Annotated in this window: 244 protein-coding genes, 1 tRNA gene, 2 pseudogenes and 2 other annotated features (1 of these 249 only partly in view); of the genes and pseudogenes, 54 read left to right on the top strand and 193 right to left on the bottom strand. The window is 35.8% G+C overall.

Going from position 1 to position 230686, the window contains the following annotated elements; genetic code table 11:
- The 6 genes from AC4BC4_RS01980 to AC4BC4_RS01955 form a co-directional block, all read right to left on the bottom strand.
- Positions 1 to 804, bottom strand: partial view of an ABC transporter ATP-binding protein gene (locus AC4BC4_RS01980; protein WP_490476611.1) — the 5' portion only. It extends 762 nt beyond the left edge of the window; only the first 804 of its 1566 coding nucleotides appear in the window; the start codon lies at positions 802 to 804; its stop codon lies off the left edge, out of view.
- Positions 805 to 982: 178 nt separating this feature from the next.
- Positions 983 to 2080: a BMP family lipoprotein gene (locus tag AC4BC4_RS01975; protein ID WP_438757456.1), complete on the bottom strand. Its 1098-nt coding sequence runs from the start codon at positions 2078 to 2080 to the stop codon at positions 983 to 985.
- Between the two features lie 163 nt (positions 2081 to 2243).
- On the bottom strand, positions 2244 to 2639 hold the full coding sequence (locus tag AC4BC4_RS01970; RefSeq protein WP_438757458.1) for a cytidine deaminase: 396 nt from the start codon (positions 2637 to 2639) through the stop codon (positions 2244 to 2246).
- A gap of 24 nt (positions 2640 to 2663) precedes the next feature.
- Positions 2664 to 3326: a deoxyribose-phosphate aldolase gene (gene deoC / locus AC4BC4_RS01965; RefSeq protein WP_438757459.1), complete on the bottom strand. Its 663-nt coding sequence runs from the start codon at positions 3324 to 3326 to the stop codon at positions 2664 to 2666.
- 17 nt (positions 3327 to 3343) lie between these two features.
- The gene (locus AC4BC4_RS01960; protein ID WP_438757461.1) at positions 3344 to 4645 is read right to left on the bottom strand and encodes a pyrimidine-nucleoside phosphorylase; all 1302 of its coding nucleotides are present in this window, start codon (positions 4643 to 4645) and stop codon (positions 3344 to 3346) included.
- 122 nt (positions 4646 to 4767) lie between these two features.
- Positions 4768 to 5796 (bottom strand): LacI family DNA-binding transcriptional regulator, encoded by a 1029-nt coding sequence (locus AC4BC4_RS01955; protein WP_490476610.1) that lies wholly within the window; start codon positions 5794 to 5796, stop codon positions 4768 to 4770.
- Positions 5797 to 6028: 232 nt separating this feature from the next.
- On the opposite strand from AC4BC4_RS01955, the gene add reads away from it, so the two are divergent.
- Positions 6029 to 7036 (top strand): adenosine deaminase, encoded by a 1008-nt coding sequence (gene add / locus AC4BC4_RS01950; RefSeq protein WP_490476609.1) that lies wholly within the window; start codon positions 6029 to 6031, stop codon positions 7034 to 7036.
- 91 nt (positions 7037 to 7127) lie between these two features.
- On the opposite strand, the gene AC4BC4_RS01945 is transcribed toward add, so the two are convergent.
- The 4 genes from AC4BC4_RS01945 to AC4BC4_RS01930 form a co-directional block, all read right to left on the bottom strand.
- Positions 7128 to 9875, bottom strand: a complete 2748-nt coding sequence (locus AC4BC4_RS01945; protein ID WP_490476608.1) for an endo-beta-N-acetylglucosaminidase — start codon at positions 9873 to 9875, stop codon at positions 7128 to 7130.
- A 300-nt stretch (positions 9876 to 10175) separates the two neighbouring features.
- The gene (locus AC4BC4_RS01940) at positions 10176 to 11090 is read right to left on the bottom strand and encodes an ROK family protein (RefSeq protein WP_438757467.1); all 915 of its coding nucleotides are present in this window, start codon (positions 11088 to 11090) and stop codon (positions 10176 to 10178) included.
- 18 nt (positions 11091 to 11108) lie between these two features.
- Positions 11109 to 13799: an alpha-mannosidase gene (locus tag AC4BC4_RS01935; protein WP_490476607.1), complete on the bottom strand. Its 2691-nt coding sequence runs from the start codon at positions 13797 to 13799 to the stop codon at positions 11109 to 11111.
- Positions 13800 to 13824: 25 nt separating this feature from the next.
- Positions 13825 to 15114, bottom strand: coding sequence for a glycoside hydrolase family 125 protein (locus AC4BC4_RS01930; protein ID WP_490476606.1), 1290 nt, complete (start codon positions 15112 to 15114; stop codon positions 13825 to 13827).
- A gap of 161 nt (positions 15115 to 15275) precedes the next feature.
- Between AC4BC4_RS01930 and AC4BC4_RS01925 the strand changes: the two genes are divergently transcribed.
- Together AC4BC4_RS01925 and AC4BC4_RS01920 are read left to right on the top strand one after the other, a co-directional pair.
- Positions 15276 to 16310, top strand: a complete 1035-nt coding sequence (locus AC4BC4_RS01925; protein ID WP_438757470.1) for a GntR family transcriptional regulator — start codon at positions 15276 to 15278, stop codon at positions 16308 to 16310.
- A 3-nt stretch (positions 16311 to 16313) separates the two neighbouring features.
- Complete coding sequence (locus tag AC4BC4_RS01920) at positions 16314 to 18455, top strand: GH92 family glycosyl hydrolase (RefSeq protein WP_490476605.1); 2142 nt, start codon at positions 16314 to 16316, stop codon at positions 18453 to 18455.
- A gap of 137 nt (positions 18456 to 18592) precedes the next feature.
- Here the strand turns inward: AC4BC4_RS01920 and AC4BC4_RS01915 are convergent, their stop codons facing one another.
- The 8 genes from AC4BC4_RS01915 to AC4BC4_RS01880 all read right to left on the bottom strand — a co-directional run bounded on the left by AC4BC4_RS01915 (position 18593) and on the right by AC4BC4_RS01880 (position 27586).
- A complete protein-coding gene (locus tag AC4BC4_RS01915) occupies positions 18593 to 20086 on the bottom strand; it encodes a response regulator transcription factor (protein ID WP_438757472.1) in 1494 nt (497 codons plus the stop codon).
- 90 nt (positions 20087 to 20176) lie between these two features.
- Positions 20177 to 21901, bottom strand: coding sequence for a sensor histidine kinase (locus AC4BC4_RS01910; protein WP_490476604.1), 1725 nt, complete (start codon positions 21899 to 21901; stop codon positions 20177 to 20179).
- Entirely contained in the window at positions 21894 to 22508 is a 615-nt protein-coding gene (locus AC4BC4_RS01905; RefSeq protein ID WP_438757474.1) for a YesL family protein, read from the bottom strand. Before AC4BC4_RS01905 ends, AC4BC4_RS01910 begins: the two co-directional genes overlap by 8 nt.
- A gap of 178 nt (positions 22509 to 22686) precedes the next feature.
- Positions 22687 to 24153 (bottom strand): ABC transporter substrate-binding protein, encoded by a 1467-nt coding sequence (locus AC4BC4_RS01900; protein ID WP_438757475.1) that lies wholly within the window; start codon positions 24151 to 24153, stop codon positions 22687 to 22689.
- Positions 24154 to 24262: 109 nt separating this feature from the next.
- On the bottom strand, positions 24263 to 25183 hold the full coding sequence (locus AC4BC4_RS01895) for a carbohydrate ABC transporter permease (protein WP_438758838.1): 921 nt from the start codon (positions 25181 to 25183) through the stop codon (positions 24263 to 24265).
- A gap of 15 nt (positions 25184 to 25198) precedes the next feature.
- Complete coding sequence (locus AC4BC4_RS01890; RefSeq protein WP_490476603.1) at positions 25199 to 26146, bottom strand: ABC transporter permease; 948 nt, start codon at positions 26144 to 26146, stop codon at positions 25199 to 25201.
- Positions 26147 to 26379: 233 nt separating this feature from the next.
- Positions 26380 to 26985 (bottom strand): class I SAM-dependent methyltransferase, encoded by a 606-nt coding sequence (locus AC4BC4_RS01885; protein ID WP_490476602.1) that lies wholly within the window; start codon positions 26983 to 26985, stop codon positions 26380 to 26382.
- Positions 26986 to 26995: 10 nt separating this feature from the next.
- Positions 26996 to 27586 (bottom strand): GDSL-type esterase/lipase family protein, encoded by a 591-nt coding sequence (locus AC4BC4_RS01880; RefSeq protein ID WP_490476601.1) that lies wholly within the window; start codon positions 27584 to 27586, stop codon positions 26996 to 26998.
- Between the two features lie 277 nt (positions 27587 to 27863).
- Here AC4BC4_RS01880 and AC4BC4_RS01875 point away from each other — a divergent pair, with 277 nt between their 5' ends.
- From AC4BC4_RS01875 to guaA, 4 genes are all read left to right on the top strand, one after another.
- Complete coding sequence (locus tag AC4BC4_RS01875) at positions 27864 to 28547, top strand: YiiX/YebB-like N1pC/P60 family cysteine hydrolase (RefSeq protein ID WP_490476600.1); 684 nt, start codon at positions 27864 to 27866, stop codon at positions 28545 to 28547.
- Positions 28548 to 28549: 2 nt separating this feature from the next.
- The gene (locus AC4BC4_RS01870) at positions 28550 to 29641 is read left to right on the top strand and encodes a hypothetical protein (RefSeq protein ID WP_490476599.1); all 1092 of its coding nucleotides are present in this window, start codon (positions 28550 to 28552) and stop codon (positions 29639 to 29641) included.
- Between the two features lie 106 nt (positions 29642 to 29747).
- Positions 29748 to 30671 (top strand): type I pantothenate kinase, encoded by a 924-nt coding sequence (coaA, locus tag AC4BC4_RS01865; protein WP_025869911.1) that lies wholly within the window; start codon positions 29748 to 29750, stop codon positions 30669 to 30671.
- 335 nt (positions 30672 to 31006) lie between these two features.
- Positions 31007 to 32563 carry a glutamine-hydrolyzing GMP synthase gene (gene guaA, locus AC4BC4_RS01860; RefSeq protein ID WP_490476598.1) on the top strand — a complete coding sequence of 519 codons (1557 nt, stop codon included), beginning with the start codon at positions 31007 to 31009 and terminating at the stop codon, positions 32561 to 32563.
- 104 nt (positions 32564 to 32667) lie between these two features.
- Here guaA and AC4BC4_RS01855 read toward each other — a convergent pair whose 3' ends face one another.
- The 10 genes from AC4BC4_RS01855 to AC4BC4_RS01810 form a co-directional block, all read right to left on the bottom strand.
- Complete coding sequence (locus AC4BC4_RS01855; RefSeq protein ID WP_490476597.1) at positions 32668 to 33240, bottom strand: DUF6037 family protein; 573 nt, start codon at positions 33238 to 33240, stop codon at positions 32668 to 32670.
- A gap of 211 nt (positions 33241 to 33451) precedes the next feature.
- Positions 33452 to 33811 (bottom strand): hypothetical protein, encoded by a 360-nt coding sequence (locus AC4BC4_RS01850; protein WP_490476596.1) that lies wholly within the window; start codon positions 33809 to 33811, stop codon positions 33452 to 33454.
- Complete coding sequence (locus tag AC4BC4_RS01845; RefSeq protein WP_490476595.1) at positions 33783 to 35003, bottom strand: site-specific integrase; 1221 nt, start codon at positions 35001 to 35003, stop codon at positions 33783 to 33785. Before AC4BC4_RS01845 ends, AC4BC4_RS01850 begins: the two co-directional genes overlap by 29 nt.
- Positions 34981 to 35199 carry a DUF3173 family protein gene (locus tag AC4BC4_RS01840; protein WP_490476594.1) on the bottom strand — a complete coding sequence of 73 codons (219 nt, stop codon included), beginning with the start codon at positions 35197 to 35199 and terminating at the stop codon, positions 34981 to 34983. Before AC4BC4_RS01840 ends, AC4BC4_RS01845 begins: the two co-directional genes overlap by 23 nt.
- Before the next feature lie 74 nt (positions 35200 to 35273).
- Complete coding sequence (locus AC4BC4_RS01835; RefSeq protein ID WP_490476593.1) at positions 35274 to 36359, bottom strand: replication initiation factor domain-containing protein; 1086 nt, start codon at positions 36357 to 36359, stop codon at positions 35274 to 35276.
- 216 nt (positions 36360 to 36575) lie between these two features.
- Positions 36576 to 36929: a hypothetical protein gene (locus AC4BC4_RS01830; RefSeq protein ID WP_490476592.1), complete on the bottom strand. Its 354-nt coding sequence runs from the start codon at positions 36927 to 36929 to the stop codon at positions 36576 to 36578.
- Between the two features lie 531 nt (positions 36930 to 37460).
- Positions 37461 to 37646: a hypothetical protein gene (locus tag AC4BC4_RS01825; protein ID WP_207113416.1), complete on the bottom strand. Its 186-nt coding sequence runs from the start codon at positions 37644 to 37646 to the stop codon at positions 37461 to 37463.
- A gap of 16 nt (positions 37647 to 37662) precedes the next feature.
- Positions 37663 to 38445, bottom strand: coding sequence for a hypothetical protein (locus AC4BC4_RS01820; RefSeq protein ID WP_490476591.1), 783 nt, complete (start codon positions 38443 to 38445; stop codon positions 37663 to 37665).
- Complete coding sequence (locus AC4BC4_RS01815; protein WP_490476590.1) at positions 38438 to 38941, bottom strand: hypothetical protein; 504 nt, start codon at positions 38939 to 38941, stop codon at positions 38438 to 38440. The genes AC4BC4_RS01820 and AC4BC4_RS01815 overlap by 8 nt, the downstream gene beginning before the upstream one ends.
- A gap of 12 nt (positions 38942 to 38953) precedes the next feature.
- On the bottom strand, positions 38954 to 39940 hold the full coding sequence (locus tag AC4BC4_RS01810) for a radical SAM protein (RefSeq protein ID WP_490476589.1): 987 nt from the start codon (positions 39938 to 39940) through the stop codon (positions 38954 to 38956).
- A 70-nt stretch (positions 39941 to 40010) separates the two neighbouring features.
- Here AC4BC4_RS01810 and AC4BC4_RS01805 point away from each other — a divergent pair, with 70 nt between their 5' ends.
- The gene (locus tag AC4BC4_RS01805; protein ID WP_490476588.1) at positions 40011 to 41582 is read left to right on the top strand and encodes an ATP-binding cassette domain-containing protein; all 1572 of its coding nucleotides are present in this window, start codon (positions 40011 to 40013) and stop codon (positions 41580 to 41582) included.
- Here the strand turns inward: AC4BC4_RS01805 and AC4BC4_RS01800 are convergent.
- The 9 genes from AC4BC4_RS01800 to AC4BC4_RS01760 form a co-directional block, all read right to left on the bottom strand.
- Entirely contained in the window at positions 41577 to 41900 is a 324-nt protein-coding gene (locus AC4BC4_RS01800) for a hypothetical protein (RefSeq protein ID WP_490476587.1), read from the bottom strand. The two genes, AC4BC4_RS01805 and AC4BC4_RS01800, sit on opposite strands and share 6 nt — an antisense overlap.
- 399 nt (positions 41901 to 42299) lie before the next feature.
- A complete protein-coding gene (locus AC4BC4_RS01795) occupies positions 42300 to 42689 on the bottom strand; it encodes a hypothetical protein (protein ID WP_490476586.1) in 390 nt (129 codons plus the stop codon).
- Between the two features lie 236 nt (positions 42690 to 42925).
- Positions 42926 to 44461, bottom strand: a complete 1536-nt coding sequence (locus AC4BC4_RS01790; RefSeq protein ID WP_490476585.1) for a DGQHR domain-containing protein — start codon at positions 44459 to 44461, stop codon at positions 42926 to 42928.
- 14 nt (positions 44462 to 44475) lie between these two features.
- On the bottom strand, positions 44476 to 45174 hold the full coding sequence (locus AC4BC4_RS01785; RefSeq protein WP_490476584.1) for a hypothetical protein: 699 nt from the start codon (positions 45172 to 45174) through the stop codon (positions 44476 to 44478).
- 96 nt (positions 45175 to 45270) lie between these two features.
- Positions 45271 to 46008, bottom strand: coding sequence for a DNA adenine methylase (locus tag AC4BC4_RS01780; RefSeq protein ID WP_490476583.1), 738 nt, complete (start codon positions 46006 to 46008; stop codon positions 45271 to 45273).
- A gap of 365 nt (positions 46009 to 46373) precedes the next feature.
- Positions 46374 to 46796 carry an antirestriction protein ArdA gene (locus tag AC4BC4_RS01775; RefSeq protein ID WP_490476582.1) on the bottom strand — a complete coding sequence of 141 codons (423 nt, stop codon included), beginning with the start codon at positions 46794 to 46796 and terminating at the stop codon, positions 46374 to 46376.
- A 2-nt stretch (positions 46797 to 46798) separates the two neighbouring features.
- Positions 46799 to 46921 carry a hypothetical protein gene (locus tag AC4BC4_RS01770; RefSeq protein WP_490476581.1) on the bottom strand — a complete coding sequence of 41 codons (123 nt, stop codon included), beginning with the start codon at positions 46919 to 46921 and terminating at the stop codon, positions 46799 to 46801.
- Positions 46922 to 47405: 484 nt separating this feature from the next.
- Positions 47406 to 47639 carry a helix-turn-helix domain-containing protein gene (locus AC4BC4_RS01765; protein WP_206850761.1) on the bottom strand — a complete coding sequence of 78 codons (234 nt, stop codon included), beginning with the start codon at positions 47637 to 47639 and terminating at the stop codon, positions 47406 to 47408.
- 104 nt (positions 47640 to 47743) lie between these two features.
- The gene (locus AC4BC4_RS01760; RefSeq protein ID WP_490476580.1) at positions 47744 to 47968 is read right to left on the bottom strand and encodes a helix-turn-helix domain-containing protein; all 225 of its coding nucleotides are present in this window, start codon (positions 47966 to 47968) and stop codon (positions 47744 to 47746) included.
- Between the two features lie 665 nt (positions 47969 to 48633).
- On the opposite strand from AC4BC4_RS01760, the gene AC4BC4_RS01755 reads away from it, so the two are divergent.
- The 5 genes from AC4BC4_RS01755 (at position 48634) to AC4BC4_RS01735 (ending at position 50848) form a co-directional block, all read left to right on the top strand.
- A complete protein-coding gene (locus tag AC4BC4_RS01755; RefSeq protein WP_490476579.1) occupies positions 48634 to 49029 on the top strand; it encodes a hypothetical protein in 396 nt (131 codons plus the stop codon).
- Positions 49029 to 49694 (top strand): hypothetical protein, encoded by a 666-nt coding sequence (locus AC4BC4_RS01750; RefSeq protein WP_490476578.1) that lies wholly within the window; start codon positions 49029 to 49031, stop codon positions 49692 to 49694. Before AC4BC4_RS01755 ends, AC4BC4_RS01750 begins: the two co-directional genes overlap by 1 nt.
- 63 nt (positions 49695 to 49757) lie before the next feature.
- Positions 49758 to 50243, top strand: coding sequence for a hypothetical protein (locus AC4BC4_RS01745; RefSeq protein WP_490476577.1), 486 nt, complete (start codon positions 49758 to 49760; stop codon positions 50241 to 50243).
- 14 nt (positions 50244 to 50257) lie between these two features.
- Positions 50258 to 50566, top strand: coding sequence for a hypothetical protein (locus AC4BC4_RS01740; protein WP_490476576.1), 309 nt, complete (start codon positions 50258 to 50260; stop codon positions 50564 to 50566).
- Positions 50567 to 50578: 12 nt separating this feature from the next.
- Positions 50579 to 50848, top strand: a complete 270-nt coding sequence (locus AC4BC4_RS01735; RefSeq protein ID WP_490476575.1) for a hypothetical protein — start codon at positions 50579 to 50581, stop codon at positions 50846 to 50848.
- A gap of 240 nt (positions 50849 to 51088) precedes the next feature.
- Here AC4BC4_RS01735 and AC4BC4_RS01730 read toward each other — a convergent pair whose 3' ends face one another.
- Positions 51089 to 51544, bottom strand: coding sequence for a hypothetical protein (locus AC4BC4_RS01730; RefSeq protein ID WP_490476574.1), 456 nt, complete (start codon positions 51542 to 51544; stop codon positions 51089 to 51091).
- A 214-nt stretch (positions 51545 to 51758) separates the two neighbouring features.
- Here AC4BC4_RS01730 and AC4BC4_RS01725 point away from each other — a divergent pair.
- A pseudogene (locus tag AC4BC4_RS01725) lies at positions 51759 to 51955 on the top strand (GMP synthase (glutamine-hydrolyzing)); the annotation flags it as partial.
- Positions 51956 to 52170: 215 nt separating this feature from the next.
- On the opposite strand, the gene AC4BC4_RS01720 reads toward AC4BC4_RS01725, so the two are convergent.
- From AC4BC4_RS01720 to AC4BC4_RS01705, 4 genes are all read right to left on the bottom strand, one after another.
- On the bottom strand, positions 52171 to 53211 hold the full coding sequence (locus AC4BC4_RS01720) for a DNA-methyltransferase (RefSeq protein ID WP_490476573.1): 1041 nt from the start codon (positions 53209 to 53211) through the stop codon (positions 52171 to 52173).
- Positions 53181 to 53969 (bottom strand): restriction endonuclease, encoded by a 789-nt coding sequence (locus AC4BC4_RS01715; RefSeq protein ID WP_438757495.1) that lies wholly within the window; start codon positions 53967 to 53969, stop codon positions 53181 to 53183. Before AC4BC4_RS01715 ends, AC4BC4_RS01720 begins: the two co-directional genes overlap by 31 nt.
- Positions 53970 to 54830: 861 nt before the next feature.
- Positions 54831 to 55862 (bottom strand): hypothetical protein, encoded by a 1032-nt coding sequence (locus AC4BC4_RS01710; protein ID WP_490476572.1) that lies wholly within the window; start codon positions 55860 to 55862, stop codon positions 54831 to 54833.
- 223 nt (positions 55863 to 56085) lie between these two features.
- Entirely contained in the window at positions 56086 to 57594 is a 1509-nt protein-coding gene (locus AC4BC4_RS01705) for a DUF1846 domain-containing protein (protein WP_438757527.1), read from the bottom strand.
- A gap of 238 nt (positions 57595 to 57832) precedes the next feature.
- On the opposite strand from AC4BC4_RS01705, the gene AC4BC4_RS01700 reads away from it, so the two are divergent.
- From AC4BC4_RS01700 to AC4BC4_RS01690, 3 genes are all read left to right on the top strand, one after another.
- The gene (locus AC4BC4_RS01700; protein WP_438757528.1) at positions 57833 to 58102 is read left to right on the top strand and encodes a hypothetical protein; all 270 of its coding nucleotides are present in this window, start codon (positions 57833 to 57835) and stop codon (positions 58100 to 58102) included.
- Between the two features lie 478 nt (positions 58103 to 58580).
- Complete coding sequence (locus tag AC4BC4_RS01695) at positions 58581 to 58907, top strand: winged helix-turn-helix transcriptional regulator (RefSeq protein WP_069646005.1); 327 nt, start codon at positions 58581 to 58583, stop codon at positions 58905 to 58907.
- A 91-nt stretch (positions 58908 to 58998) separates the two neighbouring features.
- Positions 58999 to 59607: a hypothetical protein gene (locus AC4BC4_RS01690; RefSeq protein ID WP_490476571.1), complete on the top strand. Its 609-nt coding sequence runs from the start codon at positions 58999 to 59001 to the stop codon at positions 59605 to 59607.
- A gap of 257 nt (positions 59608 to 59864) precedes the next feature.
- Here the strand turns inward: AC4BC4_RS01690 and AC4BC4_RS01685 are convergent, their stop codons facing one another.
- The gene (locus AC4BC4_RS01685; protein WP_490476570.1) at positions 59865 to 60731 is read right to left on the bottom strand and encodes a hypothetical protein; all 867 of its coding nucleotides are present in this window, start codon (positions 60729 to 60731) and stop codon (positions 59865 to 59867) included.
- 226 nt (positions 60732 to 60957) lie between these two features.
- On the opposite strand from AC4BC4_RS01685, the gene AC4BC4_RS01680 reads away from it, so the two are divergent.
- Positions 60958 to 61956 carry a linear amide C-N hydrolase gene (locus AC4BC4_RS01680; protein ID WP_438757533.1) on the top strand — a complete coding sequence of 333 codons (999 nt, stop codon included), beginning with the start codon at positions 60958 to 60960 and terminating at the stop codon, positions 61954 to 61956.
- Between the two features lie 165 nt (positions 61957 to 62121).
- Here the strand turns inward: AC4BC4_RS01680 and AC4BC4_RS01675 are convergent, their stop codons facing one another.
- The 15 genes from AC4BC4_RS01675 to AC4BC4_RS01605 form a co-directional block, all read right to left on the bottom strand.
- On the bottom strand, positions 62122 to 62973 hold the full coding sequence (locus AC4BC4_RS01675) for an aldo/keto reductase (RefSeq protein WP_490476569.1): 852 nt from the start codon (positions 62971 to 62973) through the stop codon (positions 62122 to 62124).
- A gap of 92 nt (positions 62974 to 63065) precedes the next feature.
- A complete protein-coding gene (locus AC4BC4_RS01670; RefSeq protein WP_490476568.1) occupies positions 63066 to 63479 on the bottom strand; it encodes a MerR family transcriptional regulator in 414 nt (137 codons plus the stop codon).
- 22 nt (positions 63480 to 63501) lie between these two features.
- Complete coding sequence (locus AC4BC4_RS01665) at positions 63502 to 64080, bottom strand: histidine phosphatase family protein (RefSeq protein WP_490476567.1); 579 nt, start codon at positions 64078 to 64080, stop codon at positions 63502 to 63504.
- 107 nt (positions 64081 to 64187) lie between these two features.
- Positions 64188 to 64751: a YdeI/OmpD-associated family protein gene (locus tag AC4BC4_RS01660; protein WP_438757537.1), complete on the bottom strand. Its 564-nt coding sequence runs from the start codon at positions 64749 to 64751 to the stop codon at positions 64188 to 64190.
- A gap of 36 nt (positions 64752 to 64787) precedes the next feature.
- Positions 64788 to 65711, bottom strand: a complete 924-nt coding sequence (locus AC4BC4_RS01655) for a helix-turn-helix transcriptional regulator (protein WP_490476566.1) — start codon at positions 65709 to 65711, stop codon at positions 64788 to 64790.
- A gap of 80 nt (positions 65712 to 65791) precedes the next feature.
- On the bottom strand, positions 65792 to 66286 hold the full coding sequence (locus AC4BC4_RS01650; protein WP_490476565.1) for a YehS family protein: 495 nt from the start codon (positions 66284 to 66286) through the stop codon (positions 65792 to 65794).
- A 306-nt stretch (positions 66287 to 66592) separates the two neighbouring features.
- Positions 66593 to 67705, bottom strand: a complete 1113-nt coding sequence (gene ald, locus AC4BC4_RS01645) for an alanine dehydrogenase (RefSeq protein ID WP_490476564.1) — start codon at positions 67703 to 67705, stop codon at positions 66593 to 66595.
- A gap of 881 nt (positions 67706 to 68586) precedes the next feature.
- Positions 68587 to 72549 (bottom strand): endo-alpha-N-acetylgalactosaminidase family protein, encoded by a 3963-nt coding sequence (locus AC4BC4_RS01640; RefSeq protein ID WP_490476563.1) that lies wholly within the window; start codon positions 72547 to 72549, stop codon positions 68587 to 68589.
- A gap of 171 nt (positions 72550 to 72720) precedes the next feature.
- The gene (gene lacD / locus AC4BC4_RS01635) at positions 72721 to 73713 is read right to left on the bottom strand and encodes a tagatose-bisphosphate aldolase (RefSeq protein WP_490476562.1); all 993 of its coding nucleotides are present in this window, start codon (positions 73711 to 73713) and stop codon (positions 72721 to 72723) included.
- Between the two features lie 23 nt (positions 73714 to 73736).
- Positions 73737 to 74915, bottom strand: coding sequence for an SIS domain-containing protein (locus tag AC4BC4_RS01630; protein ID WP_490476561.1), 1179 nt, complete (start codon positions 74913 to 74915; stop codon positions 73737 to 73739).
- 18 nt (positions 74916 to 74933) lie between these two features.
- Complete coding sequence (locus AC4BC4_RS01625) at positions 74934 to 75338, bottom strand: PTS sugar transporter subunit IIA (RefSeq protein WP_490476560.1); 405 nt, start codon at positions 75336 to 75338, stop codon at positions 74934 to 74936.
- Between the two features lie 16 nt (positions 75339 to 75354).
- Positions 75355 to 76164 (bottom strand): PTS system mannose/fructose/sorbose family transporter subunit IID, encoded by an 810-nt coding sequence (locus tag AC4BC4_RS01620; RefSeq protein WP_438757545.1) that lies wholly within the window; start codon positions 76162 to 76164, stop codon positions 75355 to 75357.
- Positions 76151 to 77038 carry a PTS mannose/fructose/sorbose/N-acetylgalactosamine transporter subunit IIC gene (locus tag AC4BC4_RS01615; protein ID WP_490476559.1) on the bottom strand — a complete coding sequence of 296 codons (888 nt, stop codon included), beginning with the start codon at positions 77036 to 77038 and terminating at the stop codon, positions 76151 to 76153. The genes AC4BC4_RS01620 and AC4BC4_RS01615 overlap by 14 nt, the downstream gene beginning before the upstream one ends.
- A 378-nt stretch (positions 77039 to 77416) precedes the next feature.
- Entirely contained in the window at positions 77417 to 77893 is a 477-nt protein-coding gene (locus tag AC4BC4_RS01610) for a PTS sugar transporter subunit IIB (RefSeq protein ID WP_490476558.1), read from the bottom strand.
- Between the two features lie 8 nt (positions 77894 to 77901).
- On the bottom strand, positions 77902 to 79683 hold the full coding sequence (locus tag AC4BC4_RS01605; RefSeq protein ID WP_490476557.1) for a glycoside hydrolase family 35 protein: 1782 nt from the start codon (positions 79681 to 79683) through the stop codon (positions 77902 to 77904).
- A gap of 164 nt (positions 79684 to 79847) precedes the next feature.
- Between AC4BC4_RS01605 and AC4BC4_RS01600 the strand changes: the two genes are divergently transcribed.
- The 4 genes from AC4BC4_RS01600 to AC4BC4_RS01585 all read left to right on the top strand — a co-directional run bounded on the left by AC4BC4_RS01600 (position 79848) and on the right by AC4BC4_RS01585 (position 82936).
- Positions 79848 to 80555: a GntR family transcriptional regulator gene (locus tag AC4BC4_RS01600; RefSeq protein ID WP_438757549.1), complete on the top strand. Its 708-nt coding sequence runs from the start codon at positions 79848 to 79850 to the stop codon at positions 80553 to 80555.
- Positions 80556 to 80682: 127 nt separating this feature from the next.
- Positions 80683 to 81621, top strand: a complete 939-nt coding sequence (locus AC4BC4_RS01595) for a 1-phosphofructokinase family hexose kinase (RefSeq protein ID WP_490476556.1) — start codon at positions 80683 to 80685, stop codon at positions 81619 to 81621.
- A gap of 79 nt (positions 81622 to 81700) precedes the next feature.
- On the top strand, positions 81701 to 81991 hold the full coding sequence (locus AC4BC4_RS01590; RefSeq protein WP_490476555.1) for a hypothetical protein: 291 nt from the start codon (positions 81701 to 81703) through the stop codon (positions 81989 to 81991).
- An 18-nt stretch (positions 81992 to 82009) separates the two neighbouring features.
- Positions 82010 to 82936, top strand: a complete 927-nt coding sequence (locus AC4BC4_RS01585) for a LacI family DNA-binding transcriptional regulator (RefSeq protein ID WP_490476554.1) — start codon at positions 82010 to 82012, stop codon at positions 82934 to 82936.
- Positions 82937 to 83030: 94 nt separating this feature from the next.
- Here the strand turns inward: AC4BC4_RS01585 and AC4BC4_RS01580 are convergent, their stop codons facing one another.
- Both AC4BC4_RS01580 and AC4BC4_RS01575 read right to left on the bottom strand, forming a co-directional pair.
- Complete coding sequence (locus tag AC4BC4_RS01580; protein WP_490476553.1) at positions 83031 to 83426, bottom strand: DUF1801 domain-containing protein; 396 nt, start codon at positions 83424 to 83426, stop codon at positions 83031 to 83033.
- Between the two features lie 127 nt (positions 83427 to 83553).
- Positions 83554 to 84279: a YebC/PmpR family DNA-binding transcriptional regulator gene (locus tag AC4BC4_RS01575; protein ID WP_490476552.1), complete on the bottom strand. Its 726-nt coding sequence runs from the start codon at positions 84277 to 84279 to the stop codon at positions 83554 to 83556.
- Positions 84280 to 84674: 395 nt separating this feature from the next.
- Here AC4BC4_RS01575 and AC4BC4_RS01570 point away from each other — a divergent pair, with 395 nt between their 5' ends.
- The 3 genes from AC4BC4_RS01570 (at position 84675) to AC4BC4_RS01560 (ending at position 88334) form a co-directional block, all read left to right on the top strand.
- The gene (locus AC4BC4_RS01570) at positions 84675 to 85445 is read left to right on the top strand and encodes a MurR/RpiR family transcriptional regulator (protein ID WP_438757555.1); all 771 of its coding nucleotides are present in this window, start codon (positions 84675 to 84677) and stop codon (positions 85443 to 85445) included.
- A 184-nt stretch (positions 85446 to 85629) separates the two neighbouring features.
- Complete coding sequence (gene malX / locus AC4BC4_RS01565; protein ID WP_490477336.1) at positions 85630 to 87129, top strand: maltose/glucose-specific PTS transporter subunit IIBC; 1500 nt, start codon at positions 85630 to 85632, stop codon at positions 87127 to 87129.
- 11 nt (positions 87130 to 87140) lie between these two features.
- A complete protein-coding gene (locus AC4BC4_RS01560; protein WP_490476551.1) occupies positions 87141 to 88334 on the top strand; it encodes a MalY/PatB family protein in 1194 nt (397 codons plus the stop codon).
- A 53-nt stretch (positions 88335 to 88387) separates the two neighbouring features.
- On the opposite strand, the gene AC4BC4_RS01555 is transcribed toward AC4BC4_RS01560, so the two are convergent.
- Positions 88388 to 88597, bottom strand: a complete 210-nt coding sequence (locus tag AC4BC4_RS01555; protein WP_438757557.1) for a hypothetical protein — start codon at positions 88595 to 88597, stop codon at positions 88388 to 88390.
- A 186-nt stretch (positions 88598 to 88783) separates the two neighbouring features.
- Positions 88784 to 89287 (bottom strand): VanZ family protein, encoded by a 504-nt coding sequence (locus AC4BC4_RS01550; RefSeq protein WP_490476550.1) that lies wholly within the window; start codon positions 89285 to 89287, stop codon positions 88784 to 88786.
- Between the two features lie 122 nt (positions 89288 to 89409).
- Between AC4BC4_RS01550 and AC4BC4_RS01545 the strand changes: the two genes are divergently transcribed.
- On the top strand, positions 89410 to 91215 hold the full coding sequence (locus AC4BC4_RS01545) for a M3 family oligoendopeptidase (RefSeq protein WP_490476549.1): 1806 nt from the start codon (positions 89410 to 89412) through the stop codon (positions 91213 to 91215).
- 106 nt (positions 91216 to 91321) lie between these two features.
- On the opposite strand, the gene AC4BC4_RS01540 is transcribed toward AC4BC4_RS01545, so the two are convergent.
- The 6 genes from AC4BC4_RS01540 to rpsO all read right to left on the bottom strand — a co-directional run bounded on the left by AC4BC4_RS01540 (position 91322) and on the right by rpsO (position 98680).
- On the bottom strand, positions 91322 to 92608 hold the full coding sequence (locus AC4BC4_RS01540) for a coiled-coil domain-containing protein (RefSeq protein ID WP_490476548.1): 1287 nt from the start codon (positions 92606 to 92608) through the stop codon (positions 91322 to 91324).
- A 353-nt stretch (positions 92609 to 92961) separates the two neighbouring features.
- Positions 92962 to 94284 (bottom strand): coiled-coil domain-containing protein, encoded by a 1323-nt coding sequence (locus tag AC4BC4_RS01535; RefSeq protein ID WP_490476547.1) that lies wholly within the window; start codon positions 94282 to 94284, stop codon positions 92962 to 92964.
- 239 nt (positions 94285 to 94523) lie between these two features.
- On the bottom strand, positions 94524 to 95033 hold the full coding sequence (mreD, locus tag AC4BC4_RS01530; protein WP_438758840.1) for a rod shape-determining protein MreD: 510 nt from the start codon (positions 95031 to 95033) through the stop codon (positions 94524 to 94526).
- 7 nt (positions 95034 to 95040) lie between these two features.
- Positions 95041 to 95901 (bottom strand): rod shape-determining protein MreC, encoded by an 861-nt coding sequence (gene mreC / locus AC4BC4_RS01525; protein ID WP_438757562.1) that lies wholly within the window; start codon positions 95899 to 95901, stop codon positions 95041 to 95043.
- 183 nt (positions 95902 to 96084) lie between these two features.
- On the bottom strand, positions 96085 to 98199 hold the full coding sequence (pnp, locus tag AC4BC4_RS01520) for a polyribonucleotide nucleotidyltransferase (RefSeq protein ID WP_438757563.1): 2115 nt from the start codon (positions 98197 to 98199) through the stop codon (positions 96085 to 96087).
- Between the two features lie 211 nt (positions 98200 to 98410).
- Positions 98411 to 98680, bottom strand: coding sequence for a 30S ribosomal protein S15 (rpsO, locus tag AC4BC4_RS01515; protein ID WP_010770485.1), 270 nt, complete (start codon positions 98678 to 98680; stop codon positions 98411 to 98413).
- A 282-nt stretch (positions 98681 to 98962) separates the two neighbouring features.
- On the opposite strand from rpsO, the gene def (AC4BC4_RS01510) reads away from it, so the two are divergent.
- Positions 98963 to 99526, top strand: a complete 564-nt coding sequence (def, locus tag AC4BC4_RS01510; protein ID WP_490476546.1) for a peptide deformylase — start codon at positions 98963 to 98965, stop codon at positions 99524 to 99526.
- Between the two features lie 55 nt (positions 99527 to 99581).
- Here def (AC4BC4_RS01510) and AC4BC4_RS01505 read toward each other — a convergent pair whose 3' ends face one another.
- The 3 genes from AC4BC4_RS01505 to AC4BC4_RS01495 all read right to left on the bottom strand — a co-directional run bounded on the left by AC4BC4_RS01505 (position 99582) and on the right by AC4BC4_RS01495 (position 101923).
- Positions 99582 to 100358 (bottom strand): Cof-type HAD-IIB family hydrolase, encoded by a 777-nt coding sequence (locus AC4BC4_RS01505; RefSeq protein ID WP_438757565.1) that lies wholly within the window; start codon positions 100356 to 100358, stop codon positions 99582 to 99584.
- A 22-nt stretch (positions 100359 to 100380) separates the two neighbouring features.
- On the bottom strand, positions 100381 to 101028 hold the full coding sequence (locus tag AC4BC4_RS01500; RefSeq protein ID WP_490476545.1) for a DNA alkylation repair protein: 648 nt from the start codon (positions 101026 to 101028) through the stop codon (positions 100381 to 100383).
- 97 nt (positions 101029 to 101125) lie between these two features.
- Complete coding sequence (locus AC4BC4_RS01495; RefSeq protein WP_438757567.1) at positions 101126 to 101923, bottom strand: formate/nitrite transporter family protein; 798 nt, start codon at positions 101921 to 101923, stop codon at positions 101126 to 101128.
- Positions 101924 to 102420: 497 nt separating this feature from the next.
- On the opposite strand from AC4BC4_RS01495, the gene rpsD reads away from it, so the two are divergent.
- Positions 102421 to 103032, top strand: coding sequence for a 30S ribosomal protein S4 (gene rpsD / locus AC4BC4_RS01490; RefSeq protein ID WP_438757568.1), 612 nt, complete (start codon positions 102421 to 102423; stop codon positions 103030 to 103032).
- A 199-nt stretch (positions 103033 to 103231) separates the two neighbouring features.
- On the opposite strand, the gene AC4BC4_RS01485 is transcribed toward rpsD, so the two are convergent.
- Both AC4BC4_RS01485 and AC4BC4_RS01480 read right to left on the bottom strand, forming a co-directional pair.
- On the bottom strand, positions 103232 to 103906 hold the full coding sequence (locus AC4BC4_RS01485) for an ABC transporter ATP-binding protein (RefSeq protein WP_490476544.1): 675 nt from the start codon (positions 103904 to 103906) through the stop codon (positions 103232 to 103234).
- Between the two features lie 18 nt (positions 103907 to 103924).
- Positions 103925 to 105010 carry an ABC transporter permease gene (locus AC4BC4_RS01480; protein ID WP_438757570.1) on the bottom strand — a complete coding sequence of 362 codons (1086 nt, stop codon included), beginning with the start codon at positions 105008 to 105010 and terminating at the stop codon, positions 103925 to 103927.
- Positions 105011 to 105202: 192 nt separating this feature from the next.
- Here AC4BC4_RS01480 and lepB point away from each other — a divergent pair, with 192 nt between their 5' ends.
- Positions 105203 to 105748, top strand: a complete 546-nt coding sequence (lepB, locus tag AC4BC4_RS01475) for a signal peptidase I (RefSeq protein WP_438757571.1) — start codon at positions 105203 to 105205, stop codon at positions 105746 to 105748.
- Positions 105749 to 105855: 107 nt separating this feature from the next.
- Positions 105856 to 106299, top strand: coding sequence for a hypothetical protein (locus AC4BC4_RS01470; protein ID WP_490476543.1), 444 nt, complete (start codon positions 105856 to 105858; stop codon positions 106297 to 106299).
- 120 nt (positions 106300 to 106419) lie between these two features.
- On the opposite strand, the gene AC4BC4_RS01465 is transcribed toward AC4BC4_RS01470, so the two are convergent.
- From AC4BC4_RS01465 to AC4BC4_RS01400, 14 genes are all read right to left on the bottom strand, one after another.
- A complete protein-coding gene (locus tag AC4BC4_RS01465) occupies positions 106420 to 107034 on the bottom strand; it encodes a DUF1054 domain-containing protein (RefSeq protein WP_490476542.1) in 615 nt (204 codons plus the stop codon).
- 32 nt (positions 107035 to 107066) lie between these two features.
- Positions 107067 to 107636: a GNAT family N-acetyltransferase gene (locus tag AC4BC4_RS01460; protein ID WP_490476541.1), complete on the bottom strand. Its 570-nt coding sequence runs from the start codon at positions 107634 to 107636 to the stop codon at positions 107067 to 107069.
- Between the two features lie 74 nt (positions 107637 to 107710).
- On the bottom strand, positions 107711 to 108478 hold the full coding sequence (gene trpA / locus AC4BC4_RS01455) for a tryptophan synthase subunit alpha (protein ID WP_490476540.1): 768 nt from the start codon (positions 108476 to 108478) through the stop codon (positions 107711 to 107713).
- Positions 108475 to 109668, bottom strand: coding sequence for a tryptophan synthase subunit beta (trpB, locus tag AC4BC4_RS01450; protein WP_490476539.1), 1194 nt, complete (start codon positions 109666 to 109668; stop codon positions 108475 to 108477). Before trpB ends, trpA begins: the two co-directional genes overlap by 4 nt.
- Positions 109669 to 109794: 126 nt before the next feature.
- Complete coding sequence (locus AC4BC4_RS01445; protein WP_438757577.1) at positions 109795 to 110385, bottom strand: phosphoribosylanthranilate isomerase; 591 nt, start codon at positions 110383 to 110385, stop codon at positions 109795 to 109797.
- Complete coding sequence (gene trpC, locus AC4BC4_RS01440; protein ID WP_490476538.1) at positions 110382 to 111140, bottom strand: indole-3-glycerol phosphate synthase TrpC; 759 nt, start codon at positions 111138 to 111140, stop codon at positions 110382 to 110384. The genes AC4BC4_RS01445 and trpC overlap by 4 nt, the downstream gene beginning before the upstream one ends.
- Positions 111141 to 112154: an anthranilate phosphoribosyltransferase gene (gene trpD / locus AC4BC4_RS01435; RefSeq protein WP_490476537.1), complete on the bottom strand. Its 1014-nt coding sequence runs from the start codon at positions 112152 to 112154 to the stop codon at positions 111141 to 111143.
- Entirely contained in the window at positions 112138 to 112731 is a 594-nt protein-coding gene (locus AC4BC4_RS01430) for an anthranilate synthase component II (protein ID WP_490476536.1), read from the bottom strand. The genes trpD and AC4BC4_RS01430 overlap by 17 nt, the downstream gene beginning before the upstream one ends.
- Complete coding sequence (gene trpE, locus AC4BC4_RS01425; RefSeq protein ID WP_438757581.1) at positions 112728 to 114092, bottom strand: anthranilate synthase component I; 1365 nt, start codon at positions 114090 to 114092, stop codon at positions 112728 to 112730. Before trpE ends, AC4BC4_RS01430 begins: the two co-directional genes overlap by 4 nt.
- Positions 114093 to 114392: 300 nt before the next feature.
- Positions 114393 to 114620, bottom strand: a binding site (T-box leader).
- A 70-nt stretch (positions 114621 to 114690) separates the two neighbouring features.
- A complete protein-coding gene (pepT, locus tag AC4BC4_RS01420) occupies positions 114691 to 115926 on the bottom strand; it encodes a peptidase T (RefSeq protein ID WP_490476535.1) in 1236 nt (411 codons plus the stop codon).
- 42 nt (positions 115927 to 115968) lie between these two features.
- Entirely contained in the window at positions 115969 to 117642 is a 1674-nt protein-coding gene (locus AC4BC4_RS01415) for a peptide ABC transporter substrate-binding protein (RefSeq protein WP_490476534.1), read from the bottom strand.
- Positions 117643 to 117860: 218 nt separating this feature from the next.
- Positions 117861 to 118094 (bottom strand) — a binding site (T-box leader).
- Between the two features lie 136 nt (positions 118095 to 118230).
- On the bottom strand, positions 118231 to 119784 hold the full coding sequence (gene lysS / locus AC4BC4_RS01410; RefSeq protein ID WP_490476533.1) for a lysine--tRNA ligase: 1554 nt from the start codon (positions 119782 to 119784) through the stop codon (positions 118231 to 118233).
- 52 nt (positions 119785 to 119836) lie between these two features.
- Positions 119837 to 120412: a DUF998 domain-containing protein gene (locus AC4BC4_RS01405; protein WP_490476532.1), complete on the bottom strand. Its 576-nt coding sequence runs from the start codon at positions 120410 to 120412 to the stop codon at positions 119837 to 119839.
- A 72-nt stretch (positions 120413 to 120484) separates the two neighbouring features.
- Positions 120485 to 121873 carry a hypothetical protein gene (locus AC4BC4_RS01400; RefSeq protein ID WP_490476531.1) on the bottom strand — a complete coding sequence of 463 codons (1389 nt, stop codon included), beginning with the start codon at positions 121871 to 121873 and terminating at the stop codon, positions 120485 to 120487.
- Positions 121874 to 122093: 220 nt separating this feature from the next.
- Here AC4BC4_RS01400 and murI point away from each other — a divergent pair, with 220 nt between their 5' ends.
- Positions 122094 to 122879 carry a glutamate racemase gene (gene murI, locus AC4BC4_RS01395; protein WP_490476530.1) on the top strand — a complete coding sequence of 262 codons (786 nt, stop codon included), beginning with the start codon at positions 122094 to 122096 and terminating at the stop codon, positions 122877 to 122879.
- A gap of 101 nt (positions 122880 to 122980) precedes the next feature.
- A complete protein-coding gene (locus AC4BC4_RS01390; RefSeq protein WP_490476529.1) occupies positions 122981 to 123973 on the top strand; it encodes a choloylglycine hydrolase family protein in 993 nt (330 codons plus the stop codon).
- 113 nt (positions 123974 to 124086) lie between these two features.
- Here the strand turns inward: AC4BC4_RS01390 and fitD are convergent, their stop codons facing one another.
- The 4 genes from fitD to fitA form a co-directional block, all read right to left on the bottom strand.
- Positions 124087 to 125049 (bottom strand): iron chelate ABC transporter substrate-binding protein FitD, encoded by a 963-nt coding sequence (fitD, locus tag AC4BC4_RS01385; RefSeq protein ID WP_490476528.1) that lies wholly within the window; start codon positions 125047 to 125049, stop codon positions 124087 to 124089.
- 91 nt (positions 125050 to 125140) lie between these two features.
- Positions 125141 to 125899: an iron chelate ABC transporter ATP-binding protein FitD gene (gene fitC, locus AC4BC4_RS01380; RefSeq protein WP_490476527.1), complete on the bottom strand. Its 759-nt coding sequence runs from the start codon at positions 125897 to 125899 to the stop codon at positions 125141 to 125143.
- Complete coding sequence (gene fitB, locus AC4BC4_RS01375; protein WP_490476526.1) at positions 125896 to 126864, bottom strand: iron chelate uptake ABC transporter family permease subunit FitB; 969 nt, start codon at positions 126862 to 126864, stop codon at positions 125896 to 125898. Before fitB ends, fitC begins: the two co-directional genes overlap by 4 nt.
- The gene (gene fitA / locus AC4BC4_RS01370) at positions 126861 to 127808 is read right to left on the bottom strand and encodes an iron chelate ABC transporter permease FitA (RefSeq protein WP_490476525.1); all 948 of its coding nucleotides are present in this window, start codon (positions 127806 to 127808) and stop codon (positions 126861 to 126863) included. The genes fitB and fitA overlap by 4 nt, the downstream gene beginning before the upstream one ends.
- 370 nt (positions 127809 to 128178) lie before the next feature.
- Between fitA and AC4BC4_RS01365 the strand changes: the two genes are divergently transcribed.
- Positions 128179 to 128625 carry a YueI family protein gene (locus AC4BC4_RS01365; RefSeq protein ID WP_438757593.1) on the top strand — a complete coding sequence of 149 codons (447 nt, stop codon included), beginning with the start codon at positions 128179 to 128181 and terminating at the stop codon, positions 128623 to 128625.
- Positions 128626 to 128638: 13 nt separating this feature from the next.
- A complete protein-coding gene (locus tag AC4BC4_RS01360; RefSeq protein ID WP_490476524.1) occupies positions 128639 to 129046 on the top strand; it encodes a hypothetical protein in 408 nt (135 codons plus the stop codon).
- A gap of 219 nt (positions 129047 to 129265) precedes the next feature.
- On the opposite strand, the gene gshAB is transcribed toward AC4BC4_RS01360, so the two are convergent.
- Complete coding sequence (gshAB, locus tag AC4BC4_RS01355; RefSeq protein ID WP_490476523.1) at positions 129266 to 131542, bottom strand: bifunctional glutamate--cysteine ligase GshA/glutathione synthetase GshB; 2277 nt, start codon at positions 131540 to 131542, stop codon at positions 129266 to 129268.
- Between the two features lie 217 nt (positions 131543 to 131759).
- Between gshAB and AC4BC4_RS01350 the strand changes: the two genes are divergently transcribed.
- From AC4BC4_RS01350 to AC4BC4_RS01340, 3 genes are all read left to right on the top strand, one after another.
- A complete protein-coding gene (locus tag AC4BC4_RS01350) occupies positions 131760 to 132254 on the top strand; it encodes a cysteine hydrolase family protein (protein ID WP_490476522.1) in 495 nt (164 codons plus the stop codon).
- A gap of 196 nt (positions 132255 to 132450) precedes the next feature.
- Complete coding sequence (locus AC4BC4_RS01345) at positions 132451 to 133329, top strand: YitT family protein (protein WP_490476521.1); 879 nt, start codon at positions 132451 to 132453, stop codon at positions 133327 to 133329.
- Positions 133330 to 134018: 689 nt separating this feature from the next.
- A complete protein-coding gene (locus tag AC4BC4_RS01340) occupies positions 134019 to 134549 on the top strand; it encodes a BspA family leucine-rich repeat surface protein (RefSeq protein WP_490477335.1) in 531 nt (176 codons plus the stop codon).
- A 147-nt stretch (positions 134550 to 134696) separates the two neighbouring features.
- Here AC4BC4_RS01340 and ftsY read toward each other — a convergent pair whose 3' ends face one another.
- The 15 genes from ftsY to AC4BC4_RS01265 all read right to left on the bottom strand — a co-directional run bounded on the left by ftsY (position 134697) and on the right by AC4BC4_RS01265 (position 154181).
- On the bottom strand, positions 134697 to 135926 hold the full coding sequence (ftsY, locus tag AC4BC4_RS01335; RefSeq protein ID WP_490476520.1) for a signal recognition particle-docking protein FtsY: 1230 nt from the start codon (positions 135924 to 135926) through the stop codon (positions 134697 to 134699).
- Complete coding sequence (locus tag AC4BC4_RS01330) at positions 135927 to 136754, bottom strand: Cof-type HAD-IIB family hydrolase (protein WP_490476519.1); 828 nt, start codon at positions 136752 to 136754, stop codon at positions 135927 to 135929. It abuts the gene before it with no gap.
- A 26-nt stretch (positions 136755 to 136780) separates the two neighbouring features.
- Positions 136781 to 140359 carry a chromosome segregation protein SMC gene (gene smc / locus AC4BC4_RS01325; RefSeq protein WP_490476518.1) on the bottom strand — a complete coding sequence of 1193 codons (3579 nt, stop codon included), beginning with the start codon at positions 140357 to 140359 and terminating at the stop codon, positions 136781 to 136783.
- A gap of 23 nt (positions 140360 to 140382) precedes the next feature.
- On the bottom strand, positions 140383 to 141075 hold the full coding sequence (gene rnc, locus AC4BC4_RS01320) for a ribonuclease III (protein WP_438757601.1): 693 nt from the start codon (positions 141073 to 141075) through the stop codon (positions 140383 to 140385).
- A gap of 235 nt (positions 141076 to 141310) precedes the next feature.
- Positions 141311 to 141718 (bottom strand): nucleoside-diphosphate kinase, encoded by a 408-nt coding sequence (gene ndk, locus AC4BC4_RS01315; protein ID WP_490476517.1) that lies wholly within the window; start codon positions 141716 to 141718, stop codon positions 141311 to 141313.
- A 362-nt stretch (positions 141719 to 142080) separates the two neighbouring features.
- Positions 142081 to 143832, bottom strand: coding sequence for an oligopeptide ABC transporter substrate-binding protein (locus AC4BC4_RS01310; protein WP_490477334.1), 1752 nt, complete (start codon positions 143830 to 143832; stop codon positions 142081 to 142083).
- Positions 143833 to 143876: 44 nt separating this feature from the next.
- Positions 143877 to 144782, bottom strand: coding sequence for an ABC transporter permease (locus tag AC4BC4_RS01305; RefSeq protein WP_490476516.1), 906 nt, complete (start codon positions 144780 to 144782; stop codon positions 143877 to 143879).
- 31 nt (positions 144783 to 144813) lie between these two features.
- Positions 144814 to 145776 (bottom strand): oligopeptide ABC transporter permease, encoded by a 963-nt coding sequence (opp4B, locus tag AC4BC4_RS01300; protein ID WP_438757605.1) that lies wholly within the window; start codon positions 145774 to 145776, stop codon positions 144814 to 144816.
- The gene (locus AC4BC4_RS01295) at positions 145776 to 146720 is read right to left on the bottom strand and encodes an ATP-binding cassette domain-containing protein (RefSeq protein ID WP_490476515.1); all 945 of its coding nucleotides are present in this window, start codon (positions 146718 to 146720) and stop codon (positions 145776 to 145778) included. The genes opp4B and AC4BC4_RS01295 overlap by 1 nt, the downstream gene beginning before the upstream one ends.
- Entirely contained in the window at positions 146720 to 147727 is a 1008-nt protein-coding gene (locus AC4BC4_RS01290) for an ABC transporter ATP-binding protein (RefSeq protein WP_438757607.1), read from the bottom strand. Before AC4BC4_RS01290 ends, AC4BC4_RS01295 begins: the two co-directional genes overlap by 1 nt.
- 395 nt (positions 147728 to 148122) lie before the next feature.
- Positions 148123 to 148362, bottom strand: coding sequence for an acyl carrier protein (gene acpP, locus AC4BC4_RS01285; RefSeq protein WP_010761893.1), 240 nt, complete (start codon positions 148360 to 148362; stop codon positions 148123 to 148125).
- A 143-nt stretch (positions 148363 to 148505) separates the two neighbouring features.
- Complete coding sequence (gene plsX / locus AC4BC4_RS01280; protein WP_490476514.1) at positions 148506 to 149504, bottom strand: phosphate acyltransferase PlsX; 999 nt, start codon at positions 149502 to 149504, stop codon at positions 148506 to 148508.
- Positions 149505 to 149938: 434 nt separating this feature from the next.
- A complete protein-coding gene (gene recG, locus AC4BC4_RS01275; protein WP_490476513.1) occupies positions 149939 to 151993 on the bottom strand; it encodes an ATP-dependent DNA helicase RecG in 2055 nt (684 codons plus the stop codon).
- An 86-nt stretch (positions 151994 to 152079) separates the two neighbouring features.
- Positions 152080 to 153753, bottom strand: a complete 1674-nt coding sequence (locus AC4BC4_RS01270) for a DAK2 domain-containing protein (RefSeq protein WP_438757610.1) — start codon at positions 153751 to 153753, stop codon at positions 152080 to 152082.
- 65 nt (positions 153754 to 153818) lie between these two features.
- Positions 153819 to 154181, bottom strand: coding sequence for an Asp23/Gls24 family envelope stress response protein (locus tag AC4BC4_RS01265; protein WP_010761897.1), 363 nt, complete (start codon positions 154179 to 154181; stop codon positions 153819 to 153821).
- 365 nt (positions 154182 to 154546) lie between these two features.
- Here AC4BC4_RS01265 and AC4BC4_RS01260 point away from each other — a divergent pair, with 365 nt between their 5' ends.
- Positions 154547 to 155824, top strand: a complete 1278-nt coding sequence (locus tag AC4BC4_RS01260) for an ISL3 family transposase (protein ID WP_438756097.1) — start codon at positions 154547 to 154549, stop codon at positions 155822 to 155824.
- Positions 155825 to 155916: 92 nt separating this feature from the next.
- On the opposite strand, the gene AC4BC4_RS01255 is transcribed toward AC4BC4_RS01260, so the two are convergent.
- The 10 genes from AC4BC4_RS01255 to AC4BC4_RS01210 all read right to left on the bottom strand — a co-directional run bounded on the left by AC4BC4_RS01255 (position 155917) and on the right by AC4BC4_RS01210 (position 165476).
- Positions 155917 to 156636 (bottom strand): LytR/AlgR family response regulator transcription factor, encoded by a 720-nt coding sequence (locus AC4BC4_RS01255; protein WP_490476512.1) that lies wholly within the window; start codon positions 156634 to 156636, stop codon positions 155917 to 155919.
- A 5-nt stretch (positions 156637 to 156641) separates the two neighbouring features.
- Complete coding sequence (locus AC4BC4_RS01250; protein WP_490476511.1) at positions 156642 to 157946, bottom strand: sensor histidine kinase; 1305 nt, start codon at positions 157944 to 157946, stop codon at positions 156642 to 156644.
- Positions 157947 to 158065: 119 nt separating this feature from the next.
- The gene (locus tag AC4BC4_RS01245) at positions 158066 to 158506 is read right to left on the bottom strand and encodes a hypothetical protein (protein WP_490476510.1); all 441 of its coding nucleotides are present in this window, start codon (positions 158504 to 158506) and stop codon (positions 158066 to 158068) included.
- Positions 158493 to 159728, bottom strand: a complete 1236-nt coding sequence (locus tag AC4BC4_RS01240) for an ABC transporter permease (RefSeq protein WP_490476509.1) — start codon at positions 159726 to 159728, stop codon at positions 158493 to 158495. The genes AC4BC4_RS01245 and AC4BC4_RS01240 overlap by 14 nt, the downstream gene beginning before the upstream one ends.
- A gap of 1 nt (position 159729) precedes the next feature.
- Complete coding sequence (locus AC4BC4_RS01235; protein WP_490476508.1) at positions 159730 to 160620, bottom strand: ABC transporter ATP-binding protein; 891 nt, start codon at positions 160618 to 160620, stop codon at positions 159730 to 159732.
- Positions 160621 to 160638: 18 nt separating this feature from the next.
- Positions 160639 to 161352 carry an SDR family NAD(P)-dependent oxidoreductase gene (locus tag AC4BC4_RS01230; protein WP_490476507.1) on the bottom strand — a complete coding sequence of 238 codons (714 nt, stop codon included), beginning with the start codon at positions 161350 to 161352 and terminating at the stop codon, positions 160639 to 160641.
- Between the two features lie 29 nt (positions 161353 to 161381).
- A complete protein-coding gene (locus AC4BC4_RS01225; protein WP_490476506.1) occupies positions 161382 to 162305 on the bottom strand; it encodes a zinc metalloprotease in 924 nt (307 codons plus the stop codon).
- On the bottom strand, positions 162298 to 163533 hold the full coding sequence (locus AC4BC4_RS01220; protein ID WP_490476505.1) for an aminotransferase class III-fold pyridoxal phosphate-dependent enzyme: 1236 nt from the start codon (positions 163531 to 163533) through the stop codon (positions 162298 to 162300). The genes AC4BC4_RS01225 and AC4BC4_RS01220 overlap by 8 nt, the downstream gene beginning before the upstream one ends.
- Positions 163523 to 164272, bottom strand: coding sequence for a class I SAM-dependent methyltransferase (locus tag AC4BC4_RS01215; protein ID WP_490476504.1), 750 nt, complete (start codon positions 164270 to 164272; stop codon positions 163523 to 163525). The genes AC4BC4_RS01220 and AC4BC4_RS01215 overlap by 11 nt, the downstream gene beginning before the upstream one ends.
- Complete coding sequence (locus AC4BC4_RS01210) at positions 164265 to 165476, bottom strand: hypothetical protein (protein WP_490476503.1); 1212 nt, start codon at positions 165474 to 165476, stop codon at positions 164265 to 164267. Before AC4BC4_RS01210 ends, AC4BC4_RS01215 begins: the two co-directional genes overlap by 8 nt.
- Before the next feature lie 493 nt (positions 165477 to 165969).
- Between AC4BC4_RS01210 and AC4BC4_RS01205 the strand changes: the two genes are divergently transcribed.
- From AC4BC4_RS01205 to rpmB, 3 genes are all read left to right on the top strand, one after another.
- A complete protein-coding gene (locus tag AC4BC4_RS01205) occupies positions 165970 to 166101 on the top strand; it encodes a hypothetical protein (protein ID WP_490476502.1) in 132 nt (43 codons plus the stop codon).
- A 20-nt stretch (positions 166102 to 166121) separates the two neighbouring features.
- Positions 166122 to 166244, top strand: coding sequence for a hypothetical protein (locus AC4BC4_RS01200; RefSeq protein ID WP_490476501.1), 123 nt, complete (start codon positions 166122 to 166124; stop codon positions 166242 to 166244).
- Between the two features lie 360 nt (positions 166245 to 166604).
- Positions 166605 to 166793 (top strand): 50S ribosomal protein L28, encoded by a 189-nt coding sequence (gene rpmB / locus AC4BC4_RS01195; RefSeq protein ID WP_010761898.1) that lies wholly within the window; start codon positions 166605 to 166607, stop codon positions 166791 to 166793.
- 44 nt (positions 166794 to 166837) lie between these two features.
- On the opposite strand, the gene AC4BC4_RS01190 is transcribed toward rpmB, so the two are convergent.
- From AC4BC4_RS01190 to rsgA, 3 genes are read right to left on the bottom strand one after another with little or no spacing between them, the layout of a single operon-like run.
- Positions 166838 to 167482, bottom strand: coding sequence for a thiamine diphosphokinase (locus tag AC4BC4_RS01190; RefSeq protein ID WP_438757611.1), 645 nt, complete (start codon positions 167480 to 167482; stop codon positions 166838 to 166840).
- A complete protein-coding gene (gene rpe / locus AC4BC4_RS01185) occupies positions 167482 to 168132 on the bottom strand; it encodes a ribulose-phosphate 3-epimerase (protein ID WP_438757612.1) in 651 nt (216 codons plus the stop codon). Before rpe ends, AC4BC4_RS01190 begins: the two co-directional genes overlap by 1 nt.
- A 13-nt stretch (positions 168133 to 168145) precedes the next feature.
- Entirely contained in the window at positions 168146 to 169036 is an 891-nt protein-coding gene (rsgA, locus tag AC4BC4_RS01180; protein WP_490476500.1) for a ribosome small subunit-dependent GTPase A, read from the bottom strand.
- An 806-nt stretch (positions 169037 to 169842) separates the two neighbouring features.
- Between rsgA and AC4BC4_RS01175 the strand changes: the two genes are divergently transcribed.
- Genes AC4BC4_RS01175 through AC4BC4_RS01165 form a run of 3 tightly spaced genes read left to right on the top strand, consistent with a single transcriptional unit; the run spans position 169843 to position 170791 of the window.
- Positions 169843 to 169980, top strand: coding sequence for a hypothetical protein (locus tag AC4BC4_RS01175; RefSeq protein WP_490476499.1), 138 nt, complete (start codon positions 169843 to 169845; stop codon positions 169978 to 169980).
- A 13-nt stretch (positions 169981 to 169993) separates the two neighbouring features.
- Positions 169994 to 170176, top strand: a complete 183-nt coding sequence (locus AC4BC4_RS01170) for a hypothetical protein (protein ID WP_490476498.1) — start codon at positions 169994 to 169996, stop codon at positions 170174 to 170176.
- 54 nt (positions 170177 to 170230) lie between these two features.
- A complete protein-coding gene (locus AC4BC4_RS01165; protein ID WP_438756465.1) occupies positions 170231 to 170791 on the top strand; it encodes a hypothetical protein in 561 nt (186 codons plus the stop codon).
- 246 nt (positions 170792 to 171037) lie between these two features.
- On the opposite strand, the gene AC4BC4_RS01160 is transcribed toward AC4BC4_RS01165, so the two are convergent.
- From AC4BC4_RS01160 to AC4BC4_RS00920, 49 genes are all read right to left on the bottom strand, one after another.
- Positions 171038 to 171820 (bottom strand): N-acetylmuramoyl-L-alanine amidase, encoded by a 783-nt coding sequence (locus tag AC4BC4_RS01160; protein ID WP_490476497.1) that lies wholly within the window; start codon positions 171818 to 171820, stop codon positions 171038 to 171040.
- Positions 171810 to 172085, bottom strand: coding sequence for a phage holin family protein (locus tag AC4BC4_RS01155; RefSeq protein WP_490476496.1), 276 nt, complete (start codon positions 172083 to 172085; stop codon positions 171810 to 171812). Before AC4BC4_RS01155 ends, AC4BC4_RS01160 begins: the two co-directional genes overlap by 11 nt.
- On the bottom strand, positions 172085 to 172378 hold the full coding sequence (locus AC4BC4_RS01150; RefSeq protein ID WP_438756475.1) for a hypothetical protein: 294 nt from the start codon (positions 172376 to 172378) through the stop codon (positions 172085 to 172087). Before AC4BC4_RS01150 ends, AC4BC4_RS01155 begins: the two co-directional genes overlap by 1 nt.
- Before the next feature lie 29 nt (positions 172379 to 172407).
- On the bottom strand, positions 172408 to 174072 hold the full coding sequence (locus AC4BC4_RS01145) for a phage baseplate protein (RefSeq protein ID WP_490476495.1): 1665 nt from the start codon (positions 174070 to 174072) through the stop codon (positions 172408 to 172410).
- Between the two features lie 14 nt (positions 174073 to 174086).
- Positions 174087 to 174260 carry a hypothetical protein gene (locus AC4BC4_RS01140; protein ID WP_490476494.1) on the bottom strand — a complete coding sequence of 58 codons (174 nt, stop codon included), beginning with the start codon at positions 174258 to 174260 and terminating at the stop codon, positions 174087 to 174089.
- Positions 174244 to 174459: a hypothetical protein gene (locus AC4BC4_RS01135; RefSeq protein ID WP_438758782.1), complete on the bottom strand. Its 216-nt coding sequence runs from the start codon at positions 174457 to 174459 to the stop codon at positions 174244 to 174246. The genes AC4BC4_RS01140 and AC4BC4_RS01135 overlap by 17 nt, the downstream gene beginning before the upstream one ends.
- Positions 174460 to 176448, bottom strand: coding sequence for a phage tail protein (locus AC4BC4_RS01130; protein ID WP_490476493.1), 1989 nt, complete (start codon positions 176446 to 176448; stop codon positions 174460 to 174462). It abuts the gene before it with no gap.
- Between the two features lie 13 nt (positions 176449 to 176461).
- The gene (locus tag AC4BC4_RS01125; protein WP_490476492.1) at positions 176462 to 177388 is read right to left on the bottom strand and encodes a distal tail protein Dit; all 927 of its coding nucleotides are present in this window, start codon (positions 177386 to 177388) and stop codon (positions 176462 to 176464) included.
- Positions 177388 to 180693 carry a tape measure protein gene (locus tag AC4BC4_RS01120; protein WP_490476491.1) on the bottom strand — a complete coding sequence of 1102 codons (3306 nt, stop codon included), beginning with the start codon at positions 180691 to 180693 and terminating at the stop codon, positions 177388 to 177390. The genes AC4BC4_RS01125 and AC4BC4_RS01120 overlap by 1 nt, the downstream gene beginning before the upstream one ends.
- A gap of 15 nt (positions 180694 to 180708) precedes the next feature.
- Positions 180709 to 180915 carry a hypothetical protein gene (locus tag AC4BC4_RS01115; RefSeq protein ID WP_438758778.1) on the bottom strand — a complete coding sequence of 69 codons (207 nt, stop codon included), beginning with the start codon at positions 180913 to 180915 and terminating at the stop codon, positions 180709 to 180711.
- Between the two features lie 119 nt (positions 180916 to 181034).
- Entirely contained in the window at positions 181035 to 181388 is a 354-nt protein-coding gene (locus AC4BC4_RS01110; protein WP_490476490.1) for a tail assembly chaperone, read from the bottom strand.
- A gap of 52 nt (positions 181389 to 181440) precedes the next feature.
- A complete protein-coding gene (locus AC4BC4_RS01105) occupies positions 181441 to 181992 on the bottom strand; it encodes a phage major tail protein, TP901-1 family (protein ID WP_490476489.1) in 552 nt (183 codons plus the stop codon).
- A gap of 11 nt (positions 181993 to 182003) precedes the next feature.
- The gene (locus tag AC4BC4_RS01100) at positions 182004 to 182363 is read right to left on the bottom strand and encodes a hypothetical protein (RefSeq protein WP_490476488.1); all 360 of its coding nucleotides are present in this window, start codon (positions 182361 to 182363) and stop codon (positions 182004 to 182006) included.
- On the bottom strand, positions 182360 to 182698 hold the full coding sequence (locus tag AC4BC4_RS01095; RefSeq protein WP_490476487.1) for an HK97-gp10 family putative phage morphogenesis protein: 339 nt from the start codon (positions 182696 to 182698) through the stop codon (positions 182360 to 182362). The genes AC4BC4_RS01100 and AC4BC4_RS01095 overlap by 4 nt, the downstream gene beginning before the upstream one ends.
- On the bottom strand, positions 182698 to 183000 hold the full coding sequence (locus AC4BC4_RS01090; protein ID WP_490476486.1) for a hypothetical protein: 303 nt from the start codon (positions 182998 to 183000) through the stop codon (positions 182698 to 182700). Before AC4BC4_RS01090 ends, AC4BC4_RS01095 begins: the two co-directional genes overlap by 1 nt.
- The gene (locus AC4BC4_RS01085) at positions 182997 to 183347 is read right to left on the bottom strand and encodes a phage head-tail connector protein (protein WP_490476485.1); all 351 of its coding nucleotides are present in this window, start codon (positions 183345 to 183347) and stop codon (positions 182997 to 182999) included. Before AC4BC4_RS01085 ends, AC4BC4_RS01090 begins: the two co-directional genes overlap by 4 nt.
- 51 nt (positions 183348 to 183398) lie before the next feature.
- On the bottom strand, positions 183399 to 184409 hold the full coding sequence (locus AC4BC4_RS01080; RefSeq protein WP_490476484.1) for a major capsid protein: 1011 nt from the start codon (positions 184407 to 184409) through the stop codon (positions 183399 to 183401).
- Between the two features lie 24 nt (positions 184410 to 184433).
- Positions 184434 to 184790: a hypothetical protein gene (locus tag AC4BC4_RS01075; RefSeq protein ID WP_490475386.1), complete on the bottom strand. Its 357-nt coding sequence runs from the start codon at positions 184788 to 184790 to the stop codon at positions 184434 to 184436.
- Positions 184791 to 184801: 11 nt separating this feature from the next.
- Positions 184802 to 185455 carry a DUF4355 domain-containing protein gene (locus AC4BC4_RS01070; RefSeq protein WP_490476483.1) on the bottom strand — a complete coding sequence of 218 codons (654 nt, stop codon included), beginning with the start codon at positions 185453 to 185455 and terminating at the stop codon, positions 184802 to 184804.
- Between the two features lie 125 nt (positions 185456 to 185580).
- Entirely contained in the window at positions 185581 to 185808 is a 228-nt protein-coding gene (locus AC4BC4_RS01065) for a hypothetical protein (RefSeq protein WP_490476482.1), read from the bottom strand.
- 18 nt (positions 185809 to 185826) lie between these two features.
- Positions 185827 to 186063: a hypothetical protein gene (locus tag AC4BC4_RS01060; RefSeq protein WP_490476481.1), complete on the bottom strand. Its 237-nt coding sequence runs from the start codon at positions 186061 to 186063 to the stop codon at positions 185827 to 185829.
- Entirely contained in the window at positions 186060 to 186932 is an 873-nt protein-coding gene (locus AC4BC4_RS01055; protein WP_490476480.1) for a minor capsid protein, read from the bottom strand. Before AC4BC4_RS01055 ends, AC4BC4_RS01060 begins: the two co-directional genes overlap by 4 nt.
- Positions 186933 to 186954: 22 nt before the next feature.
- Positions 186955 to 188421, bottom strand: coding sequence for a phage portal protein (locus tag AC4BC4_RS01050; protein ID WP_490476479.1), 1467 nt, complete (start codon positions 188419 to 188421; stop codon positions 186955 to 186957).
- 157 nt (positions 188422 to 188578) lie between these two features.
- Positions 188579 to 189895 carry a PBSX family phage terminase large subunit gene (locus AC4BC4_RS01045; RefSeq protein ID WP_490476478.1) on the bottom strand — a complete coding sequence of 439 codons (1317 nt, stop codon included), beginning with the start codon at positions 189893 to 189895 and terminating at the stop codon, positions 188579 to 188581.
- Positions 189882 to 190235: a phBC6A51 family helix-turn-helix protein gene (locus AC4BC4_RS01040; protein WP_490476477.1), complete on the bottom strand. Its 354-nt coding sequence runs from the start codon at positions 190233 to 190235 to the stop codon at positions 189882 to 189884. Before AC4BC4_RS01040 ends, AC4BC4_RS01045 begins: the two co-directional genes overlap by 14 nt.
- Before the next feature lie 789 nt (positions 190236 to 191024).
- Positions 191025 to 191585, bottom strand: coding sequence for a hypothetical protein (locus AC4BC4_RS01035; protein ID WP_490476476.1), 561 nt, complete (start codon positions 191583 to 191585; stop codon positions 191025 to 191027).
- A gap of 531 nt (positions 191586 to 192116) precedes the next feature.
- Positions 192117 to 192189 (bottom strand) — tRNA-Asn (locus AC4BC4_RS01030).
- A gap of 478 nt (positions 192190 to 192667) precedes the next feature.
- Complete coding sequence (locus AC4BC4_RS01025; RefSeq protein WP_490476475.1) at positions 192668 to 193087, bottom strand: DUF722 domain-containing protein; 420 nt, start codon at positions 193085 to 193087, stop codon at positions 192668 to 192670.
- A gap of 4 nt (positions 193088 to 193091) precedes the next feature.
- Positions 193092 to 193322, bottom strand: coding sequence for a hypothetical protein (locus AC4BC4_RS01020; protein ID WP_490476474.1), 231 nt, complete (start codon positions 193320 to 193322; stop codon positions 193092 to 193094).
- Between the two features lie 16 nt (positions 193323 to 193338).
- A complete protein-coding gene (locus tag AC4BC4_RS01015) occupies positions 193339 to 193470 on the bottom strand; it encodes a hypothetical protein (RefSeq protein WP_490476473.1) in 132 nt (43 codons plus the stop codon).
- Positions 193460 to 193696 carry a hypothetical protein gene (locus AC4BC4_RS01010; RefSeq protein WP_490476472.1) on the bottom strand — a complete coding sequence of 79 codons (237 nt, stop codon included), beginning with the start codon at positions 193694 to 193696 and terminating at the stop codon, positions 193460 to 193462. The genes AC4BC4_RS01015 and AC4BC4_RS01010 overlap by 11 nt, the downstream gene beginning before the upstream one ends.
- Positions 193680 to 194063 carry a hypothetical protein gene (locus AC4BC4_RS01005; protein ID WP_490476471.1) on the bottom strand — a complete coding sequence of 128 codons (384 nt, stop codon included), beginning with the start codon at positions 194061 to 194063 and terminating at the stop codon, positions 193680 to 193682. The genes AC4BC4_RS01010 and AC4BC4_RS01005 overlap by 17 nt, the downstream gene beginning before the upstream one ends.
- A complete protein-coding gene (locus tag AC4BC4_RS01000) occupies positions 194060 to 194641 on the bottom strand; it encodes a hypothetical protein (RefSeq protein WP_490476470.1) in 582 nt (193 codons plus the stop codon). Before AC4BC4_RS01000 ends, AC4BC4_RS01005 begins: the two co-directional genes overlap by 4 nt.
- Entirely contained in the window at positions 194638 to 194883 is a 246-nt protein-coding gene (locus AC4BC4_RS00995; RefSeq protein ID WP_490476469.1) for a hypothetical protein, read from the bottom strand. Before AC4BC4_RS00995 ends, AC4BC4_RS01000 begins: the two co-directional genes overlap by 4 nt.
- The gene (locus tag AC4BC4_RS00990) at positions 194880 to 195452 is read right to left on the bottom strand and encodes a DUF1642 domain-containing protein (RefSeq protein ID WP_490476468.1); all 573 of its coding nucleotides are present in this window, start codon (positions 195450 to 195452) and stop codon (positions 194880 to 194882) included. The genes AC4BC4_RS00995 and AC4BC4_RS00990 overlap by 4 nt, the downstream gene beginning before the upstream one ends.
- Complete coding sequence (locus AC4BC4_RS00985) at positions 195442 to 195786, bottom strand: hypothetical protein (protein ID WP_490476467.1); 345 nt, start codon at positions 195784 to 195786, stop codon at positions 195442 to 195444. Before AC4BC4_RS00985 ends, AC4BC4_RS00990 begins: the two co-directional genes overlap by 11 nt.
- Positions 195787 to 195893: 107 nt before the next feature.
- Positions 195894 to 196196 (bottom strand): hypothetical protein, encoded by a 303-nt coding sequence (locus AC4BC4_RS00980; RefSeq protein ID WP_490476466.1) that lies wholly within the window; start codon positions 196194 to 196196, stop codon positions 195894 to 195896.
- Positions 196189 to 196479 (bottom strand): hypothetical protein, encoded by a 291-nt coding sequence (locus AC4BC4_RS00975; protein WP_490476465.1) that lies wholly within the window; start codon positions 196477 to 196479, stop codon positions 196189 to 196191. Before AC4BC4_RS00975 ends, AC4BC4_RS00980 begins: the two co-directional genes overlap by 8 nt.
- Entirely contained in the window at positions 196469 to 196801 is a 333-nt protein-coding gene (locus AC4BC4_RS00970) for a hypothetical protein (RefSeq protein ID WP_490476464.1), read from the bottom strand. Before AC4BC4_RS00970 ends, AC4BC4_RS00975 begins: the two co-directional genes overlap by 11 nt.
- Positions 196802 to 196811: 10 nt before the next feature.
- Positions 196812 to 197345: a single-stranded DNA-binding protein gene (ssb, locus tag AC4BC4_RS00965; protein ID WP_490476463.1), complete on the bottom strand. Its 534-nt coding sequence runs from the start codon at positions 197343 to 197345 to the stop codon at positions 196812 to 196814.
- A complete protein-coding gene (locus tag AC4BC4_RS00960; protein ID WP_490476462.1) occupies positions 197342 to 197704 on the bottom strand; it encodes a hypothetical protein in 363 nt (120 codons plus the stop codon). The genes ssb and AC4BC4_RS00960 overlap by 4 nt, the downstream gene beginning before the upstream one ends.
- Positions 197705 to 198112: a RusA family crossover junction endodeoxyribonuclease gene (locus tag AC4BC4_RS00955; protein ID WP_490476461.1), complete on the bottom strand. Its 408-nt coding sequence runs from the start codon at positions 198110 to 198112 to the stop codon at positions 197705 to 197707.
- Positions 198109 to 198978: a helix-turn-helix domain-containing protein gene (locus AC4BC4_RS00950; RefSeq protein WP_490476460.1), complete on the bottom strand. Its 870-nt coding sequence runs from the start codon at positions 198976 to 198978 to the stop codon at positions 198109 to 198111. The genes AC4BC4_RS00955 and AC4BC4_RS00950 overlap by 4 nt, the downstream gene beginning before the upstream one ends.
- A gap of 3 nt (positions 198979 to 198981) precedes the next feature.
- Positions 198982 to 199668, bottom strand: a complete 687-nt coding sequence (locus AC4BC4_RS00945; protein ID WP_490476459.1) for a putative HNHc nuclease — start codon at positions 199666 to 199668, stop codon at positions 198982 to 198984.
- Complete coding sequence (locus tag AC4BC4_RS00940) at positions 199669 to 200637, bottom strand: DUF1351 domain-containing protein (RefSeq protein WP_490477333.1); 969 nt, start codon at positions 200635 to 200637, stop codon at positions 199669 to 199671.
- A complete protein-coding gene (locus AC4BC4_RS00935; protein WP_490476458.1) occupies positions 200634 to 201656 on the bottom strand; it encodes an exodeoxyribonuclease X C-terminal domain-containing protein in 1023 nt (340 codons plus the stop codon). Before AC4BC4_RS00935 ends, AC4BC4_RS00940 begins: the two co-directional genes overlap by 4 nt.
- Positions 201657 to 201742: 86 nt before the next feature.
- Complete coding sequence (locus AC4BC4_RS00930) at positions 201743 to 202486, bottom strand: Rha family transcriptional regulator (RefSeq protein WP_490476457.1); 744 nt, start codon at positions 202484 to 202486, stop codon at positions 201743 to 201745.
- 2 nt (positions 202487 to 202488) lie between these two features.
- Positions 202489 to 202728 (bottom strand): helix-turn-helix transcriptional regulator, encoded by a 240-nt coding sequence (locus tag AC4BC4_RS00925; RefSeq protein WP_490476456.1) that lies wholly within the window; start codon positions 202726 to 202728, stop codon positions 202489 to 202491.
- Between the two features lie 12 nt (positions 202729 to 202740).
- The gene (locus AC4BC4_RS00920; protein ID WP_490476455.1) at positions 202741 to 202944 is read right to left on the bottom strand and encodes a hypothetical protein; all 204 of its coding nucleotides are present in this window, start codon (positions 202942 to 202944) and stop codon (positions 202741 to 202743) included.
- Positions 202945 to 203019: 75 nt separating this feature from the next.
- Here AC4BC4_RS00920 and AC4BC4_RS00915 point away from each other — a divergent pair, with 75 nt between their 5' ends.
- Both AC4BC4_RS00915 and AC4BC4_RS00910 read left to right on the top strand, forming a co-directional pair.
- Positions 203020 to 203361 carry a hypothetical protein gene (locus AC4BC4_RS00915; RefSeq protein ID WP_490476454.1) on the top strand — a complete coding sequence of 114 codons (342 nt, stop codon included), beginning with the start codon at positions 203020 to 203022 and terminating at the stop codon, positions 203359 to 203361.
- Between the two features lie 187 nt (positions 203362 to 203548).
- Positions 203549 to 203893 (top strand): hypothetical protein, encoded by a 345-nt coding sequence (locus tag AC4BC4_RS00910; protein ID WP_490476453.1) that lies wholly within the window; start codon positions 203549 to 203551, stop codon positions 203891 to 203893.
- On the opposite strand, the gene AC4BC4_RS00905 is transcribed toward AC4BC4_RS00910, so the two are convergent.
- The 5 genes from AC4BC4_RS00905 to AC4BC4_RS00885 are packed head-to-tail and all read right to left on the bottom strand — an operon-like array spanning position 203890 to position 205485.
- Complete coding sequence (locus AC4BC4_RS00905; RefSeq protein WP_490476452.1) at positions 203890 to 204069, bottom strand: hypothetical protein; 180 nt, start codon at positions 204067 to 204069, stop codon at positions 203890 to 203892. The genes AC4BC4_RS00910 and AC4BC4_RS00905 overlap by 4 nt on opposite strands.
- Before the next feature lie 52 nt (positions 204070 to 204121).
- Positions 204122 to 204298 carry a hypothetical protein gene (locus tag AC4BC4_RS00900; protein ID WP_490476451.1) on the bottom strand — a complete coding sequence of 59 codons (177 nt, stop codon included), beginning with the start codon at positions 204296 to 204298 and terminating at the stop codon, positions 204122 to 204124.
- Positions 204299 to 204320: 22 nt separating this feature from the next.
- Positions 204321 to 204614 (bottom strand): hypothetical protein, encoded by a 294-nt coding sequence (locus AC4BC4_RS00895; protein ID WP_490476450.1) that lies wholly within the window; start codon positions 204612 to 204614, stop codon positions 204321 to 204323.
- A gap of 14 nt (positions 204615 to 204628) precedes the next feature.
- Positions 204629 to 205252: a BRO-N domain-containing protein gene (locus AC4BC4_RS00890; RefSeq protein WP_490476449.1), complete on the bottom strand. Its 624-nt coding sequence runs from the start codon at positions 205250 to 205252 to the stop codon at positions 204629 to 204631.
- Positions 205253 to 205266: 14 nt separating this feature from the next.
- Positions 205267 to 205485 (bottom strand): helix-turn-helix transcriptional regulator, encoded by a 219-nt coding sequence (locus AC4BC4_RS00885; RefSeq protein WP_490476448.1) that lies wholly within the window; start codon positions 205483 to 205485, stop codon positions 205267 to 205269.
- 141 nt (positions 205486 to 205626) lie between these two features.
- Here AC4BC4_RS00885 and AC4BC4_RS00880 point away from each other — a divergent pair, with 141 nt between their 5' ends.
- The 5 genes from AC4BC4_RS00880 (at position 205627) to AC4BC4_RS00860 (ending at position 208309) form a co-directional block, all read left to right on the top strand.
- Positions 205627 to 206139 carry a helix-turn-helix domain-containing protein gene (locus AC4BC4_RS00880; RefSeq protein WP_490476447.1) on the top strand — a complete coding sequence of 171 codons (513 nt, stop codon included), beginning with the start codon at positions 205627 to 205629 and terminating at the stop codon, positions 206137 to 206139.
- 12 nt (positions 206140 to 206151) lie between these two features.
- Positions 206152 to 206640: an ImmA/IrrE family metallo-endopeptidase gene (locus AC4BC4_RS00875; protein ID WP_490476446.1), complete on the top strand. Its 489-nt coding sequence runs from the start codon at positions 206152 to 206154 to the stop codon at positions 206638 to 206640.
- A 14-nt stretch (positions 206641 to 206654) separates the two neighbouring features.
- The gene (locus AC4BC4_RS00870; RefSeq protein ID WP_490476445.1) at positions 206655 to 206903 is read left to right on the top strand and encodes a hypothetical protein; all 249 of its coding nucleotides are present in this window, start codon (positions 206655 to 206657) and stop codon (positions 206901 to 206903) included.
- Positions 206900 to 207055: a hypothetical protein gene (locus AC4BC4_RS00865; protein WP_490476444.1), complete on the top strand. Its 156-nt coding sequence runs from the start codon at positions 206900 to 206902 to the stop codon at positions 207053 to 207055. Before AC4BC4_RS00870 ends, AC4BC4_RS00865 begins: the two co-directional genes overlap by 4 nt.
- A 114-nt stretch (positions 207056 to 207169) precedes the next feature.
- A complete protein-coding gene (locus AC4BC4_RS00860; protein ID WP_490476443.1) occupies positions 207170 to 208309 on the top strand; it encodes a site-specific integrase in 1140 nt (379 codons plus the stop codon).
- Positions 208310 to 208639: 330 nt separating this feature from the next.
- On the opposite strand, the gene pknB is transcribed toward AC4BC4_RS00860, so the two are convergent.
- The 7 genes from pknB to AC4BC4_RS00825 all read right to left on the bottom strand — a co-directional run bounded on the left by pknB (position 208640) and on the right by AC4BC4_RS00825 (position 217216).
- Positions 208640 to 210817, bottom strand: coding sequence for a Stk1 family PASTA domain-containing Ser/Thr kinase (pknB, locus tag AC4BC4_RS00855; protein WP_490476442.1), 2178 nt, complete (start codon positions 210815 to 210817; stop codon positions 208640 to 208642).
- Complete coding sequence (locus tag AC4BC4_RS00850) at positions 210814 to 211563, bottom strand: Stp1/IreP family PP2C-type Ser/Thr phosphatase (RefSeq protein WP_438757616.1); 750 nt, start codon at positions 211561 to 211563, stop codon at positions 210814 to 210816. Before AC4BC4_RS00850 ends, pknB begins: the two co-directional genes overlap by 4 nt.
- Before the next feature lie 15 nt (positions 211564 to 211578).
- Complete coding sequence (rsmB, locus tag AC4BC4_RS00845) at positions 211579 to 212943, bottom strand: 16S rRNA (cytosine(967)-C(5))-methyltransferase RsmB (protein ID WP_490476441.1); 1365 nt, start codon at positions 212941 to 212943, stop codon at positions 211579 to 211581.
- A gap of 5 nt (positions 212944 to 212948) precedes the next feature.
- Entirely contained in the window at positions 212949 to 213890 is a 942-nt protein-coding gene (fmt, locus tag AC4BC4_RS00840; RefSeq protein WP_490476440.1) for a methionyl-tRNA formyltransferase, read from the bottom strand.
- Positions 213883 to 214377, bottom strand: coding sequence for a peptide deformylase (gene def / locus AC4BC4_RS00835; RefSeq protein ID WP_490476439.1), 495 nt, complete (start codon positions 214375 to 214377; stop codon positions 213883 to 213885). The genes fmt and def (AC4BC4_RS00835) overlap by 8 nt, the downstream gene beginning before the upstream one ends.
- A 78-nt stretch (positions 214378 to 214455) precedes the next feature.
- A complete protein-coding gene (gene priA / locus AC4BC4_RS00830; protein ID WP_438757620.1) occupies positions 214456 to 216888 on the bottom strand; it encodes a primosomal protein N' in 2433 nt (810 codons plus the stop codon).
- 181 nt (positions 216889 to 217069) lie between these two features.
- A complete protein-coding gene (locus AC4BC4_RS00825; RefSeq protein WP_490476438.1) occupies positions 217070 to 217216 on the bottom strand; it encodes a hypothetical protein in 147 nt (48 codons plus the stop codon).
- A 222-nt stretch (positions 217217 to 217438) separates the two neighbouring features.
- Here AC4BC4_RS00825 and AC4BC4_RS00820 point away from each other — a divergent pair.
- Positions 217439 to 217886, top strand: a pseudogene (locus tag AC4BC4_RS00820) (SDR family oxidoreductase).
- A 69-nt stretch (positions 217887 to 217955) separates the two neighbouring features.
- Here AC4BC4_RS00820 and rpoZ read toward each other — a convergent pair.
- The 6 genes from rpoZ to AC4BC4_RS00790 form a co-directional block, all read right to left on the bottom strand.
- Positions 217956 to 218261: a DNA-directed RNA polymerase subunit omega gene (rpoZ, locus tag AC4BC4_RS00815; protein ID WP_438757622.1), complete on the bottom strand. Its 306-nt coding sequence runs from the start codon at positions 218259 to 218261 to the stop codon at positions 217956 to 217958.
- A gap of 4 nt (positions 218262 to 218265) precedes the next feature.
- Positions 218266 to 218880, bottom strand: a complete 615-nt coding sequence (gmk, locus tag AC4BC4_RS00810) for a guanylate kinase (RefSeq protein ID WP_490476437.1) — start codon at positions 218878 to 218880, stop codon at positions 218266 to 218268.
- Between the two features lie 354 nt (positions 218881 to 219234).
- On the bottom strand, positions 219235 to 219522 hold the full coding sequence (locus tag AC4BC4_RS00805) for a hypothetical protein (RefSeq protein WP_438757624.1): 288 nt from the start codon (positions 219520 to 219522) through the stop codon (positions 219235 to 219237).
- A 70-nt stretch (positions 219523 to 219592) separates the two neighbouring features.
- The gene (locus AC4BC4_RS00800; RefSeq protein ID WP_490476436.1) at positions 219593 to 220477 is read right to left on the bottom strand and encodes a YicC/YloC family endoribonuclease; all 885 of its coding nucleotides are present in this window, start codon (positions 220475 to 220477) and stop codon (positions 219593 to 219595) included.
- A gap of 16 nt (positions 220478 to 220493) precedes the next feature.
- On the bottom strand, positions 220494 to 220712 hold the full coding sequence (locus AC4BC4_RS00795; RefSeq protein WP_438757626.1) for a YdbC family protein: 219 nt from the start codon (positions 220710 to 220712) through the stop codon (positions 220494 to 220496).
- Complete coding sequence (locus AC4BC4_RS00790) at positions 220709 to 222406, bottom strand: patatin-like phospholipase family protein (RefSeq protein ID WP_490476435.1); 1698 nt, start codon at positions 222404 to 222406, stop codon at positions 220709 to 220711. The genes AC4BC4_RS00795 and AC4BC4_RS00790 overlap by 4 nt, the downstream gene beginning before the upstream one ends.
- Before the next feature lie 369 nt (positions 222407 to 222775).
- Here AC4BC4_RS00790 and AC4BC4_RS00785 point away from each other — a divergent pair, with 369 nt between their 5' ends.
- Positions 222776 to 224209 carry a DUF1958 domain-containing protein gene (locus AC4BC4_RS00785; RefSeq protein ID WP_490476434.1) on the top strand — a complete coding sequence of 478 codons (1434 nt, stop codon included), beginning with the start codon at positions 222776 to 222778 and terminating at the stop codon, positions 224207 to 224209.
- A gap of 95 nt (positions 224210 to 224304) precedes the next feature.
- Here AC4BC4_RS00785 and AC4BC4_RS00780 read toward each other — a convergent pair whose 3' ends face one another.
- The 5 genes from AC4BC4_RS00780 to yfmF form a co-directional block, all read right to left on the bottom strand.
- Positions 224305 to 224568, bottom strand: a complete 264-nt coding sequence (locus AC4BC4_RS00780) for a hypothetical protein (protein ID WP_490476433.1) — start codon at positions 224566 to 224568, stop codon at positions 224305 to 224307.
- Between the two features lie 201 nt (positions 224569 to 224769).
- Positions 224770 to 225348, bottom strand: coding sequence for a CDP-diacylglycerol--glycerol-3-phosphate 3-phosphatidyltransferase (gene pgsA / locus AC4BC4_RS00775; RefSeq protein ID WP_438757630.1), 579 nt, complete (start codon positions 225346 to 225348; stop codon positions 224770 to 224772).
- A gap of 202 nt (positions 225349 to 225550) precedes the next feature.
- Complete coding sequence (locus AC4BC4_RS00770; protein ID WP_438757631.1) at positions 225551 to 226486, bottom strand: helix-turn-helix domain-containing protein; 936 nt, start codon at positions 226484 to 226486, stop codon at positions 225551 to 225553.
- Positions 226487 to 226824: 338 nt separating this feature from the next.
- A complete protein-coding gene (gene yfmH, locus AC4BC4_RS00765; protein ID WP_490476432.1) occupies positions 226825 to 228117 on the bottom strand; it encodes an EF-P 5-aminopentanol modification-associated protein YfmH in 1293 nt (430 codons plus the stop codon).
- Positions 228110 to 229378 carry an EF-P 5-aminopentanol modification-associated protein YfmF gene (yfmF, locus tag AC4BC4_RS00760; protein ID WP_490476431.1) on the bottom strand — a complete coding sequence of 423 codons (1269 nt, stop codon included), beginning with the start codon at positions 229376 to 229378 and terminating at the stop codon, positions 228110 to 228112. Before yfmF ends, yfmH begins: the two co-directional genes overlap by 8 nt.
- 208 nt (positions 229379 to 229586) lie before the next feature.
- On the opposite strand from yfmF, the gene mscL reads away from it, so the two are divergent.
- The gene (gene mscL, locus AC4BC4_RS00755) at positions 229587 to 230033 is read left to right on the top strand and encodes a large conductance mechanosensitive channel protein MscL (protein ID WP_438757634.1); all 447 of its coding nucleotides are present in this window, start codon (positions 229587 to 229589) and stop codon (positions 230031 to 230033) included.
- 289 nt (positions 230034 to 230322) lie between these two features.
- Here the strand turns inward: mscL and AC4BC4_RS00750 are convergent, their stop codons facing one another.
- Positions 230323 to 230622, bottom strand: coding sequence for a hypothetical protein (locus AC4BC4_RS00750; RefSeq protein ID WP_490476430.1), 300 nt, complete (start codon positions 230620 to 230622; stop codon positions 230323 to 230325).
- Between the last annotated feature and the right edge of the window lie 64 nt (positions 230623 to 230686).

Genomic DNA, 230686 nt, shown 5'->3' with positions numbered 1-230686 from the left:
TTTTACAACTAAATCTTTGATTGAAAGAACAACTTCTTTAGGATCAGCTGCTTTCTTTTCTGTTTTAAACGATACAGAACGACCAACCATCATATCAGCTAATTGTTGTGAAGAAACATCTTTGACATTTACTGTATCAATACTTTGACCACGGCGAATAACCGTGCAGCGGTCAGCTACTTTTTTGATTTCATCTAATTTATGCGTAATCAAAATGATCGATTTACCTTCTTGAACAAGACCGCGCATGATTTCCATCAATTCATCAATCTCTTGAGGTGTCAAAACAGCTGTAGGCTCATCAAAAATCAAGACATCGGCTCCACGATATAACGTTTTCAAGATTTCTACTCGTTGCTGCGCTCCAACAGATATGTCTCGAATATACGCACTTGGAACGACCGATAAACCGTATTGTTCAGAAACTCGTTTGATTTCTGCTGTTGCTTTTTTACGATCCAATACACCCGCATTTGTCGGTTCACTACCTAGAATGATGTTTTCAGTTACAGTAAATGCATCGACTAGCATAAAATGCTGATGGACCATTCCAATTCCTAAACGATTTGCTGCAGTGGGGCCATTGATCGATACTTTGGAGCCATTCATAAATATTTCACCTGATGTTGGTTCTAACAAACCAGATAGAATATTCATTAAAGTAGATTTTCCAGCGCCGTTTTCACCTAGCAAAGCATGAATTTCTCCTGGTCGAACAGTTAAGTTGATATTATCATTAGCCTTAAATGTCCCAAACTCCTTCGTGATATTGCGCATTTCAATTACATAGTTTTCCTGAGCCACATTCTTCACTTCCTAACAATTTAATCATTTACATCATCTATTAATACGATACTTCTAAAAAATAAAGTAGCTTTTAGGCACTTAAAGAAAGAAAATGAATGATTGGATGATTCTTTTTCCTTCTTTAAAGGCATAATAAAGTCTTAGCGCTGCTGGTCGCAGCGCTAAGCTAAAATTTTTACTCTTTTACATCTTTTGGTACTTCTGGAACTTTGATATCTCCTGCGATGATTTTTTCTTTTGCTGTATCAACAGCTATTTGTGCTTCGTCTGACAAGTAACCTTTTGTCAAATCAACACCACCATCTTTCAAACCATAAACTAAATGTTCACCGCCAGGGAATTTATCTTCTAAAGCACGGTTTGAGATATCTTGCACTGCAGCACCTACACCTTTAAGTGTTGATGTTAATGTAAAGTTCTCTTCTTTACCGTCTTTTGTTTTGTACGCGCCCTCTTTATCTTGATCGCTATCTACACCGATAACCCAAACTTTATCTTTTGAACCTGTTTCATTTAAATCTTTTGCTTCTTGGAAAACTCCTTGACCTGTACCACCTGCAGCGTGATAGATAATATCAGCGCCTTTTTGGTACATTGATGCTGCTAGTGCTTTTCCTTTGGCAGGATCACCAAATGAAGCAGCATATTCAACTTCAACTTTTATGTCTTTTTTCAATTCTTTTGCTGTATCAATCACACCTTGATGGAAACCAGCTTCAAAACGGTCGATAACCGCGCCTTCTTCACCACCAATAAATCCTACAGTGTCTGTTTTTGTTGTATATGCTGCCGCTACACCAGCTAAGTATGCAGCTTCTTGATCTTTAAATGTTGCAGATACAACATTGTCTTTGCCTTCAATAACGCTATCAATGATACCAAATTGTGTATCTGGATTTGCATCCGCTGCTGTACTGATAGAATCAGATAGCAGGTAGCCAATACCGAAAACTGTTTTAAATCCATTAGAAACTGCTGTATCAATATTTGTTACATATTCCGAAGCATCGTTTGATTGAATATAATCAAATCCATCCGCTCCTTTTTTCAAATCGTGTTCTTTCCCCCAAGCTTGTAAACCTTCCCAAGCTGATTGGTTGAATGAGCGGTCATCTACCCCGCCGATATCAGTAACGATAACAACGCTATGATCCGCGTCTCCACCTGCTGATTTTCCATCTGTTGAATCTTTTTTACTCCCGCCACATGCCGCTAACGCAAGTGTTAATGCCAATGCAGTCAAGCCAAAACCAAATAATTTTGCTTTTTTCATCTCTGTAAAGCCCCCTATAATAGTTTTATATTTTCAACAGCCGGAAGACTGAATGAAACAAGATAATAATAGTAAAAAAGGTTTCTCGTGCAACGAGTACTCGCAAGAGCAATCCACATCAATTCAACATTTCGTTGAAAGGTTTAGTTCAAGTAACTAGATCTTACAAATCTTTTTCCGTAAAAGCATATGGTAAAAGCTCGCCGACTGTCGTCTCTTTGATCACACCATGCTCGCCAACCAAGGTAACTGTCATTTCAGGCGCACAAAATTCAGCCATCACTTGTCTGCATGCACCACACGGAGATATTGGCTCTGGTGTATTTCCTGCAATCACTAAATGCTGAAAAGCACGTTCACCTTCTGAAACAGCTTTAAAAATCGCTGTTCGTTCAGCACAATTTGTCAATCCGTATGAAGCATTTTCGATATTGACTCCTTGAAACGTTTTTCCTTCTTTGGTCACGAGACATGCCCCAACAGGAAAGTGAGAATAAGGTACATACGCTTTTGATAATGCATTATCTGCGATAGCTAACCATTCTTGTTTTGCTGTCATTTGTCTGCCACTTTCTTCTTTAGATTAATAACCTGTCCCTGTAGTACCTTCTATAATTGCAACACCGGCACTTGTTCCGATCCGTGTAGCGCCAGCTTCAATCATGGCTTTTGCTTCAGCTTCGTTATGAATACCGCCTGAAGCTTTTACACCCATGCTTGGGCCAACTGTTTCACGCATCAATTTAACGTCTGCGATCGTTGCGCCACCTGTTGAAAAACCAGTTGACGTTTTAACAAAATCTGCCCCTGCTTCTTTAGCAAGTTCACAAACTTTTATCTTTTCTTCATCTGTAAGTAGAGCGGTCTCGATGATCACTTTAACTAAAGCTTTACCTTTGGCCGCATCAACCACTGCTTGGATATCTTTTTGGACTTTTTTGTATTGCTTAGATTTCAGCGCACCAACATTAATGACCATATCGACTTCTGTTGCACCATTATTGATTGCATCTGTCGCTTCATAAGCTTTTACCTCAGACGTATTGGCACCTAAAGGAAAACCAATTACCGTACAAACATCAACAGATGTATCTGCTAAATGTTCTTTTGCTAAAGCAACCCAACATGGATTGATACAAACTGAGAAGAATTTATATTTTTTTGCTTCTTCAATAATTCGTAAAACATCTTCTTCTTTTGCGTCTGCTTTTAAAATAGTGTGGTCAATCATTTGATTTAATTCCATTATTTTTTGCACATCCTTTATGCTGTTATTATATCATGAATCAGCTCAGGTTCAGTTCCAAAACTGCCGATTTCGATATTTTTATATAAAAGTTCTTTGACGTCTTCAATCGAATCTGAATTTGAATAAATTGTTAGTAACGATTCGCCTACCTTCACTGGCATACCAACTTTTTTATGCAACTTGATTCCGACTGCGTGATCGATCGAATCTTCTTTTGTAGCTCGTCCTGCACCTAACAACATCGCTGCGATACCAATTTCATTTGCTACAATTTTTTGAACAACTCCTGATGTTTGTGCTGGCAATTTGATTTGATGTTTTGCTGTTAGTATTCGTTCAGGATGATCAATGATACTATCATCTCCGCCTTGATTGCGGATCATTTCTCGGAATTTAGCTAATGCTTTACCTGATTCTAAGGCCTCTTTTAACATCGCTCTAGCTTCCTCTAATGTGTCAGCTTTTTTGGCTAAAACAACCATTTGGCTACCTAGTATATAGCACATTTCCATTAAATCTTCTGGTCCTTTACCTTGAAGTGTTTCGATTGCTTCGACAACTTCTAGGCTATTTCCTATCGCTTCACCTAGCGGCTGGGACATATCTGAAATCACCGCCATCGTCTGACGATTTGCTAAGCGACCGATTCGAACCATTGTTTCAGCTAAACGACGAGCTTCATCAATATTCTTCATAAAGGCACCTTCGCCCGTTGTAACATCCAACACGATTGCATCAGCACCGGACGCTATTTTTTTACTCATGATAGAACTTGCAATCAACGGAATCGAATTCACTGTTGCAGTAACATCACGCAGTGCATATAATTTTTTATCCGCTGGGGCTAAATCACCGGATTGACCAACGACCGCTACATGACTTTCATTTACCAATCGAATAAATTCTTCATCTGGTATTTCTACATGAAATCCTGGTATTGCTTCTAATTTATCAATCGTACCACCTGTGTATCCAAGCCCTCTGCCAGACATCTTTGCAACACTTGCGCCAACACTTGCAACGAGGGGGGCTAAAATCAAGGTCGTTGTATCACCAACACCTCCAGTAGAATGTTTGTCTACTTTGATTCCTTGAATCGATGAAAGATCGATCATCTCACCAGAATTGGCCATAGCCAATGTCAGCGTCGTAATTTCTTCATCGGTCATATCTTTGTAAAAAACAGTCATCAAAAATGCACTCATCTGATAATCTGGAATATCTCCTTTAGTATAACCAGAAACAATGAATTGAATTTCTTCATCTGTTAAGACTTGCCCGTCACGTTTTTTCTCGATTAAATCTACCATTCTCATGCTTTTTTCCTCCGAATCAATCCCCAAGGATGTATTATACACTAAAATCATTCAGGTTAAAACTTTTTAGTAAAACAGTTTACTAACGCTTTCATATTTTGAAAACGCTTATAAAACGAACATTAAATCAAATCTAGCTGATTGTCAATCGATTTAGTGCTATTTCTTAAAATAAATGTTGTATCAAAAATTTTATTCGGAATTTTTTTCTCTGGATCATTGATTGCTTCCACTAAAAATTGCGCTGCGTAAAATCCAATATCAAAACTAGGTTGGTAAACTGTCGTCAAACCTGGTACCAAATACTCCGAAATTTCCAAACCGTCAAATCCGATAACAGAAATATCATCTGGAATTTTTTTACCCGACTCTTCAATTGCCTGATAAGCCCCCATTGCCATTTCATCGTTCCCACAAAAGATGGCTGTAATGGCAGGATTTTTTAATACCTTTTTAGCCGCTGTGTAGCCACCGCCTAAATTTAAGTCCCCGCTGCTCATATAATTTTCTCTTACCGGGATCCCGTTATCTTTTAATGCATGCTGATAAGCGGTCACCCTTTCGGTCAGTTGATAATAACCCTCATTTTCTTTCAACATTGCGATGTGTCTATGCCCTTGTTCGATCAATGCATTCACCGCTTGATACGCACCCTCATATTCTTTCACAATCAAGCGACCACTTTCTCTAGGATTAATACCACGATCCACAAGAATCACAGGAACTTTTCCTTTGTTTTTATTTCGTAAAATATGGTTGGCGGGTAAAATATTGGGTGTTGCAAAAATAATCCCGTCAACTGAGCGATGAACAAGTTCTGTAACGTACTGCGTTGCTTTGTCTTCGTCATGTTTGGAATTACAGAGTAAGATCATGTAACCCAACGAATTCAAATAGGTTTCCACACCTTCGATTACTTTCGCAAAGAAAAAGTCAGTGACATCCGGTACAACCATGCCTATTGTTTTCGAATGCCTCGTAATGATATTTGATGCAAAATAATCTGGCTTGTAATCATGTTCTTCTACAACAGTTAATACTTTGTTTCTCGTTTTTTCACTGAATCGACTGCCTTTGTCATTAATAATTTGTGATACGGTCGTCACCGATACACCCGCCATATCCGCAATTTCTTTAATGGTCAATTTCATACTTCATTCTCCCTTTGCTAACGTAGCCTACGATATTTGTCAGCGTTTTCAAATTGCTTATCGAACGATTATAGTTTAACAGAATTTTATAAAATAAAATAGCTTAGCAAAAAATACTCCCACTCCTATAGCTCTTTTTCTTTTATTGACAGCTTGCACTCAGCATGTTAAAGTCTTCAAAATACTTATCGCACAAGAACCATTATTAAACAAGAAAAGAGAGGCTGATAGTGTGAAGCGTGAGCATGTCAAAAAATTACCGAAGATAGAGCTACATTGCCACTTGGACGGTTCTATCCGTCCAGAAACATTACGGAAAATTGCAGAGCCACAAGGTATTGTTCTACCTGCAGATGACGTGCAATTAAAAAATCTACTCGTTGCGCCTATTGACTGCCAAAATTTGAATCAATACTTAGAACGTTTTGATCTAGTTTTGTCCTGTTTACAAACTGAAACTGCCTTAAAAGCCGCTGCATTTGATATTATTAGTCAAGCAGCTGAAGAAAATATCCGCTATATTGAAGTTCGCTTCGCTCCCTCTCTTCACACCCAAAAAGGACTTTCTTTGCCTAAAATCGTAACCGCTGTTTTAGCAGGTCTTACATGTGGTCAAGAAAAATTCGGCGTAAAAAGCAATGCACTCTTATGTGGTATGCGTCATGAAGAAATCTCAGATATTGAAAAAATCGTTCATTTAGCTAAAGAGTTCGAAACCGCGGGCATTGTTGGATTCGATTTAGCAGGAAATGAACTTGATTTTCCTCCTTACACATTTGAAGAAACTCTTGGACTAGTCAACCAACTGAATATGCCATTGACCCTTCATGCAGGTGAGTGCGGTTGTGGAAAAAATGTTGCCGATGCGATTCATTTAGGTGCCAAACGCATCGGACACGGTATTGCAGTAAAGGACACACCTGAATATTTTTCCTTATTAAAAGATAACAATATTTTGATTGAAATGTGTCCAACAAGTAATTTCCAAACAAAAACCGTTACTAAATTAGCAGACTATCCCTTTAAAATATTTCTTGACGCTGGCATCAAGGTTTGTATCAACACAGACAATCGTACCGTATCTAATACAAGTTTAACTGATGAATATATGAAACTTTATGAATGGTACGGTATCACTTATGCTGATATGGAGCAATTAAATCATAATGCAGTAAATGGGGCGTTTATCTCAGAGCAAGAGAAACAGCTTCTTCATGAGTATTTAACGACTAATTATTAGTTTCTAAACCTCAACACACTTTCCAATACAAAAAGGCAGAACGAATTTCTAACGATCCGCTCTGTCTTTTTTGTTTAGCTCAACGCCTTATTTATGGGTTGATAATTCCCGTTTGATTGACGCCAATAATCTGCCAATCGTAAATTCTAGCTATTTTTCCATTTTGTTCTGCTTTTTCCAGAGAAAGTTTGACATACCTTGCTTCAACCAAACTAATCGCATCTTTACTACTATCTGCTGTATTCCCTCGATGCTGAACAACGTCTGTCCAATTATTTCCATCAAGGCTTACAGAAATATCGTAGTCTCTAGTATTCCAATCTGAACTTTCTCCTCCAGCACCGGCATTAAAAAGCTCAAAACCAGAAATTGTTTTTACCGCTCCAAGATCCGCGATCATCCAAGGCTTGTCGCTACTATTATCACACCATTTCGTATTTAAATTCCCATCCAAAGCAAAACGGTAACTTTCACGATCATTTGTATAGCCAGAACCTTGTGTTGCAGTCGTTTCTGGTAAAATAGAAAGGTTTTCTATTTTAATTCCGGCATTTTGATCATAAACATGGAGATAGTTTTCTTTGACGCTCTCTGTTTCACCTGAAGCATTTGTCGCAGTTGCTTTCACTGTATATACACCTGGTTTATCAAAAAACAAGGTTATCTCTTTACCTTCTGAGACTTGCGGTGTCGCTCCTAAGACTTCCCAACTGACTTTATTTGTAGATTTTGAAACATCGGCGGACAATGTAATCTTTTCACCTACTGAAATCAATGTTTTGCTCGCATTGATTGTTATTTCTGGCTTTTTCAATGCTTCAAACGTATAAACCGCCTCGGCCCCTCTTTGTTGCTCCAAACCATGATCATCAACTGGAAATACTTGATAGTTCGCTGTATTTCCGATCCGTTTTTGATTCAATAATGTATAAGAAGTATTTGATGTTTCACCTTCAAATTGCAGCTGACCATCGACTTTTCGATATATACGGTATGAAGCAGCATCTTCTCCTGTTACATCCCAACTCATCCGAATACTTTCAGTCAGATCATCCACAATTGTTTTTCCAGCAAACGTAAGGTTCGTGATTTCACTGACAGGCTTCGTTTCTTCTTCGCCCATAAGTAATTGGCCTAAATAAATCGAAGTAAATTTTGTCTGAGTATTCTTCACCTTTAATCCAATCGCTGTAACCGTTTGATCCTGTGCTGATTTTAGGGAATAGGTCGTTTGGACCCAGCCGTTTTCTAACGGCTGTTGCGTTCCGTTTATGATCAAAGGTTTGTCGTTTCCTTCTATCTCTAAAACTAAGAATGTTTCGTCTGCACCTTTCGTCACAATAGTCGCTACTTCTGAAGCATCCGCTTGGATCTTGGAAGCATATAGTTTGATAAAGGTTTGCTGCCCCGCTGTCATAGGACCGGATAATTGGATTGAAGAACCACCATTAAAAGCGTCTTTATAACTAATTGAAGCTTCTAACTGGTTACCCGTCTCATTGTCAATGACCCAGCGATAAGTTGGCATAACGTCTTGAACACTTCGATTATTAAAGGTTCCCTCTTTGACTTTTGTCCCATTTTTGTAAAAAGCATCGCCATTTCCTACGTTGAAATTTGTTAGAAACGGTAGACTTGTGACGGGCGTTTTTTCTACATAGTAGCGCGACACTCCTTGCCATTGATTATTCGGACTTTTCACCGCACGAGGATCTCCTTGAGGATTTATCCAAAGTAGTTTTTCATTTTCCCAATAACGGTCAATATCGTATTTCCCACCATCTCGCAATGTCCAATCAGGACAATAAAGTCCTAAAGAAATAAGCGGCTGACCATTTTCTCCTAAAGCACTACTTGGTTTGCGACTACTATTTATTCCATTGGCCTGCACATCAATTCCAGCAAAAAGGTCGTATGGATCACGTTTTAATTGAATTGCTTTTTCCCTAGATGATTTGAGTTCTTGCCACCTAAAATCGATAAACATCTTGTCAGAGACACGTTTCCCTTCATTTTGGAAATAATCTTGATTTTTGCTATTCAATGCTCCTTGCCAATTTACAGAACCACTCGCCACCATGGAATCATACCAAATGATTTGCTGATTTTGCGGTTTATGAGTCTGTAAGTAGCTTAGAAGTTCTTTCATACTACTTGCGGTTTGTGCATCCACATTAGTTTCTTGATTAATGAACCAGCCATCAAACCCGTATGCTGTAGACATCTCAAGTAACTTATCCGCCATTGGAAAATTCCCCTGCTGATCTTTTTGTACAAATTGTTCTACCCATTCTCGTTTGCCACCGTATGCTTCTGGCGGAAAAAATACTGTTCCAACCACTGGGACACCATTTCTATGTGCCGAATCAGTCACATCTCCGCTCGGAGGAACAATAATCCCTTCACCAGAAGAACCTGCCCATGCAACTAATGTATCGATATATTGCCAATTGGTAAAATTGTAAATAGCTTTATCTGTTCCTCCTTGTGACGGTGTGCCTTTTGTATGCTGGTTTACGATTGCGATTGATAAAACCTTTGCATCGATACTTTGATTTGGGTTCATTTTTTCTCCATGCACTCGTTTAACTAAAGGAACTTTCGAAACATTGAACGGTGCATCAGGGTCAGATTCGAAGCGCCAATTGACTAACGTTTCAGGAAATAGGGCGGTAGACTCTGGTACATTATCAAATATTGGAATGGCCTTATCATTACCCCGCCTTGTTTCAGATGGCTCTGCATAAGCATTTGGCATAAACGTCAGATTTGCTCCTATCGAAAGAGCAAGCATAGCAGTTGAACAATAAAATACACTTTTCCACATTTTTCTTTTCAATGAATGAACCTCCTTTAATCATTTTGCTTAAATTCCAGCATTATTCATTCTTATGTAAAATGTTAGCGTTTTCTTTATTCCTTATAAATAAAGAAACTATAGCATTTATATCAAAAAGTATAGGTCTTATGCATAATTTAATAAAAAATACGAAAGGCCAGGACATAACTCTACGAGTAATATCCTTGCCTTAAGAAAACCGAATAAATAGTGGGAGCAGAAGAACGCCCTTTTATTTCTCGAAGTTAAACGCTTCTGCCCCAACCTATCTATACCTATATACACAATGAGAAACAAACCTTAATTTTTAAAGTTAGATACTTCGGCTCCAACCTCATTGGTTTGTTTCATTCTATTTTTTTGCTCTTTCGCTAATAATAAACAGCCCATCGTTCCGCTATTATCCCCTAAATCACAACCAACGATATATTCCTCTAACCTAGGCAGAGTGCTATAATCGCCTAATTGTTCTTTTAATGATTCGCGAACTTTCGCAAGAAGATGCGTTTGCTTCATCACACCGCCACCTAAAATAATTTTCTCTGGCGAAAGTGTTAAACTGTAATTCATCAAGGCCTGCGCTATATAAAAAGCTTCGATCGTCCAAACTTCGTGATCTGGCTCTAATTGTTGCCCCTTCATTCCAGTTCTTTTTTCTAGAGCAGGTCCAGCAGCCAACCCTTCTAAACAGTTATCATGATAAGGACAAGAACTTTCTATCCTATCATTCGGATAGCGTTGAACTGAAATATGTCCCATTTCTGGATGGCTAAAGCCATGCAAAACATGACCATTCACAACAGCTCCACCACCAATGCCTGTCCCTACAGTCAAATAAATACAGTTTTGAGTTTCTTTTCCCGCGCCTAAATGCATCTCACCATAAGCTGCCGCATTTACGTCCGTCGTCCAAGCTATCGGGATATCGTAACGCTCTTTTAATGCACCTAAAAAATCCACATTTCTCCAGCCTACTTTAGGTGTAGATGTAACGTGACCATACGTACTCGATTTCTGATTGATATCGATTGGTCCAAAAGAACCTACCCCAAGAGATTTTAATTTGTACCCATCAAAAAAATCAAAAACTTGATCTAATGTTGCTTCTGGAAATTGTGTAGGCAAGCTAACTCGTTCAACGATATTCAGTGCTTCATCCGCTACTGCACAAACAAATTTTGTGCCGCCAGCTTCGATTGATCCATAATACTCCATCAAAATCAACGCTCCTTTTTATCGATCAAACCCAATTGTACGAATTTCATAGGCATTCAGTGTTTGCACTACTTTTCCAGATTGTCTTTCTTCTAGTAAATTCAATAAATAGGGCTCTTCACTATTATTTTTGCTTACCTCCAGGTTACATTGATCTTTGCTCATATTAAATCCTCTGACAACAAGTGTGTGATCATCTTCACTGTTTTTCACTGCGGTCACAGCAAAAGTATCCCCTTCAACCGTTAAATAAGTATCTTTCATCTTTAATTGCCCGCCATGCCTTGTTGTTTGTCTCACGCTAAAAGGAATTTGGGCAGCATATGCTCGTTGATAAGTCGCGTAGCGAGCTGCTGCTTCTCCATGAAAATCAACACCATAACAAAAAGTATGCTGACCTAAACATTGTGCCTCTGGTGTTGGGAAGTAACCCCAGTCTCCCATTTCTCCAACAGCTCTTAAAAGCGTTAAAGCGATTGTATTATTTTCAGGTAAAATTTCGTATTCATTTAAACCAAAATTTGAAACGGTCATTCCTGATTTTTCATCATGAATATTGACAAATGCATGCTGATGTTGTGGATTGGTCGGATTTTCCCAACTTTTACTGACTTGATTAGGTCTTGTCACTACTTCATAAATACTATCCGCTTCGTGTGTATCTGTTTTAATTCCTGTTGGAAATAACATTCGTAGGCGATGATCTTTCATTTGATTATCGAACGTCGTTTCAAATCCTAAACGTGCAGAGTCTTTTTCCATTGTTAATAGTGTTTCGATTGTCAGTTCTTTCATTTTTGATGAGCGACCTGATACTCGATAACGGAAATCAATTACAGCTTTTTGTTCTTGTTCCAATAAATCTTCTGCTGCTTCTGGTATCAGAATGCGTTGAATGATTCTGATTTGTGCCACAAATGATTCATTTTTAACAATAGAAATTTCTGCTGGGAGATCACTAGACATCATCGGCTTCGCACCTTCTGGTTGTTTAAAAATGTACTCGTTTCCGATGTCACCTGTATCTTCGATCGTCAATAACTTGTTATATTCTCTATCTGAAGATTTATCTAGTACGTTTATAGTGCCGTCTTCATTGATCGTGACAATCAAACAGTTGTTTTCCAATACATATTTTTCTGTATCTTTAATCATTGAAGCGGATTCTTTTATTTGCGTTTTTGCCTCTTGTAATGCAAAAGTCTCCCATGAAAAAGCGGGTATATTATTTATTGCCATCTCGACTTCAACATATTTAGCCATGTACGGTATTCTAAAACGATCCTTTGGTAAATCATAGCCAAAACTAACTTCAGGTTTTGAAATCATAGCTGGTATTATCTGCCCATCAGAGCCAACCACTTCAAATATCGGCGTATCACTTTCAGCAAGCTCCCTCCACAATTCATGTGGAATCCCATTTTTAAATGGTTTTCTCGCAATTTCTACTTTTATTTTTACAATTTCTGATTTTTGATAGCCAGATGTGTTAAATACCACGAATGGATAACTATTTTTTGAACATTTTTCTGTATTGACAGCCTCAGTCAAATGCATCAGTGCTTCTTCAGCTAAAAACTTTCCAACTTCATTTGCTTTTTCAAACCGCGGAATCATTTCACGATGCACTTCATCCACAGAACACCCACAAATACTATCATGAGGATGATTTTGCAATAGCATTTTCCAAGCATAATCTAGCTGATCATGAGGATACGCTTTCGTTAGATCATACGCCATTGCAGCAAGTGGTTCTGTCACATTTTCTAATTGTCGTTCTACTTTCGTGTTCCATTGTTTTAAATAAACTCTTGCTGAAGCTGTATTGGCTAGAGTATACCATCCATCCGTCTCTTGACTTGTCAATTCACCATGAACTGTTCCAACTTTTTCTGGTAAATCTTGTCCCATCTGAGTCAAGTATTCATCAAAATTCGAGTGAATGAATTCATAGCCTGGAAACAGTTCATTCGCCAAAGCGATTGCTTTTGTAATATCTTTTTGGACTGGTTGATGATCTACACCATTCATCATCAATAAATGATCGGTAGAAGCAAATTTTTCAACTTCTGCTAACTTCTGCGTCCAAAATTGTAAAGCTGCTTCTTTTTCTGCTGGGATCTCATTGCCATTACTGTACCAATTCGCAAATAGCAAACCTAAAACTGTACTTCCATCTGGTCCTTCCCACCACATTTCTGAATATTGGGATGTATAATTTTCGTCATCTAATACTTCATTATTGAAGCCAACTGGTTTTACCCCTCTACCAAAAGCTGCTGCCTCTAAACCTGCTTGCTTCATCATTTGCGGTGTTTGGCCCATATTACCAAAGGTGTCAGGGAAATAACCTAACTTGACCGCAGGCCCCCACTTTTCGCTTTCTTTTTTTCCAATCAGCATGTTTCTGACATTCGATTCTGAACTAATTAAAAAGTCATCTTGTAAAATGTAAAATGGACCAATTCGAAGTTTTCCATCCGTGATAGCTTTTTGAAGCGCAGCTTTCTGCTCTGGTCTAACTTGCACATAATCATCTAAAATAATTGTTTGACCATCTAAGTGAAAACTATCAAAGTCTGGGTCATGTTCTGCAAGATCCAACACATCATCCATTAACTCGACTAAACGCATATGGTGCTGTTCATACGGCATGTACCACTCACGATCCCAGTGAGAATGCGAAATGATATAAACTTTTTTTTTCATGATTTTCTGCTCCATTTCCTTATTTTTATCGCGCAACTCGAATGTCAAAATAATCCATCACTAACTCACAAAACATCATATTTGCCCATGAGAACCATTCACGCGTATAGTTTGCAGGATTATCTACATCGAATCCTTCGTGCATTAAATGAGTACCACCATCATTTGCAACTAAAGAATTCAAAATTCTTTCTTTTTCTGTCTTGTCTTTCGTCGTCATCCCTTCCATTGCAAGGGCAATCGGCCAAATATAATTTTCTGGAGTATGAGAACTACCAATTCCTTTCGCACATTTACCCTCGTAAAAATAAGGATTCTCTTTACTTAAAACCGTCTTGCGCGTTGTTTGATACATCGAATCGTCGATTGTTGTATACCCTAAATAAGGGGCTGAAAGTAAGTTAGGAATATTACTATCATCCATAATGCTGGCGTGCCCTAATCCATCTACCTCGTATGCGTACACTGTTTCTCCACTTTGATTATCCGTTTTTCCGTATTTTTGAATTCCAGCATCGATTTCTTTTCTTAGAGAAGCAGCCTGTTTTACCACTTCTGAATCTGCGAATACTTCCGTAAAGATTTCTTCAATATAGTCTAAAATGACCACTGCAAACATATTTGATGGGACTAAATAACCGTAACGGCACGCATCGTCGCTCGGACGAAAACCTGACCAAGTCATTCCTGTTTTGCTAACTTCAGTTCCTCGTCCTTTGTTTGGTAGTGTATCTTCCACTCGTGTTGTGTCTCGTTCAAATGTATAAGGCGAATTTTGATGTTCCTGCTCTGTTTTAAATACCGTCAGAATCTTTTTCACACCTTCAACAAAGTTTTCGTCAAATTGCTTCGTGCACCCGGTATTTTTAAATAATAAATAGGCTAATTGAACGGGATAGCATAATGAATCAATTTCATATTTTCTCTCCCAAATCCACGGATCCATCGCTGTATGATCTGTTTGATGCCCCGCACTGTTTGGTGTTTCATTGAATGCATTAGCATAAGGATCGATCGTGATATAGAAAAATTGTCGTTGAACCAAGCCACAGATCATATCTCTGAGCTCCTCGTCTTCTTTTGCAATCACTAAATATGGGCGAACTTGGGCAGTCGAATCTCTCAACCACATCGCTGGAATATCACCTGTTAATAAAAATGTCGTACCATCTGTTTGTTTTTCTACAGTTGTAGTTAATGTGTTAGCAAAAGCCGCATTAAAATTTTCAGCCCATCCAGCATGTTCATCTCCACAGAGTTGTGTAATTTTATCCATAAAATCTTGCACTGAGTTTGGTATTTCTTTATAAGTCATCATTACCTCCAAAATAGTTGATATATCATTTCACAACGAAATTATATGCTAATGAAAGCGTTTTGTCTACTGTTTTATTAAACATTTTTGAATTGAACTCTTTTTCTTTCTATGTTACACTCTTCTTAATGATATATCATTTCACATTTAGGAGAATAACTATGTCTAAACCTTTATATAAAAAAATCACAGATGATTTGTTACACGCTATCAAAACTGGACAATTACAAGAAAATGCACAACTTCCCACAGAAAAGGAACTATCTCAAACCTATAATGTCAGCCGTATCACGTCTAAACGAGCCTTGACAGAGCTTGAAAATCAAGGATTGATTTATCGTATTCAAGGAAAAGGAAGTTATGTGCAAAAGCGCAAAGTAAAGAAGAGACACGTTTCGCGCATCTTATTTTTAATTCCATTTGTCAACGATCTTTCTCTTGGCAATTTCAACGAAGGTCTGGCACCAATAACAAGCAAACATCATTACGAAGTGATTATGTCATCTGCTGAATTTTTGATCAATAAACAAGCTGCTGATATCATCGAAGACTTTGATGGTATGATTTATTACGCACATAATACTGAAGACTTTTTAGATACTTTATTTGAGCTATCGATCCAGCAATTTCCAGTCATCATCTTAGATAAAAAAATACACGATCTACCTTATCCCACTGTCCAATCAGATAACTTTTCAGGTGGTGCAATGGCTACAACTTATTTGGCTGATTTAGGTCATAAGCGAATTGCTTATATTTTTGGAGAACCGACTTTACCTCAATCTGTCAGACAGCGTTATTTAGGCTATATTCACGCAACAAAAGAGCAACACTTATCTTTCCATACGGCTTTAACAGATAAAAAAGCTTTTTTAGATGATGCGATCATTGATTATCTGCAGGACAATGAAATCACTGGAGTTGTCTGCGAAAATGATTTAGTCGCAATTGCTCTAATAAATCAAGCCAAACGTTCTGATTTGGATATACCAAATCAATTATCCGTTATCGGCTTTGATAACATTCAAGCTGCTTCACTGATTGATCCGTCACTAACAACGATTGCTCAAGATTTCAAAGGGATGGGCAATCTTGCAGGTACAATGTTGATTGAATGGATCGAAAACAAAGTGATACCAACAGATCAGCAAGTTCCAATAAAACAAATTATTCGAAACTCAACAAAGGAGAATTGATAGATGAACTCAACATTGATCGACACAAGACACGGTACCGATAATCAACATTCTTTTTCAAATGGTAATTGCTTACCTTATACCGGTGTACCTTTTGGCATGAATTACTTTGCACCTCAGACCAACGGAGACAACGGAAGTTGGTGGTTCAATCCTCGTGATCGAGTGTTTCAGGGTTTCCGTTTGACCCATCAGCCTAGTCCTTGGATGGGAGATTTCAGTTATTTAGTGATGTTGCCTTATAACGGGACGCTAAAAGAATCAACCGTATTCCATGCTCAGTCTTCTTACCGACCAAATGAGAGCGTTTTTAATCCTAGTTATTTAGAAATCACTGCACAACGGTATCAATTGACTACTCGCCTAATTCCTAGTATGTATGGTGGAGTTTTAACCACGAATTACTCACAAGCAGATGCTGGATTGTTACTGTCATTACCGGGAAAATACCAACTTACTATCGAAGACGCTCATACGATTTCCGGCTCTATAATAAACTACGCAGGTTGTGAAGATAATCATTTTTCTTTTTATTTTACAATGCATTTTCAACAGCCGTTGATTTTTGAAACACCTGTTGAAAAAGAAGGAGAAAATGATTGCATTACTTTTTCATTCGGGAATATAGAAGAACAAGTTGTTCAGTTTGGCACTTCTTTCATTAGTTTGGAACAGGCTAAATTAAATCTATCTCGTGACTCTCACTGGCAACCTGAGGATTATCTCACAGATGCAGAAAAACAATGGGCCCACTATCTAGATAAAATCGATATTCAAGATAAAAACCAGCAACGCCGTTCAACCTTTTATCATAATCTGTATCGCGCATTTTTATTCCCGCAAACATTCTACGAAAAAGATTCTAATGAAAAAATTATTCATTATGATACTTTAGCAAAAGAAATAAAACCAGGATTTTTATATACCAATAACGGTTTTTGGGATACGTATAAAACGGTCTATCCTTTATACTCATTGATCGCTCAGGATAAATATGCAGAGATGCTGGAAGGTTTTTTGAATAGTTATCGGGAAAGCGGTTATTTGCCTAAATGGCTTTCGCCAGACGAACGGGGCTTGATGCCTGGAACGTTGATCGACGCTGTAATTGCTGATGCTGCAGTTAAAAAAATCCGCCCAGATTTGATGCCTGAATTTTTAGATGCCATGATAAAAGGCGCAACCATTCAAAGTGAAAATCCTAATTACGGTCGACAAGGAACAAAAGATTATCTGACATATGGTTATGTCCCAGCCAGTTATCATGAGTCAGTGAACCATACCTTGGATTATTGTTATAGTGACTTTTGTATTAGCCAAGTCGCTAAAACCTTGAATGAACAAGCTACAGCTGAACACTATGAAAAACAAGCAAAGAATTATTTAACCATTTTCGACCCTAACACAGGATTCATGCGCGCAAAACAACCGGATGGTACGTTCAAAGAACCCTTTAACAGCCATCAATGGGGCGGCGACTATGCGGAAGGAAGTGCATGGCAAAGTAGCTTTGCAGTTTACCATGATTTTAAAGGATTGATTGAAGCCTTCGGCGGGCATGCAAAATTTCAAGAGAAATTAATTGATTTGTGCAATCAGGCACCTTCTTATAATGTTGCTGGATATGGGTTTGAAATTCATGAAATGAGCGAAATGGCTGCGATAGAATTTGGACAACTGGCGATTTCAAATCAGCCAAGCTTCCACTTTCCGTATCTATTTAACTATCTTGGAAAACCAGAATTTGCTCAACCATTACTAAAACAATTGATGATTCAAGAGTTCGATGATAGCCCGACTGGTTTCCCTGGTGATGAGGATAATGGCAGCATGGCTAGTTGGTATATTTTTAGTTCGTTGGGATTTTATCCCGTTTGTCCAGGTTCAGGTGAATATGTGATTGGTATGCCTTTATTTGATAAAGCTGTTATCCATCTATCTAGTGGTGAAACCTTGACGATTTCTGCCAGCCCAAACCAAGAGCAGCAACAATTTGTAGATCATATTCGTTATAACGGTTCTTATCATGAAGAATTATTTTTTGACCATGAAACGTTGATGAAAGGCGGCGCAGTCGATTTTACTTTAGGTATTGTGCCTAGACCGAAAAATTATGGAAAAGGGCAACTTCCATTTAGTATTTAACAATAACTATGATGAATTAGTCATACAAAAAGAAATCACAAAAATTTTTATATTGTGATTTCTTTTTGGATATTCTTATTTACTTCCTCTACAATTGCTCATTTCAACTTTTTTAGATGACTATAGCTTCATCGTACCTATTCTTCAACTGAATCATATTGATGTTTATATTTTTCTCGAAATTCTTTTGGTGTTAAATCGTTCATTTTTTTAAAAATTTGTGAAAAGTAAGTGCTATTGTTAAAGCCAATTTTGTCAGCAATTTCATTAACATTATCATCAGAATACAACAATAGATTTTGTGCTTTTTTCATACGATACTGGTTCAAGTATTGAGAAAAGCTTTTCTTTGTTTCTTTCTTAAAAAGCTGACCTAAATACATCACATTAAGGTGCAGTGATTGCGCCACACATTTTAATGTGAGTTCACTCGTGTATTCAGAGCGAATTTTATCGATAACATTTTGGACATTTTCTGAATAATCGTAGGTCATTTTTTCCCGAGTAATTTGTCTGACTGTTGTCGATAGAATTTCATGTAGCTTATCTACGTTCGACGAATGATTGATATCATCTAAGACTTGCTGATATTCCTCTTCATCTAAATGATTGAACCGGCGATAAATATCCATAAACAGCATAAAAGTGATATGACGAACATCTTCTGGACGTGCACCGATTTTTTGTGTTTTAGAAAAAATTTCAGCAATCGTTTTTTCAATTGTGGGAAAATCCCCCACCATCAATGTCTTGTTAAAATTGATAATATCCGCTGACAGATCGAAATCATCTGAAAAGACGGAGTATAAGACATTACTGCCACTTGCTTCATAAAACTTATAACGCTGTAATGTTTGGTTCGCTTTTTCGTAACTATCTGGAACATCTTCCCAATCGTTCACAGTCTCACCAACACTTATCAGCCAACTATCATCTTCGTCGCCTTGTAAAGGATTAGCCGTCAAAAGCTGATTTAATTGATATTTACCACCTTTAAAAATATGTACCAACAGACTTTTATCCCCTAGATTTCGAGAAAAAAACAACGATTGCTGTTGTTCTTCCAGCCAATTGATGACTTTGACTTTTTTCTCTCGGGTTACTTCGATTAACAGGACGGTCCAATCCGATTTTTCAGTTGTGTTGACTACTTGATCTAGCTCTTCGTAGCTATCCTTATCAATCTCACCGTTGACCCACTGTGACAATAGAACTTCACTATATAAGTCATTTCTCGTTTCCTGTTGATTGCGATTATCCAAGCGTTTTTTTGCCTTTTTGACACTTTTTAGAAGCTCTAATTTATCTACAGGTTTCATCAGATAATTGATTGCTCCTAACTGCAGACCTCCTTTTAGGAAATCAAATTTCTGATAACCAGAAAGAATCATAAATTCAAATTGACGTGCCTCTTTTTGAGCAGCTTCAATAAATTCTAGTCCGGTCATTTCTGGCATAGTGATATCTGTAATCACCAGATCAATCGCCTCGGTCTCCATTATCATCAATGCTTCTTTTGCATTTTGCGCTGTACCTTTAATCGTGAATCCTTCCGCTTCCCAAGAAATAATTTTTTTTAAACCATTCACGATCATATATTCATCATCCACTAATAAAACGTTATACTTCATTTTATCGCTCCTTGCTCCCATGACTACTCATCACAGTTGATTGTATAATACAAAGGCTATTTTAGACGTTTGTATCGATTCATTTTAATTTTAAGAACTAGGGTCATTAAAAGAAAGCTCAAGCGCAATGCCTTTTGTTTCATTGGGGTTAATGGTCATCAAAAAGGATACACCAAAGTAAGCACGTAGTCGTTCATTCACATTTTGTAGCCCAATCGAATCATGTAACTCGATTTGTTGGCTCCAAAGTTTTTCTTGGATTAATGTTAATTTTTGTAAAGATATACCTTTACCATTATCACGTATCAAAATTTGCACTTGTCCATCTACTAAGTGGGCTTTTACACTAATCGCATTGTCATTTCTAGAAAAATCGATACCATGAACAAAATAATTTTCAATCAATGGCTGAATGGAGAATTTAGGCAAAATCAGTTCCTTCAACGCTTCATCGATCTCAAAGTGATAAGCGATTCGATCTGGATACCTCATTTGATACAAATACACATATTTTTCACAAAAACTCAGCTCTTTTTCTAACGTCGTTGTTTTAGCCTGATCCGTATTGTTTCGTAAAAGAGTTGAGAACGCATACACCACATCAGCTAATTCTTCACTTCCTTCGCTTAAAGCATACATACGAATATACTCTAATGTGTTATACAAAAAATGTGGGCTGATTTGAGACTGGAGTGCTCTCATATGAGCATCTTGCTGTTTGATTTCTAGTTTATAAATATCTGCAATATACTGTTCAATATTGTCTAACATCGTATTGATGCCTTTTGAGAGTTCTTTTAATTCAAATTGCGTTTCCTGATCATCGATCCTCGTATTCAACTCTCCTTTAGAAACGAGAGCCATTGAATCCATAATAATATCCACTTGCTGAGAATATTTGGTAAATGTTCGATACAATAAATACAAAAGTAGTAAAATCAAAACAAAACCGCCCAGCATTAGAATCCGCAAATCAAAAAAGACATGGGCCAGAATCATCTCTTTAGAAACGGTTACTAAAATATCAAATCCACTCGTTGTTTGCAAATGTTCTACTATATTTTTTTCTGATAATTTTTGGATCGGTAACAGTGAAGTTTCGTTCATTTTTTGCTGAATTAACGTTTGATCTGCTGTGTCTTTTTCCTCTATATAAGTCAGCAGTTGGTAACCTGTACTTGAAAATACATACGCAGATAATCCTTCAAATGTCGTTAAATGAGTCAGACTGTCTACGATATCCTTTTGAGAAAACTCAACATAGAAACTCCCTAATACTTCTAAGGTCACTGGATTAGTAATCGGATACGCTAAATAAAACTTATTGTCTAAACGAGGCGTGCCACTAATTTTTTTACCGTTCTTGTCTTTCGCTGTAGAAAGATAATAGTCATCGTAATTGTTCAATACCATGATGATCGATTCAACATTATCATACATTGTATAAAAATTTTTCACTTGGCTGGGTAAAAATAGATAATTCCCCGTTTCCAATTGTTGATCGTAAGAATAATTCAAATAATCTGAAATTGAAGTATCCATATAATGATTCAAATTATTGATCTTCTCTTGGTTTTCTGTCAAACCATTCAACATTGTTTTTCCCTGTAAATTCTTATCATTGATTGATCGACTGATCATATCAACAGCTTCTTGGGCTGTGATCTTCCCTCTTCCCATCGATTGCCAATAGGTGTTCAGCCCAATACTGATCATACCGATCAAAATCAAAGAAACCAGAATCAACGCATAGTTTTTCAACAATCGGTTCAGCAACGTTTTTTCATTAATGGAAGAAGGTCTCTTTTTACGCATGAAGTTCCAATCTTTGATCGATTGTTTGGCGCCATGACTTAGTTGCCATAAAACTCCAAATTTGAATCATAGAAAACGTACCGAATAAAATCAACCCTTTGAATTTCCATGTGATAAATAAAATCAGACTTATGCCAATCGCAATCTTCAATAAATTTGTAAAATTAGATAACGTAGAAATAAAAGCTAATTTCAATAAGTTCTTTAAGCCAATATCATAATAGCTATCTAATAATAACGAATATTGAAATGTGACCGTAGCATAAATCATGGCAAAAACTAAAAGAAAATCAATCATCAAAAAGGACAATCCTTGAATTTGAACAGATAAAAACAAATTATATACGAGCAATGCCAAAAATAAGATCAGCGTATAAAACAGAATATTTCCTCTGACAAAATTCTGTTTAAAACTGCTCCACCCTTCCTTCAACGTGATTTCTTTATAGTTAAACTCATGACTGACAAACAATTCATTCACCGTTTTAAGCGCGGGTCCAACACCTGCTACAATCAAACCACAACAGCTGAATAGCCAAAAGAATAAATTCAACTTCACGATGACCCAAATCTTAATGAATAACGTTTCTAACGCTTTTCCAACCATCTACCTCTTCCTTTCTGCTTCTCTCTTAGTATAATAAATAACTATTACGAATATTCCAAATAAAAAACTACACTACATAATATACTACGCCATTTAAATGAGCTATTATTTTTTTATAAAAGAACCAAGTAAAAACGATGAATCATCGAATCACTTGGCTCCCGTTGGTATATCTGTTCTATTTTTTCAAAAAGTCATCGTATTGTTTTTGCATTTCAGTCAGAACTTTTTCATAACCAGCATTATCAAGTGCTTCCTTCATTTTAGGAACAGTCTCTTCTGGATCAACAGTTCCTGTATTTAAACCATCCAAATATTGGCTCATAACGTTCGCTATGTTACTCATTTCCGTTTTTACATTTGAGGTTACAAAATTAAATCCTAATATCGGAGACGCTTCTGCTTTGGCAATTGATTCATCCCGTTCTTTGATCATTTCATCAGTAATGGTATCTTGTGTGTATAAAATCTTGTTATTACCAGTATTCCAAGCAGGTAAATGCGTTTTAGGTTTATATCCTTCTAGTATCTTGATCTTATCTTCTTTATCAGGTACTTTTTCCCAAGCTTCACCTTCGATTCCCCAAACTAATCCGTTGAGCAATTCCGGGTCACTATTGAGTTGCCCTAAAACTTCTACCGCTTTTTCCTTATTTTTTGAAGTATTTGAGACAACAAAATTGGCCATTTGTGCTTGAGCTGTTGATTTTAATGGCTTTGTGAATGCTTTCGATACTAATTCTTGTCCAGCAGCATTACTTAAAATCGTATCGCCATAATCGTATGGACCTTGTGTTTCTTGACGGATGAACCATGTATTTCCTTCTAAAGGATACTCTGTATTACTTGTTGCAGCATCAGAAGGAATGTAACCTGCTTGATACCACTTATGCATCGTTTTCAAGGATTCCATAAAGTCTTTACTTTCATACTGATTAATAATTTTATCAGTATCACCATTTAGATCAACTGCAAACGGATACTCTATACCAATTGGAAAATCATAATCCCCTTGCACTTTAAACCCTTGACCAATTGCAAATGCTGCAATATTTGGTTCTTTTTTATGGAATGTTTTTAAAATGCTCTCTATATCTTCATACGAATCCACATCATCGATCGATAGATCATATTTGTCTAGATATTGCTTATTGAATGTCAGCACTTGCTGAGAATACACATTAGCATTAACTGGAAATGCATACAATTTCCCATCGACTAGATTCCCTTTGATATAGGCTTCATCCAATTGATCATACGCATCTTTAGCAAGCTTTGGCGCTAATTCAGTCAAATCAGCAAAAGCACCTTTTTGCGCATTCGGTACATAATTATCGGCAAAGGCAATATCATAATTTTCACCTGAAGAGACAATAACACTCATCTTTTTTTGATAATCGCCCCATCCGATATACTGAATATTTAATTTGGCGCCCGTTTTTTCTTCGATTTGCTTATTGGCTATTTCCATCAATTCATCATAATTATCAGGTTTATCCCCGATTTGATACATTAATAACGTATTTTCATCCGAACTTTTACTACTTCCAGCCGTCTTATCCTTACTTCCTCCGCCACATGCTGTTAAAACACCTAATAGAACAACTGCTGTACTCAAACCGACTATTTTTTTCCAAGTCTTCATTGTAAGTTCCTCCTATTTTTAAAAGCTAAACAGATTGCGTCGTTCATAAGAAAATTAGACGACCTATCCAATTAATTACCTATGAAACGATACTGTAAAGCTAGATATTCTATTCCTTAACTCCGCCAATCGTCAATCCTTTAACAAAATACTTTTGGAAAAATGGATAACTAATTGCAATTGGTAATGTTGAAATAACTACTATTGCCATACGAGCAGATTCTCCTGGTATCGCTGCCATTCCACCAGATAATTGATTACTTGCTCCAGCATTTTGAGTTAGATATTGAATATTATTTTGAATCTTCATCAACAAATACTGCAGTGGAACTAAACTATCTTTTTGAATATATAAGAGTGCATTAAACCAATCATTCCAATAACCCAAAGCCGCAAACAGACTAATTGTTGCAATACCTGGAACTGCCAAAGGCAACACGATTTGGATAAAAATCCGTATCTCAGAAGCACCATCGATTCGAGCAGACTCAATGATCGAATCTGAAACTGACCGTTTGAAAAAAGTTCGCATCACAATAATATTAAACGGACTGACTGCCATTGGCAAAATCAATGCCCAAATTGTATCTTTTAACTGGAGCAAATTCGTCATCACGATGTAATTGGCTACCATCCCTGGAGAAAATAACATCGTAATCAAACAAAAGACAGTGAAAAAACGACGAAACGGAAAATTAGATCTTGAAATCACATAAGCATAAAGCGACGTTGCAGTACTATTGATTAAGGTTCCGACCACTGTCACTATTACTGTCACAAACAACGCTTGAAAGATTTTATCTTGCATCTGACCAAACAAATAGGTATACCCGAAGAAACTAAATTCCGTAGGCCAAAAGCTATATCCATTAGTGGCTAGTGCTGTTTCATTAGTCAGCGAGATCGCCACAACGAATAAGAACGGCAAAATACAGGATAATGCGAAAACAGCGATTAGTACATTAAAAAATAAATTGACAGGTTTATTAAACGAACGAATTGCTACTTTTGAAACTGGCTTTTTCTTCAATGTTTTCATCCCTCCTTAGAATAATGCCGAATCATTGTCAAAGCGACGAACGATCCCGTTTGTAACCATCAATAACACAAACCCGACTGTTGACTGATACAAACCAGCCGCAGCTGTCATCCCGATATCTCCTGTAGCCGTCAGCCCATTAAAAATATAGGTATCCAAAACAGATGTGACCTGATACAACGATCCAGAATTTCTCGGAACATTATAGAACAACCCAAAATCTGCTCTAAAAATATTCCCCACAGCTAAAATCGTCAAAATTGTCATAAGCGGTAATAACTGAGGAATCGTTACATTCTTGATTTGTTGCCATTTGCTGGCACCATCCACCATCGCCGCCTCATAATAAGTAGGATCGATCCCCATAACAGAGGCAAAATAAATGATACTATTGTATCCGATCCCTTTCCACGTACCAATAAAGACTAAGATAAAGGGCCAAAATTTTGGTTCACTATACCAATTGATTGGCGTTCCTCCTCGACCTGCGATCCACTGATTGAACATCCCTTTGTCCGGACTTAAAAAGGCATAAACAAAATAGCCAATAATAACCCAAGATAAAAAATACGGCAAAAGAGACATCGTTTGATAGATCTTCACCAAACGCTTATTGCGCAATTCACTCATCACGATTGCAAAAAATACAGAAATGACAAGGTTTAAGACAATAAATGTCACGTTGTACAACACTGTATTTTTAGTAATCAAAAACGCATCATTAGAAGAAAATAAAAACTTAAAATTATCTAACCCCACCCAAGGACTCGTTTTTAAACTGGCAATAAATCCATCTGGTGAAATATGAAAGTCCTTAAAAGCTACTACGTTGGTCAAAACTGGAATATAAAAGAAAAAAATCATCCAAACCATTGCCGGAATCGCCATTATAATCAATGCTTTGTACCGCCAAACATTTGTAAAGAAAAGTTCGCTCTTCGACTTTTTCTTCATTTACCCAACTCCTTTCATCAAATTGTCTACAATAGAATTGTAGCGCTTTCACCAAAAGATAAGAATAAACAAAATATAGATATTGCTATAGAAAATATAGATGTTTGAATCATTTGACTAAAAAGCAAGCGTATTTAATCACTTTCTTCTATAGTATAATTAAGAAAAAAGCCAATTGATCAGAAAAAAAAGCGAAACAACTCGTTAATTGTCTCACTTTTTTTCTACTCTTATTAAACTTCTTTCACGCTTTTCAAAATATAGTAACCTTTGTCTTTTGTCACGATTTCTACATTTCCAAAAACTTCAGCCATTTTTTTCTCAGCACTTGGCGCACCTTGTTTCTTTTGGATCACAACAGTCAACGTTCCGCCGACAAGTAGTCTAGGATGCGCTTCACTTAAAATTTCATGCACTACTTTTTTCCCAGCTCGGATCGGTGGATTGCTAATGATTGCAGCGTATTGCTGTTCATGGGTATCAGCGTAGATATTTGATGTATGGATATCGACATTTTCAACATGATTTTTCTTCGCATTTTCTTGCGCTAAAGCCACCGCTCGCTGATTAACATCGATCATTTCTACCGTTCTACCACTGAATGAAGCTAACGTTAAACCAATTGGGCCATAACCGCAGCCGACATCCAACAACTTACCTTCTGGAAGATCTTCCCACTCAAACGCATCAATTAACACACGAGAACCAAAGTCCACCGTATTACGAGAAAACACCCCACTATCGGTTAAAAACTGAAACTTCTTTCCTTTTAATTCAAATGACCACTGCTCTAAATCATGAGCTAAGTCTGGATTTTCTGTATAATAATGATTATTCATTTTCTTCTTCCTAACTATTTTCTTTTGTCATCAGTCTACCTTTTATTTCCCGAACAATCAAGGCAGCGAGTAAGTCATAACCCGTTTTAGAAAAATGTAGTCCATCTGCTTGTAAAAATTCATCTGTGCCAGGGTAAACCACCATTGCTTTGTATAAATCGATGACAGGTATTTCATATTTAGCGCCGATCACTTTTACTCGTTCTACATATTCACGAATCCGATCATCATCCCGCGTTGGTTTTCTAGCGCAATCTACATATGGCGGTGTGAGTAACACGACTTTTTCTTTACCGATTTCAGTGATCATTGTTTCGATATTTTCTGCGTATTTTTCTAAAGAAACTAGATTGTCGCTATTCGTGTCATTGGCACCAAAAAAGATCGTTACGATATCAGCTTGTTCTGCTAAGACTTCTTTTTCCAAACGTTTCATTGCGTCTTGCGTAGTATCTCCCGGCATCCCAGCATTTACGATCATCACTTCTTCATAATGTCGAGACGCCAGATCTTCAGTGATCAGATTTTGTAAAATCGGCGTGATGGCTTCCTCGCCGTATCCGGCTGTGATACTATCTCCAAATAAAATGATTTTTTTCATTACGTATTTTCCTTTCTCAACTCGTTTTCTTTATTTATCATACCACTGAAAAGGCCGTTTTGCCGAGGCAAAGAATTATTTTAGTGTAGTTCCACTTTAAATGAGAATTCTTAATTCTATTTATGTTTAGTAGAATTAAAAAACAGATCTTAAAGATTTGTATTTCAGACAAAAAACAAATTAAAACAACTAATTTATTTGACATGACATTCACATTATTATATAATCAAATCCAACTAATTCGCGATTAGTAAAAAATATAATAGGTGGTTAAGATATGAAAAAAAGAAATTGGTTATTTGTTGGTATCGTTATACTTTCTACATACATTTTTTCTGCTACACAAGTCCTTGCAGTTGAAGATTCTGAAATCAGTACAACTTCAGAAGTGAATACTTTAAATGATTTGAATTCAATTTTTCCAGAAAGCGAACAATGGGAAGAGGATATGAAAAATGAAGCAAATAACGCTCCAGTTGAAATAGATCCAAAGGCTGTTGGACGCGCTAGAGCAGGATCATGGTCATGGCGCGACGGTGTCATTTGTATAACAGATTCATACGCTTCTAGTCCCCTTTTTAATAACGGTCATGCGGGAATCATGGGTGCTAGTCGCTGGTATACAACAGTTGAAGCCAACCCTAATGACGGAGTACAATTTAAAAGCGGTGACTGGCCTTCTCGTTTTGGCGGCCAAGTATGGCAAGTTGGCGTAAAAAGTACGTCAGTTGCACAAGATAAAAAAGCTGCCTTATGGGCTGAAAAACAGGTTGGAAAAAAATACAATAACAATTTTTTGAATAGAGGTACCAGAAGTACTTTCTATTGCTCTCAGCTAGTTTGGGCAGCATATAAAGACACAGCTAACGTTGACTTAGACACATGGCGCTATGCATCTGCTGTACATCCGTTTAAACTTCACCAAACAGACAAAACAACTTTGATTTATAGGAAGAAATAAATATGAATAAAAATGTTTTAAGAAAAATAGGGCTAACCTCCCTATTTTTCTTACTTATGCTTGGCGGATGCCAAAAGACAACTGCACTAAAAACAGAAGAGTACGATATAGCTATTATTGATTCAAAAAACATCACAACCTTTCTTGAAAAAGACGATAAACTAGAAAAAGTGGAACAACTTAAACGAACAGATGGAAATCTAAATTTTTGGCGCAATAATTTTTGGACAATGGATAATCATTACTACACAAAAACCTCTGAAAATCCCAAACTTGAAGTTTTCTTAGCAAAAATTGGTCGTGACTTATCAATTGATCTTGTCAAAGCAGAAGGAAATGATGCCTATACTTCAAATGTAGATGGAGAATTTTTCTATACTACCGCCTGTTTTAGTGATCGAACTGAATTTTATAAATATGATAAGAACCTGAAACTACGGTTGAAAAAGGAACTCCGCAAAAAAGAAAGTATCCTAACCAATCAATTGATCCCTCTGGGAGAGTATCTCTACGTTTTATGTGGCTATACTAACCCCGATGACGGATCAAGTAAAAATATGTTGGTGAAAATGACAAAGGAATTTGAAGTGATCGAAGAAACAGATTTAGGTGATGAAACAAGTGCATACATGAGAATGGTTCATTTTCAAAATAAACTTTATATTACAGAAGCCAATACTGGCATGAGTGCAACTGGTGAACCAGGAGAAGCAAATCGTGTACTTGTATATGATCTAGCAACAAAAAATCAAGCGCATCTCACTTTGACTTATCCTTATCCAATGGAAATATATGTAGACGAGCCAAACGAAAACCTAATCATTCGTCACTATGAGCTCTATGTAAAAAGTTATACATGGACCGTTTATAACTTGAAAAATCAATCAGAATCGTTCATTCATTTTCCTGAATACGAAAAATTGGAACAAGAAAAACATATAAATCCTCCATTTTTCACTCAGGATAGTGGTTATTACTATTTTATGTTCGATGATCAACTCACCAAATATGATCCTAAAACGAATACACCTATCAAACTAGACTTGTCAGATTATGACTTTGAAGATACAAGTGCTTTGATTATGAATAAATAAGAATACACAACAAAACTCTACTTTAACCACTCAGTAGGGTTTTGTTGTTTTATGAAAGATGCTATAATAAGCACAGAAATAAATGTTGGCTTTGGTGGAGGAACCGATGGACGATAAAATGAATTATTACCCCATTTCACGGAAGGAATGGCAGGGCTTCTATCATAACGGCAAAGCGCCTCTGACAGAAGAAGAATTAGAAGATATTAAAGGCTTCAATGATCAAATTTCATTGCAGGATGTGCAGGACATTTACGTGCCGCTGACCCATCTGATTCATCTATATATGAAAGAATTTGAGTCTTTAACTGTTAGCAAAGGGCTGTTTTTGCATGAATATGTGCCTGTTCCGCCTTTTATCATCGGGATCGCTGGTAGTGTGGCTGTTGGAAAAAGTACCACCGCTCGCTTACTGCAGCTGATTTTATCCAGAACCTTTAAACGCCGCAATGTCCAACTGATTACAACGGACGGCTTTTTGTATCCGAATAAAGTATTGGAAGAAAAGGGCATTATGGATCGGAAAGGATTTCCAGAGAGCTATGACATGGAAAAGTTGATCGACTTTTTAAACCAAGTCAAAAATAGCCAAGAAGAAATCAAAGCACCGCTTTATTCTCATAGTGTATATGATATTATCGAAGGCGAATATGAAGTGATCCAACAACCAGATATTCTGATCGTTGAAGGAATCAACACTCTACAATTGCCAGCCAATCAACAAATTTACGTCAGCGACTTCTTTGACTTTTCGGTCTTTGTAGATGCAGAACCGAAGTTGATCGAAAAATGGTACCTTGAACGTTTTGGCGCCTTACTCGATACGGCCTTTCTTGATCCAGATAATTACTATTATCAATATGCGATTGGAAACCGTGAAGATGCCTTTGCGATGGCAAAAGAAGTTTGGAAAACGGTGAATTTGAAAAACTTAGAAGAATATATCTTGCCAACTCGAGGCAGAGCGGATATTATACTTCATAAGACTGAAAATCATATCATTGATGAGATCTTTATGCGGAAGTACTAAAAGAAAGGCTGAGCGAACTCGTTCAGTGCTGACAGAAAAATAGGGAAAAATGATTGTGACGTTTTTTGTCACTAGCCTTTTTCATCTTTTTTCCGAAGCACTAGTTCGTGAAGCTAGATCACAAAGCAATACTTAACTTGATTCTAAAGGGGTCAGAATTTTCCTAACGGAAAATTCTCCATAAACGGTGTAAAAAAAGCAGGTTCTTCGGCAATTTCCTAAATCATATACAATCCGAAAAACGGATTCCACATGATTTAGTCCAATTGCTCGAACCTAAACGCTTTTTTTACAACCTCTTTTTAGATAAATCTAAATGGATAGGGGTAATAAATGTGACCAATGTTGCCGATTTGACAACTGTCGAAAAAATTATTGTTTTAGACTTTGGTAGTCAATATAACCAATTGATTACTCGACGTATTCGTGAATTTGGCGTGTTCTCAGAATTATTGAGCCACCGAATCACAGCGGATGAAATCCGTGCCATGGCACCAAAGGGAATTATTTTCTCTGGTGGCCCAAATAGTGTTTATGATGAAAATGCGTTTAGTATCGATCCTGAAATTTATGAATTAGGCATTCCAATTCTAGGGATTTGTTACGGTATGCAACTAATGATGCATAATTTAGGCGGAAAAGTTGAGCCTGCTGGCAACCGTGAATACGGCAAGTCAGAGTTATCACTTTTGATTCCTGATTCACCTATTTTTAAAGGAACACCTGAAAAACAAATCGCTTGGATGAGTCATGGTGACCTAGTCGCTGCCATCCCTGATAGCTTTGAAACTGTGGCAACTAGCGCAGATTGTCCGTTTGCAGCAGTTGAAGATACAGACCGCAACCTTTACGGTGTGCAATTCCATCCAGAAGTTCGTCATTCTGAATATGGCAACGACTTATTACGTCACTTTACTTTTGATATTTGTCATTGCGAAGGCGACTGGACAATGGGCAACTTCATCGAAATGGAAATCAACAAAATCCGTGAACAAGTCGGCGATAAAAAAGTGCTTCTTGGCCTTTCAGGCGGCGTGGATTCAAGTGTTGTTGGTGTGCTTTTACAAAAAGCCATTGGCAATCAATTAACTTGTATCTTTGTGGATCATGGTTTATTGCGTAAAGGTGAAGCAGAACAAGTAATGGATAGTTTAGGCGGAAAATTCGGCTTAAACATCATTAAAGTAGATGCAAAAGAACGCTTCTTAGATAAATTAGCTGGCGTTTCTGATCCAGAGAAGAAACGGAAAATCATTGGAAATGAATTCGTTTATCTTTTCGATGATGAAGCGACAAAACTTGATGGAATCGACTTCTTAGCTCAAGGAACTCTTTATACAGATATCGTAGAAAGCGGAACTGAGACAGCGCAAACAATCAAATCTCACCATAACGTGGGCGGATTGCCGGAAGATATGCAATTTGAATTGATTGAACCGTTGAATACTTTATTTAAAGATGAAGTTCGTGCATTAGGAATCGAATTAGGTATGCCAGAAGCGCTAGTTTGGCGCCAACCATTCCCTGGTCCTGGTTTAGGGATTCGTGTTCTTGGTGAAATTACCGAAGAAAAATTAGAAATCGTGCGTGATTCTGATGCGATTTTACGTGAAGAGATCGCCAACGCTGGTTTAGATCGTGATATTTGGCAGTACTTTACTGTGTTACCTGGCATCCGTAGTGTGGGTGTGATGGGTGATGGTCGTACGTATGATTATACTGTGGGTATTCGTGCAGTGACTTCGATTGATGGAATGACGGCGGACTTTGCGAGAATTCCTTGGGATGTATTGCAGAAGATTTCTGTGAGGATCGTGAATGAAGTGGATCATGTGAATCGGATTGTTTATGATATTACGAGTAAGCCACCTGCTACTGTTGAGTGGGAGTGAGAGAAAAAGCCTTAGAAGTCCTTATTTAATAGGATTTCCGAGGCTTTTATTTTTGTTGTGATAACAATTTGATAACAGTTTATTTTATTTCAAAATAATCTATATCATTTACTTACATATTCTTGAGGGGAAAAATAGTCCTTTCTTTTTTCAGGAACGTTTGTCCAACAAGAGCTTACATTATGTTTTTTACAAAATTCATAAGTTGATTCTCCCAAATATTGTTTAGTTTTTTCGAAATTTTGTGCCTTTCTAGTATTATAAGTTTGCCATCCACAAAAATATATTTTATCTGACTCAGGTACATCAATTTTTTTATACTGGGCAATTTCATGTGGTTGAACATTAGATTTACTGTATTTAGGAGGGATTTTCTGTGCAAAATACTTCAAAAATTTATAAGAAGTCAGACCTTCTTTACTTGGTTTTAGATTAAGTATGGTGCATAACTTATAAAATACCTCATCAGGAAGTGACTCTAATTGAAATCCTGTTCGTAGCTTCAACACAAAACTATAATTTTTATCTACGACTCCAAATAATAATTCAAATGGCGTACTATCAATAAAAAAAATAACTTCAAATGTAACTTCACTATACGTAAAACAAAACTTTTCTTTTGTAACCTCATTTTTTCTCATATCCAACAATAATGGTTTAATTTCCAACAATTTCATAAATTCATAACCCCCTCAGTCTTAGTACTAATACATTTATCTTACTTAATGGGCTAAATTACGTCAAATGATTTCTACCGCACTTCCGTTTGCTAAACTCAATTTTTCATAAAGAAATACAAATCATTTCTTTACAAAAAATCAAGCGCTATTGGTTGGATTGAGTTTGAACTAAAAAGAGGTACTCCTTATTGGAATACCCCTTATCTGATTATGCAGGTTGTTTTTTCTTAATACTGATTCCTTCCGCTTTAAAGGAAAGAGCGATAAAGCCATTTTGTACGTACGGATTACAGTTGACCCCTTCCAACGTTACAAAAGTTTCTCCTGCTTTGTCTAGCTCACTTTGAGTGATAATTGGTTCAGAGCTTGGAATAGATACCCGAATACTCTTGTATTTCTTATCCTTCATGAGAAGTTCATAGGTGTATCCGTCAATTTCTCCCGTGCGCTCATTTCTTCCAGTCACTTCATTTTTTTCATATTTTGGTTTAGGTGCAACCTCCACCAAAAGTAATTCTCTTCCCAATTGTCCCACTAAATCAAAATCTTTCATTTTCCATTCTGCCATATTCCATTCCCTCTTTCTTGATATATTGGTTGCCTTGAAAGGCTTTTTTCTTTTCTTCTAGTTCTTTATTTGGTTGCCATGTCAATACATGGGTAAGCTTTGTTGCGACCTCCCGATTCATATTTGGGTATAAATGTCCATAGGTGCCTAACGTTGTTTTAATATCCTCATGCCCTAAACGATCTTTGATGATTAAAGGATTTTCTCCCATAGAAATCAGTAACGAGGCATGAGAATGTCGCAAACCATGGATCCGTATCGGATGAATCCCTGCCAATTCCGCATGACGGCGGATAATGTGTCGTACCGTATGTTTATTGGTTGGGAGTCCATTATACGAAAGAACGTAGGTTGTTTCTTGTATATTCTTTTGTTGGAGAGCCTGCCATTCTCTTAAATAAGAAATCGTTGTGTCATCCAGTGCCACAAGGCGCTTACTTGCTCGTGTTTTTGTTTCTACAACATAACATTCTTTTGCATTTTTATAAAACATTGATTTACTAATTGACAGTGTCTTTTCTTCAAATTGAATATCCGATTCCCACTGTAGCGCTTGGGCTTCTCCAAAACGCATACCCGTCATAAAAAATAGCCACAACACCATAAACAAAAAATGTTCATAATAGTCTGTTCGGTCAAAAGTAGAAAGAAGCTGTTCGAATTCCGCTTTCGTCCAAAAATCAACTTCCGCCTTTACTTTTTTCACGTTTCCCACTGTTTTTGCAGGGTTTTGAGAAATCATCCCCAGTTTGTATGCCCGTTCCAAACTCATGGAAAACAAACCATAGATATTTCTTACATATGCATTACTCATAGTTTTCATGAGTTCATTCTGCCATTTTTGAATGAGTATCGGCGTAATCACTGACACTTTCTTTTTATAAAACGGCTTAAAATGTATCTGCATAGAAGATAAGCGGTTTTGATACGTCCGTTCTTTCACTCTGCCTTGATACCATGGAAGAAAAATGCTTTCAAAATATTCCCCATAACTCATGGTACTATTTGTTTTAAATGCCATTTTCCCATAATCATTCATCAATTCATTATAGGCCTGTACTGCTTCTTTACGAGTGGCAAATCCTCGTTTTAGTTTTTGGATTCTTTTTCCTGTGACATCATCAAATCCCAGACTGGCAACATAATAATAGGTGCCTTTTTTCTTATCTTTATACACATTCGCCATGGGCATCCACCTCTTTTACAATTTCCAAAGTGATACCTAAAATGTGCTCCACAGCGTGAACAGGAACTCGTCCTAGTCGGTGACTTTTGTAATAATCAAATCCTTCTTGTACCATGTAATGCTTGGCTAATCGGATAATCGTTTGTGATTGACTGGTGCCAAATCCCAGTTGAATCAATTCTTCTTTTGTAATGGTAATCAATTAAATTCTCCTATCTTCCTTCCATTGATTACCCTTCCTGTGCTATACTTAAAGTGTCGAGTTTTAAGTGGAGCTTAGGAAGAGGTCTCGTTGGACTTTTTTTCTAAGTTCTCTTTTTTTGTTTGGTCATAGACGATCTCTATTAGTTCCTCTCGTCCAATATCTATTAAATGGTCAGCGATTTTTTTCGCTAAAGACCGTGTATACTCTGTTTCTGCTACCAAGTTATCTAGTTGTTCTAAATGCCCTAAAGCTTCATGTTCCGCTAAAAATCGAAATGCTTTGATTCCTGCCAATCCCCCACCATGAATCAGCCAGTCTTGTGTATTCGTTAATCCTGTGACTTCATATACTCTTGAAAGGTGAAGTGGTTGAATGTTCCCTAAATAACGTTCCCATGGTCGCCAAACCTTTTCCCATGTATCATCCGTGTAAAAGGTCAATTCATCTTTTACTACGCCCCGTATCAGCTCTTCTAAAGAACGGTCATCAAAGGCGATTACTTTTGCCATAGAGTGGGCTACCTGCCGTTTCAGCTCGATTTCCAGTCGTTTCCATGAGCCTATTTCTTCTACTGCACAATGTTTCTGTTTGGCTGTTTCCAAATCTTTGTCATAGATACGAAACATCACATCAGATTTCCTTCTGCCAATATAGAGAGTGAAACTTCTCTTATTCCCTATTGCCGTACTTTGGAAAACATCTGGTTTGCGATTTCGAGAATAAAACTCTTTTTTCTCTGTCTTGGCAATTAATTGCTTCACTGTAAAATATGGCTGTTCGTTGCGGTCGTCTAAAGCAACGTCCAAACGTTTCACTTCAAAGAAACCGTCAAAATAACGAAACAACCGCTGAAAGAACTTACGCCAAGTTAGCCCCATTGCCTGTAATAAGCGTTCATAGATAGTACAGCCTTCCCCACTTAGGACTAAGTAACATTCCAAATTTCCTGTTTTAGGCGTTTCCTCTGTAAATACTTTAATCGAACCGTACGTATAACAAAGGTCATACGGTTTGTGTTTTACTCGCCCATTCTCAATCAGAAAACAGGAAAGGTCAATTTGTAAAGCCATTGTTAACACTTTCTCAATTTCATAGCCATGAAAGACAATCTGGAGCCAGTCAATTTTAGCAGTCACAAACTCTCTGCTTCTCGTCACTTCCACCTCCATTTTGTGCCAAAATCGTGCAGGCACTTTATGGCTATAAAGCCTCGTACAGCAAGGGTTTCACACTAGTTACAGGTAGTTTACACAGTGCTATTAGAGAACACTGTGTCTCCGCTTCGAAAGCGAAGCTCCCTCTTGCCATCTCTCCTACGCTCCATCCGTCGGGCTATGCCTTGGAGGCTCGCTCTAGGTGTAACAGGAAAGCTGTCAAGATTTCTTTCGTTGAAACGGCTTGTCCATTTTCCCTGTCTCTACTGCTTCAATCCGTTGGTCTAGTTTGTTGGCTCTCTGTACTAGTAAAAACAATTGACGTTCTAGTGAACTAGTAGCTTTAATTTGCTTTTGCCTGTCTTCATCTAGTGTCCGAATTACTTTTATTAACTTGTCAAAGAGCTGTTTGTTTTCCTCTTCTGCTGATATTTTTCTTTTTTCTTCCTTAAATACAAAGAGTATAGCTTCTTTGATTGGTTGCCCCCGATTCCGAAGAGTAGAAACTTGATGAAACTTTTCTATATCTGCTTCTGAAAACTGATAGATTTTTGTGTAGCTTGTCTCTCCCACTTGTTTTGTCTTCCGTTTGAACGAAATATGACATAATTCTTCTGCCAGCTTTCGCCATCTATGAAAGGTTGATTTTAAAAAGAAGGTTGCTGATGGGATTGAAGATGAAAAACTAGATGTAATTCTAAAAGGAAAGCTAGACATTACAAGAGAAGAAAAAATAGAATTAATTGAACTTATATTTGATTCAAAAATAAAGGATGAATTAAAGCGAGCTGAAATACAAATTGAAAAAAGATTTGATGAATATGCTACAGGATTTCGTGCGATTCGTGCAAATGATATGTCGATTTTGGAAAAGAATGATTATTTCTCAATTGATCAGGATAACGATGAATTTTTATAGGTAATTAGATTTTTTATTAAATAGATTAAATTTAATATCTATACAAATGCTACCGAAAGTTAGTAGATATAAAAAATATGAATCTCTTGAATTAACTAAGAGATTCATATTTACTATTCAGTTTGATTAGCTAAAAATAAATTGTAAATCATTAAATCAGACACAACATATACTAACATGCAGTCTTATCTCCAACCAATTATTGTATTATTATTTACCGCATTAGTATTTGTATTAATATTAATATTTATTGCGTAAGTCAATATTAATACTACTCCTACAGCCAAATAAACAGCAAGATATCTTGGTGATACATCTTGTCCTCCTTGACTTACGCTATTTATTGAAGCTCCTACATTTGCATCATACATCAGTAACACCTCCATTCTATTTTAGTTCAACTACAAAGACATGACAATTCTCTTTCTCGTTTTCATATTTTAATGTTCCACAATATGAAGGATAAAAGTCTTTTTTTGCTTGTATATGAGTAACTGATTTAATGACTACCTTACTTGTTTTTTTTATACTTTTCTTAAAGAAAAGATTAGTATAAATATTAACTGGATTATATATCCTTGCAAATAGGTTCTGTTCAGGATTATCGATATTAGAGTAAATTGCTATTAATTCAAAACTATTAATCTCCTCTAGATGTTTCAAAATAGTTATATTTATATTGGAATCATTTTTTTCAATTACAGAAAACATTTTATTAGCTGTAAATGATGAATAAAATAAATCATCCATAAAACTGTTTTCTCTGTAATAAAAATTTTTAATTTTACATTGAAGTTTTCCATCTGAAATTTCTTTTTTGGTAAACGCTCCAAATGGATCTATCACAGAATTATCCGCCTTTAAAAATTTTTTCAAGAGATAACCAGTCTCATCGTCTTCTAAATATTCTCTTAAACACTGTAATTGAAATAAAAATAAGTCAACCTGTTCAATTATCAACTTATCATTCTTTGAATTAGATTTAGAAAGAATAGATTTATATACACTCTTAATATCATTTTTTTGGGCTAATTCATTAATAATAATCTCTGCATTATTATTAATCTCTAAATAGTTATCTTCCAAAGAACATGACTTTAACACAATCTTATCATCTTCCCTCACTAATACACTATTATTTTTTAACATAGGTACATATTCCTTATTCATGATATGGTTCCTCCCGTTGATTAAATATAGCATAATAGTACTCATTACTTTCTAAAGGCAAAGATAATTCAAACTCTGCGTTAACATATTTATCCAGTATGAGTTTTCCAGCTTCGTTTGCTCTAATACTAATTTTAGTAGAATTTTCAGACAACCATTCAAATACATTACTATAATCACAATTTATTTTTTCATAGCCTTTATCAAACCCCGCGAATAGCAAAACAGATGCTGTTGAATTTAATAGAACATTTGGATTCGCTATTAATAACAAACCTACTATTTTATTATTGTACAAAACCATAATCCAATTTTTGTCTTTTGAAAATAATATGTGTCTAACAACTCTCGGAGAAAACACTTTTTCTAGCTCATAATTATACGAATCTAATGCTTCATAATACCCAAATCTATTATCTTTATATCCACCTAATTTTTTTAAAAGTTTATTGATTAGAGAAAAATCATTTTCTTCAGCTTTTTTTAAAATATACATACACTTCTCCTTTTAAATCAAATTATACAAATAAATATTTTCTTCCTTATAAACATGAGGCAAATCCAAATCTCGTAACGACAATGAATCTACAGTAGTTAGTTCACTTAGAGTCTCAGTTATAATTTCTAAATTTAACATTTTCTTTAAATCTTTAGAAGCAAGATATTCATCTAAAGTATTATTTCGCAAACTCCAAACGACAAAAGGTAAGTATGGTGATACTAATATTTCACCATAAGCATTTATATTTAAGTATGGTAAATCTTCCTCTTCTTGTATCATAAAAAAATGATCCATAGGATCGCCCCATTCAATTTTAAATTTACTTCCTTTTTGTCTAAGTGCTCTTTCTTTAGTATCAATTATTTTTTTTAAATTTTCATACTCACTCTTAGATAAAGTTATCTCCTCCTTATTTTCTAATCCTCTACCTATAGGCATAAATGGTTGAAATCTAACTTCAAATATATTACTCTCTTCACAAAAATCTATAATTTGTTCTATTTCATGTATGTTTTTTCTATGTGGCAATACAGCTACTCCCACAGTAAATCCTTCTTCAACAGCTATTTTTATAGCTTGTTTTACATTACTTAATTTCCCTTTTGAATTTCTGACAAAATCATAGCTCTCATCAGAAAAACCATCTAGACTAAACTGAATTAAATTTATACCAGCATTTTTTAATTCTTTAGCTTTCTTTGAGTCAAACAAAATGCCATTACTAACCATATTGATTGATGTGACTGGAGAAATTTCTTTTATTTTTGGGACTACGTTTTTTATAAATTCAAATTCTAATAGAGTTTCACCACCACACAAACAAATTGAACTTACATTTAATTTGGCGATATCCAATAAAACTCTTTCTTTTTCCGCATGACTCAAAACCTTGTTCTGATAACAAGGAGATAGATCTCCGCTAGAATTAAAACAATGCTTACACTTCAAGTTACACTTGTAAGTCAAATCAAATGATGCAGATGTAATGTTCATAAATTTTCACTCCTAATCTAATTTTTATGTTAAAATTACAATATTGAATCCAAAGACTGGGGGAACTAAGATGGAAGTCATAAAATTTATTAAGAATTTTAAAGAAGGAAATTCTATTAAACTTTTTTGTTTCATAGTAGTAAATGTTTTTTTAGCTTTGTTAACAAACGTTATTCCATTAATTTCAGGAAATTTTATTGACTCTCTTTTAAAAGCAGGGAGCATGGATGTTATTTACAGTTTTGTGAAATTACTAACAATAGTTGTCGCTATTCAGTTAATTCTAAATTTTTACTTACAAATTATTGAGTCAAAAATTTCTACTAATATAGCTTATAATATTATTTTATCAATAGAGTCTCACTTGAATACAGTTGAATTTCTCACAATTGACTCTCTAGATACCAAAGATGCTAGTCAGAGGATATATACAGATTCTCAAAATGTTTCCGTTTTCATTTTAGAGACATATGGAATGATTATATTGAAAGGTCTTAGCTTTTTATCAGCATTACTTTTACTGTTTACATTCAACAAGCAACTAACCTTTATGCTCATAATATTAATCACTATATACATATTATATATAAGCTTGTTAAAAAAGTCACTATATATTAAACAAATGGATGCAAAAAATGCTAGCTCGAAATACTTTTCCATTGTTCAAAATAATATAAATATTATAAAATATAGCAGTCTATATAGACTAATAGATCGAATCAAAAAAAGTACTTACCAAGGGTACAAAAATTTACAAAAATCATTAATTAGATATAAAATTTTTTCGTTTAATTTTATTTTAGGTGATAACCTTTTGTTCCTTTTAGCGCAAGTTGGAATTTTTATTATTGGAGGTAAATCTGTAATCAAAGGAACACTATCTATTGGAGATTTTTCAATTATGATATCTTATTTTAATATTCTTTTAGAATCAGTAAAGTACTTTTCAAAATTCATCTCAACTTATACAGAAGCTAAAGTTTCAGTATCACGATTAAACAATTTTTTTGAACTTGCAAAACAGAGTAACGGAAGTGATACACCTAATAAAATTTTAACTTTAGAACTAGAAAATATATTTTTTTCATATCCAACAAATTTTTTACCAACAATTTCAAACTTCTCTCAAAAATTTAAAAAAGGAAAAATTTATTGTCTAATTGGAGCTAATGGATGTGGTAAGAGTTCCATCCTAAATATCATTGCAGGATTATTCACAAATCTAAATGGTGAATATAGAATTAATGATATTGATTTCACTAATATTGACAGAGACTATTTTTATGAAAACACTCTATCTTATACTATGCAAAAAAATATTTACGTCAGTGATGAACTTTTATCTGAAATTACTATAAATGAAATTGGAAACTATTTTATAGATCAATTTGACCTTAAATCAAAAATAGATATTCCTTTGAATCAACTTTCAGAAGGTGAATTAAAAAAATCTAATTTAATACAGTCTTTTAGTAAGAACAACGAAATCTTATTATTAGATGAACCTACAAATCATCTTGATTTACATTCAAAACAAATAATCATAAATTTTTTATTAAAAATTAAATCAGAGAAAATTATCATCATTGCTACTCATGATAATTCTTTAATAGAAATAGCAGATGAAATTGTTGAATTATAATTTTTTATTTCTTCTATAAACTAAAGTAACTATAATAAAAATTATGCCTAATATTTTAACAATTAAATTATCATAAAGAATTAAAAGACAAGGAATAAATATTGGTACTAGCCCATATGCCCATTTAACAAATAATTTACCAGCTCTTCTTTCATTTTCATTTTCCGGAGTCGCTTTGTAACTTTCAGTATCAAAAGGATTTCTAGCTAGGAAAAGTCCATTAAATTTGTCAGTAAGAAACGCTAATAAAAAAACTACCAAACTAAAAACAATTAAAAACAACACTATTTGATTTGTTGAAGAAAAAAAATTTTCCATTTTACATCCTCCCTTATTGAAATTTTTATTTATCTATATTTTAACAGAGTAATTTCAAAATATCAAAATACCATAAATCAATACTTGATAACATATTGATAACACTTGATGGTAGAACTGGTCATTTAAATTAATTTAAAAACCTTCAAAACTCTTTAAAATTAATAACTCCCCTCTTATTAATATTCATTAATTTTTGAGTGGGAATAAAGAGCCAACATAATAAGGATGGGGAATGCCGATAAATCAACGTTTTTCAACTTATGAAATGCTTGATTTTCATTAAAAATGATATGGTTCCCTACCATTTTCCCTACCAAAAACCCCTGTCAGGATAAAGCTTGACAGGGGTTTATTTTTTGTGAACCTACTTTTTATAGCATTCTCAAATTATTTTCTTTATCTAGCTCTAATATTTTCAAAACATAAGATATACCCTGCAAAATCTCCCCAGCGTTTTCTATCTTCTGACGAGCTAAGTTTTTCTATCCAACTAGCATCTAGTTCTAATTGCTCAGCTAGCTTATGGAATGCCTTTAGATTGATCATAAATGTATTGTGATAGCTAGTTCTTAATTTATCCTTCTCCTGTTTCTCTTCCCTTGAAAAATAATTCCAGTTAGTTCTCATATTAGAATAAGCTAAAGCTGAATCTATGACTTCTTTCCATAGCTCATGTAAATACTCGTCTTTGCATTCCAGTACATTAAGAACAGAGTTGTAAATTTCCAATGCTTCTTCGAAAGACATTGAATCATTTTTTTGTAGATAAGCTTTATAATCAAGCATTTAGCCATCTCCTTTTTAACATCATGATACAACTGTACAAATAATTTTAATTAGTACCAAGTAATTATCGGTATTAATTTATATTGAAATAATAAAAAGACACTTCCACTTTTTAGGAAAGTGTCTAGAAATTTTTATAAATGAACTAGCTACTGTTACAACATCCGAGAAAATTTCCAAAAAGACGCATCAAAATCAACTCTTAAACAGAAGACCCAATTTCTTTTTACACGCAATCATTCAGAAACTAGCCAATTATAAATTTTCTCTACAAACTGATATTCTTCCTCTGTTACGCTGTAAACATGAAAATTTTGATTTCTTATCTTATTGAGTTTATCCATCCACTTAGTTTTATCTGTCTTTTTCCCTGATCTTCCTTTTTCTTCTGGAAGAGTATATTTTTTAGAAAAAAGATCTTGCCAGTTACTTTTTTCCATTGAAATATCTCTCAAATGAATAAAATTTAAGCATTCTTCCCAAGGATCAACTTCATCTCCCTGCGCTCTTTCAAAATTTTTATCAGATGACAATTTATTCAGATCATCATAGACTCTTTTAGGTAGACCCAATCTAAACCAATTATCGCCATAATGTTCCTCTAGCTTAACTTTAAAATCTGTTCTCATTGACAACTCAATATCTCTTATCATCCTGTATGATCTTTCATTATATCTCATGTCATTATCTTTCCAATATTTTAACATTCCTTCTGGAGCAAAATCATCATATACTTCATTTATAGCTTTCTGTAATGTTCGCCAATATAAAGTTTTTCCACCAGCACCATAACGTTTTTTTATTTTTTCCCTCTCTTCAGGTAAAATATTTTTATAAAAATCAACTAAGATTCTCATGTAGGGTTTCATCACTTCTACTATCTCTTCCACATTAGCTTCTTTGCAATTTATATCCTTATCATTAACATAATTAATAATGTCATTCATAATTTTTATTAAGCTAAACACTCCAGAATTTGTAATCAAAAACACTGTTGTCTTATTAGTATCTTCCCATTCTTCGTTTAATTCTTTTTTGAAATATGAGAAATATTTTTTTAACAACTCCAACATGATAGATGCAGTTTCATCATTACTCCCAACATCAATAGAACCAGCCTTTTTCAGATCATTATTCTTATCATATTGATCAAAAAAATCACTCCCATCTAAAGACTGCTGAATAGTATCCAAAGTGATTGAACAATACTCCGTAGAAGAATTTTCTCCAACTATTATTCTTTGGTATAACGCAGAATCGAAATCATCCGCAAGACTCTGAGCAAGTTTTGATTTCAAAGCTATCTTACGTTCGTTTAACAACTCTGATGTACTAAGTATATCAGCATTCAATGTTGTTCTTAAATTTTTTGGTACAGCTTTTTGATTTTCATTTATTTCCATAAACAGTTTAATTTGCTGCTGTTTGCTCAAATTAACAAACGCAACTACAGGAATAGAATTCGTTTTAGAATACTTTGAATCTGCGTAACCATACAATCTATGTTGACCATCAATTATATAAGCTGATCTATACGACTGTGGAAGATGTAGAATCCCTATCTTAGAGATACCATCAGCAACTTGCTTGTCTGAATAATCAAAGTTCAAACTTTTTTGATCGATGTTAATAATCACTGAATTAGGGAAAAAACCTCCTTTCTCAACAAATTCCTGAACAGAATTCAATCGACTTTTTTTTATTATTCTTTGATACGTGGGCATCATTTGTCTGTTAGCATTATTCCTATGCAGTACATATCCAATTTTCAAAAGTTTCTCAGGCTCTATAGAAAATGAATAGTATTTATGCCCCCCCCAATCTTACCTTCAATAGCAGGTATTTTATTATTCATTTCTGGTATCCTACTTCCTGAAAATAAATAACCTAATAGTTGATACCTCGAAGTTTTACCTAAATGTTTTGATAATCCTTCATAATATTCTATGCTCTCCTCATCAAAATGGACAATACTTTTTTGATCCATAAAAGCAGCATCTTGATCCAATACCTTATAGTTCTTAGTAATAAGTATGAACGAATATTTTCTTTTATTATCTCCAAAATTTTTCTTTACAAACTTTATTAGTTTTTCTTTTCTATCATTTATTTTCTTTAATTCATCCATAAGGCTACTTCTATTATCTGCAATTTCTGAAAATTGACAGAATGCAAAAATAGCCACTTCATCATCCAATGCTACAATGTCCGTTGGATACCCATCGACAATCAATTCTTCTTTATTCATTTTATCAAAACCAAATTCATAGAATAATTTCCATGCTTTATTAATAAACATAGTCTTTGATGCTCTTTCTTTTCTTAACTGCGATGTTTTTTTATTATTTTTATAAACATTCCATCCTGTTTCAACAAACTTCTCTACATCATCATGACCAACACTCATCTGATCAAAAGCTTTGACTTTAAATTTCTTAACGGCTCCTAAAGTACCTATATCCACAATTTGATTAATAATATCCAATATATATCATCCTCTCTTGATGTTGGTAAATACATACTCTTTAACTTTTCCTCGCTTGGCATTTTTTCCACCAATTAAGCTAGCTCTTGATAATTCCTACTTTGAAACATTTCCTTGATCAAATATTTCAAGAATTGTTTCATGGGCTGCATTTGTTAGAATATAGTAAGCACCTCTATCATCAAGAACATCAATAAATTTTTTTAGTCTATATTGATCATCTAAAGAAAACAATTTTTGATTATATTTTATAAACCCGTTTTCATTATGAGATACCGTATACGGTGGATCCAATATAATAAGATCTTTATACTTTATCTGACTTTGATACTTTGAAAAATCACCGTGACTCAAATTTACATTTTTTAAACTTTGACCAACACTATAAATATTACTTTCTTCAACGTTATATGAATCTCTGTATCCAAATGGAACATTGTACTTCCCAGAATTATTCACTCTATAAATTCCATTAAATGATGTTTTATTTAAATATATAAATCTTGCAGCTCTTAATATGTCATCTGAATATTCAGCATCTCTTATACTGTAGTAAAAACTTTCTTCATTCTTATATTTTTTTAATTCGGTAACTACTTCTTTAGGATATTTCTGAACCATTTTATATGTGTTTATCAAATCTTCATTTAAATCTGAAAGATAAATATTTTTTTCAGGCTTCATAGTCAAGAAAATAGAGCCTCCACCCAAAAATGGTTCATAATAATCTTCGTATTCTAAATCTTTTGTAATGTCAAACAAAGCACTCTTAAGCCATTTTTTCCCTCCAACCCATCGTAAAAATGGTTTTGCTGTTTTTTCTACATTATCCAAAATAATTCTCCTATCAAATATGCTAATTAATAATGAAAGTATTTTACATTTTTCTCAATAACCTAACAATCAATGGAATATAGATATGTCTAATTTTACTTTTTCTGAATTAAAAATAGATTACACTTGAAATTTTAATAACCCCAAAAATAAACTTTATATTTTCAATTTGCATATAAATATTTTTATTTCCTTTAAGTAAAGTATACTCTATTAAATTGAAGAATAATAGTCCTTATAATTCATTAAAAACAACAAATTAAGTTAATTAAAGTCACCTTTTGTCTCGCTTTTTTTATATTATCAAAAAAACTGACCCTTTTTTAAGTCAGTTTTTTTCTATTTATAATAGCTCAATATAATACTTATTTATAAATTCCCCCACTCGTCCCAAAATCGTAATCCCTCCCAATAGCCTCATAATCAATATAATTCACCAAATACTCAGGAATATCATAATACCCCAAATCAACCAAAGCATATCCCAACTTCTCATGATCGCTCATCCCTGTATCATCCAATTCAATAATATTTACCTCAGCACCTCTATTTTCTGCAATCACTCGAACTACTTCATCTGGATAACTCATATATTCTTCCAAACTATCATACCTTTCTGCTAAAGATTGAGGAAAATCATATTCTCCAATAGAAAATGGCACATCATAATCAGTAATAAAATACTCTTCATACGAATAACCAAATTCATCTACAAACTCATTTCCCACGCAAATCGTTTGATACGCTTGCGCCAAGTCTTCCTCATCAAATGGAAAATGTAAATACACCCCTAACAAAAATCCTTCATTAAAGCTTTCAAATTAGTGAGATATATCCAATGATCGCTATCTCCGCCAACTCTTTTTCCGTCTTGCTCCATCATCAGTTCTTCTGTTACTTTTACTAATTCCATCTTATTCTTCCTCTCTTTGTCTTTTTGACCATCCATTTTGTTTCGAGCTGAGGCGCAGGTTGTTAGGATGCAATCCTGACGATTTTCTCTTCTCTTTTAGTGTTCAAAGTTTATGTATCAACTTTCAATGAATGGTTCATTTTGCTCTTTCGCTTTCGGCGCAATTGACACAGCAATTTTTTTTGATTGACGGAAAGGACGAAGTATTCGAAGGCTTGCCCTGATTCCTTGAAGGCAATCAAAAAAAATTGCTAAATTGCATTGTCCGAACTCGAAAGGGCAGAATGGAACATGACAGAGAGACTTACGGTTGGAAAAGTAAAACACGTAAAAAAAGAAGCTTGCGTATGCAAACTTCTATAAACTCATCGTCTTTAATTGTTTTTGTTTTTCTCAATATCTAAAATACTATCAATGACATCTAAAACCTTGTCTTGTCGTGAAGATAAAGATAAAGATAATTTAATCATGTTTATTTGCAATTTCATTTCCCCTTCTTATTAGGAAAATGGACTTTCACATCACTAACCCCACAAATATAATTCATATCAACATTATAAAATTTAGCAAGTTTAATCATAGACTCTAAAGGGATTCTCGTCTTACCATATTCATAATCAGCATAGGTTCTCTGACCCACACTTAACAACGCTGCAACTTCTCTTTGTGTATAATCGTTATCCTCACGTAATGCTCTTATTCGCTTAATATAATCCATAGCCATCCCTCTTTTTGATTATTCTATCCTAGAGTTATAGACTCAGTCTTTATTTAGAGTTATAAACTCTTAAGTATGCTAGTAGTCATTTTCCCTTAAACTAACTACATTTTAGGAAATGAGTTCTTCACATGACTAATCCCACAAATATAATTCATGTCAACCTCATAAAATTTTGCTAATACAATCATAGAATCTAGAGGTATTCTCGTTTTTCCAGATTCATAATCTGCATAAGTTCTTTGTCCAACACTCAACAGCGCTGCAACTTCTCTCTGTGTATAATCATTATCTTCACGTAATTCTCTTATCCGCTTTATATACTGCATGACTTGTCTCCTTTTCTAATTATTTTACGATAGAGTTATAAACTCTATTGACTTTTAGAGCAATAAACTCTAAAATAGGTTTAAGAGCAAAAACAATGAATGAAAAAATAGAATCATTAGGAGGTTCAACATGGCTCACCCAGTAAAAATGATCACCTATCAAGACCTACATAAACTAAATCATTCAATCCAACAATTAAAGAACTAGCACGAAACATTCAGTTTACTAAAAAACAAAACCCAAAATCATTCTATTCCCAATAACCTCTTCTATGAGCATGAGCGAATACTAAAAACATTAGCTCAAGAAACACACAAACTTAAAACCAAAGAGAAACTGAAAAACATTTTGATTTAAAATCCTAGCTGCAAAATGGGATTTTAAAGTTCATCAGTATTAGCCCGAACTGATACTGATGAACGATAGATTTTAACAAGTAGTTGGCTATCTAACTACTTATTTTTTTTAGCACAGTTATTTTCAACTAAAAAAGCCTAGAAAGAATCGGTCGAAAATCCTCAACATTTAAATCCATTTATAACTATTTATCACAATTAAAACATTGACTCTTTTTAATTTAGTTGGGATAATTAGTTTAGAGTAATATTCTTTTTACATATTTGTTCTCGTACTAACGTCTTGATAATTAAAGGAGCATGAGGCTTTGAAGAAGAAAAAATGGTTTATAGTTTTACTTGTACTTATATTAATTGGAGGTGTTAGTTTGTTTACTTTTAATCAAAATGAGAAGGAAAGAAAAGAACAACAAGTGATAAAGATGGAAACAATAACTGCAAAACAAATTAAAAATACCTTTGCGGATGTAACTGAAATTAGGTTTGCAGAAAAATATTATGAAAATAGCCTTACTGGTTATACGTCAGTGGATATCACTATAACTACCAGTTATGGTGTGATTTCAGACATTGATGCTAGTATGTCTTTAAATAATAAAGCTAAACGCTTAGAATCTTATCCAGTGGATCCCAAACTGTTAGAAGGTGTAACGAATAATAAAATAAAAGTTATCTTTTCCAATAAAACAGAGGAGAACTTATAATGGCAACAGAAAAAGAGTTACGAGATTTAAATGATAAAGTTTATCAAGTAGACCCTGATTACAAAGATAAAAAAATCAAATATACAGATAAGCCCAACAATGAGTTGACAAAGAATGAGCGAAATGAATTGACTGCAGGAAATCAAGAGTTCAAAGTACTTTCGGTTAAAAACGGCGACTACGGTTTTCAAGGAATGGCTGTAGCACCGATAGTAAACGGTACACCAGATATATCTCAAGTAACAGTTGTAGCAGCTGGAACGTATCCTGACGATGGAAGAGATTTTAAAGCTGCTTTAAAAGGTATGTCTCCAAACGGTTCTCCTCAAGATGATGTGGCGTTAAAGTATGTTGGTGATCTTATTTCTGATCACCCAGATTGGACGATTAATCAGTTATCTGGCTATTCCCAATCAGCTTATATGCTAAAAGTAGGCGCTCACTTTAAAATACCAACAACAGTTTTTAGTGGCTGGTTTCAATATCGTTCCTTAACACCAGCCGAAGAAAAATTTATGAAAGAAAACCCTCACTTATTTTTAAATTACCGTCAAAAAAATGACGATGTGACGAAATGGAATGATTTCAATTCTAAATGGGGAAATAGTGATGATTTTGGAACGATTATATGGGTAGATGGTAATAGTCATAAATTAAATAGTTGAACATTCGATAAAAAAACAGGACAGCTAAAGATATCAGATAGTTTGGGCAATTCTGAAGGAGCCATGATACAAGCCAGTCATTTTCTGATGCGTGGATTTTTAACTCAATTGACTATGTTAGATCAACTAAAAACCAAACTAACTGCCAGTGGTGGCGGACTATCAAAAAATGAAAAAATTTATTTAGATGACCAACAGGCGTTACTAGCCGTTAATACAGGGCGAACAGCTTATCAAAATGCGATGGCTAATGCTATAAAAGTATATCAACAGGCAATTACAGATGCAGAAGATATCTGGCAAGAAACATTACGGGAAGCCCGTTCTCAAATAGAAGTACTGTCGGATAATGAAATGAAGGATAGCTTATCAGCGATAGGAGCTACTGAACAACGAATAGTTGGTGAACCAACCGAATTTTTTCAGCAAAAAATCAATAAAGCAAGAACGATAGATGAGAAATTCGAATCGTTATCTAAAGAAATCAAAAGTAAAATCGACGAAATAGTTCAAACAGATCAACAACTAGCGCAACAATTGAAGCCTTAAAAAGGAGCTAACGTATGAAAGAGGAACAGATTACAGCAGATTATCAGCGAAAACGCCGTGAACTTGAAGAGGATGAAGATATACTAAAAAATACGCAACGAACAGGAGAACAATTAATACAAGAAACGTTGTCAGATATTTACCGAATTGTTCAACAGTCAGCTGTAGATAACGAGCCTTTTGATCGTGCCAAACAATCAATTATGCAAATAGAAAATGACTATCACGAAGAGCTATCAAGAGCAAAAAAACAGCTGTATCAACAACAAGAAAAACTTGAACAAGACTATCGAAATGACCTCCAAAAAGCAAATAAAGAATAAGGAGTTGTTCTATTGGAAGAATTAGCTAAAAAATTATTGAAAGAGTTAAAAAGGAATTTAGAAAAAATTCGTGTTCAAGTAATTGGCTCAGCAAAGATACAGAAATCTCATACCATGAAACAAGAAGCTAAAAAGCAAGGTGAAACAGCAATAGAAAGTGCTAGCAAGGCACTGTCTTCTTCCTCTCAAACATTAGAAGGTGCTGTTAAAGGTCAGTTTGGAAAAAAAGTAACAGAAGCTTTTGAGAAGCAACAACAAACTTTAGATAAGCTATCTTCTTAGCATTCAATGATTAAATTGATAACACTTTGATAACACTCTACTAAAATTGAGTACATTTTAAACAAACTCAAATCACTTAAAATGGCGTAAACTCAACTATTACGTATCGTGTAAAACTAATTTATTTTTGAGTGGGAATAAGAAAAAAAGCTTTTGAAATCCTTATTTATAGGGGATTCCAAAGCTTTTTATTTAATTATGATACGATTAACCATGGAAAGCTCAAGTAACTGCTCTTTGCTATTCTTCTCCATTAAATAGTTCTAAACCTAATTCTGCAACTTCTTTTTCTTGAAACTTAGTTAAAAACCAAAATGACATTTCTTCATGACCAACAAACCCTAACCATGGCTTTTCATTTTGAAAAAGAACTAAGTCTTCTGGTAGCTTTGGGCCACACCAGTCATTCATTGCATTGGAATATTTCAATAATTTAGCTAAAGAATGCTCATCAAAACGATATCTATATAAGGTAGCTTCATCTTCTCGAGCAATAATCAATCCAGTTACCCAACTATTAGTTGGTTTTTCAGCTATCAAAAAAGGTTCTAACTCTTTTATTAGTCGATAGGCATTTTCTGAATATTGATAAGAACCATCCTCAGAAAAATCAATATCATGTCGAATACAAAACTCAAAATAGTTACAATCATTTTTCTTCGATAGTTCAAGTACTTTTTTGTAGATTCTTCCCACAATTATATATTTTTTGAATTCATCTTCTAAACTCTTGAAATTTGTTTTAAATTCAACGTTTCTGATTGACTAATATCTCATTTAAGAAAATATAAATTACATTATGTTTTTAGAATATTCTAAAAATTCCATATTGTCAAGTCTATTTTTTAAAGTCCAACTGATTCGTATACCAAAAAATTAGAAATCGTGCGTAACTCTGATGCGATTTGAAGTGAGGGGTGATGCCCGTACGTACGATTATACTGTGAGGATTCGTACAGTGACTTTGATCGATGTGATGATAGCTGATTTTGCTATAATTCCTTGGAGGTGTTGCAGAAGATTTCTGTGAGAATCGTGAATGAAATGGATCATGTGAACCAGATTGTTTATGATATTACGAGTAAGCCACCTACTACTATGAAGTGGGTAAAGAGCCAACATAATATGAGTCGGAAATGTCGTCAAATCAACGTTTTTCAACTTATGAAACGTTTGATTTTCATAAAAAAGATATAGTTTCCTACTAAAAAGCCCCTTGCTAATTATTTTGAAAAGGGGCTTTTTTATTTGAGACGACATTTTCAATATAATTTTAAGGTAACAATTGAATTGGAAAGGTTCTGCAAAAGAATGCATTCGATTTAAGTAAACAGCTCATTCTGTTCTGCTTTTGGGATTTTCTTTGTAGAATTCAAGTAAATGTTATTTAACCTAGATTTAACTTTTTTTCCTGCTGAGTCAGCTGGGAAAGTCAACTCTTGTATAAATTCAATTTCAGGTAGGGTTATTTTTTTCTCATATTTATCTAAATACTCCAGAATGAAATCCGGTAATCTATTCAAGTGTTTAGATAGAAACCAATCTAAATGGTTCTGAAGATAGTCAAAACGAATATTACTGTCATTTAAGTCGTTTGGAACACGAAGTAATCTTTCATCAATTGAGTCAAATCCATTAAAAACACTAGATAACCGCTCTTTTGTCATATCCGTGTATTCCTTTTCAACTTCAAACCCAATACATCGCCTATTTAGCTGTTGACATACTCTTGCGGTTGTACCACTACCTAGAAAAGGGTCTAACACTATATCGTTTTCATTCGAACTAGCCAAAATCATTCGTTCTATTAATCCTTCAGGCTTCTGAGTAGGATGCGGTTGACGATTAGGATTAGAGTAATGAACGTGACTATATTTCCATACATTGCCAGGATTTGCACCACGCATATTGTTTCTTGACCTGTAAAACTTTTGGGGTACTCTTATATCATCAATATTGAATTGAAATTTTTCCGTTTTTGTGAACATTAATATATCATCATGCCTAGGACTAAATCCTTTTGTTTTTCCGATGCCTTGAGTATAATGCCAAGTTATCCATGAGTTGAAATGCAAGTCCAAATCTTGTTCCATTATGGAGTATAAGTATGATATAAACCTAAAACCCATAAAAATGTACATAGTTCCATTTGGCTTCAATACTCGTTTTACTTCAGATAACCAAGCCTTAGAAAAATTAATATACTCATTAAACTCCATGTTATCCTTAGTAGAGATGTAATCCTTTGACAAGTTGTAAGGAGGATCTGCAATTATCAAGTTGACACTATCATCACTTAATTTTTTTATCTCGGTCATTGCATCACCGTTAATTATCTCGATTTTTTCATTCCTTTTATCCATTTATGTTGTTCAGCCTCCCTATACCATTGATTTATATCACGACGACTGCTCGCTAAATATTTTCTATCAAGCATCTGACAAAAATCCCAAGTGGTTCTAAATTCTTGTGTCACATAGTGGATATCCCTAATTTGAAACTGCCCAGTACCAAGCGCAGGATTATAATTTAAATCATTATCGCCTAAAAACTTAAAATCATAGGCATTAAAATCAGTTATTTCCATTATTCCATCCATCAATAATGTTTCATCATTTTGCTTTGAGATAACTTGATGTTTTATGCTTAATACAATAAAATAAAAATTTGGATCTTCCACGTAAGCAGTTCTTATCCGCGAAAAAGAAGTGATATTCGGCCCTTTTCCAGAATTTTTAATATCTGCCGAAGTAGCTTTTACATCAACATTAGCCGTAATACTTCTGTTGTCTGTATCACTTTTTTCAAATTGAAGAATCACATCAGCTAACCCTAGTCTAGTTTGAGCTTCGACATTAACTAAATTATAATGATTCTCACCTTCAGTTAAAACATCTTCAAAAATTTCTTGCGCCCATGCCTCAATTAGCGGTCCTGCAATTTTATTGATATTTTCTAAAGGCAATCCTTTTCGTAAGTTGGTATTTAATACAATTCGATGTCTATTATTGGCTAGTGCGTAATCTAGCATTGCCTCCATCCGTTCAGTAATGGCCTTTGAGTTTTCAAAGTAATCCGAATCCTCGCGAGGTATCTTAAAATCAAAGTCAGTATATTCCATAGTGTCCACCTTCTAAAATAATTTAACACTCAAAATTATATCACTTTTTTTCGTAAATATCTGACTTTTTTTACTAACATGTAGCCAAAGATAGTGATATTTAACTTTCAAAAATAAATTACGCAAAATATTTAATTATAATTATTTAATTTTACATAGGGCACTCATGGGACAAAAAAGTTTACTGTTTTAAACTATCTGAAGTGGCTTGTGGATACTTGACAATGAACGTCATTTAATATTCAAAATAAATTCGTCTTTTTTTGTCCTTTTATATAATGCTTATTTACTATTTGAACCTCTAAATTATCTAAAAATAGAACTACATAATCATCTAGATTTCCTATCTCTTCTAGTATTTTTATTTTTCGATTGAAGATAAATTCTTTTTCCAGTATATTTACCTCTTTTTAAAAAGAATTTTAATAAATAATATATTCACTTGTGCATAATTTTATACTATATTACTAATGCAATCAATTTACAACTTTAAGGTATTCAAAAAATAGTAATACTTATGTTTTTATTTATCACTCCGTTCTACGACATTTTAAGACAAGAAAATCGGTCTCAATAGAAACCGACATTTCTTTATTATGCAGATGACTAAGGTTGCCATTCTCCCCAGCCGTATACAGATAAACTATCGATGCCTCCAAGGACCTATCCGCAATACTGCTAGATTGAGCAGGAGGTATATATGTACCCCCTTTGATTGTGTAGCCGATTGATAATTTTGTTGAGCTGTTTCGTCATATGCTTGCTGATTAGATGATTGATCAACTACATCCGCTTGGCGTTGTGCTTTAGCTATTTCAGATTGCTGATGAGGATGCGTCAGCGTTGAGAAATCATCCATTTTTACATGATTTGAATCAAAAATTTGAAAATCATAGGTTGATATTTATATTCGCTTTGAACAGCATCAGAGTCTCGAGGTACTGCTACTACAAGATCATTAAACCTTTTCAAAACCGAGTAAAAATATTGTTTCGTACCATAATTCACTTTTAAGAAAATGTCATTATTTACCTTTTTTACAATTCTCAATAATGAGCCACTGCGAATGAGAATATCATTTTTTATAAATTTCACACTAATCTTTATATTCACCTGATATTGTCTAGTATCAACATGATATCCTGAAGCCCCTCTTTTTGTCAGTTCTCCTTCAAAAACATGCTCTAGAGACTTGTCTGTAAAAATATCTGTATTTTTCAATCGTTTCAAATCATCAAGTGTTTCAACATTTCTAATTATATTACCTGTATCTTTCCCTCTATCAACAGTCTTAACAACTCCTGCCGACTTCTCAAACTCTTTCAACGCTTCCCACTCTTTAACAGTCAACTTAACTGCATCCAGCGTATAATCGCCATTTCTAAGCAACTTAGCCGACTTCAAAATATCTTTCACTCGATCGATCGGCAATACAGCTAATAACAAGAAAACACCTGAAGATGAGCGTTGCATTTTTGTAGAATCTTTCGCAAGCAGGATCTCAATATCATCAATATTGGTAAGGATTTTAAAAATCTCTGGCCCATACTCTTTAAACAATTCAACATTATGAACACGAAACAGTTCATGTAGCTCTTTTATTTTTTGAACATCCAATTTCCCATTGCGATAAATCTGATATTCGACGCTATTCGATAATTCTTTGATGACCACATCAATTCGGTCTTTCGGTTGTGCTTTGTTAAAGTCCTTTAGTGCTTTACACCATTTTTGATTTTTAAAATCAATGGTTTTATAACCATCTTTCCCACCTGAAAAATTCCCGGCACTACCTAGAAAAGCTAATCCTTCGGCAATCGAAGCAATAACTGTTTGTACGTCTGAGAAATCACTGCCATGCACTGCTTCAAAGGCGCTATATTTTTCTAGCAATTTTATTCCATTTCCTTATTATATAGAGATTATATTTTACTTTTCGGTTATTGATATAATCAAAAAATTGGAAGGTATCAGAAATTATTATTATAATTTTTCGTACGTCATGTTCAAAAAAGACAAAACTCAAAGAGTTTTGTCTCAATCACTAAAGATTTGAATAAATGATATGCAAAAATTGAGCACTCTATTATTCCATTTAAATCTATTTCCTAAAACATTAGATATAATACAAATTCTCAGACGGATATACCGCATCACTGGTAATATCTAATCCTAACTCCCGTAATGTTTGCTCATCATTTTTACTCAGCATTACAGTAGAGTGTGCTTGGACACCATTCAATTCAGATAATTGATCATAAGCCAATTGAGCTGTCGGATTCGTCACCGCACTGATCGCTAAAGCAATCAAAATTTCATTCGCTTTTAAAGCCGTAATTTTACTATGAAGATCTTTTCGTTTCATTGTTTGTATGGTTTCAAGAATCACTGGTGATAATAATAAAATTTCATCTGAAATATTGGCTAATGTTTTAATAGAATTCAAAATAGCAGATGAACATGAATCCATTAAGCTGCTAGTTCTCCCCGTTACAATTCGACCATCTTGTAACTCAAAGGCAATAACAGCTGGTGTATCGTTGCTTTGGGTTTGTTCTCTTAATTGCTCTGAATACTGCCGAGCAGGAAGCACTGCTTTGCGATCTTCTTTTTTCAGTTCGACTTCTTCCATGATCAATTTAATGCGATTGACTGTTTCTTCATCGATCAAGCCTTTTTTAAAGTCACATTCTGTGGCAAAACAACGACGAATGATTTCTTGTTTAGAGGCTTCTTTCACTACGTCATCATCGATGATTCCAAAACCAACACGGTTCACACCCATATCGGTTGGGGATTGATAAACAGATTCTTCGCCCGTGATTTTTTCAATGATCCGTTTGATCACAGGGAACGTCTCCACATCGCGATTATAATTGACGGCAACTTTTTGGTATTTATCAAAATGGAATGAATCGATCATATTCACATCTTTTAAATCAACAGTTGCTGCTTCATACGCAATATTTAAAGGATGCTTCAACGGAACATTCCAAACTGGAAAGGTTTCGAATTTTGAGTAACCAGCGGTCTTGCCCTTACGGCTTTCATGATAAAGCTGATTCAAACAAGTCGCTAATTTTCCACTACCAGGACCGGGTGCTGTGACCACCACGATTGGTTTGGTTGTTGGGATGTAGTCATTTTTACCAAAGCCTTCTTCGCTAACGATTTTCTCAAGATTTGATGGATAATCTTCGATTGCTCCATGTTTATACACTTTGATCTCTCTTCTTTCAAGCTTATTAATGAACATTTTTGTAGAAGGCTGTCCACTGTAGCGTGTAATGACCACGCTATTAACTGCTAAGCCGTATTCTCTTAATTCATCGATTTGACGTAAAATATCCATGTCATAAGTGATTCCATAATCGCCACGAATTTTGTTTCGTTCGATATCACCTGCATACACACAAATCAAAATCTCAGCTTGATCTTTTAATTTCTGTAGAAGTTTAATCTTAGCATCTGCATCAAATCCTGGCAAAACACGTTTTGCGTGCATATCGCCGATTAATTTGCCGCCAAATTCTAAATATAACTTATCATAGTGATCGACTCTTTCTAGGATATATTTTGATTGTTCTTCGATGTACTTTTGTGGATCAAAACCCAGTTTTTTCACGTGAGAACCCTCCGATACTTGTATACTGCCATCTATTATAAACTTATATACTACAGATTACGATATAGAATTTTATAATTTAACAGCTAAACGTATTTAGTACATAATTGACTACTAAATATTCCTATGCTACCATATTTGTAATAAATTGAGGAGTCTTTTGTTTGATAAACTTATGTCCACTACGGGTAATCTTGTCTTACTTATAGTTGATTAAATACAGAGGAGACTAACTATTATGGAAATTAGAACAGTTAATCGCAATGACTATCAAAAAATCGATGCATTAATACGTAATACATTTACGCATACAGAAAATGGTTATGGTAATGAAACGGAGTTAGTTGATACGATTCGTAAGAGTCAGGAGTATATTCGTGACTTGGAGATTGTAGCAATAGAAGAAGGTAAAGGAATTGGCAAAAAGTTAATGGAAGAGTTAGAGAAGCGGGCAAAACACTTAGATTATCCCTTCATTTATTTTAGGTCATGCAGATTATTATCGTAAATTCTGCTATATTCCTGCTAGTAAATTTAACGTAAACGCCTCTTTTGATGTGCCTGATGAAGTATTTATGCTTAAACCTCTTTAAGATGATGGTTTGACTAATATCAGTGGTGTCATCAAATATTCAAAAGCTTTTGAGTCATTTTAATTTTTAGGATGTAGAAATTTCTATGTTGTCACACAAATCTCGGAAATAGTGAATTATAAGAATAATCTTAGGACAAAAGTCTTTGACTCTGAGAAATAAGAAGGCATTGCTTCTGCTTCTATCATTTATTTGGATTCCTTTGAGCTAGGATATGACTCGCAAAGTTATGTTCTAGCCTTTTTTATTTTAAACTAAAAAAAATTTTTATAACCAATGACATTGTGGATTGGTGAGTATTATTACTTTTCTTTTTTTAATGGTGCAATTTTTTCTAGTCAAGAGTCATCTTTGAAACTTGAATCAATTTCAACTGTTAGGAGTTACTTTTTTATGATAAAAAAAGAAGAAATGCCACTTTGCGACGTGGCGACTACTGTTCAATTAATTGGCAGTAAATGGAAAACGTTGATTTTACGAGATCTCATCACTGGGCCAAAAAGAAATTCTGAGCTAAAACGATCATTATCTGGAATTTCGCAAAAAGTGTTGACTGAAAGTCTTAATTCAATGATTGTAGATGGAATTGTGGAGCGAGTCGATTTTCAAAAAGTACCGCCTCATGTTGAATATCAACTAACCCCCTTAGGGGAAACGTTGTTGCCTGTTATTGAATCAATGAGGCAATGGGGGCAGTTTTATAAAAAACAGCTTGGATAGATAGTTACAAATTAGTGCCTACTTAACATTTCTTAAAATATTGTCTATACTTTTAGGAAGGAGATACGCAATTATTAAGGAGGATATCTAAATGAATATTGAAACTACAACAATGGAAGCGATTCATACCGACGTTGTGCAAACAACACTAAACGGAGAGCCTGTTTTAAGAGTTGTAAAAAAAGATAAACTAATGGAATTTGACGAGAATACGTATGCTAAATTAGTTGGTTCATCTTTTCATAATGGAACAATCGAAGTAAAAATGTTAAGCCGTTTATTGTCGAATGCGCCAGATTTTGCACGTGGTTTTATTGGGATTGCGTTTAGGATCAGTGAGGATGATACAACATTTGAAGCATTTTATGTACGACCAACAAACGGTCGGATTGATGATCCTGTCAGAAAAAATCGTGCTATTCAGTATTTTTCTTATCCTAAATATACGTTTGACTATTTCCGAAATCTTGGCATCACTGATTTTGAAGGTACGGCTGATATCGGGCTTGACGAATGGATCAGCTTAAAAGCAGTGATCAATGGTGCTAGAGGAGCCTTTTATTTGAACGACAGCAAAGAGCCTTTGTTAGTGGTAGAAAATATGAAACATGGTCCTGATGCCAAAGGAGCGATTGGATTATTCGTTGATATTGGAACAGAAGCTTTCTTCAAGGATTTGAAGATTACCAAAACAGATTAAGAAAATCATTTAAAACGCGTAAACATCTTTAGATACTCCAGTAATCACTTCAATTGATCTGGCAAAGAAGTAATCGTAAAACTGGTATTTGACCCCTCAGCAAAATCTGTTCCAGTTGACTAAATGGAGATAACCCTTCTAGATCAAAACTTTATCACTAAGCTCCGTATAGATCGTTTCAATGTAATTTTGAGCTACATTTTTTTCAATTATCCTATACAAAAATTATTAACTTTAATTTTTTGTGAATCTATCGATCATTGCTTACTTTTCTCTTCTGATAACAGCTCAATCAACTGCTGTTGCTGTTCAACCACTTTCACTAGCTGTTCATTCAATTCTATTTGACGGCTTCTTTTCATTCGTTGTAATTTCGTTTCTACCCACTGACTATTTTTAAAGAGGCGAAGTGCTTCAATTATATGTCCTACCAAAATAATTCCGACTGCACTAATGCTTAAGCCAACGAGCCAATTTTTCAAGATAAGTAACTGTTCCCACGTTTGTTGCACTAGATTGGGAATTCCAGCAATATTTTTTGTTGTTTGAATCAGTTCTCTCACTTGCTCGAACAATGACATTATACTAGGAATCAGCTGATCTAGCGTGAAGGTCGTGCTAAGAAAAATATTGGAGAGATTTTCTTGAAATACATTCAGCTCATTTAAACTCAACCTGTTGATTCGTTGATCAATGACAACGTATGCCTGATACGTTTCAATTGCCATTTTTGTCAAGATCGTTAAAAGAGTGATTATTAAAAATAAATACCCAATAACAAGTAATTTTTCGCTTAAGTGCCACTGATCATTTTTTCTCAAACGCCATAAAAAATACCCAATTAATACTAATCCTGCTAGTACGACTAAACTTTGAACAATCACTAATATTGCGAGTTGGTTGATCATTTGTCGAACATTGTCGACAAGTGCTGTCTGCCAATCTTTAGATGAAAAAAACGTTAATACATTATTGAATGTGATCCTAAAGTTTTTTCGAATGATTCCCTCAATAAATCCTTGTTCGTTGACCACTAAATACAACAAGATCCCCAAATAAATCAAGCTACTAAAATGAACTATCGCCCGCAAACGATTACTCTTAACTGACTGTTGTTCCCCCATCACGAATCCCCCTCTTTTAACTACTGCTATATTATAAACTTATCATAGCATTAAAAAGTGAAAGTCTGTATTAATAAACTTTTTTCATATTTTATTTGTAGAAAGTTCTAACGTATTTATTTGATTATAAATTTGAACTACGTTAAACTTTTAGAAAGTTCACTTTAGCTTCATACTATTTTTTAGATATAATGTTTATTTTATAAATAAAAGGGAGTGATAGTCGATGTGTACAAGTATTACGATGACAACGAAAGAGCAACAGGTTTTATTGGCTAGAACAATGGATTTTGCGGTTGTTTTAGATGCGGAACCAACGTTTATTCCAAGGAAAAAATTTGTATTCTCCAATGATGAGCATTATGATCGTAAAAATGAATATGCTTTTGTTGGAATGGCACGTCAAGTAGATAAAGAACGCTTTGTTTTTGCGGATGGTTTGAACGAAACAGGACTTTCTTGTGCTGCCCTTTATTTTTCAGGGTATGCTGACTATAACAGCCAAGACAGCGATAAAAAGTATACTTTAGCCCCTCATGATGTTGTTCCCTTTTTACTTTCCAACTGTTCAAGCCTTGAAGACGTCTCTCGGACAATGGAAAATGCCCAGGTTGAAAATGTGGCTTTAGATTTTTTAGGTATCGTCTTACCTCTTCATTGGGTCGTCACTGAAAAAACTGGAAAAAGTATGATCATTGAATACACGGAACAAGCATTACATATTTATGAAAATACGATTGGCGTCATGACAAATAGTCCTGATTATAAATGGCATACGACAAATTTGAGAAACTACATTGGACTTCAACCTGAGCAAAAAACTGAAGTTCATTTGAAAAATATGGTGATGAAACCTTTTGGAGAAGGTGCCGGTGCTTTTGGTCTTCCAGGTGATTTCACTCCACCATCAAGATTTGTCAGAGCGACTTTCTTGAAAGCTTGCTTACAGGATGTCCAGACTGAATTAGATGGTGTCACTGCCATGTTTCATGTTCTTTCTAACGTTTCTATTCCTAAAGGTGCTGTGAAAGCAACGCAAGCCTTTGATTATACGCAATATACCTCAGTTATGGTGAATAGTTCACTTCATTATTATTATAAAACATACACTGATCAGCGTATTCGCTGCATCCAATTAGATAATGAAGATTTTGAGGCAACTTCTGGAAAAATTTGGTCTAATAGAGAGTCAGAAGATATTTTGTATCGAAATAGTAAAAAATAAGGTATTAACATAAATAACTAGAGCTGTAACCTTTTTAGCATAGGTTACAGCTCTAGTTTAATTATTATTTATATTCTCTAACCAAAGACATACGATCAACAAAATTCTAGAATTCTCTCTATTTTTGAACGTATTTAGTTATCCTCAAATTTCTGATTGCTACAATTACACATTCATTTTTCTGCTCGCCATCCATTTGATCATTTCTGGGTCTGCATGAGAGAAAAATTGACTTTCACCTTCATTCAACGTAGAAATTTCTGCTTTGTCTTCCTTTGATAACTTAAAATCAAAAACAGCTAGATTTTCAGCCATTCGTTCTGGCTTCACTGATTTTGCTAGAACAACGATCTCTTGTTCAATTAGCCAGCGTACAATGACTTGAGCGACTGATTTATGATATTTAGCAGCAATATTAGTCAGAACTTCATTTGAAAATATCCCATTTTTCCCTTCAGCAAATGGTGCCCAAGCTTCTGGTGTGATACCTTCTGCTTTTAATGCTTCGATATTTTTTGTTTGATGATTGAAAGGATTGATTTCGATTTGATTGACTTGTGGGACAACCTTGTTAAATTCTGCTAAATCAACTGCTCGATCGACAGTAAAATTTGATACCCCGATTGCGCGGATTTTCCCAGCTTCTTGTAGTTCCTCCATTGCACGCCAGGCACCGTAAACATCATTGTACGGTTGATGTAATAAAAGTAAATCTACGTATTCTAAACCTAAACGATCAAGTGAACGTTGAAAAGAAGCTTTAACGCCATCATAAGACACGTTTTCCACCCAAATTTTAGTTGTTATAAACAATTCTTCACGAGGAATACCTGAAACTTTGATGCCACGACCAACTGCCTCTTCATTCAGGTAAGATTGAGCGGTGTCTATATGACGATAACCCGCTTTGATTGCGTCGATTACTGCTTGTTCTGCTTCTTTTGGCTCTGTGATTTGATAGGTACCAAAACCTAAGATCGGGATTTTTATTCCATTATTCAATGTGACTGTTTGCATTTGTAGTTCCTCCATTTCTCGTTTTATGACTGACTAACAACATCACTATAAACTATGGAGCTAACTTCATAGCAAGCATTATCTTCCTAATTTTAATATTTTACTTTCCAAAGTTCCTCAACGTTCTCTGAGGTAACTTCTCCTGATTTAAACTTGGCGATATGCTCATCATACGTATTGATTTTGTATTGAAGTAAATCGCGGGTTTTGGTCATTTTTTCTAGCTTATCAGTGATTTCTTGTAATTGGTCGGATAGAATTTGTTTTTGTGCCTCTTCCACATTGCCACCTAATTGTGAAAGTGTGACAAATTCAATGAGAGACTCGATCGAGATACCTGCATGACGTAGACTTTTGGCTAAATAAATCCAATTTAAGTCTCTTGTTGTGTACACTCGGTAACCATTTTTGTCTCGCTCAATTGGCGGGATCACACCGACACGTTCGTAATAGCGAACCGTATCTGTCGTTAGGCCAAACATTTCAGCTGCTTCTTTACTATTCAATAGGTTCCTCTCCTTTTATTCCTTATTCTAAACTGGAAAAATCGTGATTGATAATTTCTAGTAACTTAAATGTATCCGCCTCAAATTTAAATTTTAAAATACAACAATTTCCTAGTCGGCCCTTTTGATCTATTTCACTTGTATGGGCCCAGTTTCTCATGAATTGTCGACAAGAGGCCCCGTGGGATACGGCTAAAACTGTTTCGCCTGCTTCTTTCATTATGTTCATTAACGTTTCAGACACTCGTTCTCTAAATTGAAACTCCTCTTCCCCACCATAGGCAACAAAGAAATCGCCATAAGGTAATGGTGGATTTAACGCTTCACTTTCTGACTCGAAACGGCCAAAGTTCCATTCTTTCAGTCCTTTGACTCTTTTATAGATCATATCGGTCACTTGTTCCAAGGTATCACTAGCTCGTTCAGATGTTGAAGCGTATGCGCTATCAAAATTAATGTTATGGTCTTTAAAATAAGTTCCCGCAATTTGTGCTTGTTTGATCCCTTTTTCTGTCAGTGGGGAATCACACCACCCTTGAATTTTTTTCTGTTGATTAAATAACGTTTCACCATGTCTCATTAGATATAATGTTTTAGTCATATACCGATCCTCATTTCTATTCTATAGGTTCATCCTAAACCATGAAGTGAACTTCAAGGCAAGCAAAAAAAGCGAAATAGTCATTTTTCAATTCAATTTCTATTTATTTACAATAAGCGCCCTTCATCATGCCACATCCCATACATCTTATTCGCTTTTGTATTCTTGATAAATTTAGCCAAACGTTTCTCAAATAGTTCTGGCTGGTCTTTATAATTTTGGATCGTATCTATACGAATACGTCGATATATTTCTGGGAAAGTCATGAAAATTTCATAGGTTTCCAAGTCTTCTTTCAGTCGTTCCATGATGGTTTCGTCGATTTCAAAAGAAGCTTCTGTCATATCAGGCAGGATATCTCTACCTCGTGCTGTCATCAATCCTACTCTTTCGAGACGACGAGCTCTTTCTTTGTTTAATTCTGTCCAAGAACTTTTTTTGGTTCTTGGTGATAGTCGTTGAGCCGTTTGAGTTTCAGATATTTTCTTTTTGATCCCATCAATCCAGCCAAAACACAATGCTTCTTCTACTGCATCTAGGTACTGGATTTTATTTGGTTCAGCTTTGACACTGACAATGATCCAGCAATATTTTTCAGTCGTACTGTTTGCTTTTAGCCAGTTTCTTAATTCTTTTCTGGTTGTTATGGTCAGTAAGTTGTCGATTTCCATTTCTGCCCTTTCTTAAACCCTATTTTTCATCTTGATCTAGTTTTTATAGGTCTGAGTTAATTTGATGATCTCTTGCTTATGTAATTCTTTTAAGGTTTTCGGTTCAATGACGTTGACGCCACTACCAAACATCAGTAAAAAAGGTAAAATCATTCGCTGCTGTTTCGCATAAATTATTACGTCTACATACGTTTCTTTCACCTGGATTTCATCTTCTGTGTAATAATCATACAGTTTCCCTAACTCCTCTTTTTTGAATCGTAGATGAATTTTCTCTTCGCGTTTTTCTAGTATTTGGTCATTTGAATATTCGATAGGATCAAAGTCTGCTGAGTGAATCGCTAATTGACGAATTCTCGTTACTTTAAAATATCTAAAAGCCTCTCGATTCTCGCAATAAGAGTATATATACCAACTACCATTCATCAGCATTAATTCATAAGGATGGATCAGTCTATTTGTGTGATCTCCCTTGTTATCCACATAATCGATCAATATCTTTTTATTTTGTTTTAAAGCAAGATTGATCTGATTTATTTTTACTTTTGTTTCTGTTTCAATTTCCAGTCGATGCATCGTTGGCGAGTCGAAGGAAAACCGTTTTTTTGGTATCATTTTATGCTCTGTTTGTCTCTGTAGTTGCGTGATTTTTTCTTTGATAATAGCTTGATCGTCAAAAATGCCAAATAGGCCTTCTTGAACATTCAACGCGTTCAAAATCGCTTCTTTCTCTGATTCACTATAGGTATACGTTTTTAACTTGAAAGAGTTTATTAACGAAAAACCGCCATTACGGCCTGAATGAGAAATAATTGGAAATCCAGCCATTTCAATCGTTTCCATATCTCTAAAAATGGTTCTTTTGGTCACGTTAAAGCGCTGAGCCAACTGAGCGGTTGAGACAATTTCATTATCCAAAAGCAACACGATGATCGCTAAAATTCGTTCGATCTTTTTCATGATTTTCCTCCTTTCATCTCTAGAAGAAAAAAGACAAAACTTGCACTTTCGAGCTAGTTTTGTCAAAATAGTTCCTCATTTTATTCCCGATACTTGATTGCCAATCCTTTTAAGAAGTTTCGAGCATAACGATCACCACATTCTTTGTAGTTTCGGTGCCCTTCTTTTCTTAAAATTGCACTTAATTCACTTTCAGATGCATAGACGCCCGCAAGTCGCAATACATCCAACATATCATCACTTGTAAGTGTTAAAGCAATCTTTACTTTTTTTAGCAACACATTATTGACAGTACTTTGGTTTGTGATCAAAAAAGTCGGCTTAGGTGCTACACCATTTTTTACAGGTGGTTTGCCTCTTTTATATGTGATCAAACCGTTTAAAAAAGCTTCTAATGTCCGATTATCACAAACAGCATCCCGCGGAAGTTCATCTTCTTCATTCTGTTTTGTTAAAAGTACGCGTAACCCTTCTCTTGTAACTTCTAAGTCACCTAGTTTAAAAATTTTGATCATATCTGTATCTTTAATATCTAGTGCATAACGTAAACGAATCAATATATCGTTATTATTCATCTTTTTCCTCCAAAAAAACATCATTATTCATTAGTATAAAGCTTTCTTTCAGAGAATGCATCCATTTGTTCTATAATTTTATTTTATGTAGTATCTATTTCTTTATCTACGTTATTTTTAGTACTACATCTGCAACTCCTAATAATCCTCGTAAAAAATGATTTAATGAAAAAAGAAGGTGAATCAAAAGTAAAAATACTTTTCGAAAATCCCTTCTTTTTCCTCGGAGTTAAATACTTTTATTCCAACCTTCTTGTATTTTTTGAACAAGGTAAACTAACTAAACGCATTATCTCAAAATACCTATTACAAAACCGACGCAACCGAAGTATAAGGCAACTCTAAATCGGTCGCTACTGCTTGATTGGTCAGCACGCCGTTCATAGTATTAATACCTGATAGTAGTGCTGGATTTTGCTCTACGGCTTGAACAAAACCTTTGTTTGCTAGCTCTAGTACATACTGTAATGTCGCATTGGCTAAAGCAAATGTTGCGGTTTGAGGGACTGCTCCTGGCATGTTAGCAACTGCATAATGGATCACATCATGTTTAACATACGTTGGATGTTGGTGTGTAGTCACTTCATCGATTGTTTCAAAGATTCCACCCTGATCGATAGCAATATCGATGATCACGGAATGTTCTGGCATTGAAACGACCATTTCTTCTGTGACTAGTACTGGTGCTTTTCGTCCAGGGATCAAGACTGCTCCGATGACCAAATCAGCTTCTTTCACTGTTTCTTGAATATTGAAATGATTCGAAACGAGCGTTTTAACGGCTCCATTAAATTGATTATCGATAGCTTGTAATTTTTTGATATTTACATCTAGAATCGTGACATCTGCTCCTAATCCTAGAGCTATCTTCGCTGCATTACAGCCAGAAATCCCACCACCGATGATTGTTACTTTCCCTTTTTTTACTCCTGGAACACCACCTAATAAAATTCCTTTTCCTTCTGGGATTTTTTCTAAAAACTGAGCACCGATCTGAGTAGCTAATCGACCAGCAATCTCACTCATCGGGGCTAACAGCGGTAATTCTCCGTCAATGAGTTGAACACTTTCATAAGCAATCGCTCTCGTTTTTGTCTTCATTAATTCTTCAGCTAAAGACTTATTTGCTGCTAAATGAAGATACGTGAATAAGATCAACCCTTCTCTTAAATACTGATATTCTTCTTTTAAAGGTTCTTTTACTTTTAACACTAATTCTTGTGCCCACGCTTCTTTAGCAGACGCTACAATTGTTGCACCAACTGCAACATATGCTTCATCATGGATCGAAGCACCTAACCCCGCATTGGTTTCAATATATACTGAGTGACCATGCTTGATAAGATCCAAAACACCTGAAGCTGGTAGTGCTACTCGATTTTCGCCGTTTTTTATTTCTTTTGGAATACCTATTTTCATTTTTCAGGACCCTTTCTAGCTTTTTGCTTATCTTTTTAGATGATAGGCTATTTACTAAATTATAGTTTAATGAAAGTTTATCTGCAATATAAAGTGAAAAGTTTAACATTCTCTTTTATTTTTAATCTTCCAATCACTAAAAATACCTGAAATAAATCAAGAATCGATTTATTTCAGGTATTTTTTAAAGCGTCAATTTTTGAGTCTATTCACTATTTTTTATAAAAATAAAAGCAAGCTCTTAACGGAGAATAGTATTTAAGAATCCAAAAAAATGACTTATAGAATATATGGTATACGCGCTTAAACAAATTAACGTAAACAGGTAACTAGAAATACTGACTTTATTTAGAGACGATTTTTTTAATTGAAATAAAATAACAAACATACATATTACTTGAGCATATAATAAAAAATCTCTGATTAAGTTGTATTTAAATCCCAGAACAAGGCTAGTCACATCCAGCGTAATCACAACTAATATCATTAATCCAAATAGACGAAAACTTTTTTTAGCATTCGGTGTCAGCTGACTTGGACTAAGCGATCCATAAAGAACAATTATTGAAATATACGCAATATAAAATAAATTATTAAAAATAACCCCCACTTTTTCACTCCTCTAATCTTTGACTCTTTCAATCATAGTTTACCACATTCAATGACAAGTCAGGAGTGTTTTGACTCCATTTAAAACTGATTTTGAGCGTTGATTCACTATTTTTTTGTGATGAATAGTTATAAAAAAGTTAATAAGGTGATATTTTACCCTACATACAGATTTGTGCTAAAGCTAACATAGATATAAATAAACAGCTGGAACAGAAGCCTCCTTTCGGAATTAAGCTTCTGTTCCAGCCTTTTATAAACATTCGTTTAGATTATTTGACCATCACAGTAAAATTATCAATAACTAGATCATACGCACCACCTGTTGTATAAATACCAAATGTCGTATTTCCTGAGGCATCACCGACTATTTCTGCTTGATATTTTTTGGTTTTTCCATCTGCAAAGGTTTGTACGATTTCGCCAACTTTTTTAAGGTCTTGCAGTGTTTTATATTCTCCTGTCATTGATCCAGCAAAGAAACTATCTTTTCCATCGGTTTGATAATCAAAACTGATCGTGTATGTTTTTCCTGCTTCAAATTTTACATTTTGCGGTGTTGTTTGAAGCATTAATCCAGCGCCTTGCTTATGGGATTTTAAAGACCAATTGCCTGATAATACATCAGATACTTTATTTTCGTTCCAACCATATTGTGTATATGGTTCGTTTTTTTCTGATAAATGGATTCGTGGGTCTTCAACACCACCCGCTTGTCCTTTCACAAATGGGAATAATCCGATTGCTTGGGTATCTTCAAAGTCTTGTTTGATGATTGTTTTACTTGTTACATTGATTACATCTGTTTGTCGTTCAACTATGCGAATATCATCAAATTTCGTTTTGCCAGTTCCTGCTTCTGCTGCTAAAGTGAGGGTTACTTTTTTCGCGTTTTCTGGAACAACAAAATCGACTCTGACATTTTGCATGTATTGAGGATATTGACTGCTTGTATGATTAATATCTGCTTGAATATAATTTTGGACGACAGAATTAGAATATTCATTTGTGTGTTTTTTTCCATCAATATCTACAGTTACGCTTGCTTTGCGATTATGGGTCTCCGTATTAACGTATGCGCTGTATTTTCCTGCTTTTGGCAATGTTAATTCTTGTTTGATCGTCATCGCTTTTTTTCCAGCGTTTAAAACATAATCACCATTTGGATCTTTAAGAACTGCAGCGTCCCCTTGAACGACTTGCCAATTTTTAGACAACGTATCTTTCTCATTAAATCCTGGATCTTTGACTGGTGTTCCTGTCCCAAATTTTACTGATTCAGTAGTCGTTGGTTCAGCAATAATATATGGTGTTTTAGCCTCCACTTGCAGCGTTACTTGGTTGCCATTTAGATTCGCTGTCCCTTTGTCTTTTCTTCCTTGATCGGTTAATTCATAAACATGTAAATTGGTTTTTCCTTGTAACTTCTCTGGAATCGTCCAAGTTGTAGTGCCACCACGTTCATTCCAATGATATAACTTAAATTCATTATTGACTGTCCATGGTAATAAATACGTATCGCCTTTCAATACTTCCACATTATTTAATGTTATACGCTTTTGATCATTTATATCTTTTTTCGTCACAACTACCTTGTCACTAGCATTTGCCAATTTGATCGTACCGTATATTTGACCCTTTTCAGAGGTCGTTGTATCCCAGTTCGTGATTTGATAATGTTGTAAAAACTTCGTTGGAATATTGATTGCAAAGGTTTTGTCTTTATACGTATTAAAGTTTGTTTTACCAACCCAGCCTTCGTATGCTTCAAATTCTGTGCCGCCAAGCAATGGATTATCAGAAATGATCCATGTGTCTTTTTGATGATTACGGATAAAGCGGACAATATCACTGTTAAATCCTTTTGTTGCAGTTCCTCCATACGCTTTTTCAGCAGACCAGTGATTCCATATCGAATCATATTCTAGGGCGTTTGGAAATTCATTGGCCGTGATCCAGCCCAATCCATTGATTTCTTTCCCTAATTGTCGGCTTAGCCAACCAGCTTCGCCTTGATTTCCCCAGACATCTACGTAAATATAATCCAAGTTCGGTACATTTTGTTTCAGTTCTTTAAAACGTTCCAAGCGATTTCCACTGATCGTATCTGGTCGTTGTTTGATAAAATAAGACGGATCTAACCAATCCCAGCCTTTTTTTGTCGGATCGATCAAGTCTTCATTGAATGATTTTGCTTCTGGATAAGACTCCGTATCATTGACGTGTACACCAAAAATGGCATTGAGTTTATGACCTTCATCAATCAATGTGTTTAGCTCATTTTGACCCCCTTGGCGTTTTCCAACAGCACCGTAATCTGGATGAGCTGAATCGTGGCCTTCATTTTGATACCCTTTCAACAAGTTCATTTGTCCTAAGCCATCCGTCAAATTATAGACGCGTTTTGATTCATCCAACGTTACTGAAAATGGATTCGTCGCCTGGCTAGCAAAGTTGAAAGGAATTCGTTGATTGACTAATTCTGGGACTTTTTCTGCACCAACAGGGTTATTCATGATTGCTCGATAATTGATTGCTGCATCTTGCCAATCGACTTTACCATCCCCATTTAAATCTTTTGCAAATTTGATTTTCACCTCTGGTACTTCACCCGTCAAATAAGTATCAGGCGCATCAAAAGGACGATATGTCCAAGAACCGCTCCATATTGATGTTACATAACCAGACTTTGTTTCTTTGGTTTGTTTATAGATTCGATTATTATCACTGTTATCCACGCTTCCATCACCATAAGCATTGGTCCAAAAACTTGCAGCATACTCATCTGTATTTAAAAATCCGTACATGTACTGCTTGGTGCCAACTTCGTTTGATGTCGTTAGATTCTGGAAGGTATCTCCATTTTTATTTCCATTGTTTGCATTGGTTCCCGTATTCATAACGACACCAGAAAATGCTGCTCCTGAATCTGTACTATTTACAGAAAGTAATCCTTGATTTGCAATGGCTAGCGTATGGATTTTCGTTGTGCCTTCTTTGATGTCTGTTATCTTCATAGAAACTTCTTGACCATCAGATGCTGTAAACTGGACGTTGAATCTTAGTCCTAATGATGGAACCGTTACTTGATAAATTGCCTTATTTTGGCTTGTGGATTCTTTTGTCGCTGTTGCTTCATGTGGTTTTCCATCGACTAAGACTTGGCTGATTTTTTCTTGTTGCCCTTTAAAGATGATTTTGTTGTCTCTCGGATTTTCATAGCGAATCACTCTTGGAAACGTAGGGTCTAAAACAGCTGTGATATCAGTAGAGGAAATTTTGTCTCCACTTTCAATACTTCCGTCATCCGTAACCGTTACGGTGGCTTTTGCTTTCAAAGTGGTGCCAGAAACGGTGCCGGCTACATCAAAAGTGCCGACTTTTTGATAAGATTCTGGCGGAATACTATCCCACGTCACGTTTTCTTGTTTTTGATTACCTGTATTGTAGATTGCTTTAACAGTAGCAGGTAACATTGGAGCTATCCCTATTTTTGTATACATCTTGACTGGCGTTAATTCAGTAATTTCTGGTACTAACTCAGGAATACTACCGCTGTCACCATTTTTAAAATAGCGATAGCTGATTGTTTTTTGATCATACCAGGTTCTAAAACCAACTCGGCCTGCTGTTGTCGGAATTTTACTTCCATTCGCCAAAACTGGTTCTCCGTCATAAAATTGTGTGCCGTTTAACCAGATCGTGATCTTTGTCCCTACATAACGAACTTTTAAAACATATGTCGTATCGGCAGCTAATGTTGGGCCTGAGATTCCATCATTCCAGGAGGTCGGACTTTCAACAAGCCATTTGCCGTTTACATTATAGCCTACGAAAAGCCAGCTATCTTTTGAAGTGCCTCTAATAATGACACCTGTTCGACCTTCTCCTTGGCTAAATTTAAATGAGGTTTCTATTTCTCCATCTGCTTTTTGAGGTGAATCTAAATTGATCGATACTGCATTATTTCCAGCCTCCGTTTTGCGAGAACTATCTAAGACATTGTCTTTCAAACTCCTATTTGTCCCGCCAACCAAATCCTGCCAAGTGCCTAACGTTCCATTTTGAAAATCCGTCTGCCAATAGGTTGCCGCAGCTGCTGAATCAGCTGGAACCTGAGATTGTCTTTCACTGCCGCTCTCATCTTCATCTGCTAAAACACTCATCGGTGTCAGCACAGCCGTACATATCATCAAAGCAAATAAGCCGATCGATATCGTCCACATTTTCTTCATTTCATGGTCACTCTCCTCATATTTTTTGAATACGCTATCATTTTTATGCTAATCAAATTCCCTCCAAATCCTTAGTGATCAAAAACTAGAATGGGGTTAGAATCTATGTTTTTATCCTCATTCTAGTTTTTGTGCTGCTATTATTTTTTGTTTCTAAAAAACTCTATCGACTCAATTCACTATTTCTACCTTATCATGCCACGAACTCGCTGTTCTTTCTACGACTTCATTTAGTTGTTGAATATGTTCTTTTCCTTCTGTACGAAGCCACTTACGGCCTGCTTTTTCACCACTTTCAATGAACGGTGCCACGCCATTTTTCCATGTTGCCCGTCCACATAAGACACCATTGAATGTAGAACCCGCTTCTTTCGCAAATTCTAACGTGTCTTGGAACATTTTTGCTGTAACACCAGCGCTTAGAAAAATGAAGGGCAAATGCGTTGCATCACTTTGTTGTTTAAAATATGATAGTGCTTCCTTGCGAGAATAAACAGCCGGTTCCTTCCCAATTCCTTCAACATAATTCATATTTACAGGAACTTCTACTTTTAACACGTCTACTTTATACTCTGGTTTTGAAAATTCTCTCATCATCTTGATGACTTTTTCAGGTTTTATTTTTGCATATTCACTAGAAGATGCATCTGTAATTTGGGCATCGTACGAAACTAATTCTAAATAAAAGGGAATATCCTCAGCGAAACATTCGCTGCCCAAGCGTTCGATAAAAACATGTTTGAGATGATTGATTTCCATTGGTTCATTTGCATCATAATACAATAAAAATTTAATGGCATCGGCACCATTTTCAAGCAAGCGTACGACAGACCAATCTTCTAAAAGATCTGGCAATCGTCCTGGCGTCGAAGCGTCATACCCTGTTTTTTCGTATGCCAGTAATAAACCAGATTTTGCATCTCTAGCCTCAGCTGCGGGTATACCATATTCTGGATCTAATAAAATCGCTGAAGCAAATGGAGTCAATTCTTGAGAGACCATTGTTTTAAAATCAATGATATGCTGCTCAGTCGGTTCGACTCCTAAAGCATGGATCATTTTTTTCAAAGCACCGCGTTGGTCGATCGCCAATGCTTCAATGATGCCATTTTCTGTTGACAAACGATCCATCGCTGCTTTTTTAGTTGCTGTCATTTTTAACATTTATATCTCCTCGTTTTTTTATTTTAGTCCTGATAATCGTAAATTTTGACTCCCTTTACCACACGATTGACAGTACCTGTGGCTGAAGGAGTGTCTGGGGTATTACCCACATTTAATGCGCTATGGATAGCAATCGTTTGCGCCAATAAAATGTAAGGTAACACCAGATAAGCTTCAGGTAATGCTGTACCTTTGGAATATGTGAAGCGTCGACCAGAGAAATTAGCATTCGCCTCTGTATCCACTGTCACAATAGCTGCTGCAATAGTATCTGCTTTGATTTCTTCTGCAATATCCAGATCATATTTCCTTGTATAAGGATCATTTGCAACAAAGACAATCACAAGTGTTTTTTCATTGACGAAGGATTTTGGGCCATGTCTAAACCCAACGGATGAATCAAAAATAGTCGCGGTTTTTCCAGCAGTCAGTTCGAGAACTTTTAATTGCGCTTCTCTTGTTAAGCCAGCTAAACTACCTGAGCCAAGATAGGCTATCCGATCAATAGAGCCTGCCAATAGTTCTTCTATTTCAGATTCTCTTGTGATCACTTCTTCTCCCATTTGAATCGCAGTTTGGATAAACAATGCTTTTTCATCTTCACTGCTCGTATCAAAAATCAAGAGCGCACTTAACAGCATACACGTGAAACTACCCGTCATCGCAAATCCTAAATCATTAGATTTTTCAGGCATTAGTAAAAGTAAGTTTCTATTATCCTCTGCCGCTTCAAGAGCAAGTTGACCTTCTTTGGCACAGGTGATCGTAAGTTGATACAGATTTTTTACTAGCTGTTTTGCTAGTTTCACGGTTGCAACCGATTCTGGTGAATTACCGCTACGAGCAAAGGAAACTAAAATTATAGGTTCTTCTGTTTGTAAATAGTCATACGGATTAGAGACGATCGTTGTTGTTGGGATACTCTCAAAAATAAAATGTTCTTTATTCCCTTTATGATTTAAATAGGGCGTGATCGAATCGCCAACATACGCGGAAGTTCCTGCACCAGTAAAAATCACACGAATTTTTTCACCTTTTTCAGCTGCTATGATTGACGTAATAAATTGCTCTATTGTTTGGCGCTGATCATTATAATGATCAAATGCTTCTTGCCATAATGTCGGTTGCTGTTTTATTTCTCGGGTCGTGATCGAAGCACCTAGTTTTTCCAATGTTTCTTGGTTTTCTTTGAATAATTCCATGTTGTGTTCTACTCCTATCTATTCATCTTCTTCATCAAATGCATCTGACGCCAATAACTCATTGACTTTGACTGTATTTTCCTTTGCCTCCGATACAAAATCACTTTGACTGCCTAATAAACATGCATTAACAAAACTGATAACCATTGGTAAATTCATACCGGCATATAGTTCAAACGAGTCTCCATTCATTAGCTTTTTCGATAATATATTACAAGGTGTTCCACCTACTAAATCTGAAAAAACGATAAAGTGATCTAATGATCGTGTGATTTCTTCAAATTTAGTTAAAAACTCTTTTTCACCTTCTTCGGCTAGTAAAGGAACAGTATAAATATTGTGTTGTTCCCCCATGATCATCTCCGCACTGTCTTTTAGTGCTGTACAAAAGTTTCCATGACTAACTAATATTAAATTGTCCAAACTTAGTACCTCCCAACTATTTTGAAATGACTCCTAAAGCAGATAGCGCAACTGAAATGATCAATACGATAAAAATTGCTCTAGTCGACGTGATATTTTTTTTGCCAAGCAACCAATACACACCACCGACGATTGCAGCTGGTAACAAACGAGGCATGATCATATCCACATTATTTTGAACATTAATCGTTAAATCTCCAATGGATGGTGCCCAAGCAAAATGGACATTGATCATCGTGGCAACCAACGCTCCGACCATAAAAACACCCATGAGTGTTGCTGCATTGGTCATTGCTGTCAGCCTACTTTGCATTGTCGTTACAAGTGAAATTCCTTCTTTATACGCAAATGCCAATTGCTTCCAGCGAAATACCATAATGCCAATTTGTGCGGCCATCCAGATAAATGCACCTATCGGATTACCATTGACCGCCATGTTTGCCGCTAATGCGCCAAAGATAGTTGGTACTAACGCCCCAAAAATCGAATCTCCGATTGCAGCAAAGGGTCCCATCAAACCAACTTTGATCCCAGCAACTGATTCTTTTGCTGAAAATCCTTCTTTTTCTTCAATTGCCAAATCGATCCCTGTAATGATCGTATTTAAAAAGTTACTAGTATTAAAAAATTGTGCATGTGTACGCATCATTTCTTTTAATTCCGGTGTATCATCACCATACATTTTTCTTAATTGAGGTAAGATCGTGTATAAATAGCCCGAACCTTGCATTCTTTCATAGTTCCATCCTAACTGAAAAGTGAATAAACTTCTTTTATTGATTTGATTAAAGTCCTTTTTCGTTAATTTATAGTTAGATTTCGTCATCTTCGATCTCTCCTTCATCCGTTTCTTGTGAACGATCTTTTACGACAGCAGGTTGTGCGATTGATTTTTTATATTCATTTAAGGCTAACGCAAAACCGATCAGTGCAATCGCAAGCATTGGTAAATTAGTAAATGCTGGAGCAAAATCTTTTGCGACACCGGCAACTGCGCCACCTAATAATTGAATATTTCCAAATACAGTAGTTAAAAGTGCGGTCAATACAAATCCTAAAATCAAGTAAGCTAAATGTTTTTTTACCGGTAAGTATCTTAATAAAATTGCAAACCCGACAGCAGGTAAAACAGCCCCTGCAACTGATAAACCATCGCCTAACCATTTTAAATCTGTATTCAAATAGCCCACAACATTATCGACAAAACCTCCACCAAAACTAAGAGCAAAAAATACAGGCAACGCTCTTGAAAGCGCCCAAGGGACAGCGCCTAGTAAAAAATTCCGTTCAATCCCTTTATAATTCATTGCTTCAATATTACTATCTATTCTGTGCGCAAAGAATGTATTCGTAAAACGACCAAGAATATCCATTTGAATCATCAAACTAGCTACTGGTACTGCAATCGCAGCAATCGCTTGTTCTGGATTCATCCCTAATCCTACTGAAAAAGCTGTTGCTAACACTGTCCCTGAATTCGCATCGATTCTGGAAGCGCCACCAAATGTTCCTACACCTAAAATAGTCAATTGCATACTTCCGCCAATAATCAATCCTGCCGTTACATCCCCCATAACAAGTCCTGTCACCAACCCAGCAAAAACGGGTTGGCTAAACGCTGAATAAATTTGTAGTTCGTCTAAAATTTGATACCCTGCATAAAGCGTTAATAATAAAATTTGCCACCATTGAATTGCCATTGATATTCCTCCTAAATTTAAAAGTGCAGCGGGCTCGTTCTGGCTCGAATGGAAAATAGGAAAAATCGACTGAGACGCTTTTTGTCTCATTCTATTTTTATCTTTTTCCCGAGAGACTAGCCCGTAGAACTAGACAACATTAAAAGTGCAGCGGGCTCGTTCTGGCTCAAATGGAAAATAGGAAAAATCGACTGAGGTGCTTTTTGCCTCATTCTATTTTTATCTTTTTCCCGAGAGACTAGCCCGTAGAACTAGACAACATTAAAAGTGCAGCGGGCTCGTTCTGGCTCGAATGGAAAATAGGAAAAATCGACTGAGGTGCTTTTTGCCTCATTCTATTTTTATCTTTTTCCCGAAGAACCAGCTCAAGCGTTATCTTTATTTCAACAATCCCATAAAATCTTCTGATTTATCACTCGGTACCATTTGAGAAACCAATTTCACTCCTGCAGCATCTAATTTTTTAAAAGCTTCTACATCATTTTCCAATACATTGATCGACTTGCTAATTGCTTTTGAATGTTCACTTTGAGACATATTCCCAACGTTTATCTCTTTGATTGGGACACCTAATTCTACTAATTTTAATAACCGATCTGGTTTTTTAGCGATAATCAACAATCGTTGTGAATCATATTTTCCAGCTAAAATATTAGTAGCTGCTTTTTCTATCGGCAAAACACTTAGTTTTACACCAGCAGGCGTCGCTAATTTTAATCCACTTTTTTCAATCGCATTTTCTGAAACCTCATCATCCACAACCATAATACGACTAATATCGAGCTTCGTTGTCCAAAGATTTGCTACTTGTCCATGAATCAATCTTCCATCAATTCTTACTGCAATGATCCCCATCTTCCTCACTATCCTTCCTGTATTTCCTTATATTTTGGTTGTTTTTCAAACGTAACTTGTGAAGCCCACAATCCTTCTGTTTCAAAGATAACGATTTCATTTCTTCCTTTTTGCAAAACAGACGCTGGAACATACAACGACAATGTCGGACCTTCGTCCCAAAATCTCCCTAAGTTGAATCCATTGACGATCACTACCCCTTTACCAAACTCATGCAACTCAATAAATGTATCTCCTGGCTCTTCAACATCTAATTCATAGCGGTAAAACGCCGGTGTCCCTTCGATCCATTCTTTCTCGTAATCAATACGATCAAGCCTTGAAAAATCAATACTATATTGATCCCAAGCACAAATAAAATGTAAGTCTGACATGACGCCAGTGCGAATACCTTTTCGCTGTGTATTTGCCAATAACTTATGTCCGTAATTCACACGTCCCATATTTTCAACTAGAATATCCAGCTGATTTTGTTCTTTTTTCGGGTTGCAAATGATTTTTTCACCAATTTCATCTCGATACTGAGTAGCGATTTTCGTTTGATTCAAGAAGAATTGGATACGATCACTGGCATCGATCACACGATAAAATTCTTCATCTGATTGCTGTGGCTCTTTTGTTCGATACAGTAAATAGCCGTAATTTTGATTTAATTTTTCCATACTTTCAGGATATTTACTATGGTGATGTGTCGCGATTGATTCTACAACCGAAAACAGACTTACCTTTTCTTTTAAAGAAGCTATAGTTGGCTCTAAATCAGTTTTTCTAAGTGGTTCTGATTGTTCTATTTCAGGAAATAGTGTGTGGATTTTTCGTTGCACTGAGAAAAATTTTTCAGTTGGATTTCCTTGTTCATCTAAAAGTGCGTCATAATCATACGATGTGACCTGTGGTAAATCCTTACGTCCCCGTGCTGAGCAGCCATTCATAAATCCAAAATTAGTTCCTCCATGGAACATATATAGATTGATACTACCTAATTTTAAAACTTCTCCAACAGCTTCTGCTAATTCTTCTGGGTCTCTTCTAACGATTTCTTCACCCCAACGATTAAACCAACCATCCCAAAATTCCATACACATCAACGGCCATTTTTTCCCATGACGTTGGTGCAGGTTCCTTAGTTGAGCAAAATTTTCTTTTGCTTTTGAACCAAAATTACCAGTACTTACTATATCTTTTTCTAAAAGCATCCCAGCAGTCTGTGCTTGCTCCCAAGCTCCATCCGAGGTAAACAGTGGAACCGTGACATTATTTTTTATCATCAAATCGTAAAGCGCCAACAAATATGCTTTATCCTCACCATACGACCCATATTCGTTTTCCAGCTGCATCATAATCACAGGACCACCTTGATCAATTTGCAGTGGACTGATTTGTTTAAACAGTTCTTCATAATAACGAGCTACTTTTTCAATAAACTTCTGATCCGATGAACGTATCCGCATCTCTTGCTCATTCAACAACCATGCTGGCAATCCGCCAAACTCCCACTCTGCACAAATATAAGGCGATGGGCGCAAAATAACGAATAAGCCTAAACTTTGTGCTATACCTACGAATTTTTGAATATCTAATTGATTTGTAAAATCAACTGTCCCTTCTTGTGGCTCGTGTAAATTCCACGGAATATAGGTTTCAACCGTATTAAACCCTAATGCTTTCAAATTATAAAGCGAATGATACCACTCTTGCGGCCTAATTCTAAAATAATGTATAGCTCCTGACATGATTTTAAACGGCTTTCCGTCCAGTAAAAAATCCTCTTTCACTTCAAATGTATGCATTTCAGCCTCTCCTTTAAAACGCTTTCAGTTAATATATTAACATATTAACTTCTTTTCGTAGGATTTGTCAATAAATTTATTTTTAAATGTACAACATGAAAAATCATGGCTATTTTTTAGCATTTAACTTATTATATTAAGTAAGAGAAAAATGGAGGTGTAAAATGAAAATTCCAAAGTATCAACAAATCAAAAATGATTTATTAAATAAAATAAAATCTGGTGAGTTTGAACATGGGGATCGTTTTTATAGTGAAAACGAATTGATCAAATTATACAATGCTAGCTCTATCACAGTGATTAGAGCAATCCAAGAATTAGCATCAGAAGGATATCTGGTCCGTTATCAAGGAAAAGGGACGTATGTTTCTCGCTCTAGAAAAAGAAAATTAGTCGAATTTACCGATATCGAAATTTTTGCAGGTAAAACTGAAACAGTCAAAGTTGTTAGTATTGTAGAAGAAGCTGATCCAAGAATACTCAAAGAACTAAACTTAGACAAAGACCAAACATACAGACGAATCACTCGAGTTCGTAAAGTGGATAACGTCTCGTTTATTTTACATTTCACTTATATGCCAAATCAATTTATTAATCCAGACGTACAAGAATTGAGTTACTATGACTCTATTTATGAGCGTTTTAAAACAGAATTTGGTATTCATATGTATGATGAGCATGCAACAGAAACAAATGAAATTTTATTCCCTGCACCGAAAAAAGTAGCCAAACTTTTAGCTATTTCTGAGACTGAACCAGTCGTTTTCCAGAAAAAAAAGACGACCTTGCAAGATGGAACAATCGCAGAATACGTTGAAAGCTATAAAAAGTGGGACTATTATAAGATTGAATTTTCAACCTATACAATGTAACGATTATCATAGGCTAAAAACACACGAAAACAAAGATTCCCATTTCTTTTGTGTGTTTTTTCAATGAAAAAATGAAACCGTTTAATAAAAGAAATTATGCTAATAAAAATAGAAGGAGCTGTTTCAATTGATTCATTTGATTTGTCCAAATCCAGCTATCGATCGAACCCTTTTGGTAAAGAACTTTACTGCTGAACGCCCAAATCGACCTTATAAAGGGCAAGATTTTGCTGGTGGAAAAAGCTTTAACGTCGCTTATGCGATGGATTTTGAAGATGGTTCTGTTCCTTATTGTATTCATACGATTTTAGGCGGAAGAAATGGGGACTATCTAAACGAGCTTGCTTCAAAAAGAAATATTCAGTTAGAAATAACCGAAGTAGAGATCAATACACGCTTTTGTACTATCATTGTAGATACAACAAACACTACAATTTATCCCCTCTATGAAAATAGTTTCGTATTAGATGAACATTTGTTAAACAAATTCACCCAACAATTATTGAATTCTGTTCAGCCAGAAGATACGGTCGTTTTTTCAGGCTCTCTAATGAAGGGCATGCCAAATGATTATATTGCACAGATAAAAGAGCAATTAAAGGGGCAAGACATTCGATTTTTCATCGATACTAGTGGTCAAGCTCTAGTTGAAGCTTATAAAGGAAATCCTGAAGTAATCAAAATCAATGATGAAGAATTAAGTGATTTAGTTCCTGACTACACTTTTGACAGATTGCAAGATTATGCTCATTTTCTAAAATCTGAAGCAGCAGCTACTATTCCTTATTTCATTGTCACACTTGGTGAAAAAGGTGTTATTGCAAAATTAAATCAACAAGTTTATCATCTTTGCGTTCCGCCTGTACAAGCTAAAAATCCAATTGCCTGCGGTGATTTCTTTTTAGGTGGATTGGTCAAATATTTAACGTTAGGACAACTAGATGCTGTTGATGTCTTAAAAAAAGCAGTCAGCTATTCGACCGCTAATGTGCTGAACTGGTTTCCTGAAATGAAACAAGCCGATATCGAGCGAATCGAACAAGAAATAATCATCACCCCCTTATAAAAGAATAAATAAACGAATTCCTCTTGACCTGATACGCGTTTCATACTTTATAGTGAAAAAAAGACTGGAGGAATCGTTTATGATAAATGGGATGCTTGAATTGACTGATGATTTAGGACTTGATTATTACTTTGTTTCTTTAGCAACTGAACATGAAATACTTGTCATTCGCAGCTTGAATAACTATTGCAAACCAATCAATAAAACTGTAAAATTGGCTGAAATAGAAAGATTGACGTTTGGAGAAGAAGACACACTTGATTTTATTTGCTTTGATTATAAGGAAGAACATTATCACTTTCTTGATTATGGGAATCATCTGATGCCTTTTTTAAGTCATATACTTCGACCTTTGGACGTTAGTTATTAGGTGTGAAAGGAGTCACTTATGGCAAATATTCGTGATATTGCCAAGTTATCAGGCTATTCGGTCACTACTGTTTCTCGTGTTTTGAATAATCATCCTTATGTATCTGAGGAAAAACGAACAAAGATCTTAAAAATCATGCAAGAACTTGATTATATACCCAATGCTAAAGCGCGTGATTTGAGTAGTGGAAAATCAAAACATATTGCCGTCATGATTCCTTATGCCAATCATCCTTATTCTGACAAAATCGTCAGTGGTATTTTGAATGCTGCTTTTAAGGATGGCTATAAAGTAACCTTGCTGCCAACTAATTATGATCCTACTATTGAGATGAATTATTTAAATGCATTAGCAGCAAAAGCTTGGGATGGCATGATCATTACCTCAAAAAAAGTTTCATTTGAGGTGATCGTCCGTTATCTTAAATATGCACCGATCGTTTGTTGTGAAAATACTGGTGATTTTCCTATATCTTGCGTTTCGATCAAACGTGAAGAATCCTATATCGATCTGTTTACCAGTTTGAAAAAACAAGGGTATCATAACATTGGCTTAACCGTCGGACGAACTGAAAAAGAAAGTGCTAGCACAGGATTGGTTCTACAAGCCTACAATTCCATCATCGGCTTATCAGATCCGTCTATGATTGTTAGAGACTGCCGTACATACGAAGATGGTATTCAAGCTGGCATTCATTTTGCAACGTTAAAGAATCTTGAAGTGATCGTGACCAATGGCGATGATGTAGCTGCTGGTATTTTGCAGCATATTTCTTTAGCGCAGGTCAGCGTGATTGGGGAAGAAAATTTACTCTCTAGTAGACTGCTCAATTTTTCTACCATTGATCATCATATCGATCAGTGCGGTGAAGCAGCTTTCCAGCTTTTATGGGAAAAAGAAAGTAGAACTGTGTCTATCCCTTATACATTTATTGAACGAAGATAAGTTTATCAAGCTTTGTCACTATTCTTTTCTCTTAAATCAAAAGGGACTGTATTCTACAACTGTTGATACGTTGTAGAGTACAGTCCTCTTTCGCTTATCTCTTATGATAAGTCAATGCTTGTTCAATACAAAAAACCAATTCATTGATGGGTAATTCTTTTTCAGGATCAAGTACAATTGCCCGATTTTTAGAAAACTCGAAAACATCATGAAATAATGCTCTAAATTCCTCCACCAATGTTGTTTGACATTGAAAGAAGAGGGCAATTTTTTCATCCCCAAAACGATCGATACGAATGGGACTACCAGATTTGCTGCTTTTTGTTGCATAGGATGGCTGATTCCACTTTAAACTTTCTTCCAACTCACCAACAATCGTCAAACTCGCTGCAGTATCAAAAATTAATTCTCGAAGTGCAAGTAATGGTTTTCGGTAACGTTCAGGATACTGTTCAAAAACTGTCACTACCTCATCTGCCATTTCTTTCATTATATCCCTCTTTTTATTTTATAGAGATCCATCATTCTTAGTGATCAGCTACACATTTATTTGGTAACTATAAAGTAACATAGAAATGCTGACATCTTTGAGTCATCATTTATTCTTTTAAAAGAAATTACATATCAGCTGAGGTGAAAACATCCGATACATCATCATCTTCTTCTAATTTATCAATCAAAATTTGCAGTTGCTCTTGTTGATCTTCATTTAGCTCTACCAATGTTTGCGGCACCATCGTCAATTCAGCTTGTGCCAATGTATAGCCGTCTTTTTCTAAGGTATCTCTAACTGTGGTAAAATCTTCTGGTGCTGTATAAATTTCAAATACTTCTGTCGATGTTTCCAAATCTTCTGCTCCTGCTTCCAGTATATTTTCAAACATCGTCTCTTCATCAACAGAAAGATTTGAGCGCTCGATCGCAATGTAGCCTTTACGATCGAACATATAGCTAACTGAACCTGTTTCGCCTAAAGAACCGCCATTTCTAGTAAAAGCAACTCGGACATTCGTTGCTGTACGGTTACGATTATCTGTCAAAGCATAAACTAAAATCGCAACACCCGCTGGTCCATATCCTTCATACGTAATTTCATCATAATGTTCAGTTTCACCTGCGCTACTGGCTTTTTTAATTGCACGATCGATATTATCATTGGGCATATTCGCCGCTTTTGCTTTGTCCATTACAAGCCTTAATGCCGCATTTGTTGCAGGATCAGTCCCGCCAGATTTAGCTGCTACGTAAATTTCCCTTGATAATTTTTGAAAAATCTTTCCCCGTTTTGCATCTTGTGCATTTTTTCTACCTTGAATATTTTTCCACTTGCTATGACCTGCCATTGATTATTCCTCCTATTCTAAAAGCTGAAAGAGCTTGCTCAGCCTTGACAGGAAAATAGGAAAAAATAACTGAGACGTTCTCTGGCTCATTTATTTTTTATTTTTTTCCCGAAAGGCTAGCTCTTGAAGCTAGATAACACAAAAGCTGAACAGACTCATTCAACCTTGACAGAAAAATAGGAAAAATTGAGTAGGACGTTCCTTGTCTCGCTCCATTTTTATTTTTTTCCGAAAGGTTAGTCTGCGAAGCTAGATAACACTATCGCTGAATGATCCTACAACGTTCGTTTACCTTCTATTTTACTATGCTTGTAAATAGTTGCAACCTTTACTCTTGATCCATCCGTTTGCTATACTAATAATCAGACAGTATTCCATTGAAAAGAGGTAAAATTGTGAGCATATTTTTAAAGAAACTCCAAAAACATCAAGACAAACTCAGCCGGCTAGAAAAACAAGTTTTAGCTTATATTATTGAACATCCAGAAGAAATTGCTCAAAGTCGTATTGACGAGATCGCCAAAAAAATATATGTTTCAACTGCAACAATTAGCCGAACAAGTAAAGCATTGGGCTATAGTGGTTTTCAAGAGTTCAAATATACGTTAATCCATCATTTAGAAGAAGAACAGCGACCAGCCTATCAACCTTCAGCTAATTTCACTCAACTAGCTGAACGTGTCCAAAATGAAATCAGCGAAACCTTACAATTAGTGAATCAAGAATACCTCGACGCAGGTGCAATGCTGCTTGCGAATAGTCAGCGAGTAGAATTTTTTGGTGTAGGCAGCTCTTATTCCTGCTGTTTTGAAGCTGCACGTAAGTTGACTTTTGCTGGTAGAATTGCTAACGCGCGAGAAGACTGGGATGAATTGAGAATCGTTGCCAAACATTTAACAACAACAGATGTTGCGATTCTTGTCAGCTATAGCGGTGAAACGAATCTCCCCTTAGAGTACGTTGCGATTTTAAAAGAAAAAAAAGTACCCATCATCGCAATCGTTGGTTCTGCCAATAGTCCTCTTGAAGAATTAGCTACATTGGTCTTTCATGTCAAAGTTACGAACGGTTATTATGGTGATATCGACATGAGCTCTCGAATTCCGATGCATCTTGTTTTAGAACTGTTGATTCTTCATTATATCGAAACTTATGTAGAAAAATGAAACAGCATACATTTTTTGTAAATCCTTTCTACTTTTTTGAAAGCGCTTGTTTTTTAATTTTTCCCCACGTACACTGGAGCTACTATAAAAGAAAATATTTATTTTTCTTATCTAAAGGGGGAATACTACTGTGAAAAAGAAATTTAGTTTTTGGGAATTTTTTCAAGGTATTGGAAAAACATTTATGTTACCTGTAGCCTTGCTCGCTTTTATGGGATTGATTTTAGGCATCGGCAGCTCGTTTTCTAGTCCAACGACAATTGAACTATTGCCATTTTTAGACCAGCCTTGGTTACAAGTGATTTTTCGCTTTATGTCTACCGTTGGCGGATTCGCTTTTACCTACTTGCCATTATTATTTGCAATGGCCATTCCATTAGGCTTGGCCCGTAATGAAAAAGGAGTTGCAGCTTTTTCTGGTTTTGTCGGTTATGTTGTCATGAACTTATCCATTAATTTTTATTTGACTGAGACAGGCAAATTGGCAGAGCCAGACCACCTCCGTGAAGCAGGACAAGGAATGGTTTTAGGAATACAATCGATAGAAATGGGCGTTCTCGGCGGTATTATTGTTGGAATCATCGTGTACTTGCTGCATAGTAAATTCTATACGATACAATTACCAGATGCTTTTGCTTTTTTTGGTGGAGCACGGTTTATTCCAATCATCACCACACTTGTCATGGCGATCGTGGGGATTTTAGTCCCAATTATTTGGCCACTATTCGCACTTGGAATCAATAGCGTGGGCTTTATGATTCAAAAAGCAGGAATTTTTGGTCCATTTTTATTTGGCGCAGGTGAGCGTTTGTTATTACCTTTTGGTTTGCATCATATTTTGGTTTCAATGATTCGCTTTACTGAAGCTGGTGGGACACAAATCGTGGATGGTCAAAGTATATCTGGTGCCTTAAATATCTTTTATGCACAACTTCAAAGTGGTTCACCCATCAGTCCAGCTGCAACAGCCTTCTTGTCACAAGGAAAAATGCCAACGTTTATGTTTGGTCTCCCAGCTGCAGCTTTAGCAATGTATCAAACAGCATTGCCTCAAAATCGGCATAAAATTAAGGGTTTATTGATTTCTGGAGTCATTGCTACTTTTGTCACAGGTATTACAGAACCAATCGAATTTTTATTCTTATTTATTGCCCCTGTATTATACGGATTTCATGTGATCATGACAGGATTGGGCTTTATGATCATGGCGCTGCTTCAAGTTGTGATTGGCAATACAGATGGTGGTGTATTAGACTTTTTAATTTTTGGTGTCTTACAAGGAACGTATACAAAGTGGTTTTTCGTTGTGATCGTTGGTGCCATCTGGTTTGCGTTGTATTATGTTGTATTCAAATTTGCGATTCAAAAATTCAACTTAAAAACCCCTGGTCGAGAACTCGTCACTGAAAATGTTTCTGAAACAGAACGAACGTATAAGAAAAAAGGAAACTACAATGGTCCACTGATTCTTGATGCTTTAGGCGGGACTACAAATATCGTTTCGCTAGATAACTGTATCACACGACTACGTTTAGTTGTAGACGATATGAGCGTTGTAGATGAACAAGAACTGAAAAATCAAGGAGCTATCGGCGTTATTAAATTAGATTCAACTAATCTTCAAGTTATTATTGGGACTCAGGTCGCGACTGTAAAAAATGAACTAGAAAGTTTGATGGAATAGGACGTAAACAGATGAAAGATAAAATTGATTTTGATAAAATTATTGATCGAAAAGGCACTTTTTGTACACAATGGGATTATATCGCTGACCGCTTTGGTGAAGCTGATTTGCTTCCCTTTACTGTCTCTGATACTGATTTTGCTGTCCCTGACGAGATTTTAGAGACTCTTCAACATCGTTTGAGTCACCCCGTTTTCGGCTATACTCGCTGGAATCATAATCCCTTTAAAGAAAGTATTCAACAGTGGTATCGCAAACGTTTTGATTATAAGCTGAATAGTGATTGGATCGTTTATAGTCCTTCTGTCATCTATTCGATTTCTAAACTAATTGAATTGAAGTCGACAATCGGGGATCAGATTATTGTTCAAACCCCTGCTTACGATGCTTTTTTTAAACTGATCGATGCACAAAATCGAACGTTGATTGAAACAAAACTTCTCTACCAAAATAACCAATATACTATAGATTTTAACGACTTAGAGCTAAAACTAAAACACCCAGACAGCCGAATTTTTTTATTGTGTAGTCCCCATAACCCGACTGGCCGGGTTTGGACGCAAGATGAACTGACACAACTCATCTATCTTTGCGACAAACATAAGGTCTTCCTAATTTCAGATGAAATTCATATGGATATTTTGCGAAATACTGAGCAGCACTCTCCTATTTTTAAGTACGCAGTAAATCCAAACAATTTTGCTTTATGTACCTCAGCAAGCAAAACATTCAATACTCCTGGTCTAGTGGCTTCTTATCTGATGATTCCAGATATTGCTTTGCGGGAACGTTTTTTGACACTACTAAAAAACCGCGATGGCCTTTCATCTACCAGTATTTTGGGAATGGTAAGCACAATCACAGCTTACACTCAATGTGACTATTGGCTAGATCAGTTAAATCATTATCTAGATCAAAATGTCCAGTTGGCAGAAGACTTCATCCAAGAACATTTACCTGAACTAACCGTTGTGTCCGCCCAAGCCACGTACTTACTTTGGATCGATTGTTCTAACTTGTCTTTTTCAATGGAGGAAATTCAAAACGCTCTTGTAACACATGGAAAAGTCGCTATTATGAGTGGAGCGACCTATGGTGAAGCAGGTGCCTCATTCCTACGTTTAAATATTGGCTGCTCCAAAGAAAAATTACTTGAAGGGTTACAACGGCTTAAAAAAAGTATTGTATACTTAAAAACAATATAAAAAAGCAAGGTAAATCAACATTTTTCAACAGTTGCCTTACCTTGCTTTTTTATTTAATCAATCATTTCAAAACGAACCTCAACACCACGTAATACAAACAGTCCACCGTCTTTAAATGGCACCGTACATTCTTCTTGAGTTCCACTTAATAGTTGAATATTAATGCATTCTGTATCTGGAAAAATACGATAAGCTAGCATCCCCAAGCTAGGAATCGTTGCAGTATCTCTAGTCTTGCTTTTATTAATAGCGATAATCTCCATAATCAATCACTCCTCGTCTTATTATAGAATGAATTCTTTTAAATTCCACTATGTTCTACATAAGAGTTTTTTCATTTGACGATAATAATGGTATTTTATCTTCTAGTACCTCTTATCCATCAATTTTTTTTCAGCTCCTAATAATATAAAAAAAGCAAGACTCCGCTCAACAAAGTCTTACTTCCGTTATTTTTTCCTCATTTTTTTAATACCAATCACAAGTAAACACAAAACAATTGCCGTCAGAGCTCCGATAGAATCTAACATCACATCCTGAAATAGTGGTGTCCGTCCTCCTGTCAGCATTTGATGGTATTCATCTAAACCAGCGTATCCCGTAGCCGTAAGCCACGCCACAATACCAATCAAAAGCGGTTGTTTGATTTTCATATTCAATCCAATGAACCAACTACCGCCTAACAAAAAATACGTCCCAAAATGAGCGCCCTTACGAATGAAGAACTCTACAAATTTTGAATATCCTCTCGCTTGAATACTTATTTCACTACCAGCATAGTTAAATGAAATTCCTTTTAACTGTTCTTTAAATGGATGATTGCTGAATAGCTTATCTATTAGGCCCACTTGAGATTGTTGTTCATAGGTTTGAGAAGAACTATAAAATAAAATAGCCATGATCAAAAAAGCTAGAAATATATATGAATTACTATTTTTTAACTGTTTTTTCAATTTGTCACCTCGTTTCAGATACTATTATTATAATTGTTTTTTTTAATAAAATAAACAAGCACTCAATCTTTTTTTCTTATGATATACTAGAAGAAATAGATTTAAGAAAGAAGGAATCAGATATGACGTATTCACTTGTTTGGGATTTAGATAGCATTTTTCCTGGGGGCAGCCACTCCGTACAATTGGAACAAAGATTAACAGAATTGAAAGAGCAAAGTCATACCTATCACCAATTGATCGAACAATGGACACCAGGAAATGATGCTGACTATCAAGAATTACAACAAATTTTAGCTTTACAGGGAAAAATTTCTGATGGTTTTTCTCAATGTAACAGCTTTATCACAGCTCTATCATCCGCTGACACAAAAGATAAAAAAGCTAAAATCTTATCTGGTGATTTGTTTTCATTATTACCTGCAATTCAACTAGCAGAAACAATTTTTACAAAAAAATTGACAGAAATTTCTGATGAACATTGGGAAATCTTGACAACTTTACCTGTCTTTGAAAATATTGCATTTCGTTTAAATGAAATTCGTCGTGACGGTAAGCAACTCTTATCCGAGCAGGAAGAAAACATTATCAACACATTATCTTTAGATGGGCTTAATGCTTGGAGTAGCCATTATGATACGATTGTGGCTAGCATTTCGATTCCATTTAAAGAAGGAGATCAGACACTATCACTTTCAGCTGGACAAGCTTTCAATCGGATGATGAGTGATCCTAACACAGATGTTCGTGCAAAGCTATTCAAAGAATGGGAAAAAGCTTGGAATGAAAAAGCCCCATTACTAGCAGATACGTTGAATCATTTGGATGGCTTCCGTTTGAGTGAATACAAATTGCATGGTGTCACAGATTTCTTAGAAAAACCACTAAACTATAACCGCATGCAAAAAGAAACTCTAGACGTGATGTGGGCAACGATTCAAAAAAATAAAAAACCTTTTATCGATTTCTTGACTCGTAAAGCGCAATTATTTGGAAAAGAAAAAATGGATTGGCAAGACCAAGATGCTCCGATTATTTTAGGAGACTTAGAAGAAAAAGCATATAGTTTTGACGAGGCAGCCGAGTTTATTCTGAAAAATTTCGAAAAATTCAGTCCTAAAATGGCAACATTCGCGAAAGGTGCTTTTGAAAAAAGTTGGATCGAGGCAGAAGATCGCCCAGGTAAACGCCCAGGCGGCTATTGTACAGAACTTCCTGAAACGAAAGAATCAAGAATTTTCATGACATTTGGAAATTCAATCAACGAAGTCGCAACATTGGCTCATGAATTGGGTCATGCATTCCATAGCAGCGTGATGTGGGATCTTCCTGCACTTGATCGGGAATACGCAATGAACGTCGCAGAAACGGCTAGTACATTCGCAGAATTGATTGTTGCAGATGCAACGCTTAAAGAAGCGAAGTCACCTGAAGAAAAAATCAATTTATTAGACACCAAGATGCAAAATGCAATTGCAATGTTTATGAATATCCACTCTCGTTTTATTTTTGAAAATAGCTTTTATGAAGCGCGCCAAAAAGGATTGCTTAGTGAAGATGAAATAACAGAATTGATGCTTGACGCTCAAAAAGAAAGTTATCAAGATAGTTTAGGAACTTATCATCCTCATTTTTGGGCAAGTAAATTGCATTTCTTTATTGACGATGTGCCGTTTTATAATTTCCCGTACACATTCGGCTATTTGTTCAGTATGGGAATTTACGCTTATGCTAATAAACAAGGCAGTGATTTTGAGGATCAATATATTGCCTTACTTCGAGATACTGCATCTATGACTTCAGAAGACTTGGCTAAAAAACATCTTAATGTCGATTTAACCAAACCTGATTTCTGGCAAGCAGGGATCGATCAAGTGATCAAAGATGTGAATGAGTTTATGGAACTAACGGAAGAGTATATTAAATAGTATTAAGAAGCTTCAACGCATTTTTTGTTGAAGCTTCTTTTTAAATTACATACAAAAAAAGAATCAGACAATTGTCTGATTCTTTAAATTATTAAGATAAACTTGATTACATACGTACAGCAAAACTTGGTGTAAATGAGCCAACATTGCTGTATTCAACGCCTGTACTTTCGTTACCAGCGTGAATATAACCGCCGCCACCTGTAGCGATCGCTACATGGTAAGAAGCACCTGGGCTACCCCAGAAGTATAAATCTCCAGCTTGCGCTTCTCCTACAGAGATGCGTGTACCAGCACTTTCTTGTGCAACTGTATAGCCACCGACATTACGGCCAGATGATTGCATGAATGAGTAGTATACTAAACCAGAACAGTCAAAACTATTTGGTCCTTTAGCACCCCAAACATATGGTTTACCAACTTGTGCTGCTGCAATAGCAATCGCAGAACCGCCAGTTGGTGGTGTTGGTGTTGGTGTTGGTGTTTTATCTTCTTCCTTTGGAGCTGGTGGTGGTGTAACTGCTCCGCCACCACCATTATTAACAGGAGGTGTTACAACTCCTGAATTATTATTTTCTGTTGAGTTATTTGTTGGTTCTTCAGTAGATGAAGCAGTTGTACTTGGTGCTGTTGCTTTAGTTGCTGCAGCTTCTTCAGCAGCTTTTTTAGCATTCGCTGCTACTACTTTTTCTTGTTCAGCAATACGTGCTTGTTCTGCGATTGCTGCTTCTTTTTCTTGTACTAGTCCAGCTTTTTGATCTTCTGCAGTTGCTCTTTCAGCAGCTAATGTTGTTTGTAATACATTCAAATCTGCTTCTGCTTTAACAAGATCGCCTTTTTGAGCTTCAAGTTCTACTTGGTTATCTTGTAGTTCTTGTAATTTTTCTTCATTTTCAGTTTTCTTTGTTTCAACTGTTTTTTTGTCTTCTTGTTGTTGTTTTACTAAACTATTGTTTGCTTTAACAATAGTAGACATTGCTGTTATACGAGTAATAGCATCAGAAACTGATTTTGAGTTCAACAATGTATCCATGTAGCTAGTGCTGTTCCCGTTCACTTGTACATCACGTGCTTGATTTTTGATAGCAACTTCGCGTTTGTCGATACGTTTTGTTAATTGCGTAATTTCTTTTTCTAAGTTAGTAGATGTTTTTCTTAATTTGTTTTGTTGTGCTAGCAATGTTCCTGCTTTTTCGTTAATAGAAGCTACTTGATCTTGTACTGCAGCCACTTGGCTTTGAGCGTCAGCTTCTTGAGATTTCAATCCTGAAATTTTTTGGTCTTTTTGTTGAATTTTAGAGTCCACTTCGTCTGCTAATGTGATTGCTGGAAAAGCTACAGATGTAAGGGCTAATGAGCAAGTCATTAGTAATGGTAATATACTTTTTTTCAAAATTCATTCCTCCGACTTTTACTATTAATAAATTCATTGTTTGAGTAATTTTCATTCTTATTATTGACAACGAAACCATTGTAGCATAATCACATGTCATACATATAAAAATAATGTTACAGGAGTATTTCATTTTTGAAAGTTGAATATGACATTTGATATATTGTCATATTAACTGACTAAAAATATATGGATTACAGCTTTTATATTCTTTTATGTTGACTACTATGTCATAAACAAAAAAAACGCCGTACGCTGTACAAAGTCGTTTATTGCTTTAATACAAAAAACTCCCATTAGCAATATCAATCGTCTTTGCTAATGGGAATTTTACTTTCATTTAAACTATATTACTATCCTGGAAAACGCCATACAACAGCTCTAAAGTTTGCTGCATAGGGACTTGGAGTCCAGCCTGTAGTTGTTGACACATAACCAGAACCTGCTGGATTATTGGATTCAACGATCTGGACTGAACTACCGTTGACTCCCACGACTAGAACAGTATGAACACCATCTAACCAAGCATCTGGACTAAGAGAGTTTTCGTATTGAACGACATCTCCAACCTGAACATCAGACCAAGAGACTTGAACTGCTCCTGATTGAGTATATCCGCTATGTGGACCTCCTGGTGAGAATCTAACACCTGCTGCATTTAGCCAATTTTGCACGGCTACAATACACTCACCACTTTGTCCCCAACCTGTTGGATTTGTTTGACCAACAGAATTCAAAGCGATTTGCGCTGCTCTTTTCTTCGCTTCAGACACACCACCAGTACCGATACTGCTACCACCGCCATTATTACCGTTGTTTTTTCCTGGTGTTGGCGCCGCAGCTGTTCTACTTGTTGTGCCATTTTCTTCTACAAGATTGGTTTGTGTAAGACCTGGATTTGCAGCTTGTGCTTCAGCAAGTTCCTTAGCAGCTTGTGCTTCGGCTTTTCTTTGTGCTTCGGCTTGTTTTACTTGCTTCGCTTGTTCTTGTTCTAATTTCTTTTGTGCTGCTGCTTTTTGTTCAACATACTCAGACTTTTTGTTTTCTTCTGTTGAGCGTTGTGCTTGTAACTCATTTTTAGCAATTTCTTGTTCAAGTTTCAATGTATCTAAAGAAGCTTGTTTATCTGCTAATTCTTTTGTAGAAGTCTCTAATACAGAGATTTGCGACTCCACTGTCTTTGTCTTTTTTTCTACATCTTCTTTATCAGAAGTTTGTTGTGCTAATAGATCATTGTTCGCACTAACGAGTGCTGTAATGCCTTGTACTCTGCTGATTGCATCAGAAATAGACTCAGAATTGACGATCACATCTAAGTAGCTAGTACTTGTTCCACTTACTTGAACATCACGAGCTTGATTACGCATTTGAACTTCTCTTTTTTGAATACGAACATTCAAATCAGAAATCTCACCATATAATTTCGTGATTTCTTCTTTAAGTGCTTTTTTCTTGGCCGTTAATTCATCAATTTTAGTCGCTGTAGTCAGCATATCTGATTCGATTGTTGCTAATTTAGTTGCAGCTTCTGATTCTTTTGTTTTTAGCCCATCGATGATTGCATCTTGCTTTTCGATCTTTGTATCATAGTCATCGGCAACTGCAGCCATCGGCAACACAGCTGAAGTAAGTGTGATTGAGCAAACCATCAATGCTGATAATATATTTTTTTTCACTCTTTATTCCTCCGGATTTACTTTATACATTTATAATTTATGTGTACTATTTCGGTTTTATGTTTCTTGACAACAATCTCATTGTATCATAGCAGTATGACATACAGATAAACAGTATATTACAAAATTGTTTCATGCAACATAATTAAATAACGTTTGATATTATTCAACACACTAGAAATTCATAATGTTAAATAACGATTTTTCGCAACATCCCCAAATTCAAAAAAAGAAAAAGACTACTCGTTAGCGAATAATCTTTTTAGTGGATAGGAAAAAATAACAAATATCAACATATTAAAAAGCAACGTTGGACCTAAAACCTTCGTGATAAATAATAATGGTGCAACATTTGATATATGAAAAATAATTTGGAGTCCCATTGCAATCAATTCATACGTAGTTACAAAAATAATCATACCAAAAAATGCTGTTAGCAGATTTGTGTGAACCACTCGTTGGAATCGGTACATCATCATAACTGTTGCCGTCAGTGCAACAGTATAAATACCAATGATCCCGATATAATAACTGTCGCAAATCATCCCCAAGATAATCGCCGTAATTAGTAAATAACGTCTAGACAGATTAGGGACTGCCATCAAAAAAGCCAGCAACAGGAAATGAGCATTTGGAAAATAAACATTATCAGTTACATTCCGCGCAGCTTGAGTCAATTGACCATCGATCAGCATCAGTACAAAGAAAACTACTGGCGCATAGTATTTAACATTTTCTTTTCGGATCACTTGCATCTTACTCCCCCGCTCCAGCTAGTCTCTTAATGATCGTTACAACGGGGATATTATACATTTCAGCATAAGGCTTAACATAAACTTCACGATCTAAACCAAAACTGTCTGGTTTCACTTTTTGAACCACACCAACTGGTAAATTCGCTGGAGAATTTTGACCTAGCCCAGATGTTTGAACAACATCACCTTCTTTGATCTCCATATCTCCTACTAACTGGCTGATGATCAATGTATTATCTTTATCATTGTAATTTTTCAAAAGGCCATATGAATCTCCATTTTCAGAATTGACTTTAACTGGGAAATGGTTAGAATTTTGATTTTTAGATGTTAATAGTTCTACTTTAGAAGACGTCGCATTCACTTCAACCACCCGACCAATCAACCCTTTTTGGGCTAAAACTGCCATATTTGGTTTGATACCGTCATTTGAACCTCGGTCAACAACTAATAAATCTTGCCACATATCCGGTGAACGAGTAATAACTGTTGCTGTTACTTTTTCATAATTCCCCAATGTTTCGTTTAATTCTAATTCTTTTTTTAATGTTTCGTTTTCTTTTTTTAAGTTATCATTTTGGATAGAAAGTTCACCATATCCATCGATTCTTTCTTTTAAGCGTTCATTTTCGTCATAGGTCTTAAAAAGTGTGCTGATTGATGATACTCCGCTTCCGATGACTTTACCTGGAAATGAAATCACTTTGTCAACAAACCCTACGCTATCGTTGACTGCTGATTGACCAAGATTGGCTTTTCCGCTGTTTGCTCTGTGAGCTGCAGTCAAACTAATGATCGTAACCACGATAATCACTACGATCAGCGTGATAATTATATTTTTATTTGGATTAAATTTTTTCACATCGACACCCCGAATAATCTTTAGACTGATAGCAATAATTTTACCACTAATTAGAGGCAAACAAAAGAGCTGTGGTGCGTCTTTACCTATTTTTATTAAATAAAGCTCATTTCCAAGAAAAAACAGAGTAGGCTAAATGCCTCACTCTGTTAGAAAAGTAAAATCAAACGCAACGTGTATTGCTTATTTTTCTTTATTTTCTTCAGTCAACAATGCTTTGCGTGATACGTTCACACGACCTTGTTTATCGATTTCGGTAACTTTTACAAGTACTTCATCGCCAAGTTTCACAACGTCTTCTACATTGTTTACTCGTTCATTGGCTAATTGAGAAATATGAACTAAACCATCTTTTCCTTTGATCAAATTAACAAAGGCACCAAATTTTTCGATACGAACGACTTTACCAAGATAAACTTGTCCAACTTCCACTTCTTTTGTTAATTCTTCAATGATCTTGATTGCTTTTTTGATCATATCAGCATCAGCAGAGGCAATACTTACATTACCTTCTTGATCGATATCGATCTTAACACCCGTTTCATCAATGATACCATTGATTGTTTCTCCGCCTTTACCAATAACATCTTTGATTTTTGCTGGAGCAATTTGGATCATTTCGATTTTCGGTGCGTATTTGCTTAACTCTGGACGAGGTTCAGCTAACGTTGATGTCAATTCAGCAAGAATTTCCATACGTGCTTTTTTCGCTTGAGTTAATGCTTCTGTCAAGATTTGTTCAGTGATCCCTTGGATTTTGATATCCATTTGCAAGGCTGTAATTCCATCTTTTGTTCCAGCAACTTTAAAGTCCATGTCGCCTAAGTGATCTTCTAATCCTTGGATATCTGTTAAAATTGTATAGTTTTCGCCATCACTGACAAGACCCATTGCAATTCCTGCAACTGGTGCTTTGATCGGCACACCAGCATCCATCAATGCTAAGATTCCTGCACAGATACTTGCTTGTGAAGAAGAACCATTTGATTCTAAGACTTCTGATACCACACGGATCATGTATGGGAAATCAGCTTCATCAGGAATAATTTGTGCCATCGCACGTTCACCTAAAGCACCGTGACCGATTTCACGACGGCCAGGTGATCCAGCACGACCTGTTGAACCTACAGAAAATTGCGGAAAATTATAATGATGAATGAAACGTTTGCTATCTTCTACACCTAATCCATCAATGATTTGATGTTCGCCAAGTGGTGCTAAGGTCACTACAGACAACGCTTGTGTTTGTCCTCGAGTAAATAAACCAGAGCCATGAACACGTGGTAAAATGCCAACTTCTGAAGCCAATGGACGGATTTCGTCTAATTTACGGCCATCAGGACGGATTTTATCGATCGTAATCAATTCACGAACCACGTCTTTTTCTAAATCTTCAGCGATTTGTTTTACTTCTTTTCCTACTTGCGCTTCTTCTTCATGACCAGCAAATTTTTCAGCATACGCTTCTTTTAATTGATCTTTGATTGCATCGATATTGACTTCGCGAGCTAATTTTTCTTCTGTCATCACGGCTTCTTTCATTGAAGCGTAGTAGGCATCGAATATTTCTTTTTTCAAGTCAGCATCAACTTGTAATAATTTGATTTCCATTTTTTCTTTACCAACAGCGGCAACGATTTCTTCTTGGAAAGCCACTAATTCTTTGATGGCGTCAAAACCGAAAAGTAACGCACCTAGCATATCTTCTTCAGATACTTCTTTGGCACCACTTTCAACCATGTTAATGGCTTTTTTCGTTCCAGCAACTGTTAATTCGATATCTGTTTTTTCAGATTGTTCAACTGTTGGGTTCAATACGTATTCACCATCAACACGACCGACATCAACACCTGCAATCGGTCCGTCAAATGGAATATCTGAAATTGCTAACGCCAGTGATGAACCAAACATTGCCGCCATTTCTGGTGTGCAGTCTTGTTCCACGCTCATTACAGTATTTGTGATTTGAACTTCATTACGAAATCCTTCCGCAAACATTGGACGAATCGGACGGTCGATCAGACGAGCTGTCAATGTAGCACGTTCGCTTGGACGACCTTCACGTTTGATAAATCCACCAGGAATTTTACCTACGGAGTACATTTTTTCTTCGTAATTCACTGTCAATGGAAAGAAATCAAAATCTCTCGCATCTTTTGAAGCAACAGCCGCACTTAATACGACGGTCTCCCCATAACGAACTAATACTGCGCCATTTGCCTGTTTGGCTAATTGGCCGACTTCAACTTGTAATGGACGTCCGCCCCAAGTTGTTTTGAATACTTGTTTTTCTGACATATATCTCTTCTCCTTCGATTCTTCGGAAAAGTTAGACTGCTACTAAACAAATGAAAAGATTCAAAAAATTGAGTCCTTTTATTTGGTTAGTAGATTCATTCCACCCTTCCAAAGATAATGATTTTTTAGTATTTTAAGGATAACTAGACCTTTGCTTTTAAATAAGCTAAAAAGCGAGGTTCATTATGAATCTCGCTTTTCCAGTGTTTGATTAACGACGTAATCCTAAACGTTCGATCAATACGCGGTAACGTTGGATGTCAGTCTTACGTAAGTAAGCTAACAAGTTACGACGGTGACCAATTTTTTTCATTAGTCCACGGTAAGAATGGTGATCTTTTTTGTGAACGCGAGCGTGTTCATTCAAGTGATTGATATCAGCAGTCAATACAGCAATCTGTACTTCTGGTGAACCAGTATCTCCTTCATGACGCGCGTATTCGCTAATGATTTCGTTTTTCTTTTCTTTTGACATTGCCATGTTTTTCACCTCTTCTTTAATAGTCATCTTCTTACTGAGTAATGCGTTGGTGATTCGCACAACCAAGTAATAGACGGTATGTTTTCATACAGTTACACTTTACAGGAAAGTTGTTCATAATGCAAGACCCAGCTCAATTTCCTTCCTGTTTTTTGATCAATTTATTCCCACTACTAATAATTTTGTGATAAACTGTATAGGCGAATAAATACATTGATGGAAAGATTTAGTTTCAAACTGAGACTGATCTAGACTTTTAACTATAGAAGGAGGGATTATCCTATGATTACCATGGAGGATATTATCCGCGAAGGAAACCCAACACTTAGAGAAGTGGCCAAAGAAGTAGCTGTGCCACAATCTGATGAAGATATAAAATTAGGCGAAAAAATGATGGAATTTTTAAAAAACAGTCAGGATCCTGTTAAAGCAGAAGAATTAGGCTTACGAGGCGGCGTCGGTTTAGCTGCACCTCAATTAGATATTTCTAAACGTATCATCGCAGTACATGTACCAAATAGTGATTTGGAAAATCCTGAACCAACATTGAGCGCAGTAATGTATAACCCTAAAATTTTAAGCCACTCCGTTCAAGATGCTTGTCTGGGTGAAGGGGAAGGTTGTTTATCTGTCGACCGTGAAGTGCCAGGTTATGTAGTCCGCCATAATAAAATCACGCTCTCTTATGTAGATGCAACTGGTGAGAAACACAAAATTCGTTTAAAAAATTATGAAGCAATCGTCGTTCAACATGAAATCGATCATTTAAATGGTGTGATGTTTTATGATCACATCAATGCAGAAAATCCTTATGCTTTGAAAGATGGCGTTTTGGTGATTGACTAAAAAAAGTGATCTGTACAAAACCGTTTGAGTTTGTATAGATCACTTTTTATTATCGTTAAATCGCCTTTAATTCTTTCAACGCTTTCCAGATTCCATCATTATCATTGGTATCTGTCACGATTTTTGCTTCTTTTTGAATATGAGACAAAGCATTCCCCATTGCTACACCAATTCCAGCTTCTCGTAGCATTTCACGGTCGTTTTCACCATCGCCAAACGCAACGATATCTTCACGAGCAATCCCAACACGGTCTGCTAAATTCAGTAAAGTCGCAGCTTTAGAGCCATTCTTAGGGACAATATCCACACTTTCAGAATGCCAGCGAATAAATCGGAATTTAGAAAATTCACGATCAAAAATCCCCTCTGCTGAATCATCATAGAAAGCCAATGCTTGATACACATCATTTTCTTTTTGGAAATTCAAATCATATTCTGGTGCTTTAAAATCGATTGATCCCATCGCTTCAGCCACTTGAGCACGACGGTGATGATTATTTTTTTTCACATCATCTAAACCAACATAAGCCAATCCGATTTCTCTTTTTTCTACTTCTTTGGCAAAACGGTTTAATTCGTCTTGGTCTAGTAGATTTTGGTAATACTGTTCATGATCTAAAAATGCGGCTGCTCCATTACAAAGGACATAATTGGAAAAATCTAAGTCTAAAATAATATCTTGCGCCATAAAACGGCTGCGACCTGTTGCAATTGTTACAAGATGTCCTTGTTGTCTTAACATCTTTAATGCTTCTCGTGTGCTCTCCAACGGTTGTCTGTCGGTTCCAAGCAATGTTCCATCAATATCAAATGCAAAAAGTTTTCTTCTCATGGCGTAATAACTCGCTCGCTTTCTATGTTTTTGGCAAATACTTACTGCCCTCTCTAATAGCTAATGGGCTTAAATCAGTTGACTTGATCAAGTCTTCGACCCAAGATGGATCAATTTTACTATGTTGACGCAAAGACCAGCCAATTGCTTTTTGAATAAAGAACTCATCTGTAGTTTTATCATAAATGATGGCTTTTTTCAATAACACAGTATTTGTTTTTTCTTTATATAACAATTGCAAATTGATGGCAATTCGCCTGTGCCAAAAATTCTCTTCAGCAAAAAAGGCGTCAAATAACTGAGGCATTTCTTCTAAATAGTGAAATCCCCAAAGTCCAAAAAATTTACGCCACGCATCTACGCTATCCCACCAAACCTTTTCTACAACAAAAGGTTTAAATCGCAGCATTTCTTCAAAAGAGAATCGTTTGTAGTTAGCCGTTGCTAAATCGATTGCGACATATTGGTATTCTCGCTCTCGTTTATTATAATAAAAACTAATTAAGTCAAATAACTCTGAAAACGGTAATTTTTTGCTGGCTTTTAAGAGCTCTTTTTCCAATATAGCACGCTCAGATGCAGGAATGCCTGCAAAAGGAAATAAATGCTTCATGTATGCCGACATTTGCTCCGCCTTGTCTTTATTTTTTGGAAAAATCACTTCATCCATTTCACTGCTCCTTTTTCTTCTTTCTTCTATCTTACTTGAAATAACGTTAGACAGCAAAAAAACTGAAACGGAAAATCCGCCTCAGCTTCAAAATTTCTTAATCTAAATAAGTGGTATCTGCATTGTTCAGCCATGCATAACCCAATCCCATCACTAAGCCACCACCGATAAAGTTACCAATCAAGGCAAAGAATAGATTGTGTGCCACACTGCCAACAGTCATTGCTGCCATTGTTCCGTGAGAAGCAAAATACGCTAAACTAAACGCAGGGAAGTTGGCGATAACGTGTTCATAGCCTAAAAAAGCAAAGATAAAAATGATGAAAATGATTGCAGCAACTTTACCAGCATCATCTTTCATACGCATACTCACTAATACAGCAGTATTGACCACAATGTTCGCAAAAATACCTTCTACTAAAATCTGTGTTGTGGTTTTATCTAATTTTCCAGCAATCGAAGTAAAGAAGAAACTATCTGATGCTAAATCTTGATAAGGAACCGTCAATGAAATCAAATAACCAAAGAAAACACCACCGACTAAGTTAAATAGAATACACGTAACTAAAATTTTGGCCGCAAAAGACAAATTGATTTTTTTGCGATAAACACCAACTGTCATATACAGCATGTTCGAGGTTCCTAGTTCAGCATTCATATACAAAATCATAACAAGTGACCAGCTAAACATAAACGCATAAAGTATCTTGCCTAAGCCATGTGCCATATCTTCGCCTTTCATTGCGATTCCAAAAGCCACAGCTGTTCCTAAGGTCAAAAACATACAAGCTAGCACAGCGCGAAAAGCGTAGCGCATAAAACTATTTTGGAATAAGTTCATTTTTTTACTAATTGATTTGTCGATCTGCTCAAATAATGGCGATACAGGTTTCATTGTGTTTCTCCTTTTCAATTTGTTTTCATCTCATATTTTCAAAAACATCCTTTATCATTTTAAAGACTAGCAAGCGTTTTGTCTAGTGCTTTCTAAGATAAAAGAACGATTTTATTGAATTGATGTGATTTAGTGATTAAGAATAGAGAACTTCATGGACGATAACTTGATTATCTTCCTATCTATACCTAATATAATAGAACTCTACTACTTTCACAATTATTTAAAGATAACGACGTTTTTTAAATTGTTTTGTCTTTTGGAAAAAGCTTGAGTTATCCTCTTTTTTGCGTTATACTAATCTTTGTGTAAAATAATGCAGCAGAAAAATAATAGCTCGTCAACAGTTCATTGCCTTGATGTTTAGCTTTTCTCTTCAGGTTCAACTGCGTAACCACGGCTGCAAAGGGCGAAGGTTGAAGAATGAACTGAACGAATATGAATTTTTCAGAAGATTATTTTACTCCAAAAAACTTATTTTATTGGAGGAATTTTTAATGTCACGTTATACAGGACCATCATGGAAAATCTCTCGTCGTCTAGGTATCTCTCTATCAGGAACTGGTAAAGAACTAGCACGTCGCCCATACAAACCAGGACAACACGGACCAAACAGCCGTGGTAAAGTTTCTGAATACGGTATGCAATTAACTGAAAAACAAAAATTACGTCATATGTACGGTATGAACGAACGTCAATTCGTTAACTTGTTTATTAAAGCAAGCAAGATCAAAGAAGGTAAACACGGTGTTAACTTCATGATCTTACTAGAACAACGTTTAGATAACGTCGTTTACCGTTTAGGCCTTGCAACTACTCGTCGTCAAGCACGTCAATTAGTAAACCACGGTCACGTTACTGTAGATGGCAAACGCGTAGATATCCCTTCATACCACGTTGAAGTTGGTCAAGTGATTTCTGTTCGTGAAAAATCTCAAAACATCGTAACTTTAAAAGAAGCTGTTGAAGCTACTGTTGGACGTCCAGCATTTGTAAGCTTTGACGCTGAAAAATTAGAAGGAAGCTTCACTCGTTTACCAGAACGTGATGAATTATATCCTGATATCGACGAAGCTCTTGTCGTTGAATACTACAACCAAAAACTTTAAGATTTATATTGAGTTGGGCGAAAAACGTCCATCTACTCTTTTTAGAAAAACTTGCTCAAGCTTTATTGAGCAAGTTTTTTTATACAAAAAAAAGCTGAAACAGAAACTTTTCCCCGAAAGGATTGCTTCTGTTCCTGCCATTTATTCACAGTTAGGGTGTGAAACAAAAGTGAACGTTCCTTTTGTCCCACACCCTTTTTTATGATTTTTGTTTTTCCAATACGCCATCTTTCATCACAAATACTTCATCACAAAATTCAATCAAGCGCTGATCATGCGTTACCATGATCGTTGCTTTATTTTTTTCTTTCGTTTCTCGAGCTAAAATCTTTACCACTTCAAATGCTCTATCCGAATCTAAACTTGCTGTGGGTTCATCCGCTAAGATAATGGATGGATCATTATACAATGCCCGAGCGATCGCCACTCGCTGACGTTCCCCACCAGAAATTTCATCGGGGTATTTTTTCTTTAACTTTTCAATTCCAAGCTCTGTTAATAACTTGTTGACCTTATCCATATTAGTTTTCTCTTTTTTGACTTTATCCACTAAACGTAACTGTTTTTCCACAGTTAAAAATGGAACCAAATTGGATGCTTGCAAAATAAACCCAATTTCGGAAAAACGAATCTTAGAGCGTGTTTTTTCATTTTGTTTGCTAAATGCATCGTTATTTATCTTAACTTCGCCACTTGTCGGAGTTTGTAAGCCCCCTGCAAGTGTTAAAAACGTACTTTTTCCAGAACCACTTGGACCGATCACTGCGACAAACTGACCCTTTTCCACAGAAAAATTTGTGGATTTCAACGCTTCTATTGTCGTGTCGCCATCTAAAAACTGTTTATCAACAGCTGAAAATTCGATTGCCTTCATTATACATTCGCTCCTTTTCTATCCAATTGCTTTCAACGGATCGATTTTGACGATCGTTCGAACTGAGAACAGTGCACCTAATACCGCAATAACCAGCATGATTCCGCCTATCGACAGGAAAAACAGCCAGTTCGTTTGAAATGGAACAGCTGTTGGTAGCACTAATGCTGTTCCTACCGTACCAAGTAAACCTATACTTATCCCCAAAAATGCTAACACAAAGGTTTGTACAATCACAGAGACGGCAATATACATTCCAGAAATCCCTTGTGCTTTCATAATGCCAAAGATATTTGCTTTTTGCATGGTCAAGACATAAATAAAAATCCCTATAACAATTGCCGCAATCACGATCAAGAATCCGATCATAAACCCAAATGTCAGCACTTGAGCACTATATCCTGGTAACTCATTGATAAATTTTTTGATGCTGTAGCTAGTTAAACCATCGTCTTTTAAGTCAATATTTTTTAATGAGCCATCTTTTGCACGAAAAACAATCGCATTTACACGAGCATTTTCTGAAGTATCCGATTTTTCAAAACGAATCTGTTGAAATGCGTTAGTGGATACATACAATACTGGTGAGACATTAAACTTTGCATTGTCTGTAAATCCTACAACTTTAAGCGTTTTGTCACTGCCGGATAGTTTTATTGTGTCTCCAAGTTTAACATCATTTTCTTTTTTCAAACTGTTATCCACAACTGTTTCATTATCATTTGTGAACGGCTTGCCTTCAATGATATTTGGCATTAAAAATTCCTCTTTGTTGATGCCAAAAAAACTGGCGTTGATTTTTTCCGCATTCTTTTTATCTAGTTGGATCACCGCTGCTGTTTGCCCTAATGACGCTTTTTCTTTGGCTTTAACTTCATCTATTGATTTAATCGGAATCATCGACATATTGATATTTGTATTCGATTCATCAGACAAGACGATACCATCCGCCTGCCATTTATCCACAGCTGTTCGATTATCTTGCGCCAATCCATACGCTAATCCCGTTAAAAAAAAGACTAAATAAGAGATTAAAAACATCACACCAATAATCAGTGTATAGCGTAATTTTGAGCGCGTTATTTCATTCCAAGCTAAAAACATAATTTTTCCTCCTCCTTATCAATCGATAAGTTCTATAGAAAGTATAGCAAAGTTTAGAAATGACAACAAAATATTTGCTTAGGTATTTTCTTCAAAAAAAAGAAAAGGACATAATTTTTTCGATTTTTCTTCTTATTTATCAAAAATAATCTGATATACTAAAAGAAACAATAAGTAAAAAGGAGTTTTTACATGAAAAAGAAATATGGTACCCTTTATACAGTAATGCAGTTTGCAATGATTTTACTATTTGCACTTTTTTTGCGGACGTTTATTCTAACGCCTGTGCAAGTCGTCGGCATTTCGATGGAACCAACTTATCATGAATCGGATCGCTTATGGCAGACCTCTTTAGTTAGCCCAAAACGATTTGATATAGCAACATTTCCTAGCCCACGAAGCGGAAAACGAATCGTCAAACGCGTTGTTGGTCTGCCTGGTGATACGATTCGAATGGAAAATGATCAGTTGTATATTAATGATAAGAAATACGACGAACCCTATTTAGATGAATTTAAAGAAGCTTTGACTGACGGTCAACCTTTGACTGCCGATTTTACTTTAGCCAATAGTGCAGCGGGTCCTGCTACTATTGTGCCAGAGGGAAAATATTTTGTATTAGGCGATAATCGCCGAAAAACAGATGACAGCCGTTACTTTGGATTTGTGGATAAAGAGGCTATCGTGGGGGTTGTTTATTTTCGATATTATCCGTTGAATAAGATTGGGCTACAATAACTTATAATGAGCTGAGCATTGGAGTCCTTTTATTGAAAGCTGTATAATGTAAAAAACATTGTACAACTTTTTAATATGATCAATAAGCAGATGGAGTTGAGAAAAAAATGGAAAATTCACCAGAACTACTAGAGGGAGAATGGATAATACGAGGGACCAACTTTCCTCTTTGGTTGTCTAACAAACGAAGCAATCCTACTATAAAGTATGAAAAACTAGAAAATTCTCCCTTAACATTTTTGGATACCGTCAGCTATAAAAATAAAAAAAAGCAACAAAAACAGATAATTGGAGTCGATACCTATAAACAAAATCGATTTATTTGGAGAGGTCGTGGGTTTTTAAAGATTTTAAGTAGCAAATGGTCGGTCTTAACTGTCACTGATACTATCCTTGTCATCAAATTCGAGCGCTCTTTCTTAACACCTGCCGGTATCGATATTTTAGTTCGAAAAAGCATAGAGCTTGATGATCCAAAACAATTCATTTTAAGCTCCTTTGAGCAGTATACTATTACAACAAGTGAATTTGATAGTTTGGTTTGGCTTTAGAATACTCGAATCAACGTAGCAAAAGAACCGAGACAAAAATATTTAGCCAACTAGAGCGCCTCTGATAAAACGAAAAATCCGTTTTATCAGAGGCGCTCTAGTTTTTCTTAATTACTCTACTTATTGTAATCCAATCGCCAATTGATATAGTGGCAATAAGTCCTCATAAGTTTTCAACATATAATCACACGCTTTTTCTGGATCATTCAACAAGTCATCTGTCTTTCTAATAATCCTGCCAATTTGAAATTCCCCTTTTTTCACATCACGAAAGCGAGTTAAGTATTTCTCTAAATCTGCTTCATTCAAACGTTCGATCTCAGGTTGTGTATGATCCATCGACAGATAAAAATCATCATCCAATTGCTCAAATAACGTTTGATTGTCTAAAAAAGCTTGCGCAATTTCTTTTTCGTTTTTTGGATTGTCGATCAACGATAACCACATGAAAAGATAATCAGGCCAAATACCTAATTGAAAATGTGCTTCCATTTTATAGCCGCGTTTTTTTTGACTTAATGCCGACCATGTATTTTCTGGCGGATAAACCGTTCTGCGACGATGCTGAGCGATATGGACGAAAAATTCAGTTTCGAGCTTTTCACCTATTTTTTCAGCAAAATAATCATCTAATTCTTGAAATTTTGGTTGGATCGTGGAACGAATACCAGCCATTCTTGAATCCAGGCCCTCTATTGTAAAGACGTCAAAATCTTTTTCAGTAAACATTAACATGTATTCATTTCTCCTCTGAGCTATTCTGTCTTTTAGGCATGACGTTTTTGCCATTCCTCTAAAGTAATACCGAGCATCACGTCTGTAACGATTTTGCCTTTCCACATACGAGCATTGGGGATCTTTCCTTCTACTTTCATGCCGATTTTCTCCATTACACGTCCAGATTGAGGATTGTCGCTGTCGTGAGTTGCAAAGATCCGCATCAATTGCAGCTCTTCAAAACCTAGACGCAAGATTTCATTTGCTGCTTCCGGCATGTACCCTTTGCCCCAAAAATCTCGATTCAATGCGTAGCCGATTTCTGCAATATTATGCTGGTCTTCTACACGTAAATCAATTGTTCCGATAAATTTCCCAGTCTCTTTTAATTCAATGCCATATTTCCCAAGCGGCGCTGCTATAAAATAGTTTGCTACGCTTTCTTTTGTGTCTTTAATAGACTGATGGATTGGAAAAACATAAGTGACGGTCTCTTCATCGGAGGCATATTCATACATATCATGTGCATCGTTTATCGTTACAGGGCGTAAGCGTAAACGATTGGTTTCTAATAGTTGATTCTCTGCAAAAATCAAGTTTCGATTAATCACTATTTCCATAACTTCACCTGCTTTTTATACTACTTTACAGAAAGAAGGTCTCATAGGCAAGAGGAAAAATAAGAAATCTAGAATTAATTATTTAGTGCTTCTTCAATAAACCCTTGAACTTCGGCTTTTTTCCCTTCACTAAGTAGTTGAACGATCTTACTCCCCACAATCACACCGGCACAACTTTTTCTAAAGCGTGTGACATGTTCTTTAGAGGAAACTCCAAATCCTGCTAGTACAGGCTTATCACTGACTTTTTGAATATATGCTAAATGTTCGTCCAACGTTTCTTGATAGTTTCGCCCAACACCTGTTACACCATTAACGGCTACTGCATAAATAAATCCTTCACCTGATTCCACTAATGCCGGGATTCGTTCTTTCGGCGTTGTTAAGGCAATCAACGGAATCAACGAAATATCACTTTCTTTTAACAGCGGCGTTAATAATTCCTGATGCTCATAGGGCAAATCTGGAATGATTAGACCTTTTACATCTGTTTTGGCTAAATCTTGGATGAATGTTTCTAAACCATAGGCAAAAATCGGGTTAAAATACGTCATGATCACTAAGGGTGTTGTAGTTTTGATTTGCTTTAACTGCTGAATTATTTTTCGTAATGTTACTTTATTTTCCAAAGCTCTCAGACCTGCCGCTTGGATCACTGGACCATCTGCCACTGGATCTGAAAATGGAATTCCTAATTCGATCGCACTTACTCCGGCATCTGTTAGGAGCTGAATTTCATTCGCTAATTGATCTAGACCTTGGGCACCCGCCATGATATAAGGGATAAAAATCGTTTCATTGGCTTGTTGTTTCGCTTTTAGTTGCCTCGTTAATGATTTCATTGGTTTTCCTCCTTTGCCATCAATTCTTTGATTTGTTGTACATCTTTATCGCCACGCCCTGAAAGACACACGATGAGTTGTTTATCTGATCCAAGTTCTTTTGCGACTTTTAGCGCATGGCTAATAGCATGAGCGCTTTCTAATGCTGGAATGATTCCTTCTGTTTGGCATAATATTTTAAACGCATCCAATGCTTCTTGATCCGTCACCGACTCGTAGCTAGCTCTTTGTGTTTCGTTTAAATGGCAATGCTCAGGTCCAAGACCTGGATAATACAATCCCGCTGAAATCGAGAAGGCTTCTAAAATTTGACCATCTTCGTCTTGGAGCAGCTTCATCATGGCACCATGAAGGACACCTGTTTTTCCTTTGGTGATTGAAGCGGCATGTGCTTTTGTATCCAATCCTAATCCTGCTGCTTCAACGCCGATCAATGCAACATCATCATTAATAAATGGATAAAAAATTCCCATTGCATTACTACCACCGCCTACACAGGCAACGACTGCATCTGGTAATTTGTTTTCGACTTCTAAAAATTGGCGTCGAGCTTCGATTCCAATAATACTTTGATAATCTCGGACAATTTCAGGAAATGGATGTGGACCTAAGACAGACCCCATCACATAGTGAGTATCTTCAACATTGGCAACCCAAAAACGTAACGCTTCATTGACTGCATCTTTTAATGTTTCACTTCCAGAAGTCACACGTTCAACTTTAGCACCTAATAATTCCATGCGAAAAACATTCAATGCTTGACGATCCACATCGACGGCTCCCATAAAAATCGTACATTCCATGCCAAACAAAGCGGCCACTGTAGCAGTTGCTACACCATGTTGACCAGCGCCCGTTTCTGCGACGACTTTTTTCTTGCCCATTTTTTTCGCTAGCAAAATTTGCCCAATCGTATTGTTTATTTTGTGAGCACCAGTGTGGTTCAAGTCTTCTCTTTTCAGATAAATCTTAGCACCACCAGCAAAATCAGTTAAACGTTGCGCAAAATATAACGGATTTTCCCGTCCTACATATTGCTTTAAGTAATAATTTAACTCTTCTTGAAAAGCATCATCTATTTTCGATGCTTCATAAACTTCTTCTAACTCTTTCACAGCGTGCATCAATGTTTCTGGAACGAATTGTCCGCCGAACTCTCCATAAAATCCTTGGTTTGGTTGATTATACATACTATTCCTCCTTATAATTAAAGCTGAATGAGCCGATTAGCATCAACGAAAAATAGCAAAACATGGAGGTGGCGTTCTTTGCCACATTTAGGTTTTGTCTTTTTTCTAAGATGCTGGCTCATGAAGCTAGATCGCTTTTTTTAGAAAAGCAATGATTTTTGTTGGATCTTTTACCCCATTTGTCTCAACTCCACTTGATACATCCACAGCATAAGGGTCAAATAATTGTTTAGCTTTTTGTACATTTTCGCTAGTCAAACCGCCAGCGATGATGATTTTTTTATTTTTGATGAATCGTGTATCTAGTTTCTGCCAATCAAACACTTCACCATTGCCTCCGACAAAACGTTTCGGTGGTGCATCGAAAAGTAAAAATTCTGCAGTTGTGTCTTTAATTTTTTTTTCTAGTCCTACTTCAATAACTGGTATTGCTCTGATCAGCGGTACCGAAAACGCCGCTGCTGCCAGAGAACCATGAATTTGCACCATATCTAACCCAGCTTGTTGGATAGTTTCTTCTACTTCTGATTGAGTGGGTGAAACAAAGACCCCTACTTTTTTAACCTTTTTAGGTACATCTTTCGTAATTTTTTTAGCTTTTTCAGGCGTGATTTGACGTTTACTTTCTGCAAATACAAATCCAAGATAATCTGCCCCATGCGCCACTGCAACATCTACATGTTCTTTGGTTTTCAACCCGCAAATTTTCACTTTCATCGTACTACCTGCAGTTCTCTGACTTTGGCTTTCGAGTCGTTTTCTCGCATCAACCCTTCTCCGACTAAAACAGCTTGATAATTTTCTTTCACAAGAGCCACTTGTTCATCAGTCGAAAAACCAGATTCGCTGATATAAACAGCTTCTGTCTTTTGTTTTTTTCCTAGTAGTTGACTTACTCCAATTGAGACCTCAAACGTTTTTAGATTTCGATTATTCACACCGATCAATCGTGCAGATAAGGCTTCAGCAATATTTAGTTCTTGTTCATCATGAACTTCTACCAACACTTCTAACCCTAATTTGGTGGCTTTTGTATATAATTCTTCTAATTTTTGTTTAGGCAACGCTGATACAATCAATAAAACTATCGTCGCACCCGCATTTCTTGCCCGAATCAGTTGTTTTTCATCAATGATAAAGTCCTTACATAAAACAGGGCAATTCACTTGTGATGCCACTTTCCTTAAATCCTCGATTGATCCTTTGAAGAAAACTTCATCTGTTAATACAGAAATGGCTGTAACCCCCGCTTGTTCATATGCCTTTGCTTGTTCGACCACATTTACAGCCAAATTAATTGTGCCTTTTGACGGTGACGCTCGTTTAACTTCTCCGATGATATGCATCTTTTCAGGATGATTTTTGACTTGCTGGTAAAACGAGTATGTTTCTCTTAGTGGTTGAACGATTTCTAAAGGCATCATCTTCACTTCTTGTTCTTTTTCGTTGATAATTTTTTCTAAAAAATCCATTTAAGCGACCTCCTTTTGTACTCGAAGTAGCTGTTGCAACTTATCCAAAGCCGCACCACTGGCTACACAATCTTTTGCCAATACAATCCCTTCTTGTACTGTTCGCACTTTTCCATTACTGAAAAAACCTAATCCAGCATTCAATAGAACTGTATCTAAATAGGGACTTGCTTGATTATTCAAAATAGATAGCAGTATCTCCGTATTTTGTCCGGCATTCCCACCACGAATCGCTTCTATGGGAAGACGAGCAAAACCAACTTCTTCTGGTTCGATCGTATGCATAGTGATTTGCCCGTCTTTTAATAAAGAAAAATATGTCGTTCCAGCTAGCGTTGCTTCATCCAATCCGCCTGAACCATTAACCACCACCGCACGTTTACGTCCTAATTCGCTTAATGTTTTCGCTGTTTCTTCTAACAAATCTCGTCGATAGGTTCCCATTAATTGAGAATTTAACGACACTGGATTTGTTAATGGACCAATCAAATTTAAAATCGTCGGCGTACCTAATTCTTTGCGAACCTTCATCACATATTTCATTTTTGGATGCATATGGGGAGCAAATAGAAAGGCTAATCCCACTTCATTCAATACAGTACTTATTTTTTCTGGGGAAAGATTAATATTTACGCCTAGACATTCAAAGATATCTGCACTACCTGATTTACTAGAAATACTGCGATTACCATGTTTGGCAACTGTTACCCCACCAGAGGCTAAAACAAATGCTGCTGTTGTACTAATATTGAAACTACCTGATTGATCTCCTCCCGTCCCGCAATTATCCATGATATTTTCTTTTTGACACGTGATCGTTACTGCTTTTCGCTGAATCGTTTCTGCAATTCCTGCCATTTCTTCTGCTGTTTCGCCTTTGCACTTCAGCGCTGTTAAAAAGGCAGCGATTTGACTATCTGTTAATTGACCTTCAAAGATTTTTTCTGCGACTTGTTGTGCTTCTATGCGGGATAAATGTTCCTTGCTAAAAACTTTCTCAAATAAATTTTCCATATTTTGAACCCTCCATTACTTGGATAAAATTTTGAATGATTGTTGGACCAATTGGCGTTCCGATTGATTCTGGATGGAATTGAAGACCAAAAATTGGGTATTCTTGGTGTTCGATCGCCATGATTTCCTGATCATCATTCGCGGTTGCTGTAACTGTGAATTCTTCTGGTAGTGTTTTTTTATCTATTATGAGTGAGTGATAACGCATGACTGAGCTTTCGTCTGGTATTCCTTTAAAAAGTCGACTTGCTTTGACTGTTGTAATGTCGGATTGTTTCCCATGACGAATTTCTTTCGCTGCGTTTACCTTGGCACCAAATACTTCGCCGATCGTTTGATGACCTAAACAGATCCCTAATAATGGTTTCTGCTGGTAAAATTGTTGAATTACTTCTTTTACATAACCTGTTTCTTTAGGGGTTCCAGGTCCTGGTGAAATGACGATTGCTGCAGCTTGTTCAGCTAACTCGAAAATATTGTCAGCATCATTTCGAACAATCACTACTTCATGCCGAGTACCAATCAATTGCGCCAGATTATACGTAAATGAATCATAGTTATCAATCAATAAAATCATTGGTCCACCTCCAAAAGTGCCTTGGCTTTTTGCAATGTTTCTTCATACTCTTTCGTTGGATCAGAATCATAGACGATACCAGCACCAGCTTGCACATATGCTTTGTTTTTATGAATGACCATCGTTCGAATTGCAATGGCAAAATCGGCTTGATCATTTTTTGATAAATACCCAACTGCTCCTGCATAGATATTTCGTTTTACAGGTTCTATTTCATAAATGCGTTGCATCGCTCGAATTTTTGGTGCGCCGCTGACTGTTCCAGCAGGGATTGTTGCCTTTAACGCGTCCATCGAAGTCAATTCTTTCTTTAGTTTGCCTGTCACGACTGAAACTAAGTGCATAACGAACCGATATTTTTCTACGATCATGTAAATAGGAACTTCCACAGAACCTATTTCACTAACTTTTCCTACGTCGTTACGTCCTAAGTCGATCAACATCAAGTGTTCTGCGCGTTCCTTTTCATCGGTGCGTAGTTCTTGTTCTAAAATCAGGTCTTCCTCTACTGTTTGTCCTCGTTTGCGTGTTCCTGCGATTGGATTTGTTGTGACGATTTGATTTTTTACACTGACCAGACTTTCTGGAGATGATCCAATCACATAAGTTTCACCAAAATCTAGAAAATACAGATAGGTAGATGGATTGGTCACACGTAATCTGCGGTAATAATCGAAAGGCTCTTCTTCAAAGCTTGCTGTCAGACGTTGAGAGGGAACCATCTGAAATAGATCACCTTGCTTGATATAGTCTTTTACTTTAGTGACGACTTGTTTAAAGTGTTCTTTGGTAAAGTTGCTTTGATAATTCAATTTTTTTAAATTGATTTCTTTTTGTTCTTCTTCATTTGGTGTTTGCAATTCTTTTATTTTTTGTTTGATTGCCTCTTCTAATGTTTCTTTTCCTCTTTTTGAGTAAGTATCTGCTTCAATCAAAAAGATTTTTTCACCCACATGATCAAAAATCAAATAGGAATCGAATAGATAAAAATGAATATCTGGGACCTTTAATTCATCAAACGGCATCTTCCCTAAATCTTCATAGCACGCAATCACATCATAGCCGACATAACCGATTGCACCTCCTTGGAAGGGAAGTTCTTTTAGAATCTCTTCTTTCTGCAATACATAGGTTTCGATTTCTTTTAATGGATCTTTTGCAGTTTTAGTTTGCCCATTGATTGTTAGCTGATGACCATAACAAGTAATTTCGGAAACCGCATCCCACGCGATGATCGAATACCGCCCTTTGCTTTTATCTCTAGGAATACTTTCTAAAAGGCATTTGTTTGTTCCTTGGATTCTTAAAAATGCGGATATCGCCGTTAGATAATCGGCTTTTATTTCTTTGACCAATTGCATGTGATTTCCTCTTTTCTTATTTTTTATCGGTAAAACAAAAAGCCCTCACAAAACAGACTTTTATCTGTTTTGTGAGGGCGAATAATAGTATCCACGGTACCACCTCAATGAAAAAAATATTCTCTTTAAAGTAAACTTAGGATACCGTTCGCTGCTAATCTTTTAGGATTATTGCGTTTGATACTTCCTATTCAGGTTACTTCTTCCCTTTGGCACACCTTATATTGTTCCATCACCCGTTTTGCAAAGTCAGTTGTGATTTACAATAAAATAAGCCCCCAAACCACACAAAATCTGTGGTTTGAGGGCGAAATAATCACGGTGCCACCTCAAGTTTGAAAGAAATTCTTTCCTCTTATCAGTCGTCTATCAACGACCTTACTCTATAACGGGAGTTCCCGAAAATGCCTACTGAGATTCAACATTTCGCTCGAAAGTCCATTCACAACCCATCCCTTACTGATTCGCAGTGCCATCAGCTCTCTGAAAAGTTTCAGTGTTGTTACTCCTCTTTCTCAAAGCTTTGTTATTGAAGATAATCATATTAAAAAATTCTAATATTGTCAAGTATTTTTTATATAAAAAATGAAAGATTTTTTCAATCCTTAGATTTACCAGCATTTTCTTTAATAATTTCTACGATTGTTTTTGATGCTAATGCCATTGATTCTAGCGTGATAAACTCATATTGCCCGTGGAAATTTTCGCCGCCTGTGAAAAGATTAGGGGTCGGGATACCCATAAACGAAATTTTTGACCCATCTGTTCCCCCACGAAAAGGTTGGATGTCTGGTTTGATTCCAAGATTTTCCATCGCTTTTACCGCAAGCTCAACAGGTGTCATATCTTTTTCAATGATTTCTTTCATGTTGTAGTACTGATCTAGAAAATCAATCGTGATTCGTTTTTTATCTAAGGTTTCATTTAATTCATTGACGATATCTGTGAGTTGTTGTTTTCTTTTTTGGAAAAGTTCCTTATCATGATCTCGAATAATATACGTCAATTCAGCGTGATCTAAACTACCGATAAACTTCGTCAATAAATAAAACCCTTCATAGCCGCGTGTTTTTTCCGGAACTTCTTCTTTTGGCAATCGAGCATCTATTCTTTCACCCAGCTTGATTGCATTCACCATCGTTCCATAAGCCGTTCCTGGATGGACACTAGTCCCTTCGATCGTGATCACTGCTTGGGCAGCATTAAATGTTTCATATTCAAAGCAGCCGACTCTACCACTATCTATTGTATAGGCAAATGCCGCTGGGAAATTTGCTGCATCAAATCGATCTGCTCCACGTCCGATTTCTTCATCAGGTCCAAAAGCAAGCAATACTTTTCCATGAGGAATTTCAGGATGTGCCAGTAGATACTCCACTGCGTCTAAAATTTCTACGATTCCCGCCTTGTCATCTGCGCCGAGTAAGGTAGTACCATCTGTTGTGATCAATGTTTGACCGACGTAGTCTTTTAGATTGGGAAATTCTTCTGTTTCCATGATGATTCCCAGTTTTTCATTCAGTACAACATCTTGTCCATCATAGTTTGGAAAAATAGTTGGTTGAATGTTTTCAGCATGGTAATCCGCAGTATCCAAATGTGCAATAAATCCAATCGTCGGTACATCCTCCGTTGAAGTTTCTGGTAAAACAGCTGTTAAAAAACCATTTTTTTCATTGTACTGAATCTCAGAAAGGCCAATTTCAGCTAATTCTTTTTCAATGATTCGAGCAAATTGAACTTGTCCTTGTGTGGTTGGAATTGTCTGACTAGCCGCATCAGAACGAGTATTGACTTTGACATAGCGAATAAATCTATCTAATAATTGAGACATCGTGTTCTCCTTCCTTTCAACTATTCAACTTTTTAAACACCTCTATTCTTGTAAATAGGCTGTTCTAAGATTGAAATAGTCACCGTACAAGTGGTAGCTGATTCCTTTGATGTTTGGATTGATCAAATAGTTAGATGCACTTTGATAAAGTGGTACTTGAGCTGCATCTTCATCTAATAAAATTTCTTCTGCTTTTTTGTAATCATCAAATTGTTTATCCGGGTCATTTGCATTGATTGTCCGAGCATCCGTGGTTAATTTGTTGTAATCGGCATTTTTGTATGAACCATAATTATAGGCAGATTCTCCAGCATACAAATTGAAATACGAGTCTAAATCACTGCTTCCAGCAATCCATCCTGATAACGAAAGTTCATAGTTTTTCTCTTTACGTGTTTCTAAAACATTGTTTCTTGGTTGAGCATTGATCGTGATTTCTAATCCTTCTAAGTTTTCTTGTAATTGACTTTGTACATATTCAGAGATTTTCTTGCCATTATCATCATCAGAGACTAATAGTGATAATTTGATTTTATCACCTAGGTCTGCTTTGGCTTTATCCCACTCGACTTGTGCTTTTTTCACATCATATATTGAATAGTCGCCACTAAATTTTCTGAAATCTTCAGATGTTTCAGGATTCTTATATAGTCCACTTGGAATCAAACCGTTCAATGGTTTTGAGCCATCATTTAGTACACTTTTTGTTAAAGCATCTTTGTCGATTGCTTGTGCGATCGCTTTTCTTAAGTGAATATTAGCTGGCGCTGTACCTTCTTTTTTATTGAAGTCTAAAAAGTAATTTGCTACATCAGAATGTGTAACATAGCCTGCCTCATCGCTGTATTGTTGAACGTATTGACCACTGATTCGAGTCAGATCTAATTCATTTGATTGATATAAATTGATGCCAGTATTTTCTTCTTTGATGGTATTTACTTTGACCTCTTCTAATTTCACTTTATCTGCATCGTAATATTCAGGGTTTTTCTTTAATGTCCACGTATCTGATGATGCATCCCAATCCGTCAAAATAAATGGACCACTGTAAATCAAATGCTCGCTGTCTGTTGCGTAATCTTTTCCTTGTTTTTCAACATAGGCTTGATTTTGCGGCGCTAACCAACCGATTGATGCAACGGTTAAAAATGACGGTTGTGCTTGTTCTAATGTTACCTCAAATTCTTTATCACTTGGAGCGGATAGCCCGATTTCATCTACTGATTTTTCACCATTGCGAATTGCTTTACTATTTTTTACATTGTCTAACAAATAAGCATTTGGACCGATCGTTGCTGGTGTTACAAGTTTTTTCCATGAATATAAGAAATCTTGTGCGGTGATCGGTTCTCCATTACTCCACTTTATATCATCTTTCAATGTAAATTTATACGTTAAACCATCTTCACTGATCTCAACTTTTTCTGCCAATCCTGGAATTGGTGTACTGTCATCATCAAAACGATACAGGCCTTCAAAAAGGTGTTGAACGATCGTAAAGGTGTTTTTGTCCATTGTTTGTGTTGTGTCTAATGTTGAAAGCGGCGCTGGTGAGCTGATTTTGATTTTTTGACTTGTAGCGATTTTTCCCTCTTCACTCTGGGTTGTTTCTTTCTTGTCGTTGCCCCCGCATGCTGTTAATAATAATCCCGTTAATACTACACTTACGACTACTAATTTCTTCACTTTGTTTCCCCCTTCAGTATCTGTATACATTAACTACTCCTACCAGATTGTGTAAACGTCGAAAAAGCTGAGTAAAATGACTTTTCTTCTCTTGTCTCAAATCTTGTGAATCATCTATCGGCAAAACCACTCGTCGTCCTTTGATTCTTAGCTCATTGGCTCTTAGAAATTGATGTGATCAAAACGATAGCAGTGATTTACTAGTAAGATTTCTCTTTCTATGATTGCAACAAAAAACTCTCATCCTGTAAAAGGACGAGAGTTATAAACTTTCGCGGTACCACCTTCAATTGGCTTAACATAAGCCCACTCTTTCAGTACAATCATACTGAGGCGCTGTAACAGGCGCACCTGAATTGACCTTAACGTGTTCGATCAATTTGTTCAAAGGCCATTTTCCTTTTCATCTTCACTATCTCTTTCCACCAGCCGAGACTCTCTTTGAGTTATCTGAAAAATACTTTCCTTGTCTTCACATTTATTTCTAATAGAGAATGTATTACATGGATTGTAGCACATAAAAATAACGAGCGTCAACCACAATTTTCAATCGCTTTCTTTTATTACTATTCTCGCATTTTATTCTTATAAACATCTCTATTCAACCGTTCAAATATGTTAATTGCAAATCAATTCTATAAAATGAGGACGTCCAATCACTTGAATCAGCAAGGGGATTCTTGGTCCACTATTTTTTTTCAACGTTAATTGATAAATCGCTTGAAACAATTCTTTTTGTTTTGCACGTCGTTCTTGTTTATCTTCTGATTTAACCAAATCATAGACTGTTTGCATCAACTCATCACCCGTTAAATCAGGATTGTTTTTTAAGATTTCAGCTAATTTATTAAGCGTTTCTTTAATCTCTTGTGAAAGGCTATCATAATATACGTTGTCTTGTTCTGTTTGAATCGTTAGTAAGTGATTATCTGCATCATTTTCAATCCAATAGGCTGCTCTAGGAACAATATGATCTAACTCTTCTGAAGTGTAAGGTGCTTCTTTTAAAAGAATAGCTTTGGCCATTTGTTGGTCATTATTTGTTAAGGATAAAATGCTAACCGTATGTGAAAAGGATGGATAATTTTTTTGAAGATTTATTTTCGTCAATTTAATCATTTGTGCGGTCAACTCATCTTGATCAGGATTCTCTCTTGATTGTGACACTTTCCGTTCAAATTCTGTATAATTCTTCAACACATCCGTATCTAAGCCAATATCAAACTGTGCTTTTGGTAGATATTTGGCATAAAGATAAAAGATCAACTCAGGTGTATAGATAGCTAATAAATCCGTTAGTGTAATAATATTCCCTGCAGAACTAGACATTTTTTGCGTTTGTCCTTTTATGTTTATAAAATCATACGGTTCATAGTTTGGTGCTGTATAATCAAAGATTTTTTTTGCAACCATTTTAGCGACATCAAAGCTGCCATTTTTCGAAGAATGATCTTTTCCTCCTGGCTCAAATACAACTTTTTCAAATTTCCAACGCATTGGCCAATCAACTTTCCAGTGTAATTTCACTTTTTGTTTTTGCCCGATCACTTGTGAGCCAGTATGTCCAAAATGGCACGTATAGTCGATTTTTTTTGTGCGTTCGTCATAATTTGTAATTGTTGTACTATCATGACCACACGTGTCACAATACAACGATATAGGATAGAATTTTTCTCGTGCCTCTTCATTTGATTTTTCAGTTCGGAAATTTTCTAAAATGTCATAAATTTCTCTTCTTTGTTCCATCGCTTTTATTATATAATCATCGTATACGCCAGACTCATATCGCTGTGTCTCATATATATATTCAGGCGTAATACCCATTTTCGCTAAATCTGCTTCAAATGTTTTCTCAAAAAATTCGCCGTAGCTTTCTTCTTCATCAAAAGCGCATGGTACTTTTGTATATGGACGCCCAATCTGATCTTCATTCACGCCAGATACATTTGCAGGAATCTTTCTTAAACGATCATAATCATCCCATGACAAGATAAATCTAGGATTTCCTCCTAAATCTTTTAATGCTTCCGTCACAAAATAAGTGGTTACAACCTCTCGAAAATTGCCGACATGAATATATCCAGAAGGACTAACGCCTGATGCGCACGTTAATTCTAACCTGTCTGGATAGTTGTTTAATAATATATTTGCTGCTTCATAAGCCCAATGCATACGTCATACACTCCTTCATCATCATTGATTTTTTTACTACTTGTTTTTCGCTTTATTTTTTTCTTACCATTCCTACCGAAACAACAAAAAACGGACTATATAATAAAAATAGACTCACTCTTTGAGAAATACCAGTAAAATTACTTATTCTAGAAAGAATCAGCATTGAAAATACTGCGCCGACAAACGTTATACTAGAGAATAAAAGCAACGGCCTATTTTCTTCAAGAATGCTTAAATAGATGAGTAAAAATACACCGATCAATAATCCTGCAAGCCCTATCCCTGATCCGTATAAATGAACCTTTGCTAAAAAACCTCTCTCATTAGAATCACTTACATGATTAGCCAATCCTGAAACAATACAGTCTAAAATTGCAAATGCTGCAATCGATCCGCCTAAAAAAGCTGCAGCTTTTTTAGATGTTTTTTTAAAATGGGTATAAAATGCTGGTATGGTTAATAAAAATAATAAGCCATTCACTAGTTGCCATTTTTTAAACAAGAATTGAACTGGGCTACCATCTTCTCCTAACGCGCTAATAGGCATAGATATAGAGTGATAATGAGGATAGTACTGAGCCAATATGATTGGTATGATGATCTCACTACATAATACAACTATCATGAGATAGAAGCCTTTTTCTCTTATGAATTTCATATGCTTTGTTCGCCTCTTTCCCAATAAGTTATTTATTAGCTATGAAAATCGCCCACAAATAGTTTTTACGTTGATCGGAATTGCTGATTTAACAGGAATCGTTGGCGCTTCTAGAATGTCATCGTAAAAAATAATCGCATTTTTTACGATCCGCTCATCGACTTGATCCAATTCTTTATATGAATTAAAAAGCTTTGTAGGGATATTTAAGTATTCTTTCTTTTCTTGAAAAATACTCATAATCAACGAGTTATAAAGTTTATTTGTTAAAATCACAAAAGCACTTGTAACCTTTTCATTTTGATCCAATAAAAAAATCACTTCTTTGGTAAATCGTTTAACATAATTTTCATTAAACGTGTATTTAGTTGTGGTTTCCTTTGAAAGAGAACCGAGTACGTAATTGATTTTTTGATAGGTGGCGATCTCTTTCTCGTTTAAATGGACAGACTGTGATGGGAACAATAGTTGCTCATTCAAATAGGCTGTTTTCAACAATTTTGTCACCGCGTTTATAAAGAATTGATTCTCTTTTACCTCTGCCTTAAATTGTCCTGAAAACCGTTCTACAAGTTCAATTGAACCTCTTTTTCCATAAATAAAGACGTTATTTAATTGCGTATAATGCTCATTAAATCTATTGATTGTCGCAAATGTATAGTGACAGGAATTGAGAATGATCGTTAAAAAGTAGAGTTCATCTATAGGTAAATAATTCTCTAAATCACTTAATGTATAAAATTCTTTTAAACACTGAAACATCTCTAATTGTTCTAACATTTTTTTGCGCTTTTTTGTATACTGAACACAATGTTCTCTTCTATTATATGCGGTTAGAAACCCCATCGACACATAATATTTATTTTCTGGTGATAATATGAATCCTTTTTCGATCATCACTGTAAAAAAATAATTTAACCATTTCTGAAATCCCTTGTTTTTTTCCATAGAAAATACAGGCGTTACTTTTAAACTAATATTCATACACAATAAACGATACCCTAATTCGTCTATCTCTTCAAATCTTAACCCTAATTGATTGAATGCTTGTTCCACTTTGCGCTTTAAACTATAAGAAGAACCGACAGAAATATATAATTTTTCAACAAATTCTAAGTAATGAGTGCACTCTTGCAAATACAATAATACCCCTTGCAGAAACCTTGATTCTTTAAAAATCAACTTCTGATAAACATATACTGGTAGATGAGTAGCCAATACTATTTTATACTCACCACAGTAATAATTTTTAGCTAATACATATGGTTTTAATCGCTCACAAATTTCTTCTATGTAGTCAATCAACGTTGCAGAAGATAGTTGAAAAAGCTGACTAGCACTTGAAACTCCAATCGTTTCACCTTGGTATAGAGAATTGATAAGTTCTGTTTTTATTAGAATATCTTTTTCAATATATGATTCTATCAACACAAAAACCTCCCACCAATCATAGTACGTTGCATTTACGCTCGTTTACTCATTTATTTCGTCTGTTCATTCGACTAAATTTTAAAAATAGACTTTCATACAGACGCTTTCATTTTATTTTACTTTCTGATCAAAAAAAACGAATAATTTTGAAAAAAAATACCTACATGGTATGTTAAAGTACATGTAATCACTGGAAAAAATGATGGAGGAAAACGAGATGCAGTTAAAAATTGGTGTGATGGACAGTGGTGTAGGCGGCCTGACGGTTGTAAATGAACTTCAAAAAATAATTCCTGATGCAACGATTTTATATTATGGTGATAGTGGTAACTGTCCTTATGGTAATAGAAGTCAAAAAGACATTATCGAATTATCAAAAAAAATAATCGATTTTCTTTTATCTCAAGAGGTTGACTTCATTTGCATTGCTTGCAATACTATTTCAACTGTTATTGAGAAACTTCAAAAAGATTGCCCGATAAAACTTATTGGGATTATCCAGCCTGTTTCAAATTATATTGCAACAGTCTTAAACCCAAAAAAAATTGGTTTAGTTGCCACAGTTGACACTGTCCAATCACAAGAATATCCTATAAAAATTCACGAAAAAAATAAGCATATCACAGTCATTGGTCAAGGTAGTCCTACTTTGGCAGCACTTATTGAAAGCGGAGAATTTACGACTAAAAAAATTGAGGCCGAAATTCAAAAAGAGATGCAGTTGATTTTAAAAAAAAATGCGATTTATTCTGTCATTTTAGGCTGTACACATTATCCGATTGTAGAAGATCACTTTAAAAAGTTGTATCCTAAAATTACGTTCATTAACCCAGCGCACTATCAAGCGCTTGTGGCGAATAAAGTGTTTTTGAACAAACCTATTGAACAAAATACCGGCACTGATACTTATATCTACACTTCTGGTGATATCTCTGTTTTTTCAAGTATTGTAGAAAAAATAGGTATCAAGACCCAACAGCCAGTTAAAAAATTGGTTCTTTGATTGTTTCAACTATACGTGTTATATCATGGTCTATTGAATATAGAAAGTACCTATATATGATAAGTACGCTAAACGAAAAAAATATGCGAGGAGGAAATTTTATGTGTACAAGCTTTACCGTATCCGTTAAAGACCAACAACATTATTTATCTAGAACAATGGACTTTAGTTTTTTACTTGAAGGGCAACCAATTTTTATGCCTAGAGGATTTGAGTGGTCTTCTTTTAATGGAGAAGTTCATCAAAATACCTATGCTTTTGTAGGTACAGGAAAAAAATTAGAGGACTATATCTTTGCAGATGGGGTCAATGAAAAAGGCGTTGTTGCCGCTGAATTATATTATCCAAATGAAGCGGATTATGCTACAGATAGTGTAGCAGGTCAGAAAAACTTAGCCCCGCATCAATTTATTATGTGGCTATTAGGAGAAAATAGCTCGATTGCTGAAATCAAAGAAAAAATTGGAACAATTACTTTAGTTGATTGCCCAGTAGCTTTATTAGGTATTACCGTACCACTTCACTTTATTGTGACTGATTCTTCAGGTGAAACAATTACAATTGAAACCAATCAAAAACAATTGATCCTAAAAGACAATCCAATCGGTGTCATGGCAAATAGCCCCAACTTAGAATGGCACCTGCAAAATTTAAACCAGTATGCTTCAATCAAACCAACAAATAACCCGTCACAAAAATTAGGCCCATTGACCCTAACTCCATTTGGACAGGGATCAGGGACTTTTGGTCTTCCTGGAAGTTATGTCTCAACGGATCGTTTTGTTCGAGCTGCATTTTTAAAATACAATATGGTAACGAGTACAACAATGGAAGAAACGGTGAACAATATTTTCCATGTATTAGACAGTGTCACCATTCCAAAAGGGATCGATATTAAACCTGATGGAGAGATTGACTTCACGCAATATAGAGTCGTTATGGATAGTATCAGCTCTTCTTATTTTTTACAATTATATGAAAGCAATAGAGTTTACTCCGTGAAAATAGATGCAGAACTTCTGACTAATACAACACCCATTGTCTATCCCGTCAGCAAAGACATGCTTTTTGAAAAATTAGAGCAATCGAATTAGACCAACATAAAAAATCAATCTACCCTTCTTATCATTACGTATGGATAAGAAAGAATAGATTGTTTTTTTTTTATTATGCATATGTGCTACTCACTTTAGCAGCCGTTATATCTCTATTTTAACGCTTTTTGTACATCTTCGATCATCAAGTGTGTAGATTCTAATCCACCACCACTAAGGTACCAAACATCCGGTTGTAATGAAATAACTTTACCATTTTTACCAGCATTCGTTTGTTTGACCAACTCATTATTTTCTACGTTGTCATTTGTGTCATCGCCACCAATTGCTTTTGTCCGATCAATAACAAACAAAATATCCGGATTTTTTTCTAATACATATTCGTAAGAAACACTTTGACCATGAGTTGATGCTTCAATTGCATCATCTGCTTGTTTAAAACCGAATGTGTCATGAACGATTCCGAAACGAGAACCTGTCCCATACGCTGAAAGTTGACCTTCATTTACTAAAACAACCAATGCTTTTTCATCGCTTGCTTGCGCTTTTTCTTTAACATCTGCAATTTCTTTTTCTAAGTCAGCAATTTTTGTTTTCGCTTCGTCTTTTTTATCAAAAATTTCAGCTAATGTTTCGATATTATTTTTGGTAGAGTTCCATGTATCTTTGGCATCTACTGCTAGATAAATTGTTGGCGCGATTTTGCTTAATTTATCTTGGAAATCTTGTTGGCGTCCAGAAATAATGATCAGGTCTGGCTTCATTTGGTTAATTTTTTCTAAATCTGGTTCTTTGATTCCACCAGCTGATTCTACTTTTTTATAGTCTTCTAAATATTTAGGCAAATTTTTTGTTGGTGCACCAACAACTGTATCACCTACACCCAAAGTATCCATCGTATCTAATGAACCATTATCAAAAACAACAACTTTTTCAGGATTTTTAGGAACTTCGACTGAACCATTTGAATCTTTTACAGTAACTGTTGTGGCATTTGCGCTTGAGTCTTTCGATGCCGACCCATCTGTTGTTTTTTTATCGTTATTGCCGCATGCACCTAATGTAAGCAGTGCGACCATTGAGATTGTTGCAGCTACTAAAAATTTTTTTTTCATTTTATTTCCCCCAGTTTAATTAATTTTTTTATACCTTGACTTAACATGTTTGTTTCGCCTTTTTTGATCCAGCTACGCACGTTAGCCTTTTCTAGTTAAAATACATACAAAATCTTTTTCCTTCTATTTCACAAATGCGGATATTCATATCGTAAAGCTTATTTAATACTTCTGATTGGATAATGTCATCGGTACTTCCGTGAGTGAATAGGCGCCCGTCTTTCATGGCGACGATCTCATCTGCATAGCTTGCTGCAAAGTTGATGTCATGCAACACAATAATGACTGTTTTACCAAATTCATCCACTAAGCGTCTTAACGTTTGCATCATTTGAACAGCAAAGTTCATATCCAAATTGTTCAACGGTTCATCCAGCAAAATATAATCCGTATCCTGTGCTAAAACCATGGCAATATAGACTCGCTGTAATTGACCGCCTGACAATGTATCAATCAATTCATCTGCTAAATCTAATAAGCCAAGATTCTTCATCGCTTCTTCAACTTTTTCATGATCTTCCTTTTTCAAACGACCTTTGCTATATGGAAATCGCCCAAAATTAACTAACTCTCTAACCGTGATTTTCAAATTAATCCCGTTTGATTGTTTTAAAATCGATAGTTTTTTTGACAATTCACTTTGCTTCCACGTTTTTACTTCGTTGTGATCCAAATAAATCTCACCTGTATCTTTAGGAACTAATCGACTCATCATTGAAAGCAGCGTACTCTTCCCTGCGCCGTTTGGACCAATAAAAGCAGTTAATTTTTGCTCCGTGATTGGCAATTGAACTTCTGAAACAACTATTTTTTCACCATATCTTTTTGAAACATTCTTGATTTCGATCATCTGCGCTGCTTCCTTTCACTAATAATCTTTCCGACAAAATAAACGCCACCGCCAAATTCAATGACGATACTTAACGTCGTATTCAACTGAAATACTTGCTCAACCAGAAACTGTCCAAAAACTAATAAAAGGATGGACAATAAACTACCGCCTAAGAATAACTCCCGATGTCTATATGTTCCCATCAACTGATAGCTCATATTTGCCACAATGAAGCCGAGAAAGGTCACTGGTCCTACTAAGGCCGTTGATAATCCAATCAAACCGCTGATCACTGTCAATAAAATAAATTGAAACCTTGGAACATTGATGCCTAAACTAGTTGCTTGCTCATTACCTAAATGTAAAACGTCTAAAGCATGGCTTTTTATCCATAAAAAGCCTATTAAAAAAGTGATCAAAATACCGGCAATAACTAAATGCTGACTATTCACATTTCCAAAACTGGCAAATAATTTCCCTTGTAGTAAATCGTATTCATTTGGGTCCATCACAACTTGCAGGAACGTACTGATACTATTGAAAAATGTGCCTAATATAATCCCGATCATCAGCAATAAGAACAGATCATTTCCGCCTCTTCTCAATAAAAATCGAGACAACATAATACTAGCACTGACCATCAATAAAACGTTCAAAAGAAATGTAGCAATCGTTTCATTCCCTAAAAGTTGTTGTCCATCTAAAAAGAAAAATAGCAAGGTTTGAATAAAAACATACAATGAATCCAACCCCAAAATATTCGGCGTTAAAAAGTGATTTTGTGTCATCGTCTGAAAACTGATTGTTGAAAATGTTGCCGCAATCCCGACAAATACAAAAGCCAACAATTTTTTTCCTCTAAGTTCTAAGGAAAAAGCCCAATTTCCATAGGTTTTATAGGACAAATACAAGGCACAAACCGCAATCACAGCAATCAATAATAATAGGATTTTTACTGTTGATGATTGGAAGAATTTTTTCATGCTGTTTTCCTCCTCATCAATAATGCGATAAAAATAAAGCTGCCAAGCACTCCGACAACTACACTTACTGGTACTTCATAAGGTGCAATCACGATACGAGCTAAAATATCACATGCTAATAAAAAGATACTTCCACCAACTGCTGTGATCGCCAGCGTATTTTTCATATGATCGCCATAACGCATCGATACCAAGTTTGGAACAATTACACCTAGAAACGGGATGTTTCCTACCATAATCAAAACAACTGCACTTGATAAAGCCACGATACCTAGCCCAAACAATTGGATGCGTTGATAATTCAATCCCAGATTTGTCGCCATATCTTCGCCCATGCCAACGACTGTAAAACGATAAGCAAAAAGGTACGTAACAATCAATAAGGGAATAGTGAGATAAAGCAGTTCATAATTTCCTTTCATCACGGTTGAAAAATTCCCCTGTAACCAGGAAGACATATTTTGAACTAACTGAAATTGATACGCAAAAAAGGTTGCCACAGAGCCAATAATATTGCCAAACATCACACCAATCAGTGGAATCATGACCTGATTTTTTGCGGGTAAAAAGCGCGTTAAATAAATAAAAATCAATGTCCCACCAAACGCAAACAAGAATGCAATAAACGATCGAAATAATAACGGTGCTGTAGGAAAAAGAATCATCACGACTAAAATCCCTAAACGCGCACTGTCCATCGTTCCTGCTGTACTTGGTGATACAAATTTATTCTGTGTCAAATGCTGCATGATCAATCCAGAGATACTAATCGTACTTCCGGCAATCACTAAACTGATCGTTCGAGGCAGCCTTGTAGTCAACAATACTAATTGTTGCTGTGAATCCCATTGAAATAATTGTGTCAGAGAAATATCTTTCACCCCGACAAAAATTGATAATACAATCAAAAGGAGTAAGAGAACAAATAGGCCTATTTTTTTCATATACTTGCTCCGTTTTTCTACTTGCTGGAATGAATTACTCAAAAGAGGAACGAGCCTGTTCAGCTTTTCTCTTTGTCTAGCTTTACAGCCTAACATCTCGGAAAAAAGATAAAATCTGCTCGTGCCTAAGAGCGGCACAATCATCTTTTCCTATTTTTCTGTCGGTGCTGAACGAGACTGTTCAGCTTTTCTAATTGAGAATGATTTTCATTCTTATCTACTAGTCTATGCGAAATGGATCATAAAAGCAATACTTTTTTAGCTTTTATTCATTCTCATTTAGTAAGGAAATTCAGTTATTTCGGGTGTTTACTGCCTGTTCTATGCTATAATTTGACTTAGGACTATATGAAAGCAGGTTAGATAATTAATGGCACAAGATGACTTACAGAAACATTTGGATAATGCAATGTATGGCACCCCGCTACTAAAACCAGAAGAACAGCGCAAATATATGGGAACCTTCCGTGAAAGATGCTACCTAACGATGACGATTGCACAGATGAAAAATGCAGAAGACAAAGCAAATTTCTTACAAGAACTAACGCAACATCCTGATGCTACCGTTCTATTAAATGGCACCATGGCAACTGATTTGCAATCTGTTTATATTAAATTGATCAATGAACGACAAATAAAGTTCACTGTGATGAACGATTTTGTTGAGAATACTCCTGATGCTTTGGGGTTAGTTTTAACTGCAAAAGACGCTGTAAATGAAGCAATAATTGACGTTGACAAAAAATATCCTAAACCAGTCTCAGCGACTCGACCTGAACAACCAAAAAAAGGCTTTTGGCATAAATTATTTAAATAAAGGAGAAATCATTATGATAGAGTCATATTTATTAAAACAAGATTTAGCAAATGCTTTGAATGCCCATATCAAATTATTACGAGAAGTAGAACAGATTGAAGAAGATCATATGGATGCTTTCACTTTTATGATGCGTAGTTTTGGATTTATGTTAGATCATTCGCCAAGTGTATTAATAAATCAAGATGATGAGGCGCTGCATTTTATGATGTTTCAATATTATAGTTTATTAACGGAACTCAAATATAATCTCATTTTGAATTATCCTTATGCTCGTATGCAAGGAAAAACAATGAGTGAGGTAGTGGAAGCATTTCCAACGACTTATGAACGTGAGATGAAACAATGGTGGGAAAAGAAAACTGGATTAGAAGTAGAAGAAACCAAACAAACAATCGCAATCAAAGCGTTAGAATATTAAATTTATTTGTCGTAGTTCTAAGTTAATTCTTTTGCCAAAAATCTACAAAAAAAGAGGCTATGGTAACTCTACGAGTTATACCATAGCCTTAATGAATCGGAGCAAAAGCAACGAGTGGATGCTTTTTAGTCAAAAACTCGCAGATAAACATTGATGCACAGACTATACTTGATTCTCTGATCTAGATGGTTTTTGCCCAAATATTTTCTATATTTAACATTATTTCTGTTGAAACACTTCCGGATATAACATCTTCAATACATCCATCGTCAAATGACGACCTTGACCTGAATGTGGATAAGCATGCATATGCATAGCTGGATTAAAGTTTGCTTCTATAATGCCATACGTTTGGCTATTCTTCATTCCCTTAACTGATTTATCTGGCACAATCAAGTCAATTCCACAGATTTTCGCTCCTATTGCTTGGACTGCTTCAATGGCAATCTGTTTATAGCTTTCATCAAAATCATCTGTTACATCAATGGAATCTCCACCCGTACTGATATTTGAATTTTCGCGTAAATAAACAATTTGATCTTTTTCAGGAACAGATGTCGTCAAAAGATTCTGCTCTTTTAACATCAATCGTTCAACATCACCTAACTGAATCAATTCCAATGGAGAACGATGATGCGTTCCTCTTAATGGATTTAGATTTTTTTCTGCTACCAACGCTTCAACAGATCGAATGCCATCGCCGACTACATTTGCCGGTATACGAAGTAAGATCGCTCGCACTTTGTCATCTATCACAAAGAAACGATATTCCGTTCCTGGTAAGAATTCTTCGATCAACACAGCTGAATCTTCTTTAAAAGCTAATTTTAATGCTTCTGTGTAATCTGCTAAGGAAGCTCCCTCTTTAAAAATAGTAATTCCTAAACCGTAATTTGTCGTTTTTGGTTTGATCACAAAGGCTTTTTCCGAATACTTCACATAAGCTTGTTCCGCCTGTTCGATCGTATTAAATTCATCTCCAGCAGGTACCGTAAAACCAGCTTCTGCCAAAACTTTTTTAGTAACCGTCTTATTCTCCATGATCAACGGAACAATATAGCTATCTTTACTCGTCATATTCGCATTTTTGACATACTCAATATGGTCGTTGTGCTTAAGTTTCAAAAATTGTTCTGATTCATCTAATAACTCGACTTCTACACCTTTTTGGATAATATCAAATAAAAATAGCTGTGTGGATAACTCCATATTTCTAAAACCAGCTAATTGATATGGCCGCTCAAAAGCCATTCCTTGGTATTCTTTTCCAAAAATAATCCCCAATTCATGATTTGAGTTATTTTCAATGATCGTCCACATTTTTCCAGCGATCGTCAAATCTGGTGTTCTTAGTTGCGCTCGGTGAATTTCTAATAGTTTCTTCGATCTAAATAGACCCAAAGCTTCGATCATTTCATCCATTTCTGCAAAAATACGATCCCCTTCTGCCAATAGCTTCACTTGGGCAAATGGATGGCCCAATGCAACTTGTTCATTCAAGAAATCACCTGTTGCTACCCAATCATTAGGCGCTTCTTTTTCATCTGTCCACAACAAATACAACATAAACAAATGAATAAACTCAAGCGATTCTTCCTCTACCCCTAATGGCGCAAAGGGATTTAAATCTAGATTTCTAAGTTCGATGTAACGTACACCGGTTTTTGGCAAATCAGCCATTTGTTTCCCACCACGCAAGCGAACTGCAGAATAAAATTCTTTTTCTTCCGATAATACACCATTTTCAACCATTCGATGAATGTCATGAATATAGTGTTGAAGCGACTCATAAGATACGTCGACATTTTCATTATTTTTATAGCCAAACGAACTGTTTCGTAAACTTCTGACAGGCCCTTTCGGTTGCTCTTCTTGTTCTGTAAAATAGCCAGGCTCACTGACTGGGGATGCGCCAAATAGATACGTAATTAGCCATCGGTAACGCAAATAGTTACGTGAAACTTTCATATAGAGAATATTTTTAAATTCTTCGATTGTTTCGTATTCTGTTTGTTCTGAGAAAAGCTTTTGGACCAATTCGATATCATATTCAAAATTAAAATGAATCCCGCTAACCATTTGCTTGCGTTTGCCATATTCTCTTGCCAAATAGCGACGATAAAGAATACCATCATATTGTTCAAGTTTGGCAATTTTTATGTCTTCATCTTTTAGCGGTAATTTTGGCGGCATACTTAGCGGCCAAAGCATCTCGTGCTTATTCATCGAACGCAGTGCTACATCATGAATCGCTGCAAGATAACGCATCATTTCATTAAGAGAGTTTGCCACTGGTGTGATCAATTCCATTTGAGTCTCACTAAAATCAGTTTGAATGTATGGATGATAGGAGCGATTTCCCAAAACTTCCGGATGATCTGTCATTGCTAATTGACCATCAAATGTCGTGCGTTGGCTTTCTTTTTCTAATCCAAATCGTGCAGCCATCAAATAAGGGCGTGCATTTTTTTTCTGTAACAACTCTTTAAATTTCATACTGTCGCCTTTCTTCCCGTTATTATTTCATCACTCATCATTATATAGAAAAAGAGATGTAAAAAGAATCTTTTAGCTTAAATTTTGTTAAAAAGAAAATAAATTTCCTTTGATTGGTAAAAAACAGTTCTTTTTATTCGCCGAATTCTATCCTTTCAAGACATTTAAATTCATTGTATACTAAAAAGAAAAATAATTTATAACAAAGGAGCAAACAATGCCTACTAAAGCCTTGGTAGTAATCGATCTCCAAAAAGGTCTAGAAAATTTTGGAACCGGGTTATTTCATCTTAATGATCTATTGATCGCTGTAAATCAGCGCATTTCAGACTATAGACAGCATCAATTACCGATTATATTTATCCAACATGAAGATGCCGATTTAGTCGTTGATAGCCCCGACTGGCAGCTATTTGATCAACTTAATGCTACAACAGAAGACTTTTACGTTGGAAAAACCCACGCAAATTCTTTTTTTCAAACACCATTAAAAGACCTCCTGGATGAACTTTCAGTCACCGAACTTGAATTTTGCGGTGCTCAAACGGAATACTGCGTTGATACGACTATTCGCATGGCTCATGGTTTAGGCTATACTTGTTTTATGAAACGTGGTCTAAGTACAACGTTAAACAACGATCTGTTAGGCGCAAAAACAATTATCCAGCATCATGAACAGCTATGGAATAAACGTTTTCTAACATTCATATAATTAATTAGTGATAAATCTTTTACTTTCTCTAATTTTACCACACTCACCGACTAAAAAATTAAAAATATCTCATGATATCTTCTAGTTATTCGTGATAGTATAACTAGGGGATATTTGTTGAACTATTTTCTTTTGCTCTTATTTTTCGTTCAATATAGAAATGCCCGACATTCTATGAAATGGAGGAACAGTTTAAATGAAATTTTCAAAAAGGCAAATCCAAGATACGTTATACGTGACGATTGGCTCTTTTATTTTAGCAGTATCGATCAATTCGATTTTACTACCAAACAAAATAGTAGCAGGCGGCGCCAACGGAATTAGTGTGGTAATCAATTATCTGTTTGGAACCAATCCAGCCTTAGTTTTATATGCAATCAACTTACCTTTATTACTTCTTTGTTTTTTACTTTTAGGGAAAGAGGTAGGAATAAAAACAATTTACGGAAGTTTGATTTATCCATTTTTTGTAGGAATCACTACGCATTTACCTGTGCTCACACATAATATTTTCCTAGCAACGATCTTCGGTGGTATTTTAACTGGAATTGGGTTAGGGCTAGAATTTAGAGGCAATGCTTCGACTGGTGGAACAGCAATTATTTCTCAAATCGTCAACAAGTATTTTAAAATTTCATTAGGTGTTTCGATTTTATTTGTCGACGGACTAGTGATTCTATCTGCTTTATTTGTTTTTAATACTGACACAGTACTATTCTCTCTGATTTGCTTATATCTCATTGGACGAATCGTAGATATGGTGCAAGTCGGCTTTGTTCGTTCGAAAAATGTGATGATCATTTCACCAAAATATGCGGAAATCAAAGAGAAAATTTTGGTAGAGATGGATAAAGGATTGACCCTGATCCCAATTGAAGGTGGCTATCAAAAAAATCCAAGTATGTTGATGATGACGGTTATCAGTGAAAAAGATTTTGCTAAAATCAAAGAGACTGTTATGTCTATCGACGAAGAAGCATTTATTGTTACGATGAACGCAAGTGAAGTTTTCGGTCGAGGATTTAGCTTGAAGAAAATCGCTGAAGATTATGGAATTGAAACGAATAATTTGTAAATAGAAAAGCGGAATGAACCGTTTAGCTCTGACTGAAAAATAGGGAATCCTATTCGTGATGCTTTTTGTCACTAATAGGATTCATCTTTTTTCCGAAGAGCTGGTTCATGCAGCTGGATCAATAGAAAAGCGAAATGAACCGTTTAAACCTCGAACAAATTAGGAAAATCGCTTAAAGATGCTCTTTATCTTTAAGCGATTTTGTCTATTTGTTGAGAGGTTTGGTTCATGTAACTGGATCAAGAAAAGCGAAATGAACCGCATAAATCTCGAACAAATCAGAAAGCAGAATGATAGGCTTTCTGATTAAAGAAAATAAATGGTTGTTTTTCATTATTTCCTCTGTACATCATTTTTCCTTAATGATATAATTAATGTACAGAAAAAAAGCATAAGATACACTAACCCCCTAGAGTTTGGGTCTCTAAGGGGTTTTCGTGGGCTAATGCCGCCGTGATTTGTTTTACTTGAAATTTCTAGCTTCTCAAGTGATTTTTGTCTGATTTAGTATATATGCTAAAGTTTGCAATCCTTTTCTAACCAATTGATAGCGGTATCGGTGGTTTTAGAAAGGTAAAAAGTCGTTAAAATTTGAGCAACTAGGCTAAAAAACAACATGCTTTTCATATTGATCCATTTTTGAGAAGTTGCCGAACATCTGATTTTTTCTTACTGATTACGATTTTAAAATCAAAACAGAAATTGAAGATTCAAAATTATTAAACAATAAGAAAATCAAAAAAATTGTTTTCACAAAAAAAGTAACAGCCGCTGTTAATTCATCTTCTCTATTTAATGAATTAACTGAGTTAACCGAAATTGAAAATGTAGACTTACTAGATACTAGCAATACTACAAATGTGTCTTCGATGTTCTACTGGTGTAAAGCTTTAGAAACAATTAATTTACAAACATGGGATACTCATAATGTAACAAGTATGTTAGGGATGTTTTCAAAAGCAGATGCCTTGACTTCACTTGAGAACAGCCAATGGGATACTTCAAAAATGAGTGGAGATCTCTTTTCTTCCATGGATAATTTAGATACGTTAATCTTGGGTAGTAAGTCACTAATCAAAAACTTTGGGCTACCTGAAAAGAAAGATGTTCCGTATACAGGAAGATGGGTAAGTGATGATACGGATACAGCGTATAAATCTACGGCCGACTTTATAAGCAATTATGATGGAAGTAACCCAGGAGCTTACACGAGAGAATAATCACCATATAACTAAATTTAAGAATAGTTTTTATCACTATTAAATTTCATTATTAATTTTACTTTGCAGAAGAGCTCCCTGAGGAATAACTTCCACAGAGAGCTCTTTATTTTCTTTAAAATTCATAGGCACCTAAAAATTTTACAGTTAATCTTCCACCTTCAACAATCCCTTAAACAATCCAACCGCAAAATCATTTGCATCAAACGGTTCTAAATCATCGATTCCTTCACCCAGTCCAACTAATTTCACTGGTAAATGCAGCTCATTGCGAATCGCTATCACGATCCCACCTTTAGCTGTACCATCCAATTTAGTTAAAACTAATCCAGTGACATCTGTCGTTTCTTTAAATTGTTTCGCTTGTGACATCGCATTTTGTCCAGTTGTTGCATCGACCACAAGTAATACTTCATGCGGTGCATCTGGCAATTCACGTTGGATCACTCGTTTGATTTTTTCTAATTCGTTCATCAAATTGACTTTATTTTGTAAGCGTCCTGCTGTATCCACAAGCAAGATATCCGTATTTTCTGTCTTCGCTCGTTCTACTGCATCAAAAACAACCGCTGCTGGATCTCCACCCGCATTGCCTCGAACAACTTCGACTCCAGCACGTTCGCCCCAGACCACTAACTGATCGATGGCTCCTGCTCTAAAGGTATCTGCTGCTGCTAACAAGACTTTTTTTCCGTCCTGCTTGAACTCGTGCGCTAGTTTCCCAATACTGGTTGTTTTACCTACTCCATTAACACCAACAAAAAGCATAACTGTTAGTCCATTTGCTTGAATATTCAAAGCATTATTTTCTTCGATGCCTTCTGCTTCGTACAAATCAACCATTTTTTCAATAATTGTATTTTGAACTGCTGCAGGTTTTTTCACATTACGTAATTTCACTTCTTGGCGTAAAGATTCAGTGATTTTAATCGCTGTATCAAAACCAACATCTGCACCAATCAAGGTTTCCTCTAGTTCTTCAAAGAAATCTTCATCAACTGAACGGAAATTAGCGAATAACTCATTCAAACGTGCGCCAAATGTTTTTCGTGTTTTTTCTAACCCTTTTTCATACTTTTCTTGTACAATGATTTCTTCTTGTTCTTCAATCACTTCAGGTTCAACGAGTTCTTCTGTTTGAATAACTGGCGTTACCATAGTCAAAGGGGCGGTTTCCAGTTCCGTTTTTGGTTCTTCCGTTGATTCTTCAGTAAACTCTTCTTGTACTTGTTCCATCGGTTCTTGTTCAGCTTGTTTTTCTTCTGAAACTTCGCCTCTTTCCACAGGTTCATCTAATGTTTGATCGGTTTCAATTTCAGCAGGCTGCGTTTCTTTTTCGTTCATAAAGGCTTTTTTTATTTTATCGAAAAATCCCATTTAATTTCCTCCTCTCAATGGTTCTAAGACAAATTTTTCAACGGCTTGTGCAACACCGTCATTGTCGTTTGTGTCTGTAATCACGTCTGCCAAACTTTTCACTCTAGGAACAGCATTTTCCATTGCTACACCAAGTCCTGCATATTCGATCATCGGTAAATCATTTTCTTCATCACCGATTGTCATGATCTCGTCTTGTTTAATACCTAAATCTCTTGCTAATAATGAAATCCCATATGCTTTTGTGATTCCTTTAGGCATAAATTCTAGTAAATTACTTCTAGTTTTGATGATTTCATAGCGATCGTAAAATGCGCTCGGGATTTTTTTGATTTGCTCATCTAAATATGTTTGATCTACTGCGATCACGGCTTTGTTATAGATTCTATCCGCAGTCAGTTGGGCTAATTCATAAGACTCATATGTTAGTAATTTATTTAGCTGGCTGTATAACGATTCATGATCTTGTGTCGTTGGCAGCTGCAGCACCAGTCCATCAGATAAAATATCCAAAGGAACATTCAATGATTTGGCCAGCTCATACAGATCTTGCACATTTTCTAAAGGCATGTTTGCTTTTTCGATAATTTTACCTGTATCGTTTTTTTGAACCAAACCGCCATTGAAAGTGATACTATAATCTCCATTGTCTCGCAAATTCAAAGTATCTAAATAAATGCCGATTGCTGCTAACGGTCGACCTGTACAAATGACGATTTTAACACCTGCAGCTTTTGCTTGTGCCAATGTTTCTTTATTTCGTACAGAGATTTCTTTTTTACTATTTAAAAGTGTGCCATCTAAATCAATCGCAATTAATTTAATCAATCTGTCATGCCCCCTATCTTATTCAATTACGTTTCAGCAACGATTGCGCCGCCTTCTTTCACTTCTTCCAAACGAACAGAAACGATTTTCGATACTCCTGATTCTTGCATCGTTACACCATATAATACATCGGCTGCTTCCATTGTTCCTTTACGGTGCGTCACCACAATAAATTGCGTATCGTCTTCAAATTCACTCAAATAATGACCAAAACGCGAAACGTTCGCATCATCTAATGCCGCTTCGACTTCATCCAAGACACAAAACGGAACGGGTCTGACCCGTATAATTGAGAACAATAAGGCAATCGCTGTTAATGCCCGTTCGCCACCTGAAAGTAAGCTTAGATTTTGCAATTTTTTGCCTGGAGGTTGTGCTTCGATTTCTACCCCGGTATTCAATAAATCTTCTGGGTTAGTTAAAATCAGCTCTGCTCGACCGCCACCAAACATATTAGGGAAGACAACTTTAAATTGTGACCGAATCGCTTCAAAAACTTCACTAAATCGCGCTTTGACTTCTTCGTCCATCTCACCCATCGTTTCGAATAATTGCTCTTTGGCGTCTAACAAGTCATCACGTTGAGAAACTAAAAACTCATGACGTTCATTGACTTGTTCGTATTGCTCGATGGCGTTTAGATTGACTGGACCTAATCGTTCGATATCGCGTTTCAAGCGTTTTACTTCGATTTTTGCCTGCTCTTTGTCAATCGTCAATTCGTAATCTTCATTAGCACGTTCAAAGGTCAAGCTATATTCTTCTTGTAAATATTGTAAGGAGTTGTCTAGTTTGATTTCTGAACGGTTTTTCTCAACTTCGATCTTGGTTTGTTCTGTCAATAAATGTTGTTGTTGTTTATTTTCTTCAGCCAATCCAGCATCCATATGATCGACATGCTCTTGTAGTTGTTGACGAGCAGATTTGGCTTCTTGAATGCTTGTCTGTAATTGTTCTTTTTTTTCGGCTAGTTGTTCTAATTGAACAGCTAAACTTTCCTCTGTTACTTGATGATCGGTCGAATGGTCATTCAATTGTTGTAATTGTTGACGTAAGGCTGTTTCTCTCGCTAAAAATTCATCTAATTGCGTTTGTTTTTCTGCTGTTTGTCCATTTAAATGAGCCAATTGTTCCGTTACAACAGCTTGATCTGCCTGAACTTGATTAAACCGTTCAAATGCTTCTGCTCGCAATGTTTCCATTTGGCTGGCTTCTTCATCGACTTGTTTCATTTCTCGATCTAAACGGTCTTTTGTTTGATTCAGTTCTTGTTGTTGTTGTGTTAGCTCTTCTTTTCTGGTTTGATACTCTGTTAAAAATTGATGGAGTTCACGCGCTTCAAATTCAAATAAGCGTTGTTCCTTTGTTAAACGAGTGATTGTTTCTTCTTGATTTGTTAGTTTATTTTGTAATTCTTGTTGTCTTAAACGGCTCGTTTCACCTGTTGAACGTAGTTGCTCTAATTTCTCATTAAGGTGTTTGACGTCCTCCGTTAATTGTTGAACTTCCTTTTCGTTGGCTGTCAATTGCTTTTCCACGCGCTCCATTTGTTCTGTCAGGGTTTGGAGTTCTTGTGTTTGAGAAAATAGACTACCTTGGTTGCCTCGTTTAGTAGCGCCACCAGTCATCGAACCGCCTGAGTTCATGACATCGCCATCTAAAGAAACGACACGGTATTGATAATTCACCGCTTTCGCTAATTGATTGGCGCTCTCTAATGTTTCAGCAAGTATAGTCACTCCAAGCAGATTCTGGATGACATTACTGACTTCATCTGAAAAGTGGACTAATTCGCTGGCAATTCCTAGAAATCCTGAGATATTGCTGACGCGATCACGTACTGCGCTAGAAACCATTCTTGGTTTGATTGTAGTCAACGGCAGAAAAGTTGCCCGTCCGCTATGTTGCTGTTTCAAAAAAGTAATACCTGCACGACCATCTTTTTCCGTTTCCACAACGACATGTTGCGCCGCACCACCTAACGCTGTTTCGATCGCCAACGTATAGTCTTTTGGTACATCGATCAATTCGGCAACAGCACCCACGATTCCAGTTAATTGGGCTTTGTGTTTCAAAACGGCACGAACACCTTGATAGAATCCTGAATAATTTTCTTGGATTTCTTGTAGGCTCTTTTGACGAGCTTTGGCTTGTTGCACTTGGTTCATCGCTTGGTACATTTGCTTTTGTTTCACAGCTAATTGTCCTTGCTTTTGATCCAATTGTTGCTTTAATTGCGTATATTGTTCTCTTTGATCTGATAACGATCGATCAGATGTAGAGACACTTGCTTCTAATTGTTCTTTCTCCGCTAAAGCTTCTTGCATTTGTTTTTCTAATGCTTCATGTTTTTGGATAGATTGTTGATTTTTAGCTGTTTCTTGTTGATACTGACGTTCTAAATATTTTAGATCATTGGTCGTGTTGGCTTGTCCTTGCATCACTTCAACGTATTGACTACGTAATTCTTCTAATAATTCTTTTGATGATTTACTATATTTTTCGACTTCTAGCTCTGAGGCGTTGATTGCTTCAACTAATGATTCACGTTGGGCTTTTTTCTCAGTCACTTTTGCTTGTAGTTCTTGGACTTCTTCACGATAGCGAGTAATTTTCTCCGCATTTTCCTCTAAAGACTGTTGGTATTCACTGGTTGTTTGCATCGTGTGTTTTGAGCGTTCGACTAAGACGTTTTTTTGTCCTTCGGTTTGTTTCAATGCTTCAGTGATTTGTAGAAGCTGTTGTTGTTCCGTTTCGATCTGCTCATCCAATTTATTGCGTTTGCCACGTAGTTGAAATAGTTCATCTTCTGAATCACGAATTTTTTTACTGGCAAGCTGTAACTTTTCTTCGATTCCAGTCAGTTCAGCTGTTTTGGTTTCCCAGACTTTTTTTGCTGCTTCGATTTCTGTTACCGTTAAGCTGACATCGATTTCAGTCAAGCTCTCTTTAAGTTTCAAAAACTCCTTGGCCGCTTCGCTTTGTGCAGCTAGAGGAGTCAGTTGGTCTTCTAATTCATAAATGATATCTTGCACACGGCTCAAGTTATCTTCTGTTTCAAATAGTTTTTGTTCTGCTTTTTTCTTACGTTGTTTGTATTTCAGAACCCCAGCCGCTTCTTCAAAAATACCACGTCGGTCTTCTGGCTTACTATTAAAAATCGCTTCGACTTTCCCTTGAGAGATGATTGAAAAAGATTCTTTCCCTAAACCAGAATCCATAAATAAATCGTGGATATCTTTCAAACGACAGGCTTGTTTATTGATATAAAAATCGCTTTCACCTGTTCTGCGATAGCGACGCGTTACACTGATTTCCGTGAAATCTAGCGGTAAAAAGTGATCACTATTATCTAATACAACAGTTACTTCAGCAATATTCAAGGCTTTACGACCTTCTGAACCTGCGAAAATAATATCTGGCATCTTGCCGCCGCGAAGGCTTTTAGCAGACTGCTCACCTAAGACCCAGCGGATCGCTTCGGTGATATTACTTTTTCCACTGCCATTAGGTCCAACGACAGCCGTCACACCATTTTCAAACTCTATAACGGTTCGATCCGCAAAGGATTTAAATCCTGCGATCTCAATTCGTTTTAAATACACGAATAAAACGGCTCCTTCCAAACTTATTCAGGATTTTGTTTCAGCGCTCGTTCAGCGGCATCCTGTTCTGCTAATTTCTTCGACTTACCAAAACCTGTTCCAATCATTTTTTCATTGACATAAACTTCAACAAAAAAGATTCGATCATGGGCAGGTCCTTCTTCATTGACCAGACGATATTCAATAGTAACATCCCCTTGTCGTTGTAATACTTCTTGTAAGTGTGTCTTGTGATCCATCTCATGTGAAAAAGCACCGGCGTCGATTTTTGGAAAAATAACTTCTTCAATAAATGCTTTGACCGCATCAACTTTTTGATCTAAAAATAAAGCACCTAAAAAGGCTTCAAACAAATCACAAAGCAATGCTGGACGTGTCCGTCCGCCAGAATTTTCTTCTCCTTTGCCTAAAAGAATATAGTCGTCGAAATGACATTCTTTCGCAAATTTGGATAAACTGTCTTCACGAACGATCGCAGCCCGCATTTTCGTCAGCTTCCCTTCTGGCATTTCTGGAAATTGTTTATACAAATATTGAGAAACCAATAACTCTAAAACGGCGTCTCCTAAAAATTCTAGTCGTTCATTGTCAGATAATTTTAAGTATCGATGCTCATTCACATAGGATGAATGGGTAAAAGCTTGTTCTAATAGGTTGACATCATGGAAAACAATGCCGTAACGTTCTTTTAATTCTGTAGTTAGCTGATTGTCCATTTGCTACATTCCTTTAAGTTTATTTACAACCTTCTCTATTATACTTTTTTTTGTTGGATTTTTAAATGGTTAGAGAGGAATTGCGTTAAAAACACTGCTGAATTCATAGTATTTGAAGAATTTCCTAATGATTTGAGCATATTTTTATCATAAACTACGAATTTCCTGCTGTTCATTGAATGTAAAAAGACAAAAAGCGCTCAAGATCATCACAAAATCTTGATACGCTTTTGATTTAATTGTCTTCATGAAAAAACCGTTTGATTTCAATTTCCGCGGCGGTTGGTGAATCCGATGCATGGATGATATTTTGGTGAATATTCGCGCCATAATCGCCTCGGATCGTTCCAGGTTCAGCTTCTAAACAATTGGTTGCACCGATCATTTTCCGAACCGTTTTGATAACACTAGTTCCTTCTAAAACGAGATAAACAACTTCTGACGATGTCATATAGGTGATCATATCATCAAAGAAATCGAATTCTTTCACATGTGCATAATGCTCTTCTGCTAATTCACGAGACATTATTGCCATTTTTAATTGACTAAGCTTCAATTGTTTTTTTTCAAATCGCTGCAGGATTTCTCCGACTAATTTTCGTGAAACGCCATCTGGTTTGATGATAACGAGTGTTTTTTCCATCTTATCTCTCCTTATTTAAATTATTTACGACACCTCCGAATGAAAGCGCTTAACAAGAAGGTTATCATTCTTCAAAATCTCTGTCTAGTGTACAAGTGACAAAAAATGTTTGTTCTTTGTCACAGATAGATATAAGCCTCTTGAATTAAGAGTAATAGAGACATCCTTACTTTTAGACCTATATCTACTAAGTAAGCAAGATGATCTTGTCCACTTTTTTTCCAAACTTAATTATCTTATGCTGCATGCTATAATTCTCCTTCGTTTATAAAGCTGCCATCTATGAAATTTAACAATAATAAAAATAAGAACAAGCAGCTATGAACTTAACTTCATAACTACTTGTTCCTCAATTCAATAGACTAACGTTTTTCAGCTGTTAATTCAATAGTATAGTAATCTCTAGTATTTTCATAATTCCAAGTAAATGATTTCACTCGATCATTAATTGGCATAATTTCATTACGATACAATGTAGGAATAACAGGTGCTTGTTCAAACATATATTCTTGCCATGCATCATAGGCTTCCTTACGTTTCGTATCATCAAAAGATTCTTTTGAATCAATCGCGCTTAATAATTTATCATTTTCTTCTGAAACAAAACGAGAATAATTAAATGCGGCATTGCGTCCGTATAAACCGGCTGGAGATGGTGCGCTGTTCACACTCCAAGCAGCTTGGAAAACATCGATCTCTGGATCATCATTTTTAATCTTATCGTAGAATGCTTGGAAATCAATTAAACGACCAGTTGCTAATTTCACATCTAATCCGATTTCTTTCCATTGTTGTAGGTAGTAATCCGCTAAAGGTTGAGCTGTTTCGCCACCTGCCATTGAAGCAAAGTTGATGGTCAATTTCTCCCCTTTAGGATCTTCTCTAAGACCATCACCATCTACGTCTTTATAGCCTGCATCATCCAAAAGTTTCTTCGCTTTATCTAAATCATATTGGTACCCTTTTACTTCTGTATCATGTAAAGTTTTAAAGATTGGCGGAATCAATGTTGTTGCTCCAGTACGTAGACCGTTATAGAATTTTTGACCAATTGCATCGTTGTCCACCGCATACCCCATCGCTTGACGTAATTTCACATCAGCCATTTTGGCATCTGGATTTAAAATAGATTCACCTTTTTCTTTATCAAAAGTACCTAGTTTGAACCCAATATATGTGTATGCTAATTCTTCACGTCCTAGCATTTGGTATCCTTCTGAATCCTTGTATGTTGGATAGTTATCTGTCGGCATTGAATAAATCATATCATATTTCTTCGCTTTTACAGCTTCAACAATCGATGCTGTCGGTACGTTTGTAAATACGATTTTATCTAGTTTAGGTTTGCCTTGGTAGTAGTGCTCATTCGGCAAGTATTCTACTGACTCTCCAGTTACGATCTTACTCATATAGTAAGGACCGAATGTTACAGGATTTTTGCGGACTGCATCACTTTTTTCTTGATCTTTGATGGGAATATCTTTAAAGACATGTTTTGGCATTGCACTTGTATACACACCACCACTTAATTGGAGCATTCCTGGGTTCATTTCTTTATAGGTTACTTCAATCGTTTGATCATCTACTTTTTTGATACCAGAAATAGTATCGGCTTTTCCATCATGGTATTCGTCCATACCCACAACATTCATAAAGTCGTCATCATAACGAATCCCAGTATATTCTTTATTCCCAATTACTTCATAAGGGTAAACCAGATCATCTGCTGTTACAGATTCTCCATCTGACCACTTAACATCTTTTTTCAATGTGATCGTTGCCTTTTTATTGTCAACGTCTAAATCTAGTTTAGCAACTCCATCATCTGTAATCACGAAGTCTTCATCGTATGAGAATAATCCTTCATGAGATGGAGCCATATAATAATAATCATACGTATCTTGGTAATAGACTTCTGAAAACAATCCTTTAAACTGTGTATCAGAAGCCACAGCTACATCCAAAGTCCCGCCTTTGATTGCTTCTTTATCATTTTTGACCGTCATTGTAAATTTACTGATATCTTCAGTTTCCACATTCTTATTATCAGAACCTGATTTTTTACCCCCACCACATGCAGTTAATGTTATAGCCACCACTGCTGTTAATGTCATTAAACCCAAAAGTTTTTTGCTTTTCACACTACTTCCTCCTCTTCTTAACCTAAACGCTGTCTAGCATCTGCTGAACGTTTAAACGCTTGGCCAATATAATTTATACATAACATCATAACTAAAATCAGTACTGATGCTGGTACCCATATCCATGTTTTATTCGCTAAAACATCACCATTGCTGGCATATCCGATCAATGTTCCAAGGCTCGGTACATTTGTCGGCAAACCAAATCCTAAGAACGTAAGCGTTGTTTCGATTCCGATATTTGCCGCAAAGTTGATCGTTAAGTTTGTGATGATCAATGAACTTAGATTTGGCATGATTTCGCGAAACATGATTTTAAAATCACTTGTTCCTAAGGTTTTTGAAGCACTCACATAATCTCTTCGGACTTCTGATAGTGTTTTACTTCTGAATAGCCGCGCCTTTGCGACCCAGTAGAATGCACTCATGATCCACACAAAAGACCAAACATTATAATTAGGAATGATTGTAACAAAAACAATAATGATCATCATAATCGGTAAAATCATGATAAAGTCAACAACACGCATTACTGCATTATCAAATATTCCACCATAATAACCTGAAACGATCCCTATACCTACACCGATGATCGATGTAAGGATCGTGATAGCAAAACCGATCACAACAGAGTTACGGGCACCAATAATCAATTGACCAAGGATATCACGGCCACCCTCATCTGCTCCTAGTATGAAGTTCCCACCAGGCTCGGCATATTTATCTAAAATACTCACTGTCATCACTTTGTCTTGATCGGTCAATAAAGCTCCTATGAAAACAACCAATAAAATAGCGACTAACAATACAAGTGAAAAAATAGCTAATTTATCTTTTTTGAATTCTCTTGCGATCATTCGAAATCCCATCGGTGGGATCGTTTCTGGCACAGTCACTACTTCAGTTTCTTTATTTTTATCCATCTCGTCTCTTCCTTTCCTTAAAATTGATTTTCTATTGAACCCGAATCCGTGGATCTACAAGACTCATCACAATATCTGAAATCAGATTCCCGACAAGCGTTGCAACTCCTAAAATCAATACTAAGGCCGTGATTACTGCATAATCCCGTTGTCCGATCGAGTCGATAAATAATTTCCCAATTCCTGGATAACCAAAGATTTTTTCAATAACTACCGATCCACTGATCAAAGCAGTAATTTCGTAGCTAAGTTGAGATACGATTGGTAATGAAGCATTTCTGAAAATATGTCTTGTATAAACTTTATTTGTTGGTACCCCTTTTGAACGAGCGGTCCGAACATAATCAAGCGACTGAGAATCAATCACTTCATTACGTAAATATTGGATCGTGATTGCCGTTCCAAGAAGTGCCTGAGATAACGCTGGTAAAATCAAATGATAAAAACGATCCCAGATGTAAGCTGCTGTTCCTGGTTCAACACCACTAGAGACTGAACCTGTCGTTGGAAACCAATCTAAACGGTACCCGAAAATAAATAGCATAACCAGTGCAAAAATAAATGGCGGTACCGCAAAGCTAATAAAGTTGTATACCACTACAAATTTATCTAAAATAGAGTTTTGATAACGTCCAGATAAAACACCTAGTGGTAAAGCAATTGCATACATGATCACAACTGTTAATAAAGACAAGAAAATAGTATTAACTGCACGACCACCAATCAAAGTTGAAACGGGTAACTTGAAAATAAAGCTCTCACCAAAATCTCCATGGAAGACATTCACGATCCAACGTACATATTGTGTTGTCCAAGGATCATTCAATCCAGCTGATTCACGCATTTTTTCAATTACTGCAGGATCTGTATTTGGATTTATTAGCCCTGTAAAAGGATCACCTGGCATCATTTTAGCCAATATGAAGATCAAGACGCTTAAAATCAAAATTTGAGGAATCATTAAAAGTATACGCCGTAAAATCGTCTTCCACATTAGACTGCACTCCCATCTTTTAACGCTACTTGATGCGTTTCACTGATCTTACGTAAATCGTACACGCGACCATCCTGATCATAATAATCTTTTTGATGTTCGATATATTCCTTTTCTACTTGGCGACGCTGCGCTTTATGTTCTTCACGATGCGCAACATCGATTTTAGGAATAGCTGACAATAAGCGTTTTGTATAAATGTGCTGTGGGTTTGTGTAAATGTCCTGACGCGTACCAATCTCGACAAATCGACCTTTATACATGATCGCAATATTATCACACATATGTTTTACAACACCTAAGTCATGTGAAATGAATAAATAACTCAACCCATATTCTTCTTGGATATTTTTCATAAAATTCAAAACTTGCGCTTGAACGGATAAATCTAAAGCTGAAACTGGCTCATCTGCAATAATCAGTTTAGGATTTGTTGCAACTGCTCTGGCCACACCTAAACGTTGCCGTTGTCCACCTGAGAATTCATGCGGATATTTATACAACGCATCTTCCGGCATTCCTACAATATCTAAAAGCCCTTTGACTTTTTTCTTTTCTTCTTGATCACTCAATCGTTCAAAATTACGGATCGGTTCAGCAATAATATCCAGCACTCTTTTTTTAGGATTTAAACTGGACATTGAATCTTGAAAAATCATTTGAACATCCTTATTGTATTTCATCGCTTTACGATTATGCGCTTTTGTTACATCTTGATCTTGATATAAAATACTGCCATTGCTAACCTTCTCTAAGCCAATAATTGCTTTTCCTGTAGTTGATTTTCCAGAACCAGATTCACCAACTAAACCGTATGTCTTCCCTTTTTCAATAATAAAATCAACACCATCAACTGCCAGCACATGATCGGTCACTCGATTGAAGAAGCCACTGCGGATAGGATAATGAACTTTCAAGTCTTTGATTTGAATGATTTCTGCCATTATACTTCCTCCTGATCGTCTCTAAAATGGAAATGCTGATAGCATGTACAGCGGACAAAATGGCCCTCTGACACTTCATGCAATGTTGGTTCTGCTTCATGAGCATCCTCTGAAATCCAAGGAATTCTCGGAGCAAAACGACAGCCTTCTCTTGGTAACTTGCTTAACGATGGAACGACACCTTCAATTACATGCAGTTGACTATCATCTGAATTTTCTTGAGGAATCGACTGTAATAAAGAACGTGTATATGGATGTTTCGGATCGTTAAACAATTCTTCTGCTGTCGCAACCTCAACAAATTGCCCGGCATACATCACAGCTACCTTATCAGCCATTTCAGCTACTACCCCTAAATCATGAGTAATCAAAATAATGCCAGAACCCGTTTCTTCTTGTAAGTCCTTGAGTAAATCTAAAATTTGCGCTTGTATCGTTACGTCCAATGCTGTGGTTGGTTCATCCGCAATAATGATTGCTGGTTTACAAGCAATAGCAATTGCAATAATTACACGTTGACGCATTCCTCCAGATAATTCATGAGGATACTGCTTCCCAACTCGTTCAGGTTTTGGAATACCTACTTGTGTCAATAATTCGATTACCCGAGCTTGTTTTTGTTCTGCGTTCATATCTGTATGATAAGTCAAACTTTCTTTGATCTGATCTTCAATTCGCATCAAAGGATTCAACGCTGACAATGGATCTTGAAAGATCATCCCAATATCATTGCCTCGAATTTTATTATATAGTTGCTCATTAAACGTAGTTAAATTCAAATCTTTGTACAGAATTTCGCCCGTTACACGAGTATTATTTGCATCATGTAAGCCGATTATCGTTGTAGCTAAAGTACTTTTTCCACAACCCGACTCACCAACAATTGCCAAAATTTCGTTCTTACCTAATTCAAATGACACATCATCAACAGCATCATAATATTCATCTTTAATACGAAATCCTGTGTGCAGATGTTGAACATCTAACAATTGATTACCATCACTCACTTTAATACACTCCTCTATACTCAGTTAAATAACACAACACAGTAGAGAACATTAGTAAAAAAACCTCGTTTTTTAATACTTTCTATTCACTTACTCATTGTAATCGTTCCCAAATAATCTATATTCTCATTGTAATCATATTTAGGCAATTGTATATAATATTTGTAAAAATTGCAACATTTTGGTAATGCAAATTTTTCTAAATAAGTAAAAAAGAGGCTAAGACATAACTCTACGAGTTATATCCTAACCTTAAGGAATCCGAATAAATGGCGAGAGCAGAAGCAACGCCTTCGGGAATAAGTTGATATTCACAAAAAATTTGAAGAACAATTTTCGTGAATGTCCTCTTATTTCTCGAAATTATACACTTCTATCCTAACCTCTTTTTTTAATTATAAGTTATTCATAATATAATCTACAGCAGCACCAACTGTTTCAATTTGCTCTGCGTCTTCATCAGAAATTTCTGTACCAAACTCATCTTCTAGCTCTAAAACAAATTCCATTACACTAATTGAATCTGCGTTCAAGTCATCTTTAATGTTTAATTGATCTGTCACTTTCTCAGCTTCAATATCAAAGTGGTTTGAGATAATCTTCGCTACTTTTTCAAGTACTTCTTCACGAGTCAATTGCATTCACCTCCACTGCATTTGAAAAGCGTTCCTCACGATTGAGTTAAACGCTATGATACATTGTACTCACAAATGATTGATTTGTCCATCCTTTTTTGCAAAATTATTACAATAGAGTTGCAAATAGGTTGCGGATTTAATTATTCTTTTGTTTCATAATAGCTAACCAGTTGAGGTACGACCTCTGTTTTCAGCATTGTATGAATTTGACGAATCGTGTAGCGTACAGCTTCTGGTCCTGTCGATCCATGTGTTTTGATGACTGGCGCTTTCAAGCCAAAAAGAACCGCTCCACCATGTTTGGAGTAATCCATTTCATCTTTCATACCACGTAAGGCATTTTTTAAAAGCAATGCGCCCATCTTGCCTTTGAATCCTTCTGCAAGAATCGATGATTTTAAAAGTCCCATCATATTTAAGGCTGTTCCTTCAATTGATTTTAACACAGCATTTCCTGTGAAACCATCTGTCACAACAACATCTGCTGCTCCACTTAATAAATCTCGTGCTTCGACATTTCCGATAAAATGAATACCTTCTTCTTCTGAAAGCAATTCAAAGGCTTTTTTAGTCAGCTCACTACCTTTAGTTTCTTCGGCACCATTATTTAAAAGAGCCACCCGAGGTTTCGCGATATTTCGAACTTTTTCAGCATAAAATGAACCTAACACAGCGTATTGGACAAGATGTTCTGGTTTATTATCGGCGTTTGCACCTAAATCTAACATATCAAATCCACCATCTGACTGACCGATCACAGGCAAAGTCGACATCAAGCCTGGTCGTTCAACGTTTTTGATTCGTCCAACGATAAATAATCCTGCAGCTAATAACGCACCTGTGTTACCTGCTGAAAAAATCGCATCAGCTTCACCATTTTTTACTGCTTGTGCGGCTAATACCATCGACGCCGTTTTCTTACGACGGATCGCCTTAACTGGCTCATCATCGCTATTGATTTTTTCATCAGTATGAATAACCGTAATATTCGTTTCATCTGTTACATATTTTTTAATGTCATCTTCTTTTCCATAAAGTAAAAACTCAATCTCTGGAAAATCCTGTTTGGCCAACATCACGCCTTCAACAATCGCCTGTGGCGCATGATCGCCACCCATTGCATCAACTGCAATCTTCATAACATAGTCCCTCCTAGGTAAATTACAATAAGTAGTATAACATATCGAAAAGCGGAACGAAGCGTTTAGACCTCGAACAACCAAGTAGGTACCTTTTTACATCAACTCATTTCATTCATTGTGTGTCAAGGCAATTAGGAAAATGATGGGAAGATGCTTTTTATCCTTCCAAAATTTTATCTATTTGTTGAGAGGTCTGCTTCGTACAGCTAGATCACGAAAAGCGGAACGAAGCGTTTAGACCTCGAACAACCAAGCAGGTACCTTTTTACATCAACTCATTTCATTCATTGTGTGTCAAGGCAATTAGGAAAATGATGGGAAGATGCTTTTTATCTTTTCATCATTTTATCTATTTGTTGAGCGGTCTGCTTCGTACAGCTAGATCACGAAAAGCGGATCATCTCTCTTCAGCGCATGTAACTTCTCAAACACTAATCAAAGAACTGCTGCTCATCATCATTTGGCTTAATTTTATCAGCAATACCACGATATTCCGGTAAAATCCACCATTGCTCTTTTTTCCAAATAACGCTAGCTTCTTGGCGTGCAACCTCAAGAATATTGAAATCCGTTACGATATCGCCAACTGCAAATTGAGGCACACCCGATTGTCTGGCGCCAAACACTTCACCTGGTCCTCGTAATTCCAAATCCTTTTCACTCAGCACAAAACCATTATTCGTTTCTGTCATGATTTTCATTCGTTCCACACCCATTTCATTTTTCGGGTTTGCAACTAAAATACAATAAGATGCTTCCGAACCTCGACCAACACGCCCACGAAGCTGATGTAATTGTGCTAGTCCAAAACGATCCGCATCCATAATTAACATAACCGTCGCATTGGGAACATTTACGCCGACTTCGATCACAGTAGTAGAAACCAGTAACTGCAAGTTATTTTCTTTGAATTCCTGCATGATCTCTTCTTTTTCTTGATTTTTCATTTTCCCATGAAGCAAACCGACCTGATAAGTAGGGTTGAAAAACGCCGACATATGTTCAAATATCTCTGTTGCATTTTTAACATCCAGTGCCTCAGATTCTTCAATCAATGGGCAAATCACATATGCCTGATGCCCACGAGCCAATTCTTTTTCCATCCATTCTAAGACTGTATCTAATTGAGGCGGACGAATCCAGCGCGTTTCTATTGGAATCCGACCAGCTGGCATTTCATCAATGATCGAGACATCCATCTCACCAAAAGCTGTAATTGCCAAAGTTCTAGGGATCGGTGTAGCAGTCATGAATAACACGTCAGGCTTCAACCCTTTTTCTCTTAAGACTCTGCGTTGATTCACACCAAATCGATGCTGTTCATCTGTAATCACTAGCCCTAGCCGATGGAACAAGACATCTTCTTGAATCAACGCATGGGTACCAATGATGATATCGATTTCGCCTGTCGCTAATTGTTCAAGAAGTTCTCGGCGTTCCTTTGTCTTGGTCGATCCAGTCAACAACGCTGTACGAACTTCTAATAGATCATACAATTGTTGAAGGCTTTCCATATGCTGTTGTGCTAATATCTCAGTCGGGACCATTAAAGCCCCTTGAAAACCTGCTGTCATCGTTGCGTAAAGAGCAATTGCCGCTACAACTGTTTTCCCACTTCCAACATCGCCCTGTAATAAACGTTGCATATGATTCGGACTCATTAAGTCCCGACAAATTTCATTTGTTACTTTTTTTTGAGCTGTAGTCAACTCAAAAGGCAGCTTTTGTGTAAATGATTTTAATCGTTCTACATCATACTGAATGCTCAATCCATTTTTTTCTGCTTTTTCTTGTCTCTTCAATCCTTGCATTTTTAATTGAAATAAGAAAAATTCTTCAAAAACGACTCGCCGCTTTGCTTGATGACTATCTTCTGGATCGTTTGGAAAATGCATGGCCAACATCGCTTCTTTTCTTGGCATCAAACGATATTTCGCTAATAAATCTTCCGGTAAAATTTCAGTAATCAACTCACCGTATTTTTCAAACCCTGTACGAATAAGCTGGATCAGACTGCTTTGACGAACTTTTTTATTTACATGATAAATCGGAGCAAAATCTTCACCATCATTTTTAGCTGCTAAAATTTTCATACCATTCAATGATTTTCGTTTAGCATCCCATTTTCCATAGACTGCAATTTCTTCGGACAGTATGATTTTATCTTTTAAATAAGGTTGATTGAAGAAGGAAACGTTGATCACCGCATGGTCTTGCATCATCCGAAACATCATTCGACTTTTTTTATACCCATAACGACTAACAACAGGTTCAGATACCACTAACCCTTTTAAGGTAACTTTCTCTTGATCTTGAATTTCGTTTAGCTCTTTTTCTTGGATATCATCATATCGAAAAGGGTAATAAGATAACAAATCCTCAATCGTTTGAATGCCTAACTCCTTTAGGTTTTCCGCCCGTTTTGGCCCAACACCCGGGAGCACACCGATGTCATCTGATACGTTCACCGCTTTTCCTCCTCTCATTAATAGATACGTGATTTACACTCTATTTATTTATTTTCTATAGAAAAAGCCAAACAACAAGTGTCTGGCTTTTTGATTCTCTCAATTTATTCAGCTGAAAATAGGTAAGGATAAACAGGTTGTCCACCTTCATGAAGTTCTGTCTCTAACTCTTCATATTCAGCAGTCAATGCTTCTACAAATTTTTCAGCTTCTTTCATTGTACCACCGACACCTACAATAATCGTTATGATTTCTGTCTCATCATCGATCATGCGTTTTAGTGTATCCAATGATGCGTTGAACATATCTGGTTCTGATACTACAATTTTGCCGTCGATCATGCCTAGATAGTCATCTTTTTTAATTTCAACATTGTCGATTGTTGTGTCACGTACAGCTGTTGTTACCTGTCCGCTGACTACACTTTCGATCATTTCTGTCATAGTTGTTTTATTTTCTTCTAATGTTTGTTGATCATTAAAAGCAAGCATCGCTGTCATTCCTTGAGAGATTGTTTTTGTTGGAACAACTGCTACTGGAATATCTGCTACTTCTGCTGCTTGATCAGCTGCCATGAAGATGTTTTTATTGTTAGGTAAGATAATAACTTGATCTGCGTTAACTTCTTTAACAGCTTTCAATATGTCTTCAGTACTAGGGTTCATTGTTTGACCACCGCTGATGATATAGCTTGCACCAAGGCTTCTGAACAATTCTTGAACACCTTCTCCTGCTGCAATTGCAATAACTGCATAAGGAACACGTGCCTTTTTAGTTACGGCTGCTTGTGCGTCATGCTCAACTAGCGTTTCGTGTTGTAAGCGCATGTTGTCTACTTTGATTTTCACTAATGAACCGAATTTTTGTCCATAATTCATCACTTCACCTGGATGCTCTGTATGCACATGAACTTTGATGATTTCATCATCGTTTACGACAAGTAAAGAATCTCCTAATTCGTTCAAGTAGTTTCTAAATGTTTCATAATCGAAATCACTGTCCACAGTTGGACCTTCACCGATTTGAACCATGATTTCTGTACAGTAACCGAATTTGATATCTTCAGTCGCAACATGTCCACTGACGCCACGGTGATGTTCAGCGTTGACCATCTCATCCATCTCACCTGGGCTTGGCTCATAGATTTCTGTTGCTAAAAATTCGCCAGATAAAGCTTCTAAAAAGCCTTCATAAATAAATAACAAACCTTGACCACCACTGTCGACCACGCCTACTTCTTTTAAGACAGGTAGAAGATCAGGAGTTTTAGCTAAAGCACGTTTTGCACCTTTAACGACAGCTTCCATCACTTCGATACAGTCATCTGTTTCTTTTGCTTTGCGTTCACCAGAACGGGCAGCTTCACGGGAAACAGTCAAAATTGTTCCTTCTACGGGTTTCATTACTGCTTTATACGCAGTCTCTACTCCATGCGTAAACGCTGCTGCTAAATCTTTAGCATTCAACGTCTCGACATCTGGAATTTGCTTAGAAAAACCACGAAATAATTGTGATAAGATAACACCAGAGTTTCCTCTAGCGCCCATCAATAATCCTTTTGAAAGAATCGTTGTAAGTTCTCCGACTTTTTCAGAACGAGAATCGGCTACAGCCTTCGCTCCACTTGTCATAGATAAGTTCATATTTGTTCCTGTATCACCATCTGGCACAGGGAAAACATTCAATGAGTTGACGTATTCTGCATTCACATGCAGACGACTCGCACCAGCCTGAACCATCTCTTGGAACTGACTTGCACTGATTTCTGTTACATTCACCTAAAAAATCCTCCTTTGAGATTCCTGCAAATAGATGATCGTTCATCTATTTGACAGCTGGCTACCTAGTCAGGCAACACACGAACACCTTGCACAAATACGTTGACCGAATTAGCTGTCACACCTAATAGTGTTTCAAGGTTATACTTTACTTTTTCTTGCACATTACGAGAAACTTCTGAAATTTTTGTTCCATAACTTACAATAGTATATACGTCGACCGCAACGCCATTTTCTTCTTGACGTACGACCACGCCTTTAGAATAATTTTCTTTACGCAAAATGCCATTTAAATTATCTTTGATTTGGTTTTTACTAGCCATACCGACGATTCCATAAATATCTGTCGCAGCACCGCCAACAACTGTGGCGATAACCTCATTGGTAATCTCAATGGTACCTGCTGGTGTTTTGATTTTTACAGCCATTGATGAAAGCCTCCTTAAAGAGCACAATTGCCCTATTTTCTTCTATAGTATTTTAACATAGGCGTATCTTAATGAAAAGGAACTTATCTAGATAATTATAGAGAGTCTCATCGAATTTACCAATAATTGTATAATTTACATCGTTTGTAGGAAAATGTCAAACTGAAATAAAAGAAAAAAGCACTGCGAAACCTTATTGGTCCACCTTGCTTTTGAATAATCAGGTTCTATAATATATTGTGTTGGTGGAAATCAAAAAAGATTTTCTACCAGCACTTTTTTAAGCATTTAAACACAAAAAAGGAACAACTAACTGATAAAATGAAATCGACAAAAACCACAAATCATCAGAAAGGTTGTTCCCTATGGATAAGAATACCAGATTATTGCTCGGACTTACAGACAAAAACCTCTGGTTTGAAAAAAATTGGTTGGAACAAAGAACAGTAAAAGGAGTGCAAGCTCAAGTGATTAAAGCCAAGCTGACCTATTCACCTACCCATTGCGAGAAATGTGGAAGCCTCGATCATGGACAAATCATCAAAAATGGCAGTCATACAACAACAGCTCAATTGCCTGTTTTTAATGAACGTTTCACTCTATTAGAGCTAAAACGGACACGCTTTCTTTGTCATGAATGTGGTACTACTTTTCACGCTCATACAGAGCTGATTGAAGAACATCATCACTTATCTAAACAGCTTCAATACCAAATTATGCTTGACTTGAAAAAGAATGTTTCAAGAAAAATGATTGCTCAAAAGCACTTTGTTTCAGACATAACAGTCCTTAGAATGATGGATAGACTATCACAAAATTATCGAACAAACTGGAACTTCCTCCCTAAAATTTTATGTATTGATGAATTTAAATCCATGAAATCTTGCCAAGGAAGTATGAGCTTTATTTGTGTGGATGGACAACGGAATCAGTTGTTAGAAGTGTTGGAAGATAGACGACTACACAAATTGACCGCTCATTTCATGCGCTTTACACGTGAAGCTCGGCTACATGTAGCGTATCTCGTAACAGATATGAACGCTAGTTACCATCAACTTCTTCGAACGGTCTTTCCTAATGCTCAATTAGTGACGGATCGCTTTCATATCGTCCAACAAATGAATCGTACGTTGAACCAATTGCGAATTCAAACGATGAACCGCTTAAAAAGTTCTAAACCAAAACAATACCGTCGCTTAAAACGCTATTGGAAGCTACTATTGAAAGATTCCGATAAATTAGATATAAACTGTCGAGCATACCAGCCCTTATTTAAACGACCATTAAGTCAACAGGATATTGTCGATGAACTGTTGCACTATGATGCTGTCCTACGGACAGGCTATGATACGGTTCAATACTTAAAATATGCTTTTTCTCATCGGGAACATACACTCTTTTTTGAGTATCTTCAACAGCTAGATAATCAGCTACCACACTGGTTCAAAAAGAAATTACTCTTCTTTAACAAATATAAAGAAGGCATTAAAAATTCTTTTCGCTTCCCTTATTCTAATGGTGTCACTGAAGGGTTAAACAATAAACTTAAGGTAATCAAACGGGTAGCCTATGGCTATCGAAACTTTTATCATTTTCGTTCACGTATTTATATTATTCAAGGTCTTATTTTTTCACAACAATAAAAAAAGCCTGATAAGAATGTTCTATCCTTACCAGACCTAGATTTCTATTCAGTTATTTGGCTTACCAACACAATTTGACGTAGAACCAATAATCATAAATTTTTCATTGCTCTGACAGAAACAAGACAAGTCTCTCCGTTACTCATTTCGACTGTTCTTTCACTTTTTAATATCTTACTGATATGGTTTCGGTTTATTAGGTATGATTTATGACATCTATAAAAAGAATCGCACTGTTCTTCAATCTCTTTCAAAGCGCCATAAAACTCGATTTCTCCATTCTCTAAATGAAGAATTATTTTATGTGATGCCGCAGATGATTCAAAGAAAATAATATCCGTGGTATTGATGGAACGAACAGTATCCCCATCTTTTAGCTTAAACAATTTCTTTTGATTACCACGATCATTATTCACCCGTTCATGAGCTAAGTGTATGCTTTCACAAATTCTTCGCTGAAGGTCATTTTTGTTATCTTTTATGATATAATCCATTGCTTCAATCTTATAGGTAAATGTAAGATAAGATAATTCCCCGTGGGTAGTGACAAAAACAATTTTCCCTAAATCATCATATTTTCTAATTTCTGCTGCTAAAGTCAGTCCTGACATTTCATGCTGTAAATCAACATCAAAGAAATAAAGCCCAATCATTTTTGGGTTACTTTTAACATATTCCAATACTTCTAGTGGATTGCCAGTAGAAAACACTAACTCCATATCCAAGCTCTCCATCAGGATATAATTTTTGACATATGTCTCGATTGTTTGGCGTTGCCTCCAATCATCTTCACAAATGATGATAGATAACATTACGTTCACGCCCTCTCTATGCTGCCTATTGTTAATTTTTGAGTAAATAGATCTTTATTGATCAATGTAGACAAACTGACATTTTCTAGTGATCCTATCAAATCCTGAACGTTACTCAATCCTTCGCCTCTGCCTTCTCCTTTAGTGGAAAAACCTCTTTTTTTGAGTATATGAAATTTGGGGATATCTTCTCTACAGGAGTTTTGAATAACAATATGGGCTGCATGACTATCCTTGTACAAGGCAACTGCAAGTTTTCCTTCACCAATATACTCTAGCTCTTCTATCGCATTATCTAAAAAAATTCCAAGCACTCTAACTAGAATTATTGAGTCTGTAGGTAGAAGCTCAATTATTTCGTTTACCTCTACTTGTGCGTCAATTCCTTTTTCTTGAGCTGAAATTAACTTAGACGCTATAATACTCTTGACTTCTCTTACTTTTATATTTCCAATAGCATCTAATTTATAATCATTTTGGTTAATAAACTGTGAAGTCTTTTTTATTTTATTAAAATAATAACCGTTCAAGCCTTCGTAATCTTTATCGACAATAAAATCTTCTAACGAGTTCAATATGTTTTTATAATCATGGCGAAATTTTCTCATTTCTTTATATTGTTTTTCCATAAGCTCCATATAGCGTTGATTTGCGAAATACTCTCTTTCTTTTTGTTGTATTTCATACTTACTTCTCATTGAGCTAATGTACATAAAAAATGTAACCAGCGAAACAACTAAGTAAATACCTAAAAAAAACAAATTTAAGCCTATTAAATCTACACGATTGTCTGGAAAAACCCCGAAAAAGAGTAGTACGTATAGAATAGATACTGTTATTATGCCAATTATATAAATGAGGAACTTATTTTCAGAAGATAAAATCATCTTATTTTTTGTATATCTCAACAGTCTAGCGACACTTAAACTAACCGCCATAGAAATCAAGCAACCAATAATTTGATTTACTATCAAGAGAGAAATATTAGAAAAAAGAGCTGTCTCTTCAAAAGTATGCATCCCAATTAGCGTCACACAATGATTACTCACAATCAAAATCACTAATGAGTAACTCATCATTCCAATAACTTCTATGTATTTTTTCCTCTCGATAAATATTGCCAGCAATATTAACATAAAAATCAGCACTATTTCTCCAAGTGAGGAACCAATTAGAGAATAAACAAAACCAACGAGGATAGATAGAAGCCCTAGCAATAGTGATTCAATTAAAGTTATTTTCTCATCCGTCAATATTTTATAATTAAGATATATAAAGACGAATTGAATAGCAATCAAAAAAATAACCATATCGTCCCCCTAAGTATTTGTGCCTTCATTCTAGAATGAACAACACTACATTATGCTATATTATCTAATTCTAATCTATCGCTAACTTATTTGTCAACTTTTTAATAATAAAAGTTGCGTTAGTATCCTAAATTAGTTACTAACACAACCTCTATGATGAATAATTCTTCAAACAAATCCATCTTCGGATTTCTCATAGAAATCTCATCAAATCCACAATTATATTTTTTCAATTTTTTTTTAATTCTAGTTAAAATTTTTAAATCTCTATTTTCATTATATTTTTTTAATACAAAAATGTAATGCTTAGAAGCATCCAGTTCTTCAGCTTGTTCGCTTTTGTATACGAGTATATTGCCTTCCGCTATATCTTTATAAAAAATCTTTCCTTCTATTAGAAAGATAACTCTATAATTATTCTTTTTAAGTTCTGATTTTATTTTGTCCAGCAATTTAAATATCTCAAAAAAAATAATTTTTTCTCCATTTGCCTGTTGAATCATTTCAAGCATTTTATACGGAATTTCAGTGACAAAATTGCCTGTCTCAATTTTGAGCATAATACTTTCCTGATTTAAATGCTTTTTTCAAAATAGTTGTAATTTTGTCGCCACTATAGATGAATACACCGCCTTGATAAACGCTCTTCCCCACTAACGCTAAAACGATAGTTGCTCCTAAATTAATTCCCATAGCAATGACGAACGTAGCCATCGTTGCATCACCAAGCATATATCTTGCATACATAACAATAGGTGATAAAAAGGGTAAATAGGATGAAATTGCGATGACTTGGTTACTTCCTACTCCAGTTGCCATAATAATTACCATAAATAAAGCAATAAACAGCGGAATAATCAAAATATACATTAATTGTTGAACTTCTTGAACTGAAGATACCAATGATCCTAAAATTGCAGCTGTCACTGAATAAATCAAGTACCCCAAAATAAAACAAACTACAGCTAGTACAATTGCTTGTCCATTTTTCCCTTCACTTAAAAACTTAAACATTCCAGTGCTGTCGCCAAATATTTTATAGGAGACATAGGCAGAGATTCCGATAGCTGTACCTTGGGTTAAGCCTACCATACCAATACCAACTATTTTCCCTACTAAATGATGAACTGGTGTGATTGTTGTCAATAAAATTTCCATTACTCTTGAACTCTTTTCTACAGCAATATCCTGCGCAACCATCGTAGAAAAGAGCATCACTGCCATATAAAGCACAAATCCTACAACATAGACTAACAGTAGTGTTTGCCCGGAACTATCTTGATCTCCATCTAATGACTCAATAGGTAAATTCGTGCTTGCATTCAAAAATTCTTGTTGTGTTTCATCTAAATTTAACTGATGTAATTTAATTGATTGATTCAGGACAGTTACTAATGTTTGCAACTGTTCAGAAACATTATGCTGCACAGCACCTTGATAATAGATCCTACCTTGATATAAGCCCGCCTCATTTTTGTCTAGCATCAATACTGTTTTGCTATCAGCATTTTTCAAATCTTTCTCCGCCTCTGCCAACGTACTACCGCCTTTAACAAAAGAAACATTTAAGTCTGCTCCTACTTCTTGTAAAGCAGAAATAACTTGTTTGTCTTTTGACACCACGAGAACATTATCTTTGTTCGGCTCTTCACTCTTAAAAATACCTTCATAATTCATTCCAAAAAAAGTACCAAAAGCCAATACAAACAGCATAATAATAAACACTTTTGACTCTACTTTTTGTTTATATGTTTCAACTGCAATCGTCAACATATTTTTCATATTATTCACCTACCCTTTCTAAAAAGATATCATTTAAGGAAATTGGTTCAATTCTAAATTGTTGGATATTTTCAGATTGAAAAATAAATTGTTGAATTTTTTTCGCAACAAATTTATCTTGTGTATAAAACGAAACAATATTATCACTTTCCTGATAGGACTCAATTGCGAACTCTCTTTTTAATGCTTCTCTTTCAAAATCTGCTTGAATGGTAATTCTTCGTTTGTCCATGCTATCCTTAATTTCTTGTAAATTACCACTCAAAAGAACTTCTCCTTTTTTGATCATACAAATATTTTCACAAATTTCTTCTACATTTGCCATTTGGTGAGAACTAAAAATAATCGTCGATCCACTTTCTTTTAAAAAAAGAATGGCCTCCTTTAATTGGTTGGCATTGATCGGATCCAACCCAGAGAATGGTTCATCCAGTATAATAAGCTCAGGACTATGAATGACTGACGCAATAAATTGAATTTTTTGCTGATTCCCCTTAGAAAGCTCGTTGATTTTGCGATCTAAATTTTCTTGAATTTCAAAAAAATTTAACCAAAATTCAATACTTTTTTCCACTTCTTTTTTATTCATGTTACGCAATTTTCCAAAAAAAGCTAATTGCTGCTTAACTGTTCTTTTTGGATATAAACCGCGTTCTTCCGGAAGGTATCCTATTTTCGCAGTATCAAATCGATTTATTGAGTTCCCTTTCCATTTAATTGTTCCTTCATCAGGAGTGTAAATTCCTAAAATATGTCTAAAAATCGTTGTTTTACCCGCACCATTCGCGCCTAAGAAACCATAAATTTCACCTTCTGGAATAGTTAGGTCAATTTCTTTTAATATTTCTCGTTCACTCATTGTTTTTTTTAGTTGTTTGATTTCTAAGCTCATTTTATTTACCCCTTTCATTTAAACAATTGTATAACCATAATCTACAATTATATTTTGTCCTCGAATCGCTTTGCTGTAGTCTGATAATAGAAAATCGATGGTTCCTACTACATCTTCTAATTGTACAAATTTTTTCAAAGGAATTTTTTTTAATAGCCTTTTACCTTCGAAAGAATCCGTCAATAATTCTTCATTACTCTGATTTAAAATATACGATGGAGAAACAACATTCACTTTAATATCCTTTTCATTATCCGCTTCAAAATCCAGTGTTAGATTTTTAGCTAATTGGATAAGTGCTGCTTTTGAGGGTCCATAGTCTATTCGATGCTCATGACCGACTACACCATTTTGCGAACCAATAAGTACAATTGAAACCTTCTCCTTAAAAATGGGATAAAGTTCTTTGATCATAAATACAACCGACTTTAGATTTACTGAAAATGTTTTATCCCATGTCTCTTCATTAATACTATAAAAACTCTGGATAGGATTGATTCCAATCGAGAAAATGATAGCGTCCATCTTAACAGACTCTCTTTCAAGCTCTACTTTCACTTGCTTTATACTCCATAAGTCTGTAACATCAGCTACAAATTCCTTATGCAACGCTTCTTCACTATGATCGCCTTTTACCTTATCAATACCCCAGAATTGATATTTCTTTTTATTCATTTGAATATACGATCGTCCTAAGTAACCGGCAGAGCCAACAATCAATACATTTTTCATACATAATCACCCTTTCCTTATATCCATCTTCAAAAGAAAATTTGTATAATCTGCGTTAATCCGTTAATCAATACGTATGTAATGACAATAACGTTAAACATAGCTAGTAGTAATTCAGAAACCTTTATTGACTTATTTTTCCTTTTAATCCAATTTTTAAAAGTGAACATATAGTCTTCGGATCCAATCAATAAATTGATTATCCAATAACCATCTGTTTTTATAAATGGAACTAGGTTAATAACAATATTCAAAATATTTAAGAAAAATAACATTAAAAGGAAATCCGATGTTTTAACTAGCATAACTGTGCATAGTATTCCGCTAATGATCAACTGTGTTTGAACACCTGCAATCATGATTTTTAATTGTTTTCTCTTTGAAAGGTGATCCATAAAGTTTACATTTGTATAAAACATAAATAAGAAAAAATATCTTAGTAAGAAACCAAAACGAAATTTATTAGAAGTAATGTATTTTTGATAATAATAATAATGACCTAATTCATGAAATATAGTAATCACAATTTGGCTGGCATATAAGCCAAACAACATCAGCCAATTAAATTCAGTGATTCCCGCCGTATAGCTATTGAAACCTTTTTGAAGGAAAATAGGTAGTAGTAACACACCTATTAATGTAAAAAGTTTACACAGCATCAAGGTATATCTGGAACTCATAAAATTTAGAAATGTTGAAAAAAATTGTTTTGGAATACTAAACCCTTTTAATTTAAATTCCAAAAACTTTTTCTTCCCTGATCCAAAAATAAATTTATCAATTGCCGGATCATTGTGATTATTATCAGACTCATATGTTTCTAGATAAGCAATCATTTCATTAGTTGTTTTGACCATCCGCTCATTTTTCGTATTGAAAATGTAGACTTCTTCATCACACTGTACATATTCAAAAAGAACGTGCTGCACTTTCAATTGTTGTACATTAAGCATATGATTTCACCACCTTAGCGATCAATTTTATTACCTGTGCTATTTTTCTAGAATCTGAATAATACGATGGCATCAGTGTAAGTCCATTATCTTCAGATGAATTAAAGTATTGATAACATAAAATTCCTGCCTGTTCTAATGCATCAATAATCAGTTGTAGCGCTGAAGGATTATTTATCGTTATTGCGAACATGCATCCCACTCCTCTACACGCAATATCCTGTTCTTTCAATCCCTTAACAATGATTTCATTTAATTTTTGTATGTTTTCTGAAACTTCTGCTTCATTTTTTTGATAGTAATTCAAGGTTTCATGTGCGCTAATTATTCCAAGTAGATTTCCATTTTGCGTAGAAAAATGTTCTAAGTTTTCATTTTTCAACTTTTTAGTAAGATCGTTAGACAATAAAACCGTTCCAAAAGGCAAAACACCGTTATTGATTCCTTTGCTAAGATTGATCATATCCGGTTTAAAATTTAGATAATGGAAGAAAAAACGTTTTCCTGTTCGATAAAAACCTGTAGCTACTTCATCAAAAACGATCGTAATCTCGTTTTGCTTCAATAATTTTCCTAGTTTATTCATAAAAGGAACCGAAGGAATTTTCACCCCTGCTGATCCTAAAATAGGCTCAATAATCATTGCACTATACTCATAATGGTGCTGTTCAATATATGTTAGCAGTTCTTCTTCTTCAGATTTATTTTCTGGAAATTTAATAAACTCCATATTACTTAGTTTAGGATTATAAACTTGGGTAACTTCCTGATCCAAACCACTCACTGACATACCACCCCAAAAAGTACCATGATATCCTTTCGAAAAAGCAAGAGTTTTTACTTTTTGCTTATTGATTTGTCGCGATAATTTCAGAGCTAACTCAGTACATTCAGATCCGCTATTTGTATAAATAAGCTGCTTATAGTTCCCGTCAACATCAACAAATGTGCATAGTTTTTCCGCATACTCTTGATAAAGCGGATGATGAAATGAGTGAATATCTAAATAGGTTAGATTCGTTGACAATTGCTCATTCAATCGCTGTTTAATAGCTTCATACAACTCTGTTTTATAACCCAAATTCACATTCCATAGTCCACTTCTAAGATCTATAAACCGTTTTTGATTTTGATCAAAGACATATTCGTCTTCTGCTCTTATCGGCGCTAATTTATTATTATTTACAGACGAAATATCCCCCATTGGAACTACATAATTATATTTCATCATTTACTACCTCCATCATGACATAGCCCATATGACATCTTAAAACGTGAGGTGTATAGCCAGACGTTTCACACAATTCATTCACTTGTTCTACTGAATAGATATTCTTAACTGAATATCCTAATTTTCTTTCTCCAGCAGTTGTTTTTGTATAAATGTTATAGATAAACTGGTTTTCTTTTACAAAGTTTCCTGACATAAATAATTGATCATCAACCTTATCAACAGAAACTTTCTCATGCAACTCCTCTATGCACTCTGGGCTGAGAAAATCAAAAAGAATCTTGCCCTTACTTGTTAATAATTGTTTGGCATTCTTTAAAAATATTGAAAAAAATTGTTCATTAAACAAGGAAACCGACGTAGCTGGAATAATGATACAGGTATACTTTTTGGGATGTTCGAAATACTGAATATCTTCAATTCCTCCGACATACACACGACTTTTTTCTTCTTCATTTAAAAAAGCCAGCATTTCTTCTTCAGGCTCAATACCATAGATTTCAATACCATGTTTTAGTAATGGCTTTAAGACTCGTCCATTTCCTGTACCGATTTCTAATATCCGGTCATTTTCATCAAAACTAGTTAAGTAATAGTCTAAATCTCCGTTCATGTTTTCTTGCGCAATAGCCTCATAATAACTGGCAAATACCGGCTCTCGATAAATATTATTCGTGATTTCTATTCCTTCCTTTAATTTTGATTTGAATGTACCAAAAAATAGCGTTTCATACACTTAGCATCAACTCCTTTTGTTCTTCAATCACTTCATCTGTTATTTCATTATTTTTATTTTTCGCTAGCTCCGTACATCCCTTAACCTGTGCTTCAAATATCTCCACAAATAACTGGTTTACTTCAAATGTCCGATTGCTTGGGGTATGAAAAGCTAAGTAACCCTCGCTAGTTGATAAAACGATCCATTCACTTGGATATGCTTCTGAATAAATTGCTTCAAATTGATTGTCATTGAACGGTGTAATAAAGAATAATTTATTGTCTTTTAGGGAAAGTGCAAGACTTATCAATAGTGGAAATACTTCATATAAACCATTTTTTTCTTGTTTTTGATTTAGTCCGCTTTTAGCTAATTCAAGTTCTGAAAAAGAACGGCTGATATCACTAAATAGTTTTTTTGTTCGTCTATAATCTAAATAAATTCCATCTTCAAATATGAATAATCTTCGTTCTAATCCAAGAGATAACATATCAGAATAATCAATTATGCCATTTTTACGTTCTTGCCAAGTAATTGTCCCCATCCGGCTAAATATTTCGAATTGCTGATTTAGCTTTTCCTCTGACAATTCTTCTAATTCATCGTCTTTCACAAATGTATTTAAAGAGTCTTTAAATACAACTACACCAGGAATATTCCTATCTAATTTTTCCCAGACACTTTGAGACTCTTCAATATACACTCCATGATTGATTGCACAATTCAGATAAATGGACGGATGTATATTACCTAGGTCCACCACATTTTCAAAATATAAATGTTTAATTAGGTTCTTTCTAAATATTCTAGGGTAGATACCAGTAAATAGTGCCATTACACCATTTTTTAAGATAACTTCTGAAGGCTCATCTGCTTTTTCTTTAGAAGCTAATTTTTTTCTATCAATCAATTGTTCCATTGTTTCATCTGACGCTTCATTGATAGATACAAAATGAAATTTTGTCCCTTCACTAAATTTGTTAAGAAAATCAACAATTTTCGGTAGACGAACAGACTTCGATAAACTAATAAATACATAATCTGTATAGTCCTGAAATTCTGTATAGTCCATCAAATCTATGAAACTATTTGTATCATACTCATATGTATCAAAACTTAACTCTTCTAGTAAACAGTTGTCTTTTAATACATCTGATAGCTTCACATCGTTTACGCTTCTTAATACGTGATTACTTTCTTCCACTAATGTCATTCCGATCATTTCGATCACTCCTTTTATTTATCTGCTTTCATTATATGTATGAATTCATGGTAATGAGCACCTTTTCTTAAATCCATTTATTCTTGGCTTTATTGTTTTGTTTTACGTTCAGGAATACCTAAACGTTAGGTAAAACGGATAGGATATAGAAATAAGATATGAGGAATAAAGAGAAGTGAATGAATAAATTAGCCTATACTTTAAGTGTGCACAACAACAAACAAAAAAATAAAAGAAGAGGAGATAAGAAGTATGAGCAAGATTAAATTTGAGGAAACAAACAGTAAAGTACTAAATGGTTTTTGGCAGGGTGTTGGTGTTGGAATAGGTATTGGCGCAACTGTCGGTGGTGTAATTATTTTAACTTAACAAATAGAACTAGAATAAATCAGGAGGTGACAATTATGAAGTGGATTTTACCAACCCTCCCCCCTATCTGGATTTGGCGTTTTTATTAATTAATACAAAAATTGAATCGAAGGAGAAATATATAATGAAAAAAATTGAATTCAGAGAAGTAGACAAAAAAGTATTAAACTCACATGGAACTGATTTTTGGACTGGTGTCGGTATTGGTGCTGGTGTTATTGCGGCTGGTGCAGGACTTGCAGCTGTATTGACTTAATTTACGAGGAGGAAATCAACATGACAACTATTAAAATGACTGAGTGTACAGGAAGAAATTTAAATTGTGGCTGGTGTATGGGTGCTGGTGCACTTGCTGGTGCTGCCGCATCCGTTGGTGTAGGAATTATTATTGTAACTTAACAAGATAAAAATTATTGAAAGTAGGTGTTTCTGTATGAATCAAAAGTATATACCCACGTTACTTGGCTTAATCTTCCTACTTGTCGCAGCAACTATTTTGATTAAGCCCTTGCCTGTGAAAGCTGTAATGGCTATTGTTACAGTTATCTGCAGTGGCTACTTTTATCAGTTTTGTACTTCAATAGTTCATAACAAAAATAATTAGTGTAAAAAGTTGGTTGTCACTAAAATTAAGTGACAACCAACTTTTTACTGTATTTGAGTAAATTCCTCTTGCAAAAAACTGCTTTCTATGATAAATTAATTTAGTATGAGCTGAAAACTATCGCTCCGAGATCAAAGCAAAGGAGGAAACTAAAAATGGCAAAAGTATGTTATTTTACTGGTCGTAAGACAAGCAGCGGCAATAACCGCTCACATGCAATGAACGCTACTAAACGTACTGTTAAACCTAACTTGCAAAAAGTTCGTGTATTAATAGACGGTAAACCTAAAAAAGTTTGGGTGTCAACTCGTGCTTTGAAATCTGGTAAAATCGAGCGTGTTTAATAGAACGTAATCAAAAAGCTGAACGGCATGCCGTTCAGCTTTTTTTATTGTTCATCTCGACTTTGAATAACGGCAATCATTCCTGTATCAAATGAAAACCCAGCTGTTTCGCCTATAAACTCATTACTCGCGTATGAAGTTGGAATTGCGACATCCACATGATTTAAGAGATATTTACTTTCAATTAAAGTTAGGTTTTTAACAGGCGTTAAACAACAATACGCCAGGTAGTTCATCGTAGTTTCTCTTTTTACCACATAGCTTCCAGGGAGATAATAGCTGATACTGTTTAGATGATCTTTAACATTTATTTGCCGAGCAAACTCTTGAAATCTTGGTTCTAAAGGCAGCCATAGATTTGCTAGAAAGTGATCCAGTCGGCCGCCAGTCGCGCCTATGATCATGACTTTGGATTCTGGAAATTTTTTCATTACCAGCGCCAAAGCCAGCTGCGTATCCGTATCATCTTTTTCGGCTTGTGCCTGTACAACTTCTTTTGCTTGTTCTTGGACTACTTGCTTCTCATCATTCGTTAAAGAATCAAAATCACCAACTGCTAAATCTAACGTCCAGCCCTGTTCCAAAATATATAAACTTCCTCGATCGATTCCTACAATGTAATCAAATCTCTCTGAATTTAGTTGCGGCCACTCATCAGGCGAACCACCTGCTACAAGAAGAATTTTCATTAATCTAACACAGCTCTCAAAGCAGCAATACGATTTTTAGGACTTTCTGAATCATAAATATAAGAACCTGCTACAAAAACATTCGCACCCGCTTCTTTACAACGTTTAGCTGTCTCTGGAACAATTCCTCCATCGACTTCGATATCATACGTATAGCCTTTTGATTCTTTCCATTCTTTTAATTGCGCAATTTTATCCAACGAACTTTCAATAAATGATTGTCCACCAAATCCAGGATTCACTGTCATGATCAACACTTGATCAACTAAATCCAACACATACTCAATCGCAGACAATGGCGTCCCAGGATTGATCACAACACCCGCTTTCACACCAGATGCTTTAATCATTTGAACGGCACGATGGATATGCGGCGTTGATTCGGCATGGACAGTGATGATATCTGATCCAGCTTTCGCAAATGCTTCAATATAGTTTTCTGGTTGAACGATCATCAAGTGAACATCCAAAGGTAATTTGGTCACTGGTCGGATCGCGGAAACAACGTTAGGTCCAAGTGTGATATTCGGCACAAATTGACCATCCATTACATCCACATGAATGTAGTCCGCCCCTAATTTTTCGACTAATTGAATATCTCTTTGTAGATTGGCAAAATCGGCACTTAAAATTGATGGTGCTAGTTTCATGAAAGTCACTCCTTTATTTTTTCTTATAAATTGGTCTACGATTTTCTATTTCTAGTAAAAATTGCAGGTAATTATCATAACGCGATTGCGCGATTGTTCCTTCTTCTACACATTTTTTCACTTCACAGCCTGGTTCTTTACGATGCATACATTCACGAAACTTACATGATGACGAGACTTTTACAAATTCCGGAAATTGTTTAGGCAGCTCTGTTGCTTCCATTTCTAAAAAGTCGATCGAACTAAAGCCTGGCGTATCTGCAACTAAGCCATCATACAAAGGAAGCAGTTCTACATGACGAGTAGTGTGCTTTCCCCGGCCTAAAGATTCAGAAATTTCATCGGTTACAAGTTGTAAATCGGGAGAGATTTTGTTTAGTAAGGTTGATTTCCCAGCACCTGATTGACCCATAAAAACAGACAAACGTTCTGGAAAATACTGTTCTAAAGTCCGAACGGCTTCTTCGTCATTCGCTTTTGTCGCAGCGATTACAGGATACCCAATTTCTCCATAAACCGTTTTGACATCAGCTACACTTACAGCTTCGGTACCTTTCAACAAATCAACTTTTGTCAAATAAATGATTGGGGAAATGCCTTTATCTTCTAATGTCACTAAAAAACGATCCATTAAATTGTATGAGAAATTAGGTTCGATCATACTCATGACAACCACGCCTTGATCCACATTTGCTACTGGCGGGCGCACCAGCTCGTTATGCCTAGGGTAGACTTCAAGCAAATAGCCATCGGTTGGATTATCACTTTCAAACATGACTTCATCCCCGACTAGCGGGGTGATTTTTCGATTTCGAAAATTCCCACGGGCCCTTGTTTGAAATGTTGCCCCATCTGCATAAATGTAGTAAAAACCACTTAACGCTTTTCTGATTTGACCTTTCACATCATCAGCTCCTATCTAAAACGAATATACACGATAGTTCCTTTATTATCAATGAAAATCTACAAAATAACAAAAATGAATCCTTTAGAAAAAGACTTGCTTCAAGGTCAAAAACAGGGTCAAAAAAACTAGCGTTACAAAATGAAATTTAGTAAACAATTTAATATTCTGTTCGCTTTACAACGCGAACGTACATTCGTATAATTGATTTATCAAAATTGGCGGTGTATAGATGTGGATAAAAACAGCTATGTAGGTGTTGTTACCAAAATAAGAGTAATTAAGTCTTTTCCTAATATGTTGGTTCGATTTACTTTAAAAACGAATACAGCTAATATTAACTGTCTTGTTCATAACAAAGACTTAGCTAACCTTATATTGTTTTTAGATGAAGATAAATTTGAACTTGCTACATTCGGACATTACAATAGAAGGAATCAGTTTGTTATAGAGAAGTTTACCATCAGAAATCCGAACAGTTTCATACGCGAATTCGTTCTTAAACCATTATCAAAAATAGCTTAGTCCCTGCTAAAAAAAGTGGGGATTTTTTCTGTTATAAATTGAAGAGATGTGTTGACTTTCAATACTACATGTAGTATATTTATATTTGTAAGGGAGATATCCTTTAACACTAAATGAAAGGAGTAAGATATGAAATGGAAGCATAGAAAAAAGAGAACTCATAAATCAGAATTGACCTTCGAAATCAACTTTCTGATATTTAAGTTCTCATACAAGGTTAGCTGGGGAGATTAACTCCCCCTAGCTTTTATACTTCCATTATATCATATCAAGTGCATAAAATGAAGATAGGCGAAAAAAAACAATGGAAAAAAGGCAAAAGTACACTTACCCTTGAACGGATCAAATTCGATTGGAAAGCATTGATAGTCTGGCTTGCACTCATCGGCGTTGCAGCATGGTTTATCTGGTTTAAATAAGGAGATGTATATATTGAAAGAAAAAACATCCCAAGCAGAAGCTAACAAACGGTGGGAAGAAAAAAACAAAGAACATTCAAACTACTTAAAAAGTAGAAGTGCCGCACGGTCATTCATCCGTAACAAGTCAACAATAGATGACCTAGCCGAACTTGAACAACTGATCGCAGAACGTAAAAACGAGTTACTAGTTTAATCTTAACGTTTTGTTTGGTATACTTATATAGAAAATTACATTAGGAGGATTATTATGAAAAAAGTGATTTACGGAGTTTTATTAATATCTGTATTTGGGCTTACAGCTTGTGGGAATAATGAAAAAGAAACGTCTTCTAGTAGTAAAGTTGAACAGTTAGAATCGAGAGTTAAAGATTTAGAGAGTAGTTCTAGTTCCGATGATAAGCACATTGATAGGACAAAGGATGAAATACTATCAGAAATTAAGTCAGATGCAAATAAAAAAATAGTGTCTGCTTTTATCGATAATGGGTTAAATGTTTACAATAATGGGACAGTTGCAGTCTTAGAAACGGAGAATACATCTAATGATATCCCAGAGTACTCTCCCGTTTATACGATGAATTTTGCGGAACAGAACAACGACCCTAATTTGTATTTTACGATCTCTATATTCGGTTCCCTAGAAGATTTAAACTCAGCCTACGACCTTAAAAGTAGTGAAGAATATGATTACTATTTATCAAAAAATGATCATATAAATGCACTAATGATTGGAGAAGCTGTTAAAAAATCAGATGAAACTGAAAATATTTTCAACAAATACAAAAAAGTCTTTGAACAAATCCAATAAAAAACAAGCCTACCTCAAATGAATGAGATAGGCTTTTTATTATTTACAACTATTCTACAATTTTGATTGTATTTAACAACCATATTTACTTATTGCAACTATTATACAATTTTCGGTTAATTTTGCAACCAAATATTGAATAAATGTTTTTCTTATGTACCGCCCTCCTAATTATTCAGGAGGGGCTATTTTACTACTTATTAACCAACTTAATCTCAACTGCTTCAATGCCTTTACGTTGTCCAATTATCCTATAGTCTTTTGTAGTTCTGTAAAGCTTTCTACTGTTTTAATTTGTTCGCTACCTTTTTTCCAACTCTTGTACTCTTTACATGTTTTACCCGTAGCATTTTTAACTATCGCCTTAAAATGAGTAACTTTTGCATTATTGTTTAGATAAAAACGTTTATTCCCCCACACACCATACATTTCTTTGCCTACATAATAAATAAACATTCCGATCACTCCTAATTCGATTTTTTGTTGTGGTTTTTCTGCTTCATTTGTTGCTTGTCCAAATCCATTTACTAAATCTTTTTCCAGTTGGCTAGCTGTTATACCCCACTTATTCAAATAAGGGTATGGATCAATATGATCACTCTCGTTTTCTGGCTGATTATAGGTACAATACATATGTGTTTTTATTCCTTCTAAACTCGAATTATCAAGAGTTTTAGGGATCTTAGCTTCATCAGCTAACTGTCTAGCCAATTCTACCCATTGCCTATAATCTCGATTAAATTCTTCTCGTGTCTTGTGGCTCTCTATTAATTCAAGTGCAGCATACGTTTCATAATTCCAACCCCCACCAACATCGTAAGCACCTCGACCTGTTGGGGCTGTTTGGATCACACGACCATTACCAACAACATGGGTATAATAACCACTATTAATATCTTTACGGTTCATGTAGTCTGCTTCATTTTGAGCAGTGCTGTTTGGATTAGCGGTACTGTGTAAATGAATCTGTCTGTATGGATTATAGCCAAGTGTTGGCAAACCTAACCTAACTTGCTTTTCAATGTTCATCTTCGTCATCCTTTCGTTGTTCGATTAAGTGACTAAACAATTGATGCAATCCTGTTGAAGCAAGACCGCTCAAAGCGCCATAAACAATGTTTTCCAAGCTTACGCCTTGATTTGCTACACAACCTAAAAAAGCCCCCAAAAGAGCTAAAACAGTTGGGATATATTGATTACTTACTTCGTCTAGCCATTTGATATGTTTGATGCAATACCCCACAATTAAACATGCAAGGACTACGATTGCAATATAGTATTGTTCTAAATCCATTATTTTTCTCCTCCTTCTATTTTGTCTATTCTTCGGTGAGCTTGTTTAGTTGATTGCTCAACAATAATCAGTCTTTCTCGGCTTTCCTTGTTTTCTTCTCGTATTGTCTTTAAATCATTTTCAATTCTCGTAACACCATTATTAATATTGCGAAGATCAACTAACATGCCAGTAGCTTCTGCAGCTTCTTTTTTATCTTCTGATTTTTGGTTTCTGCGATAATTAACCAAGCCAAAATAGATACTTGCACAAATGGATGCCACTGTTAAAAGCACCATAATTTCAATTTTCATATGTCACCTACTCTCTAAATATGTTTTAATTAAGCTGTTCGTACCCACATATAAGTAGTGACATATGGAGGTAAATTGTTATGTGCTTGACCGCCACCAGCTCCCTTAGTATTAACGTCACCTGATTGAGTACCTGATCCAGCATTATTATACCCACTTGATCGATTCACCGTTGTTGCATTACCATTCCCGACCTCATAAGCATGAGTGTGGTTTGGCATTTCTGCCACGATTAACGTATGAGCTTTTTCTCCACCTGTTTTACCAGAAGAATTGAAAACGGGATCGTTCTCATCAACACCGATTAAGGTCTTACCTATTGCGTAACGTTCCCATATTCCCCCAAATAGACTAGCAGGATCATTTTCATTTATACTTGTATAAATAGCGCCGACTGGATAGGTTAAATTTAACACCATTGCTTTTACAGCTTGTACTGTTTTCAGTGGTGTCATATACTTTGCATCACTTGCTCCCGATTGAGCCTCAGACTGCGTGGCGATATCATAATTTTTAACGTTGCCTAATCCTATTTTTTCTTTAGTCACATTTTCTTCTATAGCAAAATCAATATCAGTTTGCTTTGCAAAACCAGAGGCAGTTAGTATATTTTGTGCATCAACAGTTAGTTCCAGTTGCATTCCGCAATAATCCATGTCTAAACTTGAGGAACTTACTCCGTTTGAAGCATCTGTATAGCTCGTTTGATAAACGTAACCATCATCTGTAATGAAGTTTTTATCATTGATTTGAACAGTAAAGTCGTTTAATTCTGAAGCTGTTTCTTGAATTTGAGAGGTCCATGAATTTGTTGATTGTACAAACGTGGACACTTTTAAATTTTTATTATTGGGAGAGGTAGCTTTTGCCCGCGCACTGATAGTGAGTGCGATAAAGTTATTTTTTATTTGTGTTGCCGCTTCTGTTCGGTTTAATTTTTCATAGATTTGCGGGGCTAATTTTTTTGCTGTTTCTACAACATCAAACACACCCATCTGTTGTGGAATTACCCCACTTTGTGTCGAACCAGTAGTAACTCCTGAATCATCACGACTGGCCAACTTGTTATAGTCAGCTTGCGAAACCTCATTCCAAGTGTCAGATGGTTTTTTTAGTGTTTTTGCAGTAAAATCAGAAAAATATTTATGTGGATTCGTTGTCGTATTCCCTGCTGTTTTCCCATTAAAATCCATCATTATTTTTACGTTTGTATTACCAGAAAAAAGTGAAAGTCCATTCGCTTTTGTCATTCGATCGTTAAAATCCATTTGCAATCGAGTTGCTAGTGTAGGGCGTTTTACACCCTGCGTATCTGTACGGGCTTGTACAATCTCAGGATTACTGTCTCCTGATTCAGCGACTAATTGATCAAAATCATTTCGCAACGTATCAAATTCTTGTTTATTATTGTTCGCCGTAGATACCGCTTGACCTGCAGTAGTGATTGCTGTTTGCGAATTGGTAAGGGCTTGGTCAGCCGTAATATTAGCTTGTTTCCCTGCTTCGGTTGCAATACTTATAGCTTCTTGTCCTGCTTCTTGCGCTATTTCTTTTGAATCCTTAATTCCTTTTTCAAGTTCACTTTTATAACTATCTACTTTTTCTGACGATGCATTTGATTGATCTAAAATAGCATTAATCTTTTTACTCCCTTGGTTGAGCGTGTCTGTTTCTTTAATTTGTTCAACTGCCATACGGTCTCACCCCTTTATTCACCATCAATATATTCAATGGTAGATTTTTGTAAAATTTTATTCCCGATCTTGATAAATGGTGTACCGCTGTCGATTAGTTGCTCAAAATAATCTTCTAGCGTTTTTCCTGACTTATCATTAACAACAAACGATTCTATATTACTAATTAATTTAATTTTTAGTTTCATTATCTTTTTCCTCCATTACTAGATCGACAATTTCAATCAACACAACTTCGCTTACTCTTATTGTTACGACATCTACAGCCTCGCAAAATGCTTCTTTGCAAGCTAAGATTTTATTTCGTACTTCTTTCGCTTCTTTTGCTTTTTCAAAATAAAGTTGAACATGTACCCCATTTTTTAAAGTAATCACTAAATTTTTCATTTAAAATTGTCCTCCTAATTGCGATTGGATAAATACACGACAAATAACCTGCGCTTCAATACGTGCAAGTTTGTTTGGTTTAATCTGGATAGTGTGTCCTCCTCGAGAGATTTTACCAGTACTCGTTTTCCGCAGATAATCTACAATATTTAATCGCTGTTGGCTTGTTTCATGGTGCGGAATTGTCTTCCCATCTACGACTATATCTACTCTATTAGCACTCTCAGAAGCTTCATAGATTCCCCATTCAAGCGGGTGTGTGTGATCTGGCAGAGTGATTTGGTGCGTGTGACTTGGAATCGATATACTGTGTGTATGATTCGGAATACTCACGTTAAAATTATGGGTGTGGTTAGGTATACTGATATTAAAGTTATGAGAATGGGCAGGAGTACTGACTGTATGAGAATGATTATCTGCAGCTTCCTGTGTAATTAAATCTCCTGACATCGAAACTGATGGTAGAATAAATCTAAAGTCACCCCCAAAACTTCTGTACATCCTTCCAGAACCAACACTAGTATTAGGTCCTATATTTTCAACAAAGCCTGCGACCACATGCCTATGACTACCATTCGCACTACTCGTCTGTGTACTCTGACCATTCACACTACTAGTAGAACCACTTGAATAACCTCCACCGCCGGAAGTGGTTGAACCTGACGAGTACCCACCGCCAGACGAACTAGAAACAACACTACCACCGCCTGCAGAGGTAGAAGTAACTCTCGCACCTCCACCTTTTACAGCTTTAGTATACCCTCGATATTTCTTAGTCTTAAATGTTAATTCCACTGTGTTTACATGAAAAACGTCATCATCCAGATAAAACTCGATATTCGCTGGATAGGCTGCTTCACAGTTATCTTGATAACTGTAATTCAAAATGTTTGTCGCACCTTGGGAATAGGTTTCGTTTATTTGTTGCTTGCGTCCAAGGTCTGACATCGTAGTCGTGATATCATCTTTGAGATTACCTAACTCTAAATCAATATTCTGTGGTGCGCCAAATACATCTTTCTTTGTTTCTTTTTTGATCCTGAGATTCACACTGCCTACTTCATTTGTATTGATCATTGCAATACCGCCATTACGCAGTTTATCTATGATTAATGGATCATCAGTTAATTTAGTCAAGTCTGAAGCAGTAACTGACCAAGTAACCTTCGGTATTGACCATTTCCGCAACATGTTGATAGCATTGTCTTTTAAAGATTGAGGGATTGTAAAACGTTGATCAGACCAAATGTACTCAACCAGTCCATATTTCTTTATTGATGCTACATCTTCCACATAAGGTATATTTTTATTAACCGATTTTATATTAATTTGATTGATTCCTTCACCAGAACCTAAAGGATATACACGATTAATCAAATTTTTAGGATCTCGTTCAACTTCAAAACCCTGCATGTTATAGCCTTCTTGTATTCTGGCAACTACTTCAGTTTGTGGTTTAACTAATGATAATTCAAATGGATATACTTGAGTGTTCCATTCCCACACATAGTCTTCGTCAAAAGCTGCAGGAATACTGAAGAGAGCGTCTGCTAATCCATTCTCATTTTCCCAAGCATATGAAAAGTATCGAGTAAAATCGCATTTTTTAAGTACCCAGTGTTTCGTTGTTTGCATGCTCAACAAATATTTGATCACATCAACAGTTTTGTAATTTACTATTTCATGGTATCCGAAAAGCACACTATCCAGCAGTGTGCTTACTGCATGTATCGCTCTATAGCTGACTGTGTTATTAGTCGCATTTTTTTGAATAGTAGATGGCATGATTCTGTATAAACCAATGTACTCATTTTCATTGTCAGTTAATTCTACCCATAATAATTCCTGAAGAAAATCGTTCTTTGTATCATCCAGAGGCATTGTAAACTCAATACAGCCAATTTGATTTTCAATTTTTTCGTAACTGACATTATAGGCATTTTCTAATATTGCTGTATATTCTCGTTTGAGATTCATTGCCATGAGCATAGTATCATCTCCTTTACAAGTATCTATTTGGGTATTCAATAGTTAAACTAAAATCACTATCTTTTGCCTGGATATAAAGTGGCTCTTTTGGATAAATATAAAAGTCATTCATAGGACGAATCATTGGTTTGTCGTCTTTGGTGATATTAAATGTTTCAGTATCGATAACGATAACTGCATTATCAAAATCGCCCAAATCTACCGTATCATTTCTTGTTTTTATCCAAACATCTCTGCCTGTGCCTTTTATAGTAATGGTAGGTTTTACTTTTAGTCCTTCAACTGTTGGGTAAATTTCAATTGGTTTGATCTCATCTCCATTATCTCCCATTAAATATGAACGATTCTGAAAAGTTATCATCGAGGAGCCCCAATAAGCTCCACCTTCAATTATTATCGGTAAGTCAACAGCACCTGACCCTGTGTTTCCCATTAAATAATTCGATTGAAAGGTGATTGTAGTTGATCCCCACATAACAGAGGTTGCATCACTCTTCGTATATTTATATGGATCACTAAGTTTAATTACAAAGGAACCGATAACTTTATTTGTACCTTCTTGGACGTTAGAAACCTGTGCCTTGCTTCCTTTCCATAGCATTTCCGGTTCATCATTAAACCAAATTTCAACATCTTTTTCACTGAACAGCGCAACATTCAAACGATTGAATAAATCACGGAAGTCTTCATCAGTAGAAGCGATTAAAGCGTATTGGATTGTGAGTTCTCGATCAGGGATCCGTGCATAAACATGTCTTTTCCCATCTCGTATGCCTAGTTGGTAGCTCTCAATTTCGGTAGACGCTAACTCTCTACCAGAAACTGACAAAGTACGATAACCAGGCACAAGTTCTTCCAAAAAATTTCCATTGAAGTTCATTGCTTCTTTTGGAATACTATTTTTTTCAGGAGTTTCGATTGTATCAATAAAGTTATACATTAGATCCTCCTTCCTAAAGATGTACTTGTTTTATTATTAATGCCTTGTAATTCAGAAGCCATAAATGTTGCAGTTTCTTTTGCGATTACTTTGCCATCAAGTATTGACTCCACTCTCACGTAAAGAGCCTGATTATTTTTAAATTGTGTTTGATCAGGTTGAATTATTGAATTTTCTTGTGCAATCATCGCAGCATTTGACAAAGCTCCACTTGCTTGATTTACCATTTTCGCACTTTTTTGCATCCCTATAGCTAGACCTTCGCCAACAAATCCTCCAATTTTCATCATTACTCTTGATGGCGAGTGAATATCCAAAGCTTTTCTCATAGTATCTGCTACACCATTAGCAATTCTATTTGCATTGCTAATTGCTGTTTCTCCAGCTTGGTTTATTCCTTCAGCAAATCCCTGCATCGTGTAATTTCCTATTGAATTAAATTCGCTAGGTAAATTCTCAACTGATGCTTTCAGCTTATCTGCAATATTCTTAATATTATTGACAGGTTCACTTTCCCTGTCCCGAATACCTTGTGCTAGACCGTCTGCTACGTATCTACCATTTTCCGCCATAACTCGTGATGGAGAATGAATTCCTAGAGAATTTCTCAGTTGTTCATCGACAGAACTACCCATTTTTTCCGACGCTTTACTAGCAACGCTTGAATTTTCATTAATACCTTGTGCTAACCCATTTGGAGCTTCTTTCCCAGATTGATAAAGTTTAGGCTGTAAATTTTTTAATGGGTCAGTAGCTTTATTGACTAGTCCTTTTGAAGCTTCTTCAACCCCACTTGAACTTTTTTCAATATCATCTTTTAGTGTCCCAGTGATTCTTCCACCCAAAGTGAAGAGATCGCTTGATTCAAATTTCTGTTTCGTTCCTAAAGAGGCCTTATCAACAGTCTTGCTCATTTCATCGACAAAAGGTTGTGATCCTTCACCAGCTGTCCTTACCATCGCCTCATTAGCAGCTTTTACACTGTTTGAATAAGTATCACTAAGAACTTTTAGCTCTTCATCACTTCGATTAACCAACTCTGCTGCTTGTTGAGCACCAGCCGGTCCCATCTTCTCTAACTGAACGATAAGCCCTTGATCGACGCCTCTTTCAGCTAATGTTGCTATATTTGTAGACCATTGTTGGACTGCTTCAGCATTCTTGTTCAAGTTTTCGACCATCTGTTCCAAGCTGATGGCTTGTTTTTGCTCAATGGCATCAAATACACTTGTAGTTTTTTCTCGTAATGTATCATATTGTGATTGCATAGCATCAAAAGCTGTTTTCTGTGATTCAGTTAAATCATTGTAATTCACCTTTTGTTGCTCGACCATTTGATTTTGAACCAATGTTAATTCTTCTGCACTAGCCTTCAAACCATTATTTCTCGTAATCGTTGCTTGTGTTATCTGTTCTTCAATAGTGTTTCGATTCTCTTTAGCAGTGGTTAGGGCTTCTTCAGTGTTTTTAATTTCGTTTCCCCAAGTGATGAATTTTTTGTCCACCTCTTGTTTTGCTTCCTCTGCTTTTTTCAAATTTTCAGTAGCTTCTGTTCTCTTCTGCTGGAGTTCTATTAATCGTTCTTCAGCGGCATCACCTAAAGCCTGCTTTTCCTGTAAATCAAGGCGTTTTTGTAATTGCTCATTACTCATTGCAATGCCGTCAGTCTCTTCATTGTAGGCTAATCCAAGCCCTTGAACTTTGCTATTCAACTCATCTACTTTAGTTTTAAGTAATTCTTTTGTTTCAGCAGATTTATTTTCCTGAGTGGCCAAATCGACAACTTCATCTTTCAATTGCTTATTCAATTCACTTTGTACTTTGGTTTTCTCTATCCCTTTATCATATGAAGCTGATGATTCTTCTAAAGAATTTTTCATATCATCTTGAGCTTTTTTCAATTCTTTAGATTCTTTAGTATTTTTGTTGTACATCCACATTAAAGCAGCTCCTGCAGCGGCAACCACACCCATTATTATTCCTACTGGACCTAACGCAGCATATAAGCCCTTTGTTGCAGCAGAAGCTAATGTTGTTGCTCCCGAAAAAGCTGTTTGCGCCACTGCACCGATGGTTGTTTGTCCTGCTAATAGTTGATGTGCCGTTTTAAGACCTGTAATAACCGTGGTAACAATGGCTCCTACACCCTTCACAGCTAATTGTGCAACTTTGAATAAAACCGTACTACTTTCAGCTTTTTTCATGGCAGTATCATACGCAGCCATCGAAATGCTAGAGGCTATTGTGGCTGTGTTTAACGTTCCCATCATCGCTGTAACCGTACCGATAACTTTCATAGTACCCATTGCTGTTGCAACACCAGTCGCCGCTATTGCGAGTGTACCCAATAAAGGCGTTAATGATCCGATTGTTTTGAATAAAGAAGAAAAAACAGGCGTAACAAGCTCGATAGAACTTATCACTCCTTTAAATGCAGTATTGATTCCTGCTTTCATCTTATCGAAAATGCCCATAATCCCATCTGCATTTATTCCAGAATCTTTTACAAATTGGTCTAATGCCTTAATCACATTGGCAACACCTTTGGTGACAGCATTTCCCATATTCTTAAATGAGGTTCCGATTCCTTTTGAATTTGCTCTTGCAAGTTCTGCAAAACCACCGACACCATCATTTAACTTAATGATCTCGTCGTTAAATTGTGTAACGCTTATTTCTCCACTTTGCAGTGCTTTATATAAATCTTGAGTAGATGCACCCGCACCAAGCATAGAGGTAGCTGTTTTATCCAAACCGATGCCCATAGTATCTTGTAACGTTCCCCAAACATCCATATCGACTTTACCTGAACGCAACATTTTTAAGTATTGTTCAGTCCCTCGTGCTGCTTTATCACCACTTGATCCACTGGCTAACAGGGCGTTGTTTAAGGCAATTGTACTTTCAGAAGCCTTGTCTGCATCTCGAAAAACTAAAAACATTTGTTGAGCTGTACCCGTAACTTCATCTAATGTAGACGGTAAACCATCGATCCCGTCTGAAAGTATCTGCATACCGCTTTCAGCTTCTTCAGCACTAGCCCCCAACGACTGCAGAACAGTAGGATATTGATTCAACGTATCAAACCGTTTGATAGCACTTCCTAATGAATTAGTGATTGCTGATACTCCCATATCAACTAGCTTAAAAACACCAACACCTTTTGCAATATCCATAATACTGGTATTAGTTTTTTTCATGCCATCGTCTAATTTATCTGTGGTTCCTGCTGCTTCGTTCATCTTGCTAGTAAAATCTTTATCTACCGCAGAAAGGACGGCTTGTATACTATATGATTCAGCCATTATTTTCCTCCTTTCTTATAGTTTCGATAAGAGCTTGTACATTTCTATTTCTGATTCATCTATTTCTAAAGCCTTACTAGAAATTCCAGTTTCTATGAGTTTTTTGTCGTAAAAATCATAAAATGATTGATACTCTGGTACTATTTTGTCTCCTTGTTTCTTGGTGTTTTTCGCTACTTGAATTTTATAGGCTAGAAGATGAAGGTTTTCCATTTCATCCATTCTTTGTAGCCTCTTACCTTCCATAAGCATCGAGTATTCCCAAACTGTCATCCTATCTATCACTTCAAAATCTGTTATATTTAGGTATCTGATAATGTTTAAGCTAATTTCATCATGAGTTAATCGGCTATGTTGAGTTGTTTTTTCCACATCGCTAGTTTCTTTTTTGATACGTTTGCCTCGCCTAGTGCTGAGATTACCTGCTCAAACAAATTATCAAGATTTTCCGCTTCCTCAATATAAATATCTACTTGATGTCCACTAGGTCGCCCTTTTTTTATATGTGCAGTTCCGTGATAGATCACTTCGGAAAGAGCAACTGCGCTTTCGGCATATAATTGTGGTAGCAAGGTATCTAGCCCTGCGCCGAACACTAACCCTTGTCCTTCAACCTTATAAATCGTATCAATTTCACGATTGAAAGCTAAACCAAAAATGATTTCAGTATCATGTCCATTAATTTTCAATTCCATTATATTTTCCTCCTAAAAATAAAGGAGCAGATAATTCCGCCCCTTTATTTTACTATTTTTTAATTGATCTACTTTCTGCTGGTGTAGGTACATATTTGTCCGTATCACGGAATGAATATTGGATTACTTGAGATTGCTCATCAGTTACTGTCGCTAACCCTTTAGCACCTGTTCCGTTGATAGCCAAACCGATTGATAATTCAGTGAGATCTTCCGCTCCGAACGTTGATTCTGTAGATGTGATGTATCCTTGATAATACGTAGCAGGATATTTATTAGTCTCAGCCGCTTTTGTCAAATCTTCTTCAGTGTTTTCTGTTTTGGTTATTTCCCAAATTTCATATAAACTTCCATCGATTACAGCTTGTTCCAGCTCATCCTGTAACGTATCGCCCTGAGCTAAAATAGAAGTAACACTCATTTCTACTGTAGCCACTCCTGGAACGTTTACGTTTCCGTCTTTTGTAATTGTATTACTCGAATCACCTTCAATTGTTCGACTGTGTTCAGTTTGGAAAGCTAAACGTTTTGCTTCCATTTTTTCAGCTTCAACTAATTTTCTGAAAAGCAAAAATACATTAATACCTTTAATTGCTGTTGCCATTTAAATTCCTCCTAGTTTAAATAAATAGGCACAACTAAAATCCCGTGTAACAGTACGTTAGTTATGCTTGTTTCAGTAATTGTTCTATCTTCTATTTCTGATTCTTTGACCTGAAAGTTCTGTGTCAAGATATCAATAACAGATGATTTTATAGTTGTTAATTCTCTTCTGTTTTCGGCAAGTCCCCAAATATCAATAGATAAATTTATCGTTTGTAAACTGCCACTTTTTGTAGCTATGCGATCCGTATCCATATTACTCATTTCGATAAACGGATAACCCACATCATTCATTTGTTTGTAGATGTATATTTTTACGCCGATTGTTTTTAATAGAGAGTACGCTTTATCAAATATAAATTGGTCATTCATTTTACTAACCTCTCCATATCTTTTTTAAATTGCTTAGCTTGCTTCTTGAACGCTGGTCTAATATATGGTTGAGCTGCCATAAACCTTGTGCCAAACTCCACATATCCATCGTATTCTGTGTGAGGTTCTGTTACGCTAGTTAAACCGCCATCCTTGATCGTCTGAGTTATTGACCTTTCAAGCGTTGCAGTGTCGACCGGGGCGTTCACCTCGGCTTCATGAGTTAATTCAGATCCGTTCATTCTCACAACGTTTTTCAAGTCAATTAATGTTGCGTTTCTTTTCAATGCTTTTTTGAACTCTGATGCTCCAATAATAGTTTTTAATCTGCCCATTAGCTGGTCACCTCTTCTGCTACAAAAGCGCATTTGCGACTAGGTTGTCTTTTGGTGCCCACTTTATATTTTTTGTTCTGGTAGATAATATGAGTGGGGTTGAAATCTATAGGACTTAGAAGTCGAATGACTTTAGTTCCATTTCTCCAATCTCCAAAAGCAACCTGCATAACCTTTTGTGATGCATCAGTAACGTTAGCTCGTCTTTTTTTAAACGCAGTAACTTTTGTAATTTCTTTGCCTTGATCTGAATCGTACTCTTTTTTCTCTATACGTAACTCAACTTTTTCGTTATATCTCATGTAAAGCGAGCAACTCCTTTACGCGGGGAAATATTCTTATTGGCTTCTTCCTTCGCTTTCCATGCATCAATATCATCTTGAAACTCATCTAAAAGCTTTCCATAATTGATTGTTTCCCCTTCTTGACCATAGGAGTTCATTCCTTCGTTCCCTTTTCGGTTAAATCGTTTAATGGTACATTCCACCACTATATAGTTTAAAATCTCAGGAACAGCATCTAAGAAACCTAGGCGAACGTTCAATTGCTGAGCAATACGCTTGATAAAATCTGTTAATTGCTTGTCTAAGTCATCTTCTTCTATTTCCAGCGTCCGCTTAACTTCAGATAAAATAGTTGATTCGTCCATAAAAGCCTCCTTCTGAATAATAAAAAGGCTAGTCAATGACTAACCTCTCCTTTATTTCAATGGCGGCAATACTGTAGCTTGAAATACGTTGTCTGCTTCTGGGAAACTTGGTAATGCAGTTCCAGCAGCTTTAGTCCATGTTCCGACTGGATCAAGTTTTTCTTCGTAAACCATAGCAATAATATTGCCGACTTTATAATCATTTGAACCACCAGACAATAAACGAGATTCTTCAGGTGTAACACCGAAAATAGATTCTCCAGGATTTTCTGAACCAAACATAACTAATTTATCCTCTGGGAAATACCTTTCCTTAACCAAAATTCCTGATGCATTTTCTTTATTGTATTTCGCATCGTATGTCGCAATAGTTGGCAACCCAAACTGTTGTAACATTTGATTTAACGATCCAGGAGTAGGTAATAGTCCAGCATCTTTGAAGTATGCCTTTACGCCTGTATTTTGTAAAATAGCATTACGAACTTTAGTTGATGTCAGCATTCTTGTAGGCATAGTATCTAAAGTTGATGCCCATTCTGTTAATAATCCGATAATATCTGTATTTGCTTTAGTAAAGTCAGCATTCGCTTGATGTTCTTCTGGAACGTTGTAGTCAACAACCAAGTCTAATCCATTCTCATCAAGTGTTACAGTACCGTTTGCTAAAACTTCCATACGCATTTTTTCTACACGAGCGTTTACAGAACCAACCATTGAATATACATCGTTGTATACTTCTTGCTCTAAATAACGTTGTTCTTCCGCAGTGCGTGGGTTTCGTAATGCAATTAGATCCTTTTCTTTCAATTGGATTTTACGTTTGATAAATGCTAGTTCTTGAGCGCTTTTCGAAGCAACACGAGAAGCGATCTCTGCCTCTGTATCAAATGCGTGTACGCTAGCAATTGTAGGAATCTTAGAACCCGCTTTTAACACATCAAATTCTAATCCTTGTACTTTTCGAGACGGAAACAGTGACTCTCCTAATAGAATTGGTGCTTGACGATCATTTACATAATCTAATACATTTTTTTGTGAAAATAACTCTGCAATATTTGCCATTTGTTTATTCCTCCTATTTTATCCTTATTGTCCGCCACTTGGCGCAGTTGGTAGTGATAACATTTTACCTGCAGCGTCGTATAACTTAATTTCTCTCATTGCAGTTTGTGCTTCATCAGTCGGTTTAACTGGTAAGCGATCAATTAAGATATGTCCTTCTACAATCACACCAACAGGTTGCGGGCCATTTGAAACATCTACATCGTTAATCGTGATGCCTTCTGCTGTTGCATCGTTTTTCGGATACACTGAACCGGCCGGCAATATGCCATCAACTACACCAGCATGTGTCCCATCAACTTGTTTTGTGAAAGACAAGAAGTCGGCACTTTTTAAAATATTAATATCTTTGTACGTTTGATTTTTCTTTACATAGACCATTTAAATTCCTCCTATTTAGTTGCCCAAAGATCATTCTCAGGCTGTTTAGTTTGATTGTTGGCTTCTTTCGCCATTTGCGCTCCACGAGAAAGAGTAGCTGACGTTGTGCCATCAAGAGGTATCTTAGACCCTAAACGTTTTTCAAAGTCTGCTTTGATGACTTCTCTTTCGCCCTCAATTAGTTCGACAAACGTTTTTACTCTCTCTGACGTAGCTTCTGCGCTGTCTTTGACGACAAACGAAAGAATGCCTTCGCTTGCTTGAATTCCTTTGTCAGCGAGCATTGATGTAGCTGTATTTGCCATTTGAACTAAAGTTTTCTCTCTTTTTAGGTTGTCAATTTCTTCTTGTAGCTTTTGTCGCTCGTAATCAGTTTTTTCTTTATCATCCATTTCGGCTAACTTAGCGGCTTCATCTTTTTCAGCTCGCCATTTTTCTTCTGCTGAACTTAAAGCTTTTTTTGTTTCTGTAGCAATCATTTTCGCTACTTCATCACGAGTAAATGTTTTGCCTTTTTCTTGACCTTCATCTGTGTTAGTTCCACTTGGTAGCTTTTGGTCATTGTTATTATCCGTCGACGGTGCTTCTTGACCTCCATCACCAGCTGAACCAGTATCAGCTGAAAAGTATTGTAAGTTTAAAGGTATTAATGAACGCTTTTTCATGATTTCCTCCTAGTGGTTACGCCACAACCCGATAAATTTGATTGGTTACGCCTATCACTCGAAACAGCTCAATATTTAACGCCCCGAGCAGTAGAGGGCATAATAAAAAGTCGTTAGCTGATTAACTAGCGACTTGAATATTTACGGCTTGGTTTATATTCTTTTTTTGGCTTTTCTGTTTTGAAACTATACTGATTTTTATTAGCATTGTCTAAACCATCTACTTTGCACAGCATCTTAATAGTTACCACTGAAATATTATCAATAGAAGAATCTAATTTTACATCGGTAACTCCTGTTATTTTTTTCTCATCGATGTAAACACCATTATTAAATTTAATTAGATTTAACATTCTAAATTCACCACCCATTCATTTCATAAAATTTGATATTTCCTTCGCAATTTCTTTCCCATCAATTTTTACTACTGTACTTAACGGAGCTTTGTCTTTTTTTTCAGATGGATAAGTCAAATTGATTGATACACCAATTGAGCCGTCATCATACTCCGTTTCAGATACATCAACCGTTTCCAAATCGTCAACATTTGTCTCTGCAATGATATCTATTGCTAAATCCATTAACTTTACTTTGTTATTTGTTTTCATAATCCTTTACCCTCCAAATATTTTTCAAATTCTTCACGATCAAAATATGGTGCTGTGCTACATCGGCAATTAGGATGTATTGGCGCTGCGTTGACTCCTACTTCAAAATCTTCCATCATTATCGGTTCTTTTGTAACAGCCTTGCATATTGGGCATGCTGTCGATTCTCTTATAAAAATGAACTGGTCTATTTTATTAAATTTATACGATTGCTTTTGCACTTCAGTCTGTACTCTAGCTAACTCTGTTCGAACTAGTCGTTCAGCTTGATTTTTAGTAACATCAAATATCTTTCTCAATTGTCTAGCGATCTCTCTAGGGTTAATTCCTTGCACAATAGCCCTTAATAATAACTTTTCTAACGCCGTTCTAAGTTCAGCTTGAATAATCCCCCATATACGATCGCTAAAATACGCATCTTTATATGATCCATTTACAATAGAAGTGACCTGACTCTTGTAATCATCACTAATATTCCCTAAAATTCCTGCTTGACGTTCAAATTCACTTCTTGCCTCAGCTGATAAGTATTGATTTAATAATTTTTGCAACGCATCACTAGAAGCTGTTAATTCAAGCAGCAAGTTAGACCTCAAAAGTTCCAGACGATTCAGTTTCATTTTAAGATTATAGATTTTCAACTCGTGATTAGCTTGAGGCGAGAAGTCTTTTTCCTTAACATACTTCTTAGCCTTCGCTTCAAAAGTTTTTACATCCATCTCAGACACTCTTTTTCTAGCTTCTTGCATGGATATGCCTTCTTTATCTGCATAGCGATTCATAAAGCTATCAATTTCTTTTTGTATTTCCGTTATAGTTTCTAAATATAAATTTTCAATCTCTTTTTCTAGTTGACCTTGTGTTTTCAATCGTTCGTTAATGTTTCTTTGTTCACGTTTTTTCCAGTAACTTGTCTGGTTGTTCTTCGTCATTGTTTACATCAACCTCGATTTCTGGTTCGTCGGTATACACGCGTTCTAATCCATCGTTACGTTCTTTTTTTATACGTTTAATTTCTGCTTCTGCTGGTACTCCTGTCAACTTAGCAGCCATTTCGCATAACGTTTCATCTGATACAATCCCAACCATACCAGCAATAACTTTCATGATTTCCTCATCAGATTGCGGAACGTTCGGAGTAAAGAGGATTTCTATAGCATTTACCTTTTCGTACAATAACTCTTGTTCTTCGTCTGGATCCATAAAAATAGACTTCACCTTATCGACGAAGCCTTGCGGTTTATTCAAATTATCTTTTAATGACCAGGAGTGAGTGAGTAATCTCAATCGGCGCATGATAGCTTTCTTCACCATGCGTTCTTTGTTTTTCCTATCATTATCACTACCCCAGCCTTTAAAGCGGAATCCGATTCCAGATTGATTACTTCCTATATTTTCATCGGTGAAATCAATTAATGATGTGAAACGTAACATATCTGAAACTAATCGGTCGTTGTAAGCTTCAGTCCCTTGGGTATCATATTCTTTTTTTAGATAGCGTGCATCTGGTTCACTTCCCGTTTGCCCTTCACCATAATATTTTTTATCACCTAATACTAATAGTCTGGCTTGTAACATCTCTTTCAAAACTTCGCTTTTAGAGTTTTCTCCATCTTCGTCCGCTGCCGTTTCCGGATTTCCTTTAATGAGCAAATATGCCTCTGAAGAATCCTGTTGAAAGTTTGCCATAGAAGATTGAGACAGGTCGTAAGCGTCAATATTATCTAAAACTGTTTCGAAATCACCTAGACGTTCATCGTTGTTAATCCATTCGTTGATTTGAACTGTATTAAAATACGTTTGGTGTTTATCTTCTAAAGTAGAATTATCATAGTCTTGTTCTTTTGACTCATACTGATAAAAATAACCGTCATTGGCATAAACATCTATATAGCTAGTTACTTCATCATTAAATTCAACTTTATAATAATGTACACCACACACCGAATTCTTATTTGTAGATGTATCATAAATGATAAACGTTTCTTCTGCGTTGAACTTAACCATCATTTCTTTTCCGAATTCGTCACGCCCTATATATTCAAATGCTCTTCCCAATGCAAGCACATCATCTATTACCAATTGATTGTGGTAATCTTCGTTTGATTGGCTAGAAAATTCATTAATCTTATCAGCTATAGTTTTATCGCCACTATACTTTAAAGGATTACCTAAAAGTACACCTTTCTTAAAATTGACAATAAACCTACCCCAATCATTAGCAATTTTATTATCTGCTCGATCACTGCTCTTATCTTCGGTGAATTTAATATTGTTTTGAGCGATTGAGTACCTCTTTAACTCTTGCAATCGAGGAACTTGTTTTTCTTGATGATGTTTAACGAATGTGACAATCATCTTGAAAACATCCTCGTGTTCAAAATCAATCACTTCCTCTACAGAATCATCCGCATACTCCATTGTCCTTTTTGGAAGTTTCTTAACGGGAACTCGATATACTTTGTTTGCCTCTGCGTCAAATCTCGATCCGTTTAATAATTTGATTGTCATTTAATCACCTACCTAATCCTAATTTTTTGAATGTATCTATTGTTTTCTTAACGTTTATCGGTTCTGGTTGTTTTTTCATATCTTCACTAAATGCATATCTTGTGGCATCTATTGTGTGATTATCCTTGTCCTCTAGACGCGGTTTAGGATTCCCATCTTTATCCGTTTGATAATCAATATTCTCAAACTCTCGGGCAACGTTTGGTGTTCGTAATGGATCAATACAGATAAAGTCTAAATCATCTAACCATTCCTCGCCATATTCCACAGAGTCGGGACCTTTTTTAACACCAGTTATCTTTTTAATACCATGTTCATTTGCTAACTCGGCAATAGATTTAGGCTCAGCTGAATCAGCAAACATCCTGTCTGACTGGTAACCTTTATCATTTAATTTCTTAGCAAACTCACGGTTGCTGATCTTAACGCCGTATATTTCATCAATTGCATAAATGCCATTCTTCTTCTTGTCGTAATGCCATCGCACAAAAGCCAGTGGATCAGTAGCATAACCAAAATCGACAGCATTCCGAATATTATCAAAATTAGCTACCATCTCATCTGTGATAGATCCTGCTTTAACTTGTAAATTGTCAAACGGCACTACACCAGAGCCGATTGCTTTGCCGTCATATTCCCATTCGGCGCGCCTAGGATTACGTTCTCTAGTTGCTTCTACCTCACTAAGAAATTCTTTAGATATAAAGGGATTATCTCTATACGTAGAATGATGCACAAAAGTATTTTTAGGCTGAAAACTTGTCTCATATTTCTTATTAACCCACGACTGTTTTCTTTTCGGCGGATTGTAACTGTAAAAGAATTTATAAAAAAGACCATCCTCTAATTCTCCACGTAGTAGAGAGTTAGTGATAGTCGTTACTTCGTCTTCATTTTTAAATTCAGCCAATTCCTCTATCCACCCGATAGCAAATGGAAATCTTGCATCTTTTAATGATTTAATCCGTTCAGGATTCTGCGCACCTCTGAAAATCATATAGTTGCCACGAGGAAGATACGTTATTTTTAATGGCGATTTGTTACATTTAAACAGATGTGTCACGTCCTGTTGCTCAATCGCCCATTTCATCTGCTCATACAGCGATTGCTCAAGCGTATTGTCTACATAACGAATACCAACAGCATTTACAGCGTAGCGCATTAATAACTGCGTGATAATGTGTGCAATGTCGGATGATTTACCAGAACCACGACCGCCTTTACAAATAATGTTGAGAATATCTGAGTTGAGAGTAACTCGCCAAACCGAATGGAATTTCTTTGGTAGTAATTTCGATAATTTTTTTCTAGCCATCGTCATCACCTATATCGTCCTCAAAAATAGGGGTTTGAATATTAGTCACTTCTTGTTTACTCACTGGTGCAAATCCTCCACGATCAAGTATATCTTTTGCTGCATTGAACCTTACCATTTCAGATCGAGCAGTCATTAAAGCTAACATTGTGTTTAACGCTTTGCCAGATGATTTACCCATTATCTGTTGTACATATTCATCATATGCTTTTGTAAAATCTTCATCTTTTAGCCAGTTATACAAAGTCTGTTCGCTTACCTTTAGTTCTTCGGCGATTTCTCTCCGCTTCAAAGAACCTTCAAACAGCATATATATAGCCTTTTGATGCTTTTTATTCAGTTTCAAAAAATCACCTCCAATCTAAAATAAACTAAAACAACCGTTACGAATGACGGTTAGTTTAGTTTAATTATTATAACGTATGCAGTTCTTAGTATTAATTTCTTATTAGGTATTATTAAATAAAATCATTTTTCGACTCTTCTTCTAATTCAGCTCTAAATAACATGCTATTTAGAAAATATCATTTTTTTCCAAAAAACTCCAAATAAAATAGAGGCTGTACATTAACAACTTAACCATGTAAAACAAGATTATGAATAACAATAATGCGCTAAAGACATATAACGCCTCTAATAGTAAATCATTGATAAATATAATATTTTTATAATCCGTGCCTAGACGGAGTATTAGTATTTGTGAGACTGAATATTTAAATACTTCTTCATATTCTACAGATAGACGAATACATCCATAAAATACTACCCAAATTATTTTTATTTTAGTCAAAAATATATTAAAATTATCATTAATTTTCTTATTTAGAATTGACTCATAGCTCCCTTTATCTAAAATAAGTATAAGAATTGTTATCAAAATCTGAACGTAATAATTAGAAAATAATGTCATTATCCCTTTAATTAAAATTAATATAGATATTCCAATTATTAGATCAGAAAATAATTCCTCGTCTTTCTCTTTTTGAAGCCTGCTTGCTAATTGATCTTTTCTCGTAAAAAATTTAATAAATATGCTCCCCCTTTTTACAAAAAGGATAACTTATTTTTCTGCTTAACTCAATAGTTGTAATACAAAAAGCCACCGCATAAGCGATGACTCTGTAGTCTGTCAATATTATATATTTTTAAACAAAACCTTCGTATATAAATATTCAGAGTATGCATCTCTCATTTCAGTAATACGATTTTGCATTTCTTCCACTGAAAAATTTTCAGCTGATTTTATTTCTTCTTCAACCAAACCTAAAAGTGTTTCAAAATCTTTGTTTAAGTTTTCTTCAAACCCTAGTTTACTCTCTGTAGGTGCTAAATTCGCAATTCTATATTTTAAATTTTCTATGAATCTAATCTTCAAAGTTTCCATTGATTTTCTAGTGCTTTCGTTACCTTGAAAATTTTCAGAATATATTTTGCATATTTCTTCTACATCGTTTATCCCATAAAATCCCATTCTAATCATTTGGCTAATGCTTATCTCGAAAATTGGAGCGGACACATTCGCAATCACCTTTTGATTATCTTCTTTTAATTCTTTGATTATCTTTCTGTTAATAGTTAGTTGATATCCTACTACTACAACTGCAAGAGTAACAATAATTCCCGCAAATGCAAAAGAGAAATTTAATTGTTTATCCATTTGATTAAGGATTTCTTTGTTTATTTGAACAATTTCCAATATCTTTCACCTCAAATATTATTTTTACTTAATAATATCGAAGTTTAACATTTCAAGATAGAGGAACTAGAGTTCTTTCCAAAATATCCACCCTATCCCACAAAGGCTAACGGCAATGCTAATCCATATAAATATCATCGGAATAAAAGTGGGATCTATAATTTCTACAGTTGCCATGTATATTGCTCCTATTGTCATTAACCAAACAGATATTGCTAGCATTTTCCCAATCGTTTCACCCTCCCAATATAAAAAGACCAGCCGATTGACTGATCTAGTGATTATGTACGCTCTCCGAAGAGAGGTTAGCCGCTACTGCAGCTTTTCTTTAGTTTAAAGCACGACGGAGATCGAACAATCCGAGATCATTGCCTCTGTCGCACTAACTGGAGTCAAGCTCATTACAGTCGAGATTGCTTTTACCTAACAGCAGCCCTGATAAAAGGAAGTGGCTGAATGCCTCATGCTACCCCTCAATCTCTTGTTGGGTCAGATACTAAAAGCCATGCCTGGACAATTTAGTCCTCCCAACTGAGATAACAGGGCTCGAACCTGTGCCAACCTGATTAACAGTCAGGCGCTCTACCAACTGAGCTATACCACAATTTATCCTTTAATCTATAGCCAGATGTTACCTCGACTATAGACGACCTTTCAGAAGGGTCTTACGTTAACTTAATAGTTGATTTTAAACTTTCTTAATCTTTAAGTTTCGTTTTAGTTTTTATCGTTATTATGATTTTACGAAATAAAATAAGGAGATGTTCACCATGCTAAAAAAAATACTTTCAAAACTTCAATTAATTTCAAAGGATCTTTTATATGAGGTTGCTCTTTTAGGTGGTGCCCATCTAATATATGAATTCGTTAGCCATTTAGTATAATAATAACCCACCCACAGGTTGTAAACTAGGTATTTACCTGTGAGCGAGTGTTAAACCACCTACAACAATGATCGACATGTTTATTAAAATAGTTGGTTTTAGTTGTGTAATTGTTTGCTGTAGGTGATTTATCTTTGTATTTCACAATATCAATATATCATTATATTCATAGTAATCGGCGCCATTTTTGCGCCAACATTATAAATTAAGTTTTAGCTCATTTGCAATATCCTCAAAAAATTCTGTTCTTAGACGTTGAGCAGTTCTTTTGCTGCAGAATATTTTTTTATTTTGAAGAAGCCCCTCCAATGTATACCTTGGACGTTTAAGTAAATACAATTCTTGAACTATTACTCTCGTATCTTCGTCAGCACGATCCAAAGCATTTGAAATGACCTGCTTATTTCTTTCGAGATTCGTTAATCTCTTATCCTGCTCAATCGTAATCATCAAGTTAACCTGATTGTCATAACTCGCCTTAGTCCCCTTGATATCTCCGTTTAGATCAGATTCGCGGTGAGGATAACGTAGCTCGTCCTCACGCTGTTTAATATATTCATCTGTTTTGTAGTAATCCGCTAGGATATCTTTGATATAGTTAAATGTTGATGTTCTCAATCCGCTAACCCTCCTTATCTTTTTCCATCTGATAAAGTAAGCCACATAAGGTTTTAACCCAAGTCACCAATTCTTCGATAGATTTTTGAAAACCTAACCCGAACAACAAAACAATATATATCAAGGCTCTTAGTTCGTTCCCTAGCGCCATGTTGACCATTGCAGAAACAGTTACCGCTATCATAAGGATTACATCCCAGTACTTATTTAAAAATCTGTTTACTTTTTTTATCATTCATTTACCTCCTGTATTATTTAAATAGTTTCCCGAACGCCCGCTGTCTGCTCATGGTGCCGTTGCGTTTGTCGCCTTTTGGTTTATCTTTTTGCCAACGCGTTGATAAGTTAATCATCACTTTTGGGTACATCCAATCAGGTATCATCGTCTACCTCCTGCATTTCTAATTGTTCTAAAGCCCATACAGTAAACACATTGATAACTAGCATATATTCTTTATCCTCTAAATCAGCGCCTTCTTCCCCTTTAAGCCAATCTTCCAACGCAAACGTAAAAGGGTATTCTTGATCTTTTCTGTGATGTTCAAAACGTTTCTTCAAAAAATTCAGATGATACAATTGAGGTTCGTCTAATTCAACTCTGATTTCCATTTGCTACCTCCTGCAGTTCTTCGGCTGATACAGCTTTAAGAAAACTATCTTCACTGATTTTGCGTTTCGCATCTTCTTCATCAGTAGCAAAAACTTCCGCTTGCCTTTTCTCGCCAATTACATCAATAAAAGTAACAGTATATTTTTTCTCTTTTTTGTACTCGCCATCTTCCAAGACCATTGCAGCCCATGTCTTGTCGTCTTCTTCAAATTCTCCTAAAAATCCGTCTTCGTAATCTCCTGGTATATAAGCACAATACTTTACAGGCATAATTTCAATACATTTTTCGTGGTATATTTTTTCATTGATTTCCAACACATCATCAAATTCGCAAAATACTTCTTCGCAGATTGGACATTTTTTCATTCTGAATTCCCTCCATTTTGCAGTTCTTCGGCTGTTTGGATGAGGGTAACGGTAGGGCCTCCCAGCAATGATATACTGTAAGAATCCCCTAAGTCTGTCATTCCACTGATAGCCCCACCTCTTAAAGACTCAATTTTAATTGTCTTATCTGTCCAAGATAAGGAAATCTTATCCCCCACACGAAACTCATCCAACTTACGCCCTTTACTTGCAAAGTGTTCAGCACGTTTGAACGTTGCTATCTGTTCGGCGGTGGCTGGTTCTGGTGTAGGAATCCATAACGACCAGTGTTCATTTACGACAAAATCACCTGTTTGCTTATTAAGATAGTCAACGTTAAGTGAATTAGCATTTACCTTCCTAATTTTATAAATAAATACATCATCTGTGTAATACTCCCCGACCGCAAACGTTGGTTGGTGGTCAGATTTCATTAAGTTCAACATTTTTTGTGTCATTTTTAAGAGGTCACCTTCCGCGCTATTTGGAAAATTAAAAGTACCGTCTGTTTGATAATAGAAATAGGTAAATCTATCTGCCAATTCTTTCTGGTACCACTCTACTGTTTTCTCTGTCATTGTGAGTCCTCCTGTTCTTGGTAGTCTAACGAATCAGTCTCCCACTCATGAATATCAGATATAGACAAGTCACTATCTTCTAAAATTTTTGCACCTAATTTAGATAACTCATAAGCTACATCATCACAATTTTGGGTATTGGCCTCCACTTCATCTAATAAATTCTCAATATCCCCTGTGTAATCAATTTCAATAAATCTGGTTGATTTTAATGTTTCATTAACTTGTATTCTGTATTTCATTCCGCTTCCTCCTCTACTGGATGTCTAAATACCCAATATTTTTCATTAATTGCTTTAATTTCTTTTTCTGTAAAGTGATGTTTTAACTCAATTCCTTGTTGCTCGATTTCTTCCAATGTTTCAATCCAAATAAAGTCAGTTCCATCAGAAAACTTAGCATTACTTTTTACTAAAAATCTATCATAGCCAAACGCCACATAATACAATTGCTCTTTCTTCACTGTGTAGCCGTTAGCTAGTGCTTTGATAAATACTTTTTCATTTTTTCTAAACCATATTGAAAATTCATCGTTAGGTATCGCTGTTGAATAAGATTCCGCACAACATATAATTTCTACTTTGCTAGCTCCCATAGTTAGCCCTTCCTTTATATGATCATCAGCTACTTGTGGCACCACAACCTTGTCCTGTTGGGCTGGTAGTGATGATTTGAGTTGTTTCTTAATTTCACTTATGAAATAGAGCAAACTTGATTTATCCGCCCAAACTCTGTCACGTTTCACTCCACATCCCCATGTGCCAACCGGACTCAAATTTTTAACATATTCCTCTAATTCCTCAATCCCCATGCGTTGTGTCCTCCTTATTACTCATGTATTCATTTACACTATCAACTGTCTCTTTTATGTGATCTGTGCCGTAACGTTTTACGAATATATCTTCGATTTTAACTGGATTTCTAAAAAAATCATTTGCAACTTTTCTGGCTTCCGTATCGTTTTCGAAAGTAGTGTCATATATATCATTTTTATCTAAATTAGGTTCAAATCCGCCAGTGGCATCCACGTACACATAAGCAACGATAACTCTTTTCCTACTTCTTCCATGCAGTTTAATACTATATCGCATACCGTTGTACTCTACATAGGCGTAAATTGAGTGAGGAATTTTCTTTTTTCTCATCTACTTCAACCTCCTACAATTTCTGTAAATAAACCTGCCAGTGCCAAAACCATTCTTGTTATAAACTGGTAGCCATATGTGATAGCATTTCATCTACTCCACCTCGTTTATTCATTCGGTTCACCAACTTCTTCCCAAGAATCAAACACAGCTTGTATATAATCAATCAACACTCTTTTATGACTTCCAAATACAATCCATGAATCATATAACGCTTGATCCGTTGGCTGCTTCACATAAAACTCACTATCTGATTTTTCCTCGTCCAGTCTATCGTTTGCTTGTTCGATGATAATTTCTGCTATAGCTTCGGCAGAATGATAGCCGTCCGCTAATTCAGGTAGTGCGTATTCGCTTATCCATTCTCCTACTGATTCTGGACAAGCTTGTACAAATTTATTTTTATTCATTCGGTTCAGCCCTTTCAATCCCATACTTATCTAAGACAGCATCAACACCAATTTCATTTATTTCTTTAATTAGCCCGTCTAGTTTCAAATTCTCGCAATGAGATTTATATACTTTTTCAGCTTCCTCACTAAGTTGTATTACTTCCTCGTAGCTCAACTGATTTAATTTGTCTGTATAATCTGGTGACATTTCTAGCTCAAGAACTTCATTGACCTTTAAAATATAGTTAATGTGATCCTTTCTAACGCTCTCAATTGTCTTCACGTGAGTTTTAACAGTCATCCGGTTCACCGTCCTTCAAGTATTTGTATTTTCTCCCCTGCTTGTCATATTTGTTTCGCTTGGCATAATGGGTGATTCTATCTCGTGATAGTCCCATAGCATGTGCTGTATCTTTAATCGACTGGAAAAGTTCAACAGTTCCGTCAGGGTAATAAACTTCAACTTTGGTGCGTTTTCCGCTTTTAGACTTTCTAGGCATTTCTATCTGCCTGCCGATCTCTTCCGCTTTTTTCTGAGCTTCTTTATCACCTAGCTCAGCACGTACCAGATAATAGCTTAGTAGTTTACTTCTCATTTTCCTTTCGGTCATTTTCTTATTCATGTTTATCCCCCTAGAATGGCAAATCATCATCTGAAATGTCTATCGTTGCTCCTGTACCACCAAACGGATCATTCTTATAATTCAAATCTGGCATTTCATTTTGGCTATTATCTTGCGGTTTAAACGCGTTGTTTTGGTTCGATGAATAATCACCCTCGGAATGGTTTGAAACGTCTGTATTTTGATTCTGTGACCCCTGAACGTTATTCCTATCTTCATTCGCTTGTCTTGATTCCAATAATTGGAAATTCTCGCAGACTACTTCAGTTACATAAACACGCTGACCTTGTTGATTCTCGTAGTTTCTCGTTTGAATGCGACCTGTTACGCCTAACAACGCACCCTTACGCGCATAGTTAGCCATTGTTTCAGCAGGTTTGCGCCAAATCACACATTGGATAAAGTCTGCTTCTCGGTTTCCATCTGCATTCGTAAAGTTGCGGTTAACCGCTAGGGTAAAGGTTGCCACTGCTGAACCACTTGCGGTGTATCGTAAATCTGGATCTTTTGTTAATCTTCCAACTAGTACAACATTGTTGATCATTTAATCAATCCCTCCTCCTTCATAAACTCTTCTGGAGAATCGTATGCATCTGCATTGACTATTGTTACACCTTTTATATCATTTTCCGTAATTCCTAAATTTCCAAAGATACTTTCAAATTCTGTGGCTAGATTGAGAGCGATTCTCTCTTTTTTTGAGTCTCCAGCTAGTGCATCATCTAGAAATCCGATTACATCTTGTTCAATCCCAATTTCTTCAAGGTGATTTGCAACAAAGGAAATAAAAGCTATTTCTTTAGCTTGATCAAAGGATGTTTCTAGCTTTATAGTTTTAGTCGTTAGTTTGCCATTTTTCATTTTGTGTTTAATTGCTTTTATTTTCTTAGAAGATTGTCCCATCTATAATTCCTCCACTTCAATTTCTGTTCTTGGGTTTAAGCTGTATAACTTTTGCATCGTCACTATAGCTATCTGCCCGTCATTCTTGTATAAGACACCTTCTAAGGCATCTGTCACCGCTTTAAAATAATTATCAATATCAGGCTTTTTATCCACGTACAGCGTTTCGTTTGCCAACTCCTGAGCCATTTTCTTTTTGGTTACTAAATACTTAGGCGGATAGACAAAGAATGTGATCGATACTCCCACGGCTTCTGATTCGATTAGCTTAGGCTTACTAGCCATCACATGATATTTAATCGATCGTTTATATGCCGTCATAGCACTATCTTCGTATGCTCGTTTGCTAAAACTGTTAAACCTCGGCCTAGCCTGTGGTTTAGGTGCTACGGGTATTGTGATCATCATCGGACCTTACCGCCTTTGCTTAGGAACGCTTGTATTTCAGCATCCAGTTTAGCTTGTTCCTCTGGTGACAACTTTTCTTCTGGTATCGGATTAGTTACCGACTCTGGCATAGTCTCTTCTCTGATTGATTGGCGTTGGTACGTGCCTGTCGGCTTCGGGGGCGTTAAATCGTATTCATCATTGAATCGATCATCACGAATCCATCTAAACAATTCTTGCGGATGATACCACTCGTTAAGTTCGATGTATTTCAGGTAATCCGTATATCCTTTGTTAAACTGTTCTAAAGAATCCGCAGTCTTTATTTTTTTAACGAATTGTTCTTTCGCTTTTTTCTTGTTCGTTTTCTTTGGAAACTTTTGCCAAATTTCATCGAACGAATCAGACACGGTTGAACCCTGTTCAACACTATTCTTTTTATCTAATGTATTATTAACTGTATTATTAATAACTGTATTATTATCTGTGAAGTTTTCTTCACTAGGGGTGGTGAAATTTTCTTCACTACCCTCGTGTTGATTTTTTCCATAGGTGATGAAATTTTCTTCACTAGGTTCATAGAAATCTGTTTCAGTTGGAAACGGCAATATATAGATATGCCTGCGTTCTACTTGCTTGCTATTCGGCTTATAGAAAACACGGATATTAATGTATTTCTTTTTTTCAAGTTGCTTCATCCATGTAATGATTGTCCGCTTGCTAACTCCGTATAAATTCGCAAAATAAAGATTCGTAGCCCAGCAGTACCCTTTTTCATTGGCTAGCGCTGTTAGCTCTCCATACAATAGCTTTGCGTTACCGTTTAAATCATTGTCATACCTTACTATTGCAGGGATGATGGCAAAGTAACTTTTTTGATTTTGCAATCGTCACCCTCCTATCCTTAATTTCTTAATCGTTTCGTTATTTAACTTAATCCCTTTAACATGATATTTAGCTTTAAAAGCTGTTAAACCAATTGTGTGCTTTTCCATATGATGACCATGACATAAACCAGCAAAGGTATACTCTGCATGATCTACTTTTTTACGACTCCTACGACCTAACGCCTTGTCAAAGTGGTCAATCTCGGCTCCTGTTTTACCGCAGATACAGCACACTCTTTTCGTGATACATTTGTAAAAATAATACTCTTGGTTTGCTGGTAGAATCTCATAGCCTTTTTTAAACGGGATGTTATTTTCAAAGATGAAATCTAAAATAATATCAGCTAATAGATTTGCATCACTTACTGTAGATTTGGAATCATCAGCAAGGCTTATATTTCGTCCGCTAATGCCCTCGAATAGAAAGTAGAAGTATTCCTTTAAGTCTTCGGTAGATTGTCCATAATAGAGGAATATGTCCCCTATCAGAGCATAGATAAAATTACGCTGTTGGACTGTGAACCGTCGAGGGTCAATAAAGCGAACTTCGATGATCCTGTCACCTTCATAACCCTCGTACATAGTACGCAACCGATCGAAATTTACTTGCTCGTTGATCTCTGCTTTTATCTGATTATTTTTAAATAACTGGAGTACTGCAGAGTACGTGTCTAGCAAAGGTTTTAACACTTACATCACTTCCACTTGGATTCCTTCTGTTACGATAAATTTGTTTAATGCTGATAATTGTTCATGTGTTCCAGTCAATTTCAGCGTGACTGTTTGTCTGTTGTCTACTTCTTGCCTAGTAAGTTCTGGATCTTCTTGAATGATCTCGCCTGTTTCAACATCAATCGTTTTATCATCAACCGTTCGCTCGCGTAATTTTTTCATTTCTTGTTCGTATTCTTCTTTTGCTTTGCGGTCAGCTTCTTCTTGCGCAAAGCGTTGTTCCTCAGCGATTCTTTCACGCTCTTCACGAGCTTTTTTATCTTTGACCGCTTGATCAATTTGCTTCATAACCTCAGCTGACGTATGCCCTTTGTCGATCCAAGCAGACCAACCATCCGCATCTAGCCCAACTGCTTTGGCATAATTAAAGATAATTGCTTTGTCATCTTTAATACGTTGATTTTCTTTAGCAATCAGAGTCATCATTCCCGCGATTTCTTCCAGCACCTTTTTAGTCAGTTCACCTTTCGTGGTAAATGATCCTTTATTAAGCCACGTAGGTTTAATCTCTACTGCCGCAACATCTATTTCATAGTTCGGTGCCATTTCAGTCAATGTTTCAACGAGCTTTTCTTCTCTTAATTGCTTTTGTTTTTCTTCATATTCTGAAATACCCACGTTGATATCATCCGAAACTCCTTTGATTTGATCTCTTAATGCGTTGATCTTCATTTCAAAGGCTTTTAATGGTTCACTGTAACTTTTCTTCACTTCTTTTCGTTGATCGTCCAGCAGCTTAGAAATGCCGTTCAGTTTCGTTTTTGCTTCCTTAGCTTCTGGAATATTTTCATCTGTAAAAATTAAAGAGGAATAATGTTTGACTGTTGCAGCTACTAACGATTCGAGTTGTTTTTCATTTTGAATTGTGATTTCTGACGGTTTAAAATCTACGTTAAATTTGATATCTTTCGTTAATTCGTTCATCATTTTTGCCCCCATGCAATTGGTTTGTTGTCGTTTTGATTAGCGTTAATCTTGCGATCGTCAAAAAGTTCTGTTTGATCTTCGTGAATAGGCATATGCTTGTTTATGGCATTACCCAACGTTTTTATAAACTCATCTGCAGTATTTCGAGGGAATTTATCTAGTTCATTCGCTCCATATGCTAGTAACACCTCGTCAGGACTCTTCCCAACCGCTTGCCCTAATACATTCACAAGGTTCAGGATTTCATCTTCTTGTTCCTTTGTAATTAAATTCTCGTCAACTGCTTTTAGTTCTTTTTTATCAGTTGGATAAAGAACCATATGAGCCGCTTTTTTCATTGACTCTTGCTTGGCGTTTTTAACTAACCAATCTAAATAGCTCTCATCTTCTTTAACAATTTCACCTAACGTTCTGCCTTTGTGCTTCCCAAAAGTGACTACCATATTTACCGCATCCGCTTCGTTTAGATTTTCAGTTTGCTCTTGTTGTGCAAAATCTTTTAAGTCTTCTATATCTTGTGTAAATACGTTTGATAAAGAGCCTACAGTCAAAGTAGCATCTACTTGCGCTCTTTTTTTAGCCATCTTCAAAACAGTGTTTGCTAGAGTAAATGGGTCTTGATACTTACCGTTCCAAACTTTCTTTTTATTTTCGTTATCCCATTCTTTAAGCTGATAACGATTCTCTTTGGTGTTGGCACTCCCGAATCCTTCGGTGATTAACTGACCATTCTTAATCAGCGAAGATTTAACAGTGTAAGCAAAGAAACCCTTGTCATAATCTTCCACCTTTTCAACGATCTCATAATTACTTTCTAGTCCCATAAGCATGATGATTTTTTCAGCTCCAGGCTTTAAAAGTGTAGGTTTGTTAGTTCCTGGTATAACTCCAAAGTCTTGATCTTTTTTCAGCGTTTGATTTACGATCGATTGGAAATTTTCAATCGCTTGGATTTGTTGTCTAACACTATCTATATTTGCATCCTCTATTAAGTTAATTCCTGCTGATATTTCGTTCATTGTCAAAATCCACCTTTCCGTGGTATACTTTTAATGAGTTTATTTACGTTACTGACTGACAGGACTGCAATCCTATCGGTCTTTTTTTATGCACTTTCATCTACTTCTAAATCAATTTGCGGATAATATCCCGAACCCTTCAAATAGTTGTATAAAAAGATTCTCCCTTTTTGTGTCCATTTGGTATTCATTACAACTTTCATACGGCCATCAGCTTTTTGAAATTCATTTGTATGTGATTTTGTGTAACCTTTTCTCATGTGCCTTTTGTATAAAATCCACTGACCGCCTACTTTATGTTGAACGCCTAATTTGTGTAAAACTTTGTTCATTTCTCGTGCGCTCATTCCGTAATCAGCAGCAATCTGCGTGATTGTGACTGTATCTTTAGATGACAGAATAATATCTAAGTAGTTCAACTTAGGTTGTACTTCTAACAGTTGTTGCTCTAATACTTGATTTTTTTCTGCTAAGTCTGCCGATAGCCTCAAGGCTTCCGGTAGGGTTGTAGGAATGTTGAACGTCTGCCCGCTGATCAAATGTTGTTCCATCTGATTAAAACGTTCTATATATGCTACTGCGAATTGAGTTCCTTTAGCTCCGTTCATTCGCGTTCCATATAATTCACAACCTATTTTAGTTAGTTCGTAACAAGGTAACTCTTTGTTTTGAGTATTTATATATGTTGATGCGATGAAATAGGACTCGTGATTTTTCACGCCACCGATTTGTTTTATAATATTTCTAATATCTTTCAAAACATTGTCGTGTGTTCGACCTACCATGACGGCAACTTCTCGGCTATCTAATGTTTGTTCTAATACTTCCATGATTATTCCCCTTTCTTAAAAGTAAATACTTGTTCGATCGGAACTTCAAAAACGTCCGCAATATCATGAGCCAGTAGCAATGATGGATTGTACCTGTTTCTTTCTAGCTGTATGATCGTTTGTCTAGATTTACCCACCTTGTCAGCTAACTGCTGTTGTGTCATGCGATGCATTGCTCTGTATACGTGAATAGAACTCTCGAATCTTGATTCTTTATTTGTTTCTTTGATTTCATCTGACATTTTAAATTCCTCCTAATTCTCCTTGTATTTTCTTAAAGCGTTCTCTGCAATCCAAACATTGAATGAAAAATACTCTGCTACTAGACTATAGGTCATCAATAGCAATGAATAAGCTAGACAAATTTTGCTGTTGGCTTCCAACGCTACAAGCAAAATCATGCCGATTGCATAGACGGTATACGTCACCTTATTAAGGTTTTTACATACTAGTTTCATTTCGGTTACTCCTTTCATATTGTTAAAAATTGTTATGATTGATATAATTAGTTAAAAATCTATTGAGGTGTTAATGTGGATAATGAACTTATGCAAATCGATATAAAAATTTTGAAATCATTTTATTTTAAAAGTGTAGATTTATCGAAACAAAACTACTCTGCTGAACTGATAGCCAGAGATACTAAGCTATCTTTGCAGATTGTAAAGTCCAGAATTGAAGTGTTACTCGAAAAAAATATGATAAAACAAGATCCTTTTAGCGAGACTACGACATACTTTAGATTGACAGATTATGGAGATTCTTTTCTTTCAAATGAAAAAGAACTTTTTAAGAAGAAAATTCTATGGTCAGTTGTTATTCCGTTAGTTGTCGCTGTATTAGGTACAGTTTTAACTAATTTAGTTTTGCCTTAGCATCATCGTAATTAAAATTGATATTATTAATGGCAAAACAATACAACATATGATTTTCATCTTGATATTTTCGTTTTTCAATCTCCTGCAGCTCCTTTCTAATTTATATTGTTAGAAATCATTCACCTTGGTATACTTTATATATCAGCAAGTGGTCAGCTGAAATAAACTAAGTGAGGTGAATACCTTGGATAACCTAACTAATGATGCAAAATTTTTGATGTCATCGTTATACGAACGCTATCTCTTTAGAAGGAAACAAGGAGCTAGCAAATCTGACGCTACTTTTTTTGACGATATAGAATCAATTCACGAAAACATTATGAGCGAATGGTCTTATGACGATACTGAATTTACATGTTTTGAATTAAAAAAACATAACTTTTTAGTTGGTCAAGAATACGACAATGGGATTTTTGAAATATACCTAACAACTGAAGCAATCGCTTTGCTAGAGATTACATTTATGGATAAGGTAGACTCAGTATTGGAATATGCTGCTAAAGTAAAAAGCGCTATTCCGTTTATCTAATTCAGTCCGAATGGATTGCTTTTCAGTGATTCTATTTTTTCTTCTAACTGATTTACTGATTCTATGATTTGTTTTCTTGACTCTGCACTTGCCTTTGAATCTTCCGCTAAAGATTGAAGGCTTTTTACGATGTTTTCGATTGATTTCATGAATTGTTCGAATTGTTGGTCAGTCATTATTATCCCTCCTTAAGCGAATCAAATTTACTCACTATAATTAGTAATTTAGCTATGATTTTGTCGATTGATCTTTTGGAAGCCTATCACGAATGGCTATATGAATTCCCTGAGCAATAGCCTTTCTATCAATTAATACATTTGTACTTTCTTTCTGCTCCTGACTACTCGCAATAGTTTGGAGCAGTTTTGTTATGTCCTCTGGACTACCTTTAATAGTAATTTCCATACTTCTAACCTCCTTGGTTGGTTTACTGGACTTCTTTATCCCCTGAATACAGAGCCATAAATCTATCTAATTCAGTTGCCTTGTAATACACGTTTCCACCCTCGATAGGTTCACAACGTTTTAAACCCAAATCTTCGTACTTTTTCAACGTATCTAATGAAATGTCATCGTAGTACTTTGGTACATTCTTCTGTTTAATAAAAGCGGGCTTGGCCATTCGCTGTTCTGCCAATTCTATAAAACGATCAAAGTATTTTTCCAAAGTCTTTAGAATCAAGCTTTCAAACCAGCTACTGAACATGTTATTTTCGTTCATTCGTTTAAACCTCCTTATGCTGGTTGCCTTTGCTCAGTCAATCGACTATAAATTTCATCACTGACAGATAATTTCAAACCATATTTTTCTTTAACCCCCATTAATTCGACTGTATCATCTAAAATGTTTTGTCTATCTACCAGCATTTCTGGCGACATTTCGTTTTTCTTAATCATCTTGGGAAATCCGTACATAATGGATATAGCTTTGTTAGATACTGTGTTAGCTTTGATAAAATTTACTCGCACTGGCTTCTTTAGTGACTTTTTTAAATTTTGCATTGCTTGTTTTTGATGCTCTTTGTCTAACATTCGGAAAATTTCAAAACCTTCTAGTCCGTTTGATTGACGTAATTCTTTGATTACATCGAATACCCAATCTTGAAATTGTTCAGCTTCTTTTTTATTCGATCTCATTATCAATCGATACATACCTTTTTCGTTAAGAACAATCATTTCTTGATACCCTCCAAGGGTAGGTATTTTGTACGCCCCCTTATATTTGGAATCCATTTTTCTCACAGCGTCTTTATTGCTAAGTATCCCTAAAGCCGATGTTACATCTTTAGCGACTGCCCACCACTCCCCATTAATAGAAACAAATCTGATTTCGTGACCGTTCCACATTTCTATTTTCATTTCGATACTCCTTTCTAAGCACTTTGTTTGCTATTCGCATACTCGCTAGGTAAAAAAATTTCGCTTATGCCTAACCCGTAATGTTCGGCGATTAAAAACATCTCGTCACTTTTAAATTGGTTCTTACCATTTTCTTTTAATCGATAACCTTCAGTACTTATGTCTAATAAATTTGCAAGTTCTTCTTGCGTTTCTTTGAATTCTCTTCTTTTTTTAATGAGATTCCATTGCATAAATATTACACCTCCCTTACTTAATAAAATCATTGTACACGATAAGCATACATATAGTCAATACAAAAGTTTGCTTTTCGTGTATTTTTTAATTGTAAACCAATTTATATTGGTATATAATGATTTCAAAGGAGCGATATTATGAATGAAATTAACTTATCAAAATATATTGGCGCAAAAATAAGATACTATAGAAACGAACTAGGTTTAACCCAAGACGATTTAGCTAAAAAATTAAATACAACTAAAGCAACTATTTCAAACTATGAAACTGGATATAGAAGCCCGAAACAAGATAATCTATTCGACTTAGCTAAAGTTCTTCAAGTTTCAATTGACGATTTATTCCCTGAAACAAACACTAAGAAAAAGAATGAGTCAAAAATTGAAACAATATATGCTAAATTAAATCCCGAGCTTCAAAAACTTCTATTAAGAGAGGCAGAATCGCATTTACAACAACAACTTGAAAATCAGAATACTCCTAAAGTTGTTCCATTGGATGACAAAAAAGAAAAACGTAAGCATATGACTTTAGCCGCACATGATCCTGAACCTGATAGAGAAATCACTGAAGAAGAGATAGATAAAATTCATGATTATTTAGATGAACTAGACGCTGAATATGATAGAAAAAATAATATCGATAAATAGTAGGTGATTTTCTTGAATGATTATGAATTACTGTTAGATAAGGTTCAAAACGAGCTACCTGTAATAGAAGGAAGCTTATTAGAAAAAACTGGTAGACAAGGTTTATATAGGAGCGGAAGAATATATATTGAAAAAACTCTTCCGCCAACTAAGAAAAGAGAGGTATTAGCAGAGGAATATGGACATTATAAAACTTCTGTCGGTAATATTCTGGATCAGAAAAAATATATTAATAGAAAACAAGAGCTACAAGCTCGAACTGTTTCATATGAAAATATAGTTTCATTGGAAAAACTTATAGAATGTTCTGAAGCTAATTTGTCTAACCATTATGAATGTGCTGAATTTTTGAACATATCTATAGAAACTTTGAAAAATGCACTTGCATACTATCAACAAAAATATGGATATACTTATCTTTATAAAGGACGTATATTTGAATTTAGAGATTCATCTGTAATGATTTTAAATACAGGACTACTACTAGAAAAATATAATTAAGAGGAGGCTTTTAAATGAAAAAAGAAGAAAAAAAGTTTTGGGGATACATAATCGGCTGTGTTACAAGTATTTTTCTAATGATAATGGTTGTTTCCGCAATACAATTGAATGTGTCTAGAACAACTACGGTAGCTATATTTTATTTATTCACATTATTGACAATTATTTTATTGATTTTAGCTTTAGTTACGTATTATAAAAATCCGAACATGTTTAAAGAAAGAGACACTACTCGAATAAAAGTACAAACATTGAGTTTATGAGCCATAACAAGAAAGCTTTCTCAGTCGGAAAAGCTGCAGCAGGAGCTGCACTTACTGGTGGAGTCGGTGCATTAGCAGGGTTTGCCGGGAAAAAAGGCAATAATCAATGGTTCTGCAAAAATTGCAATCAAGTATTTGAAACTAAAAAATAAAGATCAGCCTTCGGGCTTTTCTTTCCAGCTAAAAACAAAACGTACATTCACTAACGAAGTTGGTTTACTAAATTTCATTTTGTAACGCTAGGCAAAAATGGAAGGAAGATTTATATGGCAACATTTAAACAATATACAAAAAAAGATGGTACAAAAAAATGGCTGTTTAAAACATATTTCGGGTTGGACACAGTAACGGGAAGACAACTAACAACAACAAGAAGAGGGTTTAATACAAAAAAAGAAGCTGTTTCAGCAGAAAGAAAATTACAGCTTGAAGTTATGCACAATGGTTTTAACCAAAAAAAAGTTACTTATTTTAAAGAGCTTTACGAACTTTGGTTGGTACAGTATAGATTGCGAGCTAAAATATCTAGTGTTACAAGAATTCTCTACTATGCTAATAACCAAATATTGCCTGTTTTTGGAAAGTTAAAACTCGAAAAAATTTCCGTATCCTTTTGCCAACAAGCAGTTAATAAATGGCATGCTGAATATAAAACGTATGCTATTATACGTGGCGTAACCAACCAAATATTAGATTATGGTGTATCTCTTGAGCTAATAGATTCTAATCCAATGCTAAAAACAAGTTTGCCAAGAAAGTTTGAAGTAGATAAAAAAATGAATTTTTATTCCAAAGAAGAATTGACAGCATTCTTATCTCACGCAGAAAAAGAATCTCCATTTAAGGTTTATGTATTTTTTAGGTTATTGGCATATACAGGAATGAGAAAAAGTGAAGCGCTAGCTTTGCGTTGGAGTGATATTGATTGGGCAGATAAATTATTTACAATTGGAAAGACAGTCGCACTTGATGAAAAAGGAAAAGTTATACTACAAACACCGAAAACTAGCTCCTCTAGTCGCACAATTAATTTAGATGATAAAACTATCGCTATTTTAAAAGAGTGGCGTAAAAAGCAAAAGAAAGAGTATTTAATTAAAGGCTACAATACCACTGATATCGAACAGTATATTTTCTCGAACGAATCAAATGGGCTTCTTACACCTCAAGTATCTACAGGTTGGCTAAATGCAATCTATAGAAACTTAGAAATAAAAAAAATAAGTACGCACGGATTCAGGCATACTCATTGTAGTCTATTATTCGAAAGTGGTGTATCTGTGAAAGAAGTTCAAGAACGCTTAGGTCATAAAGATATTAAGACCACCATGAACATCTATACTCACGTCACAGAAGCTTCTATCAAAAAAACAGGTGATCTATTCGCGAAATATATGGAGCTGTAATTTTTTCAAGGTCACTTTCAAGGTCAGACTTATTCCTATACTAGTCGAAACTCTTAAAAATAGCGGTTTATAGGCTATCTATCAAACTCTATTTCTGATTTGACCTTTCAGAAATGCCACCTCCTCGTTTCTATTGGTTCTATTTTACCATAGGTTTGATAAAAGCTAAACGCTTGGCTTAGGAAAGTCGTCTCTTCAAAAAAAGGCTAAGGTATAACTATACAAGTTATACCTTAACCTTAAGAAATCCGAATAAACGGTGGGAGCAGAAGCAACTCCCTCTTGTTTCTCGGAGTTAAACACTTTTGTCCCAACCTCTTATCCTATTTATTAATTATTTTCATTACCTGTCGAATCCGTTGCGCTTGAGAAATTAACGGTTACTGAAGTGCCTTTTCCAACACTGTCACCCACACTTGGCGATACACTCGTTACTTCTCCTTTTGACGCATCCCCAGATCCTTGTTTATATTTTAAGCCGCTGCTTTCTAATTGAGCCTTAGCTTCAGCTGAAGAAAGTCCTATTAGGTTAGGAATACTAACATTACTTGGTCCAGTACTCACTTTTAACGTAATTTTCCCATTTTTAAGATCGAACGTTGCACCAGCACCTGGATCCTGTGAAATAACAGTACCTTTAGCCAAGTCGCTAGCTTCATCGACCCTTGAGATTTGATTTTCTTTGATTCCTAAACTGATCAATGCATTTACTGCATTGTCATACGTATAATTTTCTGCATAACTACCTAAAACAACTGTATTTGATTCAGAGCTAGCCGTCGTTTTTTCTGGTCCAGAGCTTACCGTTAATGTGATCTTCCCTTTTTTAGGGTTAAACGGATTGCCTGCTGCTGGATTTTGGCCAATCACTACATCTTTAGCTACCGTATCACTTGGCTTATCGACACGAGAAATTTGGTTTTCTTTGATTCCATAGCTTAATAATTCAGCTACCGCACTCTCATAACTGTAGCCTAAGCTGGCATAATCAGCTAAATAAACATCGTCTGGTCCTTCACTAACAACTAAAGTGATTTCATCTGTTTTAGGATCAACTTCTGTACCTTCTTCTGGTGTTTGACTGATGACTTTATCTTCATCTACTTTAGAATCTGTTTCTTTCGTAATTTTGATTTGACTCTCTTTAAATCCTAGTTTACCCAATGCTGCAATAGCATCCTTATACTCTTCTCCAGAATAATCATCTAGTTTGATTTTTTTATTTCCAGAGCTTACATAAAGTTCGACTTCGCGATTTTTCTTCACCGTAGAACCAATCTCAGGATCAGTCTTGACCACATTTCCTTCTTTAACGTCATCACTTTGGACTTGTTTTACCTCAGATTTTACTTTCAACCCTGCATCTTCCAATGTCTTTCGCGCTTCTGATTCTGTCTTGTCTTCTACATTAGGAATTTTGACTTCACTGTTGCCTTGTCCAGCCAAAAAGAACACGCCACCGATGATCAAAGCTAATACTAAGAGAATAATAACGATGATCAATGGTTTCTTTCTTTTCTTCGCAATTTCTTGTGCCTCAATCTCTTCATGTTCATTTCGCTCTTCAGGCGGTGTTTCCATCGAATTAAAAGAAGACGGCATCGCCATATCATCTGTGATCGGGGTTAAAATTTTTGTTTCACCCATCAATCCTGTTGGTTGCCATTTAGGTTCGTTTAAACGATTTGCAGCTAATACCGTATATAGATCACGAGACATTTCTTCTGCCGTTTTATAACGATCAGCTGGATCTTTAGCCGTTGCATGTAAGACCACATTTTCCAACGATTGAGGAATATTAGGATCAAATGTTTTAACTGACGGCATCTCTTCTTGGAAGTGCTTCAATGCAATTGTAACAGCAGATTCACCGTCAAATGGTACATTCCCTGTCAGCATCTCATATAATATGATCCCAACTGCATAAACGTCAGATTGATTAGTCGCCATACTGCCACGTGCTTGTTCAGGAGATAGGTAGTGAACAGAACCCAACATCGTATTGGTTTGTGTAATCGATGTTTCCGTTAATGCAATTGCGATTCCGAAATCTGTAATTTTCACAACGCCGCTTTCATCCATCAAAATATTTTGCGGTTTTAAATCTCTATGAATGATTCTATGTTCATGCGCTAGTGAAACTGCTGATAAAATTTGTTCCATGATATCAACAGTTTTTGCATATGGAATTGGATATTGTGTCTGGATAAATCGTTTTAAATCCATCCCTTTTACATATTCCATGACTAAGTATTGCATGCCATCTTCTTCACCTACATCATAGACACTGACGATATTGGGATGAACCAACTCAGTAGCAGCTAAAGCTTCTCTTTGAAAACGACGGATAGCTGCTTGATCATTTTGAAAGTCAAAACGAAGCACTTTGACAGCTACGTCACGATCCAAAATCAAGTCATGCGCTAAAAACACGTTTGCCATGCCGCCACTACCGATATTGCCAATAATATGATATCGACCATTCAATTTTCTGCCGATTTCGATCATTGGTTTTCCTCCTTATATTCGTCAAAATGAATCACTAAAACCGTGATATTATCCAACCCGCCTGCTTCATTGGCTGTCGCAATCAGTGTTTCAACTTTTTCATTCAATGGTTTTTCCGAAAGTACGATGGTCAAAATATCCTCTTCTGAAACCATATTTGTCAGCCCGTCTGAACATAGCAAAATATAGTCATCAGGTACCCAAAGATGATTGGCAACATCAACTTCTACCATTCTAGGCATACCTAATGAACGTGTCAAAACATTTTTTCTCGGATGATTAGCTGCCATTTCGCGCGTAATTTCACCGGATTTTACTAATTCATTAACTAAAGAATGATCCTCTGTCAGTTGCCGTAATTGATTATTGCGAACTAAATAAGCCCGACTATCACCAATATTTGCCAATACAAATGACTGATCCAAAAGTACCGCACTAACAATTGTAGTTCCCATGCCTATATATTCAGGTCGTGACTGCCCTTTTTCATAAATCATTGTATTTTCGTCCTGAATTTCTTTGATCAACCACTGTGCCGCTTTTTCTGATGTATCGATAAGACTTTCTTGCCATCGCTCGCCAAGGTTATTGACTGCCATTTGGCTCGCTACATCTCCTGCTTGATGACCACCCATCCCATCAGCTAAAATAGCTAAAGAAACTCCTGACTGATTCTCAAATAAACCAGCATAATCCTGATTGGTATTACGTTTTCGTCCGACATCTGTTTGAAAATTGATTTCCACTATGCTTCACCTCGTTTAACAAACTTTCTGCATACAGCAAATAAAAAATCCGTCCGTCCCTAATTGATGCGGGTATAGTGTGAGCATTTGATCCTGTACAGAAGGCTGAACTGCCTCACTGACACTCACATCGATTTTTTTAAATTCTGGATGCTTTTGTAAAAATGCTGCAACTACTTGCTGATTTTCTTCTTCGGCAATCGTACATGTGCTATAGACCATTATACCGTATTGTTTCAATGTTTGGGCAACACTTTCTAGAATTTCTAGTTGAATTTTGGGTAATTGCTCAAAATCTTGAGCTGATTTATTGTATTTAATATCTGGTTTACGCCGCATCAAACCTAATCCTGAGCAAGGCGCATCTACTAAAATTCGGTCAAAATATTCTGCTGGAAATTCTTCGCCTACTTTACGCGCATCTAGTTTTTCAGTATCAACAACGTCTTTCACATGCATACGTTCAGCATTTTGTTTGATCAATTTAATTTTATGATCATGGATATCTAAAGACTTCACACGACCACCTTGTGTAGCATCAAGAAATGTTGCGATATGAGTAGTCTTACCTCCTGGTGCAGCGCAGGCATCTAAAACCACGTGATTTTTTTCAATCTGCATCGCCGGGGCAACTAGCATAGAACTTTCATCTTGAATCGTCAATTTACCAGCATCAAATAAATAATTCCCTGCTAAAAATCCTTTATCTGCAACCACACCATAAGGCGATACTTGGCTGGCAGAGGCTTCAATATGATTTTTTTGTAATTCTTTCAATGCATCAGAAATACTGATTTCACGTGTATCAACACGTCCACTGACATGACTTTTTTCAAAAAGAGATACGCCTAATTTTTTTGTTTCTTCTATTCCCATTTGCTTGATCAGCTTTTCCGTCAACCACATTGGCATACTGATCTCCACTGATAAACGTTCGACAGGATCTTTGATATTCTCTAAACTAGGAGCTCCTTCACGCTGGAATGCACGAAGAACACCATTCACAAATTTACCGATTCCAACATTTCCTCTGTGTTTTCCGATTTCCACCGCTTCATTAATAATCGCATGATCAGGAATTTTGTCCAAAAACACCAGCTGATAAATCGACAGACTAAGTAAATTTTTCACCCAACTATCGACTTTCTTTGGATTTGTAATAAAGGGTGTCAAATAATATTCCAGTAACAACTTGCGGCTGATCGTACCATAGACAAGTTCCGTAAATAGACGGCTGTCTTTTTCTCCTAAAGCAGACTTGTTGATCATTTCATTTAATAATAAATTTGAATAAGCGCCTCCGTTATCCACACGTTCAATTGTTCTTAATGCCACGTAACGGACAGAACTCTTTACTCTTGCTGGTATTTTTTTTCCCATATTAATTAGCCCACCTTATCTGATTCTGCAACTGTTTTACCGACGCCATTTAAGAAATCTTGAATGAATAGCTTTCCTTTACCAGACGGCTGAATCGTGTTTATAGAAAGAACCGTTCCTTCCCCACAAGCGATCCATAATTCTTTTTTACTACGTTTGATGATCGTTCCAGGAGCAGCTCCAGTTGTTTCTTCTAAAGGCGTGACTTCCCATAATTTCCAATTGATTTCATGATATGTCGTGAAGGCTGTTGGCCATGGACGCATACCACGAACCTGATTGTCGATTTGTTCCGCTGTTTTCTGCCAATCAATTCGTTCTTGTTCTCTGGTAATATTTGGCGAAAACGTCACTTGGCTCTCATCTTGTGGGATCGGCGTGATTTCATTCGCTAATAATTTTGGTAATGTATCCAGTAATAGCTCTTTTCCAACGACACTTAGGCGGTCAAACATCGTCCCTACATCATCCGTTTTAGTGATCGGAATCGCTTTTTGCGAAAGGATATCACCAGCATCCATTTTTTTCACCATTTCCATTATCGTGACACCAGTTTCTTTTTCTCCTTCGATGATCGAATAATGAACAGGGGCGCCCCCACGGTATTTCGGCAACAACGACGCATGAACATTGACTGCGCCAAATTTAGGAACATTTAAAATCTTTTCTGGTAAAAATTGACCGAAAGCAGCTGTCACAATAAGATCAGGCGCAAGTTCGATGATTTTTTCCATTTCAGGTGAACCTGAGATTTTTTCCGGCTGTAAAACAAGTAAGTCATGCTTTAGTGCTGCTTCTTTTACAGGGGTTGGTGTGATTACTTTTTTTCGTCCAACTGGGCGATCTGGTTGAGTGACCACAGCCTTTATTTCATAGCCATTATCAATCAATCCTTCTAAAATTGGTACCGAAAATGCCGGTGTTCCCATAAAAATTAGTTTAGTCATCTAAATGTTCCTCCATATATGCATCTAAATCTTCTGGTTTGATCGGTTCAATGATCTTATCAATAAATAGTTCACCATTCAGGTGATCGATTTCATGTTGAAACGCTCTGGCAAGATAACCATAAGCTGTTACTTCGATCTCGTCTCCTTCACGATCAAAATAACGAACGGTGACTTCATCTGCTCGTTCGACTGTGCCATAGGTTTCTGGGATACTTAAACAGCCTTCTACATCGATATCGCTGCCTTTGTGCTCGATGATCTCAGGATTGATCAATTCAAACAATCCAGTTTCTTCATCCACTTCGATCACTGCAAGCTGAAAATTTTTACCGATTTGAGGTGCTGCCAAACCGATACCGTCGTGGGCAATCATCGTTTCATACATATCTTCTAAAAGAGTGATTGTTTCATCAGTGATCATTGTGACTGGTTTTGCTTTTTGTTTCAAACGTTCATTTGGGTGTATTACTATAGGATAGCGCATAAAATTTCCTTTCTTTTTAACAAGAGAAGAGCTGGACGAGAAGACGATCTCGATAAGCTGGTTCAAAGCAAAATTAGATTATATAAAATTCATTGGCTCAGCATCGATAGATAGTTTCAGTCCATGCGCTGTTGCTCTTTGGGTGTCAGTCAGTATTTTCTTTAAGATATTTTGTAAATTTGGTTCGTTTTTATATTTAATGATTACTTGATAAAAGTAACGATTGTTGACCCGCATGATGGCATTTGGCGTCGGGCCAAGTAAAATACTTTGATCAGATAATCCTTCTTTTAACTCCTTGACTAGTTCAAACATCTGCTTAGCCGCTTGATTTTCTTCTGGGTGACTAGCTGTGATTTGTACTGTAAAGTAAAATGGCGGATAGTCACCACGATGCCGAACGTACATTTCTTTTTGATAAAAGTCTTCATAATCTTGTGCTTTAGCTAGCTGAATCGCGTAATGTTCAGGATTAAAGGATTGAATGATGACTTCTCCTGGTTTTTCTGCCCGTCCTGCCCGTCCACTAACTTGAGTCAATAGCTGGAATGTTCGCTCACTGGAACGAAAATCAGGTAGATTCAATGCTGTATCAGCATTTAAGACTCCAACCAATGTTACGTTAGGAAAATCTAAGCCTTTAGCTATCATTTGAGTTCCTAATAAAATATCTGCTTCATGATTACCAAATGCTGTCAAAATCTTCTCATGTGCGCCTTTTCGCCTTGTCGTATCCACATCCATTCGCAAAACGCGGCTATCAGGGAAAAGAGCCTTAAGTTCTTCTTCTACTTTTTGAGTCCCTGTTCCATAGTAACGGATTTTATCTCCGCCACAATTAGGACAATGATAGGGAATTCGTTCTTCATGACCGCAATAATGGCATTTCATCGTTTTCGTATCCATATGAAGCGTCAACGAAATATCACAATTAGGACAAGGCAAGACATAGCCACAATCTCGACACATCACAAAAGAGGAATAGCCTCGACGATTTAATAAAAGAACACTTTGTTCTTTCTTAGCCAAACGATCTTTTATTTTTTCTTGAAGTGCTAGCGAGAAAGATGACGTATTTTTATTTTGGATTTCTTCACGCATATCTACCACATCGATCGTTGGTAATGTTGCAGTCTGATTCGCTCTTTTAGATAACACTAATCGTTCGTACACATTTTTTTGCGCCCGTGCTCGCGTTTCCAATGACGGGGTCGCACTTCCTAATACAACTGGGCAATGATGATATTCTCCGCGCCAAATCGCCAAATCACGCGCATGATAGCGTGGTGTTTCTTCTTGTTTGTAGCTAGCTTCATGTTCTTCATCAATGATTATCACTCCAAGGTTTTCCAATGGAGCAAAAATAGCAGATCTTACACCAACGACGACTTGTGCTTCACCACGTTCGATTTTACGCCATTCATCGTACTTCTCACCTTGAGATAAAGCACTGTGCATCACCGCTACCTGCTCCCCAAAGCGACTCTTAAAACGATGAACCATTTGTGGTGTCAGTGAGATTTCTGGCACAAGCATCATAGCTGTTTTCTCTTGATTCAATACTTCAGCAATCACTTGCAGATAGACTTCGGTTTTTCCACTGCCAGTAATTCCTTCTAGTAAATAGGTTTGACTCGTTCCTTGATTCATCGATCCCAGAATTTTTTCTACTGCATTTTGCTGTTCATCATTCAGAGCAAGTGCTGTCGTTTTTTCAAATGTATGGTCAGCAAACGGATCACGATAGGCTTCAGTTTCAATAAAAGTCAGCCATTGCTTATTTGCGCCATCATTTAAAACAGCCGTACTAAATCCTAGCTCTTTCATCTCTTTTACTGTAGTCATTTTTTCTAGCCCTAGTTGCTGTAAATAGTGGATCAATTGTTCTTTCTTTTGTGAGCCTTTTCTAAGCGTCATTCGTGCTTCTTCTAATTGTTCAAAATCTTTCAGCGATTGAATGTAACGAATCATTTTCACTCGATTTCGCGTGTTCACTTCGTAACGGATATCAACTTTTTGCTGTTTTCTGAGCTGCATCAGTTGTGGTAAAATATTACGAGTTAAGGCATCTTCCCACGCAATTTCTTCCAACCCATAGAACAACTCATCTTGCATATCTTCTTCTAATTCATCGGTTAAATATATGTATTTGCTATAATCTGCACGCATCACGCTAGGCAGCATTGTTTGTAAACAGGTGATTTTAAAGGCAAATGTTTTTTCCTTCATATAGTCCGCTAAATCCAGCAGTTCAGCATTGAGTACTGGTTTTAAGTCTAAAACGGAAAGAATTTCCTTCCATTCAAACTGTTGTGCTGCTATCACCTCATCTGAAACTTCCTCAATCGCTAAAACAAACCCTTGCAGATGTCGATTTCCATTACCAAAAGGAACTTCAACTCGCATACCAACTGTTAATTGCTGTTCTAAGTTAAAAGGAATCAAATAAGTAAACGGTTGATCTGTCTGCATCGTTGGGACATCAACAATCACTTGGGCCGCTTTTCTCATAAACATTCCTCCATTTCTATAAAGATCTGTGTAATCTTTTCTATCCATTCCTAATTATTCAACATATTCTTTTAAATTCTCTTTGCTTATTGTACTAAAGAATCAGACATTTGTCTTGTTCCTCTGATTTCTGTAGAAATAAGAAAAGTTATTTCATGTCATTTTTCACTTTATAAATGGGCTATCCGTCCGTTTCTTTTTTAAAATACAAGTCATATAAGTCGGGTGAATTTTCATGGATTTTTTCCGTACCTGTCTCTACAGCTTTTTGGTAATAGTCGATTTTCCAGTCAATTTTATCTAGGTTTGACTCTAAAGATGCTAACATTATCTCTAACTTTTTTCTGTACTCTTAATAATACAGAAGCCGTTGGTCCAACGTGTGTTCTGAGAAATCGGTCATTTTTGCTATTTCTCCAATTGTATACACCTATTACTCTCCTTCTTGACTTAGAATATACTCAAGGGCGTATTATAACACATATAACGCAAAAATGAGGAGTTTCCTTATGAAATTATTACAGGTGCTAGTTCAGGATTTGATACCGAAATGCCTAAACTATTTAGTCCCCACAATTATCCATTATTACTGCTTGAGCATAGAATTGATAAAATAAATACTTTGCCTCTAAATTTTGATGGTATTTTAGTTAAAGTCTCAGATGGCAAAAGATGCTGTACGTAAAACCTTTGGCAATCACGCTGTTTACGCAGCAGGTAAATTTGGTGTACATGCTTTATCAGAAACTGTTCGTGAGGAGGTTTCTGCTCATAACGTCCGAGTAATGGTAATGGCACCGGGTGCTGCTGAGACTGAACTTTTAACTCATATTACAGATCAAGAAGCGATTGAAACCTATGAAAATTGGAAAAAAACAATGGGCGGTACTACCTTAGATCCAACTTACGTTGCAAAAACAGTTAAATATATGTACGAATTACCTCAAGAGATTACAATTAGAGAAGTGTTAATCGCTGCAACGAACCAAGATGCATAATTCAATTTAACAATTAAAATAAAAAAGCCACTATAATCTAGTAAATAGATCATAATGGCTTTCTTTATTTTATAAATTTTTTTCTTCGCGGATGCGATTTTCAAGTTCTTTTTGTTCTTGTTCATGTCGCATTTTTTGTTCTTCTTTTGCCATACGCATTCTTTCACGTTTTTCTTCTGGACGAGGATCATTGATTACTGTTGCAGCGTCGATTTCTTCCAATGCTTGGCCTACGCTTTTTACAGATTCGAAATTTTCTAGTGTTGGTTGTGCACCTTCATCTAATTCGTGCGCACGTTTGCTTGCTAAGATAACAAGTGAATATTTTGATGGTACTTCTTTCAATAATGAGTCAATAGATGGTTTTAGCATCATGAGGCTACATCTCCTTCAACATTTTAATATATTTACCAATTACGCGATCCACGCGGAAATGTTCACTCGCAATAATTTCTTTGATTCGTTTCACTGCGAATGGCACTTCATCATTCACAACAGCATAATCATATAATGCCATCATTTCGATTTCTTCGCGAGCCACACGCATTCTTTCTTCGATTACATCATGATCATCAGTACCACGACCAACGATTCGAGATTTTAACTCTGATAAATCTGGCGGCGTCAGGAAGATGAAGACACCGTCTGGTACTTTTTCTTTGACCTGTTCGGCACCTTGGACTTCAATTTCTAAAAAGACATCTTTTCCTTTATCAAGCGTTTCATTCACATATGAGAGTGGTGTTCCATAGTAATTCCCCACGTATTGTGCATATTCTAACATTTCACCAGCTTCGATCATTGCTTCAAATTCTTCTTTTGTGCGGAAGTAGTAATCCACGCCTTCTACTTCTCCTTCCCGCATTTTACGGGTAGTCATAGAAATTGAGTACTGAAAATCATTCTCTTCACTATCAAAAATTGCTTTTCGTACCGTTCCTTTACCAACTCCAGAAGGACCTGATAGTACAATTAATAACCCACGCTCTGACATGATGACTTCCTTTCAAACTATCTCTTTTAAGTATTACTTCTATAATGCACTTTTTTTCAGTAATTTTCAAGGCTTTATTACGCAATACTTTCAAAAAGACAATACACTATGCTTTATTTCTATTAAAAGGTAGTAACGCTTATGCTACCTGTCGCCTTTTAACAAATCACCTTTTTAAAAAACGAGTTGCCAGAATCAGATGCAGCAGCCGAAAAACGACAATCCCAATGAGTCTTTGGTTCTTTATTTTAGGAATTCGTATCATTCAGCAATTGATGTCTTTATCTGTTTATAAAAAATAAAGGTGAGGAGCGTAATATTGGACTCTCTCCACCTTTATTTTTATTGTTGAACTTAAAAGCCCATATTTGATAAAGTGTTCACAACACCCATAATTTCATCATGGCGTTTAATTTTTTTATCCACAGGTCCATCTACTTCTTCCGCATCTATACGGACAACGAAACGACGGTTCAATGTCACAAAGGTATCCTCATTCACTCGAATGTTCAAAACATCCTCTGTAAATGAAACACAGGCATCTTCCCAAACCTCAAAAGGTTTTTTATTAGAAATGATTTCTCTTTTTACCACGGATTTTCCGCTTAACTCATGGAACGTTACATCATAATACTTTGACATAATTATTCACCTCTTCGCTTTATTCTCTTTTATTATAGCTTTAAAAAACAGAATGACAAACTATTTTCTATTATTCTACATTTTGAATTTGCTCACGAATTTTTTCAAGAATCGTTTTCATCTGAACAACGATATTTTTAATCTCGATTGGACTCGACTTAGAACCGATCGTATTTACTTCGCGGTTCATCTCTTGTATCAGGAAATCTAATTCTCGACCAACTGGTTCTGCCTGTGTCAATAATTCTTGCAACTTATCCACATGAATCGTCAAACGATCCAATTCTTCATGGATATCTCCTTTTTCAAGTAATATTGCAAGTTCCGTCAATAAACGTGTCTCATCGACTTGACTACCTAGCCAATCATTCAGACGTGCTTCAAATTTGTCACGATAATCTTTTTCATAAAGTATCACAAAACTTTTTAACTCATCCACTAATGCAATGAAATCTTGGCTGTAGCTAGTCAATACTTGTTGAATTTTTTGCCCTTCCTGCAAACGACTAGCGTCGATACGTTCGACTGCCTTTTTTACAGTTTCTAAAACCAACACACCAAATTGTTCATCTGCTTCCTGGTTTTCTGTGACTTCAACATAGCCTGGATTGTTCAGCAGTTGATTAATACTTTGAACAGGATCAAATTCGGCTTGTGGATAATTAGTTGTCAATTCTTGCTTTATTTCTCCCATCAATTGATGGATGAGGTTCCAATGAACCAGCACTTCTTTATTTCCACTACTCGTTTGTTTAATATTAATATATGCTTCGATTCTCCCGCGTTGCAACGTCTCTTTCACCAATTGTCGAATAGCCATTTCATGTGGATTGACTTCCTTGGGCATTCGTAGTTGAATATCTAAAAAGCGTTGGTTGACACTCTTGATCTCGACATCGATTTGATACGTATTATTTAAAAATGTTTCTTTTCCAAAACCAGTCATGCTTTTCATTGACAGGGTGTCCTTTCTACATAGATTTTATTGCTTTAGATAAAATCTCAAATTCTTCGTTGGTTAATGTAATTCCTTTGCCCATTTTTTCGTGATCGGCAGACCAGTCTCTTAAATCAAATTTTGGTGGACGGCCATTCCAACTGACTAAATTGAATTCTTTACGCCATCCTTGGTTATTTTCTGATAATACTGCGATTTCTTCTACGATTTCATACGAAAATTCTTGTTTCATTCTTCATCCACTCCTTGTAATATAAATTCTTTCATTAAAATTTGTAACGCTTGAACGGGTAATTTATCCATTAAAAAGGTCAAACGTTGCATTTTTTCTTTCTCTTCTACATCCAATAAATTATTCATTAATACTAACTGTTGTTTATCGGAAAGTAAAAAGTAATCTTCATAATATTTCTTCAGCCATTCTTGGACAGAAATCATTCCGATCGTCTCTACTAAATCTATTTCTACTTGTCTACTCTGTCGTATAAGCTCTACTAGCTCTTGGACCGTATACAATTTAGAGGCTGCTATTCCTTGACTCTTTGCTAATAACTCAATTAAAACCAATCCAATATTTTCAGTATACACCCTGTCTTTATAAACTTTACGCATTTTTTTGCAGATTTTATTTTGTTGTTCTATAGAATCCCATACTTTTATTTGATACGTTTCTTCGATAAAGGTAAAGAAAGCCTGTTGAACTGTTTCTAAACTTTGAAAAGTATCAGCAACAGTGTACCAATAACCATTATATTGTCTACTGATTGCCTTCATTGTTTCTAAATAGCCTAATTGAATATTTTGCATCGAGCGGGCACCATCAAATAAAAGTACCGTGCCCATTGACCATGGTGTCTTTAATGTGAGACAAGTTGTTGCAGCTGGAATTGCTACCGATTTTGTAATCCCTGGACCTTTCACATCCACAATGATGCATTCCGTTGCCCCATTTTTCAATGCGATATCCACAGGAATATTATTTCGATAACCACCATCCACATAGTGTTTATCTCCAATTTTCGTCGCTGCCATCGCCGGGAAGAAAGAGGCCGACGCAAGCAGCCAGCTTTGCCATTGATTGGTTTGGTAATCATTGAAATGGATCTCTTTTTCCTGCATACTGGGCAGCTCAGTAGTAGCCAAATAAAAATCTGTAGTGGCTTTCTGCATTTTTTCTTGTGAGAAGGTATCGTGAATCAATTGTCTAAGCGGTTGTGTAGAAACACCGTTTGATTGGATCGCACTTAATGTGAAAGAGCCAATTTGACTCATCATGCCACCAAATGTATCATTAGCGACGACTGCAGATGGAAATGCAAGGATTTTTTGGGTTTCGATTTTTCCCCACATATTTCTGGCAGCTTCAAAATCATCTTGTAAAATCAGAGCACCATTCAACGCACCTACTGATGTGCCTGTAATAACGTCAATTGGAATCTTTAATTCTTTCAGCGCTTGCCAAACACCAATTTGATAAGCCCCTCTTGCACCACCACCACCTAAAACCAATCCAGTGTGATACTTCAGCTCTTTAATAGCTGTTTTAGTTTCTTCCACGCTATACCCATATTTAAAAAAGACTTCTTGTAAATGCAACGTTAGAGATCGCGGAAAATGAAAGGCGATTTTCGATTGAAATGTTCCCTTAAAAAATCGTTCGACTGCTAAAAAAATAGCGGACCAACTTATTTTAATCAGTTCCGGCACCAACAAATTCGTAACATTCCCAGCTTCAACTGTCATAAATAAAAACGGTGTCTTTCCTCTATAAATGACATATGCTGTGCCTGTATTTTCTAATACTTTTTTTCTAAATAGTTGTCTCGCCAAGGTATGTGTGTCATAAAAAGGTAGTAACTGAATACTTCTAGATAGTTGCTTCGAAAAATTGGCCCATTCCGAAGCAACCATTCGCTCACTGCTCATTACAAACACCCCCATCTATTACAGTATACCAAAATTCCAAAAAAAATACTTTTTATTAAAAAAACATATAAAGTATACTTTTTCCTTCACTTTTAACGTAAAATAAATGGATCAAACAAACTATTATAAGAACAATAATACCTATAAACAGCTTTGCTTCGGCATTGACTTTATCAAAAAACGATAGTTTAATAGAGTGTGTCATTTAATTTCACTCTATTTTTTAAATAAATGTTCATTTTCTGACAACAAATAGCAAAATCTGTTAAAATACACTGATTACCTTTCAGAAAATATTTTGGAATAAACGAATCTCTAACCGAAATCCAGAAGACACTCAAAAACCGATTAATTATAAAGGATGTTTATATGAAGATAAAAAATGTTTTACTGAAAATATGCTCACTACTATTGATGATTGGTTACTTCTCAGGCCTATTTACAGCCGTTAATGCCTATGCCCAAGAAGATATTCTGACGATAACGCAAAATGCTGGTTATCAAACAAATGAATTCTATAAACCTAAAGCATCGATCGTAATCGAGGCGCAAACTGGACAAGTTCTTTGGGAAGACAATCCAGATTTAAAATGGAACCCTGCCAGTATAGCAAAATTAATGTCAGTTTATCTAGTCTTTGAAGCAATGGCGCAAGGAAAATTTACGTTGGATACAACAGTTAAAGCGACAGATAGCGATCAGGCTATTTCGCAGATTTATGAATTAAGCAACAATTCAATTGTTTCTGGAGTGGACTACCCCGTTCGTGATCTGCTGTATGCGACGCTCGTTCAATCCTCTAATGTTGCGACCGTGATGCTGGCAAATTTAGTGACCGCAAATGATGAAGCACAATTTATCCATATGATGAACAATAAAGCGAAAGAACTTGGCATGACCAATTCAACTTTTTATAATTCTAGCGGTGCTGAAACTAGTTCCTTCAATGGATATTACCAGCCAAAAGGAATCGATCAAAACGCTGATAATGTAAGTACTGCACGGGATTTAGCTATCTTGTCTTACCATTTATTGAAAAACTATCCAGATACCGTAACCTTTACCAGTCCAAGCCAAATCACGATCATGGAAAATACACCCTACGCTGAAGTTTTAGAAAATCATAACTATTCTTTACCTGGACTAGCTTATGGTTATGAAGGTACAGATGGACTAAAAACTGGCTCGAGTCCTACTGGCGGCTTTAATTATGCGGCGACTGCTAAACGAGAAGATACACGTTTGATCGAAGTCGTGTTAGGTGTGGGAGATTGGGAAGATCAAGAGGGGGAATTGCAGCGTCACGCTTTTGGTAACGCAATTTTTGATCAAGCATTCGCAACTTATGAATATAAAAAACTACTCTCTAAAGGAGACAACACTGTCACCCAAAAAGACATTATTTTGGAACAAGATTTTTATGGTGTCATTCAGCGGAATACTGAGCCATCATTTAAACTAGCCGCTGATAAAGTAACAATGGAGAATGGCCTGACACAAGTTTCTCCCACAATCAAGGCACCAAGTGTTAGCTTTAAATATGCAAAAAAAATAAAAGAACGACAAAATTCTGTTCTGACGAAAACAGGTAAGAAAAAAAATACCTTGTCTACTTTTTTTGTTAATGGTTTGTTGATTATTTTAGGTCTCTTGTTTGTAACTTTATCGAAATTATTTAAAAAAGGCTCTAAAAGATCCAATAACAAAAAAAGAGTGAGTCCTCTATTCATCTTAGGTTTTCTATTAATATTCGCAGGGATTATTTTAAGCATCTATACGGTCATTGTAGGTCCTTGGATTTAACTAAAAAGAGTGCAGCCCCTTTGTTAGGTAGCTGCATTCTTTTTTAAGATTCTCACAAATTTGAGTAAGAAAATCGAACCTTCGCTATTGACTAATTAGTTATTTTTCTTTAATTGCTTGATTTCTTTTTCGATTTGATGAATTTGTTTACCTAGCGATTTTTGTTCGGTTTTATTACGTGATACTTTTTTCTTATTGATCAGTTCTTTTTTTTCTTGGATCAATGCACTGACTTTTTTAGGATTATCTACAAGTTGAGCTGAGTTCGCATGCTCTTTATTAGCTGTTACTAAAAATCCTGTTCCTCCGATCAATAGAGCTAAACCAGCTACTACTACACCTTTTACAAATTTGTTCATCATAAATTCCTCCATATGATACTAACTTCTATATATAAATTATACCCACTATTAAAAAAAAGCAAACGACTATTTTATAACTAGCGGCATCAGAATCTTCTGCAAATCCTTTAAAAAATTTTTAGAAAATAAAAAAATAGACCTTTTTCACTTAAATTCAAGTTGAAAAGGTCTATTTTTACTAGTATTTTTGACTACTGCTTACATTGATCCTTTAAATACGCTCGCATTTTTCACAAAATAATCGACGCCTGAATAAATTGTAAAAAGTAAACAAACATACAACATGATTTGATCTAGTGGAAAACCAATTGCTGCAAACGGGATATTATTGATGAACAATAATATAATCGCAATCATCTGTGTTGCTGTTTTTATTTTCCCTGGCCAAGCCGCAGCCATCACTTCGCCACCTTCAACTAGTAGTAGACGTAATCCAGTAACGGCTAGCTCTCTACAAACAATGATTGCAACGACCCAAGTCGGTGCTTTTTGTTGACCTACTAAAACAATGAACGCTGTCATCACTAACATTTTATCTGCTAACGGATCCGCAAATTTACCAAAGTTAGTCACTAAGCCTCGCGCTCGAGCAATCTTTCCATCTAACCAATCGGTAATACTTGCAACGGCGAAAATAATCGCTCCTACGAACTGCGTCATTGCTAAAGATGTTCCTGCTACTGTGATCGTGCCCCAATCCATCGGTAGGCTGACGACAGCAATAAAAATGGGAATCATAAAGATTCTAATCACTGTTAATTTATTTGGTAAGTTCAATGCTTGTTGCCCCTCTCTTTTCTTCCTTATTTTACGTTATCTCATAGAAGGTGTCACGAAAAAAGACATATTTTCATCCTAAAGAGAATTCACTGATTCGTAATCTCAATAAATGAGCGAGAAAAATAGTTACCATGTCTTGTCGCCATCGTAAATTTTTCTCGCTCATCCTCTATGAACAAATAGAATCCTTCATTTTTCTTTATTGTGGTTGAGACTGCACTGATTGTTCTGTTTCTTGTGTTTGTGCATAAGCTAATGTTAAATTGATATTTCTTGGCCCAATTCCGGCTTGATTCGGATTAAATTCTGCTTTTTGACCGTCCACTTTGAATTCCATGTACTCAGACGCTCCTAAACTAATAACCACTTGGGCCGTACCAGCTGGGATATCAACAGATTTTGGTTGTCCAGGTTGAATTGTTTCTTGGTAAAAGTAGCCATTATCATTATTAGCTGCTGTTGCGACATAAACTCCGACCCAACAAGGTCCTGTTACAGCACTAAACTCAAGTTTAGCTGGATTTGAAACATTGACCGCACTCATATTCACGGTTACACCAGATTCATTTTCAAATTTCACTTCGGTTGGCTCTTTTGGCGTAGAAGAAGAACTTGAACTTGACGTTGATGCTTCTGTACTGCTTGAAACAGGTGCTTGGCTTGATTCGGAAGAAGAATCTCTGATGATATCAGAGGTTGGCGGTTGAATGATAGGTGTCGCCTGCCGATCCTGCCATGTAATGTAAAAAACAACGATTGCGATCGCTAAGCCGATCAAAGAAAATATAACTGCAGGCAAACTGTGCATAAAACGCTTTGTTTGGCTGTTTTCGTCATACATTTGTGTTCGTGATCCATTTAATGTTTCATACTGAATCGATGTGTCTACATCTTCTGGTTCATCTATTCCATCGTAAATTGCAACTAATTCATTGCCGTCTAGCCCAACTGCATTTGCGTACTGACGAATAAATGCGCGCACATAAAAAGTCCCTGGCATAGAATCAAAATCATTTTCTTCGATTGCTATTAAATAGCGTTTTTGTGTTTTTGTTATTTGCTGCAGTTCGTCTAATGACATATTTTGCTGCAGTCGTGCATCTCTTAATTTTTTCCCTATATTCACGCTGGCCACTCGTCCATCTTCTCCAGTCTCTCTAATTTATCAGTTTTGCCTAAATCGATCAGGCGCTTTTTAGTCCTACAACTTTTGAGTAGATAAGATAAAAGATCTCTGAATAGATTCTTATCTTGCTGCTCTTATATATTTTAGTTGCATTTATTTTATGTAAAACTTTTGAGCAAAAATTACTCAACTCACTTGAATCATCCAATAAAACAGTTGGAAGCTTCTATTCATCCAACTATTCTAAGGATAACATAAAAAAATACTGATGAGGATAACATTTTTGAAAGTTTTAACTAAAATATAGGACTTTTCTTAGTTCTTGTATCCACTGCTAAAAATACTGATTATTTTTTTGGGTACATGTAAAAACGACTTAGTCCATCGTCTTTGATAAATGCTTGTGCCAATTTTTTCACATCCGTCAAGCGAACACTTTCAATCACTTCTGGCGTATCAAACAACGTCGTTTCACCATAAAGTGATTGTGAAAATTGATTTGCAATATATTCAAGTGAATTTAATGATTGGAAATACTTACCGATCATTTTTTTCTTCAACAATGTTAAATTTGCCTCTGTTAATTCAGTGCTTTGGTCTGCCGTCAAAAGAATCTCTTCAATTCGCTCAGCTAATTGCTCCGGATGATCACTGTCTCCACCAAAATCAGCAAAGTGAAAGCTACGGTCCAAATTAAATTCATAGCCAAAGCTATCGTCTAGCAAGCCTTCATTGTATAAATTCAAATAATTTTGTGACGTATTGCCAAAGAGTAATTGAAACAATAGATTTGCTGTAGTCTTGTATTTAAGCAATTCTTTGCCGTCTGTTGGGACTTCGTCTAATCCTTTCAATCCAACAATCACTTTGGAACGACTGATAGCCATGGAAAGAGAGCTCTCTTTAATAATATCTGATGCAGTTTCTTTTGGAAAATGACGTTTGATTGGTTCCGCTTTTGCAAATGTTTTGGCTGACTGATTTTTGCGGATAAAAGCCATCATTTCTTCTGGATCCATTTTCCCAACAACGAATAATGTCATATTACTTGGGTGATAAAATGTATTGTAGCATGTATATAAGTCTTCTGCAGTGATCTCATCAATACTTTCAACCGTCCCGGCAATATCAATATGCAACGGATGTTTTGGGTACAGATTGCCTAATGTACCAAAAAATAAGCGCCAGTTAGAATCATCTAAATACATTTGGATTTCTTGTCCGATGATCCCCTTTTCTTTGTCCACTGTTTCTTTTGTAAAATAAGGCTCCTGAACAAAATTTAGTAACGTTTCTAAGTTTTTTTCTACTTGGTCTGTTGTTGAAAATAGATAACTGGTCTTTGTAAAGCTTGTAAATGCATTGGCAGAAGCGCCTTGACGCCCAAATTGTTGAAAGACATCTCCATCTTCTTTTTCAAACATTTTATGTTCTAGAAAATGGGCGATTCCATCTGGCACTTTTATAAAATCTGTTTCACCGATTGGTACAAATTCATTATCGATGGAGCCATAGTTTGTCGTAAACAAGCCATACGTTTTGTTGTACTCTTTTTTCGGTAATAGATAAACAGTTAGTCCATTATCCAAAACTTCTGTATAAAGAACTTCATTTATTTGTGGGTATTCTTTTTTAATCATCGACTTTTTCCCCTTCCAAAAAGAAAATGGCTTGTAGTTGCACTAATTTGGCAACACGCTGAATATCAGCTAATGTGACAGCTTCCATTCGACGGATCCACTCGTCATCTTTTAAACGAAGGTGGGGAATCAAATCATTTAAATATTCATTTTCTAAAACCGCACCTACATTGTCTAAAGAAAGTAAATATTGATTCTTCAGCATAGCCTTGGTTTGTTCGATTTCGAGATCTGTCACTTTCCCTTGACGTATGTTCTCTAATTCTACTGAAATCAAGCGCAAAACTTGGTTGCGATTTTTACCATCAATCCCAGTCTGAACACTTAAAAGTCCGCGGAATGTATCAATACTGCTAGATGCATAATATGCTAGATTCTCTTTTTCACGAACATTCATGAATAATTTAGAATGTGGAAATCCGCCAAATACACCGTTAAAAATTTGCAACGCAAAATAGTTTTCATCGCCATAATAAACGTCTGTATGATAGCCTAGATTCAATTTTGATTGCGCTAATGTTTCTTGCTCAGAACGTTCTTCGATTACATTTCTAGACGGTTGCGCATAAAAGATATCTGAAATTCCAGACGCGCGATCTTCAAATGGTAATTTACTAAATAGCGCTGTTACTTCAGCCTTATCTACATCTCCAAGAACAAAAATATCAACTTGATCTTCCTGAATCATTTGTTGGTGATATGCCGCTAGACTTTCAGCTGTTTCTTTGTCTAAATCAGCAATAGTACCAAAGCTTGGCATTTTTTGATCTTCCGATTGACCAAAATACAACTGTTGTAAGGCCAAAGAAGAATAAACTTGTTTGTCTTCTGAAATACTTTCATAATAAGCTTTTAAATTTTCTTTTTCACGTTGGAAAGTCTCTGTTTCAAACTGTCCATCAATAATGTTTGGGTAAAATAAAATTTCTTTCACAAAATCAGCTGCATCCGCCAATACATGACTGTGTTCCAAATATTTGTCATTCACTAAATTCATTGACAGATTCAACCAATGCAAATTCCCTTTTTTGTTCACATTGATTCCAAAACTAGCACCGTATAACTCTGCTAATTTTTCACTTAATTTCACTTGGTCGGGATAGTTCAGACTATTAGTTTCCATCAAGCTAGATAGAAGTGTCCGTTTTGTAATTGTTTCTTTATTCAAACGCGTATTAAAACGAACCAAAATACGCACTGTCTTATATTTTTCTGTTGGAACAACATGTAAGTTGACTCCTTGTGCTAGTGTGATCGGCATATTGTCAGCTCCTCTTTGTTTTCATCATAATAAAGCCCAGTCTGAAATACAATCATCTGGTCATTTTTAAATGTTTTTTTAAGATTTTCTATATTCATTTAATTATAGCACAGCTCAACTGTCTTTCCTTGATGTAAGAGTCTTTCATTTCAATTTTTTTCATTTTTTCTGTATACTGAATTTGATATGAGAAAAGGAGGTTAATCTTATGATTAAAGAATTCAAAGAATTTATTATGCGTGGAAATGTCCTTGATTTAGCTGTTGGGGTCGTTATTGGTTCTGCTTTTACTGCCATTGTTACACAAATCGTTAATGGATTGATCACGCCATTAATTAGTTTGATCTTCGTATTTACCACTGGAGAAAAAAGTGCAGATGATGCATTAGGCGCTCTTGTTTTTAACGTCAAAGGTGTAGCATTCAATATTGGTGATGTGATCAGTGCTCTTATTACATTTTTAATTACTGCTTTTGTTTTATTCCTAATTGTCAAAGCTGTTAATAAAATGAAGAAAAAACCGCAACCCGAAGAAGAAGTTGCAGGTCCTACAACAGATGAGCTATTAGAACAAATCCGCGATTTATTGGCGGCGCAGAATACTGCGAAAACGACTGGTGTTTTAAACGATAATGCTGAAGATATCAACAAGTAACGATCGTAGATAAATCTAACTCAATTTTGTAAATTAACTTCCCAACAAGTGCCTCTGCATTTTTGGGGAAGTTTTTTTATCTTGCAACAGTACCAACCTCCCAATGGCGATTGGTGTATACTAAATTGATACTATACATCAAGGAGGACAAAAGTTCGATTACATCTCATTCTTTTATCTTACATACCTATTTTGAGATCTGTTAGAAAGATCATTAATAATTTCCTTAACAAAAAAAACATACTAAGGTCAGAGAACAATGATTCTATTCTCTAGTCTTAGTATGTTTTTACGAGTGATCCTCGGGCGTAGCATTTGGCTCTTTTGAAGTGGCGCTTTTTGTATCTTCATCCGTTTTTTCGATTGGAGGAACTAGGTGTAAATGGCTCGGTTTTGATTGTTGTCTGTCGTCCACTTGCTCCGTCCATTGTGCGACCATCTTTTGTGTTTCCAACATTACTTCATGGATATTTTCTAACATTTTGCTTGCTTTTTCGTCTACCTCTTTCATATTTTTTTGATGTTGTGCAAGAGTTTCCTGCCCTAACTTGCGTATCGCTTCTTTCTGACGTTCTTTTTCTTCGTCCACAAAATCACTCCTATTCGTGTCAGTTCATTTTCAATGTTACCTACTGCTATGGTATCACAGTTTT

Source organism: Enterococcus sp. AMC1086 (assembly GCF_058216575.1).
Note: the sequence above shows the minus strand (reverse complement) of the source record. Positions and strands in the feature narration are given on the sequence as shown.

Coding starts and splice junctions, on each gene's coding strand:
- AC4BC4_RS00920 (WP_490476455.1), bottom strand. CDS start 202,944: ATGAAACTAGTATGTAAAAACCTTAATAAGGTGACGTATACCGTCTAT.
- AC4BC4_RS01960 (WP_438757461.1), bottom strand. CDS start 4,645: ATGAGAATGGTAGATTTAATCGAGAAAAAACGTGACGGGCAAGTCTTA.
- AC4BC4_RS01470 (WP_490476543.1), top strand. CDS start 105,856: ATGGAAAATTCACCAGAACTACTAGAGGGAGAATGGATAATACGAGGG.
- AC4BC4_RS01140 (WP_490476494.1), bottom strand. CDS start 174,260: ATGAAACTAAAAATTAAATTAATTAGTAATATAGAATCGTTTGTTGTT.
- AC4BC4_RS01230 (WP_490476507.1), bottom strand. CDS start 161,352: ATGAAAAATGTATTGATTGTTGGCTCTGCCGGTTACTTAGGACGATCG.
- AC4BC4_RS01555 (WP_438757557.1), bottom strand. CDS start 88,597: ATGGAGATTATCGCTATTAATAAAAGCAAGACTAGAGATACTGCAACG.
- AC4BC4_RS01575 (WP_490476552.1), bottom strand. CDS start 84,279: ATGGCAGGTCATAGCAAGTGGAAAAATATTCAAGGTAGAAAAAATGCA.
- AC4BC4_RS01935 (WP_490476607.1), bottom strand. CDS start 13,799: ATGAAAAAAAAAGTTTATATCATTTCGCATTCTCACTGGGATCGTGAG.
- AC4BC4_RS01805 (WP_490476588.1), top strand. CDS start 40,011: ATGGAAGTCATAAAATTTATTAAGAATTTTAAAGAAGGAAATTCTATT.
- AC4BC4_RS00985 (WP_490476467.1), bottom strand. CDS start 195,786: ATGAGAAAAAAGAAAATTCCTCACTCAATTTACGCCTATGTAGAGTAC.
- AC4BC4_RS01750 (WP_490476578.1), top strand. CDS start 49,029: ATGGCAACAGAAAAAGAGTTACGAGATTTAAATGATAAAGTTTATCAA.
- AC4BC4_RS01240 (WP_490476509.1), bottom strand. CDS start 159,728: ATGAAAAATATGTTGACGATTGCAGTTGAAACATATAAACAAAAAGTA.
- AC4BC4_RS00795 (WP_438757626.1), bottom strand. CDS start 220,712: ATGAAACAAGAATTTTCGTATGAAATCGTAGAAGAAATCGCAGTATTA.
- AC4BC4_RS01885 (WP_490476602.1), bottom strand. CDS start 26,985: ATGAATAATCATTATTATACAGAAAATCCAGACTTAGCTCATGATTTA.
- AC4BC4_RS01235 (WP_490476508.1), bottom strand. CDS start 160,620: ATGAGCTTAGAAATCAAACAACTAAAAAAAACAATGAGTGAACGAGAA.
- AC4BC4_RS01740 (WP_490476576.1), top strand. CDS start 50,258: ATGAAAGAGGAACAGATTACAGCAGATTATCAGCGAAAACGCCGTGAA.
- AC4BC4_RS01430 (WP_490476536.1), bottom strand. CDS start 112,731: ATGATTTTATTGATTGATAACTATGATTCATTTACGTATAATCTGGCG.
- fmt (WP_490476440.1), bottom strand. CDS start 213,890: ATGACTAAACTAATTTTTATGGGAACACCGGCATTTTCGGTACCAATT.
- AC4BC4_RS01915 (WP_438757472.1), bottom strand. CDS start 20,086: ATGAAGTATAACGTTTTATTAGTGGATGATGAATATATGATCGTGAAT.
- AC4BC4_RS01050 (WP_490476479.1), bottom strand. CDS start 188,421: ATGATTGTCACATTCGTTAAACATCATCAAGAAAAACAAGTTCCTCGA.
- rpsO (WP_010770485.1), bottom strand. CDS start 98,680: ATGGCAATGTCAAAAGAAAAGAAAAACGAAATCATTAGCGAATACGCG.
- trpD (WP_490476537.1), bottom strand. CDS start 112,154: ATGGAAAATTTATTTGAGAAAGTTTTTAGCAAGGAACATTTATCCCGC.
- AC4BC4_RS00960 (WP_490476462.1), bottom strand. CDS start 197,704: ATGGGACAATCTTCTAAGAAAATAAAAGCAATTAAACACAAAATGAAA.
- rpe (WP_438757612.1), bottom strand. CDS start 168,132: ATGAAACTAGCACCATCAATTTTAAGTGCCGATTTTGCCAATCTACAA.
- AC4BC4_RS01115 (WP_438758778.1), bottom strand. CDS start 180,915: ATGGATGAAATGGAAAACCTTCATCTTCTAGCCTATAAAATTCAAGTA.
- AC4BC4_RS01665 (WP_490476567.1), bottom strand. CDS start 64,080: ATGACTAAAACATTATATCTAATGAGACATGGTGAAACGTTATTTAAT.
- AC4BC4_RS01905 (WP_438757474.1), bottom strand. CDS start 22,508: ATGGTTGGAAAAGCGTTAGAAACGTTATTCATTAAGATTTGGGTCATC.
- rsmB (WP_490476441.1), bottom strand. CDS start 212,943: ATGGGAAAAAAAATACCAGCAAGAGTAAAGAGTTCTGTCCGTTACGTG.
- AC4BC4_RS01265 (WP_010761897.1), bottom strand. CDS start 154,181: ATGGCTGTAAAAATCAAAACACCAGCAGGTACCATTGAGATTACCAAT.
- AC4BC4_RS01940 (WP_438757467.1), bottom strand. CDS start 11,090: ATGGAGTATTATGGATCAATCGAAGCTGGCGGCACAAAATTTGTTTGT.
- AC4BC4_RS01465 (WP_490476542.1), bottom strand. CDS start 107,034: ATGTTAATGTTTACTGAAAAAGATTTTGACGTCTTTACAATAGAGGGC.
- AC4BC4_RS00975 (WP_490476465.1), bottom strand. CDS start 196,479: ATGACTGTTAAAACTCACGTGAAGACAATTGAGAGCGTTAGAAAGGAT.
- AC4BC4_RS00995 (WP_490476469.1), bottom strand. CDS start 194,883: ATGAAATACAGAATACAAGTTAATGAAACATTAAAATCAACCAGATTT.
- fitB (WP_490476526.1), bottom strand. CDS start 126,864: ATGAAAAAATTCTTCCAATCATCAACAGTAAAAATCCTATTATTATTG.
- AC4BC4_RS01445 (WP_438757577.1), bottom strand. CDS start 110,385: ATGAAAGTGAAAATTTGCGGGTTGAAAACCAAAGAACATGTAGATGTT.
- AC4BC4_RS01975 (WP_438757456.1), bottom strand. CDS start 2,080: ATGAAAAAAGCAAAATTATTTGGTTTTGGCTTGACTGCATTGGCATTA.
- AC4BC4_RS01890 (WP_490476603.1), bottom strand. CDS start 26,146: ATGAAGAAAAAGTCGAAGAGCGAACTTTTCTTTACAAATGTTTGGCGG.
- fitA (WP_490476525.1), bottom strand. CDS start 127,808: ATGAAAAAAATAGGCCTATTTGTTCTCTTACTCCTTTTGATTGTATTA.
- AC4BC4_RS01145 (WP_490476495.1), bottom strand. CDS start 174,072: ATGGCAGTTGAACAAATTAAAGAAACAGACACGCTCAACCAAGGGAGT.
- AC4BC4_RS01005 (WP_490476471.1), bottom strand. CDS start 194,063: ATGAAAAAATGTCCAATCTGCGAAGAAGTATTTTGCGAATTTGATGAT.
- AC4BC4_RS00860 (WP_490476443.1), top strand. CDS start 207,170: ATGGCAACATTTAAACAATATACAAAAAAAGATGGTACAAAAAAATGG.
- AC4BC4_RS01310 (WP_490477334.1), bottom strand. CDS start 143,832: ATGACATTAACAGCAGTGGTGGCTATAACATTAACTGCATGTGGTGGG.
- AC4BC4_RS01970 (WP_438757458.1), bottom strand. CDS start 2,639: ATGACAGCAAAACAAGAATGGTTAGCTATCGCAGATAATGCATTATCA.
- gmk (WP_490476437.1), bottom strand. CDS start 218,880: ATGTCAGAGCGTGGGTTATTAATTGTACTATCAGGTCCTTCTGGAGTT.
- AC4BC4_RS01060 (WP_490476481.1), bottom strand. CDS start 186,063: ATGAAAACAAATAACAAAGTAAAGTTAATGGATTTAGCAATAGATATC.
- rpoZ (WP_438757622.1), bottom strand. CDS start 218,261: ATGATGCTAAAACCATCTATTGACTCATTATTGAAAGAAGTACCATCA.
- priA (WP_438757620.1), bottom strand. CDS start 216,888: ATGAGAAAAGCGGCCCAAGTGATTGTTGATGTCCCAACGATGCAGACA.
- AC4BC4_RS01720 (WP_490476573.1), bottom strand. CDS start 53,211: ATGGATAAAAGGAATGAAAAAATCGAGATAATTAACGGTGATGCAATG.
- AC4BC4_RS01260 (WP_438756097.1), top strand. CDS start 154,547: ATGGATAAGAATACCAGATTATTGCTCGGACTTACAGACAAAAACCTC.
- AC4BC4_RS00800 (WP_490476436.1), bottom strand. CDS start 220,477: ATGAAAAGCATGACTGGTTTTGGAAAAGAAACATTTTTAAATAATACG.
- ndk (WP_490476517.1), bottom strand. CDS start 141,718: ATGGAAAAAACACTCGTTATCATCAAACCAGATGGCGTTTCACGAAAA.
- AC4BC4_RS01210 (WP_490476503.1), bottom strand. CDS start 165,476: ATGATCGGAATGACATTAGTGGAAGAAAGTAATCACGTATTAAGAAGC.
- AC4BC4_RS00785 (WP_490476434.1), top strand. CDS start 222,776: ATGAAGATAAAAAATGTTTTACTGAAAATATGCTCACTACTATTGATG.
- AC4BC4_RS01640 (WP_490476563.1), bottom strand. CDS start 72,549: ATGAAGAAAATGTGGACGATATCGATCGGCTTATTTGCTTTGATGATA.
- AC4BC4_RS00805 (WP_438757624.1), bottom strand. CDS start 219,522: ATGTCAAAGTATTATGATGTAACGTTCCATGAGTTAAGCGGAAAATCC.
- AC4BC4_RS00900 (WP_490476451.1), bottom strand. CDS start 204,298: ATGGAAATTACTATTAAAGGTAGTCCAGAGGACATAACAAAACTGCTC.
- AC4BC4_RS01480 (WP_438757570.1), bottom strand. CDS start 105,010: ATGTTTTTAGCTTGGAATGAAATAACGCGCTCAAAATTACGCTATACA.
- AC4BC4_RS01770 (WP_490476581.1), bottom strand. CDS start 46,921: ATGGAATTAGTAAAAGTAACAGAAGAACTGATGATGGAGCAAGACGGA.
- pknB (WP_490476442.1), bottom strand. CDS start 210,817: ATGATCGAAATCGGCAGAAAATTGAATGGTCGATATCATATTATTGGC.
- AC4BC4_RS01365 (WP_438757593.1), top strand. CDS start 128,179: ATGGCACAAGATGACTTACAGAAACATTTGGATAATGCAATGTATGGC.
- AC4BC4_RS01225 (WP_490476506.1), bottom strand. CDS start 162,305: ATGCTTAATGTACAACAATTGAAAGTGCAGCACGTTCTTTTTGAATAT.
- trpC (WP_490476538.1), bottom strand. CDS start 111,140: ATGGATTTTTTAGAAAAAATTATCAACGAAAAAGAACAAGAAGTGAAG.
- AC4BC4_RS01020 (WP_490476474.1), bottom strand. CDS start 193,322: ATGATAAAAAAAGTAAACAGATTTTTAAATAAGTACTGGGATGTAATC.
- rpmB (WP_010761898.1), top strand. CDS start 166,605: ATGGCAAAAGTATGTTATTTTACTGGTCGTAAGACAAGCAGCGGCAAT.
- AC4BC4_RS01560 (WP_490476551.1), top strand. CDS start 87,141: ATGAAAGATAAAATTGATTTTGATAAAATTATTGATCGAAAAGGCACT.
- recG (WP_490476513.1), bottom strand. CDS start 151,993: ATGAGAGGAGGAAAAGCGGTGAACGTATCAGATGACATCGGTGTGCTC.
- opp4B (WP_438757605.1), bottom strand. CDS start 145,776: ATGTGGAAGACGATTTTACGGCGTATACTTTTAATGATTCCTCAAATT.
- lepB (WP_438757571.1), top strand. CDS start 105,203: ATGAAAAAGAAATATGGTACCCTTTATACAGTAATGCAGTTTGCAATG.
- malX (WP_490477336.1), top strand. CDS start 85,630: ATGTTACCTGTAGCCTTGCTCGCTTTTATGGGATTGATTTTAGGCATC.
- AC4BC4_RS00955 (WP_490476461.1), bottom strand. CDS start 198,112: ATGATGATCACAATACCCGTAGCACCTAAACCACAGGCTAGGCCGAGG.
- AC4BC4_RS01495 (WP_438757567.1), bottom strand. CDS start 101,923: ATGAAACCTGTATCGCCATTATTTGAGCAGATCGACAAATCAATTAGT.
- AC4BC4_RS01910 (WP_490476604.1), bottom strand. CDS start 21,901: ATGCGTAAAAAGAGACCTTCTTCCATTAATGAAAAAACGTTGCTGAAC.
- AC4BC4_RS01605 (WP_490476557.1), bottom strand. CDS start 79,683: ATGCATACATTTGAAGTGAAAGAGGATTTTTTACTGGACGGAAAGCCG.
- AC4BC4_RS00780 (WP_490476433.1), bottom strand. CDS start 224,568: ATGAACAAATTTGTAAAAGGTGTAGTAGTAGCTGGTTTAGCTCTATTG.
- AC4BC4_RS01065 (WP_490476482.1), bottom strand. CDS start 185,808: ATGTTAAATCTAATTAAATTTAATAATGGTGTTTACATCGATGAGAAA.
- AC4BC4_RS01585 (WP_490476554.1), top strand. CDS start 82,010: ATGGCAAATATTCGTGATATTGCCAAGTTATCAGGCTATTCGGTCACT.
- AC4BC4_RS01925 (WP_438757470.1), top strand. CDS start 15,276: ATGTCTAAACCTTTATATAAAAAAATCACAGATGATTTGTTACACGCT.
- AC4BC4_RS00990 (WP_490476468.1), bottom strand. CDS start 195,452: ATGGGGATTGAGGAATTAGAGGAATATGTTAAAAATTTGAGTCCGGTT.
- fitD (WP_490476528.1), bottom strand. CDS start 125,049: ATGAAAAAAAAATTTTTAGTAGCTGCAACAATCTCAATGGTCGCACTG.
- AC4BC4_RS01715 (WP_438757495.1), bottom strand. CDS start 53,969: ATGGAATATACTGACTTTGATTTTAAGATACCTCGCGAGGATTCGGAT.
- ssb (WP_490476463.1), bottom strand. CDS start 197,345: ATGATCAACAATGTTGTACTAGTTGGAAGATTAACAAAAGATCCAGAT.
- AC4BC4_RS01405 (WP_490476532.1), bottom strand. CDS start 120,412: ATGATAGTTGTATTATGTAGTGAGATCATCATACCAATCATATTGGCT.
- AC4BC4_RS01660 (WP_438757537.1), bottom strand. CDS start 64,751: ATGGAAATCGACAACTTACTGACCATAACAACCAGAAAAGAATTAAGA.
- pnp (WP_438757563.1), bottom strand. CDS start 98,199: ATGTCAGAAAAACAAGTATTCAAAACAACTTGGGGCGGACGTCCATTA.
- coaA (WP_025869911.1), top strand. CDS start 29,748: ATGGACGATAAAATGAATTATTACCCCATTTCACGGAAGGAATGGCAG.
- AC4BC4_RS01920 (WP_490476605.1), top strand. CDS start 16,314: ATGAACTCAACATTGATCGACACAAGACACGGTACCGATAATCAACAT.
- AC4BC4_RS01845 (WP_490476595.1), bottom strand. CDS start 35,003: ATGCCCATGGCGAATGTGTATAAAGATAAGAAAAAAGGCACCTATTAT.
- AC4BC4_RS01800 (WP_490476587.1), bottom strand. CDS start 41,900: ATGGAAAATTTTTTTTCTTCAACAAATCAAATAGTGTTGTTTTTAATT.
- AC4BC4_RS01850 (WP_490476596.1), bottom strand. CDS start 33,811: ATGGCAGAATGGAAAATGAAAGATTTTGATTTAGTGGGACAATTGGGA.
- AC4BC4_RS01580 (WP_490476553.1), bottom strand. CDS start 83,426: ATGAAAGAAATGGCAGATGAGGTAGTGACAGTTTTTGAACAGTATCCT.
- AC4BC4_RS01190 (WP_438757611.1), bottom strand. CDS start 167,482: ATGAAAATTCTTCTTGTAGCAGGTGGTTCGCCTGATGAGTGGCCGCAA.
- AC4BC4_RS01295 (WP_490476515.1), bottom strand. CDS start 146,720: ATGGCAGAAATCATTCAAATCAAAGACTTGAAAGTTCATTATCCTATC.
- AC4BC4_RS00970 (WP_490476464.1), bottom strand. CDS start 196,801: ATGAATAAGAAAATGACCGAAAGGAAAATGAGAAGTAAACTACTAAGC.
- AC4BC4_RS00890 (WP_490476449.1), bottom strand. CDS start 205,252: ATGAAAATAGAAATGTGGAACGGTCACGAAATCAGATTTGTTTCTATT.
- AC4BC4_RS01085 (WP_490476485.1), bottom strand. CDS start 183,347: ATGGACGAATCAACTATTTTATCTGAAGTTAAGCGGACGCTGGAAATA.
- AC4BC4_RS00885 (WP_490476448.1), bottom strand. CDS start 205,485: ATGCAATGGAATCTCATTAAAAAAAGAAGAGAATTCAAAGAAACGCAA.
- AC4BC4_RS01200 (WP_490476501.1), top strand. CDS start 166,122: ATGACAACTATTAAAATGACTGAGTGTACAGGAAGAAATTTAAATTGT.
- AC4BC4_RS01880 (WP_490476601.1), bottom strand. CDS start 27,586: ATGAAAAAAATCATTTTATTTGGAGATAGTATCACAGCCGGATACGGC.
- AC4BC4_RS01810 (WP_490476589.1), bottom strand. CDS start 39,940: ATGAACATTACATCTGCATCATTTGATTTGACTTACAAGTGTAACTTG.
- AC4BC4_RS01590 (WP_490476555.1), top strand. CDS start 81,701: ATGATAAATGGGATGCTTGAATTGACTGATGATTTAGGACTTGATTAT.
- AC4BC4_RS01345 (WP_490476521.1), top strand. CDS start 132,451: ATGAAATTTTCAAAAAGGCAAATCCAAGATACGTTATACGTGACGATT.
- AC4BC4_RS01680 (WP_438757533.1), top strand. CDS start 60,958: ATGTGTACAAGTATTACGATGACAACGAAAGAGCAACAGGTTTTATTG.
- AC4BC4_RS01955 (WP_490476610.1), bottom strand. CDS start 5,796: ATGAAATTGACCATTAAAGAAATTGCGGATATGGCGGGTGTATCGGTG.
- AC4BC4_RS01150 (WP_438756475.1), bottom strand. CDS start 172,378: ATGAAAATTGAAATTATGGTGCTTTTAACAGTGGCATCCATTTGTGCA.
- AC4BC4_RS01930 (WP_490476606.1), bottom strand. CDS start 15,114: ATGACTTATAAAGAAATACCAAACTCAGTGCAAGATTTTATGGATAAA.
- AC4BC4_RS01110 (WP_490476490.1), bottom strand. CDS start 181,388: ATGGAATTGAAAATTAATGGACATGATACTGAAATCATTTTTGGTTTA.
- AC4BC4_RS01125 (WP_490476492.1), bottom strand. CDS start 177,388: ATGTATAACTTTATTGATACAATCGAAACTCCTGAAAAAAATAGTATT.
- AC4BC4_RS01095 (WP_490476487.1), bottom strand. CDS start 182,698: ATGGGCAGATTAAAAACTATTATTGGAGCATCAGAGTTCAAAAAAGCA.
- plsX (WP_490476514.1), bottom strand. CDS start 149,504: ATGAAGATTGCAGTTGATGCAATGGGTGGCGATCATGCGCCACAGGCG.
- def (WP_490476546.1), top strand. CDS start 98,963: ATGATTACCATGGAGGATATTATCCGCGAAGGAAACCCAACACTTAGA.
- AC4BC4_RS01745 (WP_490476577.1), top strand. CDS start 49,758: ATGATACAAGCCAGTCATTTTCTGATGCGTGGATTTTTAACTCAATTG.
- AC4BC4_RS01620 (WP_438757545.1), bottom strand. CDS start 76,164: ATGACGAAATCTAACTATAAATTAACGAAAAAGGACTTTAATCAAATC.
- AC4BC4_RS01245 (WP_490476510.1), bottom strand. CDS start 158,506: ATGCTCAAAATTGAGACAGGCAATTTTGTCACTGAAATTCCGTATAAA.
- trpB (WP_490476539.1), bottom strand. CDS start 109,668: ATGTATAATCAACCAAACCAAGGATTTTATGGAGAGTTCGGCGGACAA.
- AC4BC4_RS01165 (WP_438756465.1), top strand. CDS start 170,231: ATGAAAAAAGTGATTTACGGAGTTTTATTAATATCTGTATTTGGGCTT.
- AC4BC4_RS01120 (WP_490476491.1), bottom strand. CDS start 180,693: ATGGCTGAATCATATAGTATACAAGCCGTCCTTTCTGCGGTAGATAAA.
- AC4BC4_RS01600 (WP_438757549.1), top strand. CDS start 79,848: ATGAAAATTCCAAAGTATCAACAAATCAAAAATGATTTATTAAATAAA.
- AC4BC4_RS01045 (WP_490476478.1), bottom strand. CDS start 189,895: ATGACGATGGCTAGAAAAAAATTATCGAAATTACTACCAAAGAAATTC.
- yfmF (WP_490476431.1), bottom strand. CDS start 229,378: ATGCCGATCACACTAGCACAAGGAGTCAACTTACATGTTGTTCCAACA.
- AC4BC4_RS01545 (WP_490476549.1), top strand. CDS start 89,410: ATGACGTATTCACTTGTTTGGGATTTAGATAGCATTTTTCCTGGGGGC.
- AC4BC4_RS01820 (WP_490476591.1), bottom strand. CDS start 38,445: ATGAATAAGGAATATGTACCTATGTTAAAAAATAATAGTGTATTAGTG.
- trpE (WP_438757581.1), bottom strand. CDS start 114,092: ATGCAATTGGTCAAAGAAATAAAAGCCGATTATCTAACGGCGATATCC.
- AC4BC4_RS01010 (WP_490476472.1), bottom strand. CDS start 193,696: ATGGAAATCAGAGTTGAATTAGACGAACCTCAATTGTATCATCTGAAT.
- AC4BC4_RS01875 (WP_490476600.1), top strand. CDS start 27,864: ATGAAAAAAAGAAATTGGTTATTTGTTGGTATCGTTATACTTTCTACA.
- AC4BC4_RS01630 (WP_490476561.1), bottom strand. CDS start 74,915: ATGGAATTATTCAAAGAAAACCAAGAAACATTGGAAAAACTAGGTGCT.
- AC4BC4_RS00935 (WP_490476458.1), bottom strand. CDS start 201,656: ATGAACGAAATATCAGCAGGAATTAACTTAATAGAGGATGCAAATATA.
- AC4BC4_RS01015 (WP_490476473.1), bottom strand. CDS start 193,470: ATGATACCTGATTGGATGTACCCAAAAGTGATGATTAACTTATCAACG.
- pepT (WP_490476535.1), bottom strand. CDS start 115,926: ATGTCTCAATTATTAGATAGATTTATTCGCTATGTCAAAGTCAATACT.
- AC4BC4_RS01650 (WP_490476565.1), bottom strand. CDS start 66,286: ATGAATAATAACGATATATTGATTCGTTTACGTTATGCACTAGATATT.
- AC4BC4_RS01690 (WP_490476571.1), top strand. CDS start 58,999: ATGAATATTGAAACTACAACAATGGAAGCGATTCATACCGACGTTGTG.
- AC4BC4_RS01695 (WP_069646005.1), top strand. CDS start 58,581: ATGATAAAAAAAGAAGAAATGCCACTTTGCGACGTGGCGACTACTGTT.
- AC4BC4_RS00865 (WP_490476444.1), top strand. CDS start 206,900: ATGAGCCATAACAAGAAAGCTTTCTCAGTCGGAAAAGCTGCAGCAGGA.
- AC4BC4_RS01155 (WP_490476496.1), bottom strand. CDS start 172,085: ATGGATTTAGAACAATACTATATTGCAATCGTAGTCCTTGCATGTTTA.
- AC4BC4_RS01615 (WP_490476559.1), bottom strand. CDS start 77,038: ATGGCAATTCAATGGTGGCAAATTTTATTATTAACGCTTTATGCAGGG.
- AC4BC4_RS00925 (WP_490476456.1), bottom strand. CDS start 202,728: ATGTCAGATGAAATCAAAGAAACAAATAAAGAATCAAGATTCGAGAGT.
- AC4BC4_RS01255 (WP_490476512.1), bottom strand. CDS start 156,636: ATGTTATCTATCATCATTTGTGAAGATGATTGGAGGCAACGCCAAACA.
- AC4BC4_RS01415 (WP_490476534.1), bottom strand. CDS start 117,642: ATGTATACAGATACTGAAGGGGGAAACAAAGTGAAGAAATTAGTAGTC.
- AC4BC4_RS00880 (WP_490476447.1), top strand. CDS start 205,627: ATGAATGAAATTAACTTATCAAAATATATTGGCGCAAAAATAAGATAC.
- AC4BC4_RS01160 (WP_490476497.1), bottom strand. CDS start 171,820: ATGAACATTGAAAAGCAAGTTAGGTTAGGTTTGCCAACACTTGGCTAT.
- lacD (WP_490476562.1), bottom strand. CDS start 73,713: ATGTTAAAAATGACAGCAACTAAAAAAGCAGCGATGGATCGTTTGTCA.
- AC4BC4_RS00940 (WP_490477333.1), bottom strand. CDS start 200,637: ATGATGAACGAATTAACGAAAGATATCAAATTTAACGTAGATTTTAAA.
- trpA (WP_490476540.1), bottom strand. CDS start 108,478: ATGAAATCATTAACGAGGCAACTAAAAGCGAAACAACAAGCCAATGAA.
- AC4BC4_RS01175 (WP_490476499.1), top strand. CDS start 169,843: ATGAAGATAGGCGAAAAAAAACAATGGAAAAAAGGCAAAAGTACACTT.
- rpsD (WP_438757568.1), top strand. CDS start 102,421: ATGTCACGTTATACAGGACCATCATGGAAAATCTCTCGTCGTCTAGGT.
- AC4BC4_RS01485 (WP_490476544.1), bottom strand. CDS start 103,906: ATGAAGGCAATCGAATTTTCAGCTGTTGATAAACAGTTTTTAGATGGC.
- AC4BC4_RS01500 (WP_490476545.1), bottom strand. CDS start 101,028: ATGGATGAAGTGATTTTTCCAAAAAATAAAGACAAGGCGGAGCAAATG.
- AC4BC4_RS01105 (WP_490476489.1), bottom strand. CDS start 181,992: ATGGCAACAGCAATTAAAGGTATTAATGTATTTTTGCTTTTCAGAAAA.
- AC4BC4_RS01655 (WP_490476566.1), bottom strand. CDS start 65,711: ATGAAAAAGATCGAACGAATTTTAGCGATCATCGTGTTGCTTTTGGAT.
- AC4BC4_RS00895 (WP_490476450.1), bottom strand. CDS start 204,614: ATGAACGAAAATAACATGTTCAGTAGCTGGTTTGAAAGCTTGATTCTA.
- AC4BC4_RS00905 (WP_490476452.1), bottom strand. CDS start 204,069: ATGACTGACCAACAATTCGAACAATTCATGAAATCAATCGAAAACATC.
- AC4BC4_RS01825 (WP_207113416.1), bottom strand. CDS start 37,646: ATGTATGATGCAAATGTAGGAGCTTCAATAAATAGCGTAAGTCAAGGA.
- AC4BC4_RS01760 (WP_490476580.1), bottom strand. CDS start 47,968: ATGCAGTATATAAAGCGGATAAGAGAATTACGTGAAGATAATGATTAT.
- gshAB (WP_490476523.1), bottom strand. CDS start 131,542: ATGAAATTTAAAGAGTTGTTACAGAAAAAAAATGCACGCCCTTATTTG.
- yfmH (WP_490476432.1), bottom strand. CDS start 228,117: ATGATTAAAAAAGAATACCCACAAATAAATGAAGTTCTTTATACAGAA.
- AC4BC4_RS01135 (WP_438758782.1), bottom strand. CDS start 174,459: ATGAAAAATTTAGTGATTACTTTAAAAAATGGGGTACATGTTCAACTT.
- AC4BC4_RS00980 (WP_490476466.1), bottom strand. CDS start 196,196: ATGAATAAAAATAAATTTGTACAAGCTTGTCCAGAATCAGTAGGAGAA.
- AC4BC4_RS01130 (WP_490476493.1), bottom strand. CDS start 176,448: ATGCTCATGGCAATGAATCTCAAACGAGAATATACAGCAATATTAGAA.
- AC4BC4_RS01070 (WP_490476483.1), bottom strand. CDS start 185,455: ATGAAAAAGCGTTCATTAATACCTTTAAACTTACAATACTTTTCAGCT.
- AC4BC4_RS01855 (WP_490476597.1), bottom strand. CDS start 33,240: ATGAAATTGTTGGAAATTAAACCATTATTGTTGGATATGAGAAAAAAT.
- AC4BC4_RS01075 (WP_490475386.1), bottom strand. CDS start 184,790: ATGGTCTATGTAAAGAAAAATCAAACGTACAAAGATATTAATATTTTA.
- AC4BC4_RS01675 (WP_490476569.1), bottom strand. CDS start 62,973: ATGCAAACAGTCACATTGAATAATGGAATAAAAATCCCGATCTTAGGT.
- AC4BC4_RS01460 (WP_490476541.1), bottom strand. CDS start 107,636: ATGGAAATAGTGATTAATCGAAACTTGATTTTTGCAGAGAATCAACTA.
- AC4BC4_RS01870 (WP_490476599.1), top strand. CDS start 28,550: ATGAATAAAAATGTTTTAAGAAAAATAGGGCTAACCTCCCTATTTTTC.
- AC4BC4_RS01505 (WP_438757565.1), bottom strand. CDS start 100,358: ATGAGAAGAAAACTTTTTGCATTTGATATTGATGGAACATTGCTTGGA.
- def (WP_490476439.1), bottom strand. CDS start 214,377: ATGCGCTATCCTATAGTAATACACCCAAATGAACGTTTGAAACAAAAA.
- AC4BC4_RS01000 (WP_490476470.1), bottom strand. CDS start 194,641: ATGACAGAGAAAACAGTAGAGTGGTACCAGAAAGAATTGGCAGATAGA.
- ald (WP_490476564.1), bottom strand. CDS start 67,705: ATGAAAATAGGTATTCCAAAAGAAATAAAAAACGGCGAAAATCGAGTA.
- AC4BC4_RS01390 (WP_490476529.1), top strand. CDS start 122,981: ATGTGTACAAGCTTTACCGTATCCGTTAAAGACCAACAACATTATTTA.
- AC4BC4_RS01250 (WP_490476511.1), bottom strand. CDS start 157,946: ATGGTTATTTTTTTGATTGCTATTCAATTCGTCTTTATATATCTTAAT.
- AC4BC4_RS01610 (WP_490476558.1), bottom strand. CDS start 77,893: ATGGGGATCATTGCAGTAAGAATTGATGGAAGATTGATTCATGGACAA.
- AC4BC4_RS01080 (WP_490476484.1), bottom strand. CDS start 184,409: ATGGCAAATATTGCAGAGTTATTTTCACAAAAAAATGTATTAGATTAT.
- AC4BC4_RS01795 (WP_490476586.1), bottom strand. CDS start 42,689: ATGCTTGATTATAAAGCTTATCTACAAAAAAATGATTCAATGTCTTTC.
- AC4BC4_RS00790 (WP_490476435.1), bottom strand. CDS start 222,406: ATGAGCAGTGAGCGAATGGTTGCTTCGGAATGGGCCAATTTTTCGAAG.
- AC4BC4_RS00825 (WP_490476438.1), bottom strand. CDS start 217,216: ATGTTAGCATCTTTAGAGTCAAACCTAGATAAAATTGACTGGAAAATC.
- AC4BC4_RS01220 (WP_490476505.1), bottom strand. CDS start 163,533: ATGAAATATAATTATGTAGTTCCAATGGGGGATATTTCGTCTGTAAAT.
- AC4BC4_RS01765 (WP_206850761.1), bottom strand. CDS start 47,639: ATGGATTATATTAAGCGAATAAGAGCATTACGTGAGGATAACGATTAT.
- AC4BC4_RS01360 (WP_490476524.1), top strand. CDS start 128,639: ATGATAGAGTCATATTTATTAAAACAAGATTTAGCAAATGCTTTGAAT.
- AC4BC4_RS01815 (WP_490476590.1), bottom strand. CDS start 38,941: ATGTATATTTTAAAAAAAGCTGAAGAAAATGATTTTTCTCTAATCAAT.
- deoC (WP_438757459.1), bottom strand. CDS start 3,326: ATGGAATTAAATCAAATGATTGACCACACTATTTTAAAAGCAGACGCA.
- AC4BC4_RS01350 (WP_490476522.1), top strand. CDS start 131,760: ATGCCTACTAAAGCCTTGGTAGTAATCGATCTCCAAAAAGGTCTAGAA.
- AC4BC4_RS01900 (WP_438757475.1), bottom strand. CDS start 24,153: ATGAAGACTTGGAAAAAAATAGTCGGTTTGAGTACAGCAGTTGTTCTA.
- AC4BC4_RS01700 (WP_438757528.1), top strand. CDS start 57,833: ATGGAAATTAGAACAGTTAATCGCAATGACTATCAAAAAATCGATGCA.
- mscL (WP_438757634.1), top strand. CDS start 229,587: ATGATTAAAGAATTCAAAGAATTTATTATGCGTGGAAATGTCCTTGAT.
- rnc (WP_438757601.1), bottom strand. CDS start 141,075: ATGGACAATCAGCTAACTACAGAATTAAAAGAACGTTACGGCATTGTT.
- ftsY (WP_490476520.1), bottom strand. CDS start 135,926: ATGGGATTTTTCGATAAAATAAAAAAAGCCTTTATGAACGAAAAAGAA.
- AC4BC4_RS01090 (WP_490476486.1), bottom strand. CDS start 183,000: ATGAGATATAACGAAAAAGTTGAGTTACGTATAGAGAAAAAAGAGTAC.
- AC4BC4_RS00930 (WP_490476457.1), bottom strand. CDS start 202,486: ATGGAAGTATTAGAACAAACATTAGATAGCCGAGAAGTTGCCGTCATG.
- lysS (WP_490476533.1), bottom strand. CDS start 119,784: ATGCATTGGGCTTATGAAGCAGCAAATATATTATTAAACAACTATCCA.
- murI (WP_490476530.1), top strand. CDS start 122,094: ATGCAGTTAAAAATTGGTGTGATGGACAGTGGTGTAGGCGGCCTGACG.
- AC4BC4_RS01305 (WP_490476516.1), bottom strand. CDS start 144,782: ATGGATAAAAATAAAGAAACTGAAGTAGTGACTGTGCCAGAAACGATC.
- AC4BC4_RS01100 (WP_490476488.1), bottom strand. CDS start 182,363: ATGAATGACCAATTTATATTTGATAAAGCGTACTCTCTATTAAAAACA.
- fitC (WP_490476527.1), bottom strand. CDS start 125,899: ATGATCGAAATCAAGAATGTTTCAAAAAGATATGGTGAAAAAATAGTT.
- AC4BC4_RS01205 (WP_490476502.1), top strand. CDS start 165,970: ATGAAAAAAATTGAATTCAGAGAAGTAGACAAAAAAGTATTAAACTCA.
- AC4BC4_RS00870 (WP_490476445.1), top strand. CDS start 206,655: ATGAAAAAAGAAGAAAAAAAGTTTTGGGGATACATAATCGGCTGTGTT.
- AC4BC4_RS01685 (WP_490476570.1), bottom strand. CDS start 60,731: ATGGGGGAACAACAGTCAGTTAAGAGTAATCGTTTGCGGGCGATAGTT.